This is a genomic window from Flavobacterium ajazii (assembly GCF_010614725.1).
Taxonomy (GTDB): Bacteria; Bacteroidota; Bacteroidia; order Flavobacteriales; family Flavobacteriaceae; genus Flavobacterium; species Flavobacterium ajazii.
In genome coordinates this window covers 230509-461194 of sequence record NZ_JAAEHL010000002.1, presented here as the reverse complement: position 1 = coordinate 461194, position 230686 = coordinate 230509, and the positions used below count along the sequence as shown (strand labels likewise).

Annotated in this window: 222 protein-coding genes, 4 tRNA genes and 2 pseudogenes (1 of these 228 cut by a window edge); 174 read left to right on the top strand and 54 right to left on the bottom strand. The window is 32.7% G+C overall.

The window, feature by feature from the left end:
• Positions 1–505 carry the 3' portion of a MotA/TolQ/ExbB proton channel family protein gene (locus GWR14_RS04810; protein ID WP_163407888.1) on the top strand. Its footprint begins 191 nt before the window's first position, so 505 of the gene's 696 nt are visible here — the last part of the coding sequence; the start codon falls outside the window, past its left edge; its stop codon occupies positions 503–505.
• A 3-nt stretch (positions 506–508) separates the two neighbouring features.
• Positions 509–904: an ExbD/TolR family protein gene (locus GWR14_RS04805; protein WP_163407887.1), complete on the top strand. Its 396-nt coding sequence runs from the start codon at positions 509–511 to the stop codon at positions 902–904.
• A gap of 313 nt (positions 905–1217) precedes the next feature.
• Here GWR14_RS04805 and GWR14_RS04800 read toward each other — a convergent pair whose 3' ends face one another.
• The 3 genes from GWR14_RS04800 to GWR14_RS04790 all read right to left on the bottom strand — a co-directional run bounded on the left by GWR14_RS04800 (position 1218) and on the right by GWR14_RS04790 (position 4294).
• Positions 1218–2120, bottom strand: coding sequence for an energy transducer TonB (locus GWR14_RS04800; protein WP_163407886.1), 903 nt, complete (start codon positions 2118–2120; stop codon positions 1218–1220).
• A 234-nt stretch (positions 2121–2354) separates the two neighbouring features.
• A complete protein-coding gene (locus GWR14_RS04795) occupies positions 2355–3581 on the bottom strand; it encodes a Glu/Leu/Phe/Val dehydrogenase dimerization domain-containing protein (protein WP_163407885.1) in 1227 nt (408 codons plus the stop codon).
• A 140-nt stretch (positions 3582–3721) separates the two neighbouring features.
• Positions 3722–4294, bottom strand: coding sequence for a chalcone isomerase family protein (locus GWR14_RS04790; protein ID WP_163407884.1), 573 nt, complete (start codon positions 4292–4294; stop codon positions 3722–3724).
• A 456-nt stretch (positions 4295–4750) separates the two neighbouring features.
• Here GWR14_RS04790 and GWR14_RS04785 point away from each other — a divergent pair, with 456 nt between their 5' ends.
• The 4 genes from GWR14_RS04785 to GWR14_RS04770 all read left to right on the top strand — a co-directional run bounded on the left by GWR14_RS04785 (position 4751) and on the right by GWR14_RS04770 (position 8388).
• The gene (locus GWR14_RS04785; RefSeq protein ID WP_163407883.1) at positions 4751–5893 is read left to right on the top strand and encodes an acyl-CoA dehydrogenase; all 1143 of its coding nucleotides are present in this window, start codon (positions 4751–4753) and stop codon (positions 5891–5893) included.
• Between the two features lie 125 nt (positions 5894–6018).
• Positions 6019–6996, top strand: coding sequence for a M20/M25/M40 family metallo-hydrolase (locus tag GWR14_RS04780; protein WP_163407882.1), 978 nt, complete (start codon positions 6019–6021; stop codon positions 6994–6996).
• Positions 6997–7031: 35 nt separating this feature from the next.
• The gene (locus GWR14_RS04775; RefSeq protein ID WP_163407881.1) at positions 7032–7709 is read left to right on the top strand and encodes an SDR family NAD(P)-dependent oxidoreductase; all 678 of its coding nucleotides are present in this window, start codon (positions 7032–7034) and stop codon (positions 7707–7709) included.
• Positions 7710–7776: 67 nt separating this feature from the next.
• Complete coding sequence (locus tag GWR14_RS04770) at positions 7777–8388, top strand: SprT-like domain-containing protein (RefSeq protein ID WP_163407880.1); 612 nt, start codon at positions 7777–7779, stop codon at positions 8386–8388.
• A 69-nt stretch (positions 8389–8457) separates the two neighbouring features.
• Here GWR14_RS04770 and GWR14_RS04765 read toward each other — a convergent pair whose 3' ends face one another.
• The 8 genes from GWR14_RS04765 to GWR14_RS04730 all read right to left on the bottom strand — a co-directional run bounded on the left by GWR14_RS04765 (position 8458) and on the right by GWR14_RS04730 (position 17706).
• A complete protein-coding gene (locus tag GWR14_RS04765) occupies positions 8458–9219 on the bottom strand; it encodes an ABC transporter ATP-binding protein (RefSeq protein ID WP_163407879.1) in 762 nt (253 codons plus the stop codon).
• Positions 9219–9965 (bottom strand): MlaE family ABC transporter permease, encoded by a 747-nt coding sequence (locus GWR14_RS04760; RefSeq protein ID WP_163407878.1) that lies wholly within the window; start codon positions 9963–9965, stop codon positions 9219–9221. The genes GWR14_RS04765 and GWR14_RS04760 overlap by 1 nt, the downstream gene beginning before the upstream one ends.
• 80 nt (positions 9966–10045) lie before the next feature.
• On the bottom strand, positions 10046–10894 hold the full coding sequence (locus GWR14_RS04755) for a glycosyltransferase (protein ID WP_163407877.1): 849 nt from the start codon (positions 10892–10894) through the stop codon (positions 10046–10048).
• Positions 10895–10985: 91 nt separating this feature from the next.
• On the bottom strand, positions 10986–11510 hold the full coding sequence (locus GWR14_RS04750) for a methyltransferase (RefSeq protein ID WP_163407876.1): 525 nt from the start codon (positions 11508–11510) through the stop codon (positions 10986–10988).
• Positions 11511–11743: 233 nt separating this feature from the next.
• Positions 11744–12802: a 3-oxoacyl-ACP synthase III family protein gene (locus GWR14_RS04745; protein WP_163407875.1), complete on the bottom strand. Its 1059-nt coding sequence runs from the start codon at positions 12800–12802 to the stop codon at positions 11744–11746.
• 227 nt (positions 12803–13029) lie between these two features.
• Positions 13030–14292, bottom strand: coding sequence for a cation:proton antiporter (locus GWR14_RS04740; protein WP_163407874.1), 1263 nt, complete (start codon positions 14290–14292; stop codon positions 13030–13032).
• Between the two features lie 191 nt (positions 14293–14483).
• Positions 14484–16040, bottom strand: a complete 1557-nt coding sequence (locus tag GWR14_RS04735; RefSeq protein WP_163407873.1) for a hypothetical protein — start codon at positions 16038–16040, stop codon at positions 14484–14486.
• Positions 16041–16146: 106 nt separating this feature from the next.
• Positions 16147–17706: a hypothetical protein gene (locus tag GWR14_RS04730; RefSeq protein WP_163407872.1), complete on the bottom strand. Its 1560-nt coding sequence runs from the start codon at positions 17704–17706 to the stop codon at positions 16147–16149.
• A 303-nt stretch (positions 17707–18009) separates the two neighbouring features.
• On the opposite strand from GWR14_RS04730, the gene GWR14_RS04725 reads away from it, so the two are divergent.
• The 7 genes from GWR14_RS04725 (at position 18010) to GWR14_RS04695 (ending at position 22108) form a co-directional block, all read left to right on the top strand.
• The gene (locus GWR14_RS04725) at positions 18010–18513 is read left to right on the top strand and encodes a GbsR/MarR family transcriptional regulator (RefSeq protein WP_163407871.1); all 504 of its coding nucleotides are present in this window, start codon (positions 18010–18012) and stop codon (positions 18511–18513) included.
• 55 nt (positions 18514–18568) lie between these two features.
• Complete coding sequence (locus GWR14_RS04720; RefSeq protein ID WP_163407870.1) at positions 18569–18916, top strand: hypothetical protein; 348 nt, start codon at positions 18569–18571, stop codon at positions 18914–18916.
• A complete protein-coding gene (locus GWR14_RS04715; RefSeq protein WP_031455638.1) occupies positions 18913–19260 on the top strand; it encodes a hypothetical protein in 348 nt (115 codons plus the stop codon). The genes GWR14_RS04720 and GWR14_RS04715 overlap by 4 nt, the downstream gene beginning before the upstream one ends.
• Before the next feature lie 18 nt (positions 19261–19278).
• Positions 19279–19665 carry a hypothetical protein gene (locus GWR14_RS04710; RefSeq protein WP_163407869.1) on the top strand — a complete coding sequence of 129 codons (387 nt, stop codon included), beginning with the start codon at positions 19279–19281 and terminating at the stop codon, positions 19663–19665.
• A gap of 121 nt (positions 19666–19786) precedes the next feature.
• On the top strand, positions 19787–20695 hold the full coding sequence (locus GWR14_RS04705) for a TIGR01777 family oxidoreductase (protein ID WP_163407868.1): 909 nt from the start codon (positions 19787–19789) through the stop codon (positions 20693–20695).
• A 10-nt stretch (positions 20696–20705) separates the two neighbouring features.
• Positions 20706–21659, top strand: a complete 954-nt coding sequence (locus GWR14_RS04700) for an APC family permease (RefSeq protein WP_163407867.1) — start codon at positions 20706–20708, stop codon at positions 21657–21659.
• The gene (locus GWR14_RS04695) at positions 21656–22108 is read left to right on the top strand and encodes an SRPBCC family protein (RefSeq protein ID WP_163407866.1); all 453 of its coding nucleotides are present in this window, start codon (positions 21656–21658) and stop codon (positions 22106–22108) included. The genes GWR14_RS04700 and GWR14_RS04695 overlap by 4 nt, the downstream gene beginning before the upstream one ends.
• Before the next feature lie 220 nt (positions 22109–22328).
• Here the strand turns inward: GWR14_RS04695 and GWR14_RS04690 are convergent, their stop codons facing one another.
• Entirely contained in the window at positions 22329–22742 is a 414-nt protein-coding gene (locus tag GWR14_RS04690; RefSeq protein WP_163407865.1) for a DUF1842 domain-containing protein, read from the bottom strand.
• A gap of 317 nt (positions 22743–23059) precedes the next feature.
• Complete coding sequence (locus GWR14_RS04685; protein WP_163407864.1) at positions 23060–23872, bottom strand: hypothetical protein; 813 nt, start codon at positions 23870–23872, stop codon at positions 23060–23062.
• Positions 23873–24090: 218 nt separating this feature from the next.
• Between GWR14_RS04685 and gcvP the strand changes: the two genes are divergently transcribed.
• Positions 24091–26940 carry an aminomethyl-transferring glycine dehydrogenase gene (gcvP, locus tag GWR14_RS04680; RefSeq protein ID WP_163407863.1) on the top strand — a complete coding sequence of 950 codons (2850 nt, stop codon included), beginning with the start codon at positions 24091–24093 and terminating at the stop codon, positions 26938–26940.
• A 40-nt stretch (positions 26941–26980) separates the two neighbouring features.
• Here the strand turns inward: gcvP and GWR14_RS04675 are convergent, their stop codons facing one another.
• The 7 genes from GWR14_RS04675 to GWR14_RS04645 all read right to left on the bottom strand — a co-directional run bounded on the left by GWR14_RS04675 (position 26981) and on the right by GWR14_RS04645 (position 32989).
• On the bottom strand, positions 26981–27640 hold the full coding sequence (locus GWR14_RS04675) for a SanA/YdcF family protein (protein WP_163407862.1): 660 nt from the start codon (positions 27638–27640) through the stop codon (positions 26981–26983).
• 144 nt (positions 27641–27784) lie between these two features.
• Positions 27785–29812, bottom strand: coding sequence for a M3 family metallopeptidase (locus GWR14_RS04670; RefSeq protein ID WP_163407861.1), 2028 nt, complete (start codon positions 29810–29812; stop codon positions 27785–27787).
• Positions 29813–29848: 36 nt separating this feature from the next.
• A complete protein-coding gene (locus GWR14_RS04665; RefSeq protein ID WP_163407860.1) occupies positions 29849–30136 on the bottom strand; it encodes a type II toxin-antitoxin system RelE/ParE family toxin in 288 nt (95 codons plus the stop codon).
• Positions 30136–30363 carry a hypothetical protein gene (locus GWR14_RS04660; RefSeq protein ID WP_163407859.1) on the bottom strand — a complete coding sequence of 76 codons (228 nt, stop codon included), beginning with the start codon at positions 30361–30363 and terminating at the stop codon, positions 30136–30138. Before GWR14_RS04660 ends, GWR14_RS04665 begins: the two co-directional genes overlap by 1 nt.
• A 178-nt stretch (positions 30364–30541) precedes the next feature.
• Positions 30542–31027, bottom strand: coding sequence for a 5-(carboxyamino)imidazole ribonucleotide mutase (gene purE, locus GWR14_RS04655; protein WP_163407858.1), 486 nt, complete (start codon positions 31025–31027; stop codon positions 30542–30544).
• 84 nt (positions 31028–31111) lie between these two features.
• On the bottom strand, positions 31112–32260 hold the full coding sequence (locus GWR14_RS04650; protein WP_163407857.1) for a 5-(carboxyamino)imidazole ribonucleotide synthase: 1149 nt from the start codon (positions 32258–32260) through the stop codon (positions 31112–31114).
• Positions 32261–32437: 177 nt separating this feature from the next.
• The gene (locus tag GWR14_RS04645; RefSeq protein WP_163407856.1) at positions 32438–32989 is read right to left on the bottom strand and encodes a hypothetical protein; all 552 of its coding nucleotides are present in this window, start codon (positions 32987–32989) and stop codon (positions 32438–32440) included.
• A gap of 97 nt (positions 32990–33086) precedes the next feature.
• Here GWR14_RS04645 and hpt point away from each other — a divergent pair, with 97 nt between their 5' ends.
• The 5 genes from hpt (at position 33087) to GWR14_RS04625 (ending at position 39150) form a co-directional block, all read left to right on the top strand.
• Entirely contained in the window at positions 33087–33617 is a 531-nt protein-coding gene (hpt, locus tag GWR14_RS23865) for a hypoxanthine phosphoribosyltransferase (protein ID WP_246236280.1), read from the top strand.
• Positions 33618–33689: 72 nt separating this feature from the next.
• Positions 33690–34262 carry an adenylate kinase gene (locus GWR14_RS23860; RefSeq protein WP_246236279.1) on the top strand — a complete coding sequence of 191 codons (573 nt, stop codon included), beginning with the start codon at positions 33690–33692 and terminating at the stop codon, positions 34260–34262.
• Positions 34263–34462: 200 nt separating this feature from the next.
• Positions 34463–35737 carry a hemolysin family protein gene (locus GWR14_RS04635; RefSeq protein WP_163407855.1) on the top strand — a complete coding sequence of 425 codons (1275 nt, stop codon included), beginning with the start codon at positions 34463–34465 and terminating at the stop codon, positions 35735–35737.
• Between the two features lie 87 nt (positions 35738–35824).
• Entirely contained in the window at positions 35825–36826 is a 1002-nt protein-coding gene (obgE, locus tag GWR14_RS04630; RefSeq protein ID WP_163407854.1) for a GTPase ObgE, read from the top strand.
• Positions 36827–37005: 179 nt separating this feature from the next.
• Entirely contained in the window at positions 37006–39150 is a 2145-nt protein-coding gene (locus GWR14_RS04625) for a S46 family peptidase (RefSeq protein ID WP_163407853.1), read from the top strand.
• 110 nt (positions 39151–39260) lie between these two features.
• Here the strand turns inward: GWR14_RS04625 and GWR14_RS04620 are convergent, their stop codons facing one another.
• Positions 39261–45659 (bottom strand): alpha-2-macroglobulin family protein, encoded by a 6399-nt coding sequence (locus GWR14_RS04620; protein WP_163407852.1) that lies wholly within the window; start codon positions 45657–45659, stop codon positions 39261–39263.
• 120 nt (positions 45660–45779) lie between these two features.
• Here GWR14_RS04620 and GWR14_RS04615 point away from each other — a divergent pair, with 120 nt between their 5' ends.
• Together GWR14_RS04615 and GWR14_RS04610 are read left to right on the top strand one after the other, a co-directional pair.
• Positions 45780–46472: a tetratricopeptide repeat protein gene (locus GWR14_RS04615; RefSeq protein ID WP_163407851.1), complete on the top strand. Its 693-nt coding sequence runs from the start codon at positions 45780–45782 to the stop codon at positions 46470–46472.
• Between the two features lie 64 nt (positions 46473–46536).
• On the top strand, positions 46537–47892 hold the full coding sequence (locus GWR14_RS04610; protein WP_163407850.1) for a UDP-N-acetylmuramate--L-alanine ligase: 1356 nt from the start codon (positions 46537–46539) through the stop codon (positions 47890–47892).
• An 84-nt stretch (positions 47893–47976) separates the two neighbouring features.
• Here GWR14_RS04610 and GWR14_RS04605 read toward each other — a convergent pair whose 3' ends face one another.
• On the bottom strand, positions 47977–48612 hold the full coding sequence (locus GWR14_RS04605; RefSeq protein WP_163407849.1) for a DUF1287 domain-containing protein: 636 nt from the start codon (positions 48610–48612) through the stop codon (positions 47977–47979).
• Between the two features lie 92 nt (positions 48613–48704).
• Between GWR14_RS04605 and GWR14_RS04600 the strand changes: the two genes are divergently transcribed.
• Genes GWR14_RS04600 through GWR14_RS04585 form a run of 4 tightly spaced genes read left to right on the top strand, consistent with a single transcriptional unit; the run spans position 48705 to position 51326 of the window.
• The gene (locus GWR14_RS04600; protein ID WP_163407848.1) at positions 48705–49169 is read left to right on the top strand and encodes a GNAT family N-acetyltransferase; all 465 of its coding nucleotides are present in this window, start codon (positions 48705–48707) and stop codon (positions 49167–49169) included.
• A gap of 4 nt (positions 49170–49173) precedes the next feature.
• Positions 49174–49863, top strand: a complete 690-nt coding sequence (gene radC, locus GWR14_RS04595) for a RadC family protein (RefSeq protein WP_163407847.1) — start codon at positions 49174–49176, stop codon at positions 49861–49863.
• Between the two features lie 3 nt (positions 49864–49866).
• The gene (locus GWR14_RS04590) at positions 49867–50553 is read left to right on the top strand and encodes a YjjG family noncanonical pyrimidine nucleotidase (RefSeq protein ID WP_163407846.1); all 687 of its coding nucleotides are present in this window, start codon (positions 49867–49869) and stop codon (positions 50551–50553) included.
• Between the two features lie 2 nt (positions 50554–50555).
• Positions 50556–51326 (top strand): hypothetical protein, encoded by a 771-nt coding sequence (locus tag GWR14_RS04585; RefSeq protein ID WP_163407845.1) that lies wholly within the window; start codon positions 50556–50558, stop codon positions 51324–51326.
• Between the two features lie 13 nt (positions 51327–51339).
• Here the strand turns inward: GWR14_RS04585 and GWR14_RS04580 are convergent, their stop codons facing one another.
• Positions 51340–52617: a replication-associated recombination protein A gene (locus GWR14_RS04580; protein ID WP_163407844.1), complete on the bottom strand. Its 1278-nt coding sequence runs from the start codon at positions 52615–52617 to the stop codon at positions 51340–51342.
• A 155-nt stretch (positions 52618–52772) separates the two neighbouring features.
• Between GWR14_RS04580 and GWR14_RS04575 the strand changes: the two genes are divergently transcribed.
• Both GWR14_RS04575 and GWR14_RS04570 read left to right on the top strand, forming a co-directional pair.
• Positions 52773–53531 (top strand): rhomboid family intramembrane serine protease, encoded by a 759-nt coding sequence (locus GWR14_RS04575; protein ID WP_163407843.1) that lies wholly within the window; start codon positions 52773–52775, stop codon positions 53529–53531.
• A gap of 71 nt (positions 53532–53602) precedes the next feature.
• The gene (locus GWR14_RS04570; protein ID WP_163407842.1) at positions 53603–54109 is read left to right on the top strand and encodes a hypothetical protein; all 507 of its coding nucleotides are present in this window, start codon (positions 53603–53605) and stop codon (positions 54107–54109) included.
• Positions 54110–54111: 2 nt separating this feature from the next.
• Here GWR14_RS04570 and GWR14_RS04565 read toward each other — a convergent pair whose 3' ends face one another.
• The 5 genes from GWR14_RS04565 to GWR14_RS04545 all read right to left on the bottom strand — a co-directional run bounded on the left by GWR14_RS04565 (position 54112) and on the right by GWR14_RS04545 (position 62065).
• Positions 54112–54846, bottom strand: coding sequence for a DUF2490 domain-containing protein (locus GWR14_RS04565; protein ID WP_246236277.1), 735 nt, complete (start codon positions 54844–54846; stop codon positions 54112–54114).
• A gap of 113 nt (positions 54847–54959) precedes the next feature.
• Positions 54960–55694, bottom strand: a complete 735-nt coding sequence (rlmB, locus tag GWR14_RS04560) for a 23S rRNA (guanosine(2251)-2'-O)-methyltransferase RlmB (protein ID WP_163407840.1) — start codon at positions 55692–55694, stop codon at positions 54960–54962.
• A gap of 88 nt (positions 55695–55782) precedes the next feature.
• A complete protein-coding gene (locus GWR14_RS04555; protein ID WP_163407839.1) occupies positions 55783–57201 on the bottom strand; it encodes a SusD/RagB family nutrient-binding outer membrane lipoprotein in 1419 nt (472 codons plus the stop codon).
• A 16-nt stretch (positions 57202–57217) separates the two neighbouring features.
• Complete coding sequence (locus GWR14_RS04550; RefSeq protein ID WP_163407838.1) at positions 57218–60277, bottom strand: SusC/RagA family TonB-linked outer membrane protein; 3060 nt, start codon at positions 60275–60277, stop codon at positions 57218–57220.
• Between the two features lie 84 nt (positions 60278–60361).
• Complete coding sequence (locus GWR14_RS04545) at positions 60362–62065, bottom strand: BamA/TamA family outer membrane protein (protein WP_317165156.1); 1704 nt, start codon at positions 62063–62065, stop codon at positions 60362–60364.
• 182 nt (positions 62066–62247) lie between these two features.
• On the opposite strand from GWR14_RS04545, the gene rpsL reads away from it, so the two are divergent.
• The 37 genes from rpsL to ctlX all read left to right on the top strand — a co-directional run bounded on the left by rpsL (position 62248) and on the right by ctlX (position 85838).
• Positions 62248–62631 carry a 30S ribosomal protein S12 gene (gene rpsL / locus GWR14_RS04540; protein ID WP_007136570.1) on the top strand — a complete coding sequence of 128 codons (384 nt, stop codon included), beginning with the start codon at positions 62248–62250 and terminating at the stop codon, positions 62629–62631.
• Between the two features lie 24 nt (positions 62632–62655).
• Positions 62656–63132: a 30S ribosomal protein S7 gene (gene rpsG, locus GWR14_RS04535; RefSeq protein ID WP_026727879.1), complete on the top strand. Its 477-nt coding sequence runs from the start codon at positions 62656–62658 to the stop codon at positions 63130–63132.
• Between the two features lie 11 nt (positions 63133–63143).
• On the top strand, positions 63144–65300 hold the full coding sequence (gene fusA / locus GWR14_RS04530; protein ID WP_163407836.1) for an elongation factor G: 2157 nt from the start codon (positions 63144–63146) through the stop codon (positions 65298–65300).
• A 10-nt stretch (positions 65301–65310) separates the two neighbouring features.
• A complete protein-coding gene (gene rpsJ / locus GWR14_RS04525) occupies positions 65311–65616 on the top strand; it encodes a 30S ribosomal protein S10 (protein ID WP_007803605.1) in 306 nt (101 codons plus the stop codon).
• A 394-nt stretch (positions 65617–66010) separates the two neighbouring features.
• Positions 66011–66628 (top strand): 50S ribosomal protein L3, encoded by a 618-nt coding sequence (gene rplC / locus GWR14_RS04520; RefSeq protein ID WP_144217592.1) that lies wholly within the window; start codon positions 66011–66013, stop codon positions 66626–66628.
• Positions 66628–67257, top strand: coding sequence for a 50S ribosomal protein L4 (gene rplD / locus GWR14_RS04515; RefSeq protein ID WP_163407835.1), 630 nt, complete (start codon positions 66628–66630; stop codon positions 67255–67257). Before rplC ends, rplD begins: the two co-directional genes overlap by 1 nt.
• Before the next feature lie 7 nt (positions 67258–67264).
• The gene (gene rplW / locus GWR14_RS04510; RefSeq protein WP_008464286.1) at positions 67265–67555 is read left to right on the top strand and encodes a 50S ribosomal protein L23; all 291 of its coding nucleotides are present in this window, start codon (positions 67265–67267) and stop codon (positions 67553–67555) included.
• A 9-nt stretch (positions 67556–67564) separates the two neighbouring features.
• On the top strand, positions 67565–68389 hold the full coding sequence (rplB, locus tag GWR14_RS04505) for a 50S ribosomal protein L2 (RefSeq protein ID WP_091496650.1): 825 nt from the start codon (positions 67565–67567) through the stop codon (positions 68387–68389).
• Positions 68390–68395: 6 nt separating this feature from the next.
• On the top strand, positions 68396–68674 hold the full coding sequence (gene rpsS / locus GWR14_RS04500; RefSeq protein ID WP_008464288.1) for a 30S ribosomal protein S19: 279 nt from the start codon (positions 68396–68398) through the stop codon (positions 68672–68674).
• Between the two features lie 8 nt (positions 68675–68682).
• Positions 68683–69096 carry a 50S ribosomal protein L22 gene (gene rplV, locus GWR14_RS04495; protein WP_007803631.1) on the top strand — a complete coding sequence of 138 codons (414 nt, stop codon included), beginning with the start codon at positions 68683–68685 and terminating at the stop codon, positions 69094–69096.
• Between the two features lie 5 nt (positions 69097–69101).
• Positions 69102–69860, top strand: a complete 759-nt coding sequence (gene rpsC, locus GWR14_RS04490) for a 30S ribosomal protein S3 (protein WP_008464292.1) — start codon at positions 69102–69104, stop codon at positions 69858–69860.
• A gap of 19 nt (positions 69861–69879) precedes the next feature.
• Positions 69880–70305 carry a 50S ribosomal protein L16 gene (gene rplP / locus GWR14_RS04485; RefSeq protein ID WP_008464295.1) on the top strand — a complete coding sequence of 142 codons (426 nt, stop codon included), beginning with the start codon at positions 69880–69882 and terminating at the stop codon, positions 70303–70305.
• Positions 70306–70317: 12 nt separating this feature from the next.
• A complete protein-coding gene (gene rpmC, locus GWR14_RS04480) occupies positions 70318–70509 on the top strand; it encodes a 50S ribosomal protein L29 (protein ID WP_008464297.1) in 192 nt (63 codons plus the stop codon).
• A gap of 17 nt (positions 70510–70526) precedes the next feature.
• The gene (gene rpsQ / locus GWR14_RS04475; RefSeq protein WP_008464298.1) at positions 70527–70787 is read left to right on the top strand and encodes a 30S ribosomal protein S17; all 261 of its coding nucleotides are present in this window, start codon (positions 70527–70529) and stop codon (positions 70785–70787) included.
• A 2-nt stretch (positions 70788–70789) separates the two neighbouring features.
• A complete protein-coding gene (gene rplN / locus GWR14_RS04470; protein ID WP_007803649.1) occupies positions 70790–71158 on the top strand; it encodes a 50S ribosomal protein L14 in 369 nt (122 codons plus the stop codon).
• Positions 71159–71169: 11 nt separating this feature from the next.
• Entirely contained in the window at positions 71170–71484 is a 315-nt protein-coding gene (rplX, locus tag GWR14_RS04465) for a 50S ribosomal protein L24 (protein ID WP_008464300.1), read from the top strand.
• Between the two features lie 2 nt (positions 71485–71486).
• Positions 71487–72038: a 50S ribosomal protein L5 gene (gene rplE, locus GWR14_RS04460; RefSeq protein ID WP_012022484.1), complete on the top strand. Its 552-nt coding sequence runs from the start codon at positions 71487–71489 to the stop codon at positions 72036–72038.
• Positions 72039–72041: 3 nt separating this feature from the next.
• Positions 72042–72311 (top strand): 30S ribosomal protein S14, encoded by a 270-nt coding sequence (gene rpsN, locus GWR14_RS04455; RefSeq protein WP_008464305.1) that lies wholly within the window; start codon positions 72042–72044, stop codon positions 72309–72311.
• 104 nt (positions 72312–72415) lie between these two features.
• On the top strand, positions 72416–72814 hold the full coding sequence (gene rpsH, locus GWR14_RS04450; RefSeq protein ID WP_008464306.1) for a 30S ribosomal protein S8: 399 nt from the start codon (positions 72416–72418) through the stop codon (positions 72812–72814).
• 18 nt (positions 72815–72832) lie between these two features.
• Positions 72833–73375 (top strand): 50S ribosomal protein L6, encoded by a 543-nt coding sequence (gene rplF / locus GWR14_RS04445; protein ID WP_091496648.1) that lies wholly within the window; start codon positions 72833–72835, stop codon positions 73373–73375.
• 11 nt (positions 73376–73386) lie between these two features.
• Positions 73387–73737 (top strand): 50S ribosomal protein L18, encoded by a 351-nt coding sequence (rplR, locus tag GWR14_RS04440; RefSeq protein ID WP_008464310.1) that lies wholly within the window; start codon positions 73387–73389, stop codon positions 73735–73737.
• Between the two features lie 3 nt (positions 73738–73740).
• Positions 73741–74265, top strand: a complete 525-nt coding sequence (rpsE, locus tag GWR14_RS04435) for a 30S ribosomal protein S5 (RefSeq protein ID WP_085949269.1) — start codon at positions 73741–73743, stop codon at positions 74263–74265.
• 12 nt (positions 74266–74277) lie between these two features.
• Positions 74278–74460: a 50S ribosomal protein L30 gene (gene rpmD / locus GWR14_RS04430; protein ID WP_012022481.1), complete on the top strand. Its 183-nt coding sequence runs from the start codon at positions 74278–74280 to the stop codon at positions 74458–74460.
• A gap of 11 nt (positions 74461–74471) precedes the next feature.
• Positions 74472–74924 carry a 50S ribosomal protein L15 gene (rplO, locus tag GWR14_RS04425; RefSeq protein ID WP_163407834.1) on the top strand — a complete coding sequence of 151 codons (453 nt, stop codon included), beginning with the start codon at positions 74472–74474 and terminating at the stop codon, positions 74922–74924.
• 12 nt (positions 74925–74936) lie between these two features.
• Positions 74937–76283, top strand: coding sequence for a preprotein translocase subunit SecY (gene secY / locus GWR14_RS04420; RefSeq protein WP_163407833.1), 1347 nt, complete (start codon positions 74937–74939; stop codon positions 76281–76283).
• A 7-nt stretch (positions 76284–76290) separates the two neighbouring features.
• Positions 76291–76506, top strand: coding sequence for a translation initiation factor IF-1 (gene infA / locus GWR14_RS04415; protein ID WP_007136545.1), 216 nt, complete (start codon positions 76291–76293; stop codon positions 76504–76506).
• Positions 76507–76518: 12 nt separating this feature from the next.
• Positions 76519–76635: a type B 50S ribosomal protein L36 gene (gene ykgO, locus GWR14_RS04410; RefSeq protein ID WP_002987490.1), complete on the top strand. Its 117-nt coding sequence runs from the start codon at positions 76519–76521 to the stop codon at positions 76633–76635.
• Positions 76636–76637: 2 nt separating this feature from the next.
• Complete coding sequence (gene rpsM, locus GWR14_RS04405) at positions 76638–77012, top strand: 30S ribosomal protein S13 (RefSeq protein ID WP_012022478.1); 375 nt, start codon at positions 76638–76640, stop codon at positions 77010–77012.
• Positions 77013–77020: 8 nt separating this feature from the next.
• Positions 77021–77404 carry a 30S ribosomal protein S11 gene (gene rpsK, locus GWR14_RS04400; protein WP_026727866.1) on the top strand — a complete coding sequence of 128 codons (384 nt, stop codon included), beginning with the start codon at positions 77021–77023 and terminating at the stop codon, positions 77402–77404.
• Between the two features lie 92 nt (positions 77405–77496).
• Positions 77497–78102: a 30S ribosomal protein S4 gene (rpsD, locus tag GWR14_RS04395; protein ID WP_163407832.1), complete on the top strand. Its 606-nt coding sequence runs from the start codon at positions 77497–77499 to the stop codon at positions 78100–78102.
• 21 nt (positions 78103–78123) lie between these two features.
• The gene (locus GWR14_RS04390; protein WP_008464329.1) at positions 78124–79116 is read left to right on the top strand and encodes a DNA-directed RNA polymerase subunit alpha; all 993 of its coding nucleotides are present in this window, start codon (positions 78124–78126) and stop codon (positions 79114–79116) included.
• A gap of 62 nt (positions 79117–79178) precedes the next feature.
• Complete coding sequence (gene rplQ / locus GWR14_RS04385; RefSeq protein WP_163407831.1) at positions 79179–79670, top strand: 50S ribosomal protein L17; 492 nt, start codon at positions 79179–79181, stop codon at positions 79668–79670.
• Between the two features lie 241 nt (positions 79671–79911).
• Positions 79912–81021: a glutamine-hydrolyzing carbamoyl-phosphate synthase small subunit gene (carA, locus tag GWR14_RS04380; protein ID WP_163407830.1), complete on the top strand. Its 1110-nt coding sequence runs from the start codon at positions 79912–79914 to the stop codon at positions 81019–81021.
• A gap of 112 nt (positions 81022–81133) precedes the next feature.
• Positions 81134–82426 (top strand): phosphopyruvate hydratase, encoded by a 1293-nt coding sequence (gene eno / locus GWR14_RS04375; RefSeq protein WP_163407829.1) that lies wholly within the window; start codon positions 81134–81136, stop codon positions 82424–82426.
• A 155-nt stretch (positions 82427–82581) separates the two neighbouring features.
• Positions 82582–83859 carry a citrate synthase gene (locus tag GWR14_RS04370; RefSeq protein ID WP_163407828.1) on the top strand — a complete coding sequence of 426 codons (1278 nt, stop codon included), beginning with the start codon at positions 82582–82584 and terminating at the stop codon, positions 83857–83859.
• Positions 83860–83923: 64 nt separating this feature from the next.
• Positions 83924–84838, top strand: coding sequence for a dimethylarginine dimethylaminohydrolase family protein (locus tag GWR14_RS04365; RefSeq protein ID WP_163407827.1), 915 nt, complete (start codon positions 83924–83926; stop codon positions 84836–84838).
• A gap of 64 nt (positions 84839–84902) precedes the next feature.
• Positions 84903–85838 (top strand): citrulline utilization hydrolase CtlX, encoded by a 936-nt coding sequence (gene ctlX / locus GWR14_RS04360; RefSeq protein WP_163407826.1) that lies wholly within the window; start codon positions 84903–84905, stop codon positions 85836–85838.
• Positions 85839–85926: 88 nt separating this feature from the next.
• On the opposite strand, the gene GWR14_RS04355 is transcribed toward ctlX, so the two are convergent.
• A complete protein-coding gene (locus tag GWR14_RS04355) occupies positions 85927–86556 on the bottom strand; it encodes a MarC family NAAT transporter (RefSeq protein WP_163407825.1) in 630 nt (209 codons plus the stop codon).
• Between the two features lie 157 nt (positions 86557–86713).
• On the opposite strand from GWR14_RS04355, the gene GWR14_RS04350 reads away from it, so the two are divergent.
• From GWR14_RS04350 to GWR14_RS04030, 65 genes and pseudogenes are all read left to right on the top strand, one after another.
• Positions 86714–87079 (top strand): CoA-binding protein, encoded by a 366-nt coding sequence (locus tag GWR14_RS04350; protein ID WP_163407824.1) that lies wholly within the window; start codon positions 86714–86716, stop codon positions 87077–87079.
• A gap of 174 nt (positions 87080–87253) precedes the next feature.
• A complete protein-coding gene (gene recR / locus GWR14_RS04345) occupies positions 87254–87874 on the top strand; it encodes a recombination mediator RecR (protein ID WP_163407823.1) in 621 nt (206 codons plus the stop codon).
• Positions 87875–87943: 69 nt separating this feature from the next.
• Positions 87944–88738 carry a polysaccharide biosynthesis/export family protein gene (locus GWR14_RS04340; protein ID WP_163407822.1) on the top strand — a complete coding sequence of 265 codons (795 nt, stop codon included), beginning with the start codon at positions 87944–87946 and terminating at the stop codon, positions 88736–88738.
• Between the two features lie 16 nt (positions 88739–88754).
• Positions 88755–91199: an exopolysaccharide transport family protein gene (locus tag GWR14_RS04335; RefSeq protein ID WP_163407821.1), complete on the top strand. Its 2445-nt coding sequence runs from the start codon at positions 88755–88757 to the stop codon at positions 91197–91199.
• Between the two features lie 13 nt (positions 91200–91212).
• Complete coding sequence (locus tag GWR14_RS04330; RefSeq protein ID WP_163407820.1) at positions 91213–92196, top strand: SDR family oxidoreductase; 984 nt, start codon at positions 91213–91215, stop codon at positions 92194–92196.
• Between the two features lie 22 nt (positions 92197–92218).
• Positions 92219–93610 carry a UDP-glucose 6-dehydrogenase gene (locus tag GWR14_RS04325; RefSeq protein WP_163407819.1) on the top strand — a complete coding sequence of 464 codons (1392 nt, stop codon included), beginning with the start codon at positions 92219–92221 and terminating at the stop codon, positions 93608–93610.
• Between the two features lie 10 nt (positions 93611–93620).
• Positions 93621–94097 carry a UpxY family transcription antiterminator gene (locus GWR14_RS04320; protein ID WP_163407818.1) on the top strand — a complete coding sequence of 159 codons (477 nt, stop codon included), beginning with the start codon at positions 93621–93623 and terminating at the stop codon, positions 94095–94097.
• Between the two features lie 290 nt (positions 94098–94387).
• Positions 94388–95671, top strand: coding sequence for a nucleotide sugar dehydrogenase (locus GWR14_RS04315; protein WP_163407817.1), 1284 nt, complete (start codon positions 94388–94390; stop codon positions 95669–95671).
• A 31-nt stretch (positions 95672–95702) separates the two neighbouring features.
• On the top strand, positions 95703–96710 hold the full coding sequence (locus tag GWR14_RS04310) for a mannose-1-phosphate guanylyltransferase (protein WP_163407816.1): 1008 nt from the start codon (positions 95703–95705) through the stop codon (positions 96708–96710).
• 4 nt (positions 96711–96714) lie between these two features.
• Complete coding sequence (gene rfbB, locus GWR14_RS04305; RefSeq protein ID WP_163407815.1) at positions 96715–97761, top strand: dTDP-glucose 4,6-dehydratase; 1047 nt, start codon at positions 96715–96717, stop codon at positions 97759–97761.
• Between the two features lie 52 nt (positions 97762–97813).
• Positions 97814–100228 (top strand): SLBB domain-containing protein, encoded by a 2415-nt coding sequence (locus GWR14_RS04300; protein WP_163407814.1) that lies wholly within the window; start codon positions 97814–97816, stop codon positions 100226–100228.
• Between the two features lie 106 nt (positions 100229–100334).
• Positions 100335–101393 carry a Wzz/FepE/Etk N-terminal domain-containing protein gene (locus GWR14_RS04295; RefSeq protein ID WP_163407813.1) on the top strand — a complete coding sequence of 353 codons (1059 nt, stop codon included), beginning with the start codon at positions 100335–100337 and terminating at the stop codon, positions 101391–101393.
• A 144-nt stretch (positions 101394–101537) separates the two neighbouring features.
• Positions 101538–102956, top strand: coding sequence for a lipopolysaccharide biosynthesis protein (locus tag GWR14_RS04290; protein WP_163407812.1), 1419 nt, complete (start codon positions 101538–101540; stop codon positions 102954–102956).
• A gap of 13 nt (positions 102957–102969) precedes the next feature.
• Positions 102970–104223 (top strand): protoporphyrinogen/coproporphyrinogen oxidase, encoded by a 1254-nt coding sequence (locus GWR14_RS04285; protein ID WP_223150959.1) that lies wholly within the window; start codon positions 102970–102972, stop codon positions 104221–104223.
• 4 nt (positions 104224–104227) lie between these two features.
• Positions 104228–105058, top strand: coding sequence for a glycosyltransferase family A protein (locus GWR14_RS04280; protein ID WP_163407811.1), 831 nt, complete (start codon positions 104228–104230; stop codon positions 105056–105058).
• 261 nt (positions 105059–105319) lie between these two features.
• Entirely contained in the window at positions 105320–106111 is a 792-nt protein-coding gene (locus tag GWR14_RS04275; RefSeq protein ID WP_163407810.1) for a class I SAM-dependent methyltransferase, read from the top strand.
• A gap of 260 nt (positions 106112–106371) precedes the next feature.
• Positions 106372–107376 carry a glycosyltransferase gene (locus tag GWR14_RS04270; RefSeq protein WP_163407809.1) on the top strand — a complete coding sequence of 335 codons (1005 nt, stop codon included), beginning with the start codon at positions 106372–106374 and terminating at the stop codon, positions 107374–107376.
• A 74-nt stretch (positions 107377–107450) separates the two neighbouring features.
• Positions 107451–108620, top strand: coding sequence for an EpsG family protein (locus GWR14_RS04265; RefSeq protein ID WP_163407808.1), 1170 nt, complete (start codon positions 107451–107453; stop codon positions 108618–108620).
• A 94-nt stretch (positions 108621–108714) separates the two neighbouring features.
• Entirely contained in the window at positions 108715–109473 is a 759-nt protein-coding gene (locus GWR14_RS04260; RefSeq protein ID WP_163407807.1) for a glycosyltransferase family 2 protein, read from the top strand.
• A 53-nt stretch (positions 109474–109526) separates the two neighbouring features.
• The gene (locus GWR14_RS04255) at positions 109527–110366 is read left to right on the top strand and encodes a glycosyltransferase family protein (protein WP_163407806.1); all 840 of its coding nucleotides are present in this window, start codon (positions 109527–109529) and stop codon (positions 110364–110366) included.
• 34 nt (positions 110367–110400) lie between these two features.
• Positions 110401–111459: a glycosyltransferase family 4 protein gene (locus GWR14_RS04250; RefSeq protein ID WP_163407805.1), complete on the top strand. Its 1059-nt coding sequence runs from the start codon at positions 110401–110403 to the stop codon at positions 111457–111459.
• A gap of 11 nt (positions 111460–111470) precedes the next feature.
• On the top strand, positions 111471–112442 hold the full coding sequence (locus GWR14_RS04245; RefSeq protein WP_163407804.1) for an SDR family NAD(P)-dependent oxidoreductase: 972 nt from the start codon (positions 111471–111473) through the stop codon (positions 112440–112442).
• A gap of 34 nt (positions 112443–112476) precedes the next feature.
• Positions 112477–114291: an HAD-IIIA family hydrolase gene (locus GWR14_RS04240; protein WP_163407803.1), complete on the top strand. Its 1815-nt coding sequence runs from the start codon at positions 112477–112479 to the stop codon at positions 114289–114291.
• A gap of 76 nt (positions 114292–114367) precedes the next feature.
• A complete protein-coding gene (locus GWR14_RS04235; RefSeq protein WP_163407802.1) occupies positions 114368–115354 on the top strand; it encodes a GHMP family kinase ATP-binding protein in 987 nt (328 codons plus the stop codon).
• A gap of 23 nt (positions 115355–115377) precedes the next feature.
• On the top strand, positions 115378–115956 hold the full coding sequence (locus GWR14_RS04230) for a D-sedoheptulose-7-phosphate isomerase (protein WP_163407801.1): 579 nt from the start codon (positions 115378–115380) through the stop codon (positions 115954–115956).
• A 12-nt stretch (positions 115957–115968) separates the two neighbouring features.
• Complete coding sequence (locus tag GWR14_RS04225) at positions 115969–116766, top strand: glycosyltransferase (RefSeq protein WP_163407800.1); 798 nt, start codon at positions 115969–115971, stop codon at positions 116764–116766.
• A 5-nt stretch (positions 116767–116771) separates the two neighbouring features.
• The gene (locus GWR14_RS04220; protein WP_163407799.1) at positions 116772–117668 is read left to right on the top strand and encodes an NAD-dependent epimerase/dehydratase family protein; all 897 of its coding nucleotides are present in this window, start codon (positions 116772–116774) and stop codon (positions 117666–117668) included.
• 215 nt (positions 117669–117883) lie between these two features.
• Complete coding sequence (locus tag GWR14_RS04215; protein WP_163407798.1) at positions 117884–118951, top strand: EpsG family protein; 1068 nt, start codon at positions 117884–117886, stop codon at positions 118949–118951.
• A 252-nt stretch (positions 118952–119203) separates the two neighbouring features.
• A complete protein-coding gene (locus GWR14_RS04210) occupies positions 119204–120169 on the top strand; it encodes an MraY family glycosyltransferase (RefSeq protein WP_163407797.1) in 966 nt (321 codons plus the stop codon).
• A complete protein-coding gene (locus tag GWR14_RS04205; RefSeq protein ID WP_163407796.1) occupies positions 120166–120591 on the top strand; it encodes a WxcM-like domain-containing protein in 426 nt (141 codons plus the stop codon). Before GWR14_RS04210 ends, GWR14_RS04205 begins: the two co-directional genes overlap by 4 nt.
• Entirely contained in the window at positions 120584–121729 is a 1146-nt protein-coding gene (locus tag GWR14_RS04200) for a DegT/DnrJ/EryC1/StrS family aminotransferase (RefSeq protein ID WP_163407795.1), read from the top strand. The genes GWR14_RS04205 and GWR14_RS04200 overlap by 8 nt, the downstream gene beginning before the upstream one ends.
• 1 nt (position 121730) lies before the next feature.
• A complete protein-coding gene (gene rfbC, locus GWR14_RS04195) occupies positions 121731–122279 on the top strand; it encodes a dTDP-4-dehydrorhamnose 3,5-epimerase (protein WP_163407794.1) in 549 nt (182 codons plus the stop codon).
• Entirely contained in the window at positions 122279–123124 is an 846-nt protein-coding gene (gene rfbD, locus GWR14_RS04190) for a dTDP-4-dehydrorhamnose reductase (RefSeq protein ID WP_187356523.1), read from the top strand. Before rfbC ends, rfbD begins: the two co-directional genes overlap by 1 nt.
• A gap of 62 nt (positions 123125–123186) precedes the next feature.
• Positions 123187–124071, top strand: coding sequence for a glucose-1-phosphate thymidylyltransferase RfbA (rfbA, locus tag GWR14_RS04185; RefSeq protein ID WP_163407792.1), 885 nt, complete (start codon positions 123187–123189; stop codon positions 124069–124071).
• A gap of 77 nt (positions 124072–124148) precedes the next feature.
• A complete protein-coding gene (locus tag GWR14_RS04180) occupies positions 124149–126116 on the top strand; it encodes a polysaccharide biosynthesis protein (RefSeq protein WP_163407791.1) in 1968 nt (655 codons plus the stop codon).
• 137 nt (positions 126117–126253) lie between these two features.
• Positions 126254–127120, top strand: coding sequence for an ABC transporter permease (locus GWR14_RS04175; RefSeq protein WP_163407790.1), 867 nt, complete (start codon positions 126254–126256; stop codon positions 127118–127120).
• A 70-nt stretch (positions 127121–127190) separates the two neighbouring features.
• Positions 127191–128459, top strand: coding sequence for an ABC transporter ATP-binding protein (locus tag GWR14_RS04170; protein WP_163407789.1), 1269 nt, complete (start codon positions 127191–127193; stop codon positions 128457–128459).
• A 458-nt stretch (positions 128460–128917) separates the two neighbouring features.
• Positions 128918–129134 (top strand): annotated as a pseudogene (locus tag GWR14_RS24100) (CatB-related O-acetyltransferase); the annotation flags it as partial.
• Positions 129135–129198: 64 nt separating this feature from the next.
• Positions 129199–130080 (top strand): alpha-1,2-fucosyltransferase, encoded by an 882-nt coding sequence (locus tag GWR14_RS04160; protein WP_163407787.1) that lies wholly within the window; start codon positions 129199–129201, stop codon positions 130078–130080.
• Positions 130065–131009, top strand: a complete 945-nt coding sequence (locus GWR14_RS04155; protein WP_163407786.1) for a glycosyltransferase family 2 protein — start codon at positions 130065–130067, stop codon at positions 131007–131009. Before GWR14_RS04160 ends, GWR14_RS04155 begins: the two co-directional genes overlap by 16 nt.
• A 52-nt stretch (positions 131010–131061) precedes the next feature.
• Positions 131062–131964 carry a glycosyltransferase family 2 protein gene (locus GWR14_RS04150; protein WP_163407785.1) on the top strand — a complete coding sequence of 301 codons (903 nt, stop codon included), beginning with the start codon at positions 131062–131064 and terminating at the stop codon, positions 131962–131964.
• 22 nt (positions 131965–131986) lie between these two features.
• Positions 131987–132772: a glycosyltransferase gene (locus GWR14_RS04145; RefSeq protein ID WP_163407784.1), complete on the top strand. Its 786-nt coding sequence runs from the start codon at positions 131987–131989 to the stop codon at positions 132770–132772.
• A 4-nt stretch (positions 132773–132776) separates the two neighbouring features.
• Positions 132777–133787 carry a glycosyltransferase family A protein gene (locus GWR14_RS04140; RefSeq protein WP_163407783.1) on the top strand — a complete coding sequence of 337 codons (1011 nt, stop codon included), beginning with the start codon at positions 132777–132779 and terminating at the stop codon, positions 133785–133787.
• Positions 133788–133793: 6 nt separating this feature from the next.
• The gene (locus GWR14_RS04135) at positions 133794–134708 is read left to right on the top strand and encodes a glycosyltransferase family 2 protein (RefSeq protein ID WP_163407782.1); all 915 of its coding nucleotides are present in this window, start codon (positions 133794–133796) and stop codon (positions 134706–134708) included.
• Between the two features lie 18 nt (positions 134709–134726).
• Positions 134727–135398: an acylneuraminate cytidylyltransferase family protein gene (locus tag GWR14_RS04130; RefSeq protein WP_163407781.1), complete on the top strand. Its 672-nt coding sequence runs from the start codon at positions 134727–134729 to the stop codon at positions 135396–135398.
• Positions 135399–135406: 8 nt separating this feature from the next.
• Positions 135407–136447, top strand: coding sequence for an N-acetylneuraminate synthase (gene neuB, locus GWR14_RS04125; RefSeq protein WP_163407780.1), 1041 nt, complete (start codon positions 135407–135409; stop codon positions 136445–136447).
• 3 nt (positions 136448–136450) lie between these two features.
• Positions 136451–137572, top strand: coding sequence for a UDP-N-acetylglucosamine 2-epimerase (gene neuC / locus GWR14_RS04120; protein ID WP_163407779.1), 1122 nt, complete (start codon positions 136451–136453; stop codon positions 137570–137572).
• 3 nt (positions 137573–137575) lie between these two features.
• On the top strand, positions 137576–138550 hold the full coding sequence (locus tag GWR14_RS04115; protein ID WP_163407778.1) for a glycosyltransferase family 10 domain-containing protein: 975 nt from the start codon (positions 137576–137578) through the stop codon (positions 138548–138550).
• Positions 138551–138552: 2 nt separating this feature from the next.
• Complete coding sequence (locus GWR14_RS04110; protein WP_163407777.1) at positions 138553–139671, top strand: acyltransferase family protein; 1119 nt, start codon at positions 138553–138555, stop codon at positions 139669–139671.
• Between the two features lie 29 nt (positions 139672–139700).
• On the top strand, positions 139701–141092 hold the full coding sequence (locus tag GWR14_RS04105; protein WP_163407776.1) for a glycosyltransferase family protein: 1392 nt from the start codon (positions 139701–139703) through the stop codon (positions 141090–141092).
• Positions 141085–142167, top strand: coding sequence for an acyltransferase family protein (locus tag GWR14_RS04100; RefSeq protein ID WP_163407775.1), 1083 nt, complete (start codon positions 141085–141087; stop codon positions 142165–142167). Before GWR14_RS04105 ends, GWR14_RS04100 begins: the two co-directional genes overlap by 8 nt.
• Positions 142160–143236, top strand: coding sequence for a glycosyltransferase family 4 protein (locus GWR14_RS04095; RefSeq protein WP_163407774.1), 1077 nt, complete (start codon positions 142160–142162; stop codon positions 143234–143236). Before GWR14_RS04100 ends, GWR14_RS04095 begins: the two co-directional genes overlap by 8 nt.
• A 31-nt stretch (positions 143237–143267) precedes the next feature.
• Positions 143268–144701 carry an MBOAT family O-acyltransferase gene (locus GWR14_RS04090; RefSeq protein WP_163407773.1) on the top strand — a complete coding sequence of 478 codons (1434 nt, stop codon included), beginning with the start codon at positions 143268–143270 and terminating at the stop codon, positions 144699–144701.
• The gene (locus tag GWR14_RS04085) at positions 144701–145582 is read left to right on the top strand and encodes a hypothetical protein (RefSeq protein WP_163407772.1); all 882 of its coding nucleotides are present in this window, start codon (positions 144701–144703) and stop codon (positions 145580–145582) included. The genes GWR14_RS04090 and GWR14_RS04085 overlap by 1 nt, the downstream gene beginning before the upstream one ends.
• Positions 145579–146451, top strand: coding sequence for a hypothetical protein (locus tag GWR14_RS04080; RefSeq protein ID WP_163407771.1), 873 nt, complete (start codon positions 145579–145581; stop codon positions 146449–146451). Before GWR14_RS04085 ends, GWR14_RS04080 begins: the two co-directional genes overlap by 4 nt.
• The gene (locus GWR14_RS04075) at positions 146451–147575 is read left to right on the top strand and encodes an acyltransferase family protein (protein ID WP_163407770.1); all 1125 of its coding nucleotides are present in this window, start codon (positions 146451–146453) and stop codon (positions 147573–147575) included. The genes GWR14_RS04080 and GWR14_RS04075 overlap by 1 nt, the downstream gene beginning before the upstream one ends.
• The gene (locus GWR14_RS04070; protein ID WP_163407769.1) at positions 147572–148717 is read left to right on the top strand and encodes a glycosyltransferase family 4 protein; all 1146 of its coding nucleotides are present in this window, start codon (positions 147572–147574) and stop codon (positions 148715–148717) included. The genes GWR14_RS04075 and GWR14_RS04070 overlap by 4 nt, the downstream gene beginning before the upstream one ends.
• A gap of 3 nt (positions 148718–148720) precedes the next feature.
• On the top strand, positions 148721–150268 hold the full coding sequence (locus GWR14_RS04065) for a glycosyltransferase family 2 protein (protein ID WP_163407768.1): 1548 nt from the start codon (positions 148721–148723) through the stop codon (positions 150266–150268).
• Positions 150258–151205: a hypothetical protein gene (locus GWR14_RS04060; protein WP_163407767.1), complete on the top strand. Its 948-nt coding sequence runs from the start codon at positions 150258–150260 to the stop codon at positions 151203–151205. The genes GWR14_RS04065 and GWR14_RS04060 overlap by 11 nt, the downstream gene beginning before the upstream one ends.
• Before the next feature lie 90 nt (positions 151206–151295).
• A complete protein-coding gene (locus GWR14_RS04055) occupies positions 151296–152258 on the top strand; it encodes an exostosin domain-containing protein (RefSeq protein ID WP_163407766.1) in 963 nt (320 codons plus the stop codon).
• Positions 152255–153253, top strand: coding sequence for a glycosyltransferase family 2 protein (locus GWR14_RS04050; protein WP_163407765.1), 999 nt, complete (start codon positions 152255–152257; stop codon positions 153251–153253). Before GWR14_RS04055 ends, GWR14_RS04050 begins: the two co-directional genes overlap by 4 nt.
• A 35-nt stretch (positions 153254–153288) precedes the next feature.
• A complete protein-coding gene (locus tag GWR14_RS04045) occupies positions 153289–154368 on the top strand; it encodes a glycosyltransferase (RefSeq protein ID WP_246236276.1) in 1080 nt (359 codons plus the stop codon).
• Between the two features lies 1 nt (position 154369).
• A complete protein-coding gene (locus GWR14_RS04040) occupies positions 154370–155458 on the top strand; it encodes a glycosyltransferase (protein ID WP_163407763.1) in 1089 nt (362 codons plus the stop codon).
• Positions 155451–156800: an O-antigen ligase family protein gene (locus tag GWR14_RS04035; protein WP_163407762.1), complete on the top strand. Its 1350-nt coding sequence runs from the start codon at positions 155451–155453 to the stop codon at positions 156798–156800. The genes GWR14_RS04040 and GWR14_RS04035 overlap by 8 nt, the downstream gene beginning before the upstream one ends.
• A 57-nt stretch (positions 156801–156857) precedes the next feature.
• Positions 156858–158252, top strand: a complete 1395-nt coding sequence (locus GWR14_RS04030) for an exopolysaccharide biosynthesis polyprenyl glycosylphosphotransferase (RefSeq protein ID WP_163407761.1) — start codon at positions 156858–156860, stop codon at positions 158250–158252.
• An 8-nt stretch (positions 158253–158260) separates the two neighbouring features.
• On the opposite strand, the gene GWR14_RS04025 is transcribed toward GWR14_RS04030, so the two are convergent.
• Together GWR14_RS04025 and GWR14_RS04020 are read right to left on the bottom strand one after the other, a co-directional pair.
• Positions 158261–159394, bottom strand: a complete 1134-nt coding sequence (locus GWR14_RS04025) for an Lnb N-terminal periplasmic domain-containing protein (RefSeq protein WP_163407760.1) — start codon at positions 159392–159394, stop codon at positions 158261–158263.
• A 24-nt stretch (positions 159395–159418) separates the two neighbouring features.
• A complete protein-coding gene (locus tag GWR14_RS04020) occupies positions 159419–160486 on the bottom strand; it encodes a putative type IX sorting system protein PorV2 (protein ID WP_449528528.1) in 1068 nt (355 codons plus the stop codon).
• Positions 160487–160674: 188 nt separating this feature from the next.
• Between GWR14_RS04020 and GWR14_RS04015 the strand changes: the two genes are divergently transcribed.
• Both GWR14_RS04015 and GWR14_RS04010 read left to right on the top strand, forming a co-directional pair.
• On the top strand, positions 160675–161391 hold the full coding sequence (locus GWR14_RS04015) for a CDP-alcohol phosphatidyltransferase family protein (RefSeq protein WP_163407759.1): 717 nt from the start codon (positions 160675–160677) through the stop codon (positions 161389–161391).
• 10 nt (positions 161392–161401) lie between these two features.
• Positions 161402–162247, top strand: a complete 846-nt coding sequence (locus GWR14_RS04010; protein WP_163407758.1) for a glycoside hydrolase family 25 protein — start codon at positions 161402–161404, stop codon at positions 162245–162247.
• 87 nt (positions 162248–162334) lie between these two features.
• Here the strand turns inward: GWR14_RS04010 and lptB are convergent, their stop codons facing one another.
• The 4 genes from lptB to GWR14_RS03990 all read right to left on the bottom strand — a co-directional run bounded on the left by lptB (position 162335) and on the right by GWR14_RS03990 (position 165416).
• Positions 162335–163075: an LPS export ABC transporter ATP-binding protein gene (gene lptB / locus GWR14_RS04005; protein WP_012022391.1), complete on the bottom strand. Its 741-nt coding sequence runs from the start codon at positions 163073–163075 to the stop codon at positions 162335–162337.
• Between the two features lie 216 nt (positions 163076–163291).
• Positions 163292–163642, bottom strand: a complete 351-nt coding sequence (locus tag GWR14_RS04000; RefSeq protein WP_163407757.1) for a carboxymuconolactone decarboxylase family protein — start codon at positions 163640–163642, stop codon at positions 163292–163294.
• Between the two features lie 2 nt (positions 163643–163644).
• Positions 163645–164451 (bottom strand): twin-arginine translocase subunit TatC, encoded by an 807-nt coding sequence (gene tatC / locus GWR14_RS03995; protein ID WP_163407756.1) that lies wholly within the window; start codon positions 164449–164451, stop codon positions 163645–163647.
• Positions 164451–165416 (bottom strand): KpsF/GutQ family sugar-phosphate isomerase, encoded by a 966-nt coding sequence (locus tag GWR14_RS03990; RefSeq protein WP_163407755.1) that lies wholly within the window; start codon positions 165414–165416, stop codon positions 164451–164453. Before GWR14_RS03990 ends, tatC begins: the two co-directional genes overlap by 1 nt.
• 87 nt (positions 165417–165503) lie before the next feature.
• Here GWR14_RS03990 and recQ point away from each other — a divergent pair, with 87 nt between their 5' ends.
• Positions 165504–167699, top strand: coding sequence for a DNA helicase RecQ (gene recQ / locus GWR14_RS03985; RefSeq protein ID WP_163407754.1), 2196 nt, complete (start codon positions 165504–165506; stop codon positions 167697–167699).
• A 63-nt stretch (positions 167700–167762) separates the two neighbouring features.
• Here the strand turns inward: recQ and GWR14_RS03980 are convergent, their stop codons facing one another.
• Positions 167763–168005: a hypothetical protein gene (locus GWR14_RS03980; RefSeq protein ID WP_163407753.1), complete on the bottom strand. Its 243-nt coding sequence runs from the start codon at positions 168003–168005 to the stop codon at positions 167763–167765.
• Positions 168006–168139: 134 nt separating this feature from the next.
• On the opposite strand from GWR14_RS03980, the gene GWR14_RS03975 reads away from it, so the two are divergent.
• Positions 168140–169699, top strand: coding sequence for an NAD(P)/FAD-dependent oxidoreductase (locus GWR14_RS03975; RefSeq protein WP_163407752.1), 1560 nt, complete (start codon positions 168140–168142; stop codon positions 169697–169699).
• 641 nt (positions 169700–170340) lie between these two features.
• On the top strand, positions 170341–171150 hold the full coding sequence (locus GWR14_RS03970) for a polysaccharide lyase family 7 protein (protein ID WP_163407751.1): 810 nt from the start codon (positions 170341–170343) through the stop codon (positions 171148–171150).
• Positions 171151–171230: 80 nt separating this feature from the next.
• Here GWR14_RS03970 and msrA read toward each other — a convergent pair whose 3' ends face one another.
• Together msrA and msrB are read right to left on the bottom strand one after the other, a co-directional pair.
• Entirely contained in the window at positions 171231–171839 is a 609-nt protein-coding gene (gene msrA / locus GWR14_RS03965) for a peptide-methionine (S)-S-oxide reductase MsrA (RefSeq protein ID WP_163407750.1), read from the bottom strand.
• Between the two features lie 2 nt (positions 171840–171841).
• Entirely contained in the window at positions 171842–172402 is a 561-nt protein-coding gene (msrB, locus tag GWR14_RS03960) for a peptide-methionine (R)-S-oxide reductase MsrB (RefSeq protein ID WP_163407749.1), read from the bottom strand.
• A gap of 293 nt (positions 172403–172695) precedes the next feature.
• Here msrB and idi point away from each other — a divergent pair, with 293 nt between their 5' ends.
• From idi to GWR14_RS03920, 8 genes are all read left to right on the top strand, one after another.
• Positions 172696–173223, top strand: coding sequence for an isopentenyl-diphosphate Delta-isomerase (idi, locus tag GWR14_RS03955; protein ID WP_163407748.1), 528 nt, complete (start codon positions 172696–172698; stop codon positions 173221–173223).
• A gap of 19 nt (positions 173224–173242) precedes the next feature.
• Positions 173243–173653: a 6-pyruvoyl trahydropterin synthase family protein gene (locus tag GWR14_RS03950; protein ID WP_163407747.1), complete on the top strand. Its 411-nt coding sequence runs from the start codon at positions 173243–173245 to the stop codon at positions 173651–173653.
• Between the two features lie 3 nt (positions 173654–173656).
• Complete coding sequence (locus GWR14_RS03945) at positions 173657–174115, top strand: peroxiredoxin (RefSeq protein ID WP_163407746.1); 459 nt, start codon at positions 173657–173659, stop codon at positions 174113–174115.
• Positions 174116–174175: 60 nt separating this feature from the next.
• On the top strand, positions 174176–175144 hold the full coding sequence (locus GWR14_RS03940; RefSeq protein WP_163407745.1) for a type I phosphomannose isomerase catalytic subunit: 969 nt from the start codon (positions 174176–174178) through the stop codon (positions 175142–175144).
• A 57-nt stretch (positions 175145–175201) separates the two neighbouring features.
• Positions 175202–175468: a hypothetical protein gene (locus GWR14_RS03935; RefSeq protein ID WP_163407744.1), complete on the top strand. Its 267-nt coding sequence runs from the start codon at positions 175202–175204 to the stop codon at positions 175466–175468.
• Between the two features lie 76 nt (positions 175469–175544).
• Positions 175545–175618 (top strand) — tRNA-Thr (locus tag GWR14_RS03930).
• 108 nt (positions 175619–175726) lie between these two features.
• Positions 175727–175800, top strand: a tRNA-Thr gene (locus GWR14_RS03925).
• 152 nt (positions 175801–175952) lie between these two features.
• Positions 175953–176411 (top strand): hypothetical protein, encoded by a 459-nt coding sequence (locus GWR14_RS03920; RefSeq protein WP_163407743.1) that lies wholly within the window; start codon positions 175953–175955, stop codon positions 176409–176411.
• A gap of 85 nt (positions 176412–176496) precedes the next feature.
• Here GWR14_RS03920 and polA read toward each other — a convergent pair whose 3' ends face one another.
• On the bottom strand, positions 176497–179334 hold the full coding sequence (gene polA / locus GWR14_RS03915) for a DNA polymerase I (RefSeq protein WP_163407742.1): 2838 nt from the start codon (positions 179332–179334) through the stop codon (positions 176497–176499).
• A gap of 189 nt (positions 179335–179523) precedes the next feature.
• Between polA and GWR14_RS03910 the strand changes: the two genes are divergently transcribed.
• The 6 genes from GWR14_RS03910 (at position 179524) to GWR14_RS03885 (ending at position 184020) form a co-directional block, all read left to right on the top strand.
• Entirely contained in the window at positions 179524–179730 is a 207-nt protein-coding gene (locus tag GWR14_RS03910) for a hypothetical protein (RefSeq protein ID WP_163407741.1), read from the top strand.
• A gap of 180 nt (positions 179731–179910) precedes the next feature.
• Positions 179911–180585 (top strand): response regulator transcription factor, encoded by a 675-nt coding sequence (locus tag GWR14_RS03905; protein WP_163407740.1) that lies wholly within the window; start codon positions 179911–179913, stop codon positions 180583–180585.
• A gap of 10 nt (positions 180586–180595) precedes the next feature.
• On the top strand, positions 180596–181915 hold the full coding sequence (locus GWR14_RS03900) for a sensor histidine kinase (RefSeq protein ID WP_246236275.1): 1320 nt from the start codon (positions 180596–180598) through the stop codon (positions 181913–181915).
• 123 nt (positions 181916–182038) lie between these two features.
• A complete protein-coding gene (locus tag GWR14_RS03895) occupies positions 182039–182233 on the top strand; it encodes a hypothetical protein (RefSeq protein WP_163407739.1) in 195 nt (64 codons plus the stop codon).
• Positions 182234–182408: 175 nt separating this feature from the next.
• The gene (locus tag GWR14_RS03890; protein WP_163407738.1) at positions 182409–183644 is read left to right on the top strand and encodes a metallophosphoesterase; all 1236 of its coding nucleotides are present in this window, start codon (positions 182409–182411) and stop codon (positions 183642–183644) included.
• Positions 183645–183717: 73 nt separating this feature from the next.
• Complete coding sequence (locus GWR14_RS03885; protein ID WP_163407737.1) at positions 183718–184020, top strand: thioredoxin family protein; 303 nt, start codon at positions 183718–183720, stop codon at positions 184018–184020.
• Between the two features lie 17 nt (positions 184021–184037).
• On the opposite strand, the gene GWR14_RS03880 is transcribed toward GWR14_RS03885, so the two are convergent.
• Both GWR14_RS03880 and GWR14_RS03875 read right to left on the bottom strand, forming a co-directional pair.
• Positions 184038–184676 (bottom strand): polysaccharide deacetylase family protein, encoded by a 639-nt coding sequence (locus tag GWR14_RS03880; RefSeq protein WP_163407736.1) that lies wholly within the window; start codon positions 184674–184676, stop codon positions 184038–184040.
• Positions 184677–184773: 97 nt separating this feature from the next.
• The gene (locus GWR14_RS03875; RefSeq protein ID WP_163407735.1) at positions 184774–188055 is read right to left on the bottom strand and encodes a glycosyltransferase family 117 protein; all 3282 of its coding nucleotides are present in this window, start codon (positions 188053–188055) and stop codon (positions 184774–184776) included.
• Positions 188056–188300: 245 nt separating this feature from the next.
• On the opposite strand from GWR14_RS03875, the gene GWR14_RS03870 reads away from it, so the two are divergent.
• A tRNA-Gln gene (locus GWR14_RS03870) sits at positions 188301–188371 on the top strand.
• Positions 188372–188481: 110 nt separating this feature from the next.
• Positions 188482–188552 (top strand) — tRNA-Gln (locus GWR14_RS03865).
• Between the two features lie 143 nt (positions 188553–188695).
• Here the strand turns inward: GWR14_RS03865 and GWR14_RS03860 are convergent.
• A complete protein-coding gene (locus GWR14_RS03860) occupies positions 188696–189415 on the bottom strand; it encodes a DUF4369 domain-containing protein (protein WP_163407734.1) in 720 nt (239 codons plus the stop codon).
• 180 nt (positions 189416–189595) lie between these two features.
• Here GWR14_RS03860 and GWR14_RS03855 point away from each other — a divergent pair, with 180 nt between their 5' ends.
• The 5 genes from GWR14_RS03855 to GWR14_RS03835 all read left to right on the top strand — a co-directional run bounded on the left by GWR14_RS03855 (position 189596) and on the right by GWR14_RS03835 (position 194215).
• On the top strand, positions 189596–190498 hold the full coding sequence (locus GWR14_RS03855; RefSeq protein ID WP_163407733.1) for an EamA family transporter: 903 nt from the start codon (positions 189596–189598) through the stop codon (positions 190496–190498).
• A 76-nt stretch (positions 190499–190574) separates the two neighbouring features.
• The gene (locus tag GWR14_RS03850) at positions 190575–190931 is read left to right on the top strand and encodes a DoxX family protein (RefSeq protein WP_163407732.1); all 357 of its coding nucleotides are present in this window, start codon (positions 190575–190577) and stop codon (positions 190929–190931) included.
• A gap of 30 nt (positions 190932–190961) precedes the next feature.
• Positions 190962–191669, top strand: a complete 708-nt coding sequence (gene aqpZ, locus GWR14_RS03845) for an aquaporin Z (protein WP_163407731.1) — start codon at positions 190962–190964, stop codon at positions 191667–191669.
• A gap of 312 nt (positions 191670–191981) precedes the next feature.
• Positions 191982–192260 carry a DUF2805 domain-containing protein gene (locus tag GWR14_RS03840; RefSeq protein WP_163407730.1) on the top strand — a complete coding sequence of 93 codons (279 nt, stop codon included), beginning with the start codon at positions 191982–191984 and terminating at the stop codon, positions 192258–192260.
• A gap of 101 nt (positions 192261–192361) precedes the next feature.
• Positions 192362–194215 carry a M61 family metallopeptidase gene (locus GWR14_RS03835; RefSeq protein WP_163407729.1) on the top strand — a complete coding sequence of 618 codons (1854 nt, stop codon included), beginning with the start codon at positions 192362–192364 and terminating at the stop codon, positions 194213–194215.
• Between the two features lie 72 nt (positions 194216–194287).
• Here GWR14_RS03835 and GWR14_RS03830 read toward each other — a convergent pair.
• A pseudogene (locus GWR14_RS03830) lies at positions 194288–196696 on the bottom strand (prolyl oligopeptidase family serine peptidase).
• 256 nt (positions 196697–196952) lie between these two features.
• Here GWR14_RS03830 and GWR14_RS03825 point away from each other — a divergent pair.
• The gene (locus GWR14_RS03825; RefSeq protein WP_163407728.1) at positions 196953–197960 is read left to right on the top strand and encodes a 3-oxoacyl-ACP synthase III family protein; all 1008 of its coding nucleotides are present in this window, start codon (positions 196953–196955) and stop codon (positions 197958–197960) included.
• Between the two features lie 104 nt (positions 197961–198064).
• Complete coding sequence (locus GWR14_RS03820; protein ID WP_163407727.1) at positions 198065–198751, top strand: copper homeostasis protein CutC; 687 nt, start codon at positions 198065–198067, stop codon at positions 198749–198751.
• A gap of 69 nt (positions 198752–198820) precedes the next feature.
• On the opposite strand, the gene GWR14_RS03815 is transcribed toward GWR14_RS03820, so the two are convergent.
• Positions 198821–201214, bottom strand: coding sequence for a TonB-dependent receptor domain-containing protein (locus GWR14_RS03815; RefSeq protein WP_163407726.1), 2394 nt, complete (start codon positions 201212–201214; stop codon positions 198821–198823).
• 286 nt (positions 201215–201500) lie between these two features.
• On the opposite strand from GWR14_RS03815, the gene argS reads away from it, so the two are divergent.
• Together argS and GWR14_RS03805 are read left to right on the top strand one after the other, a co-directional pair.
• Positions 201501–203279 carry an arginine--tRNA ligase gene (argS, locus tag GWR14_RS03810; protein WP_163407725.1) on the top strand — a complete coding sequence of 593 codons (1779 nt, stop codon included), beginning with the start codon at positions 201501–201503 and terminating at the stop codon, positions 203277–203279.
• Positions 203280–203568: 289 nt separating this feature from the next.
• The gene (locus tag GWR14_RS03805) at positions 203569–204285 is read left to right on the top strand and encodes a hypothetical protein (protein ID WP_163407724.1); all 717 of its coding nucleotides are present in this window, start codon (positions 203569–203571) and stop codon (positions 204283–204285) included.
• A gap of 60 nt (positions 204286–204345) precedes the next feature.
• On the opposite strand, the gene GWR14_RS03800 is transcribed toward GWR14_RS03805, so the two are convergent.
• Positions 204346–205248 (bottom strand): DUF6607 family protein, encoded by a 903-nt coding sequence (locus tag GWR14_RS03800; RefSeq protein WP_163407723.1) that lies wholly within the window; start codon positions 205246–205248, stop codon positions 204346–204348.
• Between the two features lie 107 nt (positions 205249–205355).
• Between GWR14_RS03800 and GWR14_RS03795 the strand changes: the two genes are divergently transcribed.
• The 3 genes from GWR14_RS03795 to GWR14_RS03785 all read left to right on the top strand — a co-directional run bounded on the left by GWR14_RS03795 (position 205356) and on the right by GWR14_RS03785 (position 209818).
• Positions 205356–207422 carry a TonB-dependent receptor plug domain-containing protein gene (locus GWR14_RS03795; RefSeq protein WP_163407722.1) on the top strand — a complete coding sequence of 689 codons (2067 nt, stop codon included), beginning with the start codon at positions 205356–205358 and terminating at the stop codon, positions 207420–207422.
• Between the two features lie 29 nt (positions 207423–207451).
• Positions 207452–208075, top strand: coding sequence for an HmuY family protein (locus tag GWR14_RS03790; protein WP_163407721.1), 624 nt, complete (start codon positions 207452–207454; stop codon positions 208073–208075).
• Positions 208076–208261: 186 nt separating this feature from the next.
• Positions 208262–209818: a T9SS type A sorting domain-containing protein gene (locus GWR14_RS03785; protein ID WP_163407720.1), complete on the top strand. Its 1557-nt coding sequence runs from the start codon at positions 208262–208264 to the stop codon at positions 209816–209818.
• 111 nt (positions 209819–209929) lie between these two features.
• Here the strand turns inward: GWR14_RS03785 and GWR14_RS03780 are convergent, their stop codons facing one another.
• The 9 genes from GWR14_RS03780 to GWR14_RS03740 all read right to left on the bottom strand — a co-directional run bounded on the left by GWR14_RS03780 (position 209930) and on the right by GWR14_RS03740 (position 217591).
• Entirely contained in the window at positions 209930–210709 is a 780-nt protein-coding gene (locus GWR14_RS03780) for a T9SS type A sorting domain-containing protein (RefSeq protein WP_163407719.1), read from the bottom strand.
• 7 nt (positions 210710–210716) lie between these two features.
• Positions 210717–211232, bottom strand: a complete 516-nt coding sequence (locus tag GWR14_RS03775) for an ankyrin repeat domain-containing protein (RefSeq protein WP_163407718.1) — start codon at positions 211230–211232, stop codon at positions 210717–210719.
• Positions 211233–211249: 17 nt separating this feature from the next.
• Positions 211250–211795: a YceI family protein gene (locus tag GWR14_RS03770; RefSeq protein WP_163407717.1), complete on the bottom strand. Its 546-nt coding sequence runs from the start codon at positions 211793–211795 to the stop codon at positions 211250–211252.
• An 11-nt stretch (positions 211796–211806) separates the two neighbouring features.
• Positions 211807–212157 carry a hypothetical protein gene (locus tag GWR14_RS03765; RefSeq protein WP_163407716.1) on the bottom strand — a complete coding sequence of 117 codons (351 nt, stop codon included), beginning with the start codon at positions 212155–212157 and terminating at the stop codon, positions 211807–211809.
• Between the two features lie 37 nt (positions 212158–212194).
• Complete coding sequence (locus GWR14_RS03760) at positions 212195–213058, bottom strand: DUF5777 family beta-barrel protein (protein ID WP_163407715.1); 864 nt, start codon at positions 213056–213058, stop codon at positions 212195–212197.
• A gap of 10 nt (positions 213059–213068) precedes the next feature.
• A complete protein-coding gene (locus tag GWR14_RS03755) occupies positions 213069–213458 on the bottom strand; it encodes an OB-fold protein (protein WP_163407714.1) in 390 nt (129 codons plus the stop codon).
• A 131-nt stretch (positions 213459–213589) separates the two neighbouring features.
• Entirely contained in the window at positions 213590–216124 is a 2535-nt protein-coding gene (locus GWR14_RS03750; protein WP_163407713.1) for a TonB-dependent receptor, read from the bottom strand.
• Complete coding sequence (locus tag GWR14_RS03745) at positions 216125–217024, bottom strand: FecR family protein (protein WP_163407712.1); 900 nt, start codon at positions 217022–217024, stop codon at positions 216125–216127. It lies immediately after the preceding gene.
• A gap of 51 nt (positions 217025–217075) precedes the next feature.
• Entirely contained in the window at positions 217076–217591 is a 516-nt protein-coding gene (locus tag GWR14_RS03740; protein WP_163407711.1) for an RNA polymerase sigma factor, read from the bottom strand.
• 203 nt (positions 217592–217794) lie between these two features.
• Here GWR14_RS03740 and GWR14_RS03735 point away from each other — a divergent pair, with 203 nt between their 5' ends.
• From GWR14_RS03735 to GWR14_RS03680, 12 genes are all read left to right on the top strand, one after another.
• Positions 217795–218820: a hypothetical protein gene (locus tag GWR14_RS03735; protein WP_163407710.1), complete on the top strand. Its 1026-nt coding sequence runs from the start codon at positions 217795–217797 to the stop codon at positions 218818–218820.
• Positions 218821–219031: 211 nt separating this feature from the next.
• The gene (locus tag GWR14_RS03730; protein ID WP_163407709.1) at positions 219032–220507 is read left to right on the top strand and encodes an SGNH/GDSL hydrolase family protein; all 1476 of its coding nucleotides are present in this window, start codon (positions 219032–219034) and stop codon (positions 220505–220507) included.
• An 82-nt stretch (positions 220508–220589) separates the two neighbouring features.
• Positions 220590–221921, top strand: a complete 1332-nt coding sequence (locus GWR14_RS03725; RefSeq protein ID WP_246236274.1) for a GDSL-type esterase/lipase family protein — start codon at positions 220590–220592, stop codon at positions 221919–221921.
• A gap of 1 nt (position 221922) precedes the next feature.
• Positions 221923–223605, top strand: coding sequence for an MBOAT family O-acyltransferase (locus GWR14_RS03720; RefSeq protein WP_163407707.1), 1683 nt, complete (start codon positions 221923–221925; stop codon positions 223603–223605).
• A 45-nt stretch (positions 223606–223650) separates the two neighbouring features.
• Positions 223651–224628, top strand: a complete 978-nt coding sequence (locus GWR14_RS03715; RefSeq protein ID WP_163407706.1) for a hypothetical protein — start codon at positions 223651–223653, stop codon at positions 224626–224628.
• A 12-nt stretch (positions 224629–224640) separates the two neighbouring features.
• The gene (locus GWR14_RS03710; protein WP_163407705.1) at positions 224641–225108 is read left to right on the top strand and encodes a hypothetical protein; all 468 of its coding nucleotides are present in this window, start codon (positions 224641–224643) and stop codon (positions 225106–225108) included.
• Between the two features lie 173 nt (positions 225109–225281).
• Positions 225282–226646, top strand: coding sequence for a signal recognition particle protein (ffh, locus tag GWR14_RS03705; RefSeq protein WP_111285640.1), 1365 nt, complete (start codon positions 225282–225284; stop codon positions 226644–226646).
• A gap of 128 nt (positions 226647–226774) precedes the next feature.
• Complete coding sequence (locus GWR14_RS03700; RefSeq protein WP_163407704.1) at positions 226775–227659, top strand: bifunctional 5,10-methylenetetrahydrofolate dehydrogenase/5,10-methenyltetrahydrofolate cyclohydrolase; 885 nt, start codon at positions 226775–226777, stop codon at positions 227657–227659.
• Positions 227660–227931: 272 nt separating this feature from the next.
• Complete coding sequence (locus GWR14_RS03695; protein ID WP_163407703.1) at positions 227932–228768, top strand: ABC transporter ATP-binding protein; 837 nt, start codon at positions 227932–227934, stop codon at positions 228766–228768.
• On the top strand, positions 228758–229588 hold the full coding sequence (locus tag GWR14_RS03690) for a hypothetical protein (RefSeq protein WP_163407702.1): 831 nt from the start codon (positions 228758–228760) through the stop codon (positions 229586–229588). The genes GWR14_RS03695 and GWR14_RS03690 overlap by 11 nt, the downstream gene beginning before the upstream one ends.
• Before the next feature lies 1 nt (position 229589).
• Positions 229590–229967: a GntR family transcriptional regulator gene (locus GWR14_RS03685; protein ID WP_163407701.1), complete on the top strand. Its 378-nt coding sequence runs from the start codon at positions 229590–229592 to the stop codon at positions 229965–229967.
• The gene (locus tag GWR14_RS03680) at positions 229954–230637 is read left to right on the top strand and encodes a hypothetical protein (protein WP_163407700.1); all 684 of its coding nucleotides are present in this window, start codon (positions 229954–229956) and stop codon (positions 230635–230637) included. The genes GWR14_RS03685 and GWR14_RS03680 overlap by 14 nt, the downstream gene beginning before the upstream one ends.
• Positions 230638–230686: the final 49 nt, after the last annotated feature.

Genomic DNA, 230686 nt, shown 5'->3' with positions numbered 1-230686 from the left:
CACAAGGGCATCTAAAATTGACAATCGTTTGATGCAAGATGTGGGAGATAAACTGCATTCCGGAAATATTGAACTGGCCAGATCTATTGTAGAAAGAAGCAATACGTCTGCCGGAAATGTTTTAAAAGAAGGCGTTTTGGTTATTGGGCGTCCAATTGCTGAAATCGAATCGAATATGGACCGTGCTGCCGATATTGAAATTGGCGAAATGGAAAGCCGCCTCGGACATCTTGGTCTTATTGCCGGTATTGCGCCAACCTTAGGGTTTGTTGGGACTATTTCGGGAGTAATCAAGATTTTCTACAGCATTTCTGTAACCGAGAATATTAGTATCGGAAACATTTCCGGAGGATTGTACGAAAAAATGATCAGTAGTGGTGCAGGACTTATTGTGGGTATTATTGCCTACAGTGCGTACCATATTCTGAATGGTAAAATTGACGATTTTGCCTTAAAAATTCAGAAACAGATATTAGAATTTGTCAATATAATTCAAAGAGCATAAGCTATGTCTATCAAGAGAAAAAGAAGATTTCATGCTGAGGTGGCGACATCGTCGTTAAGTGATATTATGTTTTTCCTGTTGTTGTTTTTCCTGATAATTTCAACGCTTGCAAATCCGAATGTGATCAAAATGACATTGCCGAAAGCAAAAGCAAACGAAAAAACCAATAAACAGCTCATTAGTTTATCGGTTACTGAGGATAAAAAATTCTATATTGACAAACAGCCGGTCGCTTTTGAAGAATTAGAAACCAGCCTGATGTCTAAAATTGGAGACGATAAGCAGCAAACCGTTGTAGTTCGTATCCCATTTAATTTACAGGTTCAGGATTTGGTAGATGTATTACAGATAGGGGTGAAGAACAATTTGAAATTTGTGATTGCTACGAGTCCAAAGTAAAAAAATCATTTGGGCGTGACCACAATAAAAAATGGGCGAATCAACTGTGTGCTGATTCGCCCATTTTTTTATTCCGGTCGGGCTTTCGCGCTACTTCGGTAGCCAGCTGCAAACGAAGTTCACTGAACTCAGATGAAAATAAAGATTAAGTGAAGTAATCCCTCACGCGAGAACGACGTTTAAAGAACAATGTTTATATTTTCACAAAGCACTGTCAAATGACAAAAAGTGTAATAAAAAAAGGCTTTCTGAAAACCTATCAGAAAGCCTTTTATGTTATTAATTATCCGTGTTAATCCTAGAAATTAGTGTTTTAATTCAAACTAAAATTATAAATAATTTTTCCAACTTGTTTTACCGGAGCATCATTGTCAGATTCCCATTTGGTGTTCATAGCAGCAATTCGTGCCTGATCTAATAGACACTTTGCAGTGTTTGTTGTTCCTTTAATTCCGGGAGTAGCGCTAATTGTTTTCCCGTTTTGATCTACCGAAACTTCAACAACAACTTTTCCTTCTTCATTACAGGTATATTTTGGTGCGGGTTTAGATAAGGCTTTTCTGTTTCCTAAAGAATATCCTGATCCACCGCCGGAACCACCTCCGCTCCCGGCTCCGTAACCGCTTCCGGTACCTATGCCGTTTCCTGTTCCATTACCGCCACCGGTTCCTCCACCTGACCCTCCGGTTCCGTAATATCCATTCGAACTCAGGCTTCCGTTGGCTTTTCCTTTGTTTCCAGCTACTTTATCATCTCCGTCTCCACCTTTGTTTGAACCTTTCATTATGCTGGCTAAAGCATCGTTTGTAGAGTTCGAAACTTTTGGTTTTTCAGGAACAGGTTTTGTTTCCGGTTTTACAACAGGAGTACTTTTTTTAGGTTTTTCTTTTGTCGGAATCACTACGTCTGTTTCATCAGTAGCTGAATTTTCCTGTGTAATAATTGACTCGTCAGGAGTTGCTTTTGCAGGAGCTGCTTTAGTATTGTTTTTTACATCCAGTACTTCACTTTTATAATTAGCTCCCGAACCCAAATCGCTATCCCCAAAATTTACAGTAACACCTCCGCCACCTCCGCCTTCAGCGAGTGCAACATTATTTTCAGGGTTATATGGAGGCCAGAAACGTATAAAAAAAAGTAACAGCAATAATACTGCGTATATAGCTGTAGAGATTAATAATGATTTCTTTTTATCTGAAGAATCGGTCAGGGTCATTTTGATTCTGAATTTGTAATTGTATTTAATAAAAACGCCTAAAAGTACTAAAAATTGTTTAGAACGAAGGTAGGATTAAGCTCAGAAATGAACTCTGAATTTTTTCTCTCGCAGATTTAGCAGATTCATTTTTGGAGCATTGAATAAAAATCTCCTTAATCTGCTAAATCTGCGAGAAATAAAAAAGAATCAAATTTTATTATTTGATTCTTTTAAAATAGGGTATGAAAATTTTTATACTAACTGTTTCAGCGCAATCTCAAAAGCAGTTGCACTGATATTTGTTTTTGAAGGATTTAAAGCATGAGCTTTTACAATCGCATTTTTTATAATTTCTGAAGTATCGTTAAAGATTGCCTCATCCGTCATCTGAACTTTTTTCTCCATGAAATATGCAAAAACCCTTGCCATTCCACAATTCGAAATAAAATCAGGAATCAGACTTACTTTTTGGTCTACTTCTTCCATGATTGATCCGAAGAAAATTTCCTTGTCAGCAAAAGGTACATTCGCTCCGCATGAAATAACCTCCAGGCCATTTGCGATTAAATTATCTATTTGTGCCTGAGTTACCAGTCTTGAAGCAGCACATGGTGTGAAGATTTCTGCTCCAATAGTCCATATTTTAGAGTTGATTTCCTCAAACGGAATCATATTGTCAGCGACTAATTTGTTTCCGTCCTTGTTTAAAAACAGAGTTCTGATCTCTTCAAAAGAAAAACCTTCTTCTTTGATTAGACCTCCGTCGCGATCAATAATACCAATCACTTTAGCTCCCATCTCGGCTAAATAAAAAGCAGCTGCCGAGCCCACGTTTCCAAAACCTTGTACGATTGCTTTTTTACCTTTGATATCTCCGCCGTAAGTTGTATAAAAATGACGAACAGCTTCAGCAACACCAAAACCGGTAATCATATCTGCTACAGTATATTTTCGGGTTACATCTGGTGAGAATTTAGGATTTTCAATCACTTTTATAACACCCTGACGTAATTGACCAATTCGGTTGATTTTATCAGCTTCAGTTGGTTTGAAATGCCCGTTAAAAACACCTTCCTGCGGATGCCATACCCCGCATTCCTCTGTCATCGGAATGACTTCATGAATTTCATCTACATTTAAATCACCGCCTGTTCCGTAATAACTTTTCAATAAAGGAGAAACAGCTTTATACCAGCGCTGTAAAACACCTTTTTTTCGGGGATCGTTAGGGTCAAAATTAATTCCGGATTTAGCGCCTCCAATTGCAGGACCTGAAACTGAGAATTTTACTTCCATCGTTTTTGCCAATGATAAAACCTCGTTCATATCGAGACCTTTTCTCATTCTGGTTCCTCCGCCGGCAGCTCCTCCTCGAAGCGAATTGATTACGGTCCATCCTTCGGCTTCTGTTTCAGAATCTTTCCAGTTAAAAACAATTTCAGGGTCTTTGTTTTCAAATTGTTGCAATAAATCTTTCATTTTGTTAAAGTATGTTTAGTTTTTGTAAATGTATGAAATAGAATAATGCGAATAATGTATTTCGTGTCAATTTTATTAATGAAAAAAATAAAGCCGAAAACAAAAAGTTTTCGGCTTTAAAATTTTTAAAAATCAGGCGATTATTGTCCTAATAAGTTTTTCTTTAAGGTTTCGTCTACCGGTTTGTCAGAAAGCCAGATTCCGAATAATGCTTTTTTGAAATCGAATCCCGGAATTTTTCCTTTCAGCGCTTCATTTTTGAAGATATTCATGGTTTGATCTAAAGGATTATAGGCTAATATAAACACGTCTTTTTCTGTAATTTTATCGCTCAAAAGTTTTTTTAACTCATCAATTCTTGGTCGTAATGCCTGAAGATTGTCTCCGGCTGATTTTTCAAAACCTGTATCCATGGCTTTACCCAATTTGTTGGCAGAAACCATGGCAGAAGTGATTTCAATTCGAATAGCCATTTCTGTATCACTTTCGATAATAAATTGTGCGTCCTGTGTTAATTGTGATAAATATAAAGCCTGAACATATACTTCCATCCACATTTTTGATCTTCCTCCGGCACCGTTAACTTGTAAAGTTTTATTGAAAACCTCAATTTTTCGGGGAACAGTAACACCATTTACGTCAAATTGTGATTGTGCAGATGCCGAGAATTGCAGGGTTAAAAGGAGTGTAAGCAACAGTAAAATCTTTTTCATAGTCTTTCTTGATAAATTGTTTTTTTTGTTTTTAGTGTTTTGTTTTTTTGCAAAAATACTGTTAATTTCTAAAATTCAGTCTTTTAAACGTCAAGTTTTTTGTGATATTGTCTTCGTTTTTTTAAATCTATTGAATTAAGAATCAAATTAGTAGGAGTAATTTTATTGTTGTTTTGTATTGGTTTCAGCTTTTGTTATATTTCTATTGCGAAATATCTGAATGAGCCCGTTTTAATTTTTTTAATCAACAATATTCCTCTTAAATTCTGAGTAATATATTGTGAAATTAAAGTTTTAATGATTTTTTTTTAATGTATCAACGAAAACGTTATCGTATTTTTTAATTAAAACCTAAAATACTATGCATGCATTGTTATTTGGTATTTAAAATTTATCTTTGAAAAGCTTTTTTTAAGAAAATACGGAAAGCATTTTAACAACTAAAGAACCACTATTATGGATTTTAATCTAACAGAAGAGCATTTGATGATTCAGCAGGCAGCCAGAGATTTTGCGCAAAACGAATTATTGCCGGGTGTAATTGAGAGGGATGAAAAACAAATTTTTCCAACCGAGCAGGTAAAAAAGATGGGAGAGTTAGGGTTTATGGGAATGATGGTTGATCCTAAATATGGCGGAAGCGGACTGGATACGGTTTCGTATGTAATTGCAATGGAGGAAATTTCTAAAGTTGATGCATCGGCTTCGGTTGTAATGTCTGTAAATAATTCTTTAGTTTGCTGGGGATTACAGGAATTTGGAACTGAAGAACAAAAACAAAAATATTTGCCGCGCCTGGCTTCGGGAGAAATTCACGGGGCATTTTGTTTAAGTGAGCCTGAAGCAGGAAGTGATGCCACGTCACAAAAAACTACTGCAATTGATATGGGAGACCATTATTTGGTTAATGGTACAAAAAACTGGATTACCAACGGAAATACGGCTTCTGTTTATTTAGTAATTGCTCAGACACACCCTGAATTAAAACATAAAGGAATAAATGTTTTGATCATGACCAAAGATATGCCGGGGTTTTCTGTTGGGCCAAAAGAACAAAAAATGGGAATCCGAGGATCTGATACACATTCATTAATGTTCAGTGATGTGAAGGTTCCTAAAGAAAACAGAATTGGGGAGGATGGTTTTGGTTTTAAATTCGCCATGAAAACACTTGCAGGTGGCCGTATCGGAATTGCTTCTCAGGCTCTGGGAATTGCTTCAGGGGCTTATGAATTGGCTTTGAAATATTCAAAAGAACGTAAAGCTTTTGGTACCGAAATCTGCAATCATCAGGCTATTGCTTTTAAATTGGCAGATATGGCGGTTAATATTGAAGCTGCGCGTCATTTGTGCATGAAAGCTGCCTGGGATAAAGACCAGCATAAAAATTATGATGTAAGCGGTGCAATGGCTAAATTATTTGCTTCTCAGACTGCAATGGATACTGCCGTAGAAGCGGTTCAGATTCACGGTGGAAATGGTTACGTAAAAGAGTACCATGTAGAGCGTATGATGCGTGATGCTAAAATCACCCAGATTTATGAAGGAACTTCAGAAATTCAGAAAATTGTGATTTCAAGGGCGGTTATTTCAGAATGATTTCCTCTTTATCTAAGATTCAAAACCCTTTCGGTCTTTTTAGCTTTGAAAGGGTTTTTTTACGATTATTTTTTTTACTTTTCAGAAATTTTCCTTTTTAAGCATTATTACTCAAAATCATTTTTATGAAAAAACTATACTTTCTTCTGCCATTTGTTTTATTAGGATGTAAATCCAAAGTTTCAACAATAAGTGAAAAAGCTTCACTTTCAGCATCTGAATCAGTTGAAATTACATATACAGTTGAACAAAATGAAGTTTCTGATTTTTTAAAATACCTTTCTTCAGATGAATTAGAAGGTAGAGAAACGGGTACGCGAGGTATTGAAAAAGCAGCAGTTTTTTTAGAGGATTTTTTTAAGAAGAATAATGTAAAACCCTATTTCAGTACGTATCGTGATACCCTTACGAATTTTAAAACACCAGCTTATAATATAGTTGGATACTTAGAAGGAAACGACCCGGAGCTCAAAAAAGAATTTGTGGTTTTGAGTGCGCATTACGATCATATCGGTCTGCTGAAAAATAAACAGGGTGATGTTATTAATAACGGAGCAAATGATGATGCTTCCGGAGTAACTGTTGTAGCAGAAATGGCTAAATATTTTGCGAAGACAAAATTGAATAAAAGGAGTATTCTTTTTGTGTTTTTTGCCGGAGAAGAAAAAGGATTGTTAGGATCGAAAAGTTTGGTGCAGAAACTTAAAAAGAAAGACTTTAATTTATACGCTCAGCTAAATATTGAAATGGTTGGCGTACCGATGAAACGTGATTATCTTGCCTATATCACAGGCTTCGATAAGTCAAATATGGCAGAGAGAATTAATCAGTACACCGGAAAGAATACGATTGGTTTCCTGCCAAAAGAGGCAGAATATGAGCTTTTTTATCGTTCTGATAATTATTCTTTTTATGATGTTTTCAAAAAGCCTTGCCAGTCCATAAGCACTTTTGATTTTGAAAACTTTGATTTCTATCATCATCCTTCAGATGAATTTCAGGTAATGAATATTCCGCATATAACTAAGTTTACACAGGAGTTTTTGCCGGCTGTTACCAAAATTGCCACATCACCGGTTCAGGAAATTACGATGACCAAATAAAGGTTCCTTTTATAAGATTTGATTATTTTTACGCCATGAAAAATATTATAATTACAGGAACTTCAAGAGGAATTGGTTATGAACTGGCATTACAGTTTGCAAATGCAGGACATCAGGTTTTAGCCATTTCAAGAAAAATTCCACAAGCACTTTTAGAACACCAAAATGTTACCTGTCTTTCAGTTGATCTGGCAGATGAATCCCAACTCGGTATTGTAAGTGATTTTCTTTCTTCAACCTGGAAAAAAGTAGATGCTGTGGTACATAATGCTGGTGCTTTGCTGCTGAAGCCTTTTGCAGAAACCACTCAGGCTGATTTTGAAAGCATTTATAAAGTGAATGTTTTTGCCGTAGCCAACCTTACCCGAATTTGTTTGCCGTATCTTGAAAGAGGAAGTCATGTCGTGACCATCAGCTCGATAGGTGGGGTGAGAGGCAGTCTTAAATTTGCAGGTCTTGCCGCTTATAGTTCAAGCAAAGGAGCTGTTGGTACCTTAACAGAATTATTGGCTGAAGAATACAAAGAAAAAGGGATTTCATTCAATGTCTTGGCATTAGGTTCTGTTCAGACTGAAATGCTGAATGAAGCTTTTCCCGGCTATCAGGCACCAATTTCTGCAGAAGGAATGGCGACTTATATTTATGATTTTACGCTTAACGGTAATAAATATTTTAACGGAAAAGTATTGGAGGTTTCTTCTACGAATCCGTAATTAAATTCCAGTAACTAAAATCCAAATTCCAAACTTCTGACATTTAACAGATAACATCTAACCAAAATTGAGCGAAACATTAGCCAAATATATTCCCGAACATGCCGTAAAGCCTGTTTTCGATTTGATAGTTACCAATCAGGTACATCTTAAAATCGTAAACGAACGCCAGACCCGTCACGGTGATTACAGAAGAGGGCCGAGTGGAAAACATGAAATTACGGTCAATGCGAGTTTAAATAAATATCGTTTTTTAATTACGCTGATCCATGAAATTTCTCATTTAGTAGCTTTTGAGAAGTTTGGACGAAATATAAAACCTCACGGGGATGAATGGAAATTTACCTTTCAGCGAATGATGGTTCCGTTTATCAGACCTGAGATTTTTCCTGGGCAATTATTGCCTTTGTTAGCTAGGCATTTTAAAAATCCGACCGCAAGCAGTGATACGGACACAACGCTTTCTTTGGCTCTTAAACAATATGACAAAGAAAATGATAAGAATTATGTTTTTGAAATTCCTTATGGCAGTGTTTTCAGAATCAAGAACGGTAAAATTTTCAAGAAGATCGCAGTCAGGACAAAACGTTTTGAATGTCTCGAAATTAGTTCAGGTAAATTGTATCTTTTTAATCCAAATGCTGAAGTTGAATTAATCACTTTGAAAAATTCCAATTAAAAAAAATCCCAAATTCCAATTTAGAAACAGTTTGGGATTTGGGATTTCAGATATTGGAATTTCAAAATTCTAGCCTTTCAAATAAGCTTCTCTTACCTTTTTAAATAAATTCGAAGAATAAACAAATTTAACGATAGCTTCATTATCGGTTCTAAAGATTTCCTCTTTAGTTCCCTGCCAGGCTTTTACTCCTTTTTTTAAGAATAAAATGTTCTCACCAATTTCCATTACCGAGTTCATGTCATGGGTATTGATTACGGTTGTAATATTGTATTCCTTAGTAATTTCCTGAATCAGATTATCAATCAGGATTGAGGTATTCGGGTCTAACCCCGAATTAGGTTCGTCACAAAATAAGTACTTCGGATTGTTTACAATTGCGCGGGCAATAGCCACACGTTTCTGCATTCCTCCTGAAATTTCTGAAGGTAATTTTTTGTGCGCTTCAACTAAGTTTACTCTTTCAAGAACAAAATCAACTCGTTCTTTAATTTTAGCCTTGTTATCACTTGTAAACATTTTTAGAGGGAATGCAACGTTTTCTTCAACCGTCATCGAGTCAAATAAGGCACTTCCCTGAAATACCATTCCGATTTCAGTTCTTAATTCTCTTTTTTCATCAGGATCAAGTTGTGAGTATACTCTTCCGTCAAACTCAATGGTCCCTGAATCAGGTGTGTGAATCCCAAGTAAACTTTTTAATAAAACTGTTTTTCCGGATCCACTTTGTCCAATAATCAGGTTGGTTTTCCCCGTTTCAAAAACGGTTGAAACTCCTTTTAAAACTTTACTGTCACCAAATGATTTCTCTATATTTTTTACTTCTATCATTATCCTAACAATAATTGAGTTAATATATAATTAAAAAGAATGATACAAACTGATGTCCATACAAACGATACCGTACTTGCTTTACCAACTTCTAATGCACCGCCTTTCATATAGTACCCGTGAAAAGATGGAATTGTTGCCAATAGCATTGCAAAAATTAAGGTTTTAATAAAAGCATAGGTAATATGAAACGGAATAAATTCCATCTGAGCTCCGGAAATAAAGTCCTCACTTGTAGAAAATCCACCGTAAGCACTTGCAAGCCATCCTCCAAAAATCCCTAAAAACATACTGATTCCAATTACAAAAGGATACATTAACAGGGCTATTATTTTTGGAAAAACAAGATAGTTTAATGAGTTTACTCCCATAACTTCCAACGCATCAATTTGCTCGGTAACACGCATGGTCCCGATACTTGAAGTGATGTAAGATCCCATTTTACCAGCCATAATTACCGAAATAAAAGTAGGAGCGAACTCTAAAATTACAGATTGACGTGTTGCAAAACCAATTAAATATTTTGGGATTAATGGATTAGTCAGGTTTAGCGCTGTCTGAATAGCTACAACCCCTCCAATAAAAAAGGAGATAAAGCAAACAATTCCAAGAGAGTCAATAATAAGGTCGTCGATTTCTTTTAGAATTAAATTTTTCATAACAGGCCATTTGGTCTGCTTGTTGAAAATTTCTTTCAGCATTAAAAAATATTTCCCAACCTGGGATAAATAACGAATTAACATCATAGTTTTACAAATATTGGCTAAGGTAAAAAGAAGTTACGAGTTTTGGGTTATGAGTTCCCTTTTTTCGGTTCTTTTGGCAATCAAATTAACTTTTGTTTCATTTTTTGAAAACGGTACTTCCTTATAAATTTAGCCTGTTCAGGGGTAACCAATAACGGAGTATTGGCGCTTTTTGCTTTCCAAAAACCTCTGATATAATCTAAGAAAAGAAATGGTTTTTTCTTCATCATTGCCAATTTTGCAGAAGCAATCGCTGTGATCCAAAAGCCATAACCTAAAGTATAAAATGCTTCCCCTTGTTTATAACGAGCTGTTTTGTTGTAATTGGCACCCGTTGGTTTTAAATGTTTTACATGTAAAGATTCGTCTGTGACAACTTTCCAGTCGTAATATTTACAAAGTAATTCATCTACCGTATCCCAACCCATTGCAGGACGTAAACCTCCAATTTGCTGAAATGTTTCTTTTCGATATGCTTTTAGTGCCCCGCGAATATGATCTTTGTCGGTAAGGTTTTCTAAAATCCATTCGCCATTTTTATCAATATAGCAGAATCCGCCAGCCATTCCAACTCTTGAATCTGATTCAAAATGTTTGATGATGGTTTCAAAATAGTTTGGTGGAAAAATCAAATCACCGTCTATTTTTACAATGATGTCATATTCTGAATCTAAAGTTTCAAAACCTTTCTGGAAAGCCTGAATTACTTTGCTTCCCGGCATATGAATTGCATCTGAAGTTTTGTTTACAACAGAAACAAAAGGATTTTCTTTTGCAAAACCCAATACAACTTCTTCTGTTTTGTCTGTTGAGTTATCATTAACAACAACAACTTTCGAAGGTAAAACAGTCTGTGTAACCAGAGACTGCAAAGTAAGACCAATAAGATCCTGTTCGTTGTGTGCGGGAATGACGATGTAATATTTCATAAATTTTTAATTTAAAATCCCATTTTTTTTAAATTCCAAATTCCAATTAAAGCTAGTCTAATTGGAATTTGGAATTTAAATATTGGAATTTTTATTTTATTCTTTCCGCTACCACGATATAATATCTCGGAGTGAAATATCTTAATAATGGTCTAAGTCCAAACTTTTTTACCGGATGTGTAAATTGCAAGCGATCGGTAATTTTCCATCCTGTTTTTTCAAGAAGCCAGTCCAGCTGCCAGTCTTCAAATTCGTGGTAATGTCTGTCCCACATATCTGTTTTAGAACGATATGCCGGTGAAAACCATAAACGTAATGGAATTGAAATTAACAATTTGTCACATTTTACGTTTTCTAAAATGGTGTACGGATTTAGTAAATGTTCGAAAATTTCAAATGCAGTAAAAACAGTATATTCTTCTTTTTGTAAAGCAGTATGATCGTTGTCTAAATCTTCTCCTTTTGTGTTTTTTACAGTGTAGCCGTTTTCTTCCATTATTTTAGAAAATGGATTTGATACACCAAAATCAAAAATGGTTTCAGATGTGCTAACGTGTTTTTTTAAAAATTCCAGGGTAAGTTTAAATCTTTTATTCGGAAACGTTTTTTCGTACATAGTCTTTGCGAACGAATCAATCTCTCGTTCTTGATTTTAATTAGGTCGCAAATATACAAAGATATCTTCTCTTTTTGGTGTTTTTTAGCCCGGATAGAAATGAAAAGCCCACGACTTAAAAAGTGTAGTTTTTGCAGATTTAAAGAAGCGACTGTAAGAAGCTTTTTTAAGGCAATAAAAACACATTTTTTAAGTGTGGACTTGTAATGGATAGCCGGAACAGCTACTAAAATTTAATATCGGTATACAAAAGCATTGATATTCATTCCTGCTCCAACTGAAGCAAAAATAACAACATCTCCTTTGTTGATTTCGTGATTTTCTAATTTACCCTGAATTAACAGGTCGTATAAGGTAGGTACGGTTGCAACGCTGCTGTTTCCTAAGTCATGAATACTCATTGGCATGATGTCTTTTGGCGGTGTTTGCCCGTATAATTTATAGAAACGTTCGATAATGGCTTCGTCCATTTTTTCGTTTGCCTGATGAATCAGGATTTTTTTGACTTCATCGATCGCAATTCCGCTTTTGTCTAAACATTCTTTCATGGCGCATGGAACATTGTTTAAAGCAAATTCGTAAATCTTACGGCCGTACATTTTAATGTATTTTACATCAGGGTCTAAATCAGGATTATATGATTTTCCGAAGAAAAGAAAGTTTGCTTCATCATTTGCGAAAGTGGCACTTTCGTAAGACAGTAAACCGGCATCGTCAGTAGAAGCTTCTAAAATTGAAGCTCCGGCTCCATCTGAATAAATCATCGAATCGCGGTCGTGATCGTCAACAACTCTCGAAAGGGTTTCTGCTCCAATTACCAAAACTCTCTTTGCCATTCCGGATTTGATGAAAGCATTAGCCTGCAATACGCCTTCGATCCAGCCCGGACAGCCAAAAAGAATGTCATAAGCGACACATTTTGGGTTTTTGATATCCAGTTTGTTTTTAACGCGGGTCGCCAGACTCGGAATCATATCTGACTGAATTGTTCCGGATTTTACATCTCCAAAGTTGTGAGCAAAGATGATGTAATCTAATGTTTCTTTATCAATATTAGCATTAGCAATTGCCTTTTCTGCAGCAAAAAAAGCTAAATCTGAAGTGATATGCTGGTCTTCGGCATAGCGACGGTTTTGTATTCCGGTAATGCCCTTGAATTTTTTTATTACTGTTTCGTTAGGATATCCAAAAGGAGTTCCGTCTTCATTTAAAAAAACATGTTTATCAAAATCGGTATTCTTAACTTCTTTTTGCGGAATATAACTTCCGATACCTATAATTTTTATTTTCATTGGATCCTTTTTCCTATAAATTCTGGGCTAATTTATAAATAAATATATTATTACAAGGATAAAAATTACTATGCATGCATATAATTATGGAATAACAATTTTTTAAGTGATAAACTGATTATTTTTTAATGATTTTTTAATTTTACAGAGATTTCAAACGATTGAAATGCTTCAGCAAATTGAAAATTTCTCAAAGACCATTAAGATATTTTTGTTGTTAAAAGATTTTATTCATTAGCTAAAACTTTTTTAGCTAATTTTCCAACTGTCAGTCCCTGAACTACAATTGAGAATAAAACCACAATATAAGTTACTTCCAAAAGAAGGTTTTTATATTCTCCTTCAGGCATAGAAAGTACCAATGCAATCGAAACACCGCCTCGGATTCCTCCCCAGACTAAAACCATTAAAGAGCCTTTGTTATAAGCCGATTTGATTCCGAAGAATTTGAAGATATCAAAGAATTTCCAAGGTAGAACTATAGAAGTCAGTCTTGAAAACAGGACAATAAAAATAGCTACTAAACCAGTCAGTAATTGTTTGTTTAAATCTGGCAGTAATAACAATTCAAAACCAATAAAAAGGAATAAAACGGCATTTAAGATTTCATCAATAAGTTCCCAAAACTTTCCCAGATAATCTTTAGTGACTTCGCTCATGGCTACTTTTTTACCATAATTACCTATAATTAATCCGGCAACAACCATTGCCAGTGGGCTAGAAACATGAAGGCTTTGAGCAACTAAAAATCCTCCGGTTACGATAGAAAGTGTTATTAAAACGGAAACTTTATAATCATCAACTTTTTTCATGACTTTTGAAGCTGTAAAACCAAAAAGAGCTCCTAATAAAAGTCCGCCTATTCCTTCTTTTATAAACAACCAGGTGATTGAGCCAAAAGTGGCATCAAAAGTGGCATCGGTTGCCATTTTAAGAACAACAGCAAACATCACTACTGCAACTCCGTCATTAAACAATGATTCACCAACGATTTTAGTTTCGATTCTTTTTGGAACTTTAGCTTCTTTTAAAACTCCCAAAACAACAATGGGATCTGTTGGGGAAATTAAAGTTCCGAAAACTAAACAAAATATATAAGGAATTTTTATTCCTAAAAGCGGCGCAATATAATAAAGCAGCATCGAAATAATTAAGGCTGACAAAACTACGCTTACCGTAGAATAAATCATGATGGGCACTTTTTGTTCTTTAAGATCAGCCATATTTACATGCAGAGCACCTGCGAACAAAAGAAAATTCAACATGGCTCCCATAAGGATTTCGTTGAAATCAAATTCTTTTATCAAATCAAAAAAATGTTTGGTTGTTGTTGGAAAATAAGAATCTCCCAAAAGGCGAATTCCCACAGAAACCAGCATTGCAATAATCATGATTCCGATAGTTCCCGGAAGTTTTAAAAATCTCAGGTTTAAATAGGCGAAGAAAGAAGCCAGTACAATAAGTACCGAAAAGGTGTAGTATAATTCCATAAAAAGTGATTTTTACAAAAATATCTTTCCCTTTCCTTAAATGAAAGTTCAAACCTCCAATTAACATAAATTTACAACTCTTAAAAAATAATTTTTAAATTATTCCTGAGATCTTTTGCACAGCAAAATTGATATTTAATAAAAGGTTTAATTTTTTTTTAAGATAAACGATAAAAACTCTTCAATAAAATTTAATCAGCGAATGGATAAACAACTTCAACTGCTATTAATTGACAGGAAGAATTTGTAATATCAGAATCAGGAGGTATGTATCCTGGTGGTGGTGGTTTAATCACTACAGATATAGTTGTATTTGTTTCATGCCCAACTTCACAGGTATAGGGCAATGTATCTGTTGGATTCCCAATTGGTTTTCCAAGAAAACTAAAATTTGATAATTTGTTTTGTTGGAAATATTTTTTCACTCTTTTTACATTGCAGTCTACAAATGTTATATATAATTCTAGAAATTGACTAAAGACAATGCCATTTATAAATCCAAAATCTCCACCTTCTTTAAAATTAAAATTTGGCTCGCTATTAAAAACGTAGCCTGTAATATCTGTTGGAGCTGGATATCCGTGCTGAATTGCTTCTTTTACTGGTTCAGGATTCATCCAGCCGGTATTTGACAGGATATCAAAAGGTACAGGATTCACTCCCATATTCGGATCGAAAACAGGGTTATTAACAATTGCTTTTACAACATAAGATGCCCCTGAGAATGTTTGTTTAAAAACACTGCTGATCTCTCCGTTTTCTAAAGTATTGGATAAAAATTTTAGTGGAGAAATAGGTATTTCTTCTGAGTCTGGCATGCTTACTTTTAAAAGATCCGAAGATAATTTAGTCACATTATTATTATTAGTGTATGATACTACTGGATAAGTTCGTAATTTATTGATAATATCATCAGGACTAAGTATTGAATCAAAAGTTAGGCCCGGAACTAAGCTGCTTATTCCTGTTAAAGGAATTGCTTTGTTTGCTTCGGTAGGTAATTTCAAATTATAAATTATCATTGCAATAGTATGAACTGCATTAGCAATTTTTGCTGTTACTCCTCCTGCCTTACCAGATAATGAATAAATCTCCATCATTAATTCTTTCATTTCTTTAGGAACGGTTTCTGGAATCTTAGCATAAATTTTCTCAAATTCATCGATATGTTCATAGGGATATGAGGGATCTTTTTTCAATACTAAAACATAATCAGGATTAATCCATACCGTATTTAATACGTCTGTGATTTGAATTAATGCTATATCAGTATTTGTTTCATTTAGTTTTAAAATACCTTTTGGTTCAAAGTCATTCACATACTTATTCCATAATGGAGTAATTTTTTTTACTGTAGCCGAAACATCATTATATATTTTTTGTTGAGCGGTTTTGTCTGCTTTAGATAATTGATAGCCTAATTTCAGATAAACACTAAGATAGCTGTTTATAAAAGAGTCTGATGTCAAACCAACTTGTCTTACTCCATATTGAGTTCCTTGCCCTGATATTCTTTGATTCAAAAAATTATTATATAAGCTAGCGTTAACAGGTCCATCAAAAAAACTTCTATAATAAAATGATGCCTGTCCACTTGATGTTCCTGTTAAAAATTGCAGTCTGCCTAATTTTGACAGTTGCAAAATGATATTAGACATATATTCAGCATAAATTGGATATTCTGGAGTATCATCTGGTACATATTTAGCGTATGCACTGTCATCAATGTCCTTTATAAAAGTTTCCATTATTAATTTCATTTAAATTATAAAATTGAAGAATAATAACAAGAGGGTTATCAATCATTGAGCATGATTAACAACCCTCTATTTAAGTTATTTCAAGAACTATAAATTAAGCAAAAGGATATTGTACGCCTACTGCAACTAATTGAGATAATGATTGATTGATACTGTCAGTTCCTGGAGAATATCCTGGAGCCAATGGTTTTACAGTAACTTTAATAGAAGTAGCTGTTTCTTCACTATAAGAATAGCTGTAGCTAGAAGATTGGCTTGCTCCACCTAAACGAATACCTAAGAAGTATACACCAGTATCTATATGCTCTTCAAAATATTTTCTAACTTGTTTGCTGTCACATTTTTCGAAACTAATGCTGATTTCTAGAAATTGACTAAATACTAATGAATTAACATATCCAAAATCTGCTCCTTCTTCAAAGTCAAAATTAGGATTGCTGTTAAATACATAACCAGTAATTCCTGTTGGCGCTGGATATCCATTTTTAATTGCATCTTTTACCGGAGAAGTTGACATCCATCCTTGTTTAGTTGAAATATTGTAAAGTAATGGACTGCTGCTCATAAGCGGACTCAATGTTGCATTATTAATTACGATCTCTACTTTAAAATCTGAACCAGAATAATCTCTTTCAAAAATACTTGTTTTTGCACCTCCGCTTACTCCAACAGAAAAGAATGACAAGAATGGAATTGAGATTTCTGCGCCTACAGAAGCCTGAACATTTAGTGTAGTTTCGCTGGATTTTGTAACTCTTCTTGAAAATCTGTATACAGAAGAAGGCGGAACAGTAGAAAGCTGGTTTACTAAAGCATTTGGTCTGGCTGGTTCAAATACCAATCCAGGAATTGGGTTGTCTGATCCAGTGATTGACATTCCCCCATTTCCATCACTACCTAATGTTGGGTTTTGGATATTATTGATAATACCTGCCAAAGTTTGAGTTGCATTTGCAATATCGGCTGTAATAGCTCCGGCTGCCCCAGACTTGTTAAATACTTCAATCATATAGTCTCTCATCTGTTTAGAAACTGACAATGGTGTTTTATTGTAGATTTTATTAAAATCATTCAAATGTACATAAGGATAAGAAGGGTCTTTTTCTAATTCTTTTTTGTAATCAGGATTAAGCCAAACTGTATTCAAAGTATTTGTCATTTGAATCAAAGCAATATCGCTGTTGGTCGCATTAAGTTTGTTTACGTCTTTTGGCTGAATTGCTTCCCACCAATTATTCCAAACTGGAATAAGTGCTCTTACAGTTGAAGCAACATCAGAATTAATCTTTTGCTGAGTTGCCTTATCATTTGGGGATAATTGATATCCTATTTTTGTATAAACACTAAGATAACTGTTAGTAAAGGCATCTTGTGTAAGACCAACCTGATCAACATCATTAAGTTTTCCTTCTCCTTTAATTCTTTGGTTCAATACATTATTGTATAAAGTCCCATTAACAGCACTTGTTACGTCATCTAAAAAGAAGAAAGATGCTTGTGCGCTTGAAGTATTAGTTAACAATTTCAATTTTCCTGGATTTGGAAGCTGCTTAATAATATTAGACATATATTCCGCATAAACATCATATTCTGCTGGTGTACCAATAGCATTTACCGTTACCTTCTCGTGTAAAATTTCTTGTAAAGTTTCCATAATATTAACTTGTTTGTTGGTTTGTCCTTACTCATGAGGCTTTTCAGGTTGCGCCTAGCATTATTTTCTGAATGCTAACAGTTCGTTTTTTTTAGTGGGTTCTGCTCCACTGCAATTGATTTTCTATTTGTAAAAATATATCTGATAAACAGACAATTAAACATATAATGTTGTAAAAAGAATATTCCTTGTCATAAAATACAAAAAACAAGTCATAAGATTATTCTCTAAAAAAAATCACTCTTCCAAAACAAACTTTCAATTATTTTTGAAAGTTTAAAAACTTTTACTTAAATTTGCTTCATGGAATTCAAAGAAGCAAAAAATAAATTCGTTCAGACATGGGGAGCATTAGGTTCTCAATGGGGTATTAATAAAACCATGGCACAGATCCATGCTTTATTAATGGTCTCTAACGAAGCTGTTTCTATGGAAGATATAATGGAGGAATTACAGATTTCCCGAGGAAACGCCAGCATGAACCTTCGTGCTTTAATGGATTGGGGAATTGTGTATAAAGAATACAAAGCCGGAGAAAGAAAAGAGTTTTTTACTGCCGAAAAAGATTTAGATGAATTGGCTGTAAAAATTTCGAGAGAAAGAAGCAAAAGAGAAATCAAACCGGCACTTAAAATCTTAAAGGAAGTTTCGACAATTGAAGCCAAAGATTCTGCTGAAGAACAACATTTTGTAGATCAGACTTCCAAATTGTATGATTTCGTTTTAAAAGCGGATAATATGTTAGACAAAATGACGGAATTTAATGATAACTGGCTGGGAAAACTGGTTATGAAAATTATGAAGTAAAAAAATTTAACCAAAACTTTCATTTTTTTCTGAAAGTTTAAAACGATCAATAACTATGAAAGTTCTAAATTGTATAAATATCTTTTTAATTGGAATTCCAATTATTCTTATTGCCTTAGGTTTTATAACACAACAAAGCAGTGGAAATTTAATCGGTTATGGTTTAATGTTTACGCCACTAATTGGTCTGTTTCAAGTTATTTCAGGCATATCACTTTTAATTTACGATCCAAAAGACAAAATGCTAAAATGGTATTTATCTGGCGTGTTGCTATTTTTCTTTTGCTGGATATGCAATTCAAATATCATCTATATGCCTATTTTGGAATATACTCAATTTACCCTTCCTCTAATATTGGCAATATATTTTTCTGTATTAATTTATAAAAAAGCTAGTATATGAACCTCAACATCATTGCCTATTTCATTTACCTCAGCATTACGATTTTTATTATTCTGAGAGTTGGAAAAATCTGCTACAAAAACGGAAACATTTATGTTGCAGAACTGATTCCGAATCATGCTGACATCTGTCAGAAAATCAATCAGGTTTTGCTTTTGGGTTATTACCTTTTGAATATTGGTTATTGTGCCATGACATTGATTTCCTGGCAAAAAATAATATCGCTCACACAATTGACTGAAATTATTTGCTTCAAAACCGCTGTTATTATTTTTATTATATCAGTATTGCATTATCTCAATATTATAATTATCACAAAGTACATTCACAAACTAATTAAATAACAACTAAAATCAAATATTATGGAAACTACAAAAATCTTAATCGGTTACAGTATTTATTTACCAATTGCATTATTCCTTACCTATTATGTTTCTAAAACGCTTTTCAAAAATGGTAAAATTTTTATGCTGGATATTTTTAAAGGCCGTGAAGATATAGCCGAAGCAACCAACAGACTTTTTGAAACCGGATTTTATCTTTTAAATATTGGTTTTGCTCTTATGATCCTTCAAATGAATATCAGCGAAAACAGCTATCAGGAACTGATTGAAAGATTAAGCTACAAAATTGGCGGGTTTTCTATTTATTTGGGGGTTATGTTATTCTTTAATTTATATTTCTTCTTTAGAGGAAAAAGAAAAGCAAAAGAAGCTCAGGAAGAAGAAAGACTGGTTTTTAAAGCTTAATAAAAAAAAACGCCACGACCCAAGCTATAGCGAACGGGCGAAGCAATTCACGAATTTTTCATATTCGCACTAAAATAATTTATTTATAATTCGTGAATTCGTGGCGAAAAAAATTACACAAATGAAAAAACTCATTATCGCAGCCGGAACCGGTTTTTTAGGGCAGGTTTTGGTAAATCATTTCAAAAATAAATTTGAAGAGATTGTAATTCTGACCAGAAGAAACTCAAAAACTGTCGATGGAATTAAATATGTAAACTGGAATGCCAGAACTTTTTCCGGCTGGGAAAAGGAGTTAGAAAACGCAACTGTTCTAATCAATCTTGCCGGAAAATCTGTAGATTGCCGATATACTCAAAAGAATAAAAAAGCCATTTTATTATCACGAATTGAAAGTACCAAAATCCTGAACAAAGCAGTTTTAAATTGTAAAAATCCGCCAAAACACTGGCTGAATTCATCAACAGCAACTATTTATCGTTTTTCATTAGACAAACAAATGGATGAAGCCGATGGCGAAATAGGAAATGATTTCTCTATAAATGTGGCACTTTCCTGGGAAAAAGCATTCTTTAAAACCGAAACTCCAAAAACTTTAAAAACAGCTTTACGAACTTCTATTGTTTTAGGGAAAAACGGCGGCGCTTTTATTCCGCTGAAGACTTTAGCAAAATTTGGCTTTGGAGGAAGGCAGGGAAAAGGAAATCAGTTTGTCAGCTGGATTCACGAAGAAGATTTTGCAAATGCAGTTGATTTTATAATTGAAAAAGAAATAACAGGAGTCGTAAATGTTGTTTCTCCAAAACCTATTCGAAATAATGATTTCATGGAAAAACTTCGAAAAGCAGTTGGTTTTTCCTTTGGAATTCCATTGAATAATTTTTTACTGGAAATTGGTTCTTTCTTTATTCGAACAGAAACCGAATTGGTTTTGAAAAGTAGAAATGTGATTCCAAAAAGACTATTGGAAAAAGGTTTTGAATTTAAGTTTGGAGAAATTGAAGGTACATTTAAAAATTTAATTAAATAAAACTAAACCAATGAAATATTTAAAAATAATTATAATCCCGATTTTATTTGCCTTATTACTCAGAATTATATTTGGTGCTTCAATTTTTGATGATTTTTTATCGGTAATGACCTGGACATTTTTTATACTGGTTCCAGTTGCAATCGGAGCGCTTACAGTTTATTACTCAAGCATGGAAAAAGTAAAATCTGTAAACTATAGATTTTTCGCACCTTGGTTACCAATTATACTGGTCATTTTCTTGACCATATTAATTGGTTTGGAAGGTTGGGCATGCTGGGTAATGATTTCATCTTTATTCCTGATTTTCAGTTCTATTGGAGGATTAATTGCAGGGCATTTTAAAGTAAAGAAGTCTAAAAAGCAGGAAAATTTAAATCTATCAATTCTTGTTTTACTTCCTTTTATAATTGGACCAATTGAAAACAGTATTCCAACAAACCCTGAAGTTTTTAAAACTTATACTTCAATTATAATTAATAGTGATGACACTAAAATATGGCAAAACGTAACTTCTGTGAAAGAAATAAAAGCAACAGAAGATTCCTCTGCATTAACAAAGTGGCTGGGTTTCCCTAAGCCAATTAAAGCAGAACTAGACAAACAAGAAATTGGTGGCTACAGAAAGGCAATTTTCGAAAAAGGTCTTATTTTCCATGAGACCGTAACTGAATACAAAGACTTAAAATTAATGCGATTTAAAATAAGAGCAAATACTTATGAGATCCCATCAACCACTTTGGACGAACACATTTTGATTGGCGGAGAATATTTTGATATGCTCGATGGTACATACGAATTAGAAAAAATATCCAAAAATCAATACAAATTAATTTTGTATAGTAACTTTTCAATGAAAACCACATTCAATTCATATGCCGGAATTTGGGGAACATGGATTATGAAAGATATCCAAAATAATATTTTAAAAGTAATTAAAGAAAGAAGTGAAAATCAAAAATGACAACTATTAATCTAACCACAAAAATAAATGCTTCATTAAAAACTGTTTTTGATGTATCAAGAAATATAGATATTCATCAGCAATCTGCAGCTCCTTCAAAAGAAAAAGCAATTGCAGGTATCACTTCAGGCTTAATCAATTTAAACGAAACAGTAACCTGGCGCGGCAAACATTTCGGATTTTACCTGACTCATAAAAGCCGAATTACAGCGATGACTTTTTGTGATTATTTTGTGGATGAAATGGAAGAAGGAAAATTCAAATCTTTTAGACATGAACATTTTTTTGAAGAAATAAACGGAGTTACAATAATGACAGATCAACTGCAATATGAAACTCCGTTTGGCATTATCGGAAAATTATTCGATACTATGTTTTTAACAAATCATCTAATTTATTTTCTATTGGAAAGAAATAAAACCCTCAAAAAAATAGCTGAAAACAAATAGAGTTATCTGAAAAAACAACAACTTTAATTCCCACAAAACGGATTAACTTTCCCCCAAAAAAGCATAACCTGTTAGTGATTATTATTGGTTGGTTCGAACAAACTCTTTAATAAAATTTAAATAAAAAGATCGCCATAAGCAGACGATCTTTAAAGTAAAATAATTGGTCATCATTTTTTTCTTCCTACCCTTAAATAAAATATCATTCAGGAATGTAAATTTATGCCAATTGTTCTTTTAGGTTTTTTGCCGCTGTAACCGGTACATTTTCGATTTGATGTTGGTAGTAAGAGAATCCTCCTTTTCCGTTCCACGCATTATCGATAGCCAAATGCGCATTAAAATCTGCTAAGAAAGAACCAATTGCCGGAGGAGGGAAAGACTGTACATATTGTCCTTGTAAACTCACTACCTGAGTATAGTTACCAAGTCCTGTAGAATAAATTCTTCCTTTTACCTGAACAACGATATGGCTATCAGGACCGTTTACCGCCTGAGTAATTACCACTGTTCCTGTTACAGAATGTTGTGATGGTACCACTACTAAACTAAATGTTGCAACTGGAGCACCTGGTGTTCCTACATTTCCGATTGTGCCTTTTGCTAAATAAGCACCTGCTAATAAATCTGCCATAACTTTTCAATTAATATTTTCTCTTACTCATAAGGCTTTTCAGAACCGCCTCGTTTTTTTTAGTGGGATCTGCTCCACTTTTATTTCTATTTCTAAGATCTTCAAAGAAGTATTCTTTAATTTTCTATATCAAAACTATATCAGATTTGTAGGACTTAGAAAAGAAATGTCACGAGAAGGAAATTGTTAGTTATGAAAGAGATGAAAATTGACATAGAGCATGTAAGAAATAAATTATCAGGGTTTGGAAAAAACATATCCTGTCCCGGCATAAGGAAGAGAGTCATGAAAATTATTAAAAAATGATTATTTTAATTTTAGAGAAATAAAATCATTAGCCACCAAAGAACTGGCACGCTTTCGACCCAGAAAGAAGTATAATATTTGGATCGTTTTGATTTTGCAAACAAGATAAAAAGCATCAACATTCCAACCATCAGAAAATTGATATAGAGGTCGCGATAATTAAATGTTGAAATACAAAACTCTAAAAACCAAAACGGAATCAATAATAAGAGTCCCAAAAGTTTAGTTTTCTTTACGCCGATTGTCTGAGGAACTGTTTGAAGATGTGGATCATCATTAGCCAAATCAATGATTTCGAAAACTAAAATCAAGACAAAAACCAATACAAATCGCTGAATGCATTTAATAAAAAAATCTGTAGTAAAAGGAATTTCCGCATTTATTAAAGGCAAAACCAGTGTTGCTCCAACCCAGCAAAGTGCTACAATATAGATTTTTACACCGGCCCAATTTCTGGCATTCTTTCGATTCGGAAAAAAGGGAAGCGTATAAAGTGCCGTAATAGCAAATATGCCTATCGAAACAATTTGCGTTATTCTTTTCAAATGGAAGAAATAATAACCAACTAAAATAACAGAAATAAAACTGAAAACAGCAATAATTTTCAGCTGAGTTCCGATTGGATTTCTCTTAACCCGAACCAGCGCATCATATTTTACGAAATTATATCCTACAATTGTTCCAAAAAAAACAAACAAAGCCATGGGCTCATCGTACTGTATATGAAACACGTGAAACGTAATCCGTACCAGAGCATAACAGGACAAAGCCACATGAATGCTGCTGTTTAAATAAAAATCGAATATCTGTTTCAGTAGTTTCATAGCTCAAATCTAATCAATTGTTAACAAACCAACCCATTGGTTGTAAATTTCATAAAAATTGAAGTTAAAAATACCCATTAAATTATTAATAATACTTAATTTTGCGCCACAAAAAAACAACACATTTACTATAAAATGTAATAAACCTGTATAAAACACGATTAAATCTGAAATATACCTGCAATTACATTCTCTTTAAAAAAATTAGATCGTTACAAATGAAAACAGATGCTTTTGCTTTAAGACACATTGGTCCAAGAGAAACAGATCTTCAGCATATGCTGAAAACCATTGGAGTTGACTCAATCGAGCAACTTGTTTACGAAACCCTTCCGGACGATATTCGTTTAAAAGCGCCTTTGAATTTAGATCCTGCTATGACAGAATTCGAATTTGCAAATCATATTCGCGAATTAGGAAAGAAAAACAAAACATTTAAATCGTACATTGGTTTGGGTTACCACCCAACTATCGTTCCGGCTCCAATTCAAAGAAATATCTTCGAAAACCCGGGATGGTACACAGCTTATACTCCTTATCAGGCAGAAATTGCTCAAGGTCGTCTTGAAGCTATTTTGAATTTCCAGACTACTGTTATCGAATTAACAGGAATGGAAATTGCCAATGCCTCTTTACTTGATGAAGGTACTGCTGCTGCAGAAGCTATGGCTTTATTATTTGACGTTCGTACGAGAGATCAAAAGAAAAATAACACACACAAATTCTTCGTTTCTGAAGAAATTCTACCTCAGACTTTATCAGTTTTACAAACGCGTTCAACTCCAATTGGAATTGAATTAGTTGTTGGAAATCATGAAACATTTGATTTTTCAAATGAATTCTTCGGAGCGATTTTACAATACCCAGGAAAATACGGTCAAGTAAATGATTACAGTGCTTTTGTTGCTAAAGCAAAAGAAAACGAAATCAAAGTTGCCTTTGCCGCTGATATTTTATCACTTGCAACTTTAACTCCTCCGGGAGAAATGGGCGCTGCAGTAGTTGTTGGAACTACACAACGTTTTGGTGTACCAATGGGTTACGGCGGACCTCACGCTGCTTACTTTGCAACTAAAGATGAGTACAAACGTTCTATGCCAGGTCGTATCATTGGAGTTTCTGTTGATACAAATGGAAACCGTGCTTTACGTATGGCTTTAGGAACTCGCGAGCAGCACATTAAACGTGAAAAAGCAACTTCAAACATTTGTACTGCTCAGGTTTTATTAGCAGTTATGGCTGGAATGTACGCTGTTTACCACGGACCAGAAGGATTAAAATACATTGCAAATAAAGTTCACGCATCTGCAGTTACTACTGCTGAAGCTTTAAATAAATTAGGAGTTTACCAAACCAACACGGCTTACTTTGATACTATTTTAGTAAAAGCTGATGCTCAAAAAGTAAAAGCAGTTGCTGAGAAAAACAAAGTAAACTTCTTCTATCCTGATGCTGAATCTGTTTCGATTTCGTTAAACGAAACAACTTCTGTTGCAGACATCAACCAAATCGCTGCGATTTTTGCTGAAGCTTTAGGAAAAGAAACTGTTACGGTTTCTGAATTGACTGAAACTAGTCAATTGCCTGCTTCGTTAGAAAGAACTTCTGCTTTCTTGACTCATGATGTTTTCAACAATCATCATTCAGAAAGTCAGTTGATGCGTTACATCAAAAAATTAGAGCGTAAAGATTTATCATTGAATCACTCGATGATTTCATTAGGTTCTTGTACAATGAAATTAAACGCAGCTTCTGAAATGTTGCCTCTTTCTATGCCAAACTGGAACAGCATTCACCCGTTTGCACCCGTTGACCAAGTAGAAGGTTACCTTACAATGCTTAAAAAATTAGAGCAACAATTAAATGTAATTACTGGATTTGCTGGAACAACTTTACAGCCAAACTCAGGTGCTCAAGGAGAATATGCTGGATTAATGGCAATTCGTGCTTACCACATGTCAAGAAACGAAGGTCACCGTAATGTATGTTTGATTCCTTCATCGGCTCATGGAACAAACCCTGCTTCTGCAGCGATGGCCGGAATGAAAATCATTGTTACGAAAACGACTCCAGAAGGAAACATTGACGTAGAAGATTTAAGAGAAAAAGCAATTGAACACAAAGATGATTTATCTTGTTTAATGGTAACGTATCCTTCTACTCACGGAGTTTTCGAATCTTCAATTATCGAAATCACAAAATTAATCCACGATAACGGCGGATTAGTATATATGGACGGTGCAAATATGAACGCGCAGGTTGGATTAACAAATCCGGCTACAATTGGAGCTGACGTTTGTCACTTAAACTTACACAAAACATTCGCTATTCCTCACGGTGGTGGTGGACCTGGAGTTGGACCAATTTGTGTGAACGAAAAATTAGTTCCATTCTTGCCAACAAACCCAATCTTAAATGTTGGCGGCGAGCAAGCAATTACGGCTATTTCATCTGCACCTTACGGATCTGCTTTGGTTTGTTTGATTTCTTATGGCTACATCACTATGATGGGTGCTGAAGGATTAAAAAGCGCTACAGAGCATGCGATCTTGAACGCGAACTACATGAAAGCACGTTTCGAAGGACACTACCCAATTCTTTATACAGGAGAATGCGGAAGAGCAGCTCACGAAATGATCTTAGATTGCCGTGCATTTAAAGAAAACGGAATCGAAGTTGGTGATATTGCAAAACGTTTGATGGATTACGGTTTCCACGCTCCAACGGTTTCTTTCCCAGTTGCTGGAACTTTAATGATCGAGCCAACAGAATCTGAAGATTTAGCGGAGTTAGACCGTTTCTGTGACGCTTTAATTTCAATCAGAAAAGAAATCGAAGCTGTAACTGCTGACGATAAAAACAACGTATTGAAAAATGCACCGCACACATTAGCAATGTTAACTTCTGATTCTTGGGATTTCCCTTATTCTAGAGAAACTGCAGCTTACCCATTAGATTACATCGCTGACAATAAATTCTGGCCATCAGTTCGTCGTGTAGATGACGCTTATGGTGACAGAAACTTAGTTTGCAGCTGTGCTCCAATTGAAGCTTATATGGAAAATTAAAATTATTTTCACAAAAAAGCCTGCAATTTGCAGGCTTTTTTTATCTTTTATCTTCCTTAGAATAATTTGACACACCATTTATATCAATGGAATTTCCTAAAAAATGAGGCTCACGATTTCTCAAAACATCAAAAAACGATTTGAAAATGGAACCGTATTCTCTAAAACAAACATAATTGTATCCAAGATATTCTCCATTGTTGGCAGAAAAACCAATTGATTTTACACCAAGTTTGTTTCCAATATAAATAGCTCGGTTTAAATGATATTTCTGAGATATTAAAGTAGCTCTTTTAATCTTAAAAATATGTTTCGCGCGATACATAGTCGAGTAGGTGTCGAAGCCAGCATAATCAATAAAAATTTTTGAGGTATCAACACCATGATTATAACAGTAGTTTTTCATGACCGTTAATTCATCATATTCATCACGGCCATTATCCCCCGAAAGTAGAATTTTATTGATTCGCTTCATTTTGTATAGCAGAATTCCGGCATCAAGTCGATCTTTTAAATATTTACTTGGCTGATTATTTCTGATTCCAGCTCCAAAAATAATTCCCACATCATTCTTAGGGAACTTTTTTACTGAATAATAAATCTTAGTTTTAGTCGAAGATTTTACATAATAATTTACTGCAACAATCAAAATCAGTCCGATGATTGCTAGATAAAGAGCTATTTTGAAATATTTTTTCACGGCTTGTATTTGTAAGATTAAGATTCAAAAACACGAAGATAACTAAATTTATTTCTAAGTAAAATCAAATAAAAAAACCGAAGCGGAAAATGCTTCGGTTTCAAAATATCTAATAGTCTAAGAAGTCTAAAAATCTAAGAATGTCTAAACCAAGCCTGCTCTTTTCAATAAAGCTTCAGGTTTTGGTTCCTGACCTCTGAAACGCTTGTATAAAGTCATCGGATGTTCTGTTCCTCCTTTTGAAAGTACATTGTCTTTGAATTTCTTCGCAACTTCTTCGTTGAAAATGCCTTTTTCTTGGAAATATTCAAAAGCATCTGCATCTAGAACTTCTGCCCATTTGTAGCTGTAATATCCAGAAGAATATCCACCTTGGAAAATATGAGAAAATGCTGTACTCATTGCATTTTCTTTTACATCTGGATACAATTGAGTGCTTGCAAATTGCTCAGTTTCGAAAGTTTTCAAATCTGTAATAGCAGTTGGATCTTGTCCATGCCAAGCCATGTCTAATAATCCAAAACTTAATTGGCGTAAAGTCGCCAAACCTTCCTGAAAACTTGCACTTTCTTTAATTTTCTGAACATACTCAATCGGAATGATTTCTCCCGTTTCATAATGATTCGCAAACAAAGCCAAAGCTTTTGGCTCGTAGCACCAGTTTTCCATAATCTGACTTGGCAATTCTACGAAATCCCAGTAAACAGAAGTTCCCGATAAACTTGGGTAAACTGTGTCAGCTAGCATTCCGTGTAAACCGTGACCGAATTCGTGGAATAAAGTCGTTACTTCATTAAAAGTCAATAACGATGGTTTTGTTTCCGTTGGTTTTGTAAAATTACAAACGTTCGAAATGTGCGGTCTTTCGTTTACGCCGTTTTTTACATATTGCGATTTGAATGAAGTCATCCAGGCACCATTTCTTTTTCCTTTTCTTGGGAAGAAATCAGCGTAGAAAATCGAAACTAAATTGCCGTTAGCATCTGTTACTTCGTAAGTCGTAACTTCTTCATGATATTTATCGATATCAAAAACTTCTGTAAAAGTTAATCCGTATAATTTTTTGGCAACCGTAAAAGCGCCATCTAAAACTTTTTCTAATTGGAAATACGGTTTCAGTTTTTCATCATCTAAATTAAAAAGCTGTTGTTTTAATTTTTCAGAATAATAAGCGCCGTCCCATTTTTCTAATTGTTCGATTCCGTCTAAATCTTTCGCGAAAGCAGTTAATTCAGCGAATTCTTTTTGCGCCGCTGGTTTAGCTTTTGCCAATAAATCATTTAAAAAAGAGAAAACTTTTTCTGGACTTTCGGCCATTCTTTCTTCCAAAACAAAATGAGCATGCGTTTTATAACCTAATAAATTGGCTCTTTCGTGACAAAGTTTGGCGATTTTCAGAACGTTTTCTTCATTGTTGAATTCATTCTTTTGGAAACCTTTTGCACCAAATGCAATTGCCATTTTTTTGCGCAGTTCGCGATTGTCAGCGTAAGTCAAAAACGGAACATAACTTGGATAATCTAAAGTGAAAATCCAGCCTTCTTTTTCCTGATTTTTGGCTAATAATCTTGCCGCTTCGATTGTGCCTTCCGGTAAACCTGATAAATCTTTTTCATCAGTTAAATGCAGTTCGAAATTGTTGGTTTCTGCCAAAACATTTTCGCCAAACTGCAAACTCAATTTCGATAATTCTTTGTCGATTTCTCTTAATTGGTTTTTCTTTTCTTCTGGAAGGTTGGCTCCGTTTCTTGAAAAACTTTTGTATTTTTTATCTAATAAAGTAGTTTGTTCCGAGTTGAGGTTCAAACTTTCTTTTTGATCGTAAACTGCTTTTACTTTCGCAAACAAATCCGCATTCAAACGAATGTCATTTCCGAATTCAGAAAGCCAAGGAGAAACTTCCTGAGCAATTTTCTGCATTTCGTCATTCGTTTCAGCCGAATTCAAATTGAAGAAAACACTCGAAAGACGATCTAAAATATCGCCAGAATAATCCATTGCAACAATGGTGTTTTCAAAAGTTGGTGCTTCAGGATTATTTACAATCGCATCAATTTCGGCTTTCGCTAAAGCAATTCCTTCCTGAAAAGCCGGAACGTAATCTTCGATTTTTATTTGCGAAAAAGGCGCAGTATTATGTTTGGTGTTGAAATATTGGGTTAATACGCTCATATTATTTATGCTGTTTAAAAATATAAAATTAGAAAATCATAATTTAAATTTCTTCGTATTCTGAAAAGTATTCCAAAAACGAAGTAATTCTAAATTAGTGTTCTCGATACGGTAATAAAGTGAAATGTGTTTGGTAATGACAATTTTGTAAACATTTTTATAATTTGTTTTAAGAAATAAAACATTGTCATTTTTTAAAAGTGCAATTGTGGTATTTACTTTTTCAATGAAATTTTGAGCAGCTTTCTCAGACCATTCAGCTTCCAAATAATCGATATTGTTCCAAAAGTCTTGTTTAGCTTGTGGAGCCCAAATTACATTCATTATTTAAAGTATTTTGAATAACGATTTTTGGTTTCTTCCATAACAAGATCATGTGAAATTCCTTCATTATTATCTAAAGAATAAATAGCCTCATTTATTTTGCTTTTTTGTTCTTCTGAAAGACTTTCTTTGGATTGAATGAACTCGACAATTTCCTGAATTAAATCGGGATTTTCAATGTCTAAAACTATTTTAGCGAGCTCTATTTTAGAAGTTTGAATGTTCATTTTGCTTTTTTCTCAAAGTTAAGTTTTTCTTTTAGAAATTTTTATAAGGATTAGTTAATTCTTGGAATTGGATATTTCGCAAAGTTTCGCCAAGAAAAAACACACAGAGCTTCGCAAAGTTTTTTTAATTATTCTTTGCGAAGCTTTGTGCTTGTCTTTGTGTATCTCTGTGGAATAATTATTTTTTCAACCCTTCAGCGGCTTTATTAACCGCCGCTTTCAATTCTTCTTTATAAGAAATAATAGTATCTAAAACTTTTTTGTCGTGGCTTCCGATGATCTGCGCCGCTAAGATTCCGGCATTTTTTGCTCCGTTTAAAGCTACTGTTGCAACTGGAACGCCGCCCGGCATTTGCAAAATCGATAGTACAGAATCCCAGCCATCGATAGAATTGCTTGATTTTACAGGAACTCCAATTACTGGAAGCGGAGACATTGAAGCGACCATTCCTGGTAAATGCGCCGCACCGCCCGCTCCGGCAATAATTACCGAAATGCCACGGTTGTGTGCATTTTTGCTGAAGTCGAATAATTTCTCCGGCGTTCTGTGTGCCGAAACGATATCCACTTCAACTTCTACACTGAATTGTTTTAATATGTCGATTGCATCCTGCATAACTGGCATGTCTGAGATGCTTCCCATTATAATAGCTACTTTGCTCATGTTTTTTATTTAAAGATTAAATGATTGAAAGATTTAAAAATTATCAGAGTAATCTTTAAATTTTTCAATCTTTAAATTTTTTAATTATTCCGAAATCACTCTAATAGTATTCTTCACTTCCTGTGCAATTCTTCTTGCTTCGGCCATATCTTCATTTACGATTGTCACGTGGCCCATTTTTCTGAAAGGACGCGTTTGTTTTTTACCGTAAATATGTGGCGTAACACCATTCCATCCTAAAATAGTTTCGATGTTTTCATACACTACATTCCCAGAATGACCTTCGGCTCCAACTAAGTTTACCATAATTCCGGCCACTTTGCTGTCTGTATTTCCTAACGGAAGATCTAAAATAGCGCGTAAATGATTTTCGAATTGTGAAGTATAACTGGCTTCAATAGAATAATGTCCAGAATTGTGCGGACGTGGAGCAACTTCGTTTACCAAAATCTCATCGTCATTGGTTTGGAACATTTCAACTGCTAAAAGACCAACATGATTGAAGTTCTCCGAAACATTCAAAGCGATTGCTCTGGCTTTTTCAGCTACCTTTTCATCGATTCTTGCAGGGCAGATTACGTATTCAACCTGATTGGCTTCTGGGTGAAATTCCATTTCAACAACCGGATATGTTTTCATTTCTCCTGACGGATTTCTAACTACAATTACCGCCAATTCGTTTTTGAACGGAACCATAGTTTCTGCAATACATTCTACATTTGGCAACGTGTCTAAATCTGATGCTTGACGAACTATTTTTACACCGTTTCCGTCATAACCAAATTCGGTGCATTTCCACACAAATGGTAATTTTAAATCGCTGATTTTAGATTTTAGTTGATCTAAATTTTCGAATCTTTCGAATGGTGCGGTTGGGATATTATTTTTAGCGTAAAATTCTTTTTGAACGCCTTTATTCTGAATTCCTTTTAAGGTTTTTGGAGAAGGATATATTTTTAAACCTTCGTTTTCCAATTGCGTTAAAGCTTCAAGGTTTACCAATTCGATTTCGAAAGTCAAAACATTGACTTGTTTTCCGAAATTGTAAACAGTTTCATAATCCATTAAATCGCCTTGAAAAAACTTGTTGCAGGCAATTTTACTTGGCGCTTCGTCGCTTGGATCCAGTACGTAAGTTTGTATATCAAATTTTCGGGTGTCAAACAAAAGCATTTTACCTAATTGTCCGCCACCTAATATTCCTAATTTAAAATCAGAAGAAAAATAATTCATTTTGTGTTGTGTTTTTGCAAAGATACTTTTTAATCTTTTTTTAGCCAAAATTTCGTTGTATACAAGTTTTTTTCGCTACGACCCGAGCGATAGCGAATAGTCGAAGCAATTCACGAATTTTTTTTTTCTTGAATTATATGTAAAAAAATAATTCGTGAATTCGTGGCTATCAAAAACTTATTTTATTTTCTTCAAAACTTCTTTGGCGACGGCTTTATAGGCGGGGGAGTGGTCTCCGAAATCTTTATCAATTATGACTTTGAGTTCAGGATGAATCCAGTCGTAATAATTTCCTAGTATATATAAGGTTCTGATTGAATAGGCTTTTGTGGCGACTTTGGTATCGTTGATCAGCCAGTCGAAAGAGGCTTCGATACAGTTTTGTAGATTTTCTTCAGAAAGCTGAATCCCGTTTTCGCTTTTCTTGTAATGTGATTTTACTAAAAGCTGAACCACTTTTGCAATAGGACGCATGGAACTTTCGTCTTTTAAAACTTTCAGATTCGAACAGAAAAAATCAAGATGCGGCTGAATCCAATGCAATTCTTCGTACGAAACAAATTCTAAAATCCAGCAGGCTTTATGATTGTTTTTATCTTCGGGCGAAAAGCAAATCGAAACCAATTCGTCAAATAAATGTGGGTTTTCAAGAACATCTTGTGCGCATTTCAAGCGGTTTTCTCTATGAGCACTAACGTAATTCAGTTTTTCTTGTAGTTCAGAAAGCATTTTTTTTGAATTTGATTTTAAAATACAAATTTAGACTCAATTTTCGGTTCTCAAATTCGAATTCAGTATCTTTGTCCATTATTTTAAAATAGAAATAATGATACAACTTCACGATAAACAATTCGTTCCATTTATTTCGGCTAAAGAAATTGATTTTGCTTTATCCAAAATAGTGGCGCAGGTAGAAGATGATTTTGGGGATGATACACCAATTTTTATCGGAGTTTTGAATGGCGCTTTTATGGTTGTAGCTGATTTTCTGAAAAAATATAAAAAACCATGCGAAGTTTCATTTATCAAAATGGCATCGTATGAAGGAACTGAAAGTACAAATTCGGTTAAAGAATTAATCGGAATTAATCAGGACCTTTCAGGAAGAACTGTTGTCATAATCGAAGATATTATTGACACAGGAAATACAATCGAAGAATTAAAACATAAGTTTAAAGAACAAAATGTAAAACATTTTAAAATTGCAACTTTGTTCTTTAAACCCGATGCTTATAAAAAAGATATCAAAATAGATTACATCGGAATCAGGATTCCAAACAAATTCATTGTAGGCTACGGCCTGGACTACGATGGTTTAGGGAGAAATTTACCCGAAATCTATAAGTTAGCAGAATAATTTTAAACAAAGACAACTATATATTCATTTTAAACTTCTTAAAAAACAAGAAGCACAACAATTACTTTCATTATGATTAACATCGTTTTATTTGGAAAGCCTGGAGCAGGAAAAGGAACTCAGGCAGAATTTTTAAAAGAAAAATACAATTTAACACACCTTTCAACAGGAGATATTTTTCGTTTCAATTTAAAAAATGATACTGAACTTGGAAAAAAAGCAAGAGTTTTTATGGACAATGGAGAATTGGTTCCTTGTGAAGTAACAACTGCAATGTTAATTGATGAGGTAAAAAAGCATCCGGATACAGCAGGATTTTTGTTCGACGGTTATCCAAGAACAATTAATCAGGCAGAGGCTTTAGATAAATTTTTGCCAACAATCGGATCAAGCGTAACAGCAACAATCGCTTTAGAAGCTGATGACGAAATTTTGGTAGCACGTTTATTAGAAAGAGGAAAAACAAGTGGAAGAGCAGATGATCAGGACGAAGAAAAAATTCGTATGAGGTATCAGGAATACAACGAAAAAACAGCTCCGTTAATTGGGTATTATAAAGAGCAAAATAAATTTCATGCCGTAAACGGTATCGGAACTATCGAGCAGATTACAGAGCGATTAACGTCAGTTATAGATAATTTGTAGAAGCTTTTCCAGCTGTACGTTACAAGTCCTCGCTAAAAAAACTATTTTTCCAAACCATAAAACGAGCTTCCGCTGGTCGCTGTTTTCTGGTAGGAAAAATTAGTTTTTTTAGCTCCGGGCTTTTCTCTTCCATCTGGGCTAAAAATCAAGATTGCGAATTATTTTTAACGAAAACATTTTTATAACGAACCTACACTCAATTGGAAATACTAATTATATTTTTTCTGATTTTATTAAACGGAGTTTTCTCCATGTCTGAAATCGCTTTGATTTCGGCCCGTAAAAACAGGCTTGAAACAGCAGCAAAAAAAGGCAACAAAAGCGCTAAAACGGCACTCGATTTAGCCAATTCCCCAAACAAATTTTTATCAACAGTACAAATCGGAATTACCTTAATCGGAATTTTGACGGGTATTTATTCCGGAGATAAAATCACAATGGATGTCGAAACTTTTGTTGGCGGCATTGCAGTTTTAAAACCTTATGCACATTCAGTTGCAGTTGGAATTGTGGTAGTTGTATTGACTTTTTTCTCATTGGTTTTGGGAGAATTACTGCCAAAACGAATTGGATTAAATTATCCAGAATCAATTGCCAAAATGGTAGCCATGCCGATGAAAGTAATTTCGATCATTACGGCACCATTTATTTGGTTATTAACTTCTTCAACAGATTTCTTGTTGAATATTTTGCAAATCAAACCAACCGCTGACGGAAAAGTTACGGAAGAAGAAATCAAGGCCATCATTAAAGAGGGTACCGAAGTGGGGGAAGTTCAGGAAATTGAGCAGGATATTGTGGAGAGAGTTTTTCATATTGGAGACCGCAAAGTAAGCTCGTTGATGACACATCGTAAATCGGTAGATATGCTTCCTTTAAAAGAAGATAAAGCTAAAATTAAAGAGCTGGTGGTTCAGGATTTACATGCAGTTTATCCGGTTTACAATGATAATTATGATGATATTGTTGGAGTTGTGACCTTAAAAAATATTTTTGCCAATATCGAAAAAGATAATTTTGATTTGGCTTCAATAATGACGGAAGCTCCTTATTTAATGGAACAAACCACTGCTTACAAAGCTTTGGAAAATTTTAAAAAAACAGGTATTCATTATGCGTTGGTTTCAGACGAATATGGCGTTTTTCAGGGACTGATTACCCTGAACGATATCCTTGAAGCTTTGGTTGGTGACGCATCTGAATTTTACAAAGATGAATTCCAGCTTATAGAAAGAGAAGACGGTTCATGGCTGGTTGACGGGCATTATTCGTTGCACGATTTCTTAACCTATTTTGAATTAGACGAATTAACAAACGATTACGAAGTAAACACCGTAAGTGGAATGATTATGACTGAACTTTCTCATATCCCAAAAGAAGGTGAGAAGTTAGTTTGGCAGAAATTTGTCTTAGAAGTTGTCGATATGGACGGCGTTAAGATTGATAAAGTGTTAGTAAAAGCTTTAAAAGAGTAGAGGAAAATTTGTTTCATGTTTAAAGTTTCAAGTTGCGTAATGCATAACCTGAAACCTGAAACCTGAAACTATACATAAACAAAGAAAATGACAGAAGGAAATTTTGTAGATTACGTTAAGATATATGTTTCTTCCGGAAAAGGAGGGAAAGGATCTACGCATTTACATAGAGAGAAATTTATTGAAAAAGGAGGTCCGGACGGAGGAGACGGTGGACGTGGAGGACATGTATATTTAGTTGGGAATAAAGGACTCTGGACATTATTTCATTTAAAGTTTGCACGTCATATTAAAGCGGGTCATGGTGGAGACGGAGGTTCTGACAGAAGTACAGGTGCAGACGGAGAAGATAAAATCATTGAAGTGCCTCTTGGAACTGTTGTAAAAGACAAAGAAACCGGGGAAACGCTTTTTGAAGTTACAGAACACGGTGAAAAAAAGATTCTGGCAAAAGGAGGAAAAGGAGGTTTAGGAAACTGGCATTTTAGAAGTTCGACAAATCAAACGCCTCGTTACGCACAGCCTGGTTTACCGGGTTTAGAAATGGATGTGATTTTGGAACTTAAAGTTCTGGCAGATGTTGGTTTGGTTGGTTTCCCAAATGCAGGGAAATCTACATTATTGTCTGTATTGACTTCAGCAAAACCAAAAATTGCCGATTATCCTTTTACTACTTTAAAGCCTAATTTAGGAATCGTGGCTTACAGAGATTTTCAGTCTTTTGTAATTGCAGACATTCCAGGAATTATTGAAGGTGCTGCAGAAGGAAAAGGTTTAGGGCATTATTTCCTTCGACATATTGAACGTAACTCAACTTTATTGTTTTTGATTCCTGTTGACACGGCAGATATTAAAGGTGAATATGATATTTTGGTTAATGAGTTGACGAAATATAATCCTGAAATGTTAGACAAAGAACGTCTTGTCGTTATTTCAAAATGCGATATGCTGGATGATGAATTGAAAGCCGAACTGAAAGCCGAGTTAGATATTTCTTTCAAAGGAGTTCCTTATATGTTTATTTCATCTGTTGCTCAGCAAGGTTTGACTGATTTGAAAGATAAGCTTTGGAAAATGCTTAATGAGTAAAAAAAATATTGAATTTTATATGAGGGTGTTCTGTACTGCAGGACACCTTTTTTGTTTTTAATAAAATGTTAAATTCGCAAAAAAGCAATAAAAAGAGACTTCTAAATTTGATTTTCAATGTGAATTAAGTGTTATGATTGTGAAAATGAATTATCTTCGCAAGACTTAAACAAAATAACATGAAAAAAATAATTTTATTCTTGACCATGTGCCTTATGGCATTCCCTGTAAGAGCCGATGAAGGAATGTGGTTCTTAATGTTCATCGAAAGACTGAATCATAGAGATATGCAGAAAATGGGTCTGCAATTGACAGCCGAAGAAATTTACAGCATTAACCACCATAGTTTAAAAGATGCGATTGTGCAGTTTAACGGAGGCTGTACTGCTGAGATTGTTTCTAAAAATGGTTTGGTTTTAACCAACCACCACTGCGGTTACGATGCAATTGCTGAACTTTCAACTGCTGAGCAAAACTATTTAAAAGATGGTTTCTGGGCGAAAGACCGTAGTCAGGAAATGAAGCCAAAATCTTTGTATGTTCGTTTCTTCGTGCGTATGGATGATGTCTCAAAAAGAATTTTGTCAAAAGTAAATCCTACTATGACAGAAACGGAAAGAAACAAAATCATTCAGCAGGAAATTGCTTTAATCGAAAAGGAAAATAACGAAGGCGGAAAATATACCGTTTCTGTTCGTCCTTTTTTTCAGGGAAATGAATATTATTATTTCGTTTATCAGGATTATACAGACGTACGTTTAGTTGGAACGCCTCCTGAAAGTGTTGGTAAATTTGGTGGAGACACTGACAACTGGGAGTGGCCTCGTCAAACAGGAGATTTCTCAATGTTCAGAGTATATGCTGACAAAGACGGCAATCCTGCAGAATATTCTAAAGACAATGTGCCATTGCAGCCAAAACATTATCTTCCGGTAAGTATCAAAGGAGTAAAAGAAAATGATTTTGCAATGATTTTAGGTTACCCAGGAAGAACAAACCGTTGGATGCCGGCCGGAGGAATCGAACAAAACATAAAATATGCTTATCCTGCATGGGTTGAAGGTGCTAAAACCGGAATGGACCAAATGAAAAAGTATATGGATAAGGATGCTACTGTTCGTTTGCAATATGCTTCAAAATATGCTTCGACTGCCAATTACTGGAAAAACCGTCAGGGTATGATTGATGCGTTGACAAAAGCTGGAACAGTAGATATAAAAGCAGCTCAGGAAGATAAATTTTACGAATGGGCGAGTAAACCTGCTAATAAAGAAAAATACGAAAATGTTATTCCAACAATCAATGATTATTACAGAGAAACGAATTTAAAAGCGACTCATGATAATTATTTAATACAGCTTTTACGTACTTCAGCTCTTGCAACAGGACCTGCAACTTTAGGAAATGCATTAATTGCATACTCTAAGGAAAATGATGCTAAAAAAGCAGAAATGCTTCCTAAAATCAATGCAATGGTGGAGAGTATTTATGGTGAATTTTATCCTCCATTAGAAAAAGATGTATTGACAGCGCAGTTAAATTTATATGCTGCAAAAGCGGCTGAATATGGTTTAGCGCCACAAATCGCTAAAATGAAAGCAGCTAATAATGGTGATTTTACTGCGGATATTGCAAAAGCAACTGAAACAAGTTTCTTTACATCTAAAGAAAAGGTTTTAGAATACTTAGCAAGTCCAAAACCGGCGGCACTTCCACTTGATCCTTTGTATATTATCTCTACTGATTTGTTGACAAAGTACCGAGCTAAATCAGATGATCAGGCAAAAGCGGATGATGGTTTTGCAACCGCTTACCGTTTATTGGTAGAAGGTTTAAGAGAATCAAAATTGAATGCGGTTAAATATCCGGATGCAAACTCTACTTTGAGATTAACTTACGGAAAAGTTCGTGCTTTACCAGCTGATCCTCGCAACGATGCAAAAATCAACAATTATACAGATATGGCTAGTATGGTAAAAAAATACAAAGCCGGAGATGCTGAATTTGATTTGCCAAAACGTTTGTTAGAATTAAACAATGCAAAAGATTTTGGACAATATGCTGATAAAGCGGGTTATATGCCAGTGAATTTCTTGACTGATAACGATATTACAGGAGGAAACTCTGGTTCACCGGTTCTTAACGGAAAAGGAGAATTAATCGGAATCGCTTTTGACGGGAACATCGAAGCAATGGCAGGAGACGTAATTTTCGACTCTAAATTACAAAGAACTATCAACGTTGATATTCGTTACGTACTTTGGATTATCGACAAATACGCAGGAGCAAAAAATATTATTGACGAATTGACGATTGCAAAATAATCTCAATTTTGTATAAAAATTAAACCCGACAGAATTCAAATCTGTCGGGTTTTTGTTACCTTGATTTTAGCTATGTCAGGCTGAGCGGAGTCGAAGCCCTTATCAACAGGTTAATTTACTTTCACCCTAATACCCTTTGTATGGCTCGCAAATTCCGGAGCATACATACTTTGAATAGTAGTAATTCCATTAGAGAATTCACCGCTGTTATTGACTCTTATATCATATTCTAACACATAAGTTCCTTTGTTAATCCTGCTAAAGAAGAAATGAGTTGCGGCATCTTTTGTACTCATATAATAACCCAATTGATCTTTATATTGATATTCAGAAAGTACATTTACTGGCTCAAAACAGGAAGCACGCATATCTTTCAAATGAATGTATTCTGTATCTTCTTTCGCAGAAATAATTAATCTCACGGTAATTAAATCACCAATTTTTAAAGGATTTTTACTTGTGATTTTTACTAATTCATCACCTTTCAAAGTGCTTTTCTTTAGATATAATTCTTTTGCAACTGATAAAACCGCTCCGGAGTTATTTTTGATTTTGTCCAAATCTTCAAAATACTGCCAGTAAACACCACCAAAACCGGGAACTTTAGATTTGTTTTCAATTTTTATTGAAGCCATTTCTTTTTTCACTTCTTCTGCTCTCCAGTTCATTTTGATATAACCGGTTGCAGCTTCTTTTTCGTTTTCTGCTAATTTTTTAGTTACGATTTTTTCATCTCCCAATTTTATCACGGTATTATCTTTTACAGAAAGCCAGTCTGTTCCCTGCATTAGTAGAGCATAAATCGCTTCGGTCGTTGATTTTGTCGTTGGCCAGTTTTTGGTTTGTTTGTTTTTTAATAACCAGACTTTCATAGCATCAATAGATTTTGTGTCCTGATTTACTTCGGCGAAAGCCTCAATTAGCAATGCCTGAGTTTCAATTGGAGCCTGATACCAGTACCAGCCTGCTTTGTTGGCAATCCAGTACATGCCCCAGTCTTCATTGTTGGATGCAGTTTCTTTTAAGCTTTCAATAATTGTTTTAGCACTTTCTTTTTCTTCAAAACGATTCAAAATTAAAGAGGCTAACCCTTTTTCGTAAATAGAATAATTTAGCCACTCTTTTTTAGCAGTTTCCAGATATAACTTCGTTGCTTTTTTCAAAGTATCAGAAAGAGGGTATTTCTCTAAATAAAAACTTCTGGTATAGAGATAATGCAAGTCAGAATACGGATTAAACCATAAAAATTTATCTCCTTTTTTAAGATTACGAGTTCTCGTTTTATGATGTTCTAAAAACTTTTGATCTAAATACGGAATTCCGGTTTTTGCAATTTCATTTATTTTTAAAGCATTCTTTTCGTCTTTGCTCAGTTTTGATAAATGTCCTAAGCCTGCCAGAATATGTCTGGTAATATATTCGCTTTCATCACCGCCTTCAAACCACGGAAAACCTCCGGAGCTGTTTTGCTTCTTTTTTAGTTTTTCGAAAGTAGCTTCGTGAGATGTTTTCATTTTCTCCAAATCAAACAAAAGCGCCAGGTTCTTTTTCTTTTCCTCTTCGCTTTGTGAAGCGTCATTCAGCCAGGGAGTTTCAGCCAGAATTATCGATTTTAATTCTTCGTTTTCTTCTAATTTAGAATTCAGTTTCCCGTTTTTTCTCCAGTCTTCAAAAACAGTTGCAATTTTAGGATTGCTGGAAATAATCTCAGAAGCCAGTGCATTTGCATAAAAGCGGGCAAAAGTCTGTTCGGCACATTCATGCTCGTATTCCATCAGATAAGGAAGTGACTGAATCGCAAGCCAGGTTGGATTTGAGGTGTATTCCAACGTAAACTGATGGTTTCTTAAGGTTGTTGAATTATTATTCTTTAAATTCTCAAACGTATATTCTTTTGTAGAATTCTCACGAACCCAAACGGGAATACTTTCTGTAACCAGCATATTGTTGGTCAGAACGGGTAAGATATTTTCTTCTCCATCTGAAAAATTACCTGCTTTTGCCAAAATTTTATACTGAACCCCCTGCAGGCCTTCCGGAATTGAAATTGTCCAGTTGACAGTTGTATTTCCATAAGGTGGAATGGTGAAATTTTTAATATTATCGGTATTCAGCATTTTAGCATCTATTGGCTGCATGGTTACAGCGTCAAAGAATTGTAAACTGGCAATTCCGGTTTTGGCTTCGGCAGTAACATTCGAAATTTTTGCGCTGATAACAATTGTATCTTTTTCTCTGAAGAAGCGCGGAAAATTTGGTAAAACCATTAGTTCTTTTTGAGTCACAACACTTTTCTCTAAATAACCTGAAGCGGCTTCTTTGTTATGTGCAAGCAGACGAAGTTTCCATGAGGTTAAAGCTTCCGGGGATGTAAAATTAAAACTCACTTTTCCTTTAGAATCTGTTTTTAAATTTGGGAAAAAGAAAGCGGTTTCAGAAAGGTTTTTTCTGGCTTTTACTTGGGTTAAGTCTTGTAACGCTGTTTTGGTTGAAATTATAATTGCTCCTGCGGATGCTTTGTTTCCGTAAATCGCCGTGGCTTTATCTGGTGTTAAAAAATCTATATCAAGAAGATTCTCAGGATCTATTTTTTTGAAATTATCTTCAGATGAAATTTCGCCGTCAATAATATATAATGTTGTAGCCTTAATAACCATCGAGGTTAAACCACTTGTAATTTTTTGACCCGGAACAAATTTTACTTTATTAGTTTGAAAATAGTATTCAGGACTTGACGATGCGGCTAATAAAGCAGGTTTTACAAATCGAACCATATCTACTTTTGCTGCTGCAGAATCTACAACAACATTACTTACCGCTCCGACTCCAACAGGCTCATCAACAGTTAGTACTGCATCTGGGTCTCCTTTGATCGTTTCGCTGCCTACTTTTTTATCTTTAATATCAGCAATTGTAATGCCCAACGAATCGCCATATCTACTGTTGTGAAAATTAAAACCAAACCATTTTAGTTTAATTTCTTCATCTTTTAAATCGAACGGAAGATGTATATCGTTTAAATAATTAACATTAGAATAGATTTGTTCAAAACCTATTGAAGTTTTAAAATTAGCACGATTATAATTGTAATTATTAAAATTTAATAACTCCCATTCTGTTACGGTAAACTGATCTAAAGAGCTGTCGTACATCGAAGCCAAAACTTCTGCTTCCGTTTTGGTATGAAGACCATTTAATTTGAATGACCAGTTTTCAGGACTTCCGGGTTGTATTTTAGTTCTAAAACTTTCTACAGTCCATTCTAGTTTTGGTTCTTGCATTTTTAAAGAAACTGCAATTTCATCTGTAAAATTTTCATTTTCAAAAACACAATCAAATCCTATTTTTATTTGTTTTTCAAATTCATTTTTTAAAGGAATTTTGATGGTTGTTTCGTGATTTTTCAAATGAACAACGTTTTCAAAATATATCTTATTTTCATAGTTTGCATTGGTTATCAGATAAAGCTCTTGAATAACGGATGCTACTTTTATTAAAGTATAACCATCTTTTTTAGGATCAGTGTTAACTTGCTCTACGGTAAATAATTTACTTGGATCGTATTTGTCTTTGCTTTGTTTAATGCTAAAGTTTGAAGTCGCTTCGACAGGATTATTAAAAGTATCTTTTGCAGAAAATACTATTTTGTAATTCCCAGATTTATAATTCGAAATAAAGTCTAAAACTATTTTTTTATCTTTTTCAGTATCAATCTTTTTTGAGAATAATAAGGTTTCTGAATGTTCCTTGTTAATTGAGTTTTCAGACATTTCATAAGGAAATAATTTTTCAAAATCTTCTTTAGAAATCATTTCCAGTTCAGCTTTATTAAAAATTGCAGGTTTGAATTTATTAGAAAAAGGACTTACAAAGTATAATTTTACTTCACCTTTAGCAGCCAAAAATTCACCATTTAGATTGGTGCTGCTTAATTTAATTTCATTTTTGTCTTTGGTATCAATGCGATTCGGAATTTGCACATTTAACATTAAATCATGATACCCAATTTTTACGGATGTTTGTGCTGTATGCGTTTCTCCGTTTATATCAGTAACAGAAGCTTCGATATCATAATTAAAAACTGGTAAATTTTCTTTTAAACTGTTTTCTGAAGGTAATGCCGTAAAATCAATAGTAAATTTCCCTGAAGCATCTGTTTTAGTTTCTCCAACAACCAAAGTTTCATTTTCTTCACGACCGTAATAATTTCTAAAATAAGTAGTATATCTTGATACAGTATATTTTACTACAGCATCTGAAATAGAACTTCCTGCAAAAGCTTTTGCATTTCCTTTTATTTTGACTGGCGCATTAAGTTGGAAACTTTCTTTTTTAGTATCAAAAGTCACTTCAAATTTTGGACGTTTGTATTCTTCAACGTCAAAATATTTTGTAGAATTTTCCAGATTTGTATTGTTCCAAAATGTTTCGTCGGTTTTTTCAATATCATCAGGGCGAGAAACTCCAATGTGATAACTGCCTGTCATACCGTTTTTAGGAATTATGAATTCTCCAAAAAAGGATCCATATTCATTTGTCTTCACGTCAAATTCTTTTATCTTTTGATAATTTCCATTCGTAACGAAAACTTTATAGTTTATATTGGCTACAACACTTGTTTTAGTCTTGTTCTTTTGAATGACAATTCCTTTAAAATAAACATTTTGACCAGGTCTGTATATGGCGCGGTCCAGATAGAATTCGACCTTTGCATCTGTTCTTTTATTTTCAGATGTTTTATATTCTTCAGCATATTGAATATAATTTTTTGGAATTACAATACTATCATTTTCAAGAATAAATTTTATTCTTCTGGGATCATATGCATATTGATTGGTGCTAACTTTAAATGATGTTATTCCATCAATATTTGTCTTTTTTACTTCATCTTTAAGTTGGATAGAGACATTTTCAAGAGGCTTTCCAGTTTTTCGATCTAAAACCTGATAGGTTTCGGTTTGATCTTTTCTGGAAACAAGTGCTGAAATATTTGAAACAGTAATAGTTTCATAACCAAATGCCTTTTTGTCTTTTGAATCTGAGTCACTTTCAAAATAAACCAAATAATTTCCTTTTGGTAATTTTGTTAATAATACTTCCGTTGAGTAAGGAAAATAATTTTTTTTATCAATTAAGTTATAAGTTTCAGAACTAATTTTCTTTTGTTTCTGAAGAATCAATTTTACCAAACTGTCTTTTCTAATTTCAGATACTTCTTCAAATTTAAAAGCTTGAGATAGATCAATTTTATAAAAAGAAATACTTAGTTTGTTTACATTGGTATATTGAATGTGAGCTCTTGTATTTTCATTTTCATAACTGTTTTTTATAAGCTCAACAGAGAGAAATTTTGATAGTATATTTTGTTTTTGAACAGAAGCAAGTTTTGAAGTATTTGATTTGTCATCTTTTTTTATAATTTCATCAAGCAATGCTAAGGCTTCAACTTTATTATTAGGATAGGTTTCCTTTGAAGCCAATTGCAGTAAAACTTTAGCTTTTTCTAATTTTATCTTCTGAGTAAGGTCATTTTTAGTCGCTTTTTTTGCAAGTTGATCTAAATAAGAACTAAAACTCTCGGCCGAATCAAGTAAAATTTGAGAGCAAAATTGTGCACGGTCAAATTGATTTTCTAATGACGGATTATCTGCTTCTAGTTTTTGATATAAAGACACAACTTTCCTGGTATTCTCATCTTTTGCAAAATCAAGATTGAATTTTAAAAATGTATCAGAATCCCCTAAAAGTTCCTCTTTATGATTGTTTAAAGCTGTATGATCAATTTTCCAGGTTTCTATTTTCTCTTTATAAAAATCAATATTTTCTTTTACTAAATAAGTATATACATTTTCTTCTTTAAATTTTTCGAGCAAAGGAAAATCAAAAATATCTTTGTAAGATGTTAATGGCGTTTTCTTTAAAATTTCTTCATTTTCCAATGTTTTTTCGAATGCAAGAACTACATCATTTTCAGAAATAAGTTCCGCAGTAACATAATCTGATTCCGGAACCGCTACTGAATCAATTTCTTCAATTTTAATACCTGTAACAGAAGCAGTATCAATCGTTGCAGCCGCTGCATCGATGAGTGCAGCCGCGCTATCAACAACTGCTGCAGCACTGTCTACATATGCCACTGCACTATCAACAATAGCGTATACGTCATCATAATTATATTTGTCTTTTAAATGTTTGGCATATATGAGATTCAAAATTGCTTTTGAAGGTATTGAAACTCTATTGATGTCTTTTTTTAGGTTTTCTACGATTTTGGTTTTTGCATTTTCATCAAGAACCTGAAGATATTTGGAATGATAAAAAAAACATTTTATCATTTGTGGTTCATCTTTTTTAGCAACGGCTTTTTTATAAATTTTAGCGACTACTTCATTAGCCGATTTAATTTTGCCTTCATTTTCGTAGTTAATGGCTTTAGTCCATTTTTTATCGTTTTGTTGTGCAAATAGAGAAATAGAGAAGAGTAAAAAAACAAAAAGTATATTTTTCATAAGGTAGTTTTTGCTATTTATGTTTTTTAGAGTTTGTAAGTCATTAAAAAATTTTCGTACAAATTACTAATTTATCACCAAAAGCAAAATATGCATTTTATAATTCCTTATTTTTGAGTTATGAAAAAACTTCTGCAGCTTCTTTTTTTGCTTGCGCCAATTTTGATTTGGTCACAATCGAATTTTGAAAAAGCCGAAAAATTATTTCATGCTAAAAAATACGATGAAGCCCAGACTATTTTTGAAGGAATTTTGAAAACCAGACCTTCAGATATAAAAACTCTTGAATATTTGGGTGAGATTGCTGCTTATCAGAAATCATGGATGGAAGGGGCAGAATATTTCAGGAAACTGAAAGAATTAAAACCTGCTGAGGCTGATTATTTTTATAAATTTGGTGGCTGCTTGGCGATGAGAGCCAACGAAGTTAATAAAATAAAGGCTTTTGGAATGGTAGACGATATGAGAGAAGCTTTTGAAAAAGCGATTAGTCTCAATCAAAAGCACATTCCTGCCCGATGGGCTCTGATTGAAATTTATCTGCAGCTGCCCGGAATTTTAGGCGGGAGCGAATCAAAAGCAATATCCTATTCAAACGAACTGGCGAAAATTTCACCTGTTGACGGTTATTTATCTAAGGGAAGAATCGAGGAGTATTTTAAAAGATACGATTCGGCCGAAAAAAATTATAAAAAAGCACACGAAATTGGCAATTCAAAAGTTACATTTCAAAAATTATATAATTTATATTTGAACAAATTAAAAGAGCCCAAAAAAGCTCAGGAATTAAAACGAAAATTTGACTCAAAATAATCAAATCTCAAATACTGAATTCTGAAATCAATTAGAATTTGGAACTTAAAAATTGAAATTTTAAATGAAAACACATTTCATCGCCATAGGCGGAAGTGCGATGCACAATTTAGCATTAGCATTACATAATAAAGGATATCATGTTACAGGAAGTGACGATGCTATTTTTGAACCTTCAAAATCAAGATTAGAGAAAAAAGGAATTCTTCCTGCAGAAATGGGATGGTTTCCTGAAAAAATTACTGCAGATATTGAAGCTGTAATTTTAGGAATGCATGCCAAAGCAGATAATCCTGAATTGCTAAAAGCACAGGAACTAGGGCTTAAAATATATTCTTATCCGGAGTTTTTATACGAACAATCAAAAAATAAAACCCGTGTTGTAATTGGTGGTTCTCACGGAAAAACGACAATTACTTCGATGATTTTGCATGTGATGCATTACCATAATATCGCAGTAGATTATATGGTTGGAGCACAATTGGAAGGTTTTGATACCATGGTGCATCTTACAGAAGAAAATGATTTTATGGTACTGGAAGGTGATGAGTACTTATCTTCTCCAATTGACCGTCGTCCGAAGTTTCATTTGTATCAGCCAAATATTGCTTTAATTTCAGGAATTGCTTGGGATCATATCAATGTGTTTCCAACTTATGAAAATTATGTAGAGCAGTTTGAAATTTTCATTTCGAAAATTACTAATGGCGGAATTTTGGTTTACAATGAAAATGATCCTGAAGTAAAACGTGTATCTGAGGCTGCAACAAATCCAATTCGTAAATTACCTTATCATACACCGGAATATTCAGTAAGTGATGGCGTAACGTTATTGAAAACTCCTGAAGGAGATATGCCAATTGAGGTTTTTGGAGCTCATAACTTAAATAATCTTGCCGGTGCAAAATGGATCTGCCAGAATATGGGTGTTGACGAAGCTGATTTCTACGAAGCAATTGCAAGTTTTAAAGGAGCATCAAAACGTTTAGAAAAAATCGCGGAAGGTAAAGGTAAAGTAGCTTATAAAGATTTTGCACATTCCCCAAGTAAAGTAGCTGCAACTACAAAAGCAGTAAAAGAGCAATATCCGGACAGAACTTTGGTAGCTTGTTTGGAATTGCATACCTATAGCAGTTTAAACGCTGAATTTTTAAAAGAATACGAGGGCGCATTAGAATATGCTGATATAGCCGTTGTGTTCTATTCACCGGATGCGGTAAAAATTAAACAACTGGAAGAAGTAACTTACGAACAAATTGCCAATTCTTTTAATAGAGAAGATTTGATTATTTACACCAATCCAGCTGAATTCAAAGAATATTTATTCAATTTAAATCTGGACAATTCAGCCTTGCTTTTGATGAGCTCAGGAAATTATGGAGGTTTAAATTTTGATGACGTTAAGGAGTTGATTAATTAGTAAATGAGATAATTAGATAATGTGCCAATTGTTTTCAGTTGGCACTTTTTTTTAAATTATCTAATTGGCACATTATCTTATTATCTAATTTAAATTTGTGTAGATATAATGTCCGACAATCTTATACTCAAACAAACAATCTTCCAAAACCTGTCCGCTGCCAATATTATGAACAATTAGATTTCGTTTACCATCATCTGATTTTTTGTTTGTGACGATTCCAATGTGAGGTAGTTTGTCTTTTATCATCCAGGTAACGATTTCTCCTGTTTTATAATCTTTTGCATTTTCAGAAACAGCTAATTTTGTTCCTTTTCTTTCAAAGAAAACTTCTAGATTAGGAACTCTTCGGTGGTCGATATTTGTATCTGTTTTTGTCATTCCCCATTTTTTTAAATTGGGATAAAGAGCAAAATTAGCATTCATATCTTCGTGAACTTCTTTTTGCAAATCGATTCCCAATTTTCTGTACGCCCTGATTATTACATCGGTGCAGACACCTTTTCCTTCCGGTATGTCACCATTGGGATATTTTATGGCAAAATAGGCAGGATCATATTGTATCGATGGATCAATTATGGAAACAGCTGCTTCGGATAATTTTTCTTCAAAAGTTTTTGCAACAGTTTTAGTAGGGGTACTAAAAGCTAATTTGTTGTTTTCTTTTTGATTACAAGAAAAGAAGAAGAGCGCAATAAAAATAAGACAGATAGTTTTCATTCTTTTTTATTTTAAAATTAATGATTATCGAAATAACAAATGAGTTTTTATTGAATGATTTTTCTTATTTTTGAAAATATTGATAAAACTATATGCCTGAAAAAATTAGAGTTGTCTATACAACAAGCGAAAATCCTGATTTCATATTTTTATACAACACTTTTGATACTTTTTTGTGGGAACGTTACCCGGAATTAAAAACGGATTATTGGCAAAATAATTTGATAGAATTCAACCCCAATGTGGTTATGTTGTATCTAGACAGCGAACCAGTGGGCTGCGGTTGTTTTAAAAAATATAATAATACTACGGCTGAACTGAAAAGAATGTTTGTTTTACCTGCAGCAAGAGGACTTGGATTGGCACAGCTAATTATTAAGGAAGTTGAAAATAAGGCAATCGAACAAGGTTTCGAAGTTTTGATTTTAGAAACACTGTATAAACAAGTTGAAGCAATTACTTTATATCAAAAAGTTGGATTTAAAATAACTGATAACTACGAACCTTATGTGGGGCAAAAAAATAGTGTTTGTATGAGCAAAAACATTAATATTTAACCAAATGCAAGCAACACATTTTCCAATTACAAATTGGTCTGAAGACGACCGTCCGCGCGAAAAATTAATGATTAAAGGCAAAAACGCTTTGAGCGATGCCGAACTGATTGCAATTTTGATTGGTTCGGGAAGTCGTAACGAATCAGCTGTTGATTTGAGTAAACGAATCTTATCGAGTGTAGATACCTTAAATTCTTTGGGAAAAATGTCTCTCAGCCAGTTAACTAATTTTAAAGGAATAGGGGAAGCAAAAGCCATTGCAATTATTGCAGCACTTGAATTAGGTAGACGTAGAAGGGCAGAGGATACGGTCGAATTAACAAAAATAACATCCAGTAAAATTGTTTTCGAAATCATGCAGCCTATTATTGGGGAACTTCCGCATGAAGAATTTTGGGTGCTTTTTCTGAATAATTCCAATAAGGTAATTTTAAAATCTCAATTAAGTAAAGGAGGTATCTCAGGAACTATTGTTGATGTGCGTATTGTTTTTAAACTTGCTTTAGAAAATGGGGCGACTGGCCTGATATTATGTCATAATCATCCTTCAGGCGGATTGATTCCGAGTGAAGCCGATAGACATATTACAAAGAAAATAAAACTGGCCGGTGATCAATTAGATGTTAAAGTTTTAGATCATTTGATTATTACTGAAACAAAATATTATAGTTTTGCGGATGAAGGAATTTTATAAGTTATGAATACAAATATTACGGACGTTTTTTTTGATTTGGATCACACGCTTTGGGATTTTGACAGAAACTCAGAAATGGCCTTTGAACGGATTTTTAAAAGCAAATTTCCGGAAATCAGATGTCAGGATTTTATAGAAAAATATATTCCTGTAAATCAGGCCTGCTGGAAATTATATCAAAATGATAAAATTACACATCAGGAATTACGTTATAACCGATTGAAATTCTCTTTTGATGCTTTGGGAATGATTGTTTCTGATGAAGATATAAATGTAATAGCAAATGATTATATTGAATTTTTAACAGATAATAATCATCTTTTTGAAGGAGCTATTGAAGTTTTGGATTATTTAAAACCGAAATATAACTTGCATATCATTACCAATGGTTTTGCAAGTGTTCAGGATAAAAAAATAAACAATGCGGCCTTGTCGGGTTATTTTAGTACGATTACAAATTCTGAATTGGCAGGTGTAAAAAAACCAAATAGTATTATCTTTGATTATGCTGTGAATTTGGCACAGGCTTCAAAAGAAAATTGTATTATGATTGGTGATTGTCTGGATGCGGATGTAAATGGTGCGTTGAATGCTGGTCTTGATGCTATTTTTTTTAACGATAAGAAGGTAGAAGTACCTATGAATATTAAACAAATAAACAATCTTTTAGAACTTAAAAAATATTTATAATTATGAGAATTAAATTTTTATTGCTTTTTCTTTTTACTTCCTTTTTAGGTTTTTCGCAATCTGTAAACGACTTTAAAGCAGTTATTGTACCTATAAAATTTGATTTTGCAAAAGGGGTAAATCCATACAGGCTTTCAACCCAGACAAAAGCAAATCTAATTAAGGCAGGATTTGAAGCTTATTATGAAAATGATCAGCTTCCGGCAGAATTAATTAACCGTTGTGATTTATTATATGCAGATGTAAAAAGGGATAATGCTTTTTTGGTTACAAAACTTTTTATAGAATTTAAAGATTGTTACGGTAAAGTAATGTATACTTCGGAAATAGGGAGAAGTAAAGAAAAAGATTTTGAAACTGCATACCGCGAATGTCTCGATTTGGCTTTCGTTTCAGTAAATAATCTGCATTATAAATATAATGGAAAAACCGGTGTAGTATCTTCTGCAATAACACCAGCGGTTACTGTTGCGGCCGTTTCATCAGTTCCGGCTACTACTTCTGTAGCTTCTACAACTTCTGCTGTTTCAACAACTGCAGTAAATCTTTCTGATCCTAATCTATTGTATGCTCAGCCAACAGAAACAGGTTATCAGTTAATTGACAAAACACCAAAAGTGGTTATGAAATTGATGAAAACTTCTCGTCCTGATTCTTTCATTGCTATAAAAGACGGGGTTCAGGGAACTTTGAATGCAAAAGATAATCAATGGTTTTTTGAATATTATAAAGATGACAAATTAGTTTCTGAAAAAGTTTCAGTTAAATTCTAAACTATAAATTTGGTTAATAGCCATATTTATCTTTCCAACGGTTCTTTAAAAATTCACGGTTGCTATTCTCTCTCGAATTGTTTCCAGGATTATAAAGAACTGTTTCTTTTATAGCATCTGGTAAAAATTCCTGTTCGGCAAAATTATTGGCATAATCGTGAGAATATTTATAGTCTTCGCCATATCCTAATTCTTTCATTAGTTTTGTTGGTGCATTACGTAAATGAATTGGAACTGGTAAATCCCCCGTTTGCTTTACCAATTGCTGTGCATTGCCTATAGCCATGTATGATGCATTGCTTTTAGGTGAGGTGGCCAGATAAATGGCACACTGGCTTAAAATAATCCGGCTTTCAGGATAACCAATTGTAGAAACAGCCTGAAAAGTGTTGTTTGCCATAATGAAAGCCGTAGGATTTGCATTTCCGATGTCTTCGCTGGATAAAATTAACATTCTTCGGGCGATAAATTTTACATCTTCACCGCCTTCTATCATTCTGGCTAGCCAATATACAGCCCCGTTAGGATCACTACCTCTTATTGATTTTATAAAAGCAGAAACAATGTCATAATGCTGTTCTCCGGTTTTGTCATATAAAACGGTATTTTGTTGGACGAGTTCAAGAACCCTGTCGTTTGTAATAATAATTTCGTCACTAGCAGAAGCATTTATAACCAATTCAAAAATATTGAGCAGTTTTCGGCCATCGCCGCCGGAGAGGCGTAACAATGCTTCGGTTTCTTTCAGAACGATTTTTTTAGAAGCTAAAAAGGTATCTGATTTCATTGCTCTGTGTAATAAAGCTTCTAAATCGTCTTTCGTAAAAGCGTTTAAGATATAAACCTGACAACGGGATAATAGTGCGGGTATAACCTCAAAACTTGGGTTTTCGGTTGTTGCTCCAATAAGAGTAATCCAGCCTTTTTCAACTGCTGCTAAAAGTGAATCCTGCTGTGATTTACTGAATCTGTGAATCTCATCGATAAACAAAATTGGGTTCTTAGCTGTAAAAAGGCCTCCGCTTTGTTTTGCTTTTTCAATTACATCGCGTATGTCTTTTACCCCAGAATTTATTGCGCTTAGTACATAAAAAGGTCTTTTGGATTCCTGTGCTATAATTTGTGCCAAAGTCGTTTTTCCGGTTCCGGGTGGTCCCCAGAAAATCAATGACGGAATAATTCCTTTCGAAATTTGCTGCGTTAATGATCCGTTTGGTCCAACCAAATGGCTTTGACTAATGTAGTCTTCTAATTTCTGTGGGCGAATGCGTTCGGCTAAAGGTGCTTCCATTTTGTAAAATTACTATTTTCAATTTCTAATTTAAATTTTTTCAGGAGCTATTTATTTTGTCATTAAGCTATTTCCCGTATTTTGCTGACAAATTATCAGAAAATTTATTTTGGAAGGTTTTTTGATATTTTCTGTTCAATAAATTCTTTTAGAATATGAATGATAATCACTTCAAGTTTTCAAACACTGTAGTTGGACTTCCTCTTTTGTTTGTCCTTTTTTTGTGGATTATCTATTGGATCCAGATTCGGTTTGATTTCGATTTCTATCAAAACGGGATTTATCCTCGTGATTTCTCAGGTCTAAAGGGGGTTTTGTTTAGTCCTTTCATTCATGAGAATTTAAATCATCTTTATAATAACTCAATTCCACTTATTGTACTATTGCCGGCATTGCAGTTTTTTTATCCAAAACAATCTTTAGGAGTTATTTGCTATGGAATTTTATTTTCGGGTTTAATTACATGGTTAATTGGCAGGGAGAATTATCATATTGGGGCTAGTGGTTTAATTTATGTTTTGGTAAGTTTTATATTTTTTAAAGGAATTCAGACCCGATATTATCGTTTAGTGGCATTGTCTTTTGCTGTAATTTTATTGTACGGTGGAATGATCTGGTATGTTTTTCCGGATGTAGATCAAAATATCTCCTGGGAAGGGCATTTAGGAGGTTTTATAACCGGGTTTGGGATGTCTTTGTTTTATAAATCTCCAGAGTATGCAAAGCCAATTGTTTATGACTGGCAAAGTCCAGATTTTGATCCTGCTCAGGATCCTTTTATGAAACATTTTGATGAAAATGGTAATTTTGTTAATACCGAAATTCGGGACGTAGAGCCAGAAGAAATTTCTACTTATTTCAATTCTAATGTTTCGGTAAATTATATCATAACGAAATCAGAATCAGAAGATTAAATGATTTGGAAAATGTTAGTTTGATTGAAATTGGTTATTTTTGTTTGTGGGGATAATTTTATATGTTTCGTATGAAAAAGATATACTTAATAACCGTTTTTCTATCTGTGATAATCAGTTCAAAAAATTTTGCTCAGTGTGATATAAAAAACAGAGTATTAGCTGATGGTACTATGGAGTTTTATTTTGAACCGGCTGTTTTTTATACGACAAAATCAAAATCATTGAAAATAAATATAGTAACAGACAAAGAAAATTATTTTATTGCTTTGCAGCCTACGCCATTTCCTTCTAAAAAAGAAGGCAAAAAAATTAAAGATGATTTGATAATTGAACTCGCTGATACAAAGAAATATAAATTGACTCATTACGACACTCAATATAAAAATAATGATTCGATAATGCAGGTTTTGTATTTAATCGATAGTAATGATATTAAGGCTTTTTTGAATTTTGAAGCTATAACGGCAGAAATTAACATGCAGGGAACTGAGTTTGTTCGAAGTTATAACTTTAAGTTGCATAAACAGGCTATAATGAGACAATTGGCTTGTGTTTTTAAAGAAGAAGATAAATAGAATCACTCGTCATGGGTTATGATCTCATTTTTGTGATGCAGTTTTTTATTAATATTTTTTAAAAGATTATTGAAAATTAGTGTTAAGGATGCAGCATTTATAATTTGGTTTCTGTTATCACGAGGAAGATATTCGTTTGCATAGGTTAACTCTAATTGTATGTCGTTTTTAAATAAATATCCTCCGCCCAAATTTAGCCTGTTCCGGTCAAAAAAGCTTACTCCTGTTACTTTTGTATCGGATTTAAAAAACAATTCATCAGATGCAACAGCATAAACAACACCCTCTCTGAGAACTTTACTGTTGATAGGTTTAATATACTTAATTTGCTGTCGATAGCGTAACACATTTTCATAGTCATAATCTTCGTTTCTCATGTGTCTGAGTTCGATTCTCATTCTGGTGCTAAGAGTATATCCGGTTTTATGAAAATAATATATTCCCTGCAGGGCAAACCTCCATTCAGGAGATTTGTATTGTCCAATTTCAGGAACATCCTTATTGTTATAATACGCCACAAATGAAGAAAGTTTCCAGCGCGGTGTTAAATAATAATGTCCCCACCCTCTGAATGATCTTTGAATGTTATTCTGAAAAATGTTTGAAGATGATTCTGTGCTACTATAGCTGCTGCTGATGTTTAATTCAGTAGACCATTTATGATTTAGAGTTCTGTTAAATTGTAATTCGTTCCAAAATTGTCCATAAGTTTCGGTTTGCGCGAAACTAAAATTCATAATAAATAATGCAGTAAGTAAACTGAGTTTTTTTATTAATCTAAATGGAGCAGTTTGAAAATGCATCAGAATAGTTTAAATTTTATTTTGGCATCTTAACTCTATAATCGTATTTAACTTCTTTGACGGACTGTTTCATATAAGAATGCGCCACAGGCTACAGAAACATTTAAAGATCCAATAGAACCAAACATAGGTAATTTTGCTTTTTCATCAACAATTTTAAGAACAGAAGGGTTAATTCCCCTATCTTCAGATCCCATAATAATTGCAACAGGTTCGTTTAGTGTAATATCATAAATGTTTTGATCTGTTTTTTCAGTTGCAGCAACAGTTTTAATTCCGGAACCCTGCAGATAAAATATAGCGTCTTTGATATGTTCTACTTTGCAAATAGGGATATTAAAAACTGCTCCGGCTGAAGTTTTTACGGTATCACCATTTACAGGTGCAGAACCTGCTTTCTGAATGATAATTCCGTTTACTCCGGTACATTCGGCTGTTCTGATGATAGCACCAAAATTTCGTGCATCAGAAATCTGGTCTAAGATTAAAAATAAAGGCTTTGAACCAGATTCAATAGTAGATTCAACAAGATGTTCCAATTCAATAAATCCAATAGGGGATATGGTCGCAACAGCTCCCTGATGATTATTTGATGTCAGACGGTTAAGCTTTTCAATAGGAACGTAGGAGAAATTCACATTCGCACGTTTCATCACCTTCATTAAATCCTTCATTAATTCACCCGAAACTTCTTTTTGGATGAATACTTTGTCTACTTCTTTTCCTGCCTGAATTGCTTCTATTATGGCTCTGATTCCAAATATTTGATGTTCTTTTTCCATAAGACAAATGTAGGTATAATGTTTTATATAAAAAAAACCACTCTGAATGAACAGAGTGGTTTTGTATTGTTTTGTTTTTTAGCTAATATTAGTTAGCGTCCCACCAAACTTTAGTTGTTACATTACTAACTACAGTTGCATTAGGGTTGTATTGTCTCTCATCAGATGGAGTAGGCAGTCTTACAGGAATAACTTTAGTATCTGAATTTTGGTTTGGTATCAAAGCAGGAAAACCTGTTCTTCTGTAATCATTATATGGCTCCATTGTTAAGAATAAAGCAAGATATTTTTGCTGTATAATATTAGCAATGTCAAATGTAGCAGTTGCGTTTGCTAAGAAAGTAGCTGATGGAGCTGCACCTGTAATTTTTGTTACAGAAGCGGTAACAGCTTCTTCTAATGCAGTTTGAACTCCAGATTGGCCTAACCTTGCTTTTGCTTCAGCTTCGATGAACTTAGCTTCAGCATAAGTTACGATACCAATTTGCCAATCTTTACTGGCAAACCCTCTTTGTCCATCTGTATCATCAAGAGAACTACTTAGGTAGCCTCCTATGTTAGATGTGTGAACGGAATCATCGTCTTCTGGTGCATTTCCAGAGTATCCACCGTCATCATCTATATCAACCATGAATGGTAATCTAGGATCATCATTAGTAACTAAATAATCAACAAAATACTTACCCATTTTTAAGTAATTTGTACGATTGTCGTTAAATGCATACCATTGATTCCATGAGTTTGGCTTGTCAATGAAGTAAGTATTTGCGTCATCAGCATTAGAAGTCATTCCAGCAGCGGTTATGTAATTAAGGGCTTTTTGAGCAGCATTTGCATCCACAGCAGTTAGTCTTAATGCATATCTGGCTTTTAATACATTAGCAACTTTGATCCATTTTGAAATATTTCCTTTGAAAATATAATCATCATCTCCTGGTACTTCTTCGTTGCTAGCTTTAGGTTTTGATAAGTTTACAATAGCCTGATCAAGTATGGTTTGTAATCGAGTATAAATTTCCTGTTGTGTATTGTATTTTGGAGTTTTATTTCCTTCAGCAGCAAGAAATGCTTCGTCATAAGGAACATCTCCCCACATATCTGTTGCGTATCCTAAATTTAATGCGGTTAAAACTTGTCCAATTCCATTGTAATATGGGTAATTCACAGCAAAATCTCTATTTAAGATATGCCCATTCATCAAAGTAACCTGATAAAGTGTATTCCATTCATTATTTACATCTCCTTCGTTAACAATATAAAGACCTATTGCACCTAATTGTCCAATGTTTGTTCCTTGTAAATGTTGGGTGAAGATTCCAGAATTTCTCATTAATCCACTTGAATGGTTTTGGAAAGTTGAAACTTCCATTGCAGCTATCAATAATGATGGATTAGTAGTAGCTGGGTCGTTTGGATTATTATTAAAGTCATCTAATTCTGCTTGACAGCTAACTAATAAACTAGCACTAAACGCTCCTAGAATTATGTTTTTTATATATTTTTTCATCTTTTTTTAATTTAAATTAAAAGCTTACACGTAGCCCCATTATAAATGATTTACTACCTGGATTATTAAAATAATCTAAGCCGTTAATACGCGAACCTGCACCTGTCAAACTAGTTTCAGGATCTACTCCTTTATAGTTTGTGTCAAGCCATAAGTTTCTTCCAGTTAATGATAATTGTGCAGCACTTAGGAAAGGAAATTGTTTTACATTGAAATCATAAGTAAGACTTACGTCACGTAATCTTATCCAGTTAACATCAGTTGTTGCTTCTTCAGCGGCAGCTAAACTACTATCTCCTTTGAAATTTTGCCAGTAACTTTTAGCTGATATTTCAATGTCATTTGGAGTACCGTCTTCTTTAACACCAGGAATTATATATGTGTGTTCTCTGTCTGCAGAAGCAGCGGAAATTCCTATAGTATTTAATCTTGCACCCGTTCCGTTGTAAACTACACCTCCGTGTCTAATGTCTAATAATGCTGATAAAGTAACTCTTTTGAAAGTGAATGTGTTTCTGATGCCTCCGGTCCATTTTGGAGCGGAGTTTCCTAGATTTCCAGTTTCTGGATCTAATTTAGCCAGACCATTTGATCCAACAATAATTTGACCATTTGCATCACGCAACCATTTTGTTCCGTAAAAGCTTCCTAGAGGCTGTCCTACTACAGCATAATATCCAATTGATGAGAAAGCAGATTCTATAGAAATTTCGCTTAAACCTCCAGATATGTCAGTAACTTCATTTTCGTTTTTAGCCCAATTTAAGTTGATATTCCACTGAAATGGGTTGCTTTTTTGGAAAATATCGTAACCAATTTCAAGTTCGATACCTTTATTAGTCAATTCTGCTGCATTTTTGTACTGTGAAGAATATCCAGAAGATTGTGCTAATGGAACATCAATTAATAAGTCTTTAGATGTTTTATAGTAAAGATTTAAATCTACAGCTAAACGATTGTCTAATAATTTAGCACTAAGTCCTAAATCGTGACCTAATACTCTTTCTGGTTTTAAATCTGGGTTTCCTAAACGACCAGCTAATGCCATACCATTTATGCCATCATAAGGGAAGCTTAAACCATCTGTAAATCCATCAGTAATACTTGGTTGCGCAAATACACTTACAGTGCGATAAGGTGCTGGTGCAATACCGACTTCTCCGTACCCATAGCTTACTTTTACGTAGTTAGCCCAGTCAAAAGTGTTTGAAAGAATCCATGATGCTGTTCCTGAAGGGAATATTGCACTTTTTACATTACTTCCATAGGTAGAAGACCATTCTTTTCTTACTGTACCAGATACAAAGACTTGATCTTTAATGTCAAAATCTACTTGTGCAAATAAAGCTCTTGATATAGAGTTCTCTTCATAATTTGAAGCGTATAATTCAGTTGCGTTCGCTAAATTGTATACATATCTTACGGATAATCCTTTACCTCTTGAAAAAATATCCAGATATTGAGTAGAACGTAAGTTAAGACCAGCTGTATAGTTGATTTTTAACCAGTCTGATTTTAACGGTAACAAACCAGTTGCAATTAAATCTCCATAGTAGTCTTTATTAGTTATGCTATTGTAAGCAACTTCACCAATTCCTCCTAAACTATCACCATTTGATGATATTGCAAAAATTTGTTTACGAGCATCTGAATAGGTATCTATACCGGCTTTCGCAGTTAAAGATAGCCAATCAGCATGGTTATAAGTTAAGAAAATATTTCCTAAAACACGATTAACATCGCTAGTAGCAGGGTTTTCGTTTACTGTGAAATAAGGATTGTCATATGGGGCATAATAATTTGTGTTATTGCCAAATTCGTCTTTGTAATTTCTTAAATCATAGTTATTTACAGAACGCATTAAACTTAACATTACTCCAGAAGTGTTACTTCCATTTTGTGCTAATGTGTTAGTAGTATGCGTATATTGCATACTTCCTCCAGTTTTCCATTTCTCACTTAATTTTAAATCTCCTGCAAATCTTATTGTGTTTCTTTTTAGCTCTGTTTCAGGAATCATACCTGTTTGAGTTACATTACCATAAGAAGCTCTGAAAGATGCTTTTTGATCTCCTCCTGTAAAGGATATATTGTTAGTATATGTAATACCGTCTTGAAAGAAATTGCCAACATTATCATAAGTTGGTACTCCTAAAGATTCAGCACTAGGTCCCCAGCTTTGTGGTGTATTATTAGGTATTGTAGTTGCAGTTGCAGTTGTACCTTGGACATATTTGTTCTGTCTCGCAGGTAATTGACTTACTTTGTCAATTGCCAATGAACTAGAAAAATCAATGCCTAAGCCTTTTCCGTTTTTCCCTTTTTTAGTTGTGTAGATTATTACCCCATTACCAGCTCTGGCACCATATAAAGCTGCTGCTGCAGGTCCTTTAAGTATAGAAACGCTTTCAATGTCGTTAGGATTGATGTCTAATGCTCTATTCGAGTTGTTGATACCTGATAAATTAGCATTAAAAGGATTGTCTCCAGCTGTTGTTTGAGTTGTGCTATTGTCTATAGGGACACCATCTACAACAATTAAAGGATCTGTGGTTCCTGTAATGGTATTTGCTCCTCTAATAATGATTTTACTGGAAGCTCCTGGGGTACCTCCTGAACCAATAATTTGAACACCTGCGGCTTTTCCTGCTAATGCCTGAAGTACGTTTTGTTCTCCAGATTTAACAATTTCGTCTGAAGTTACTTTAGATACGGCATATCCAAGTTTTTTTTCATCCTTTTTAATACCTAATGCTGTAACTACAACGCCTTCAAGTTCTACTGAATCGTCTTTTAGACTTACATTGATATTTGTAGAACTTGCAGCTACTTCCTGAGTTTTCATCCCAATGTAGCTAAATACCAATATCTGGCTTGGTGATGCTTTAATAGAGAATTTTCCATCAAAGTCAGTTTGTGTTCCTGCTTTAGTTCCTTTAACTAATACACTAACGCCCGGTAAAGGCATTCCTGCATTGTCAGAAACTGTTCCAGAAACAGCTCTTTCTTGTGCAAATGTGATTTGCGCAACTAGTGCCAATAAAAGCACTAAAAATCCATTGAACTTTAGTTTCATTTTTAAATATTTTGAATTAGTATCGCAAAACTCTTAATAATTTGTTAACTATCCTAATAAATAAAAATGTTTTTTCGGTAAACATCAAAATTTAACATTATAACATATGTTTATGATAGTGTTATATAATTTTAAATTTTGGTCATTACTAATGCTGTTTGTAAGGTTAATCTTTAATAATCCGTTTACTGTTTGTATTGTTGTACCAGCTCCAATTCCTGTTAATTTGTTGATTTTGGTTTTGTTTTCAGTTCTTGTTAAGTCTTGGTAAATTCCATAATCAAGAATTGAATTTATATATAGATTTTTTGAAACCACATATCGGTATTCTGTAAGAATTGATGAAAATAGATTTGCCTGGAGGCTATTTTCCAGAAAACCTCGAATTGAATTTATTCCTCCAAAACGGAACAATTCGTTTACAAGATAGGTTTTGCTTGAAAGATAAAAATTCTGTGAATTTATGTTAATGAAATTCTTTTGATTGAGTTCGAAGTTGTACGAAAAGTTTAGGTTGGTATAAAATTGTCTGCTGGAGGCAGCTGTTTCGGATTGGTTATTGGTATTTCTTTTTCCAAAAGCAAATAATAAGTTAATATTTGCCTTTTTTGATAACAAATTATTAAGAGGGTCGGTTTTTGTGTAATCAAATGTAGAAGTAGTGAAAGAGTTTTTGAAGTCGCTTATGCTTGTGTTGTTTGCGTTTTGTATATCACTGGATTCGGTTGATTGGTATCCTATGTATAATTTAGTGTTGTAGTTTAGATAATATCCTAAATCGATTGCTGTTTTTGTGTTTTGGAATGTGCTGTCTTGCTTGAAAATATTCAGTTGAGCTTTGATTCCTAAGGGGGATTTGAAGATATAAGGGATTTCTAGTTTTGTATTGAATGTTTTTTGTTGGTTTCCATCGCTTTTCCAGTACAATGAAAATTGTTCGCCGGCCAGAAGAATGTTCTGTAACGTTATGTCCAGATATCCGTTTAGGTTAATTTTTTTGTCTTCATCATTTGAAAAACCAATGTAACCATCGAAGTTGTTTGCTTTTCTTTTTTCAAGATAAACATAAACTTTTGTGGAGTCATTTGTGAATAATATTTCCGGATATTTTGACTGATTTACAAATCCGAAATTATTGATGTCGTCATAAAGTTCTTTTATTATTTTTTGATTAAATGTTTTGTTGACGTATTTTTTGTTTAGTTGTTTTAGGTGTCCTTTAGGAAAATAATCTTTGCGATTGTTGTTTGTGTAATTTATTATAATGGAATTTAGGTTGCGTTTTTTTTCAGAATCTAAAAATAAATTAGCATAAATTATTAAATTCTTTCTTCGGATATTTTCTAGTTTTATTTTACTTAATGGGAAGCCTTGTTTTTCTGCGTCAATAATTTTTTGGTTTAGGTAATTTTCGGTCTCTTCATATGGTATAATTACAGTGTCTTTTTGTGTTTCTGAATTTTTTAAAAAAGAATGATTTCTACCTATATATATATAGGTGTATTTTATTTTGTTTTCAAGGGATAGTTTGTAGTAGTAAGTAGAGTCGTTTGTTTTGTTGTTTTCGAGTGTTTTAATGTCTAAATATCCTTTCTTGTTAAGTTTTTCTATGGTGTTGGTTGCTTCCGTTGTTAGAGATTTAATGTTTGAGTGTTTTTGGATATAATTTAAAGAGTCTATAATCGCATTTTCGGTTTTATTTGTGCCTTGTATTTTTAAATTAAAAAATTGGGCATAAGTAGAATAGCTTATGGAGTAAAAAAGAAATATTGTAAACAGTTGTTTCAAAAGTAATTGTTTCGTTTGTTTAAAGTGCTGCAAATATCTGTAGATTGTTTTGAAAATCATAAGGATAAATAATGTTGTTGAAAATTAATGATTTAACGTTTGTATACTGGAATTTATTTTATACATTTGCAACCCCGTAAAAAGCGGGAATTTAATAAACATAATAATTTTTAGTATTAATTATGCCAACAATTCAACAATTAGTAAGAACAGGAAGAACTCAGATCACTAAGAAGAGTAAATCGGTTGCTTTAGATTCTTGTCCTCAAAGAAGAGGGGTTTGTACGCGTGTTTACACTACTACACCAAAAAAACCAAACTCTGCAATGCGTAAAGTTGCGCGTGTACGTTTGACAAATGGTAATGAGGTGAATGCTTACATCCCAGGAGAAGGACACAATCTACAAGAGCACTCGATAGTATTAGTGCGAGGTGGAAGGGTAAAAGATTTACCAGGTGTTAGATATCACATCGTTCGTGGAGCGCTTGATACGTCAGGTGTTGCAGGAAGAACGCAAAGAAGATCTAAGTACGGTGCTAAACGCCCAAAAGAAGCAAAAAAGTAATTTAAAAACTTTTAAGAAAAAGACATGAGAAAAAGAGCGGCAAAGAAAAGACCACTTTTACCGGATCCAAGGTTTAATGACCAATTAGTAACACGTTTTGTGAACAACTTAATGTGGGATGGTAAGAAATCTACAGCTTTTAAAGTATTTTATGATGCTATTGATATCATCGAAACTAAAAAGCAAAATGATGAGAAAACTTCATTAGAGATCTGGAAAGATGCTTTAACAAACGTTATGCCTCACGTAGAAGTACGTAGTCGTAGAGTTGGTGGAGCTACATTTCAAATCCCAATGCAAATTCGTCCAGACAGAAAAATTTCTATGGCAATGAAGTGGTTAATACTTTATTCAAGAAGAAGAAATGAAAAATCTATGGCACAGCGTTTAGCTTCTGAGTGTTTAGCTGCGGCTAAAGAAGAAGGTGCTGCAGTTAAGAAAAGAATGGATACTCACAAAATGGCAGAAGCTAATAAAGCATTCTCTCACTTTAGATTTTAATTCGTAAAGAAATGGCTAGAGATTTAAAATATACAAGAAATATCGGGATCGCTGCTCACATTGATGCTGGTAAAACAACAACAACTGAGCGTATTCTTTTTTACACTGGAAAATCACACAAAATTGGTGAGGTACACGATGGTGCTGCAACAATGGACTGGATGGCGCAAGAGCAAGAAAGAGGTATTACAATTACTTCTGCGGCTACGACTTGTACTTGGAATTTTCCAACAGAGCAAGGTAAAGTTCTTCCAGAATCATTGCCTTACCACTTTAATATTATTGATACTCCTGGACACGTTGACTTTACTGTAGAGGTAAACCGTTCTTTACGTGTACTTGATGGTTTGGTTTTCTTGTTTAGTGCTGTTGATGGTGTTGAGCCTCAATCAGAAACTAACTGGAGACTTGCTGATCAATATAGAGTTCCTCGTATGGGATTCGTAAACAAAATGGATCGTCAAGGTGCTAACTTTTTAGCTGTATGCGGACAGGTTAAAGATATGTTGAAATCGAATGCGGTTGCAATTACTTTGCCTATTGGTGATGAAGCAGATTTTAAAGGTATTGTTGACTTAGTGAAAAATCAAGCTATTGTATGGCATGATGAAACTCAAGGAGCTACTTTTGATATTGTTGATATCCCAGCTGATATGGTTGATGATGTAAAACACTACCGTTCTATCCTTATCGAAGAGATTGCAACTTATGATGAAAATCTTTTAGATAAATACATGGAAGATGAAAACTCTATTACAGAGGAAGAAATCAACAATGCATTAAGAGCGGCTACTATTGATATGGCAATCATTCCTATGCTTGCTGGTTCTTCTTTCAAAAACAAAGGAGTTCAATTCATGTTAGATGCTGTTTGTAAGTATTTGCCATCTCCATTAGATAAAGAAGGTATCGAAGGAATTCATCCTGATGATGCTGAATTGTTAGAAGAAGATCAAACTAAAATCTTACGTCGCCCAGATGTAAAAGAGCCATTTGCTGCTTTAGCATTTAAAATTGCTACTGACCCATTCGTAGGTCGTTTAGCTTTCTTCCGTGCTTACTCTGGACGTTTGGATGCTGGTTCTTATGTTTTAAATACTCGTTCTGGTAACAAAGAGAGAATTTCTCGTATTTACCAAATGCACGCTAACAAACAAAATCCAATCGAATATATTGAGGCTGGAGATATTGGAGCTGCTGTAGGATTTAAAGATATCAAAACTGGAGATACACTTTGTGATGAAAAGAATCCAATTATTTTGGAGTCTATGAAATTCCCAGAGCCGGTAATTGGTATTGCTATCGAGCCTAAAACTAAAGCTGACGTTGATAAAATGGGTATGGCTTTAGCTAAATTAGCTGAAGAAGATCCAACGTTTACTGTAAGAACTGATGAGGCTTCAGGTCAAACTATTATTTCTGGTATGGGTGAGCTTCACTTGGATATCTTAGTTGATCGTATGAAACGTGAGTTTAAAGTAGAGGTTAATCAAGGTGAGCCACAAGTAGAGTATAAAGAGGCGTTTACTAAATCTGCTCAACATAGAGAAACTTACAAAAAACAATCTGGAGGTCGTGGTAAATTCGGTGATATCGTATTTAGAATCGAGCCTGCTGATGAAGTTGATGGTAAAGTTCCTGTAGGATTACAGTTTGTTAATGAGGTAAAAGGTGGTAACGTTCCTAAAGAATATATCCCTGCTGTTGAAAAAGGTTTCCGTGAGGCTATGAAAACAGGTCCATTGGCTGGATATGCTGTTGATAGTTTGAAAGTAACTTTATTAGACGGATCTTTCCATCCTGTGGATTCTGATGCACTTTCTTTTGAATTAGCTGCAAGAATGGGGTATAAAGAATCAGGACGTGCTGCTGGAGCTGTTATTCTTGAGCCAATCATGAAAATCGAAGTTATTACTCCAGAAGAAAATATGGGTGATATCGTAGGTGACTTGAACCGTCGTAGAGGTCAGGTTAATGACATGGGTGATAGAAATGGTGCTAAAACTATTAAAGCTGATGTGCCTTTATCAGAAATGTTTGGTTATGTAACTACATTAAGAACATTATCTTCTGGTAGAGCGACTTCAACAATGGAGTTTTCTCACTATGCAGAAACACCTTCTAATATTTCAGAAGAGGTAATCAAAAAAGCAAAAGGTAACGCTTAATTTTAAGAAAATGAGTCAAAAAATCAGAATAAAACTAAAATCTTACGATCATATGTTAGTAGATAAATCTGCTGAAAAGATCGTGAAAACAGTAAAAACTACTGGAGCAGTTGTGACAGGTCCAATTCCGTTGCCAACTCACAAAAAACTTTTCACTGTATTGCGTTCTCCGCACGTTAATAAAAAAGCGAGAGAGCAATTTGAAGTAATGTCATACAAGAGATTGATTGATATTTATTCATCTTCGTCTAAAACAATTGATGCTTTAATGAAACTTGAACTGCCAAGTGGTGTTGAAGTAGAGATAAAAGTATAATTTTTTATATTTTTTTATATAAAAAGCGAGACAGGAGTGTCTCGCTTTTGTTGTTGTTAAATAGTTGTTTTTTGATATAATATTTTTGCAGTTGTAAAATTTGGTAAAAGACGTAAATGTCTTTGTTTTAAGGATGTGCGACGGTTTTATGTTGTGAATTTTTTAAATAATTGTTAAGTGTGATATTGGTTTTGGTGGAAAAGTTTGATTTGTGTTTTTGAGTAAAAGAAACCTGTTTTGGTGTTGTTTTGATGCTTGGATTTTGATAATGAGCGATTTAATTTTTGTAACCGTTTGGTTTATTCAATTTTAATGTCTACTTTTGCACTCCCTGTTTGGAAATTTCTGTTATTTTCAAATTGAAGGGAATTTTAGTAATTAATAATTAATATTTATGTCTGGGTTAATTGGTAAGAAAATTGGCATGACTAGTATTTTCGACGAAAACGGGAAAAACATTCCTTGTACAGTAATCGAAGCTGGGCCATGCGTTGTTACCCAAGTCAGAACCAACGAGGTTGACGGGTATGAAGCGTTGCAACTTGGTTTCGATGACAAAAACGAGAAACATTCTACTAAAGCGGCTTTAGGTCACTTTAAAAAAGCTGGAACTGTTGCTAAGAAAAAAGTCGTTGAATTCCAAGATTTTGCAACTGAACAAAAATTAGGAGATCTTATTGATGTTACTATTTTTGAAGAAGGAGAATTTGTAGATGTACAAGGTGTGTCTAAAGGTAAAGGTTTCCAAGGTGTTGTTAAGCGTCACGGTTTTGGTGGGGTTGGACAAGCTACTCATGGTCAGCACAACCGTTTAAGAGCGCCAGGTTCTGTAGGAGCTTCTTCTTATCCATCTAGAGTATTCAAAGGAATGCGTATGGCTGGAAGAATGGGAGGAGAAAATGTAAAAGTTCAAAACCTTAGAGTTTTAAAAGTAGTTGCTGAAAAGAATCTACTTGTTGTTAAAGGGTGTATTCCTGGTCACAAAAACTCTTATGTAATCATTCAGAAGTAATGGAAGTAAAAGTATTAGATTTCAACGGAAAAGATACTGGAAGAAAAGTTCAACTTTCTGATTCAGTATTCGCAATTGAGCCAAACAATCACGCTGTATATCTTGATGTTAAGCAATATCTTGCTAATCAAAGACAAGGTACTCACAAAGCTAAAGAAAGAGCTGAAGTAACTGGAAGTACGCGTAAGATTAAAAAGCAAAAAGGAACTGGTACTGCTCGTGCAGGAAGTGTTAAGAATCCTTTGTTTAAAGGTGGTGGAACAGTTTTCGGACCAAGACCTAGAAGTTATTCATTCAAATTGAATAAAGGTTTAAAGAGATTAGCTAGAAAATCGGCTTTCTCTATTAAAGCAAAAGAATCAAATATTGTAGTTCTTGAAGACTTTAATTTTGAAGTACCAAACACTAAAAATTTTATTAACGTTTTGAAAGCTTTAGGGTTAGAGAATAAAAAATCTTTATTTGTATTGGGCGAGTCAAATAAAAATGTATATTTGTCGTCACGTAATTTAAAGGCTTCAAACGTCGTAACTAGCTCAGAATTAAGCACTTACGCAATATTAAACGCTAATAATTTAGTGCTTTTGGAAGGTTCTTTAGAGTTAATTGAAGAAAATTTAAGTAAATAATAGGAATATGAGCATCATTATCAGACCTATAGTAACGGAAAAAGTAACCAAAGAAAGTGAAGTTCTAAACCGCTTCGGATTCGTTGTTAACAAAAAAGCAAACAAAGTTGAAATTAAGAAAGCTGTTGAAGCTGCTTATGGAGTAACTATCGTTTCTGTTAATACAATGAATGTGAGACCAGATAGATCTACTAAATACACTAAAAGTGGTTTAATCAGTGGAAAGACAAATGCATACAAAAAAGCAATTGTTCAAGTACAAGAAGGAGAAACAATTGATTTTTACAACAATATCTAAGATAGAAAAATGTCAGTAAGAAAATTAAAACCTATTACCCCGGGTCAGCGATTTAGAGTTGTGAATGGTTATGACGCTATTACAACTGATAAGCCGGAACGCTCTTTGATAGCGCCGATAAAAAACTCAGGAGGTAGAAATAGTCAAGGAAAGATGACCATGCGTTATACGGGTGGTGGTCACAAGCAGAGATATCGTATCATCGATTTCAAAAGAACTAAAGATGGAATTCCAGCTACAGTGAAATCAATCGAATACGATCCAAATCGTACTGCATTTATCGCTTTATTAGCTTATGCTGATGGAGAGAAAACTTATATTATCGCACAAAACGGATTGAAAGTTGGTCAGAAATTAGTTTCTGGGCCAGAGTCTCAACCTGAAATCGGTAATACTTTGCCTTTAAGTAGAATTCCTCTTGGAACTGTTATATCTTGTATTGAGTTACGTCCAGGACAAGGAGCTGTTATTGCTCGTTCAGCTGGAACTTTTGCTCAGTTAATGGCAAGAGACGGGAAATATGCGACAATTAAAATGCCATCAGGTGAGACAAGATTAATCTTGTTAACATGTTCGGCTACAATTGGAGCTGTTTCTAACTCTGACCACCAATTAGTTGTATCTGGTAAAGCAGGTAGAACAAGATGGTTAGGAAGAAGACCTAGAACTAGACCAGTAGCGATGAACCCTGTTGATCACCCTATGGGAGGTGGTGAAGGACGTTCTTCTGGAGGGCATCCACGTTCAAGAAAAGGATTGCCAGCTAAAGGTTACAGAACTCGTTCTAAGAAAAACCCGAGTAACAAGTATATCGTAGAACGTAGAAAGAAATAATAAGATATGGCACGTTCATTAAAAAAAGGACCTTTCGTTCATTATAAATTAGACAAGAAAGTTCAAGAAAACGTAGAAAGTGGTAAAAATGCAGTTGTTAAGACTTGGTCTAGAGCTTCTATGATTACACCAGATTTCGTTGGACAAACTATCGCAGTTCATAACGGTCGTCAATTTGTACCAGTTTACGTAACAGAAAACATGGTAGGTCACAAATTAGGAGAATTTTCGCCAACTAGATCTTTTAGAGGTCATGCTGGAGCAAAAAATAAAGGTAAAAAATAAAAGAAGCAATGGGAGTTCGTAAAAGAGAAACAGCAGATGCGAGAAAAGAGGCTAATAAGTCTATCGCTTTCGCAAAATTGAATAACTGCCCTACTTCACCTAGAAAAATGCGCTTAGTAGCGGACTTGGTAAGAGGTCAGAAGGTAGAAAGAGCACTTAACATTTTAAGATTCAGTTCTAAAGAAGCTTCAAGAAAATTAGAAAAACTATTATTATCTGCAATCAACAACTGGGAGCAAAAAAATAGTGAAGGTAATTTAGAAGAAGCTGGATTATTTGTTAAAGAGATCAGAGTAGATGGTGGAATGATGTTAAAAAGACTTCGTCCAGCTCCACAAGGTCGTGCACACAGAATAAGAAAACGTTCTAACCACGTTACAATCGTGCTTGGAGCTATCAATAACACACAAAGCAATTCTTAAGCAGCATGGGACAAAAGACAAATCCAATTGGAAATAGACTTGGTATCATCAGAGGATGGGACTCAAACTGGTATGGTGGAAATGATTACGGCGATAAATTAGCTGAAGATCACAAAATCAGAAAGTATATCCACGCTCGTTTATCAAAAGCTAGTGTATCAAAAGTAATCATCGAGAGAACTTTGAAACTTGTAACCGTTACTATCACTACTGCTAGACCTGGTATCATTATCGGAAAAGGTGGACAAGAGGTAGACAAGTTGAAAGAAGAACTTAAGAAAGTTACTGACAAAGAGGTTCAAATCAACATCTTTGAAATTAAAAGACCTGAGTTAGATGCTTATCTTGTGGCTACAAGCATCGCTCGTCAAATCGAAAGCCGTATTTCTTACAGACGTGCAATCAAAATGGCTATTGCTGCTTCTATGCGTATGAACGCTGAAGGTATCAAAGTTTTGATTTCTGGTCGTTTGAATGGTGCAGAGATGGCGCGTTCAGAAGGTTTCAAAGAAGGTAGAATTCCTCTATCAACTTTCAGAGCTGACATTGATTATGCTCTTGCTGAAGCTCACACTACTTATGGTAGAATGGGTATTAAAGTATGGATCATGAAAGGTGAAGTTTACGGTAAGAGAGAACTTTCTCCACTTGCTGGAATGGACAAAAAACAATCTGGTACAGGTGGTGGAAAAGGTGGAGATGCTCCTAGAGGCAAATCTAACTTTAACAAGGGTGGAAAACCAGACGCTCGTAAAAGAAAGTAAATTTTTAAACTAAAGAAAAATGTTACAGCCTAAAAGAACAAAATACCGTAAGGTACAAAAAGGTAGAATGAAGGGTAACTCTCAAAGAGGGCATGAACTTTCAAATGGAATGTTTGGTATTAAATCTGTACATGAAGATGGAATGTTCTTGACATCTCGTCAAATCGAAGCTGCACGTATTGCTGCAACTCGTTACATGAAGAGAGAAGGACAATTATGGATTAAAATTTTCCCAGACAAACCTATTACTAAGAAACCTCTTGAAGTACGTATGGGTAAAGGTAAAGGAGCAGTTGAGTATTGGGCTGCTGTTGTTAAACCAGGAAGAATTATGTTTGAAGTTGGAGGGGTTCCATTGTCAGTTGCAAAAGAGGCTTTGCGTCTTGCAGCTCAAAAACTTCCAGTAAAAACTAAGTTCGTCGTTGCTAGAGATTTCGAAGCATAATTTATATTTATTATGAAACAATCAGAAATAAAAGATCTTTCTGCAGCGGAGTTGCAAGAAAAGCTTAGTCAAACTAAGAAAGTATATGCTGACCTAAAAATGGCTCATGCTATCTCTCCAATTGCTAACCCACTTCAAATTAGAAGCGTTAGAAGAACAGTTGCAAGATTAGCTACAGAGTTAACTAAAAGAGAGTTACAATAATTGTATTCTGCTGAAAGATGGAAGAAAAAAGAAATTTAAGAAAAGAAAGAATAGGTGTTGTTACTTCAAATAAGATGGATAAATCTATCGTTATTTCAGAAGTAAGAAAAGTAAAACACCCATTATACGGTAAGTTCGTGTTGAAAACTAAGAAATATGTTGCACACGACGAAAAAAACGACTGTAACATTGGAGATACTGTAAGAATTAGCGAAACGCGTCCTTTAAGTAAAACAAAATGTTGGAGATTAGTTGAAATCTTAGAAAGAGCTAAATAATTATGGTACAACAAGAATCAAGACTAAAAGTAGCAGATAACACGGGAGCTAAAGAAGTTTTAACTATTCGTGTTTTAGGAGGTACTAAAAGAAGATATGCCTCTGTTGGTGACAAAATTGTAGTTTCTATCAAAGATGCAACTCCAAACGGAAACGTAAAAAAAGGAGCTGTTTCAACTGCAGTTGTTGTGCGTACTAAAAAAGAAGTGAGAAGAGCTGATGGTTCTTATATCCGTTTCGATGACAATGCATGTGTTCTTTTGAACGCTGCAGGGGAAATGAGAGGAACTCGTGTTTTTGGTCCGGTAGCAAGAGAACTTCGTGAAAAACAATTCATGAAAATTGTATCATTAGCACCAGAAGTGCTTTAATTCGTTTTAAGATGATAAAGCTAAAAATAAAATCAGGAGATATCGTAAGAGTTATTGCTGGAGACCATAAAGGTGCTGAAGGTAAAGTTTTACGTGTTTACCGTGAAAAAAACAAAGCGATAGTTGAAGGTGTGAACTTGGTTTCAAAACACACTAAACCAAGTGCTAAAAACCCTCAAGGTGGTATCGTTAAGAAAGAGGCTTCTATTCAAATTTCTAACATTGCTTTAATTGATCCTAAAACTAAGGAAACAACTAGAGTAGGTATTAGAGTAGAAGGAGATAAGAAAGTAAGATTTTCAAAAAAATCTAATCAAGTACTATAGTAATGGCATATACACCTAGACTAAAAGAAGAATATAAGAGTAGAGTAATCTCTGCTCTTAAAGAAGAGTTCGGATATACAAACGTAATGCAAGTTCCTAAACTTGAAAAAATCGTTTTGAGCCGTGGAGTTGGTGCAGCTGTATCTGATAAAAAACTTATTGACTATGCTGTTGATGAGTTAACAAAGATCACTGGACAAAAAGCAGTTTCTACAATCTCTAAGAAAGACGTTGCGTCTTTCAAATTGAGAAAAGGAATGCCTATTGGAGCAAAAGTTACTTTACGTGGAGAAAGAATGTATGAGTTTTTAGATAGACTTATTACTTCAGCTTTGCCACGTGTTAGAGATTTCGGTGGTATTAAAGCTACTGGTTTCGATGGAAGAGGTAACTACAATCTTGGAGTTTTAGAGCAAATCATTTTCCCGGAAATTGATATTGACAAAGTAAACAAAATTTCAGGAATGGATATTACTTTTGTTACTACTGCAAAAACAGACAAGGAAGCAAAGTCATTATTGGCTGAATTAGGATTACCTTTTAAAAAGAATTAAGACATGGCTAAAGAATCAATGAAAGCCCGTGAGGTTAAAAGAGAGAAAACGGTAGCTAAGTACGCTGAAAAAAGAAAAGCTTTATTAGAAGCTGGAGACTACGAAGGCTTACAAAGATTACCAAAAAATGCTTCACCAGTTCGTTTGCACAATCGTTGTAAGTTAACGGGTAGACCAAGAGGTTATATCCGTCAGTTTGGTATTTCACGTGTAACTTTCCGTGAGATGGCTAATAATGGGTTAATTCCAGGTGTGAAAAAAGCGTCTTGGTAATCTCGTAATAAGTTATTACTTTTGCAAACCAAAAAATAATTTTAATTGATTAAAGGTTCGGGAGACGAGTGTCTCCCGAAAACCATAATCGCAATCAAATACATATGTATACAGATCCTATTGCAGATTATTTGACTAGAGTTCGTAACGCTGTGGCTGCAAACCACAAAGTTGTTGAAATTCCAGCATCTAATCTAAAAAAAGAAATAACTAAGATCTTATTTGATCAAGGTTATATCTTAAGTTACAAATTTGAGCAGAATACTGTACAAGGTTCTATCAAAATTGCTTTGAAGTATGATAAAGATACTAAAGAGCCTGTGATTAAAGATATCCAAAGAATTAGTAAACCTGGTTTACGTAAGTATGCAGGTGCTGCCAAATTACCTAGAATCCTTAACGGATTAGGAATTGCTATTGTTTCTACATCAAAAGGTTTGATGACTGGAAAACAAGCTAAGCAATTAAATGTAGGTGGTGAAGTAATTTGTTACGTATACTAATTTTAAACACTAGATAAGATGTCAAGAATAGGTAAAAGCCCAATTGTAATCCCTGCTGGTGTAACTGTAGAAGTTAAAGACGGTATCATTACAGTAAAAGGAAAAAGAGGTCAACTAGTACAAGAGTTTTCGGACGTAAATGTTACAGTTGAAGGTGATCAAGTTTTAGTTGAAAGATCATCTGATCATAAAGACCATAGAGCAAAACACGGATTATTTAGATCTTTGATCAGTAATATGGTTGTTGGTGTTTCTGAAGGTTTCACAAAAGAACTAGAATTAGTTGGAGTTGGTTATAGAGCTTCAAACCAAGGTCAAAAGTTAGATTTAGCTCTTGGATATTCTCACAATATTGTTTTAGAGATTGCTCCAGAAGTATCTTTAGAAACAGTATCTGAAAAAGGTAAGAACCCAATCGTAAAATTAACATCATTTGATAAACAACTTTTAGGACAAGTTGCTGCGAAAATCAGAAGTTTCCGTAAGCCAGAGCCATACAAAGGTAAAGGTGTTAAATTTGTGGGTGAAGTATTAAGAAGAAAAGCAGGTAAATCAGCTTAAAATATAAGATTATGTCATTAACAAAATCTGAAAGAAGACAGAGAATTAAATTCAGAATTAGAAAATCGGTTAGTGGTACTGCTGCAAGACCTAGACTTTCTGTTTTTAGAAGTAATAAAGAAATTTACGCTCAAATCATTGATGATGTAAATGGAGTTACTATATTAGCTGCATCTTCAAGAGAAAAAGAAATAGGAAAAGGTACTAACGTTGAAGTAGCTGCTGCTGTTGGAAAACTAGTTGCAGAGAAAGCGTTAAAAGCTGGGATTGATACTATCACTTTTGATAGAGGTGGGTATTTGTATCACGGTCGTATTAAATCATTAGCAGAAGGCGCAAGAGCCGCTGGACTTAAATTCTAATATATTATGTCTAAATACAAAAATGTAGAATTGGTAAAACCTAGTGGTCTTGAATTAAAAGATCGTCTAGTTAGTGTTAATCGTGTTACTAAAGTTACAAAAGGAGGTAGAGCTTTCGGTTTTTCTGCTATTGTAGTTGTAGGTGATGAAAATGGAGTAGTTGGTCACGGATTAGGAAAATCTAAAGACGTTTCTGAAGCAATTGCGAAAGCAGTAGAAGATGCTAAGAAAAACTTGGTTAGAATTCCTTTGAATGGACAATCTGTTCCTCACGAACAAAAAGGTAAATTTGGTGGTGCACGCGTATTCTTAATTCCAGCATCTCATGGTACTGGAGTTATTGCTGGTGGAGCTGTTCGTTCAGTTCTTGAGTCAGTAGGTATTCACGATGTATTATCTAAATCTCAAGGATCATCAAATCCACATAACGTAGTAAAAGCAACTTTTGATGCTTTATTGCAAATGAGAAGCGCTCATACAGTTGCAAAACAAAGAGGTGTTTCTTTAGAAAAAGTTTTTAAAGGTTAATTCAAGGAAATTATGGCTAAATTATTAGTAAAACAAGTAAGAAGCAAAATCAATTGCCCTCTTTCTCAAAAGAGAGGATTGGAAGCTTTAGGTCTACGTAAATTGGGACAAGTTGTGGAGCATGAGTCAAATCCTGCTATCCTTGGGATGATAAACAAAGTTAAACACTTAGTTTCTGTTGAAGAAGCTAAATAACAAATACTGTTATGAATTTAAGTAACTTACAGCCTGCTGAAGGATCAACACACAATCAAAATAAAAGAGTAGGTAGAGGAGAAGGTTCTGGTAAAGGTGGTACTGCTGCAAGAGGTCACAAAGGAGCAAAATCTCGTTCTGGATATTCTAAAAAGATTGGTTTTGAGGGTGGACAAATGCCACTTCAAAGACGTGTGCCTAAGTTTGGTTTCAAAAACATCAATCGTAAAGAATACGAAGGTGTTAATTTAGATACGCTTCAATTATTAGTAGACAATGGAGTAATTACTGATTCTGTTACTATGGCAGATTTCGTAGCGAACCGTTTGGCTTCTAAAAATGAAATCGTTAAGATTTTAGGTAGAGGTGAATTGAAAGCAAAATTAAAAGTAACTGCTCACAAATTTACTGCTACTGCAAAAGCTGCTATCGAAGCTGCTGGTGGTGAAGCAGTAACAATATAATTTTTCTATTGTATGAAGAAATTTATTGAATCAATAAGCAATGTTTGGAAAATCGAAGAACTGAAAAACAGAATCCTGATTACATTGGGTTTACTTTTAGTATATCGTTTTGGAGCACACGTAACGCTTCCTGGAATTGATGCAACTCAATTGATGGGGTTAGCGGGACAAACTAAAAATGGTTTGGGATCTATCCTGGACATGTTCACAGGTGGTGCTTTCTCTAAAGCTTCAGTTTTTGCTTTAGGGATTATGCCTTATATTTCTGCATCTATTGTTGTTCAGTTAATGGGGATTGCTATTCCTTATTTACAAAAACTTCAAAATGATGGGGAAAGTGGTAGAAAAAAGATTAATCAAATCACACGTTGGTTAACTATTGCTATTACATTGGTTCAAGGTCCAACTTATATCTATAATTTATACAGAACACTGCCTAGCAATGCATTTTTGTTAGGGTTTGACTCGCCTGAGTTTTTGTTTTCTTCTGTAATTATCTTAGTTACCGGTACTATTTTTGCTATGTGGCTAGGAGAAAAAATTACTGATAAAGGTATTGGAAACGGAATTTCATTATTAATTATGGTTGGTATTTTAGCTCGTTTACCGCAAGCTTTTATGCAAGAATTTAAATCTGTAGTTACTAATAATACAGGAGGTTTAATGTTAATGGCTATTGAAATTATCGTATGGCTTTTAGTAATTATCTCTTGTGTATTACTTACTATGGCTGTTCGCAGAATTCCGGTTCAGTATGCACGTCGTACAACAACTGGAGATTATGAGCAGGATTTAGCAGGTGGTAACAGACAATGGATTCCTCTTAAGCTTAATGCTTCTGGAGTTATGCCAATCATTTTTGCACAGGCAATTATGTTTATACCAGCGGCTGTAGCTGGATTGTCTAAATCAGATGCATCACAATCTATTGTTGGGACATTTAGTGATATGTTCGGTTTTTGGTATAATTTTGTATTTGCAACTTTAATTATTGTATTTACATTTTTCTACACAGCAATTACTGTTCCTACTAACAAAATGGCTGATGATTTAAAGAGAAGTGGTGGTTTTATCCCAGGGGTTCGTCCTGGTGCTGAAACGTCTGACTTCTTAGATAAAGTGATGTCTTTAATAACTTTCCCAGGATCTTTATTCCTTGCTTTGATTGCTGTGTTCCCAGCTATTGTTGTAAGTATTATGGATGTACAACAGTCTTGGGCAATGTTTTTTGGAGGTACCTCATTAATAATTATGGTGGGAGTTGCAATAGATACTATTCAACAAATCAATTCATACTTGTTAAACAAACATTATGATGGTTTAATGAAGACTGGTAAAAATAGAAAAGCAGTAGCTTAATATATTTATGGCAAAACAATCAGCAATAGAACAAGACGGATCAATTATTGAAGCATTATCTAATGCGATGTTCCGTGTAGAGTTAGAAAATGGACACATTGTAATTGCTCATATTTCTGGTAAAATGCGAATGCATTATATCAAATTATTACCTGGTGATAAGGTGAAACTGGAAATGAGTCCTTACGATTTGTCAAAAGCAAGAATTACTTATCGATATTAAAGGATAATTACTATGAAAGTTAGAGCATCAGTAAAAAAGAGAAGTGCCGAGTGCATTATCGTGCGTAGAAAAGGGAGACTGTACGTAATAAACAAAAAGAATCCTAGATTTAAACAAAGACAAGGATAATTATGGCAAGAATAGCAGGGGTAGATATCCCAAAAAACAAAAGAGGTGTTATTGCACTTACCTACATCTTCGGATTAGGAAAAAGTAGAGCTATTGAGATTTTAGAAAAAGCTCAGGTTAGCCAGGATAAAAAAGTTCAAGATTGGAATGATGACGAGATCGGAGCAATTCGTGATGCAGTTTCATTTTACAAAATTGAAGGAGAATTGCGTTCTGAAGTTTCTTTGAACATTAAACGTTTGATGGATATTGGTTGTTACAGAGGTATTCGTCATAGATCTGGTCTTCCATTAAGAGGGCAAAGAACTAAAAACAACTCAAGAACAAGAAAAGGTAAAAGAAAAACTGTTGCTAACAAGAAAAAAGCAACTAAATAATAAGTAATATGGCTAAAGCAACTGCAAAAAAACGTAAAGTTATCGTTGAATCAACGGGTGAGGCTCATATTTCTGCCACTTTTAATAACATTATTATTTCTTTGACTAATAAGAAAGGTGAAGTTATCTCTTGGTCTTCAGCTGGTAAAATGGGTTTCAGAGGTTCTAAAAAGAACACTCCTTATGCAGCTCAAATGGCAGCAGAAGATTGCGCTAAAGTAGCACTTGAGGCAGGACTTAAAAAAGTGAAAGTTTATGTAAAAGGACCAGGTAACGGACGTGAGTCTGCTATCCGTTCTATTCATAACGGTGGAATTGAAGTTACAGAAATTATTGATGTTACTCCAATGCCTCACAATGGTTGTCGTCCTCCGAAAAGACGTAGAGTTTAATAATATATTTTAAGTATAACAAGGTAGAATAAACGATTATCGAAGGATATGACCTGAATTCATAATCTCTACCTTAAATTTAATTTTTAGAAATGGCAAGATATACTGGTCCTAAAACTAGAATTGCTCGTAAATTTGGCGAAGCAATCTTCGGAGACGATAGAGCTTTCGAAAAAAGAAATTATCCTCCTGGACAACACGGGATGGCTAAAAAAAGAGGAAAAAAATCTGAATATGCTGTTCAGTTAATGGAAAAGCAAAAAGCTAAATATTCTTATGGAATTTTAGAGAAACAATTCAGAGGTTTATTTAAAAAAGCATCAGCTACTAAAGGTGTTACTGGTGAGGTTCTTTTACAATTATGTGAAGCAAGATTAGATAATGTTGTTTTTAGAATGGGAATTGCTCCATCTCGTAGAGGTGCAAGACAATTAGTTTCTCACAGACACATTACTGTAAACGGTGAAGTTGTAAATATTCCTTCTTACCACCTTAAGCCTGGTGATAAAGTTGCTGTTCGTGAAAAATCTAAATCTTTAGAAGCTATCGAACGTTCTTTATCAAATTCAAGTCATGTTTATGAATGGATTACTTGGAATAACGATCTTAAAGAAGGAACTTTCGTTTCTGTACCTGCGAGACTTCAAATTCCAGAAAACATTAAAGAACAATTAATCGTAGAGTTGTACAACAAATAATAATTGACTTAGTCGAAATTTATGGCAATATTTAATTTTCAAAAGCCCGATAAAGTTATCATGATCGATTCAACCGATTTTGAAGGTAAATTTGAATTTAGACCTTTGGAACCTGGTTATGGATTGACAGTTGGTAATGCACTTAGAAGAGTTTTGCTTTCAGCGTTAGAAGGTTATGCAATTACATCTGTTCGTATCGAAGGTGTAGATCATGAGTTTTCTACTATTTCAGGTGTTGTTGAAGATGTTACCGAAATTATCCTTAATCTAAAACAAGTACGTTTCAAACGTCAAATTGAAGATATCGATAATGAATCAGTTACTATTTCTGTTTCTGGTAAAGATCAATTAACAGCAGGTGATTTTCAAAAATTTATTTCAGGTTTCCAAGTTCTAAATCCAGACCTTGTTATCTGTAACTTAGATTCTAAAATCAAATTGAATTTCGATTTAACAATCGAAAAAGGTAGGGGATACGTGCCTGCTGAAGAGAACAAAAAACAGAATGCTGCAATTGGAACGATTTTTACAGATTCTATTTTTACTCCGGTAAAAAATGTAAAATATGCAATCGAAAATTTCCGTGTTGAGCAAAAAACGGATTACGAAAAATTAGTTTTTGAAATCAAAACTGATGGATCTATTAATCCAAAAGATGCTCTTACTGAAGCTGCTAAAGTTTTAATTCACCATTTCATGTTATTCTCTGATGAAAGAATTACACTTGAGGCTGACGAAATTGCACAAACAGAATCGTATGATGAAGAGTCATTGCATATGAGACAATTGCTTAAAACTAAGCTTGTTGATATGGATTTATCTGTGAGAGCATTAAATTGCTTGAAAGCGGCTGAAGTTGATACACTTGGTGATTTAGTATCGTTCAATAAAAATGACCTAATGAAATTCCGTAATTTTGGTAAAAAATCTTTAACTGAACTTGATGAACTTGTTGCAGTTAAGAATTTAACTTTCGGAATGGATTTAGCTAAATACAAATTAGATAAAGAATAATTTACTTCATATTTTGCTCTCCATGGTGGATTGTAGCAAGATGAAGATAAAAAAAACACGTCATGAGACACGGAAAAAAAAATAACCACTTAAGCAGACAGACTGGACATAGAAAAGCTATGTTGGCTAATATGGCTTGTTCTCTTATCGAGCACAAGCGTATTAACACTACTGTTGCTAAAGCTAAAGCGCTTAAACAATTTGTTGAGCCTTTAATTACAAAATCAAAAGAGGATACAACTCACAATCGTCGTATTGTTTTTGCTTACTTACGTAACAAATACGCTGTAACTGATTTGTTCAGAGATGTAGCTGCTAAAGTAGGTGACCGTCCAGGTGGATACACTCGTATCATTAAAGTTGGAAATCGTTTGGGAGATAACGCTGATATGGCGATGATCGAACTTGTTGACTTCAATGAACTTTACAACGGAGGTAAAAAAGAAGTTAAAAAAGCGAAAAGCCGTCGTGGTGGTAAAGCTAAAAAAGCTGAAGCTGCTGCTCCAGAAGCTCCTGCTGCTGAAACAGAAACGACTACTGAAGCTTCTGAATAATTATGAGAGTAATCATTCTATAATATTAAAGGATAAACTAATTTTTAGTTTATCCTTTTTTTTTGAATTTTTTGAAGGTTGGAGAAATCTAACTTATTTGAATTGAGTGGTTTTATTTTTATGAATGAAAGTTTTAAAAAATCTTGGACACACTCTTTTAAAGAATTAAATTTGCAAAATATCTAATTATACTTAATGTCCTTTTGGATTTAAGACGATAAAAAACAATACAAATTAAATAATGAAATATACAACACGACAGAGCGCCATTTTATTACTTAGTGATGGAACAATCTTTCACGGAAAATCTATTGGTATCAGCGGTAAAACTTTTGGTGAAGTTTGTTTTAATACTGGAATGACTGGTTATCAAGAAATCTTTACTGATCCTTCTTATTTTGGTCAAATCATGGTTACCACAAATCCACATATTGGGAATTATGGTATAAATGATTTAGAAGTTGAATCTGAAAGCGTGAAAATTGCAGGTTTAGTTTGTAAAAATTTTAGCTTTAATTATTCACGTGAAGGAGCATCAGGAAGTTTGGAAGATTATTTTGCTAAACAAAATCTAATCTGTATCTCTGATGTTGATACGAGGGCTCTAGTAAGTTATATTCGTGATAATGGTGCGATGAATGCTGTGATCTGTACAGATGGTACTTCAATTGAAGACCTAAAAAAAGAGTTGGCAAATGTGCCAAATATGGAAGGTCTTGAGTTAGCGTCAAAAGTATCTACAAAAGAACCTTATTTTGTTGGAGACGAAAATGCAACATACAAAATTTCGGCACTTGATCTTGGAATTAAAAAGAACATTTTAAGAAACTTTGCAAAAAGAAATTGTTACATTAAAGTTTTTCCATACGATACAAGTTACGAGGAATTATCAGCATTTAATCCGGATGGGTATTTCTTGTCAAATGGCCCTGGTGATCCAGATCCATTGCACGGAGTTATTGATGTTGCAAAAAAGATTATAGCAGACGATAAACCCATATTTGGAATTTGTTTAGGGCATCAGATTATTGCTTTGGCAAATGGAGTTCAGACTTATAAAATGTTTGGAGGTCACAGAGGAATTAATCACCCAGTAAAAAATCTTTTAACTGGTAAAGGAGAAATTACTTCTCAAAATCACGGATTTGCTGTAAAGAAAAATGCTTTGGAAGGTCATCCTGAATTAGAGCTAACCCACATACATTTAAATGACGATACTGTTGCTGGAATGCGTATGAAGAATAAAAATTGTTTCTCAGTACAATATCACCCTGAAGCTAGTCCAGGACCACATGATTCATCTTATTTGTTTGATCAGTTTGTGGAGAATATTAAAAGTAGTAAGGTCTAAAACGATGTAGTTAATAAATAAAGGTGTTTAATGACTAAAATGCGTTTATAGTATTAAATATTTTTATAATTTCGAAAAAAAATATATAATTTATTAATAAAAAACAAAAATAATGAGTATTATAATTAAAGTTCACGCAAGACAAATTCTTGATTCTAGAGGTAATCCTACTATTGAAGTTGACGTAGTAACTGAAAATGGAGTTTTAGGTAGAGCTGCTGTTCCATCTGGAGCATCAACTGGAGAGCACGAAGCTGTTGAATTACGTGATGGAGGTAAAGCTTACCTGGGTAAAGGTGTTTTGAATGCAGTGAATAATGTAAATACTGTTATTGCTGAAGAATTAGTTGGAACTTCTGTTTTCGAACAAAACACAATTGACCAATTAATGATTGATTTAGATGGAACTCCAAACAAATCTAAATTAGGAGCTAATGCTATTTTAGGAGTTTCTTTAGCTGCTGCAAAAGCTGCTGCAAATGAACTTGGATTGCCATTATACAGATATGTAGGTGGTGTTTCTGCAAATACATTACCAGTTCCGATGATGAACATTATTAATGGTGGATCACACTCTGATGCGCCTATCGCATTCCAAGAGTTTATGATTTTCCCAGTAAAAGCTACTTCTTTTACACACGCGATGCAAATGGGAACTGAGATTTTTCACAGTTTGAAAAAAGTATTACACGATAGAGGTTTGAGTACAGCTGTTGGTGATGAAGGAGGTTTTGCTCCAAACTTGGCTGGAGGTACTGAAGATGCTTTAGATACCATCAAATTGGCAGTTGAAAAAGCTGGATATACTTTCGGTGACGAAATTATGATTGCTCTTGACTGTGCTGCTTCTGAGTTTTATGTAAACGGTAAATATGATTATACTAAATTTGAAGGAGAAACTGGAAAGATCAGAACTTCAGAAGAACAAGCTCAATATTTAGCGGAATTGGCTGCTAAATATCCAATTATCTCTATCGAAGACGGTATGTACGAAGATGACTGGGATGGATGGAAAGCTTTAACTGAAAAAATCGGTGATAAAGTACAATTAGTAGGTGATGATTTATTTGTTACTAACGTTGCTCGTTTATCAACTGGTATTGAAAAAGGAATTGCTAACTCAATTTTAGTAAAAGTAAACCAAATCGGTACTTTAACTGAAACTATTGCAGCAGTAAACATGGCTAAAAACGCTGGTTATACTTCTGTAATGTCTCATCGTTCTGGAGAAACAGAAGATAATACTATTGCTGATTTAGCAGTAGCTTTAAACTGTGGACAGATTAAAACCGGTTCTGCTTCTCGTTCAGATCGTATGGCAAAATACAATCAATTATTAAGAATTGAAGAAGAATTAGGAAATACCGCTTATTTTCCTGGGTTAAACGCTTTTAAGATTAAATAATTGTAAGGATTATATTGTAGAATCAAACCATCCGTGAAAACGGGTGGTTTTTTTTTGGGGTTTTAACAAATTCATAGCATTATTCCTTTTTTAATTAGTCTTAAATTCCTTAGATTTGATAAATTATTATTTTAAAGAATTATTTCCGATATATTATGTCAAAAATAGCTACATTAGAAGTAGATGGTAAGAAAATTGAACTTCCAGTAATCACAGGAAGTGAAAATGAATCAGCTATCGATATTAACAAATTACGTGATTTAACTGGTATTATTACTATTGATCCGGGTTATAAAAACTCAGGTTCTTGCAAAAGTGAAATAACTTTTCTGGATGGAGAATTAGGTATTTTACGTTACAGAGGATATTCAATCGAAGATTTAGCTGAAAAAGCTAGTTTCTTAGAGGTGTCATATCTTTTGATTTTTGGAGAATTACCTACAGCTGCACAATTAGAAGACTTTGAAAATGGTATTAAAAAGCATTCTTTGGTAAACGAAGAGATGAAAAATATCATTGATGGTTTCCCAAAAACAGCTCACCCAATGGGAGTTTTGTCTGCGTTAACTAGTGCATTAACAGCATTTAATCCCAAAGCAGTAAATGTTGATAACGAAAAAGAAATGTATGAAGCTATTTGTAAAACAATGGCTAAATTTCTTGTAATTGCTACATGGACTTATAGAAAGTCAATGGGGTATCCTTTGAATTATTATGATAATACGAAAGGATATGTTGAGAGTTTTATGCAGTTAATGTTTAAATTACCTACAGGCCCTTATTCAGCAAATCCAGTAATTGTTAATGCTTTAGATAAATTGTTTATTCTTCATGCTGATCACGAGCAAAACTGTTCTACTTCCACAGTTAGAATGGTAGGCTCTTCGCATGCTGGTTTGTTTGCTTCTGTTTCTGCCGGAGTTTCTGCCCTTTGGGGGCCTCTTCATGGTGGCGCAAATCAGGCTGTGCTTGAAATGTTGGAAGAAATCAACAAGGATGGCGGAGATACTGATAAATTCTTGGCAAAAGCAAAAGATAAAAACGATCCATTCCGTTTAATGGGATTCGGACATAGAGTTTATAAAAACTTTGATCCACGAGCAAAAATCATTAAAAAAGCGGCTAAAGAAGTTCTGGAAACCTTAGGAGTTGAAGATCCGATTTTAGATATTGCAAGAAAATTAGAAACTGCGGCTCTTGAAGACGATTACTTCAAATCAAGAAATTTATATCCAAACGTTGATTTCTACTCTGGAATTATTTACAGAGCATTAGGGATTCCAACTGACATGTTTACTGTTATGTTTGCCATTGGAAGATTACCTGGCTGGATTGCGCAATGGAAAGAAATGCGTGAGAACAAAGAGCCAATTGGTAGACCAAGACAAATTTATACAGGTCATCCGTTGAGAGAATTTAAATCTAATAAATAATCATACTGAAAGCTTCACTTAACTGTGAAGCTTTTTTTTATATTTGCAACAAAATCTAACATTTATGTTGCAATTAAATATTAAGAACGAAACGTCAAGATTACGGGCTGTAGTTTTGGGGTCTGCTGTTCATAATGGGCCAACTCCATCAATTCAGGAAGCCTATGATCCTAAGTCGTTGGAACATATAAAAGCAGGGACATATCCTCTTGAAAAAGATATGATTGTCGAAATGGATGCTTTTAATGCTGTTTTTCAAAAGTATGATGTAAAAGTTTATCGTCCGGAAATGATTGAAAATTACAATCAGATTTTTGCCAGAGATATAGGTTTTGTAATCGACGACATTTTCATAAAATCAAATATTCTGCCAGATAGGGAACGAGAACTTGATGCAATTCAGTATGTAATTGATGAGATTGATCCGTTAAAAGTGGTGCGACCGCCAGAAGATGTTCATATAGAAGGAGGTGATGTTATGCTTTGGAATGATCATATCTTCATAGGAACTTACAAAGGAAGTGATTATAAAGATTATATCACCGCCAGAACCAATATACAAGGAGTTGATTTTATTAAAGAATTATTTCCAAATAAAATAGTCAAAGAATTTGATTTGGTTAAGTCTAAAATAGAAGCGAGGGATAATGCACTACATTTAGATTGTTGTTTTCAGCCTGTGGGAAAAAACAAAGGGATTATTTATAAAAGAGGTTTCCGTGAAGAAGCTGACTATATGTATTTAGTGAAACTTTTTGGAAAAGAAAATTTGTTCCATATTGAAAGAAACGAAATGTATAATATGTTTTCTAATGTGTTTTCTATTAATGAAAATGTTGTGGTTTCAGAAAAGAATTTTACAAGATTGAACAATTGGCTACGGGCTAATGGTTTTATAGTCGAAGAAATTCCTTATGCTGAAATTGCTAAACAGGAGGGTTTATTAAGATGTTCAACTTTACCGTTAATTAGAAATTAAAAGGCGTTTCATGTTACAGGTTTTCTGTTGTGAACTTGAAACTTAAAATAAAAAATATAAAATCATGAAACAAACAACTAATGCAATAGTAATGATTCGTCCAGTTGCATTCAGGATGAATGAACAAACAGTTGTAAATAATTATTATCAAAAAGTTTTAGACGGACTTTTACCTAGTACTGTAAATGCTAAAGCACAACAAGAATTTGATGTTTTTGTTGAAAAATTGAGAGGGGTGGGCGTTGATGTAATTGTTGTAGAAGATTCACTCGAAACAGATACCCCAGATAGTATTTTTCCAAACAACTGGGTTTCTTTTCATGAAAATGGCGATGTAGCCTTGTATCCTATGTTTGCTGAAAACCGTCGTCAGGAACGTCGTGAAGATATCTTAGATGTTTTGGAAGAAAAAGGCTTTGAAATTAACGATATTATGGATTATACTTCTGCAGAAGAAGACGGTATTTTTCTTGAAGGGACAGGAAGTTTGATTTTGGATAGAGCTAATGAAAAAGCATATTGTGCTTTATCTCCTCGTGCAGATGAAGAATTGTTTATTGAATTCTGTGAGGATTTTGATTATGCTCCGGTAATTTTTGAGGCTTTCCAAACTGTTGAAGGTGAACGTAAATTGATTTATCATACCAATGTAATGATGTGTATTGGTGAAACATTTGCGGTTATTTGTGCAGATAGCATTGATGATAAAAAAGAACGAAAAATGGTTTTGGAAAGCCTGAAAGCTGATAAAAAGGAAATCATTTTAATTACAGAAGAACAAGTGAATAATTTTGCGGGAAATATGCTGGAAGTTAGAGGGGCAAATGATAAAAAATATATTATTATGAGTGCTTCAGCACACCAGAGTCTAACCGAAAAGCAAATTAAACAATTGGAAAATCATGCTGAAATTTTAAGTTCAAGCTTAGATACTATTGAAGCCTGTGGTGGCGGAAGTGCAAGATGTATGATGGCCGAAGTTTTCTTGCCTAGAAACTAAAGTTAAAATTTTCAATAAAAAATTCCAAATTCCATTCTGTAATACTCAGCTTGGAGTTTGGAATTTTGTTTTTAAATATTCTAAAGATTTACATCAAATTTCCTTTTACGATATTAATTATAGAACTGACGATATATTGGATTCCTATTGCAATTACAATAAAACCAATTATTCTGGAAATAGCAACGATGCCTGAGGCTCCTAAAATACGAGCTAAGTAATGTGCGCTTTTTAAAATGATAAAAATGGTAACAGCTATAGCTAAAATGGCTAAACTTGAAATTATTATTTCGGTCATTTCGTGATGCTCCTGATAAAAAGCAATTAATAAAGAAATAGATCCCGGCCCAGCCAACATCGGAATTGCTAATGGTGTTAATGCAATGTCGTTTCTCTTTTGTGCATCATTTTCAATCTTTTTGTTAATCCCTCTTTTCTTGCTTATTTTTCCAGACAACAATGAAAAACCGGAATTCAAAATTACCAGACCACCTGCAATACGAAGTGCATCAATACTGATTCCGAAAAAAGTTAATACATACTGCCCGATAAAAAAAGAAACCATCAAAATAATAAAAACATTAATGGCTGTCCATAATGAAATTCGGGAGCGTTCCGCGGCTGAGTCATCGTGGGTAAGTCCAACAAAAATAGGAACAGTACCAATTGGATTTAAAACAGAAAAAAGAGCAGCAAATAAATAAATGAATAAATCCATAGTATGTTTGGGTTGATGAAGTAAAAGTAATTAAATTTTAAGTTTTTACTCTAAAATGATACTAGCATATTGTTTTTTCTCTTTGTATACCTCTAAATCAATAACGAGCAGGAAATTCAGCCTTTTTTGATTACTTTTGTTGCCATATTCATAAATAATGAAAAATAAAAAAACTTTGCTTCTTGGTGCGACAACCAAACCGGAACGTTATGCTTTTAGGGCTATAAATATGTTGACTCAAAAAGGATATACTGTATTAGCAATTGGTCAGAACAAAGGAGAAGTTGCAGGTGTGAAAATTCATACCAAGGCTATTCCTGTTAAAAATATAGATACTGTAACTCTGTATTTAAATCCGGTTCGCCAGCGTGATTACTATAATTATATTATCGAAGCACAACCTAAAAGGGTAATTTTTAATCCGGGTACAGAGAACCCTGAGCTGTACCAATTATTAGAACTTAATAATATCCAAGTAGAAGTGGCCTGCACATTAGTTTTATTAGCGACAAATCAGTACTGATTTTTAGAAGCTGTTCCTGCTGTATACTATATCTTTTATACCAAACCCTAGTGCAAAAGGATGTCGTTTCCATCAAGGCTAGAAATATCATTAATGAGAACTTTAGTGTTTTTTAATAACATTCAGGTTCTTTTTAAAACCGACTAAATCATTTAAAACATTACTTTTGCTTTCATGGAATTTTCATCAAAGTTAATAGAAAAAGCGGTCAGTGAAATGTCACAATTGCCAGGGATAGGCAAGCGTACAGCATTACGTTTGGTACTTCATTTGCTAAAACAGCCTAAAGAACAGACTGTTTTTTTGTCCCAGGCGTTACTCAACATGCGTGAGGATATTAAATTTTGTGAAAACTGTCATAATATTTCAGATACAAAAGTTTGTGAAATATGTGCTAATTTATCAAGAAATTATAAGACGATATGTGTTGTTGAAGATATTAGGGATGTTATGGCTATAGAAAATACAGGGCAATATAAAGGGATTTATCATGTTTTAGGAGGTAAGATTTCTCCAATTGAAGGAATAGGACCAGGGCAGTTGAATATAACAACTTTGATTGAGAAAGTAAAGCTAGATAAGGTTGACGAAATTATTTTTGCTTTAAGTTCTACTATGGAAGGGGATACGACAAATTTTTATATTTACAAACAAATTTCGGATTCTAAAATTATAATTTCTACAATTGCACGTGGAATTTCTGTAGGTGACGAATTAGAATACGCTGATGAAGTTACGCTGGGGCGAAGCATTTTGCATCGTGTACCTTTCGAAAAAACATTCAAAAACAATTAAAGAAATACAATCAGATTAGATTTCCTGAAGACTAAATGAATAGCTATATTTGCGTATAAAATTTTAAAAATGACGAAAAACTGTTTTTATTTATTATTATTAATCAGTACACTTTTTACATCATGTATCCCTGTAAAAGATTTGGTGTATTTGCAGGACAAAGGAACAGTCGGAAATGAAACTACTATTTCTGCAGTTGGATCGAAGCCTTACAGATTACAGGTAAACGATATTTTGAGTGTGGAAATCAAAGCAATAGATCCTAAGTTAACGGCTATTTTTAAGCCTTCAGAAGAGTCTGATGGTAATAGTAATAGGTCTGAAACAGGATTGTATTTTAATGGATTTACTGTGGATGACCATGGTAATATAAGGATGCCGATTTTAGGAGAAATGAATGTAATTGGCTATACACTTGAAGAAGTACGTCTTAAAATTGAAAAGAAACTGCTGGAAGAATATTTTAAAACAGAAGCAAATATCTTTGTTACTGTAAAATTAGCAGGTTTTCGATATACAATAAATGGAGAAGTAGGGAATACAGGCACTAAAACATTGTTTCAGGAACATGTAAATATTATGGAAGCCATTGCTAATGCCGGAGATATTACTACTGTAGGTAATCGTAAAGCAGTAACTATAATACGTCAGACACCTACAGGAGTACAGATGAACGATGTCGATCTTACTGATGTAAACGTGATGAAATCACCTTATTACTATCTACAGCCGAATGATTACATATATGTAAAACCGCTAAAGCAAAAAACATGGGGAACCGGCCAGACGGGTCTTCAGTCTTTAGGGACAATTATAACGTTATTATCTCTGGGGACGACACTTTTTGTGTTGTTGAAAAATTAAAAACTAAATACAAGAAATGTTAGATATAAAAGATTTTTCAATTTTTGAAAATCATCCGGGCTTTGATTTTAAAGGTTTTTTGCTGAAAATAGCCGGATATTGGAAGCTGTTTCTGGTGAGTTTAATAATTTCATTTGCGATAGCCTATCAGGTTAATATTCGTAAAGAAAAGATTTATGCAATGAAAACTTTGATTTCTATTAAAGAAGAAAGCAATCCTTTTTTTACATCCAATACAAGCTTGGTTTTTAATTGGGGAGGGATTTCGGATCAGGTAAGTGGTATTTCAACTATTTTGCAGTCAAGATCGCATAATGAATTGGTAGTAGATAAATTACAATTTTATGTAGATTATCTTGAAAAAGGTCAATACAATATGCTCGATGTGTATGGAGCGGTTCCTTTTTATGTTAATATTGACAAAACTAAACCTCAGTTAATAGGGACGTTAATAAGTGTTAAGTTTTTAAGTCCAAACGAATATGAAATAAGGATACCTTTTCAGAGTAGTTCTGTTTCATTGTTTACCTATTCTAATAATTCTTATAGCAACACATTTGTTCAGCCTGTCGAATTTGTTAAAAGATATAAAGTTGGAGAAAATGTTGTCTTGCCATTCTTAAATTGGAAGCTTGAAATTACAGATAGTCCAGGCATTTATAAAGGAAAAGAATATTTTGTAAAATTTAATGATTTTGATGCTACTGTAGCTCGTTATAGGGGGATTGGAGTTGAAGCCGATGAAAAAGCTGGGTCAATCCTAGCGCTTTCACTTCAGGGTACAAACAAAGCCAGGATGGTCGAATATCTGAATTCTACAGTTAAAATGTTGATTAAAATTCAGTTAGATGGTAAAAACCAATTTGCGACTAATACGATAAATTTTATTGACAGTACACTTGTAGCAATGGAATCACAGTTGAGAGAAACTGGTAATGAACTTAAATCTTTCAGAAAAGATAAAAACATCTATGCTATCGAACAAGGTGGCGAGAAATTTTCAGATAAAATTTTAGATTTTGACGTTGAAAAAGATGTAATAACGCGTAAAATTGCTTACTATAATTCTTTGAAGGCTTATCTTAACAATAGTGTGGACTATTCTAAGTTGCCGGCGCCTTCTGTTGCCGGAATTGAAGACCCTAATATTGTCACGAATATTTCAAAGCTTATTAGTTTGTCAACCCAAAGATCCGAAATGGCTTATGCGGTAAAAAGTGATAAAATCTTTAAGGATTTTGATAACCAGATGGTTGCTTTGAAAAATGTACTGTTAGAAAACATTGCTACATCAAAGTCATCTTTACAATATGATTTGGCTTTAGTCAATAACAAAATAGGTGAAGCAGAGAGTACTATTAAAAGACTTCCCGAAGAACAGCAAGAATTGTTGAAAATCAAAAGAAAATATGATTTAAGTGATAATATATACAGTACGTTTCTTCAAAAAAGAAATGAAGCTGATATTGTAAAAGCATCCAATTTATCGGATATTCATTTTATAGATACAGCAAAAGACATAGGTGGGGGGCTAATTGGTCCAAAAACTTCTGTGAATTATGTTTTGGCCTTGTTTTTAGGGGTTTTAATTCCTCTTATTATTGTTTTTATAATTTTCTTTATTAATAATACAATTCAAAATGCAGAGGATATTAGTAATCAGTCACAAATTCCTTTAATTGGTGTTGTAGGGATAAATAAGCAAGATACAAGTTTAGCAGTTTTTCAAAAGCCAAAATCAGCATTGTCTGAAGCTTTTAGAGGTATTCGTTCTTCATTGCAGTTTTTATATAAAAAAAAACAGCTTGATGGAGCAAAAACATTAATGATTACTTCGTCAATCAGTGGTGAAGGTAAAACATTCTGTTCGATAAATATTGCCACTGTTTTTGCTTTAAGTGAAAAAAAGACGGTTATAATTGGAATGGATTTAAGAAAACCAAGGCTGGCAGATGAATTTAACCTGACAAATCAATACGGAGTTGTTAATTATTTGATACGACAAAAAACATTGTCAGAAATAGTCAATAAAACCCAGATTCCTTATCTTGATGTTATTCTTTCAGGGCCTATTCCGCCTAATCCTTCAGAGTTAATTATTAGTGAAGTAATGGGAGAATTTATAGATGAGCTTAAGAAAACTTACGACTATATCATACTTGATACACCTCCAGTAGGACTTGTTGCAGATGCGTTAGAAATGGTTCAGTTTAGTGATGTTACACTATATATCGTAAGACAAAATTATTCAAAAAAGGAAATGATTACTATGCTAAATAATCGTGTAAAAAGAGGAGAGCTGAATAATGTGAGTATTGTTTTGAATGGCTTTGAAAATAAAGCAAAATACGGATCGGCATATGGTTACGGCTATGGTTATGGAGCATATGCAAACGGATATCATGAAGAAGATGATCAGCTGGGTTTTGTGAAAAAAGTTTTTAAGAAATTTAAAAAATAATAATTTAAAATAGATGAAGACATCCATTCAAAATACTATTTTAATTACAGGAGGAGCCGGTTTTATAGGTTCTAATTTATGTGAATATTTTTTAAATTCAGGGCAAAAAGTAGTTTGTCTGGATAATTTTTCGACAGGACATCATCATAATCTGAAAGATTTTTTAATCAATCCTGATTTTAAATTAATTGAAGGAGATATTCGGAATATAAATGATTGTGTGTTGGCTGTTCAAGACGTAAATTATGTGCTGCATCAGGCTGCATTAGGTTCTGTGCCAAGATCAATTAATGATCCGATTACCACAAATGATGTAAATGTTTCGGGTTTTTTGAATATGTTGGTTTCAGCACGTGATGCTAAAGTAAAAAGATTCATTTATGCAGCGAGCTCGTCTACTTATGGTGATTCAGAAGGGCTGCCAAAAGTTGAAGACATAATAGGAAAGCCATTATCGCCTTATGCAATTACAAAATATGTGAATGAATTATATGCAGAGATTTTTAGTAAATCGTACGGTTTGGAAACCATAGGTTTGCGTTATTTTAATGTATTTGGAAGAAAACAGGATCCACAAGGCGCTTATGCAGCTGTTATTCCTAAATTTGTAATGCAGTTAATGAATTATGAGAGTCCTGTTATAAATGGTGATGGAAATTATTCAAGGGATTTTACTTATATTGATAATGTAATTCAGATGAATGCTTTGGCAATTTCAGCCAAAAAACCTGAGGCAGTTAATACCGTTTATAATACCGCTTTTGGAGATAGAAACACGTTAAATGATTTGGTCGGCTATTTAAAAAAATATTTAAGTGAATATGATTCGAAAATAGCGGATGTGCCTGTTATTTATGGAGAAGAAAGAGTAGGGGATATTCCACATTCATTAGCTAGTATACACAAAGCCGAAAAGATGTTAGGTTATAATCCGGAATATTCGCTGGAAGCAGGGCTGAAAGAAGCAGTAAAATGGTATTGGAATAATTTAAAATAATGAAAGTAGTAATATAGAAAATATGAAAATCACAAAAATTTGCTGCATTGGTGCAGGTTATGTAGGAGGCCCTACTATGGCGGTAATTGCGCAGAAATGCCCGGATATCCAGGTAACTGTTGTCGATTTGAATGAACAGAGAATTAAAGATTGGAACGATCCAAATACGGATAATATTCCAATTTATGAGCCTGGTCTTTCAGAAATTGTAGCTCAAGCAAGAGGCAGAAATCTTTTCTTTTCGACTGATGTAGAAAAAGCTATTGATGAAGCAGAGGTTGTTTTTATTTCTGTAAACACACCAACAAAGACTTATGGTAAGGGTAAAGGAATGGCAGCTGATTTAAAGTACATAGAGTTGTGTGCCAGACAAATAGCTAAAGTTTCTAAAAGTAATAAGATAGTTGTTGAGAAATCGACTTTGCCTGTTCGGACTGCTGAAGCCATAAAAAGTATTTTGGATAATACAGGAAATGGAGTTCAGTTTCAGATTCTTTCAAATCCAGAATTCCTGGCGGAAGGTACTGCTATAGATGATTTACTAAACCCAGACCGAATTTTAATTGGAGGAGATTCAACACCGGAAGGAGAAGTGGCAATTAACGCTTTAGTTGATGTTTATGCCAATTGGGTTAGTAAAGATAAGATCTTAACAACAAATGTTTGGTCTTCTGAATTGTCTAAGCTTACAGCAAATGCTTTTTTAGCACAGCGTATCTCATCGATTAACGCTATGTCTGAATTGTGCGAAAAAACGGGTGCAGATGTAAATGAAGTTGCACGTGCTATTGGGATGGATAGCCGTATCGGATCTAAATTCTTAAAAGCTTCCGTTGGATTCGGTGGGTCTTGTTTTCAAAAAGACATTCTGAATTTAGTTTATATAGCAAAATCATATGGTTTAAATGAAGTTGCTGATTACTGGGAGCAGGTTATTATTATGAATGATTATCAAAAAAGAAGATTCTCAAACAAAATTGTTCAGACCCTTTACAATACAGTTGCTGATAAAAAAATAGCTTTTTTAGGTTGGGCATTTAAAAAAGATACAAATGATACGCGTGAATCTGCAGCTATATATGTTGCGGATGATTTAATTAATGAATTGGCAAAAATTTCTGTTTACGATCCAAAAGTATCACGCAATAAAATTTTGAGTGATTTGGATTATTTAGAGACAAGAAGTTCTTTAGAAAATATTAATGCAGTTTCTACATTTGAAAATCCTTATGAGGCATGTAAAAATGCTCATGCGATTGCTGTGCTTACAGAATGGGACGAGTTTGTAAAATATGACTGGCAAAAAATATACGATGCTATGCAAAAGCCGGCTTTTGTTTTTGACGGAAGAAATATTTTAAATGCAAAAGAATTAAAATCAATTGGTTTTGTTTATAACGGAATAGGGGCTTAAAATAAATTGCATGAATTGGTATGTTGTTTATACAAAGCCTAAGTGGGAGAAAAAGGTAGCAGAAAAATTAAATGAGATAGGGATAGAATCCTACTGCCCTGTAATCACTCAGATTAAACAATGGTCTGACAGAAAGAAAAAAATAGAAGTGCCACTTTTTAATTCTTATCTTTTTGTCAGGTTGTCTGATTTAGAAAGGAATTCAGTTTTTCAGATTGCGGGTGTTGTCAGGTATCTATTTTGGTTAGGTAAACCCGCTATAGTTCGTGATGAGGAAATTTCTGAAATAAAAAAAAGCCTTTCTGATACAAATATCTCAGATGTTTTGGTAATGCCTTATAAAAAGGGCGATAAGATAAAATTGGATGCCGGGGCTTTTAATAATCATCAGGCAGTTGTTAAAGAAGTAACAAATACACATTATATACTGGTTTTGGAAACCTTGGGGTGTATTTTAAAAATAAGATACAAAAAAGAATCCTTGTAGTATTTTTTGGAATACAATTAATTGTCTTTAAGGGATTAATAAAAGAAAAGAATGAAGTATCACTAAATTTAGTGATTTTTTGTTCTTTTTTTTTGATATTTATTTTTTGTTTACTGACTTATAGCTTTTTAATTTATATTTTTTTTTAGGAGAATTATAAGATGTTTTGAAAGTTGATAAAATTGACTTATTGTGCTATATTTGCCGAAATTCAATTTTTCTATTCAAGTCAAATCTGTGACTTTGGATAGCGAAGCTGTGTATATAATAAACGAAAAATAATCAAGGATATGAATAATGATATAAAGGTAGCCGTTATCGGATTAGGTTATGTAGGTTTGCCTTTGGCTCGTTTATTTGCTACAAAATACCCTGTTATAGGTTTTGATATTAACGAATCAAGAATAACAAGTTTAAAACAAGGTACTGATACAACATTAGAAGTTGAGGATGTTATTTTACAAAGTGTATTAGTTGATACATTGAATGAAGAAAAAGGTCTTTATTGTACTTCAGATATAAAATATATTACTGGTTGTAATTATTTTATTATAACTGTTCCGACTCCGGTAGATAAAAATAATCGTCCGGATTTAACTCCTTTGTATAAAGCTAGTGAAACAGTAGGTAAGATGCTGAAACAAGGCGATATTGTAATTTATGAATCTACAGTTTACCCTGGTGTGACAGAAGAACAGTGTGTTCCGGTTTTAGAAAAGATATCAGGATTAAAATTCAATGTAGATTTTTTTGCGGGATATTCACCTGAAAGAATTAATCCTGGAGATAAAGAACATACTGTAGAAAAAATTCTAAAAATTACTTCAGGATCTACTTCAGAGATCGGATTAAAAGTAGATACGCTTTATAAGTCAGTTATTACAGCTGGAACATATTTGGCGCCTACAATAAAAGTTGCCGAGGCTGCCAAAGTAATCGAAAACTCGCAAAGAGATATTAATATTGCTTTTGTAAATGAACTTGCCAAAATATTCAATTTAATGAATATTGATACTCAGGAAGTATTAGCTGCGGCTGCCACAAAATGGAATTTTCTTCCTTTTAAACCAGGTTTGGTAGGAGGTCATTGTATAGGTGTAGATCCATATTATTTAGCACAAAGAGCACAAGAATTTGGTTATCATCCTGAAATAATTTTGGCGGGACGCCGTTTGAATGACAGTATGGGCGAATATATCGCATCTCAGGTGGTGAAATTAATGATTAAAAAAGGTATTTCAGTAAACCATGCAGAGCTTTTAATGTTGGGGATTACCTTCAAAGAGAACTGTCCGGATGTTCGCAATACTAAAATTGTAGATGTCATAAGGGCATTAAAAGAATATGGGATTTCCGTTACAATATATGATCCGTTGGCAAATACAGAAGAGGTTAAAAAAGAATACGGACTTATGACAACAAACATTCTTCCGGAAGAAAAATTTGATGCTATAGTTTTAGGAGTTGCACATTCAGAATTTTTAAAGTTAGATTTTTTGGAAATTCAAAAAAGCAATAGTTTAATATATGATGTAAAAGGAGTTTTAGGAACTATATCAGATAATAGATTATAGATTTTTAATCTTCTTTTTTATTTAGAAAAAAATGAATACAAATAATTTAGTTACACATGTTATTTTAACCGGAGGAGTTGGTAGCAGATTATGGCCTCTTTCCCGTAAAAGCCAGCCTAAACAATATTTGGAAATATTTGAAGGAAAATCTTTGTTTGAAATGACTGTAGATCGCAACAGTCATTTAGCAGATAAAGTAATGGTAGTAGGAAATGCTGATAACCATCATTTAAGCGGGAATGTTATGGGTAAATCCCAAACAGAATATATAAATATTGTAGAAGCAACTCCAAGAAATACAGCAGCAGCTATTGCCTTTGCTGCATTTGCATCAAACCCTGATGATATATTGATAATTACGCCATCAGATCATATTATTGATAAAATAGAAGATTATAATGATGCTATTAATCAGGCAATTGAGAAGGCTAAGGACGGTTTTATTGTAACTTTTGGAATTATTCCAACTAAACCTGAAACAGGTTATGGTTATATAGAATCAAAAGGAGATAAAGTGTTGTCATTTAGGGAAAAACCAAATGAAACGACAGCTAAAGAGTTTATAGCAAAAGGAAATTTTCTGTGGAATAGCGGAATGTTTTGTTTTAAGGCCAGCGTCCTTTTGGAAGAATTGAAACAATTTCAGCCTGAGGTTTATGAAAAGTCCAAAATTGTTTGGGAGTCAAGTAAAGAAGGGTTTTTAGATTTAGAAACTTCTTTAGAAATTCCATCAATTAGTATAGATTATGCTGTAATGGAACGTAGCAAAAAAATAAAAGTAGTTCCGGCATCATTTGCCTGGTCTGATTTAGGTTCGTTTGAATCTGTTTACGATTATTTGGTTTCTAAAGGGCATTCAGTAGATAAAAATGGTAATATGGTTATAGGCTGTGATAAGTATACCACTTTCTTGGGATTAAAAAATACTATTTTTGTTTATACACCTACAGCTAATCTAATTTTACAAAAAGAAAATTCTCAGGATGTAAAAGATATATACAGTGAGTTGGAAAGTCAAAATTCAGAATTGTTAAATTAATAAAATGAAAAAAATTCTTATAACTGGTGGTGCAGGATTTATTGGTTCACATGTGGTGAGACGCTTTGTGAATAAATATACTGAATATCAAATATACAATCTGGATGCCTTGACTTATGCAGGAAATCTGGAGAATATTAAAGATATAGAAAATCAACCCAATTATAATTTTTTAAAAGGAGATATTGTTGATGAAGCATTTATTAATGAACTTTTTTCAATTCATAATTTTGACGGAATTTTGCATTTAGCGGCGGAGTCTCACGTAGACAGATCAATTGAAGATCCATTAGCATTTGTGAAAACAAATGTTATAGGTACCATGAATTTGCTTAATGCTGCAAAAAAACAATGGAAAGACAACTTTGAAGGAAAGAGATTTTATCATATTAGTACAGACGAGGTTTATGGTTCTTTGGGAACTGAAGGGCTTTTTACAGAAACTACTCCGTATGATCCAAACTCTCCTTATTCTGCCTCAAAAGCAAGTTCAGATCATTTCGTAAGAGCTTATGGCGAAACCTACGGTCTTCCATATGTTTTAACAAATTGCTCTAATAACTATGGATCATATCATTTTCCTGAAAAATTAATACCACTTTTTATCAATAATATTATCAATAATAAACCATTACCTGTTTATGGAGATGGTAATTATACCCGTGATTGGCTTTTTGTTGAAGATCATGCTATTGCAATTGATTTGGTGTTTCATCAAGGTAAAAACCATGAAACATATAATATTGGTGGTTTTAATGAATGGAAAAATATCGATTTAGTTAAATTATTATGCCAGATTATGGATCAGAAGTTAGGAAGGGATTCTGGGACTTGTGAAAAGTTAATCACTTATGTAAAAGACAGACCAGGTCATGATTTGCGTTATGCAATTGATGCATCTAAAATTAATAAAGAATTGGGATGGAAACCATCTGTAACATTTGAAGAAGGTTTAGAAAAAACAATCAATTGGTATTTAACCAATGAAGAATGGTTGAAGAATGTAACTTCAGGTTCTTATAAAGACTATTACAAAAAACAATACTCTTGAAATAATTTTATTCTGATTTGAATTTTTTCAAAAAATCAAAACATCATTAAATATGAAATATGTAACTGTTGTTCTTTTATTTTTTACTTTTTTATTTTCCTTTCAGGTTAATGCTCAGGATTTAATAAAATCCAGTGATTTAAGTACTTTAAAAGTGGATTATTTATCTGATGCAGATATTGCTAAAATACGTACACAACTGCAAAATAACAACATGACAATTGAAGAAGCTGAACCTATGGCTATTTCAAAAGGAATGAGCGCAGTAGAGTTTTCTAAGCTAAAAGTAAGAGTGAATGAAAAAACAGTAGTGAGTAATAAAAAAAACATTGAAACTGCTGGAAATAAAAACGATTTGGGACGTCCTCATGACAAAATTGTAAATAATAAAGTAAAAGATTCTGCCAATGCCTTAATATTTGGTTCTGAATTGTTTGATAATCCCACATTAAATTTTGAACCAGATTCCAACCTTGCCACTCCAGTGAATTATATTTTAGGTCCGGGTGATGAGCTTCAGGTAAGTGTTTACGGAGTACAGGAATATAATGCAAGTGCACCGGTAAGTGTTGAGGGTAAAATATCCATCCAGTATGTAGGACAAATTTCAGTAGCAGGGATATCAATTGAAGCTGCAACGCAAAAAATTAAATCTGCAATTGCGAAAGTTTATAGTACGGTAAGGTCCGGGCAATCTCAGGTGAGTGTTAGTTTAAGCAGAATCAGAACTATTAAAATTACTATTGTAGGAGGTAAACAACCGGGAAATTATTCTATCTCATCTCTGGCAACTGTTTACAATGCTTTACATTTAGCAGGAGGACCAGGGAAAAATGGTAGTTACAGAAATATAGAATTAATTAGAAATAACAAAGTTTATAAAAACATAGATATTTATCGTTTTTTAGTTAAAGGTGATCAGTCAGACAATGTAAGTTTAAAAGAAAACGATGTGATTAGGATTCCAGTTTACACACAAAGAGTGACTGTTGAGGGAGAAGTAAAGAGACCGGGAATTTTTGAGATGAAAAAAGGTGAAAAATTTTCAGATTTATTAAATTTTGCTTCCGGTTTTAATGAATTTGCTTATACAGCATCAGTAAATGTTTTGCAAAAGACAGGTAAGGAGTTTAAAGTTCTTGATGTTAATGAAAATGAATTTTCTTCATATGTGCCAAAATCCGGAGATGTTTTTAGAGTTACTAAAATTTTAAACCGATTTGAAAATAGAATTAAAATAGAAGGAGCTGTATTCAGACCAGATTATTATTCTTACAATGAAGGGATGAGAATTTCAGATCTTATTACCAGAGCAGAAGGACTTAAAGAAGATGCCTATACTAAAAGAGCCCGAATTATTCGTTTAAAATCTGATTTGACAACTGAAATTGTAAATGTTGATTTAGTAAATGCTTTGTCTGGAGATTTGAATGCTGACATTGAACTAAAAAGAGAAGACGAAGTAACAGTATATTCAATTTTAGATTTTAGAGAAGAATATAAAGTTACTATTGACGGTGAAGTAAAAAATCCGGGGGTGTATGATTATTATGAAAATCTGACATTGAATGATTTAGTAGTGCAGGTTGGAGGTTTAACAGGTTCGGCATCTAAAAGAGTGGAAATTGCCCGTATGATAAAATCAGATGAGATTGACGATACTAATCCTAAACGTATTGAATTAGTAGAATTAGAAATTACGGCGGATAACAATGAGCAGGTGAAAAATTTTGTTTTGAAGCCGTTTGATGTTATTAATATTAGAAGAATGGCTGTTTACGAAAAACCACAAATGGTTACAATTAGTGGGGCTGTAGCTTATCCGGGTAAATATGTTTTGGCAAATAAAAAAGAATCTGTTTATAATGTAGTGATGCGGGCTGGAGGCTTAACCTCAGTTGCTAATTTGGAGGGAATGAAAATTAAAAGACCAATAAAACAAGAACAAATTGATGAGATAAAGAGAGTTGATTTAAATCTGTCTAAAAATGATACTCTAAAACAAGATCTTGCAAAAAAGTTAAAAGATGAATTAAAATATGTTACAATTCCTGTAGATTGGAAAAAAATTGTGAAAGACAAACAACACTATTCAAATGTTACTTTGTTTCCTGATGATGAAATTGAAATTACAATATTAAATGAAGGAGTTAAAGTTACAGGAAATGTGTTACTTAATTCTGAAATTCCATATAGAAGTGGAAAAGGTTTTAAATATTATATAAATGCAGTTGGTGGTGTTGATAGTAAAGGCTGGAAGAAAAAAGCGTATATTATTTATCCAAACGGAAAAGCAGCTGTAACAGGTTCTTTTTTATTCTTCAGATCTTATCCTAAGGTTACACCAGACTCTCAAATTGTAGTTCCTGAAAAGCCGGAAACTAAAAAATTGTCTACAGGAGAATGGGTAAGCATAGGAAGTGTAATCACCAGTCTGGCATTGCTTATAGTTACTGCATTTAAGTAACGTTAGTTTAAAATTATCTGTTACGAAAGACGTTTAAGAATTATTTTGGTAAGGAATCTAATGTAAAAAACTGTAATAATGATTCAGAAATAAAACTTATATAAGAATGAGCGAAAAAAATCTTAACAACGAAATATCTTTAAAAGAATTATTAGAAAAAGGAAAGGAATGGTATTTCTATTTGGTATTGAAATGGAAAGTAATCCTTTTAGCAGGAATTTTAGGGGGAATTTTAGGATTGGGCTACTCTTTTACAAAAAAACCAGTTTATACAGCAACTTTAACATTTGCGGTGGAAGATGAGAAAGGTGGCGGAGGAGGAGGCCTCGGTTCATTGGCCAGTTCTTTTGGTTTTGATTTAGGCGGCGGCGGCGGTAGTATATTCACTGGCTCTAATTTGACCGAGTTGTTTAAATCCCGTACGATGGTAGAAAAGACATTGTTATCTCCTGTGAACATAAATGGAAAAGAGATTTCCTTAGCAGAAATGTATATTCAAAATAATAAGTGGAGAGATAGCTGGAATAAGAACCCTAAGTTCAAGAATATCCAATTCTTACCTAATTACAGACGTGATTATTTTACCCGTATTCATGATAGCATATTAGGGGTAATTTATAAAAATTTATCAAAATCTTCGTTATCCGTTGCCCAAAGAGATAAAAAAATAGCCATTACATCGATAGATGTAACTACAGGAAATGAATTATTTTCGCTCTATTTCTGTGAAGCGCTTGCAAAGCAGGTTGGGAAATTTTATGTAGATACCAAAAGCAAAAAAGCGCGTACGAACATGAAAATTTTAGAGCATCAGGTAGATTCTGTTCGTGTTGAATTAAATAATGCCATAACTGGGGTTGCAGTGGCTAATGACAACACTTTTAATTTGAATCCAGCTCTTAATGTTCGTAGGACTCCTTCCGCAAGAAGACAAGTCGATGTTCAGGCTAATACCACAATCCTTACAGAGTTGGTAAAGCAATCAGAATTGGCTAAAGTAACGCTACGTAAAGAAACTCCTTTAATTCAAGTTATTGACAGGCCAATTTTACCTTTACCGAAAGAGCGTTTTGGAAAAGCAAAAGGATTGATTATGGGAGGGTTTTTAGCTGGGTTTTTAGTCATTTTAATATTGATTGTGAAAAGGTTTTTAAAAATATTGTAGGTTTAGCTTTAAGATTGTTTAAATGTTTTGATTTTGTATTAAATAAATTAAGAATAAGGAATAATCTAAATATTTACATACTACATTTTATTAATCAAATACATTATATTCGTTAAAATCATAAACTTTTAAATTTATTTAATAGTGCAAAAAGTTTTTGTATTCTTTATTGGGAACTGGATCAAAATTAAAAATATTTTTCAGTTTACATCGCATGATATTAGTACAGTTGAGGGCAAATCAAAAGAAAGATATCGACGTATTTTATTAACTGGAGGAAGTACTGTAATTGTAAAGATTTTTTCGGCTTCCATTAATTTAATTACAGTGCCATTGACTCTTAGTTATTTAGGAGCAGAAAGGTATGGTTTATGGATGGCTATATCTTCAATATTGGCTCTAATGGGGTTTGCTGATTTGGGTCTAGGGAATGGATTGTTAAATGCGGTGTCAAAAGCAAATGGAAAAGAGAGTGAAAGTGATGCCCAAATTGCGGTGTCGAGCACTTTTTTTATTTTAACAGGTATAGCTTGCTTACTGTTTCTAGTTTTTATTTTTATTTATCCATTTATTTCTTGGGAAAGTGTTTTTAATGTCAAATCTAAAATTGCAACGGAGGAATCTGGACCAACAATGTTTGTGCTTGTAGTTATGCTTTTAATCAATATGCCTTTAGGTGTTATTCAAAGAATTCAAGACGGTTATCAAGAAGGTTACAGATTTCAGCTTTGGTTAATAGTTGGTTCTTTATTGAGTTTATTTGGGCTTTTACTATGCATTTATTTTAAAAGTGGTCTTGTTTGGTTGGTCATTACCTTTTCAGGTGGACAGCTAATAGCAACGCTTTTAAATGGAATGATGTTATTTACAAAAAAAAGATCCAATCTAATACCAAAATTAAAGTATTTTGATGTAATTATTGGAAAACAACTAATGAATGCGGGATTTGTTTTTTTTTTATTGGGACTTTTTACATTACTTGGTAATACTTCAGATAATCTAATTTTAGCACAGATTCTCGGAGCTAAATCAGTTGCGGGCTATGAAATTGTTAAAAAGGTTTTTTTATTTTCAATGTTCACTCAGTTTATTATCCAACCCTTATGGCCTGCTTTTGCCGAAGCAATGGTTAGTGGTGATATTGAATGGGCAAAAAAGACTTTAAAAAAAGGATTATTATTAAGTATAAGTGGAGCTGCCGTTATATCATTACCATTATTAATTTTTGGTAGGCAGATTATATCGTTTTGGGTTGGAAAAGAATTTATGCCATCTTGGTCTTTGCTGTTAGGTTTTTATATGTATGTACTTATAGCAAATTATGGAGGGGTTATGTCTACTTTTTTGAATAGTGGTGAATTGTTACACAAACAAATTTTGATAGTAGCTTTAGCTTCTATATGTTCACTATTTTTAAAAATATATTTGTCTTTGAATTTTGGTGTCAGCGGAATAATTTGGGCTACAGTTATTGGATATGGTTTGTTTTATATTATACCTAGTTATAGATTAGCTTTTCGCTATTTGAAAAATATTGGCTATTCATCAAAAAAACATATATAAATCTAAGTACAAAATGAAAAAGAAAATTAAAATTGGAATATTAGGAGCAGGAATTTCAGGTTTAAGTATTGGTAAGCTTTTGACAGAAGATTTTGAAGTTGAATTACTAGATAAATCTCCAGTATTTGGAGGTATCGCCAAAACAAAATCTATAGAGGGCATCAGTTATCATAAAACTGGAGGACATTGCTTTAATTCAAAATATCCTGATGTTCTTGACTTTGTTTTTCAACATATAATGCCTTCTTCTGAATGGCATAAGGTAACAAGAGATGCTGCAATAAGGTTTAAAGATAATGAAATAAGTTACCCAATTGAATTTGCAGTTAAGCAGATTTCTTCTTTTGATAATGAGTTAGCTATTAATATTGTGAAGGATTTCTTAAATGCAAAAGATGATGGAACTTACGAAAATTTGGAAGATTGGTTTCGTAAAAAATTTGGAAATACTTTAACAGAAGAGTATTTTTTGCCATACAATAGAAAAATATGGAATAGAGACCCTAAGGAAATGGATCCAAGTTGGGTTAAAGATAAGCTGCCTATACCTGATGTGAAATCATTTTTTCAGTCTTTGATAGGAGTTTCTGAAGATAAGATGCCTCATTCTGAATTTTATTATCCCAACTCTAATAATCAAAATACTTTTATTGATAATTTAGCTTCTGGTCTTAATATTAAACAAAATGTTGATGTTAAGTCTATTTATTTTAATAAAGATGACAATAAATGGATTGTTAATGGAATCTATTCATATGATAAACTAATTAGCACTTTACCTCTAAATGAATTACCAACATTTATTTCAAATTGTCCAAAGGATGTTATTCATGCTGCGAAAAAACTGAAATATAATAAAGTGAGTACAATGCTGTGGGAAACAAAACCTACTAAAAAAACATGGACTTATTTACCTGATTCTAATACTATTTTCCATCGTTATATACACATTGGTAATTTTTTTGCTCCGAAAATGAATTATACAATTACTGAAACGATTGGAGAAAGAAGTTATGAAGAAATGGAAACATACGGAAAAAAAGATCCCTTTTTAATTAGACCATTGGATTATCATGTTTCTAATCATGCTTATGTAGTATTTGATGATAATTATAAAGTAAACAAAGAAATAATTTTTGATTATCTAAATTCAATTGGGATTTATTCAATTGGGAGATTTGGAGAATGGGAATATTACAATATGGATGTTTGCATAAAAAGAGCAATTGATCTTAAAGAAGAAATTTTTAATAATATAAATATTTAAAATGATGAATAAGAATTTTAATTATATAGTCCCGATTTTTAATAAGGAAGATATTTTGCCACAAACATTAGAAGGAATTGAAAAATGTGCTTCTTCAGAAAGTAAAATTGTTTTAATTGTTGATGGTTGTACAGATCGATCCGAATCGATTGTTGATGAATTTATAAAAAATTCATCGCATAAGGCAGAAAAAATATTAATGCCAAATGTACACATGCTTTTATCTGTAAATGCGGGGCTAAAAACTGTAAAAAATGGATTTTCTATAATAATGCAGGATGATATTATTTTACAGGATTATGATTCAGAAAAAAAGATTGTTGAATTATATGAAAGAATTAATAATTTGGGAGCTGTATCACTAAGATATGGGGCAAATATTAAGCCAAGTTCGATAAAAAACATGATTAGGAATGATTTTAAAAGAATGATTGTAAATGTTGACTTAATTCAGAGTCCTGATGATCATGCAGATTATCAGAAAGGAGAATATGAAAAATTCTATCCAAGAATGTGTGCCATTAACGGACCAAATATAATACCTTGGAATATGCTGTCGAAATTGGGACGTTTTGATGAAAATATTGCTCCCTATGGATATGATGATCCTGAGTATTGTTTGAGGGGACTAAAAGAAGGTTTTATAAATGGATTATTTCCTCTGAAGTATCAGTCAGATTTTGAATGGGGTGGTTCTAGAAGATCTAAAGAATTTCAAAAAAATGCTACTAGGATTATAAATAGAAGCCGACACTACGTTTGGAATAAACATAAAGATTATTTAAAGCACTATTTAAAAAATAATGATATTAATAGAAAACTTGAAACCCTTTAAATAACTTCGAAAGTTGATTTTGATATTAATTCTTAAAAATGTCAAAGTCCTATATCGAATGAAGGTTGTGAAGTTTTAAATTTATAAATTATTTGTTTTTAATATTTAGCGATGTGCTAATTTTTATAACATTTATGCCTTGTTTACCTATAATTTTATAATGTAAATTATTTTAAAATTTTGTGATAAATTAGTGTTTTTAAAAGCGTTGAATTGAATACGATTTATGTAAGTTTTTGTTGATTTTAAAAAATAAAATACATGATTAAACAAATTTTATTTACTAGAATATACAAAATTAAATTAGCTTTCACAAGAAGGAAAATCAATAAATATGATAAAATATATTCGTTATCTCAAATAAGCCATTATTTAAAAAGCAGAAATGAAAAATACAATTATTTTTATCATTTTTTTTGGAATCTTTCTCCAAAATGGCTAAAGGAGCATCGTGCTTATTTTTCTCAAAATTTTAGGGGTTTTGGGGAAGATGCATTTCATGCTATGTGGTTTTTTGTTTTTAAGAAATTTAAACCTAAATATATTTTGGAAATTGGTATTTATAGAGGTCAAACACTTTCTTTATTTTCATTATTAGGAAAAAAATTTGAGTTTGAAGTAGATATTCATGGAATTAGTCCTTTTACGTCTGCTGGGGATAAAGTATCTCAATATTTAGGGAATCTAGATTACTATAAAGATGTTATGATTAATTTTGATTTTTTTAAGCTACCTCTCCCAGTACTACATAAGGGGTTTTCTACAGATGAAGATATGATAAAAGTTATTAAATCTAAAGTATGGGATCTCATTTATATTGATGGCAATCATGATTATGAAATTGTTAAACAAGACTTTAATATTTGTGCAGACAGTATAAAGAAAGGTGGTTTGCTTGTTTTAGATGATGCTTCATTAAATACAGATTATACCCCATCTTTTTATTCAACAGCAGGACATCCTGGTCCTTCTTTTGTTGCTTCGGAAATTAATTTAGATTTATTCGAAGAAATTCTGTCCGTTGGACACAACCGGGTTTTTATGAAATTATAAAATTGACCAACCATTTGAATATTTTTTTTAAATGCATCTTAATGATTTTTTAAATGTGATAAATATGTTTTTTGAAAAGTGTTGTTTTTGTAATTAAACAATGGTATGACCATTAAAGTTATAGCTCTTAAAACTTGAAGTACATTGTTTAATACTTTTTAAGTTTTCAATAGCATTCATCATCTATGAATATTTGAAAAAACGTTTTTCTAATTTATAGTGATAATAATTTCAATATAAACATGACATTTAATTTATTTATGAAAGTAAAATATTATCCCTGTCAACCCCATTGTTTTGCATTCGGAGGTTTCGATATGCAAATGTTAAATACAATGGATTCTGTTATAAAATGTGGAATATTGGCAAGCAAGTTAGATGTTTGGAGTAGAGATTCAGACTTTGATATTATTCATTTATGGGGTATTGGGACATATAATTATCAGGTTATTGATTGGTCTAAGAAAGCAGAAAAGTTTATTGTAGCAACAGTTTTACTACCATATTTTGGAACAATCAGATCAAAAATAGGGCATTTTTATCGAGTAATTTTTTCGAAGTCTTTCAAACAACAGATTCGATATTATGAAATTATAGATAGAATCATAGTGGTAAATGATTTACAAGGCTTAATGTTAAATAAATATTATAAAGTTCCTTTCTCTAAAATTGATATCATTCCTAATATTGTTGAGAATCAATATTTTGAAAAACAAGAATTGGATTTTGGTATTAAATATGGTATTCGTGATTACGTTTTGTGTACGGGTAATATATCAGCGCGTAAAAATCAATATAATCTGGCACTTGCCTGTATTAATTTAAAGCAAAATTTAGTTTTAATTGGAAATATACTTGATGGAGAATTATCATATGGTAAAAAACTAGAGGAACTGGTTGAATCAAATCATAATGTATTATGGATAAAAGAGTTACCGAAGGGATCAGAAGATTTAGTTGCAGCCTATCAGAACTGTTCTTTATTTGCTTTGCCAAGTTTTGATGAGACGCAGCCAATCAGTGCCTTAGAGGCAACTGCCATGAATAAACCAGTAGTTTTAATGGATAAGAGTTATGCACATCAAAGTTACTATAAAGATGCTATTTTGTGTAAATCACATTTAGTTAAGGATATCGAGATTGCAATTAATAACAGTTTAGAATCAAATAATAAATTGATTGAAAATTTAGAAATATTAAAGTGTAAGGAAGAAAATGTTGGAAAAATGTATAGAGAGTGTTATTTTAAATTATTTACCAAATAATGGTGTAAAGAATCATAAAAGTAAGTTCTTCGATTCACATTAAGAACACTTTGCACTAATTCTTATGAAAATTTATGAGTTCTCAATTATATTTTCTCAATTCAGTTCCATATCTATTTTTTTTGTTTGTTTTGATATTTTTATTTTTTAAAGAAGGAGGTAATATCAACGAAAAAAAAACAAATTTTAATATTCGTTTTTTTACGATTGTATTGTTTTTATTTTTTATTGGATTAAGAGGCCATATTTATAGCGACTGGTATAGCTATTATCCAAAATTTGAAAACTTACCAACTTTATGGAATGGGAATATTATTAAAGAACTTAGTACAGGCGAAATGGAGCCTGGTTTTATTTTTTATAGTATTTTAATAAAATCTTTTTTTCCTAATTATTTTGTTTGGGTTTTTATTAATACAGGGATTGACTTATGGGTTTTAGATAAGGTATTTAAAACGCAGGCAAAATATTATGTACTTGCTTTCATCGTTTTTTTTGTGATGAACGGTTTGTTCATAGAATTTAACCTGTATAGAAATTCAAAATCAATTATTCTTTTTTTACTGTCTTTACAATATCTTAAAAATAGAAAGTTCATACCTTATTTCTTTATTAACTTATTAGGCATAACTTTTCATTTCTCAGCAATATTATTTATTCCATTGTATTTTATTCTTAACAAAGATATTCCTAGATTTATTGTGTGGTCAATATTTATTATTTCTAATATTGTATTTATATTTCACGTAAAGTGGATTAATTTTATTTTAGGGGATTTACTTACACTCATAAATATAAGTATGATTTCCGATAAAATGGCTCTTCATTCAGATTTTTCTACAGAAGTTGTTTTTTCAATTGGATATTTAGAAAGAATTTTTTCATTTGTTTTTTTTACAATATATTATCATAGATTAGTTGAAAAAAATTCGATGAATAGGATTTTTTATAATGTATATTTGATATATTTTATATTTATATTAAATTTCTCAGAAATCAGTGTCTTTTCAGAAAGGTTTTCAGTTTTATTTGTTTTTTCATATTGGATTCTTTATCCTAATATTTACTCGCTTATAAAATCTAAACAGAATAAATATATTTTTTTAATTCTTTTTTTTACTTTCGGATTTCTTCGTACTTATCAGGGGAATGCTAATTCACTTGCTAAATATGATAACCTTTTGTGGGGAATTGATAGCTACGATGTTAGAAAAACTGAATTTGAACAATTTTCAGCAGATTAAATTACATTTTAATCTTTCTATAATATTGAAAAGCTAATTTTAGAATTAACTGCGAAAATGTATTTTATGTTAACGGCTATCTATATCATATTTTATGACAGATCAGAATTTTCCTTTGTTGAGTATTATAACTGTTGTTTATAATGCTGAATATTTACTAAAAGAGACAATTGAAAGTGTTAGAATTCAAAAAAAAGATTGGATTGAGTATATTGTGATTGATGGGAATTCAAAAGATAATACATGTAAAATTGCGAAGGAATATGAAAGATTTATAGATGTATTTATTTCAGAAAATGATTCCGGCATTTATGACGCTATGAATAAAGGAGTTTTAGTTTCAAAAGGTAGTTATATTTCTTTTTTAAATGCTGGTGATCTACTGGTCGCTAATTTTTCAGATTTGGTGAAAAATGAATTAGATCTGAAAAGGGACGTAATTTCTTTTGGAATTAACCTGAAATTGTTAAATGGAAAATTAATTCCGATTATGCCTGAGAAATTTGAAAAATCAAATTTTAATCCGCAACATATGTATCTGCCCCACCCAGGATTATTAGTTAAGAAAACTCTTTTTGACGAAATTGGCCTTTTTAATATTAATTACAAATCTTCGGGAGATTTAGAATGGATAAATCGTATGCTGACGAGTTTAAATTTGACGATAGCGTACGTTAAAAAACCGCTCGTCATTTTTTTAGAGGGAGGCGTAAGTCAAAGTATTAAAGCATATTCTGAATCTAAAAATGTTGCCGTAATATATGGTAAGTCTAAAGTAGTTTCGAACTGGATTTTTATTAAACAAATATTGAAATTTTGGTTAGATCATTTTTTTAAATCAAAAAAATCTTGATTTTTTTAAATGGGATAATTTGCTTTGTTTATTTTTTAGTTTAAAATAGTGTTATGAATCAAAAAAATATTTGTTCTATAATTTGTTGTTATTATCCTGATGATAAAATAATCAAGAATCAATTAGAGATATTGACCAGAATTAGCGATGTTTTCATATTTGACAATTCTAGTTCTTTAATTCTAGAAGATTTTATTAATTATGACTCTGTAGTTATAAAAAAATCGATCTCTAATTTGGGTACACTTAAAGCATATAATGAAATAATTTCTGCAAATTCTAATTATGAATATTATTGGCTTTGGGACCAAGATACAGTTATTACATATGAAATTGCAAAAGAATTCATTGAAGCTTCATTTAAATGTTTTAAAGAAAGCAACAATATCGTCGCTACAACATTTTTGGATAAAAAAAATAAAATTAATCCCTTAAATAAAGATAAAATATTAATTAAAGCATCTACTACATTCTTAATGAAATCAAAGGTAGAGAGTTATGTTCCACTGGTTTTTGATGAAAATTTATTTATGGATTATGGAGATTGGGATTTTGCTTATCGTTTGACTGCTATAGGCGGGTATATACAACAAATTGAGACTCCAAAATATAATCATAGTTTTGGGGATACGAATTTGACTTGGCTCGGAAAATTCAATATTTCTTCACAGATTAGAATATATATGCAAGGCTTAAATACTATATATTTAATTAGAAAAAACGGATTATTCAATTTTCTATCAATTATTTTAATAATGCGGTTTTTTTATTTTCCTGTTAAATGCATTTTTTTAGGGATTGCCAGAGTAAATGTATACAAATTTTTTTTAGGAATTTTTGATGGCCTTAGAGGGGTTGAATCCTTTATGTTTATGACAAATAAAATGAAGTAAATATCTTAATAGATTGAGAAAGAAATGTACTATTGTGATAGAAGAATTTAATGCCTCTGGAGGATTAAAGATTCTAACTGCTATTGTTAATTTATTGGCTGAGAATAATATTGAGGTGCTAATTTTAGTTCAAAAAACAGATGTAAAAGCTTTTTATAATTTAAGTGATAAGATTACAATTGAATATATTGGATCTACAAAAGATAGTTCAAAAGTTTTATTTTTTTTTAAACTGTTTTTCAAGCTTATTTGTGTTAACGATGTTATAATAACGAGTAATTTTAGACTTAGTGTATTAAGTTTTATAACAAGGTTAATAAGATTTGATTTCAAAAAAATAATTTTTTTAATTCAGGGACTGGATAGTATTTCAATTATTTCAAACGGTAACCTGTTTTTAAGAAATATTAATCAATTTTTGTATTTTGTTTCTAAAAACATTTCAGCTAATCGGGTTTTTGTTTCGAATCATGTATTTACTAATTATAATAAGAAAGGTTTAGTAATACCTAACTACGTCGGAGATGTATTTTTTGATGACAATAGATTGTTTTTTAAAGAAAATATTATAAGTATTGGAATTGTTTCGACTAGTTCACCTAATAAAGGTTTTGATTTTTTCTTAGAAAGCAGTTATATAATTAGAAAAGATTTTGCAAGTGAGGGTTTAGAGGTTCAATTTATTTGTGCTACACCCGATAAAAAGTTATTAGAATCAAATATTTCTGAGGATATTAAATTTGTTTTTCCTAAAAATGAAATCGAAATGAGTTATTTTTATTCCAGTTGTGATATTCTTTTGTCCTGTTCAGTGTCAGAGGGTTTTAATCTGCCCGTATTAGAAGCTATGGCTTCAGGATGTATTGTGGTTGCAACGGATGATGGTGCAGTAAATGATTTAATAACAAATGAATTAAATGGTTATATACTTGCTAAAAGAGACGTGAATTTTCTGTCATCTAAGTTGTTAGAATTGGTAGAGAATAAGAATAAATTAAATAAAGTATCTAGAGAGGCTAGACTAAGAGCTGAAAATTTTTTAAAAGTTTTTTTTGATGAAGCTTATTTAAAGTATTTTAAAAACATTTTGTAAGAAAAATAAATATGAATAGACACGCATTATTAATAGGAGGAGCAGGCTTTATTGGAAGTCAATTAGCAAAAATATTACTTAGTTTAGGTTATAAGGTAACAATAGTTGATAATTTTTCAAGAGGCAAGCTAGAGTATTTAGAAGAATATAAAAGTAGTACAGAACTTAAAGTTTTAAATTTTGATATTGCTGAAAATTCCGAATGTGAAAAGGCTTTTATAGAAGCGAAAGAAAACGCAGATATTACAGAAGTTTGGCATATGGCAGCTAATTCAGATATTCCTGCAGGAGTATTAAATCCTGCGATTGATTTGAAAGACACATTTCTGACAACTTTCGAAGTTTTAAAAGTAATGAAGAAGTTTAATGTTAAAGTAATTAATTTTGCATCAAGTTCTGCAATATATGGGGATTTTGGAGATACAATGATACATGAGTCTATCGGGCCACTTTTACCTATATCTAATTATGGTGCAATGAAACTTGCATCTGAAGCCCAAATTTCGGCTGCAGCAGAAGATTTTTTGGATAGAGCAAATATATTTCGTTTTCCTAATGTTGTTGGAGTACCAGCTACACACGGTGTTATTTTAGACTTTATAAATAAATTGCTTTTCAATAAAAACGAATTACAAGTTCTCGGTGACGGAACACAGCAGAAAGCTTATCTACACGTATCAGATTTAATTAATGCAATGCTTTTAATTTCAAACCGACAAATAAGCGATAAAGTGGAGATTGTAAATATTGGCCCGTATGATAAAGGGGTTACAGTTAAATGGATTGCTGAGCAAGTTATTTTAAGAGTTAATCCGTCAGCAAAAATTGTTTTTGGAGATGGTAATAAAGGTTGGGTAGGAGATGTTCCCAAATTTAACTATTCTACTGAAAAACTTAGGTCATTCGGGTGGTCTCCCAATTTAGGATCTGAAGATGCCGTTAAAAAGGCAATAGATCAAATTGCCTTACAATTGGGAGTATAATAGTTTATTTGTATTATTTTAAGAATCATATCAATTGAAACAACAAAAAGACAATATTGATGTAGCAATTTTAGCTGGAGGAATGGGTTCAAGGTTGAAATCAAGAACCGGAAACTTACCTAAACCTATGGCTTTATTACTTGGAAAGCCTGTTTTAGAACACCAAATTGAATTGTGTAAAAAGTTTGGACTATTTAATATAACACTTTTGGTTCATTACGAACATGAGGTAATAAGCGATTATTTTAAAGATGGGAGCGATTGGGGTGTTACAATTTCGTATATTATCGAAAGGGAGCCTAGAGGTACTGCAGGAGCACTATTTGACGCTTTCGATTTTTTAAGTGATAGGATTTTGGTAATGTATGGTGATACTTATTTGGATGTTAATTTGGAAGGGATACTTGGTTTTCATGTTAATAATCAGGCAGATGTGACTTTAATGGTTCATCCAAATGACCATCCGAATGACTCAGATTTAGTAGAAATTGATAATAATTGCAAAATTCTTGCGATTCATCCTTATCCCCACCCTGAAAATATTTACTTACCCAATTTAGTTAATGCTGCTCTTTATGTAGTTGAAAAGGAAATATTGACGGGAGTTATTCCAAAAACAGGGAAGTATGATCTTGCAAAGGATACTTTTCCTACTATAATTAATATAGATGGAAATATTTTTGGCTATGTTTCACAAGAGTATATAAAGGATATGGGTACTCCCGAAAGATTAGATAAAGTTGAAAGGGATATTGTTTTGGGATTGCCCGAAAAATTGTCAACACGGGATTTAAGAACTGCAATATTTTTAGATAGAGACGGAACAATAAATGAAGAAGTTAACCATCTTTCACAGCCTGAACAGTTGGTACTCATTAATGGAGCTGCTGAAGGTATCCGTAAAATTAATCGTTCAGGAATGCTGGCAGTTGGAATTACCAATCAGCCTGTCATTGCAAGAGGTGATGTTACATGGGGTGGTCTAAAAAAAATCCATAATAAATTAGACTATGATTTAGGTCTCAAAAATGCGTATTTGGATAAGATTTATGTATGTCCACACCATCCTCACAAAGGTTTTTCAGGAGAAATTGCAGATTTAAAGATAGAATGTAATTGTCGCAAGCCCAAAACAGGACTCATTGATTTAGCAATTCAGGAATTAGAAATAAATAGAAGAAAGTCTTGGTTTATAGGAGATACTACTTCAGATATAAAGGCAGGAAAAAATTCAGGCCTGCATACGGTGTTAGTAAGAACTGGTCATGCAGGGACTGATGCTAAATATTCGATAAAACCAGATTTTATCTTTTCAGATTTAGAAGAAGCTATTGATTGGGTAATTGAGGGTTATGCATTGTTGACGAAAAGGATTATGCCTATAATTCCTTTAGCAAGTGAAGCCCGAATGATTTTAATAGGAGGACCTGCCCGAGCAGGAAAAAGTTCTACGGCCAAGGTTGTAGAAGAATTACTTTTGCATATTGGAAAAACAGTTCATATAGTTTGTGCAGATGGTTGGATTTTTCCCGTTGAGAAAAGAAATGAAGGTACTGGAGTATTGAATAGATACAACATGTCCGGTATTAGAGAATTTGCAGAACAATTTTTGAATAGTCAAACAAGACTGGATATTAAAGTGCCAATTTATGATAGATTAAAACGGAATTCCAATAATCATGAAGTTATTTCAATTGGACCTGAAGATATTGTAATCTTAGAAGGAGTCCCGGTATTATTGGATGAATTTCTTTGTACAAATTCTAATGTCCGAATATTTGTTGATGTTGAAGATTTAAAGATTATATCTGGCGTAAAGAAGACAGTAATACTATTGAAGAAAAATTAAAAGCTCGAATGGTAGATGAAGTTCAAGCTGTAAGAGAAAGTGCGATAAATTCTACTCATAAAATAAAAAATAAAAAATGATAATAAGTAAAACCCCTTTGCGCATGAGTTGGGTAGGCGGAGGCAGTGACCTGCCTGCTTTTTATAAGGAAGAAGTAGGTGCAGTATTGTCAACAAGTATCAATAGGTACGTTTATGTAGCAGTAAATCCAAAATTTGATGGCAAAATACGCCTCAATTACAGTAAAACAGAAGAGGTTGATTTTGTCAGTCAAATCGAGCATCCTATTTTTAGAGAAGCATTATTACATATGAGTATAAACGGGGGGATTGAAATTGCCTCAATGGCAGATATTCCTTCAAAAGGTTCCGGTTTAGGATCTTCGAGTTCGTTCACAGTTGGATTATTAAATGCTCTAAATGCATATAAAAATCAATTTAGTTCTAAGGAAATGTTAGCCAGTGAAGCCTGCAATATTGAAATTTTAAAATGTGGAGAACCAATCGGAAAACAAGACCAATATGCTGCATCTTATGGCGGAATGAATCTAATTAAATTTCATCCAAATGATTCCGTAACAGTTGATCCAATTATTTGCAGTCCTAAGACAATCCAAATGATCGAGGACTACACCTTGGTTTTTTTTACTGGCAGAACAAGGAGCGCTTCAGAACTTTTGGCACAGCAGTCTAAAGATTTGATTTCCATAGACAGAAAACTTTTAATGCGTCGAATGGTTGAATTAACTTTTGATTTGAAACACGAACTGGAAAGTAATTCGATCACTAATTTTGGTGAAATACTTCATGAGAATTGGATTTTAAAATCTCAATTGACGAAAGGAATAACGAATTCTGAAATTGATTTCTGGTATAATCAAGGAATGAAGAACGGTGCGTTAGGCGGAAAATTATTAGGTGCCGGTAATGGAGGTTTTATTATGTTTTTTGCACCTCCGGATAAACATGATTCAATTGCAAAATCCTTAGTTAATCTACAACGTGTGAAGTTTAAATTCGATATGGCCGGGTCTCAAATAGTTCATTACCAGCCAACCAATTAATTTTAATCAATAAAAAAAATTATATGTCAACTAACATTAAATTTACAATAAAAAATTATTTTGATTCCCACGTTTCATTGTTTGAAAAAATGGATATTTCAGAAATTAATGAAGCTATCGAATTGTTAAAGTCCAAGTACATCACTGGTAATAAGATAATAACATGTGGAAATGGAGGAAGTGCATATACTGCTTCACATTATATTACAGATTGGAATAAGATGGTAAATATTGCAACAGGTAATAAATTTAATGGAGTTTCATTATGCGACAATATAGGTCTCATAACTGCATTTGGTAATGATATGAATTACGATGAAATATTTTCTGGGCAATTAAAGTCAATAATGCAATCTGATGATTTGTTGATTGTTGTTAGTGGTAGTGGTAATTCTCCTAATGTAATTAAAGCGTTAGAATATGCAAACTCTATTGGAGCTGAAACTTTGGCAATTGTCGGATACGATGGTGGCAAAGCAAAAGAAATTGCTAAAAAATGTATTTGGATACCATCATATGATATGCAGCTTTGTGAGGATATTCATTTGATGTTCGGTCATATGGTTATGAAAGAACTATGTGGAGCAGATATTAAATCTTGAAATCTGTATTAAATGGATTATCAATATATTTCAATAGTTATACCGGTCTTTAATGTTGAACCAGAAATTCTAAAAAAGAGTTTAGAAAGTATTTCTAATCAGACATATGAATTTTTTGAAGTAATACTTGTTGATGATAGTACCGATATAAAATGTTCTAATTTTTGTGTAGATTACTGTGTTATAGATCAAAGGTTTAGATATTTTAAAACTGAAGATAGACTGGGCTTGCCAAAATCTTTGAATTTCGGGATATCCATTGCTAAATATGATATAATTGCGCGTTTTGACTCTGATGATATTTGTTTTTTGAATAGGTTTGAGCTACAAATAAATTATATGAAATGTAATAGTAATATAGATGTATTGGGTGGTGCAATACAAATTATTAATAATACAGAAGAAGTTAAGGCAATTCGTTTATATCCCGTCGGAACTAATAAAGTTCGATGGAAAATGCAAATTGATTGTCCAATTGCACACCCAACAGTAATGTTTAAGAAACATTTGGTTAGTAATTATGGGGGGTATGATGAAAGTTTTAAATATGCGGAAGATATTGAATTATGGTTAAGATGGTTAAATAATGGTGTGAGATTTTCAAATTTAGCGGTGCCATTAATAAAATACAGACAAAACGATTTTATTAGAAATACCAAACATTACAGGTATTTTTTAAACGCTCGATTTAGAAATTTTAATTTTAAATTTATACCTATTAACTTTATAGGTATTTTTATTCTTCTTTTAACACAGATTCTGCCTGATAATGTAATGGCATTATATTATAGCTATAAATATAGGAATTAATTAAAATGCAAGTACATATTACAGGTTCTACAGGATTCTTAGGCAAAAATCTTCAAGGATATTTAAAGACTTCACATGATGTGCACCCGATGTATGTGCGATACATGCCTAATCAGAAATTTGAAATTGTAGCGGATGCTTTGATCCATCTTGCCGGAAAAGCACATGATTTAAAAAAGGTATCTGCTCCCCAAGATTATTACGAGGCAAATTTTGAATTAACAAAACAATTATTTGATGCTTTTTTAATTTCAAAAGCCTCTGTTTTTATTTTTATGAGTACTGTAAAAGCTGTTGCAGATGAAGTAAAAGAAGTTTTAACAGAAGAAGCAGATCCTAATCCGAAAACTCATTACGGTATTTCCAAATATCAGGCAGAGGAATATATTCTGAATAAAAAATTGCCTGTAGGGAAGAGAATCTATATCCTAAGGCCTTGTATGATACACGGTCCGGGAAACAAAGGAAATCTTAATTTGTTATACCAACTGGTAGCAAAAGGAGTTCCTTGGCCATTGGGTGCCTTTGAGAACAACCGTTCTTTTTTGAGTGTTGAAAATCTTTGTTTTATTATAAAAGAGTTGTTAGATAATGAAAATATTTTATCAGGGGTTTATAATCTTGCGGACGATAAATCGTTATCTACAAATGAATTAATTAATTTGTTAAGCAATACTTTAAAAAGAAAATGTAAAATTTGGTCAGTTCCTGTCTCTTTTATTCATGGGTTGGCAAAAGCAGGGGATTTTTTGCATTTACCTTTGAATTCAGAGCGTTTGCAAAAATTAACTGAAAACTATGTGGTTAGTAATCAAAAGATTATTAATGCTATTGGGAAAAGTTTGCCAGTATCTGTAGAGGAAGGATTGATAAAGACTTATGAATCGTTTAGGATAAAGTAAAACTTAGTTAATGAATATGAAAAATAGAGAATTACAAAAAAACACACATTTAGACTTTTGGGAATTTAGTATTAAAAAAAGATATTTAGAACAAAAGTTAAGATGTAAATAAAAAGAGTAATCGGGAAGCTGAAATATAGTTATTAGCGATGTTACAATCAGAAATTAAAGAAGTAAAGCTTTTAGATGCAAAATATAAAACATTAAATTAAGATATGTTTTTTTATATTTTATTGATTCTTCTTATACTAGCTTTATTTTTTGTTAGTTATTTTAAGCCAGATGTAGAAAAAAAGATTAGCATCATTCTATTGCTCATCATGATTTTAATTGGTGGTTTTAGAGATAGAATTGGTCCGGATTATCAAAGTTATGTTAATTGGTATCTATATAAAACTAGGGATGATGGTTTAGAATTTGGTTTTGTAGCAATCATGAACTTGTTTCGCTGGATTAATTTGAGTCCTGCTTTTCTTTTTTTCTTTTTTTCTTTTTTGACTTATTGTTTTCTTTTTTTAGGTGTAAGAAAATATACTGGAAATTCTGCTATTGCTATTTTATTTTATATGCTGATTCCAAGTTTGTATTTATCATCTTTTTCAATGATTAGGCAGTCTTTTTCAGTAGCTATCAGTTTTTATGCTTTTTATTATTTGATTAATAAAAAGTATTTAATTTATTTATTATTGATGTTCATAGGTATATCTATTCATAACAGCTGTTTGATTGCTTTTTTTGTGTTCTTTTTTGTTTTTAAATATGGGTATAAAGTAAGAGTAAATCATCTATACGGTTTATTAATTATTTCATTCCTTTTATCAAGATTAGATTTTTTCCAAATTTTTAGAGCATTATTTGAAAAAACCCGGTATATACATTATTTTTCGAATGAAGCTATACCAACTGATTTTCTAAAAATAATTATCATGAATCTGCAAGGAATTTTAATTTTATTTTATTTTCAACAACTTAAAAATAAATATTCCTATCAGCAATACTTAATAGTTTTATATTGTTTTTCAATTGTTTTTGTTAATTTTTTTTCGAAGAGTAATGATTTGATTCGATTTTCCAATTATTTTAGGATTTTTGAAATTATAATAATAGGCGATTTAATTTTTTTAGAGAAAAACCGTAAAAGATTACTTTTTTTTGTCTGTTTTTACGGGCTTTATTTAGGCGCATTTTTTAATGCATTAAAGAAAGATTTCGACCTTCCTAGTAGTAATACGCCCAAGTTTGTACCTTATAAAAGTATTTTGTGGCCGTCAGAAAAGTATTAGAATAAATAGCGAATTAATAAATTCATTTTAGTAAATTATTTTTATACATTAAAAAAGCTAGACTTTTTACAGAAGTATTCGAGTTATCAAATTAAAAAATTAGTTTTAAAATCACATAAAAATAACGATATAATAACAACCATAGATCAGATTATTATTAACCTAAACTTTTCGAAGATTCACTTCAGTTTTTTTAAGGTTATATTTCAAAGAACAGCAAATAAAAAACAACATAAAAAATGCCTTTTACTTATGGCCAATATAGTATTACTATTTTTATTCATCGCTATTGAATTGATTTATTTTAAGATAGCTGACCATTACAATATTATTGATAGACCCAACGACAGAAGTTCTCATGCAAATATCACATTACGTGGCGGCGGAGTAATTTTTTGGTTTTCTGCATTAATTTATTTTATTCAGCATATACAAAGCAATTATTTTTTCTTCACCGGAATTACATTGGTAAGTTTAGTAAGTTTTTGGGATGATATTCAGAGTTTATCAAATAAAATAAGGATTTCAATTCATTTTTTTGCTATTACTTTGGTACTTTATGATTTAGGCGTCTTTCATGAAATTTCTATTCTTATAATTATTGTAATTTATATTGCTGCTATTGGTTTTTTAAATATTTATAACTTTATGGACGGAATTAATGGTATTACTGGGGTATATACTTTGGTAATCATGGGGTCATTGTTATATGTAAATAAAAATATCCAGTTATTTACAGATAGCAGTTTTATAAAATATGCTATGATTGCCAGTTTGGTTTTTCTATTCTTTAATTATCGAAAAAAAGCCAAGTGTTTTGCTGGTGATGTTGGTAGTATAGCAATAGCATTTTGGGTTATTTATTTTATTTTAAAACTTATTTTGACAACAAATTCAGTACTGTGGATTTTGCTTTTTGCAGTTTATGGAACAGATGGTGTTTGTACAATTTTACATCGTTTATACCTGAGACAAAATATTTTTGAAGCTCATCGTCTACACTTATATCAGATTTTAAGCAATGAATATAAAATTCAACATAGATTAGTAGCATTATATTATGCTTTGGCACAAATAATAGTATCAGGTGTAGTGATATTTTTATATCAAAAAATTCAGGAGGGATTAATATTTACAATAGTCATAATCCCCTTATTTTTTATTTATATGTCGAAATTTTATTTGTTGAAAAAAAGGGCTTTAAAGTTGAATTCATGAATCCTAAAATAATTGAGGGAGGTAATTTTTCCGATTATCGCGGCACGATTTCTTACGTAAACGATTTTAGTTTTAAGGATATCGAAAGATTTTATATTATCAGTAATTCTGATGAAAATCCAATTCGGGCATGGCAGGGACATAAATTGGATGCTAAGAATTTCTATTGCATAAGTGGATCTTTTAAAATTCATTTTATAAAAATTGATAACTGGGATAATCCTTCAAAAGATTTGCTTATCGAAACTATAATAGTGACTGCTACAGAAAGTAAAATCGTGCATATTCCTAAAGGTTATGCAAATGCAATTGAATCTTTAGAAACAGGTTCAAAATTAATATCGTTTTCTACCTTACCATTGACAGCTGTTAGTGATGACGATGTTCGTTATGCTCCAGATTATTGGAAAATTAATGAATAACAGAAGAATTTTTTTATCACTCTCCAAACAAAGTGGTTTTGAACAGAAGTATATTCAGAAAGCACTTGATGACAACTGGATTACTTCAGGTGGTCCTAATGTAAATGATTTTGAAGAAGTTTTAGAAAATTATCTTGATGCTGAGTCATATGTAACAGCTCTGAATTCAGGAACATCAGCAATTCATTTAGCGTTAGTTTTATTAGGAGTTAAAACGGGAGATGAGGTTATTTGCCAAAGTTTGACGTTTTCTGCATCGGCTAATCCAATTTTATATCAGGGGGCAATTCCGGTATTTGTAGACAGTGAGTTGGAAACCTGGAATATATGTCCTGAACAGCTCGAAATTGCAATTTGTGACAGGATTAAAAAAGGAAAAAAACCAAAAGCAATTATAGCTGTTCACTTGTACGGTAGTCCATATAAAGCAGATGAAATTCATGCGATTGCAGAACGGTATGAAATTCCGGTTATTGAGGATAGTGCGGAGGCATTAGGAAGTTCATACAAAGGAAAAAAATGCGGGACGTTTGGGGCTTTTGGAATTCTGTCTTTTAATGGTAATAAGATTATTACCACTTCCGGTGGAGGAGGATTGGTTTCAAAATCAACACAATTAAAAGAAAAATCAATTTTTTACGCAACCCAATCCAAAGATAAAGCGGTTCATTATCAACATAGTGAAATAGGATATAATTATAGAATGAGTAATATTTGTGCCGGAGTAGGACTTGGGCAGATGAAAGTTTTGGATAAAAACATTGACTATAGAAGAGAGATAAATCATTTTTATAAGGAGATTTTTAAGGATATTAAAGAAATAAAATTGTTTCAGACTGCCAACAAAGATTTTTTTTCAAATTATTGGTTAAGTACAATTTTAGTTAAAGAGTATGAAAATATAAACAGGGAAAGTTTAAGACTTGCATTAGAAAACGCCAATATTGAATGCCGCCCTATTTGGAAGCCAATGCATTTACAGCCAGTTTTTTCTGGTTATCCATATTATGGTGGAAATGTAGCTGAAGAGTTATTCAAAAAAGGATTGTGTTTGCCTTCAGGATCTAGTCTGACAAAAGAAGAAAAAGAGAGGATAAAAGAAGTAATCCATATCTTCTTTAATAATTATAATAGTTAATATGAAAATTGAAGAAACATTTATTAAAGATTTACTAATAGTTGAGCCAATAGTTTTTGGCGATGAGAGAGGATATTTTTTTGAATCGTATAGCAAGACAAAATTTGAAAGTTTAGGAATACATATTGAATTTGTTCAGGATAATCAGTCTTTTTCTAAAAAAGGTACTCTGAGAGGTTTACATTATCAAAACCCTCCTTTTGCACAAACTAAACTGGTTAGAGTTTTGAAAGGCGAAATTATAGATGTAGCGGTAGATTTAAGAAAAGATTCTCCTACTTACGGAAAGGCATTTAGTATTTTGCTTTCAGCAGAGAACAAAAAGCAATTGTTGGTACCTCAGGGATTTGCACATGGTTTTTCTGTAATTAGTGAGACAGCTTCTGTAATGTATAAATGCGATCAGTTTTACAACAAGGCTTCAGAAGGCGGAATTAAATTTGATGATCCGTCTTTAAATATTGATTGGGGAATGGATTTGAATGATGCAATTGTGTCTGAAAAAGATCAGATTTTACCCTTTGTTGAAAATTGTAATAGCTTGTTTTAATGATGAAAATTTTAGTAACAGGTGCCAGTGGACAATTAGGGGCTGAACTTTCTGGGCTTTCTTCAGATTATTCTCAGTACGAATGGGTCTTTGCAGACAGAACTCAGATTACATTAAACGATTTAGATTTACTAAATACTCAATTAAATAAAATAAATCCTGATATTATCCTTAATTGTGGAGCTTATACAGCAGTTGATAAGGCAGAATCAGAAAAAGATTTGGCTTTTACTGTAAACCATTTGGCGGTAGAATTGATAGCGAAATATGCAAAAGATAATAATGTGAAATTAATTCATATTTCTACTGATTATGTTTTTGATGGAACTTCTTCGATAGCTTTAAGTGAGGAAGCAGAAACTAATCCGATAAATGCTTATGGTGCAAGTAAATTAGCAGGCGAAATAGCTTGTTTAAAAGAAAATCCAAACTCTATAATTATCAGAACTTCTTGGGTTTATAGTAAATTTGGAAATAATTTTGTTAAAACAATGAAGCGTCTCATGAATGAAAGAGAATCTATTAATGTGGTAAATGATCAGGTTGGTTCTCCCACTTATGCTGCTGATCTGGCAAAGGCTATGATAGTTATTCTGGAATCTGAGAAATGGATACCAGGAATCTATAATTATTCGAATGAAGGTGAAATAAGCTGGTATGAATTTGCGTTGAGCATCAAAGAATTTGGAAATTATAATTGCAATGTGGAAGGAATTCCATCAGTATCCTACCCAACTCCTGCCAAACGTCCAGAGTTTTCATTATTGGATAAGAAAAAAATAAAAAGAATTTATAATTTAGATGTTCCTAATTATAAAGAGAGTTTAAAAAGAATGTTTATCTAAAAAAATGGATTTTGAATTAAAATTTCTATTTAGAAATTTAAGACTAAATCATATATCGTAATATGAAAGGAATTATATTAGCTGGTGGTTCAGGAACACGATTGCACCCTTTAACCCTTGCAATGAGCAAGCAAATGATGCCGGTGTATGATAAACCAATGATTTATTATCCCCTATCAACATTAATGATGTCGGGAATAAACGAGATATTAATTATTTCTACTCCTCATGATTTGCCTAATTTTAAAAAATTATTAGGTGACGGCTCAGGTTTAGGATGCAAATTCAGCTATGCTGAACAGGCAGTTCCAAATGGTTTGGCACAGGCTTTTGTAATCGGTGAGGAATTTATAGGAACTGATGATGTTGCTTTAATATTGGGAGATAACATATTTTTTGGTTCCAATATGCAGGAACTTTTGAAATCAAATACAAAGCCAAACGGAGGTGTTGTTTTTGCATATCATGTTTCGGATCCGGAAAGATATGGGGTAGTAGAATTTGATGAGAACCTTAAAGCAGTTTCTATTGAAGAAAAGCCGGAAAATCCAAAATCAAGTTATGCGGTTCCGGGATTATATTTTTATGATAATTCAGTTGTCGAAGTTGCTAAAAGTATTCAGCCAAGTGCAAGAGGCGAGTATGAAATTACAGATGTTAATAAGGTATATTTAGAAAGAGGATTGTTAAAAGTTGGTATTTTGAGCAGAGGTACCGCCTGGTTGGATACAGGAACTTTTAACAGTTTAATGCAGGCTGGACAATTTGTTCAGGTCTTAGAAGAAAGACAGGGATTAAAAGTAGGGTGTATTGAAGAAATTGCATGGCGCCAAGGTTTTATTTCAGATAAAGAATTAGAAAAGTTGGCTTTACCATTGGTTAAATCAGGATACGGGTCTTATCTAATGGAATTTTTAAGACAAAAGAGAAAAAGTAACCTATTTTAATTTTAAAAGAAATATTTTTTAAAATCTTTAATTAGTATTTTTGTAAGTGTAATTTTTCAATATTAAAGAGAACTAACTTGGATACGAACCCACTAACCAAAATAGCAGCGTTGTTGCATAATAAATTCTCGCCAAGAAACATTAAAGCAAATATTAATAATCTTAGTTATTTGCCCAGATGGATTATTGTAGCTATAGATGTAATGGTTTTGGTTTTTTCGTTTACTTTTACCTATATGTTGTTTGAAGGAACAGCATTAGGTTATGTCATAACGAGATATCATTTTTATTTTGTATCGAGTCTTTTAACCATTAATTTGTTTTTCTTCTGGCTGTTTAGGACATATTCCGGGATTATAAGGCATTCTTCCTATATTGATGCAATAAAACTGTTGTTTTCTCAAATGTCGGTTTTGATTTTCTTTTTGATTTTTAATTTGTTTTTTGAGCTTTATACAGGACATAAGGCATTTTTAAACACAGCACTTTTTATAAACTTAGTACTTTCTTTTTGTGGTTTATTTTTATACCGTGTGATTGTAAAACAGACTTTTGAAATTTATTTCTCGGAAAAAATAGATTCGAAGTTAATACGGACAGTAATTTATGGTACCGACGCCAATGCAATTTCAGTTGCCAACGCATTAAAGTTTGAAACACCTTCAAGATTTAAGATTGTTGGTTTTGTTGATAAAAACAGTCAAAATGCTTCAAAACGAATGTTGGATTTACCAATATTGATTCAAAAGAAAAGATTGCCGGCTTTAATGAGATCAGTAGCTGCAGAAGGGATTATCATTGCAGATAAAAGTTTGTCCAAAGATGAGCAGCTGATAATTGTTGATCAGTGTTTGGAATTCAACTACAGAGTATATACGGTTCCATTAATTTCAGATTGGGAGAACCAGAAAGAAATTTCCCAGAAAGTAAAGAATATTCAGATTGAGGATTTACTTGAAAGAAAACCGATTGTATTAGACAGCAAATCGATTTCTAAGCAATTAAAGGATAAAGTCATACTAATTACTGGAGCAGCAGGATCTATAGGGAGCGAAATTGTAAGGCAGGTTTTAGGTTTTAACCCAAAAACGATAGTAATTCTGGACCAGGCAGAAACGCCTTTACATAATTTATGTTTAGAGACAGTGGCATTGGACTCACAAACAAAAATAAAAGCTGTCATTGCAGATGTCAAAAGTAAAAAAGCTTTAGAAAAAGTGTTTGCGGATTTTAAACCACAGGTAGTTTTTCATGCAGCAGCCTATAAACATGTTCCCTTAATGGAAGAAAATCCTTCTCAGGCGATTCTTACGAATGTAAAAGGGACAAAAAATTTGGCAGATCTTTCCTGTAAGTATAATGTGAAGAAATTTGTAATGGTTTCTACTGATAAAGCTGTGAATCCAAGCAATGTTATGGGAGCGAGTAAAAGAATTGCTGAAAAATATGTTCAGTCTTTGTTTTTAAAAAATCAAGAGGAACAATCAGGTTGCAGAACCAAATTTATTACGACTCGTTTTGGAAACGTTTTAGGATCTAATGGCTCTGTAGTTCCCTTGTTTACAAAACAAATTGCCGAAGGAGGCCCCGTAACGATTACTCATCAGGATATTATTCGTTACTTTATGACAATTCCAGAAGCCTGCCAACTGGTTTTAGAAGCTGGCGCGATGGGAAATGGAGGCGAAATTTATATCTTTGACATGGGAAAACCTGTTAAGATAATTGATTTGGCTAAAAAAATGATTAAGTTAGCTGGTTTCATACCTGATAAAGAAATAAAAATAAAAATTGTAGGACTCAGACCAGGTGAAAAGCTCTATGAAGAGTTATTAAACGATACTTCGAAAACACTTCCCACTTATCATAACAAAATTATGATTGCGCAGGAAATTCAGGACGAATATCAAAACCTGCACATTGAAATTGAGGAGCTTATAGGAATTTCCAATTTTTATAGTAATGATGACATAGTAAGTAAAATGAAAAAAATTGTTCCTGAATTTAAAAGTATGAATTCTACTTTTGAAGTTTTGGATAAATAAAATAAAGATAAAATTAAAAATAAAAGGTGTTTTGTAAAAAACGCCTTTTTGCTTTTTCAATCTTTTTCTGCACAGGTAAAATCCTGTTAATTGTAGAGGTTAAGGTGAAAAAAGCATTACAGGAAAATAGTTTTAAAATGAACAATGTTAATGACAATAAGGACTGGTTGTTTGAAATAACGCCAAAAAATAAATTTTTCTCATTAAATTTTAAAGAAATCTGGCAATACAGGGATTTATTGTTTCTATTTGTTAAGCGGGATGTAATTACGGTTTATAAGCAGACAGTTTTAGGGCCGTTGTGGTATTTAATACAGCCTTTATTTACCTCGGTGACGTTTACCATCATTTTTAATAACGTTGCCGGAATTAATACAGGTACTGTACCTCCTTTTTTATTTAATTTAGCAGGGATTACGGTTTGGAATTATTTTACGGCTTGTCTTACAGGGACTTCAGATACTTTTAAAGCAAACGCTAGTATTTTTGGAAAAGTATATTTTCCTCGAATTATAACACCACTATCAGTTGTTATTTCAAACTTGTTGAAGTTCGGAATTCAATTTATAATTTTTATTACATTTTATATTCTATATTGTTTCAAAGGAGCTAGTTTAGCACTGAGTCCGTTAGTATTGTTTTTTCCTGTTTTAATTGCTGTCATGGGTGTTTTAGGATTGGGATTAGGAATGTTAATTTCATCAATGGTTACTAAATACCGGGATTTTAGTTATTTGGTAACTTTTGGAATACAACTATTAATGTATTTATCGGCTGTGATGTATCCAATGGAACTGATTAAGAATAAAATTCCCGCATTTGGCTGGTTAGTAGAATATAATCCTCTGGCCTACATTATTGAAACTTCCCGTTATATGCTTTTAAATGTTGGGGAAATTTCAATTTTAGGGCTTAGTTATACATTAATAGTGACCATAGCTATATTTTTTATAGGGCTTTTGATTTTTAATAGAACCGAAAAAAGCTTTATTGATACAGTATAATATCAATTGCAATTTTAAATATCAATTTCAATATATTCAAATATTATTTTATTTCTAATCGAACTCTAAATTGAAAGACATTATATTAAAAGCCGAAAATATTTCTAAACAATATCGCTTAGGACAAGTAGGAACAGGAACTTTGAGCCATGATCTAAATCGTTGGTGGCATCAAATTAGAGGAAAAGAAGATCCTTATCTAAAAGTTGGAGAAGTTAACGACCGCTCTACAAAAGGAACTTCAGATTACGTCTGGGCATTACAGAATATTAATTTTGAAGTAGAGCGTGGCGAAGTTTTAGGTATTATTGGTAAAAACGGAGCAGGGAAATCAACTTTGTTAAAAATACTTTCTAAAGTTACAGCTCCTACTACAGGAAGCATTAAATCACGTGGGCGTATTGCTTCGCTTTTAGAAGTAGGAACTGGATTTAACGGAGAGATGACAGGAAGGGAAAATATTTACTTAAACGGAGCTATTCTGGGGATGACCAAAAAAGAGATTACCTCCAAACTTGATGAAATTATTGAATTCTCAGGATGTGAACGTTATATTGATACTCCCGTAAAACGCTATAGTAGCGGAATGACCGTTCGATTAGCATTTGCAGTTGCCGCTTTTCTGGAACCTGAAATTTTGGTAGTTGATGAGGTTTTGGCAGTAGGAGATGCAGAGTTCCAGAAAAAAGCCATTGGTAAAATGCAGGATATTTCTAAGGGTGAAGGAAGAACCGTGTTGTTTGTGAGTCATAATATGGCGGCTGTGAAGAGTTTGTGTACTAAAACAATTATGATGGAGAATGGAAGGATCGTTTTTGAAGGTAATACAAATGAAGGAATTGACTATTATCTAAAATCGAATGAGTATGAAGGATATAGAGGAAGATATGTTTCAGAGCCTACACATAAAAAATCAGCATTTATTAGTCTTTCGTTAGTAGATAAGGAAAATGAGGTTAGAACTGAATTTGGTTTTGAAGAAGAAATAGCAATCATTATTAAAATTAAGATTGGAGAGGAAGCATTGAGAGGTAATGTTGGATTTAGAGTTGTTGATATCAAAGAAAGAGTTATTTTTTCATCAGATGTGAAAATTTCAAATTTTGTAGACAAAGAGGGGGAGTGCGAATTTAAAGTTTTGATTCCTCAAAAGATTTTAGCTCCTAATTCACTCAAGATTACGTTTATTTATCATATTCCGAACATAGCTTTTATTGATTATTTGGCAGATTGTTTATCTTTTGAGATTATTGAAACAGGTTCAGATTTTGCTCAGTATCCTGGTTTAGATTTTGGATGTGTTTTGTTAGATTGTGAATGGAAGAATTTGAGTAATTAAATCTTTAAGTTAGTAAAGATTTTTTCAAAGATAGAGTAGTTTTTTTCCAGATATTTTTGAGTAATATGACTATAAAGGCTTCGATGAAGAAAATTTTAAAAAAAATTAAAAAGAGATTATTTCCTACTACAAGTAATGTGCATAAAAATATTAGCTTGGATGTATCAATAGGAAAAAATTGCCAAATTGTTAAAACCAAATTTGGAAGGTTTAATAAGATAAATGATGATAGTTATTTATATAATGTAACATACGGCGATTACACCTATAGTGCTTTTAGAGTAACGTTACAAAATTGCAATATTGGTAAGTTTTGCTCTATTGCTCAGGGAGTTGGAGTCGGTTTAGGAAAACATCCCGTTAATAATTTTGTTTCAACTCATCCTGTTTTTTATTCTATACATAAGCAATGTGGATTTAGTTTTACAGATGTTCAATTTTATGATGAAATGGGAACCGTTAATATTGGTAATGATGTATGGATTGGAGTTAATTCAATTATTTTAGACGATGTCAATATAGGAAATGGAGCAATTATCGCAGCAAATTCAGTTGTAACAAAAGATGTTCCTCCTTATGCAGTTGTGGGAGGTACACCTGCAAAAATAATTAAATATCGTTTTTCTGATGAAGATATAGCATTTTTAGAAGAATTTAAATGGTGGGATAAAGATTCTGAATGGTTGCAACAAAACTATAAGTTAATGCATGACATAGATGCTTTAAAAGATAAATTTAAATGATACTTATTAAAATACAAGGGGGGTTAGGAAACCAGATGTTTCAATATGCATTTGCAAATATTCTAGCAAAAAAGAATAAAAATCAGATTGTTATTGAAGACAGTATTTATAAATTAACTGATAAAAGAGAAGGCTATACCCCAAGAAATTTTGAACTTTCAATTTTTGATAATGAATATGTTTTTGCAAAAAAGTCTGATGTTTTATTGTTTGATAATCTGTCTTTTATAAATAAAGTAAAAAGAAAATTAAAATTAAATTACCCGAAGAAATTTAATGAGCCTACATTTGAATTTTCTGTAAAAGCAAATTCATTAAAATCACCGGTTTTTGCAATCGGCTATTTTCAAAGTTTTAAGTATTTCAAAGGTTTTGAAAATGATATAAAGGATTTGTTTATTTTTCCAATAAATAAGCTTTCACCTAAAAATATAGATTTAGTTCCTTTATTAAAGAATCAAAACACAGTTGCAGTTCATATTCGAAGAGGTGATTATATTACAGATGCAATTACAAATCAATTTCATGGCTCTTGTAGTTTTGAGTATTATACAGAGGCAATTTCTCTTATTACTTCCCAATTAGAAAATCCAACTTTTGTTTTTTTTTCAGATGATTCTGAATGGGTAAAAGAGAATTTTGAAGATTTTGAGTTTAATAAAATTTTTGTTGATCATAATAAAGGATCAGATAGTTGGATGGACATGTTTTTGATGAGTATTTGCAGTCATAACATAATTGCCAACAGTTCCTTTAGTTGGTGGTCTGCATGGTTAAATAACAATCCGAAAAAAAAAGTTGTGGCTCCTAAGAATTGGTTTCAGATAAAAGAGATTGATATAAATTCTATAATACCAGAAGAGTGGATAACTTTATAAAATCACCAATGGTTTCTGTTATAATGCCAGCATATAATGCCGAAAATTATATCAATGATTCAATTAATTCAGTCTTTAGCCAAACTTATACAGATTGGGAATTAATCATCGTTGATGATGGTTCAACTGATGCTACCGCACTAAAAGTTAAATCATGGATTGAAAAAGATAATCGCATACAATACTATTATCAGGAAAATGGTAAACAAGGGAAAGCCAGGAATTTAGGTATTTCAAAATCAAAAGGTGAATATTTAGCCTTTCTTGATGCAGATGATTTATGGTTACCTGATAAATTAAATATTCAAATAATTGAGATTCAAAAAAAGAATGTGGATTTGGTTTTTTCCAACGCTTATATTTTTAATAATGATGAAATATTTGATGTTTCAAAAAAAATGAATATTCAGGCTGACATTTTTTATGATAACAATTGGGTTAAATTTTTTCTGGAAATGAATAGAATTCCCATATTAACCGTTTTAGTAAAAAAAGAGAAAGTAATAAAGGTTGGTTGTTTTTCAGAAGAATTAGAAATACAAAATGTAGAAGACTATCATCTTTGGTTGAAATTGCTTATGTCTAACTGTACTTTTTGTTCTTTGAATTATATTTTAGCAAAATACAGAATCCATAATAATTCCGCTACTTCTGCAGACAAAATGGCATTAAATAAAATTCCAAATGCTTTTTATGATTTATTGCAATTTTTCCCAGATTATAAAAAACTTATTAAGGATGGATTAAAATTACAATTTAAACTTATATATAAAAAAAATCTATTTACGAAGAAAGAATTGTCTATTTTAATTAAAAAGAATACTAAGTATATATCAAAATCTTACATAACCTATTTTTATTTAGGTTTAAATTTTTTCTTGCCTACAAAAATTACTAAACGATTTCTAATATATTTACTAAATTACTAACTTCTGACTATTATAAATATCAATTAGAAGCAGAACAATATGTTTTTACAAAATGGACAAATCCCAGCTAAAAGTTTCAATAATAGTACCCTGTTACAATCAAGCTCAATATTTAGATGAATGTCTCCAGTCTATATTAGAACAAACTTATATTAATTGGGAATGTATTATTGTAAATGATGGCTCTTCAGACAATACCGAAATAGTAGCTCAAGAATGGATAAATAAAGATGCACGATTTAAATATATTAATAAAGATAATGGTGGATTAAGCAGTGCAAGAAATACAGGTTTAGAAAATGTTAACGGAGATTATATTCAGTTTTTAGATTCAGATGATTTTATTCATAAAGAAAAATTTGAGAGTGCTTTTTCAATTATTCAAAAAGATACAGAATGCATTGTAATCTCTAATTTTACAAAATTTCAAGGTTCTATAGATAAAACAATTCCAACATTTTGGGAGCTAAAGTTAGAATCTATAAGTTATCATAATATATTATTTAATTGGGATAATAGTTTTGCAATTCCAATTCATTGCGGTCTTTTTCCGGCTTTATGTTTTGAGAATTTTCGTTTTCCAACAGTTTTAAATGCTAAAGAAGATTGGATTATGTGGATTTCAATTTTTAAAAACAATCCAAAATGTTATTTTATTAATGAAAAACTAGCTTTTTACAGAGTTCAGCCTGTAAGTATGACAAGTGATGCAAGTTTCTTAAACACGAATTATATCAAAGCTTTAAAATATATCAAAGCTTTAGTGACTTCTGATGAATATGAAAAATTATTATTGTTAAACATTGAAAGAAAAAGCATGCTATTTATTGAATGGCAAAACAAATTCAGACAAATTAAAGATTCGAATAGTTATAAAGTTGGGTTTAAAATAAAAGGAATACTTAAAAAAGTAAGTTTGTTAGACGTTTTAAAAAAAATGTTTAAGTTAAATTAATTGTAATAATTCACATTAGGGCATGACAATATCAGTAGTTATAAGAAATAAAAATCAGGATAAATCTTTAGAATTTTTACTTAATAACTTAAGTGAACGATATCATGATGATATTGATGAAATTATTGTTTTAGATAATTTGTCAACAGATAATAGTAAACTTATTACCGAAAAATATAAAGCAAAATTTATTACTATTGAAAAATTCAGCTATGGAGGAAGTGCTAATTTAGCGGCAGAAAGTGCTAAAAATGATATTGTTGTGATATTTAGCGCACATTCATTTCCGGTGAGTCATGACTTTTTTAAACTGATTAAAGAAAAGTTTAAAGGGAGAGAAGAAGAATTGGCTGGACTGAGATGTTTGCATAATATTAATGACTATTCGGGCTACATTAATAATCTTTCAAGTGTACAAGATTATAATAGGGCTGGTCTTATTTTTGCAGGATCAGTATTTAATAAAAGAGTTTGGCAAAAGCATCCTTTTAAAAGCGATATCACTACTTTTGAAGATAAAGAATGGAGTAAAAGAGTTATCAAAAATGGGTATTTAATTGAGTTTGTACCCGCTATTTTTTGTTATCATATTCAGCGTAATAAGGCTCAAAATTTTTTCAGATTCAAAAATGAAACAATTGGAAGTTATCAATTGCATAACACTCAATTTACGCTTGTTAAATCGATTAAAGGATTTCTACATTCCATCTTTAAAATTCATGTAAATTATATTACAGATATTTTTTATGCTTTCAAGCGTTTGATTTTTATGGTTAAATTTTTACTGAATAAGCCAAAACAGTTTTAATTACATGAGAGTAGGCTTCAACCCCAATAAAGACCAAAAGAATGAAGACTCACAATATGTGCATCAAATCATTATTCCGGTATATATTCCCAGTCAGGAGGGCTATTTTAAGGATAGTTTAGCGATTTTCAAATTATGTTTGGAGTCTTTATTTGCTTCGGTACATCATCAAACTTTTATTACAGTGGTCAATAATGGGAGTGATAAAATAGTTGAAGATTACTTGGATGTTCTTTTAAAAGAGAAGAAAATACAAGAGCTCATTCATACCCAAAATATCGGAAAACTGAATGCTATTTTGAAAGGTCTGGCTGGTAATAAAATTGAACTGGTGACTATTTCTGATTCTGATGTGCTTTTTTTGAAGGACTGGCAAAACGAAACCCTAAAAGTTTTTAAAAACATTCCAAAAGCTGGCGTGGTGGGTATTGTACCACAATTTGGAATGTACAAGTCAAATTGCAGTAACTTGATTTGGGATAATTTTTTTAATTCAAATTTTAAATTTTTACCGGTTAAAAACAAAGAAGCATTAATTCAATTTTATGATAGCATTGGCTGGGATAGGGATTATAACCCTGATTATTTAGAATATGCGTTAGGGATTGAAACCTCGAATGGGTTAAAAGTTTTGGCGGGTTCCGGACATTTTGTGGCTACGTATAAAAAAGATGTTTTTGAAAATTTAGTTTCGTATATAGGCCATAAAATGGGTGCCGGAAGCGAAAGTTATTTGGATGAAGAATCACTAAAAAAAGATTACTGGCGTCTTACGACGCATGATAATTATGCCTATCATATGGGTAATGTGTTAGAAGATTGGATGCAAGTTCAGCAAACCAATACAAAACAATTTATACAGCCCGATTTTGGTTTTGAGAAAAAGAAAGTTATTAATTCATTTGGTTATTTCTTTAAAAACCGGCTTTTTACAAAATTACTGTCTGAAAAATGGTTCATGAGATGGTTTTTGAACTACAAAAAACTGCCAAAATCTATGATTGAAAAGTATTAATTCTTTATGTCGAAAAAGTTTTCCATTCTTATTACAACCAAAAACCGGATTCAGGATTTGAGGTTTACATTGCATAAAATTAAGGATTTAATCAAAAAAGGAGCTGTAGAATGCATCATCTGTGACGATGGTTCTACAGACGGGACTTCAAATTTTATTAGAGAAAATTATTCTCAAATTCATTTAATCCGAAATGAAAAAAGCAAAGGATTAATTTACAGCCGCAACCGACTTTTGGATTTGGTAAGCACAGAATTTGCGATAACCATTGATGACGATTTACATTTTATTACGCAAAATCCGTTGGAGAGTATAGAACAGGCTTTTCGACGAAACCCTAAAATTGGGTTACTTGGGTTTCGGATTTATTGGAACACAAATGAACCTGAAAAAACTAAGACTTTTGAAGTTTCTCATCGAATGAAGAGTTTTGTCGGATGCGGACATGTGTGGCGTATGCAAGCATGGCGGGATATTCCAGATTATCCGGCTTGGTTTATTTTTTACGGTGAAGAAGATTTTGCATCTTTTCAATTATTTAAAAAAGAATGGGAAATTCATTATTTACCGGAAGTTTTAGTCAATCATAGGGTCGATATAAAATCACGTACAAAAAATAAAGATTATGGTATTCGGTTACGAAGATCTTTGCGTTCGGGTTGGTATTTGTATTTTTTGTTTTATCCTTTAAAAGATATTCCGAGAAGGTTTACTTATTCTGTTTGGATGCAGTTTAAGCTGAAAGTTTTCAGAGGTGATTTAAAAGCATTAAAAGCAATTTTATTAGCGATGTTGGATGTTGTATTTTCAATTCCGAAAATTATCCAAAATACAAATAGATTATCAATAAAGGAATACAATGTATATCAAAAATTAGAGGGCACAAAAATCTATTGGCAACCTGAAGATGAATTACAATAAAGAAAAAAATAATTGTAGATGAAAACCATTGCCATTATTCCTGCTCGTGGAGGTTCTAAAAGATTGCCTCAAAAAAATATAAAATCATTAGGAGAAATTCCGTTGATTGTGCATAGTATTTTGTACGCACAGGCAAATAAAGATATCATTGACGAAATTTATGTTTCGACCGATGATTTCCAAATTAAGGAAGTCGCTCTGCAATATGGTGTTAAAGTGATTGACAGACCAGTTACATTGTCGGGTGATTTAGAACCAACGGTTTCGGCATTAAGGCACGTTTTAGAAAATATAGAGGAAGTTGAAAATGTAATTTTGTTACAACCGACCAATCCATTGCGTCCTGGAAATTTACTAAAAGAAGCTTTTCAAAAATTCACAAAAAACAATTGCGACAGTTTGTTTACTGTAAGTCGAAATCATCAGAAATTCGGAAAAATAGCAGATAATAAATTTATTCCTTTTAATTACGAAATTGGTCAAAGAAGTCAGGATTTAGAGCCTTTATATTTTGAAAATGGATTACTTTATATAACCAAAGCTAAATTAATTTTAGAAGACATTATTATTACAGAAAATGCTTTTCCATTCAAAGTAAATCATATTTTTGCCAATGTCGATATTGATACTCAGGATGATTTTGAGTATGCCGAATATCTTTACAAAAAACTCATAACTCATAACTCATAACTCATTGTATGAATCCATATATAGAAATTTCAGGAAGAAAAATAGGGCAGGATTATCCGCCTCTGGTTATTGCCGAAATAGGAATTAATCACGAAGGTTCTTTGCAGGTAGCCAAAGAGATGGTAGATGCTGCTCATAGGGCAGGTGTTGAAGTCGTTAAGCATCAGACTCATATTGTCGAGGACGAAATGAGTGGAGCAGCAAAAAAAGTAATTCCGGGTAATGCTGATGTTTCTATTTATGAAATCATGGAACGCTGCTCCCTGAATGAGGCTGATGAATTAGAACTTAAAAATTATGTGGAAAGCAAAGGAATGATCTTTATTTCGACACCGTTTTCCAGAGCTGCAGCTGAACGATTAAAAAAGTTTGATATTCCGGCTTATAAAATTGGTTCAGGAGAATGCAATAATTATCCTTTATTAGAACATATTGCTTCTTTTGGAAAACCAGTTATTCTAAGTACTGGGATGAATACCATTGAAAGTATCGAAAAGGCAGTTGCTGTTTTTGATAAACACAATATTCCGGTAGCAATTTTACACACAACCAATTTATATCCAACGCCAATACATTTGGTACGGTTTGGTGCGATGATGGAGATGCATGCTGCTTTTCCGAATAAGGTTTTTGGACTGAGTGACCATACCTTGAACAATAATGCCTGTTTGGGAGCGGTAGCTTTAGGAGCAAGCATTTTAGAAAGGCATTTTACAGATTACATGCAACGTACCGGTCCTGATATTGTTTGCAGCATGGATGAAAAGGCGTGTCAGGAATTAATTATTGCCAGTTCGGAAATAGCTCAAATGCGTGGAGGAACAAAAAAACCAGCAGATGAAGAACAGGTTACTATAGATTTTGCTTTTGCAACAGTTTGCACGATTGCTTCAATTAAAAAAGGAGAGGTTTTAACCAAAGAAAATATTTGGGTAAAACGTCCAGGGACAGGTAAAATTTTGGCTGAACATTTTAATGATTTACTTGGAAAAAAAGCTGTCAGGGATATTGAAAATGATGCGCAATTAGATTTTTCAGACTTTGATTAATAAATGAAGAAGATTCTTTTCTTGACGGGAACCCGTGCCGATTTCGGTAAAATAAAATCCTTAATTCAAGTTCTTGATGATCGTCAGGATTTTGAAGTTTTTGTGTTTGTAACCGGGATGCATTTACAGGAAAAATATGGATATACTTTAATCGAAATTGAGCGTTGTAACTTTAAGAATGTCTTTACTTTCGAAAATCATACTCACGAAACCACAATGGATTTGACTTTAGCAAAAACCATTGAAGGGCTTTCAAATTATTGTAAAGAGGTTAATCCTGATATGATTGTCGTACACGGCGATCGGGTAGAAACTTTGGCGGGAGCTATCGTAGGGTCTTTAAATAATATTTTAGTAGCGCACATAGAAGGAGGAGAAATCTCGGGAACGGTAGATGAATTGATTCGCCATAGTGTTAGTAAATTAAGTCATATTCATTTTGTTTCTAATAAACAAGCTGCGAAGAGATTACAGCAAATGGGCGAAATTAAAGAATCTATTTTTACTATAGGTTCACCAGATATCGATATTATGTTTTCTGATCAATTGCCGGATTTAGAAATTGTAAAACAATATTATGAAATCGATTTTGAAAAGTATGCCATAGTAATGTTTCATCCGGTCACAACCGAATATGAATTAATGAAAGACTATGCTGCTACTTTTGTAGACTGCTTGCTAAAAGACAATCATAATTATGTGGTGATTTTTCCAAACAATGATTTAGGGAGTCAGTATATTATTGAGGCCTACCAAAAGCTGAAAGAGAGTTCCAGATTTAGAATTTTTCCTTCACTTCGTTTCGAGTATTTTTTGACTTTGTTAAAAAACTGTCAGTTTATCATTGGCAATAGTAGCGCAGGTATTAGAGAAGCTCCTTATTATGGTATTCCGATTATTAATATAGGAACCCGTCAGCAAAACAGGGCTGTTCATGCCGATATTATTAATATAGATTATTCTAAAGAAAAGATTACCGAAGCACTTTCAATTATTGATTTTCACAAAGTTCAGGTTTCAGATAATGATTTTGGAAAAGGAAACAGTGCAGAATTATTTTTGAAAAGTCTTCAGAAAACAGATATTTGGGAGTTAAATCATCAAAAACAGTTTAGAGATTTTTAAAAAATGATAATAAAAATTGAACGTTACTTCAATTATCCTGATTTAAAAAGACAGACCCCTGATAATTCTATGAAATGGGGCGATTTACTTTTTACAGAAGATGCTATTGATGAATGTGATTATTTAGTTGTTTTAGATTATCCAAAGAAAGATTTTTCTATTAAAGTCAACAGAGAAAACATTATAAATCTTTGTTTAGAACCACCGAATGAGGTTTCTAAATACAGACAATATGCAAATAAAAATGTAAAACTAATAATTAATCAGTTAGATATTAAGAAAAATAACATCTTATCTCATGGAGCATTACCCTGGCATGTTAATAAAAGTTTTGATTTTTTAAAGGAGTTAAAAGCAGAAAATTTAGCAAAAGAGAACAATATAGTCTGGATTACAAGTAATCAAAGATCTTCGAAAGGGCATACGAAAAGAATGGACTTTTTGGATAACATTAAAAATCTTTCTTTTGTGAACCTTTATGGCAGAGGAATAAATCCAATAGATGATAAATGGGACGTTTTGAGCAAGGCTAAATATGCAATTGCTTACGAAAACTTTCAGAGTGATTATTATTGGACAGAAAAAATAGCAGACTGCTTTTTAAGTTATACAATGCCTTTGTATTTTGGGTGTAATAAAATAGATGAATTTTTTCCAAAAGAATCTTTCATCCAGATTGATCCTAATGATAAACATATTGGTTTGTTTTTAAAAGAAATAGTAAATTCTAAGAAGTGGGAAGAAAATTTGGATGCTATTGTAAAAGCAAGGGAATTAATACTGAATGAATATCAGTTATTTCCATTTTTATCAAATAAAATTATAGCATTAGAAGCACAAAAAAAGAATAATTTAATAACAGAAAAAGAGATAATTCATTTTAAAGGAGGAGATGATTATTTTGATAATTTTCCATTAAGGGTTAAAATCGAGAAAGAAGCTTTTAAAATAATAAAGCGAATAGGGAAGATTTTCTAAAGATGATAGTTGCTGATAAATACAATTGGGTAAATGCCCTTAGAGGTTATGCCATATTATTGGTTATTCTCATTCATAGCTCACAATCATTCAAGATATCCGATTTGGGTAGTAAATTTTACGGTAATGGAGATTTAGGAGTTCAGCTTTTTTTTATTTTAAGCAGTTTTACGTTGTATAATTCTTATTCTAAAAGGAGATTGGAAGAAGGAGAACTTACAAATCGTAATTTCTTTATTCGTAGATTTTTTAGAATTGCACCGTATTATTATATAGCTGGGTTAATTTATATTTTTTATAAAATTGTAATTAAGCACAATACAATTAATTTTAAAAATTTAATCGCTAATTATACTTTTACAAATGGAATTTATCTGCCGGGAATTAATGACATTCCACCGGGTGGCTGGTCAATAGGAATAGAAATGCTTTTTTATTTATTGATTCCAACACTCTTTAAATACATAAATTCTTTAGGAAAAGCAATTGGGCTGTTTTTAATTACTGCATTGTTTTCAATTGCGATAAATCATTATTTTTTAGATTTTACTATGTTTTTATTGAATTCGGTTTTTGAAAGTATCAATAAATGGTCTTTGTATTTTTGGCTCCCAAATCAATTACCAATCTTCATTTTAGGAATAATTTTGTACTACATTAATAAAAGTATTATTTTATCGTTTAGCGCGGGCCGAATAATATTGATAGTTTCAATTTTCCTGTATTTTGGCTGTTCTTTTTTTGATTTTAGTCTGAAATACCCATTTTATTTTATGAAAAAGGAATATATATACGGAATTATATTTGTATTATTTGCAATAGGAACTTATACGATTAATAATAAATTTATCATTAATGATTTTGTACAGAAAATTGGAGTGGTGAGTTTCAGTATGTATTTAAATCATTTTTTAATAATCTCTGTTTTAAGTTATGTTTTAAAAGGATTATATAAAAAGTATTTAGATTTTTATTTTCCTTTAGACAACATTTTGCAAAGTAATATAGTTTTTGGATGTTTTTATTTTTTAATAATTATAATAACTTATTGGATTTCAAAAGTGACATACAGATTTATAGAAATTAAAGGAATTGCCTTAGGAGAAAAAATAACAAAATAATAAATCGGAAATATTTGTCAAATAAAATAATGAAAAAACTAGGAGTCGTAATTACTGATGGTGTAGGGTTTCGAAATTTTGTCTTAAGTGATTTCTTGTCAGAAGCGGAAAAACAATTCGATGAGGTGGTAATCCTGTCTTGTTTGCCAGCATCTGTTTATGAAGGGTTTTTGCAAAAAACAAGAGTGATTGAACTATCCATTTTTGAAGAAAAATTTCAAACATGGTTTTTTAGAAAGACCAAAGAAGTGGCTCATTTACAATTGCACAAAAAAAATAATTTTGGGATTACAGATAATTTAAATACAAATAAATCAAAGACCAAAACACCAAGAGGTTATGCAACCCGATTGATTTTTAAATGGACTTCTCTATTTCATAATGAAAGTTTTATTCAGTTTTATAATGCATTACAACAACTGTCTTTTAAAAACAATCCTAATGTAAAAGGATATAAAACCCTTTTTGAAAAAGAAAATTTCGATGTACTGTTTTTCACGCATCAAAGACCACCTTTTATTGCTCCGTTAGTTTATCAGGCGGAGCAATTTAAAGTTAAAACAGCTTCATTCATTTTTAGTTGGGATAATCTGGCTTCAAAAGGAAGAATGGCTGCAAACTTTAATTATTATTTGGTTTGGAGTGATTTAATGAAAAAAGAATTATTGCATTTCTATAAAAAAGTAAAACCCGAAAATGTTGCCGTTGTAGGAACACCTCAATTTGAACCTTATGTTTTAGATCGGTATAAAATTACGAAAAGCGAGTTTATCAGCCGATTTAATTTAGATCCAACCAAAAAAACAATTTGTTTTAGTTGTGGAGATATTTCGACCAGTAAAAACGATGAATTATATATTACTACGATTGCACAAGCCATTCAGGAAAATAGAATTCCAGCAGTCAACTTTTTAGTAAGAACTTCCCCAGCTGAAGATCCTATTCGATTTGAAAGTTTTGTTGAAAAGTTTCCTTTTATAAAATGGAATTATCCCAAATGGAATTTGGCTAGAAATGGACATCAGGAAGAATGGTCGCAAAGAATTCCATCAAAAGAAGATGTCGTTGATTTGAGAAGTATATTAGAATTCTCGGATCAGAATATTAACATGCTTTCTACGATGAGTTTAGATTTTATGCAATTTGAAAAACCGGTTGTTAATCCAGTATTTGGTAATTCAGATAATGGATTGTATGATGATCAACGTTTTTTAGAATATCCGCATATTAAAAACGTAGTAGCGTCACATGCAACCCGAATTGTGAAGAATTCAGAGGAATTAATTAGTTCAATAAATTTATATCTCGAATCTCCTGAAGTTGATGCAGAAAACAGAAACCAACTGATTCAAATGCAAATAGGAGGTGAACTAAAAGGGACAAGCAAAAGAATAGCGCAAACATTATATCATTTTGGATAATAATTTTATAACATCTGCCCATATCAATGGAAGAATAAAAATCCTGGACGGATTTAGAGCAATTGCTATTATAGCGGTTGTATTTTATCATTATTTTTATCGTTGGAATGATGCTGAAAAACCGTATTATGGAGCTGATTTTTTCCACTATGGTTTTAGAGGGGTTCCTTTTTTCTTTATGATTAGCGGATTTGTTATTTGTTATACATTAGAAGGAACAAACGATAGAATTGCTTTTTGGAAAAAAAGATTCATCAGATTGTTCCCTTCTATGTTGATAGCCTCTGTCATTACTTTTGTCTTTTTAAAATTGTTTGATTCGACAAATACTTTTGACGGAAGCAATCATTTTAGAAATTTAGTTACCAGTATAACTTTTTTGCCTCCAAATGTCTTCGATTTAATTTTTGGAACCAAAAACCATTTCAGTTATATCAATTATTCTTATTGGAGTTTATGGCCGGAAATTCAGTTTTATTTTTTAGCAAGCACGATTTATTTTGCTGATAAATACCGTTTTGAGCGAAACTTTATTGTAACCTGTTTTATTTTGTTGTTGTTGTTTTATGGTTTGCTTTTTTTAGGGCTGAACCACATTAAATTGATAGAGAAACTTATTAATTTATTCAATCTTATACAGTATCTGTCTTTTTTTCTATCCGGAGCATTGTTTTTTATGTTATACAAAAACAAATCAAATTTCTGGTATCTGCTATTTTTAGCGGGGACTTTTATTTTAGTAAATCTATATTTTGTTACGAATGAATTGGTTTCATTTTCAGTAATGTTTGGACTTTTTTTCTTATTTGTTTATTATCCTGAAACGTTATCTTTTTTTGAAAATAGAATAGTAGTCAAAATTGGTTTTTGTTCCTATTTTTTATATCTAATTCACGAAAATATAGGTGTGGCATGGATAAGGAGAATAGTGCATTATTTTTATCCTTATAGTTTTATTGCTCCGCTGTTAATTATAGTTTTTATGATTGGTTTCAGTATTCTTTATACTCAAAAGGTAGAATCAAAAATCATTAAGTTCCTTAATAAAATACTGTTTAAGAAAAAGTATGAGTAGAATCGCAGTACTTTGCAATTACCAATTATTACCTGAACGAGTAGGTGGAATGGATTATTTTTTCTGGGATTTTGACAAAAAATGCAAAGAAAATAATATCGCTGTAGATTGGTTTTTTCCTAATGAATCAAAGCAAGGAGGTTATGCCGATTTGACTATATATTCTGAAGAAAATATTTCGGTTGAGAATTATTTTCTTCATTTTATAAAAAATAACAATTCAGATTACACCCATATTATAACCCATTTTGTAGAGTTATGCACACCTTTTTTTGCTGAAACAAAAAAAAGAGTTACTGCTAAAATAATTGTAATCGACCATAATCCGAGACCTTTAAATGGTTATCCTTTCAAAAAGAAAATACAAAAAAAACTGAAAGGACTTCTGTTCTCAAAATATATCGATGTTTTTGTAGGGGTTTCCAATTATACTGTAAAAGAGATTTTAAAAGATTTCGGCTCACATTTAAAACCGAAAGTACAAACGATTTATAACGGTGTTATCATTGATACAATTTTGGTTCGACAAAAAAGAAATATTGCAAAACCAACTTTTCTGGTAGCATCACATCTTAGAGAGTCCAAAGGAATTCAGGATTTGATTACGGCTGTTAATTTGCTTGATTCAGAAATAAAAAACGAAATAAAAATTGATATTTATGGAGAGGGACCTTATAAAAAGGAGCTTCTGGAAATGATTCAGTGTTTTAAACTGGAAAGTTGTTTTGCTTTTATGGGAAGTAAACCAAACCTTAATGAAATCTTCTGTCAATACGATTATTTATTACAGCCAACGCACATGGAATGTTTCAGTCTTTCGATTTTAGAGAGTTTGGCGGCCAATGTTCCGGTAATTACAACAAATGTTGGAGGAAACGAAGAAGTTGTCAGTGATGGTCAAAACGGATACATTTTTAAAGCCAAAAATATCACCAATTTGGCTAAAATTCTCGAAGATATTCATCTCGGACATAAAAAGATATCAATCAATACGAGAGAATTAATTGCCAATTCCTTTTCTTTGCAAAAAATGGTAAAAAATCATTTTAAACTGCTTACAAAGCATTGATTATTAAAGTTAAAATTTCAAAAAAGGATACATGTTTTTCAATTCCTGGGCGTTTGCTCTTTTTTTACCCATTGTTTTTATATTGTATTGGTTTGTATTTAACAAAACCAAAACGGCTCAAAACGCTTTGCTCATTGTAGCAAGTTATTACTTTTACTCTTGTTGGGATTGGCGTTTTTTGTTTCTGCTCGTTTTTTCAACCTTTTTAGATTATTATACCGGAATTCAAATCGAAAAATCCGAATCTAATAAATCCAGAAAATTTTGGTTTTGGCTAAGTGTTTCGGTCAATTTAGGCTTTTTAGGAGTTTTTAAATATTACAATTTCTTTGCTTCATCTTTTGCTGAATTGCTTACAGGATTTGGTTTTAAAGTCAGTCCGTTTTTGTTAGACATAGTGTTGCCTGTCGGAATTTCGTTTTATACTTTTCATGGTTTATCATACGTAATTGATATTTATTACAAACGAATTAAAGCAGAATACAATTTTGTAGATTATTCACTCTTTGTGAGTTATTTTCCGCTTTTGGTAGCCGGACCAATTGAAAGGGCAACTCACTTATTGCCAGAATTAAAAGAAAAACGAAGTTTTGATTACCAACAGGCAAAAGCCGGAATTTACCAATTTATTTGGGGTTTGGTAAAAAAAGTGGTTATTGCCGATGGTTGTGCGACTTATGCCAATGCTATTTTTGATCATTATCAAGGCATGAACTCGTTATCACTGGTTTTGGGAGCCGTTTACTTTGCTTTTCAGATTTACGGTGATTTTTCGGGTTACTCGGATATGGCATTGGGAATGTCAAAACTATTCGGATTAGAATTGTTACGTAATTTCAATTATCCATATTTCTCCAGAGACATAGCCGAATTTTGGCGTCGTTGGCATATTTCACTGTCGTCCTGGTTTCGTGATTATTTATATATTCCTCTTGGGGGAAGCAAAGGCGGGCTTTGGATGAAAATTAGAAATACCTTCATCATTTTCTTAGTGAGTGGTTTTTGGCATGGCTCCAATTGGACATATGTTTTTTGGGGATTCCTTAATGCAGTTTATTTTTTACCATTATTATTATCCAACAGTAACCGAAATAATATGGACTTCATTGTTTTAAAATGGAACTTCGATTCGGTAAAAGTACTTTTAAGCATTCTTTATACTTTTTTATTGACCTGCGTTGCCTGGGTATTTTTTAGAGCAAGAACTATTACCGATGCTTTTTCGTATTTAAAACGTATCATTACCAATAAAGATTTCAGCTTTCAGTTTTTAGATAACGAACGCTACAGTTATGAATTAGTTTTACTGATTGGAATATTTGTTTTGGTTGAATGGTTTAACCGAACCAAGACAGAACCATTGTCAGGAAAAAGAAGCATGCTAAAACTGGCTTTGGCAATTGCTGCCATTATGGCTTTTGGAACTTTTTCGGATTATAAAGAATTTATTTATTTTCAGTTTTAATGAAACGTTTTTTAATTTATATAACCCAAATTTTCTTCGTTACAGTCTTGCTGGCAATTGCTTTAGACGGACTTTATACTTCTGTTTTTCGACAATCTAAAAACAGAGGAAAAATAGAAACTGTTTTTAATTCAGATGCTCAAAAATACGATGTTGTTATTCTGGGATCTTCAAGAGCTAATAATCATTTTGTGGCATCAATGTTTGAGGAGAAAGGTCTAAAGACTTTTAATTACGGTATGAGCGGAGGCCATTTATTTGAAGCTGATTTATTATTGAAATTAATGATCGAAAGGAAATATGCAATCAAAAATATAATTCTGGAAGCCGATTTGAATTTATCGAACGACCATCAGGCAGAAGGAATTTCAGCAAAATTTCTGCCTTACATACATAATTCAGAAGTTATTAAAAATCATTTTTCTAAAGAGTCTGATTTTAATGAGTTGTATTATATTCCGTTTTACAGATTTATTAAATACGATAGTAAAATTGGTTTTAGAGAAGTTTATAAAACGGTAAAAGGAGAAAAAACAAATTTATTAGATAATCAGGGATATTATCCATTGTTGAAACATAAAAAGGGTAATATGAAAAACAATATTGTCAATCTTAATCCTTTACCCCACAACAAATATTATGAAGAGATTAAAAATATCTGTAAAGCCAATCAAATCAATTTTATAGCCGTCATGACACCTATGTGTGAAAGCGTTGTTGGAATGAATTATTTTGATAAGGTTAAGAAAGTTTATCCGGAAATTCACAATTATGAAAATGTTGTTCTTGAAAATAAATATTTTTCGTCTTGTGGGCACATGAATGATGAGGGAGCGCGAATTTTTACAGCAAGAATATTAAAAGACTTCTTTAATAAATGAAGAACTTCATAAAATATCTTCTGTCACTAATGTTTCTTATAGTGATGTTAGCTTATGGTTTAGATTATATTTATACAGTATCTTTTAAAGAATCAAATTATAGAAGTAAAGTCGGCTATGCCTATAATGAGAAACCAAAAGCATACGATGTTGTAATTTTAGGTTCTTCACGTGCAGATAATCATCTTGTTACTAAAATGTTTACAGATAAAAAAATGGTTGCTTTTAATTTTGGTATGCAAGGAGCAAAACTATTTGAATCAGATTTAGTTTTAAAACTATTGCTTGAGAAAAAAAATACAATTAAAAATGTAATCATAGATGTAGATGTAACATTAAGGACAGACAAAAAATCAGAGGCGATCTACTTGAAATTTTTACCATACTTGCATAGATCAGATTCTGTAAAAAGGCATTTAGAGTGTTTGTCAGATTTTAATCTTTTATATAATGTGCCTTTTTATAAATATATGAAATATGATACTAAAATTGGTTTTCGAGAAGTTGTTATGAATTTTTTGAATAAAAGAGGTAATGAATTAGATAACGGGGGATATCATGGATTACCTAATAATTCTGAGATTAGTGGTGAAAATCTAAAAACCGAACCAATTAGGAATAAATATTATGAAGAAATAAAAGAAATTTGTAAAAAAAGAAATATCAATTTAATTGCAGTGATGACTCCAATGTGCGAAAATGTAAAGGGCATGGATTATTTTGATAAAGTAAAAAAAATCTATCCGGAAATTTACAATTATGAAAATGTGGTTGTAGAAGATAAGTATTTTTCTTCTTGTGGACACATGAACGATGAGGGGGCGAGAATTTTTACGCAACGAATTATTACTGATTTTTTCTCTAAATAATGAATGTAGTCAAATTACAAAAACTGCACTATATTGATACAATTAGAGGTATAGCAATTTTAATGGTAATATCTTGCCATTCAGCTCAATTGGGAGCTGTAAAAGGCTCTTATTTGTTTTCTGCCTTCTTTAGCTTAGGAGCAAGAGGGGTACAGCTTTTTTTCATAGCAAGTGCTTTTACATTATTTAGATCTTATAAAGGAAGAGAAAATTTAGAAAAGAGACCAGTACAGAATTTTTTTATTAGAAGGTTTTTTAGGATTGCACCTATTTATTATTTAGGAATTATATATTATTTTTTTAGAATAACTTATGATCTCCCCTATTGGTTTGGTAGTCAGTTGTACATTTCAAAGAGTAATTTATTATCAAATGTCTTTTTTCTACATGGGATTAGTCCTTATTGGATAAATAGTTTTATACCAGGTGGGTGGTCTATATCTGTTGAGATGTTTTTTTATGTCACATCTCCTTTTTTGTTTAGAAAAATAAGAAATATAAATGAGGCTTTTATTTTTTTGAATTTCACGTTATTAATTAAATTAATATTGCAGGTGTTTTTTCATAGTTTTGAAGTTATTCCGGAGACCTATTTGTGGAGAGAATTTCTTTTTTATTATTTCCCTTGCCAATTGCCAATTTTTGCATTGGGTATTATGATGTATTTTTTTATTGAAGATAAGACTAGTTTAAAACAAATAAATACTAAAGTTTTGATTCTGTTTTTTATTTTACTATTCATTCAGGTAGGAATAAAAATAGATTTCTTATATCTAAATCATATTCTTTTTGGAATTCTGTTTTTAATTTTTGGGGTTCTATTAAGTAAAGAAAAATTAAAATTTCTTTCTAATGCTGTTATTCAATATGTTGGAAGAATTAGTTTTAGTATGTATATCATTCATTTTATTGTTATTTCTTGGTTAGCAAAGTTTGATTTAATTGATTTTAGTAATTTATATTTAATTAATTTTTTATTTCGATTATTACTGACATTAATTGTTTCAAGTATAATATCAACAATAACATATTATACAATAGAGATTCCTTTTCAGAACTTAGGAAAAAAAATAATTAGAAAAAGAGAATTTAAGTTCAATCAGAAAGGAAATAATTTAATATGAAAATAGCATTTCTAACTCCTGAGTACCCACATACAAGAACAGGTAATTCAGGTGGAATTGGTACCAGCATAAAAAATTTGGCTAAAGGGCTTTTACAGGAAGACTGTCAGGTTCGTGTGTTGGTTTATGGTCAAAAAGAGGATGCTATTTTTAATGATGACGGAATTTGTATTCAACAAATTCAGAACGTGAAAGTAAAAGGGCTGTCTTGGTATTTGACCTGTAAAAAGATTGAAAAAATAATAAACAATTTATATCAGAATAAAGAAATTGATCTCGTTGAGGCACCCGATTGGACAGGAATTACGTCATTTATTCAACCGAAAAAATGTCCGGTTGTGATAAAACTACACGGATCGGATGCCTATTTTTGTCATTTGGATAATCGTCCTGTGAAGTGGATCAATAAATTTTATGAAAAAAGAGCGTTGCAAAATGCTGATGGTTTATTGTCTGTTAGCCAATTTACAGCTGATAAAACCAATGAAGTTTTTGGTTTAAAAAAGCAATTTATAGTTATTCCTAATTCGATTGATATAAATTCTTTTAAACTAGATCATGAAATACAAAGTGTGCCGAATACAGTTTTGTATTTTGGCAGTTTAATTCGGAAAAAAGGTTTGTTAGAATTGCCGCTGATTTTTAATGAACTGATAAAACTCAATTCAAACGTAAAATTAATTTTAGTAGGCAAAGATGTTCAGGATATTATTTCGGGGTCAGCTTCTACGTGGGAAATAATGCAATTGTTGTTTTCTGAAGAAGCTTTACCTAATGTGAGTTATTTAGGAATTGTGTCGTATAATGAAATTCAAAAATATATTGCAGAGTCAGCAGTTTGTATTTTTCCTTCTTTTGCAGAGGCTTTACCTGTTTCCTGGATAGAAGCGATGGCGATGCAAAAACCAGTTGTGGCTTCAAATATTGGTTGGGCAACAGCTGTGATTGATAACAGTGTCAATGGTTTTTTGGTAAATCCTAAGAATCATTTGAAATACGCTTCTAAAATTAATGCATTACTTTCTGATATTGAATTGCGTAATCAATTTGGAATTTCTGCCAGAGAAAAAGTAATTCAAAAATTCAGTCTTTCAGTAGTCGTACAACAAAGTCTGGCTTTTTATAAATCAATAAAAAAATAAAATTTGATTTTTGTTTATCATAATAGTAGTAAGGTTTTAAAAGTTGAAACGGAAGCAGGAGAATTACTTGCTTTTGAAACGAAACTTACTATTGCAGAAGTTTTGTCAATTCTGGCTCATGAATTTAAAAGTGAAAAACTGGTTTGGTGTCATAGTGCCTGCAAAGATGCTCTGAATTTAGACGAATTAAATGCACTTTTTCATCATGATCGATTAATGTTATCCTATACCGTTTGTGATTCAGATTATTTTGGAGATGTGCTTGGTTATGTCGATGAGTCTGTATTTTTAAATGTAAATAAAAAAGTATGTTATCCAACTTGGAAAATGAGCAGTGTTGGAGGAATGATTCATGCTTCTGTTTTAATTCACATCAAAAATTCTGTTCCATTTGATAAGGATTTTGATTATTATTTAAATTCTTTGGCTAAAACATTTATGCTTTCAGGACTCTTATGTTATTCTGAACCTAAATTGTTTAAAGCTAGTGGCCTTTTTGAACCCAAAAGTGCCACGGTAGTTGATGTTTTTAAGTTTGTAAAGCAACATTATAAAACGCAGTGGGTATTTCTATTGTTGTTTAATTTGATGGTTTATGAACGTAGGTTTCCTGTTTTAGCTATGCTTTTTTCTCTTTTCTGTAAAAAAAGAAAAAATTTGAAAATCGATTTAGAGAAGATTGAAGTAAAATCGTCAATGACGGTGGTTGATAAAGGAACAATTGATGTTATTATTCCGACAATTGGAAGAAAAAGCTATTTGTATGATGTTTTAAAAGACTTAGCTCAACAAACCCATTTGCCTAAAAAAGTAATTATTGTAGAACAAAACCCTCAAAAAGGAAGTGAAAGTGAGTTGGATTATTTGACTACAGAATCATGGCCTTTTGCAATCAAGCATATTTTTACGCATCAATCAGGTGCTTGTAATGCCAGAAACTTAGCCTTAGCAGAAATAAGTAGTGAGTGGGTATTTTTAAATGATGATGATAATCGATTTGATGAAAATTTAATTGAAAATGTGTTCAAGAAAGCTATTAAATATGGTTCAAAAGCACTTACAACGGTATATTTAAAACCTGATGAAATACAGCATTTTACTAAAATACATCAATCAGGTATTTTTGGTTCCGGGAATAGTTTTGTTAAATCAAGTGTTTTAGCCCAGATTCGTTTTGACATGGCACTTGAATTTGGATATGGTGAGGACACTGACTTTGGTTGTCAATTAAGAAATAATGGTAACGATATTCTTTTTTTTCCAGATTTAAAAATTATTCATTTGAAAGCTCCAATGGGAGGCTTTAGAATTCCTATAAAAAAACAATGGGAAGATGATCTTATTCAGCCTAAACCCTCGCCAACTATTATGTATTTAAAAAGAAAACATTTTCTTTCTAGTCAAATACGGAGATACAAAATGATTTATTTTATAAAATCTGTCAAAAATAAGCCATTTGTAAAATGGTATTCTTTCTATAAAATGTTCCAAAAAAAATGGAATTGTAGTGTAGAATGGAGTAATAAAATAAGCTTTAGAAATGTTAGTTAAAAAAATCAAGAGTATCCTATCTCGAAAATCAAAGCATTTAATTTTATTTGGTTATTATATGAGGAGAATTTCATTTTTTTCCAAATATAAAAAAAGACAAATTATAGTCTGTTTTGATGGTAATGTCCCACATGGGGGTCTGGTTGATAGGTTAAAAGGAATAATCTCTTTTTATGAAGCTTCTAAACTAATTGATTCTGATTTTAAGATTTTGTTTAATCATCCGTTTGAGTTAGAATCATTTTTAGTTCCTAATCAAATAGACTGGAGGATAAAAAAAAGTGAAATTAAATATACTCCTTTTTCTACTAAAATATTTTATTTAATAAATGATTTTAATTCTGATCCTTTAGAATTGATAAAAAAAACTAAAGCAAAAAAAATATTAATTTATTCGAATGTTGATTACCTCTCGAAGTTATGCAAAGGCAAAAATGAGGAAGAGTTAAATTCTATTTGGAAAAATAGTTATCTGGAACTTTTCAAACCATCAAGCTATTTATTAAAAAAGATAGATGAGCTTCCTAAAATAGAGAGACTTGTTTTTCATACCAGATTCACTTCATTAATGGGAGATTTTAAAGATACAACCAAAATAAAGTTAGATGAATCAAGAAAAAATAATTTGATCCAAAAAGTATTAGGTCAAATTAAAGAAATAAGTAATAAATACCCAGGACTAATAAAATATGTTTTATCTGATAGTAAAACTTTTTTAAATTATATAAAAGAAAACACTGAGTACATAACTCTTGATGGAGTACCACATCATTTGGAAAATAATAACAATAATAAAGAATATCATTTAAAAACATTTTTGGATTTTTATTTTATAGTTAAAAGTGATATTGTTTGTTTTGTCAGAATTGATGAAATGTACAGCAGCAGTTTCTCTAAGTACGCTTCAATCATCGGAAATAGTAAATTCATTTCATAAATAAACTTGTTAATCTGAACTTACATGTTAAAACTTTATACAGATGCTTATTACCTAACTCCAGAAAACAGGAAGTTTATTTTTCCATTATTGTTAGATTTATGGTATGTGCCTAATGCTAATTTGTTAGCCAAATACCAGATCGTTTTTGATATTGAGGAATGCGATATAGCGGTCATACCTATTGATATTGCAAAGTATGATAATTCTGGGAATCAAAAGAAGTTGTTCTCTTTTATTAGTGAAGCAAATAAATTTGGCAAAAAGATATGGATATATAGTGCGGGAGATTTTGGTAGAACCATTAAAAATACTACAAATGTATATACTTTTCGCCTCGGAGGATTTGATTCGAAATTAGAAATGAAAACATTTATTTTTCCTTCTTTTATTTCCGATCCGTTACAATATCTTAATACTGAATTTAGCCCGCTTGAGAAAAAAGAGATGCCGCAAATTGGGTTTGTTGGGCACGCTAATAATTCAACAGAAAAACGAATAAAAGAAGTTTTAAATTATTTTAAATACAATACAAAGAGGTTTTTAGCTAAAGTAAGGACAGATTATCAACCATTTTTTCCGTCAAGTCTTAAACGGTTTCAATTATTAAAAAAACTAGAAAAAAGTAATTTGATAAAAACGGATTTTATATATAGAACTAGTTATAGGGCGGGAGTGCAAAATGACGATGATTTACGAAAAACAACAACTGAATTTTTCGAAAATATCGCACATAATCCTTATACGTTTTGTATGCGAGGAGCCGGAAATTTTTCGGTACGTTTTTATGAAACCTTGGCTTTGGGGAGAATTCCAATAGTTGTAGATACTGATTTTAGGCTGCCGTTTGCTGATCACATCGACTGGAAAAAACATTGTTTAATTTGTAAAGAAGAGAATATCGTTGAAGCATTTATAAATTTTCATCAAAAAATAAGTTCAAATAATTTTGAAGAGATGCAAAAAAACAATCGAAAATTATGGGAAACCCATTTGGAAAGAGAAGCTTACTTTTTACAGATTTATTCAATTTTTTTAGAAAATAAAAAATGAAATTTTCGTTAATCATTTGCACTTACATGCGCCCTCAACCCTTGCTGAAATTATTGCAATCGGTTCAAGGACAAATTTTATATCCTGATGAGATTATGATTGTTGACGGTTCCACGAATCAGGAGACAGAACAGATTTTAAGAGAAAATCAATTTCAGAATTTGGATTATTTTTTGGTTTCCGATGAAAATCGAGGGTTGACTAAACAACGTAATTTTGGAATTGGCAAAGTTGCAGCATCTACTGAAATCATTTGCTTTTTGGATGATGATACGGTTTTAGAGCCGGATTATTTTATTAATTTAATAAGAACATATCAATTATATCCGGATGCTTTGGGAGTAGGAGGTTATATTTCGAATGAAGTCAAATGGAAAAAAGCAGGCGAAAATTATGAACCGAAGATAAATGAGTTTTATTTTGACGGATGGAAACGAAAAGATGGTTCTCGTTTTATTCTTAGAAAAAAAATGAGATTAGATAGTGATTGTCCTCCAGGATACCCATCTTTATATTCGCACGGTAGAAGTGTCGGATTTTTACCTCCAAGTGGTAAAGTTTATGATGTAGAGATGTTTATGGGAGGTGTTTCTTCTTTCAAAAAAACAGTATTCGAAATGTTACAATTTTCTACTTATTTTGAAGGTTACGGATTATATGAAGATGCAGATTTTACACTAAGAGTTTCTAAAATTGGAAAACTCTATCTAAATACTTCGGCAAAATTAGGACATTTCCATGCTGCAACTGGAAGGCCTAATCAATATAAATATGGAAAAATGGTGGTTAGAAACGGTTGGTATGTGTGGAGGGTAAAAAATTCAAAACCAAAATTCAAAGACCGCTTCAAGTGGCATGCTATTACTATTTTACTAACTTTGATTAGATTTACGAACTGCTTAAGCGGTTCTCAAAAAAAAGAAGCTTTTACCGAAACGATTGGTCGAATAATAGGGTGGTGGAGTTTGATTTTTAATAAACCCAAGTTGTTATAATGAAATTCCTTATTATTTCCCATGTCGAACATAAAATGATAGCGAATCAGTATTTTGGTTATGCTCCTTATGTTCGTGAGATGAATATTTGGTTAAAACATATTGATGAGGTAATCATTGTAGCTCCATTGTCAAGTAACGACATTACCTCCATTGATTTGGATTATCTACACCCTAAAATTGATTTTCGAAAAGTACCAAACTTTAATTTTACAAGTATAAAAAATGGTTTAATTTCAGTTCTCAAACTGCCAATTATCTTTTGGAAGATATTTTGGGCGATGAATAATGCAGATCACATTCATTTGCGTTGTCCCGGAAATGTTGGTTTGATTGGCTGTTTGGTTCAGATTTTTTTTCCACATAAAAAGAAAACCGCCAAATATGCCGGAAATTGGGATCCAAAAAGCGCACAACCGTGGACATATCGTTTACAAAAATGGCTGTTGTCTAATACTTTTTTGACTAAGAATATACAAGTGTTAGTGTATGGGGAATGGTCTAATCAGACAAAAAATATTTTACCTTTTTTTACAGCTTCATATTCAGAAACAGAGAAAAAAACTTTACAGAATTTGAAAGTTACAGATACTAATATCCGAATGGTCTTTGCAGGAACATTAGTCGAAGGTAAAAATCCGTTATATGCTATTGAGGTGGTAAAGCAGCTTTGTATTTTGGGCTATTCTGTTGTTTTAGATTTATATGGTGAAGGAAAATTACGTGCCAAATTAGAAAATTTTATTAAACAAAATAATTTGCAGGAAGTTGTTTTTTTACATGGAAATCAATCGGCAGTAACCGTAAAAAAAGCCTATCAAAATAGTCATTTTGTTATTTTGGCTTCAAAAAGCGAAGGCTGGCCAAAAGTAATTGCCGAAGGGATGTTTTGGGGCTGTGTACCTTTAGCAACTCCAGTATCTTGTGTTTCGTATATGTTAGGAAAAGGAGAAAGAGGGGTGTTGTTAGAACAGAATTTAATTGCAGATGTAAAAACAATTCAAAATATTTTTGAAAACCCGAAGTATTTTGAGCGATTACGATATGCTGCTGTAAATTGGTCGCAAACTTATACATTAGAGAAGTTTAATTCGGCTATTCAAAAACTAATTTAAAATGCGAATAGTACAATTAATAGATTCTCTGGAAGCTGGTGGTGCTGAGCGAATGGCGTTAAATTATGCCATTGTTTTAGCAAATACTATTGATTTTTCTGGTTTAGTAGCTACCCGAAAAGAAGGAAGTCTGAAAAATGAGATTCCAGAAAAGGTAAGTTATCTTTTCCTAAAGAAGAAAAATAGGATTGACTGCAAAGCGATATTTAAATTACGAAAGTATTTGGTTGAAAACAAAATCGATTATTTACAGGCACACAGTTCTTCTTTTTTTTTGGCAGTTTTACTGAAATTTACTTTGCCCAAAATAAAGATTGTTTGGCATGATCATTATGGTAAAAGTGAATTTTTGATAGATCGTCCTCATAAAATACTAAGGTATAGTTCGCTTTTTTTTGAGGGAATAATTTCTGTAAATCAAAATTTAAAAGATTGGTCAGAAAAGTTTCTTTTGACAAAAAAAGTTATTTATTCGCCAAATTTTCCGTTAAAACAATCTGGCAATAAAAGTTCTAAAACGATTCTTTATGGAGAAAAGGGAAAGCGTATTGTTTGTCTGGCAAATTTGAGACCTCAGAAAAATCATGAACTACTTTTGTTAATTGCCGAAAAAATAAAAGAAAAAGGGATTGATTGGACTTTTCATTTGGTAGGGAAAGATTTCGAAGATGATTATGCACAAAAAATTAAAACTCAAATAGTAGAAAAACAATTGCAGGAACAAGTCTTTTTGTATGGTTCCTGTTCTGATGTGAATGAAATTTTGAATCAATGCCAAATTGGGATTTTGACATCAGTTTCTGAAGGTTTGCCAGTTGCTTTGTTAGAATATGGCAGAGAAGGTTTGGCAGTGGTATCTACAGATGTTGGTCAGATAGGCTCTGTTGTTGTTTCGGGAGAAAATGGTTTTTTAGTTTCTTCAAATGACCCTTCTTCATTTGCGATTAATTTAGAAAGATTGATTAAAGAAACTAGCTTGCGTAATGAATTTTCATCAAATTTAAAGCAAACTATTGATGAGGAATTTTCAGGAAATGCTATTATAATGAATTATTTGAGTTGGATAAAAAAAGGTATTGAAAATGAATAATACTGAAAAAAAATATATACAATTACTATTGCTTCATGTAGGTATTGCTGCTGTAATTTTTGTAATGCCTTTTATTTCAAAACTATATACATTAGCAATATTTGTTTTTGGAGTCTATTATATTGTTAAAACCAAGAATAAGAATAACGAAGTCCTTATTATGTCTGCTTATGTTGTAGGTGCTGAGGTTCTTTTAAGAATGACTGATGGAATGCTTTTGAATGAGTTTGGTAAATATTCGGTCATGATTTTTATGTTCCTTGGGATGGTTTATTCTGGATTTTCAAATAGGGCTTTTTTGTATTGGTTTTTTCTGTTGTTATTACTTCCAGGTATTATTTTAGCAACACAAACTTTAGATTTTGGAACAGACGTCAGAAAAGCGATTGCTTTCAATATTTCTGGGCCTGTATGTTTAGGAATTAGCTCTATTTATTGTTTTCAAAGAAAAATTACATTTGAACGTGTTTTGAGTGTAATGACTGCTTTTGCTTTGTCATTAGTTTCTGTAGTTACTTATCTGTTTATCTATACTCCTAGTGTTAAGGATGTTGTTACAGGAACGCAATCTAATTTTGAAACATCTGGAGGTTTTGGCCCTAATCAGGTATCCACATTATTAGGATTAGGTATTTTTGTGTTTTTCGTATTATTAATTTTTAATTCTAAGAGTAGAATAATTCAATTAGTGAATGCGGGATTTGTTATGGTTTTCGCATTTCGAGGAATTGTTACCTTTTCAAGAGGAGGAGTAATTACTGCCATAGTGATGATTTTTATTCTCTTGATAATAATGTTTTTTCAAGCTAATTTTAAAACTAAACCCAAAATAGGAATTATTATCATTTTATCCTTTATGGCAGGATTGGGAGTATGGGGCTATAGTTCCCTGCAAACAAGAGGTTTGATTAATAAAAGATATGCTAATCAGGATGCTTTAGGAAGAGAAAAGAAAAGTAAGTTAACAGGGAGAGAAACTTTAATTACCTCAGAACTAGAAATGTTTTGGGAAAATCCTGTTTTTGGTGTTGGTGTTGGAAAAAATAAGGAAATAAGACGAAAAAAAACAGGTATTCTTGCCGCATCTCATAACGAAATTACAAGAATGTTGGCCGAGCACGGTTCTTTTGGTTTGTTAGCCCTTTTTGTTTTGTTTTTCACCCCTTTGTTTTTGTTTATTAATAATCGTCAAAATATTTTGGCTATTTCTTTTTTACTTTTTTGGCTGTTAACTATTAATCACGCTGCTATGCGAACAGCTGCTCCAGCTTTTGTATATGCATTATCGCTTCTTTTAGTACAGATTAAAATTCCTGAAAAAGCAGAAATTTCAGGCGATTAATTTCTGTTTTTTATAATACATTTGCTTCAGATTAAAGCCCTTAAAAAATAGAAATATATGCAAACAAAAAAAAGAATGCATTTTGAAATATCAGAAAGAAAATTACTTCTCAGACTTTTTGATATTGGATTTATTTTATTGGCTCTATATTTAATGGATAAGTTTTTTTATTATCCATACTTTAATTTGAATAATGAAAATTATTTCAGGCCACTTTTATTCATTGTCTATCTGAGTGGTTTTGGTGCTATTTTTGAGATGTATAATCTTCAGGTTGCCAGTAATCAGTTTCAGATTCTTCAGAGTGTTGTTTTAACTGTAACAACAACCGCTTTAGTGTATTTGTTTACACCCGTTTTGTCTCCCGAACTTCCAAAACAGAGGTTAGTAATCCTCATTTTTTATTTTACAATTCTTGGATCATTATTGATTTGGAGGTTTTTTTATGTTTTCTTTTTGGCTACACACCGATTTTCACAAAACGTAATTTTAATTTGCAACAAAGATCAGGTCAAGGAACTGGTTGTAGGTTTGGAGAATGTCGATCCTCATTATAAAATTATAGGCTTTGTAAGCTCAGATTTTTTAGATAAAAAAGAACCAGTTTTGAATTATATAAAAGAAATTGAGAAAAAAGATTTGGTTGCTTTTGTGAGCAAAAATAATGTATCGGAAATTGTTATTGCTTCTCAAAAAACAAAAGGAATTACAGCAGATCTATATCAGCAGTTATTACACTTGCTTGAATCAGGGAATATCATTAGGGAGTATACCCAGGTATATGAAAACAAAACGCAGCGTATTCCGGTTCAGTATATTTCAAGGGATTTTTATCGTTTTTTCCCTTTTAGCCGAAGTAATAATAATAAATTGTATTTGTTGGTAGTAACCGTATTGGAACTTGTTTTTTCGTTTGTTGGTTTGTGTGCTTGTGCTGTTTTTATTCCCTTGATTTTCATAGCGAATATTTTTTGGAATAAAGGCTCTTTGTTTTATACACAGGAACGAGTTGGCAAATATGGCAAAGTGTTCGAGATTTACAAGTTCAGAACAATGACTGAGAATTCTGAAAGTAACGGAGCGGTTTTTGCAACATCAAATGATAAAAGAATTACTCCATTTGGGAAGTTAATGCGAAAAACAAGAATTGATGAGCTGCCGCAGTTTATCAATGTTTTGAAAGGTGATATGGCAGTTATTGGTCCAAGACCTGAGAGGCCGTTTTTTGTAAAAGAAATTGCTGATATAATGCCGTTCTATGAAACACGACACGTTATAAAACCAGGTCTTACGGGCTGGGCTCAGGTTAACTATTCATATGGTGAATCTATAGAAGAAAGTCTTATAAAACTTCAATACGATTTATACTATATCAAACATCGAAGTGTTTTTCTCGATTTGAGCATAACTTTCAGAACCATCACAACTGTTTTGTTCTACAGAGGACAGTAATGTAATCTTTAGATAATTATCGGAATTCTTTTTTTGTTTCTGATTGCAGCTCTAACCAAAACAACCCCACTTGTAATTATCATTGGCAGAACAATGAAAAAGTGTGCTTTGTTGATTATAAAAAGAGTATAAATAAGCAATAAAATTAGATGTAAAACTGCAAATCTGTAAGACCATCTTTTGTTGTTCATTGCTGAAAAAACAATCAAAAACAGTAAAAGAGGGCTAAATAACAATACATTATAATTCATTGCCAATTCCAGATGGAAAGAATAAAATCCCATCGATACAAAAAAGATCCCAATTAAGGATAAAATGAATGAATAGATTTTATCAATAATTTTTTTGTTTATCAAAACAATAAAACCAAGAAGAATAATGTAACTGTAAACATTATTCCACCATGAAGTTGGTGTTTCTTTTTCAAAACTTAATAAGGTTTTGCTTTGACTCACAAAAGCATGATTTTGAAAAGTCGTTTTTTCTAAACTGTTTTTTAGTTCAAACGGCAAGAATATTTTGGTTCCTAATTGGTCTACTTTAGTCCCAAAAATAATACTTGTTCCCAGTTTTTCATAAAAATGCCCGTCAAAGTAAGGGAACAAAATGCTCCTATACGTTTTATCTGTGTCTCCCTTTTTGGTAATTACTTTTTCATTTAATGTTTTATTAATGATATCCACTACCATAGACGTGCAGTTTTTATCAATAAATTTATAAGTATAATAACGTTCTTCTGATAATAGGGTAGTGTTCAGATTATTAAAAATTTTTTGTTTCGCTTCTTGTGGAATTAGCAAGTCCTGTTCATAAACACTTCTTTTTTCGTAGTTGTATTCATTTATAAAATCAGCGTAAGAATGTGCAATAACAAAATATTGTAAATCACCTTTTGCAAATTTGGCGATAAAATTGGGAGTCCTAAAATCAAAAGCACCATAATTATATACAACATCAATGTTGTTTGCAGGGTCTGCAACACGAATGGCGGTGTGGCCAAAGAAAGAATAGGATTCATTACCAAGTCCACATGTTAAAACACTTATATGTGCTTCTTTTGATAATGGTAGATTTTGTCCAAAACTAAAATTGATTAAGAATAGTAATAACAATGTCGTTTTTCGAAAGATAGAATTTTTCATGTCTTAGTTTTTTTAAATAAATCCTTATCTAAAGATGCCTAAATCTACTTTAAGCGAAAAAATGTTGGAATAAATGGCAGTACTTTGATTTCCAAGGTCTGTCAGGGCATAATCTACCTGAACTCCTTTGTATTTAAATCCTAGTCCGATATTAGGCTGAAAATTTAACTTTTCTGAATTATCTAATTGCGTTACATTTTGAAAATTACCTGCACCGGCTCTTAAAAAGACTAAATCAGTATATCCAAATTCCAGTCCGAGAGCAGGATCTATACTGATCATTTTTGATGAAATAATGTCGTTAGTCTGTTCAAAACGCATATTTAAATTTGTAGCAACCAAAAGGCTGGTGTCATTATGAAATTCAAACTTTTTTGAAACACCCAATTGGGCTTTAGGAAGTGTAATCTCAGTGCTTTCAGGTAATTCATTGTTTTCTCCCGGAATAGCGTCTGCGATTTTTTGATACTCGTCTTCGTCAATATTCCAGATGTTGTATGTTGTGGTAATGTCCCTTAACATCAATCCGAATTTCCAGTCGTTTTTCTCAAACTGAAGCCCAAAATCAAAACCAAAACCCCAGGAATTAGCAAATTTTCCAATAATGCGTCGAATTACTTTGGCATTTATGCCATATTGAAATCCTTCAAGAGGCAATCTTCTGGCATAGGAAAAAGTAAAACCATAATCTGCGGTAGAAAAAAGACTGATACGGTTGTAATCAATATTTCCCTGGTTGTCGATTAATTGGGTAGTGTCCATGATGTCATCAACCCCAAAACGAATCATTGAAATTCCCCAGGCACTTCTTTCATCAATTGGGCTTGCATAGCCGATATAATCATATTGTGCAATGTTTGCAAAGTAATTGGCATGCATTAACGAAATTTGATGGTCCTCGAGATTTGTCAGTCCAGCTGGATTCCAGTAAACCGAATTGACATCATCGGTTGAAGCGACTACAGCACTTGACATCGCCAAAGCTGCAGCATCTACACCAATATTCATAAACTCATTCGAATATTTGCGAACGGTTTGCGCATAATTTGAAATGCAATTCCAAAATAATAAAAATGCCAGGATTTTTTTCAATGTATTTATTTTTTCAAACCTAAGCTTGTTTAAATTTTTACCAAAAATATAATTTTTTACTGAGCTTATTTCTTCCTTTTCATAAATAATGTAAAAGTTTGCTAAAGGATAAAAAACTCTATTAAAAACGCATATAAGATGGACTTATTATGCTAAATTTGCTCTTTCTATCTGCAAAATTATAAAAGATGAACATTAAAAAACATATTCCTAATCTAATTACATTAATCAATCTTTTCTGTGGCTGTATTGCTGTTGTTTTTGTTTCTGAACAAGACTATGAAGTGGCTTTTTACATGGTTTGTTTAGGGATATTTTTTGATTTTTTTGATGGTTTTTTTGCAAGATTGTTTAAAGTTTCCAGTCCATTGGGATTACAATTGGATTCTTTGGCAGATATGGTAACCAGTGGAGTTGTACCGGGTTATGTTATGTACAGTTTGTTTGTGAAAAGTGCAAATCCGCATGAAGTAATCGGATCTGCTTTTATTCCGTTTTTAGGATTTATTGTTACTTTGGGCTCTTGTTACCGATTGGCTAATTTTAATATTGATACGCGTCAGACAGATTCTTTTATCGGTTTACCAACGCCTGCTAATGCACTTTTTATTTTAAGTCTACCTTTAGTAATTGAGTACTCAGATTCATTCATGCTATTCGAAATTTTGACGAATCATTGGGTTCTTTTTGCAATTGTTTTGTGCAGTGCCTATATTTTGAATGCAGAAATTCCGTTGTTTGCTTTAAAAATTAAGAAGTTTACTTTTAAAGATAATGTGCTGCAAATTGTATTTTTAACAATCTCTCTTGTTTTACTTTTTCTGCTTCAATTTTGTGCACTTCCTGTAATCATCATTTTTTATGTATTGTTATCAGTCATAAATAATAAGTTTCTGAAAAAGTAGTTTTATTCGAATGGCAAGAAGAACTTCCTATTCCCGAAAGGCAAAACCTAAAAGATCAATTTTTAGCAGAGCTTTGCGGTTTATCATTTTTTGTTTTTTTGTAATGCTTTTTGTAAGTGTAGTTTATCATTATCGCGATGGATTATCGTATTATCTCGGTTTTAAATCGGATAAATCTTTAGGAGAAGATGAAGTAGATAAACATCTTTCGGATGTTCGGAATATTCAGGTTTTAGAAAAACATAAAGGGAAAGTAATCGGAATTGATGTTTCTGAATTTCAGGGAAAAATAGACTGGGACGAAATAGAACTTTTAGAAGAAAAATATCCTGTGCAGTTTGTTTTTATTCGTGCGACTGCCGGAAATAACTGGGTAGATAGTAAATTTAAAAAAAACTGGTCAGGTGCCAAAGAGCATAAAATTATGCGAGGTGCTTATCATTATTACCGTCCTAACGAAAATTCAATAGAACAGGCTAACCTTTTTATTAAAACGGTGAAACTGCAAAAAGGTGATTTGCCTCCTGTTTTGGATATTGAAAAACTACCTAAAAACCAGCCTTTGGATAGTTTGAAAAAAGGATTGAAAAGATGGCTGAACAAGGTTGAAAAGCATTATGGAGTTCGCCCAATTATTTATACTGGAGAGCGCTATTATGACGATTTTCTTGAAGAAGAATTCAGTGATTACTTGTTTTGGATAGCCAACTATAATTTTTACAGAGAAAAAATTGATGAGGACTGGCTATTTTGGCAGTTTACAGAAAAAGCTACTCTGCCAGGAATCAAACATCGTGTTGATGTGAATATTTACAATGGTGATTTTGAACAGTTGCAGTTTATTACAGTGGAGTAAAATGTGAAAAAGTAAAATGTGAGATGTGAGAAAAAAAATGGTAAAAAGTAATTTATATTTCACTTTTTACCATTCACAGATAATTTATTAAAATTCAAGTTTCTTTTTACGAAGCTCGAAATTTTGCCCAAGATAAACTCGTCGAACCATTTCATCTTCGACCAATTCTTCTGGTACTCCTGCTTTCAGAATTCCTCCTTCGAACATCAGATATGTTTTATCAGTAATCGCTAAAGTCTCCTGAACGTTGTGATCAGTAATTAAGATACCGATATTTTTATTTTTTAACTGTGCTACAATTCGCTGAATATCTTCAACGGCAACCGGGTCGACTCCTGCAAAAGGCTCATCCAATAAAATAAACTTTGGATCGGTTGCTAAAGCACGTGCAATTTCGGTACGACGGCGTTCTCCTCCGGAAAGTAAATCGCCTCGGTTAGTACGAATATGTTCTAAGCTGAATTCTTCAATTAAACTTTCCATTTTGGCAATTTGAGCTTCTTTTGAAAGTTTGGTCAATTGTAAAACACTTAAAATATTGTCTTCAATGCTTAATTTTCTAAAAACAGATGCTTCCTGCGCCAAATAACCAATTCCTTGCTGAGCGCGTTTGTACATTGGATAATCAGTGATATTTAAATCATCAAGATAAATATTTCCCTGATTTGGTTTTACCAATCCTACAATCATGTAAAAAGAAGTTGTTTTTCCGGCACCATTTGGACCCAAAAGTCCAACGATTTCTCCCTGATTAACTTCAACAGAAATTCCTTTTACAACACTGCGTCCTTTATATGTTTTTATTAAATTATCGGCTCTTAGCTTCATTTCTTAATTAGATATTTTGAAAATGAGATAATTGTAAGCTAACTCAAAATCAATTTTATAATTTGTTTAAAAGGCAAAATAAATGTAAAATAATCAATCCGATGAATCAATTAACAAATTATTGCGTTTTCAAAAATTAGAATTTGCGTTTTTATAATTAAATAATTTAGAGCATCTCAAAAAATTATATAATTGTCAAATTGACACATTTTCTAATTATTTCCCAGTTTCTTCAAGAGCTTCCCAAAATTCGTAAGCTCTTCTTAAATGAGGGATAACAATCGTTCCTCCAACCAGAGTTGCGATTCCCATTGCTTCCATCATTTCTTCTTTAGTTACTCCTTCTTTATAGCTGGTTTCTAAGTGATACTTTACGCAATCATCACATCTTAAAACAGTTGATGCGACCAAACCTAGAAGTTCTTTTGTTTTTACATCAAGAGCGCCTTCTGCATAAGCATTGGTGTCAAGATTGAAAATTCGCTTTACAATCTTGTTGTTGTCAGCGAGTAATTTTTCGTTCATTTTAGAACGATATTCGTTGAATTCCTGAACAATATCTGACATTTTTATGTTGTTTTGTTTTTATAAACTATTTTCGAAATTAGGATGCTTACTTCATATATAATCAGCATTGGTATTGCTACAATAGTCTGACTCACAACATCCGGGGGCGTTACGATTGCAGCAACAATTAAAATAATTATAACGGCGTACTTCCAATATTTTCTTAAAAAAACCGGGGTTACTAATCCTAATTTAGTTAAAAAATAAATGATAATAGGCAGTTCAAAGAATAAGCCGCTTGCGAGAACACTGGTTTTTACCATTCCCATATAAGAGTCAAGTGTAAATTGGTTTTTTACAACATCACTTACAGAGAAAGTGGCAACGAAATTCACAGACATTGGAATAACTACATAATATCCAAATATAACTCCTAAAAAGAAAAGTAGAGAAGAAGTGAAAATAAAGATTTTAGCATTTTTTCTTTCTTTCTCATATAAAGCCGGACTTATAAATTTCCAAAGTTCCCATAAGATATAAGGAAAACCTAAAATGAAACCTACCAAAATACACATCCATACAAAAATATTTACCTGCCCTTCCATTTCAGTATTTTGAATAATGAAATTCAGTTCAGTAATACATATGCTGTCTGCAAACCCTAATTGGTGAGATAAATCGCAAAACCATACATAAGTAAAAAAGCTAGGTCTTGTTGGTCCTAAAATTATTTCATCAAATAAATAATCACTAAAAAAATAAGTGATAAAAGCCATTACAAGAATAGCAATTGTACTTCTTACTAAAAGCCATCTTAATTCTTCAAGATGGTCTAAAAATGACATCTCGCCAAGGTTTTTCTTTGCCATTATACTATTCCTTCTTTTAAAATGTCATGTAAATGTAAAACTCCTTTGTATTCTCCATTGTCAGCAACAATTAGCTGAGTTATAGAGAAGTCTTCTAAGATATTTAATGCATCAACCGCCATCGTTTCAGGTGAAACCAGTTTCGGATTTTTGCTCATAATATCTTTTGCAGTTAAATCGGCAATAGTATCACGGTCGTTGAGCATTCTTCGTATATCTCCGTCGGTAATGATTCCCACAATTTTGTCGTTTTCAACTACTGCTGTAACTCCCAGTCTTTTTTCGGAAATTTCGAAAATTACTTTTTTAACAGAGGTGTCCGGGCTTACTGTAGGTTTTAATGAATGTTCGATCATGTCTTTTACACGAAGTAATAATTTTTTTCCTAAAGCACCGCCTGGATGATAAACCGCAAAATCTTCAGGTTTAAAGTCACGCATTTCCATTAAACAAACAGCCAGGGCATCTCCCATAACTAATTGTGCTGTAGTACTGTTGGTTGGGGCAAGGTTTATCGGACACGCTTCGATTTCAACCGTTGTATTCAGGACATAGTCTGAACCTTTGGCTAAAAACGAAGTAATATTTCCTGTCATTCCGATTAAAGTATTTCCAAAACGTTTTAATAAAGGAACTAAAGCTTTGATTTCAGGACTGTTGCCGCTTTTTGAAATGCAAATGATAATGTCCTCGTTTTGAATCATTCCTAAATCACCGTGAATTGCTTCAGAAGCATGAAGAAACATTGAAGGTGTTCCTGTGGAATTGAACGTGGCAACCATTTTTTGCGCAATGATGGCACTTTTTCCAATTCCCGTAACAATTAATCTGCCTTTTGTTTCGTAAATGCGTTGTACAGCTTCGTAAAAATTTTCGTCAAGGAAATCAATGAGCTTTGTAATTGCTTCACTTTCAGATAATATTGTTTTTTTTGCGATAGCTAAAATATTTTCTTTTGTAATCAAAACAGGAAAGTTAAAATTTGTGAGTGTGAAAGAAATTTGTATCTTTATGTGTTGCAAATTTATACAAAATATCCATTAATATAAAGAATGAGTTCAAACGAAATTGAAATACATAAAGAATTAAAGAAGTATTTCGGCTTTAGCCAATTTAAAGGCTTGCAGGAGCAAGTCATTACGAGTATTTTAGATGAGAAGAATACTTTCGTAATTATGCCTACGGGCGGTGGAAAGTCTCTTTGTTATCAATTGCCCGCTTTAATTAAGGACGGAACTGCTATTGTTGTTTCTCCTTTGATTGCTTTGATGAAGAATCAGGTTGATGCGATTCGAAGTCTCTCTTCAGAAAACGGAATTGCACATGTACTCAATTCTTCCCTCACCAAAACTGAAATTGCTCAGGTCAAAAAGGATATTACCTCTGGTTTAACAAAACTTTTGTATGTTGCTCCCGAATCTTTAACAAAAGAAGAATATGTTGCTTTTTTGCAAAGCGTGCCAATTTCTTTTGTGGCTATTGATGAAGCGCACTGTATTTCTGAATGGGGACATGATTTTAGGCCGGAGTACAGAAATCTTAGGAGTATTATTAAGCAATTAGGTAAAGTGCCTATTATAGGGCTTACTGCAACTGCAACACCTAAAGTTCAGGAAGATATTTTGAAGAATCTGGATATGTCTGATGCTAATACTTTTAAGGCATCTTTCAATAGACCAAATCTTTACTATGAAGTTCGTACAAAAACAAAAAATGTTGAGTCGGACATTATTCGATTTATCAAACAGCATAAAGGCAAGTCAGGAATTATTTACTGTCTGAGCCGCAAAAAAGTAGAGTCGATTACAGAAGTATTACAGGTTAACGGAATCAGTGCTGTTCCTTACCACGCAGGTTTAGATGCGAAAACCCGTGCGAAACATCAGGATATGTTTTTGATGGAAGATGTAGATGTTGTAGTTGCTACAATCGCTTTCGGGATGGGAATTGATAAGCCAGACGTTCGTTTTGTAATTCATCATGATATTCCAAAATCGCTGGAAAGTTATTATCAGGAAACCGGTCGCGCAGGACGTGATGGTGGTGAAGGACATTGTTTAGCATATTACTCTTATAAAGATGTAGAAAAGCTGGAGAAATTTATGTCAGGGAAACCTGTTGCTGAACAGGAAATTGGTTTTGCACTTTTACAGGAAGTTGTGGCTTATGCTGAAACCTCAATGTCGCGCAGAAAATTCCTTCTTCATTATTTCGGAGAAGAATTTGACGGTGAAAATGGCGAAGGCGCAGATATGGATGATAATGTACGTAATCCTAAAAATAAAATCGAAGCTCAGGATCAGGTCGTTAAATTGCTCGAAATTGTTCGCGACACAAAACATATTTATAAGTCAAAGGAAATTGTGTTTACCTTAATTGGGCGTATTAATGCAGTTATTAAAGCACATAAAACAGATACACAGTCTTATTTTGGTTCAGGTTCAGATCATGATGAAAAATATTGGATGGCTTTATTAAGACAGGTTTTGGTGTCAGGCTATTTGTCAAAAGACATCGAAACATACGGTGTGATAAAAATTACAAAAGCAGGTTTGGACTTTATTAAAAAACCAGTTTCGTTTCTGATGTCTGAAGATCATGAATATAGTGAATCTGATGATGAAACAGTAGTAACAGGTTCAAAATCATCAGGAACTGCAGACGAAGTTTTAATGGGAATGCTGCGTGAACTTCGTAAAAAAGTGGCTAAAAAGCTTGGGGTTCCTCCATTTGTAGTTTTTCAGGATCCATCTCTTGAAGATATGGCTTTGAAGTATCCGATTTCGTTAACGGAATTGTATAATATTCACGGTGTTGGAGAAGGAAAAGCAAAGAAATATGGAGGGGATTTTGTAACATTAATTAGTCGTTATGTTGAGGACAATGATATCATTCGCCCGGACGATTTAGTTGTAAAATCTACCGGTGTAAATTCTGCCAATAAATTGTACATCATTCAGAATATTGATAGAAAATTGTCATTAAAAGATATTGCTTCTGCAAAAGGTTTAACAATGGATGCCTTAATTAAGGAGATGGAACAAATCGTATATTCCGGAACGAAATTAAATATCAAGTATTGGATAGATGATATGCTTGATGATGATCAGCAGGAAGAAATCCACGATTATTTCATGGAATCAGAATCCGATAAAATCGAAGATGCACTTAAAGAATTCGATGGAGATTATGATATAGATGAATTACGTTTAATGCGTATCAAATTTATTAGTGAAGTAGCTAATTAGTCTTAAAGTTATAAAGTCGAAAGTCTTAAAGTCAGATATATAAAACTTTCGACTTTAGGACTTTTAACTTTCGATATAAACTTCCCCGCGATGCGGTTTCAAAGCATCTCTTACCTGAATCATATTTTTATCTGTAACCACCATAAAAGCTGTGGCATGCATATCGTTTATGATTTTAAATCCGGTAATATTTAAAGGTAATTTTTCGATTGCTATATATTCTTTCAGGTGTATTTCATGATGTTCGGCTGTTTTTGCAGAAGCCGGACCACGGAAATCCCAAATCAGTTTTATTTTTCTGGACATTATTTATAAATACAAAGGTTAAGTAACAAAGGTTAAGTAACAAAGGTACAAAGTCTCTTTTAATTTCGTTTCAAAACACTACTTTTGCATGTTCTTTTCATAGAAAGAAAAGCTAATAGAATAAATACGATATAATGCCAAGAGAACTTTTACTTCAGGTAACACCGGAAATTGCTGCAAACGAATCATTGCTAAAAGACTATTTGTCTAAGCAAATCAAAGTTTCTGCTCAGGAAATTCAGCATGTTTCGATTTTAAAACGCTCTATTGATGCACGTCAGAAAGCGATTAAAATCAATTTAAAAGTTTTTATTTATTTGAAAGGTGAGTCTTTTCAGGAAACAAAACTTGAGCTTCCTATATATAAAGATGTTTCCAGTGCCCAGGAAGTTATTGTGGTTGGTGCAGGTCCGGCTGGACTTTTTGCGGCATTGCAATTAATTGAGTTAGGTTTGAAGCCTATTGTACTGGAACGTGGAAAAGACGTTAGAGGACGTCGTCGGGACTTAAAAGCTATCAATCGTGAACACATCGTAAACGAAGATTCAAATTATTGTTTTGGAGAAGGGGGAGCCGGGACGTATTCAGATGGAAAGTTATACACACGTTCTAAAAAACGAGGTGATGTAACACGAATTTTAGAACTTTTGGTAGCTTTTGGAGCTTCATCAGCTATTTTGGTTGAAGCGCATCCTCATATAGGAACTAATAAATTGCCAAAAATTATTGAAGATATTCGTGAAAAAATAATTGAATTTGGCGGTCGGGTTTTGTTTGAAACCCGTGTAACTGATATTTTGATAAAGAATAATGAAGTTGAAGGAATCGTGACACAGAATGGAGATAAAATTCATGCTAATAAACTGATTCTGGCAACAGGACATTCAGCTCGTGATATTTTCGAATTATTAGATAAAAAGGAGATTTTTATAGAAGCAAAACCTTTTGCTTTGGGAGTTCGTGCAGAACATTCACAGGAATTAATTGACAGTATTCAATACAGCTGTGATTTCCGTGGAGAACATTTGCCACCAGCGCCATATTCAATTGTAAAACAAATTAACGGCCGCGGGATGTATTCGTTTTGTATGTGCCCGGGAGGTGTTATTGCACCATGTGCGACAAGTCCGGGAGAAGTGGTTACAAATGGCTGGTCACCTTCAAAAAGGGATCAGTCAACAGCAAATTCCGGAATTGTTGTCGAATTAAAATTAGAGGATTTTAAACCTTTTGCAAAATTTGGGGCTTTGGCTGGAATGGAATTTCAGAAAAGTATCGAACAAAAAGCATGGCATTTGGCAGGAAAAACCCAAAAAGTTCCGGCCCAGCGAATGATTGATTTTACTAAAAGCAAAGTTTCAGCAGATATTCCGAAAACTTCGTATGTACCCGGAACCACTTCGGTTGAATTAGGGCAGGTTTTTCCTGGGTTTTTAACTCAGATTATGCGTCAGGGTTTTCAGGAGTTCGGAAAATCAATGCGTGGTTATTTGACTAACGAGGCGATTTTGCATGCGCCTGAAAGCCGTACTTCATCACCTGTCAGGATTCCGAGAGATCCTTTGACTTTGGAGCATTTACAAATAAAAGGACTGTATCCTTGCGGTGAAGGTGCGGGTTATGCAGGTGGAATTATTTCTGCTGCAATTGATGGTGAAAAATGTGCTTTAATGATTGCGGAATCTTTGAAGTAATTTTTGGAATAAACTTTTTTGCTCCAATATATTCAGGCAGTATTAGAAAAAGAATTTTGTACTCATAAGTCATATGTTAATTTAGGAGTAGTTATCTGTTTTTTTGATAAATTGTTTTTAGATTATAACTTCAGTTCAATGTAATTAATGTCAATTTTTTATGTGCTTAAGGAAGTTAAAATTTACATTTGTTACATTTTTGTTTTTATCAGTTTTCTTCTTTATGGTTAGAGATATTTTGGCTTCAAAATATTTTTGTGTGTAATTACTTGGTAATTATTTGTTTCTGAGAAAAATAACAATGTTAATTTTTGGAAATTATGATTCTCTATTTTATATAATCTTCAAAGATTTGCTATTTCTGCTTTTTTTTTCTTAACGAAGGCTATTTAATTTTAATTCATAATCATAAAAGTGGATTTTTTTGTATGTTTTTTTGAGAAATAAAAAAAAATAATAAAAAAAATATAAGGAAATTAAAAAAAAAATCTACTTTTATGCAATCGATTACAAAGTTATTCCTGCAATTTAAAATTTGCCTAAAAAAAACTTCTGAAGTTATTTTTTGGAATATTTTTTGCTTGCAAGTTTTCTTAAAAATTGACTTTTACAAAATTATTTAATCCAAAAACAGCAAAAAAATGAAAAAAATTAGAACTTATCTTTTATTATTATTCGCAAGTACTACTTTTATAATTCATGCTCAAAAAGCACCAAAAATAGATTTGACTTTATGGAAATTAACAATTCCTGAAGGTTCAGTAACAACATATAAAGCACCAAAGCTTTTGGATTATTCTGAGAATGTAGAAATCACTAAATTTATGTTTAATGATTTAACAGATAGGTCATTAGTTTTTTATGTTTACCCGTCTATTAAATCTAAAAGATCTTTTAATAAAACAGATTTAAAAGAGCAAAACTCATTTGGAGGTGATGCAAGCTGGTCTTTTAAGCAAGGAGCTAAACTTAAGGCTTCTATTAAAATGGGAGATATTTCTAAAAAGAACGATCAATATCCACGTGTTATATTTGCTCAGATTGGAGGAAGGTTAAAAGAAGATCAGGTTAACCAGATAGGTGCAAAAGATAAATCTGCTCCGTCAATCCTTAAAGTTTTTTGGGATAATGGATATGTGAAATTGAGATCAAAAAGATTGGCTGACCCATCTATCACCGGAATAGATGTGTTAAAAGAAGACTCTTGGATTGATGATGATGGTTATACATTTAAAAACAAAGTAGATTTTGATAAATTTACTTTCCAGGTTGAAATTTCTGATGGAAAAATGGAGGTTAGTGTAAACGGTGAGAAAAAAGTATACTCTGGCGGCGATTATAAATTATGGAATTCATTTGATAATTATTTTACTGTGGGATGTAATCTTCAGGGAGATGAAACTGGAGCATTTGCTAATGTTAAATTTTACTCTCTGGACGTAACTCACTAAGAAGAACTGTCTTATAAAATAGAAAAGCCTGTGTCATAATTGATGCAGGCTTTTTGATTTGGAATAAGAGATAGTTTTTTTTAAGATTTCTTTTTTAATTTGTCTTTAAAAACTTTTTCAAACTTTTCGATTTTAGGCTGAATTACCATTTTGCAATAGGGCTGGTTTTTGTTGTTTGCATAATAATTCTGGTGGTAATTTTCGGCCTTATAAAATTTTGTAAAAGGTTCTACTTTGGTTACGATTGGGTTATTGTAGACCTTTGCCTTGTTTAGATCGGCAATGATACTTTGGGCTGCTTTTTTTTGTTCTTCATTTTTATAGAAAATTACAGACCTGTATTGAGTCCCAACATCAGCGCCCTGACGGTTTAGGGTAGTAGGATCGTGAACCGTAAAGAAAACTTTGAAAATTTCGTTGATATTGGTGATGCTTTTATCGTATGTTATCTGTACTACTTCTGCGTGACCAGTAGTTCCTGTATAGACTTCTTCATAAGTAGGATCTGCTACCGTTCCCCCAGAGAATCCTGAAACTACAGATTTTACTCCTTCTAAGTTTTCGTAAACAGCTTCGACACACCAATAGCATCCTCCGCCAAGCGTGATAGTTTCGAAATTAGATTCTTTTTTTTGAGAAAATCCGCTTAGAAATAAGGAGAAAAAACAGATTAAAAATATATTTTTCATAGTCATTTTTGTTTGTTTTCAGGGATAAAATCAAGAGCGATTGAATTCATGCAGTAACGCTTTCCGGTAGGTTCCGGACCATCGTCAAATATATGGCCTAAATGACCACCGCAGCGTCCGCATAATGTTTCGATTCGCTCCATTCCAATTGAATTATCTTCCTTAAATATGATGCTTTTTTTGTTCTCCTGTTCAAAGAAACTTGGCCACCCGCAGCTACTGGAGAATTTAGCAGTAGATTTGAAAAGTTTATTTCCGCACGAAGCGCAATAATAAGTTCCCTTTTCATCAGTATTCCAGTATTTTCCGGTAAAGGGTCTTTCGGTGTCAGCTTCACGCATTACTGCATATACATCTTCAGGTAAAACTTTTTTCCATTCGGCATCACTCACTTTAAGTTTTGTAGTGTCTGTGTTTGAATAATAAGGGTTTCCGGGTTTGTTTATCGTGTTCTCTCGAGTGGTATTACTTGCGGGTTGTTTTTTTGTGTTTTGTCCACATGCCTGCAAAATAAAAAGAGGTAAAATAAAGCAGAAGTTAAGAATTATGTTTTTTATTTTCATATTTTGATGTATTAGTCTGTGTTCCAAAGTTACAATGAGATTTTGTGTAAAAATACCTTTAAATGGTAATTCAGATATGTTTAAGTATGTTTTAACTTTTTGTTTATTTACGAAAAACAAGATGATGCAGTTTTTATGTCTTTATTTTAAAGGAATTTTGAGTATTTAGTAAATTCAGTATGTTGTATTTCAGTAAAATAAGGCGATTCGGAGCTTAGTTAAACTTTTCATAATCTTTTCTGAGATTTTCAAGCCATTTCTTTTTTCGTATTTTTGTTACATCAACACGCCTTATGACAGAAGAAAACGTAATACTAGTTAATCAAAATGACGAGCAAATTGGTTTAATGCCAAAATTAGAAGCACACGAAAAAGCAGTTTTACATCGCGCTTTTTCGGTTTTTATTTTAAATAATAAAAATGAAATAATGCTGCAGCAGCGTGCTCACCAAAAATATCATTCGCCTTTACTCTGGACCAATACCTGTTGCAGTCATCAGCGTGAAGGGGAGTCCAATACAGAAGCAGGAAGCAGACGATTGTTTGAAGAAATGGGTTTTAGGACAGAATTGAAGGAATTGTTTCATTTTATATACAAAGCGCCTTTTGATAATGGTTTAACAGAGCATGAACTCGATCATGTGATGATAGGGTATTATAATGATAAACCGGCTATTAATTTAGATGAGGTAGAGGATTGGAAATGGATGAAAATTGAAGATATAAGAGAAGATATTGAAAAACAGCCCGAAATTTATACCGTTTGGTTTAAAATAATTTTTGATGAATTTTATCATTATTTAGAAGACCATAAAATTTAACGATACCAACCACAACCTGATGAAAGTAACCATATCAAGAAAAGCGCATTTTAATGCTGCACATCGATTGTACAGGAAAGACTGGACATTTGAAAAAAACGATGCTGTTTTTGGAAAATGCAATAATCCTAATTTTCACGGTCATAATTATGGTTTAACAGTAAGTGTTACAGGAAAAATTGACCCGGAAACCGGTTTTGTTTTAGATGTGAAAGTATTGGCGGATATTATACGTGAAGAAGTAGAACTTCCGTTTGATCACAAAAACCTGAATCTGGATGTACCGGAATTTCAGGATTTGAATCCAACTGCAGAAAATATTGCTGTTGTGATATGGAATAAAATTAGAAAAAGAATTCAGACCGATTTTGATTTAGAAGTTGTTTTGAATGAAACGGATCGCAATTTTGTAACTTATAAAGGAGAATAAAGAATGTCACTAAAAATAGGAGATATAGTTCCGAATTTTACTGCCAAAGATAGTCACGGAGAAGTTTTCGAAAGCAAGAATGTTTTAGGTCGAAAGCCACTCGTGATTTATTTTTACCCAAAAGATAATACGCCTGGATGTACTACTGAAGCCTGTAGTTTTAGGGATCAATATGAAGATTTTAAAGATTTAGGAGCTGAAGTAATTGGAATCAGCAGTGATAGTGTAAAATCACATCATAAGTTTGCCAAAAAACATGAACTGCCTTTTATCTTATTGTCAGATCAGGATAAGAGGCTTAGACATCTTTTTGGAGTCCGAAATAATTTGTTTGGACTTTTGCCTGGAAGAGTAACTTATGTTATCGACAGAAACGGTGTTGTAATTCTGATTTTTGACAGTATGAATGCTGCTAGTCATATTCCGAAAGCATTGGAAACAATTAAGGAATTAGTATTATAAAATTTAAAAATAGTATTAGATATATATTGAATTAATAAAGATATTAGCCTCAAAAAAAACATGAAATCAAAATTATACCCTTTGCAATTTGAACCGATTTTAAAAGAAAGAATCTGGGGAGGAGAAAAACTAAAAACAATTCTAAATAAACCAATTGTTTCAAAAATTACCGGTGAGAGTTGGGAACTGTCTACTGTAGAAGGCGATGTGAGTATTGTAGCGAATGGTGATTTGAAAGGGAAAACATTAATGGAACTTATTGATGAAATTCCGAATGAAATTCTTGGGACTAGAGTTTACGAACGTTTTGGGAAACAATTTCCTTTACTTTTTAAATATTTAGATGCTCGTGAAGATCTTTCGATTCAGGTGCATCCAAATGATAAACTGGCCAAAGAAAGACATAATTCATTTGGTAAAACTGAAATGTGGTACATCATGCAGGCAGATGCTGATGCAAGGATTATTGTTGGTTTTAAAGAAAATTCAAGTAAAGAAGAATATTTGAAACATTTAAATGATAAGACTTTAGTTTCTATCTTGGATGATGTTAAAGCAAAATCAGGAGATGTTTTCTTTTTAGAAACCGGAACAGTTCATGCAATAGGCGCGGGATTGGTTGTAGCTGAGATTCAGCAGACATCAGATATAACGTATCGTTTATATGATTTTGACCGTAAAGATGCTGAGGGAAATACAAGAGAACTGCATGTAGATTTGGCATTAGATGCTATAAATTATAATAAAGTAGATACGCAGAAAAAATACGAGACAAAAACTAATACATCAAATGTTGTTGTAGACTGTCCTTATTTTACGACCAATTTTATTCCATTAGAAAATAAAGTTGAAGTTTCAAAATCAGGCGAGACGTTTACGGTTTATATGTGTATTGAAGGAAGTTTTGAAATTGAATACGATGGATTTAAGCAATCGTATAAAAAAGGGGATACTGTTTTAGTTCCTGCGGAGATGAAAGCATTTGTTTTGAATGGAAATGCTTCAATTTTAGAAATTTACATTTCTTAACATATATTCTAAAGATTATGCGTATTTTTGCAAACGCAAATTAAAATTATAATAAAAATGGCAAACGTTAAAAATTTAAAGAAAGACATCAATTTTGTATTAGGAGATATTATTGAGGCAGTTTATTTGTTTGAGATGTCTACAACAGGAAATCCTACTCCGGAAACGAATGCTTTAGTTGATGAAGCTATCAATGCTTTTGATACTTTGATTACAAAAGTGAACGCTAAAAACGTTGAAAATAAAAAAGCACACTTCAAACAAATCAACATTGAATTAGAACAAGCTGCTAATCAATTGATTGAAAAAATCAACGCATTATAAGCAAAAAAAAGTATAAAAAAGTGCAGATTTATTTTGGCAAAACCAAAAACCGCTTTATATTTGCACCCGTAATGAGGCCGATGTAGCTCAGCTGGCTAGAGCAGCTGATTTGTAATCAGCAGGTCGTGGGTTCGAGTCCCTCTATCGGCTCAACGGAAACCATCACAGAAATGTGGTGGTTTTTTAAATTATAGAGAGAGGTGTCAAATTTATTTTGGAAATATAAAAAACAATTTTATCTTTGCACCCGTAAAATAGGCCGATGTAGCTCAGCTGGCTAGAGCAGCTGATTTGTAATCAGCAGGTCGTGGGTTCGAGTCCCTCTATCGGCTCAAAAACCATCACAGAAATGTGGTGGTTTTTTTTTTGCTCAAAATTCGGATCTTAAATTGGAATTTGAATTGATTTTTTGAAATTTCAGACACAGTTTTTTAAACAATATTTTTCTTATGTTTGTTGCTCACCTAACTAAAAAATATTTAAAATGGAAGAAACTTCAGTATTTGAAAAATTTGAGCTGCATCTCGATGAATCTGCAAAAGACTTTTTAAAAGAAACGGCTAAATGGGCATACTTTTTATCAATTCTTGGTTATATTGGAATTGGTCTTATAGTTTTAATTGCTCTTTTTGCAGGGGCGATTTTTTCTACACTCGGAAGTTCTGTTCCGGGAATGGGAGTAATGGGAGGTTCTTTTGGAGTAATGATGGGAGTTTTTTATTTTGTTATAGCTGCTATTTATTTTTTTCCGGTTTATTATTTAAATAAGTTTGCGGTAAATGCAAAAAGAGCTTTTAGAGAAAATGATTCAGAGGCGTTAACTAATTCTTTTGAATACCTAAAATCACACTATAAATTTATTGGAATCTTTACTTTGTCAATTATGATATTGTATGGATTAATATTAGTTTTTGCGGTATTAGGAGCTCTATTTGCAAGATAAAATATGAAAAAAAATCCATTCGATTCGAATGGATTTTTTTATAAAAGAGTGTTTTCTTTATTAAGGAAATAAGAGTGTTTTGTGATTAATGTGCTTCCAGCCAGTTTTTGCCTAAACCTAATTCAACTTCTAGCGGAACAGTCATTTTAAAAGCATTTTCCATTTCGTGTTTGATCATAGGTTGAATCTTTTCTAATTCGTCGTTATGCACGTCAAATACAAGCTCATCATGTACCTGAAGCAGCATTTTAGATTTCCAGTTTTCGTCACGAAGTTTTTTATGGATATTGATCATTGCAATTTTAATAACATCGGCTGCACTTCCCTGAATTGGAGCATTTACAGCATTTCGTTCAGCGGCACTTCTTACGACTGCATTTGCAGAGTTAATGTCTTTTAAATAACGGCGACGGCCTAAGATTGTTTGAACATAGCCATTTTCGCGGGCAAATTCTACTTGTTCCTGAATGTATGATTTTAATCGGGGATAGGTTTTGTAATAGGCTTCAATTAAAGCAGCACTTTCGCTTCTTGATAACGAAGTCTGATTACTTAATCCAAAAGCAGAAACACCGTAGATAATTCCGAAGTTTACAGTTTTAGCGTTGCTTCTTTGCTCGCGGGAGACTTCATCTAATGCTACATCAAATACTTTTGCAGCGGTAGCTCTGTGGATATCTTCTCCGTTTTGGAAAGCTTTAATCATATTTTCTTCACCGCTTAAAGCTGCAATAATTCGCAACTCAATTTGAGAGTAATCGGCAGAGATTAAGGTGTAATTTTCATCGCGTGCAACGAAAGCTTTACGAATCTGACGGCCTCTTTCGGTACGAATTGGAATATTCTGTAAGTTTGGGTTATTAGAACTCAAACGCCCTGTTGCGGCAACAGTCTGCATATAGTCGGTGTGAACACGCTGTGTTTTTTTGTCAACCTGTTCAGGTAAAGCCAAAATATAAGTACTTTGTAATTTTACCATTTGACGCCAGTCTAAGATGTCTTTTACAATGGGGTTGTCGTTTGCTAAATACGTCAAAACTTCTTCTCCGGTCGCATATTGACCTGTCTTGGTTTTCTTTTGTTTAGCTCCGCCAATTTTAAGTTTATCGAATAAAATATCTCCTAACTGTTTTGGAGAAGCAAGATTAAATTTCTCTCCTGCAGTTTCGTAAATTTTTTGTTCTAAAGATTTGATTTCAACATCTATTTCTTTAGACATTTCTTTTAAGAAATCAACGTCCAGACGAATTCCTTCTGTTTCCATGTCAGCCAAAACGCTTACTAACGGAATCTCTATCTCGTCAAACAATTTTTTAGTTTCAGTTTTATCTAATTCGGTTGTAAAGATTTCTTTTAATTGAAGTGTAATATCAGCATCTTCGGCTGCATATTCTTTGATGTCTTCTAAAGGAACATCTCGCATAGAAAGCTGATTTTTTCCTTTTTTTCCAATTAAAGTTTCAATTGATTTTGGAGAATATTTTAAATACGTTTCAGCCAAAATATCCATATTATGGCGCATATCCGGATTGATCAGATAATGCGCAATCATCGTATCAAAAAGTTTTCCTTTTACCGTAACGCCATAATTAGAAAGGATTTTTAAATCGTATTTTAAATTCTGTCCTATTTTTTCAATGTTTTCATTTTCGAAAAACGGAACAAATTTCTCAATCAAAGTTTTTGCTTCTTCCTGATTTTCCGGAAACGGAATATAAAAAGCTTTTCCTTTTTCGTAAGAAAACGACATTCCAACCAATTCAGCATGTAAAGCATCAATTCCAGTTGTTTCAGTATCAAAACAAACAGAAGTCTGTTTTTGCAGATTCTGTAAAAGCAATTTAATTCCTAAATCACCCTGTATGGTTTGATACGAATGTTCAGTATTTTCTAAAGTATTGTAGAATGAAGTTCTTGCAGTATCTAAATCATCTTCTGCAGAAGTACTTCCAAAAAGATCAAACTGGTCTTCATTTTTAGGCTGTGATTTTTTATATAATTTAGCGTCGGATGGAGCAGGAGCGGTTTGAGTTCCGTCTGTTTTAAACAAATTATCAAACTGTTCTGCCATTCTTCTAAATTCTAATTCCTGAAAAATAGCATCGGTTTTTTCAATATCCGGACGAGAAAGTTCGTAGTCATCTTCATTAAAGGTAACGTCACAATCTGTAATAATTGCAGCCAGTTTTTTAGATAAAATACCTTTTTCTTTATTAGCTTCGATATTTTCTTTCATTTTTCCTTTTAGCAAATGTGTATTTTCTAAAAGGTTTTCCATAGTGCCAAATTCTTTAAGGAATTTTTTAGCTGTTACTTCGCCCACACCAGGCAGTCCGGGGATATTATCGACAGCATCACCCATCATTCCAAGAAAATCAATTACCTGTTCCGGTCTTTCAATTTCAAATTTTGCTAAAACTTCTGGAATTCCCCAAATTTCGATTCCGTTACCCATACGGGCAGGCTTATACATAAAAATATTTTCAGAAACCAATTGAGCAAAATCCTTATCAGGAGTTACCATATAAACTTTATAATTCTGTTTTTCGGCTTGTTTTGCAATAGTTCCAATTAAGTCATCGGCTTCACATCCTTCGACTTCAATAATTGGAATATGCATTGCGCGTAATAACTCCTGAATATAAGGAACTGCAATTTTAATAGCCTCAGGTGTTGCATCACGATTGGCTTTATATTCAACAAACATTTCTGTTCTTACATGACTTCCGCCTTTATCAAAAGCAACAGCCAAATGATCTGGTTTTTCTCTTTTAATAACATCTAAAAGTGAGTTCATAAAACCCATAATTGCAGATGTATCCATTCCTTTTGAGTTGATTCTCGGGTTTTTAATGAAGGCATAATAACCACGAAAAATTAATGCATAAGCATCTAGAAGAAAAAGGCGTTTTTGAGTAGACATATAAAAAATATTAGTCTGTAAAAATAAACAATTGGGTTTTAAAAAACGATTTGCTTTTTGAAAATTATCCTAATAGTTAATGTCTAGTTAAATTATTCATTATGTAGAACTTCTTCATTTTTTCTTCATTTTGTCAATATAATTTTGAGGTATAATATAAAAGGTTATTAATTTAAAAACTTAGAAATCATGAGAAATTTATTAATGTTATTAGTAGCAGTTTTAGGAACAAGTGCAATGGTTCAGGCATTTCCGGCGAAAACAGGAAAAGAAACTCCAACGAAAGAAGTAAAAGCAACAAAACATCCTAAAAAACATAAAGCTGATAAAAAAACAAAATCAGTAAAAAATGAAGTTTCAAAAACAGAAACTCCAAAAGCTGAAATGAAAAAATAATATTGTTTTTGTTTTGTTTTTAAATGATTGAGAGGAAACAAAACAGGGAGAGTAATTATAAAAATGCAGGTGATAAAAGCTGATAAAGAAATTTGTCAGCTTTTTGCGTTAATGTTTTAATAATGTATTATTTGGGTTTTTGTAAATGATTAATTTTAATAGAATTTAAACACATTGTAGATGAATGTTTTGATTGTAGAAGATAATCGGGAACTTGCCGTAGAAGTTTATGAATTTTTGTGTAATGTGGGGTACATCTGTAAGATTGCGCATACTTGCAGCGATGCTTTGGAAGAATTCAATAGTAATGATTATGATGCTATGCTGCTTGATTTAGGGCTTCCGGATGGTGATGGTTTTGAAGTGCTGCAGACCATTAGAAAAACAAAATCAAAAATGGCAGTTATTGTTTTAACAGCAAGAGGAGAACTGGACGACAGAATTAATGGTTTGCATTTAGGTGCTGATGATTATTTGACAAAACCTTTTGCGTTGACAGAACTTAGTGCAAGATTGTTTGCTGTAATTAGAAGAATCCACGGATTTACTTTGAATAATCTTACTATTAATGGTTTTGTTTTACAGCTTCAGGATTATAAAGTGAGTTTTAATGATAATCCGATTAACTTGACGAAAAAAGAGTTTGATATTTTTCAATATTTAGTTCTAAATAAAAATCGGGTCATTACACGTCTTCAATTGACTGAGCATATTTGGGGAGATATTTTGGAAGTAAATTCAGATTCTAATTTTATTGATGTCCATGTCCGAAATCTCAGAAAGAAATTAGATAAACATGCAGCGATAGATTGGTTTGAAACTGTTCGGAATGTTGGTTATCGTATAAACGAATAAATTGATTTTTATGAAAATAAAACATCAATTAGCCATTTTTAATGCACTGACAAGATTGCTGGTCATTTTGATTTTATGGCTGATGCTGCCTATTTTGGTAGAAAATGTTGTATATCGGCATATTAATAATGGACTTGTAGAAAAAAAGAAAAAATTCATTGAACATTTAAATCAGCAGGAAATAAATGATTTTATTGAAGATGAAGGAGATTCAACAGAAACGTATTCGCAATTTTCAACACTACACAGTGAGTTTTTAGTTCTTTCCCGTGTTTCTGTAAAACCCCGTCAGAAAAAAACAACTTTCAGTAATGAGTATCGGAAAGTTGAAGGAGAAGTAAATGAATACAGAATTCTTCAGCATCATTTTACCTATGAAGGCGAAGGTTATCAGCTTGAAATTGGTAGCAGTTTGAGTGAGGTTAACGATTTAACTTTTGTAATTAAACTTTTCATCATAATAGTTTTTGTGGTGATTCTCTTTATTACTTTTTTGGCTGATACTTTTTATATAGAATATCTTTTAAAACCATTTTATAAAATTATCGATACGAAAATCAGGCGGGTAAACGAACCAGAAACATTTGATCATACTCCGATCAAAGCAGCTTCGAGAGATTTTAGGGAACTGGATTTTGTTCTGAATCAAATGATGGACCGAATTGCTGAAGTTTTTAAAAAGGAAAAACAGTTTATTTCGAATGTTTCACACGAACTTCTTACCCCAATCGCATTGCTCAAAAATAAACTTGAAAATTTATTGCAGAATGAATCTTTAGATGATAATGCAATTGATAAAATTGCAGGCTCTTTGAAAACCTTGGATATGCTGAAGAAAATCATAAATAATTTATTGTTGATTTCAAGAATTGAAAATAATCAATACGAGTCAAATGAAAGGATTAATTTTCAGGAAATGATAAGTGAACTGCAGGAAGATCTTCAGGACCGTATTGATGATAAGGGAATTCATTTTTTTAATAAATTAAATCATGATTTTGTCTTTACAGGAAATAAAACATTAATTCATATCCTGATTTATAACCTGATTACAAATGCTGTAAAATATAACAAGTCTGATGGTAAAATTATAGTTTCAGATGGTTTTTTACAGAATCAATATTTTATTTCAATTGCAGATTCCGGTATTGGATTAAGCGAATCTCAGACCGAACAAATCTTTAATCGTTTTGCAAGAGTGAGTTCTGATCAGGAAGGGCAGGGTTTAGGATTGGCTATAGCCAAAAGTATAGCGGTCTTTCATCACATCGAAATTAAAGTTTCTTCTGTTGTAAATGAAGGGACAAAGTTTACTTTGCTGTTTTTGTAAAAAATGAAAATATAACTAAAAGTTAATTTTTTCAGAGAAGGTTAATCTTCATTTTGTCTTCATTTAGTGATTCTATCTTTGAATCAAATAAATGAAGTAATACAAATAAAAAAAACTACAATTATGAAAAAGTTAGTAATGTTAACGGTATTTCTTTTAGGAACAACTGTAATGGTAAATGCTCAGACAACTCCTGTTCAGGCAACAACTTCAAAAGAAGTTAAAACGGTCAAACACGACAAAAAAAGGCATAAAAAAGCAAAAACAAAAGCAGAAACAGATGTGGCTAAGCCTGAAGCTGCAAAAGTTCAAAAATAAACTTCAAAGGTTTGTTCAACAAACTTTGCTGTGGATTATAAAAAGGTTTTAAAAAATTTGTAGCGAAAGCTGATGGAGTAATTCATCAGCTTTTTGTGGTTTGTTGAGTTAAATTTTTGATAATAGAAAGTGATAAAATTTTCATTCTTTGTTACTTTGTTTAAAACTGTAAATAATGATTCTTCGTTTTGTAATTCTCTGTGCTCTTTTTTTATTTATTGAGTTCTATTCTTACCAGGCCTTCCGTACTTTGATTAAATTAAGATGGGCTTTAATTGCTTATCAGGTTATAAGTGTACTGCTTTTGGCTTTTATTATATATTCTTTTACACAATTCGACCGTTCAGTTGGACAAACCAAATATACCATGTTTACAATGGGTTTGATGTTGATGGTTTATGTGCCAAAAATTGTGCTTACTTTGGTAATGTTTGGTGAAGATATTTTTAGAATTGGAGTCAGCATTTTAAATTATTGTATGTACAATGCTCCAAGGAAGGAAATGATGCCTGACAGAAGGAAGTTTATCAGTCAACTGGCTTTAGGATTGGCTGCCGTTCCTTTTTTATCCCTGATTTACGGAATTTTCGAAGGAAAGTATAATTTTAAAGTGATAAAACAAACCATCTTTTTTCCTGATTTGCCGGATGCTTTTGACGGGTTTAAAATAACTCAGATTTCTGATGTACACAGTGGGAGTTTTGATAACCCTGAAAAAATAAATTACGCTATAGATTTGATAAATGATCAGGAGTCGGATATGATTTTGTTTACCGGAGATATTGTCAATACACATGCAAAAGAAATGCATCCGTGGCTGGATACCTTCAACAGGATAAAAGAATATAAATACGGTAAATTTTCGGTCTTGGGAAATCATGATTATGGTGAATATGTGAGCTGGCCATCTGAGAAAGAAAAAGACGAAAACTTTCAGGGAATTAAAAACCTGTATCATCAAATTGGGTTTAAGTTGTTGCTCAACGAGCATATTTATATTCAAAAAGGGAATGATAAAATTGCTTTAATCGGAGTAGAAAACTGGGGGAAAAACTTCAAGAAAGCAGGAGATTTAAATAAAGCTTCGCAAAATGTAGCTGAGGAGGATTTTAAGATTTTGATGAGCCATGATCCAAGTCATTGGGAATATGAGATTAAAGAACATCCTAAAAATTTTCACTTAACATTGTCCGGACATACACACGGAATGCAGTTTGGTATAGAAATTCCAGGGTATTTTAAATGGAGTCTTGCACAATATATTTATAAGCAGTGGGCTGGGTTGTATGAAAATGTGGGCAGGTATGTTTATGTGAACAGAGGATTTGGTTTTCATGCCTATCCTGGACGGGTTGGAATTATGCCTGAAATCACAGTTATCGAACTAAAAAAAGGTAACAGTGTGGCTTAATTCGGTAAAAATGCTACATTTGTATAATAGAATCTCTTTTTTAGCAGATTTAAAAATTTAAATTTTTGGTTTTATGTCAAAATTTGGAGAACTTATAAACGCTCAGGTACCTGTGTTGATAGACTTTTACACAGACTGGAACGAATCATCCGTTTTAATGCACCCTGTTATTAAGGATGTTGCAGCAGCGCTTGGTGATAAAGCCAAGGTGATTAAAATTGATGTAGATAAAAATCAGGAATTAGCAGAAGCTTTAAGAATTAAAGGGCTTCCAACGCTGATGATTTATAAAGAAGGACAAATGATCTGGAGACAGTCCGGTGAGCTGGATGCCAACACAATTATTGGAATTGTTCAGGAACAGTTCGGCTCATAACTTTGCCAAGGATGTTTTTAGTGGACTACATCAAATACAAAACCATTTTCCTTTAGAAAACTTAATGTTTTAGGTAGTGCAAATTTTAAATTTTGCGATGCTTTTATGCTGTCATGAAAAACAATCACACTTCCTGATTTTACATTTTTTGTTACGTTTTCGAGACATTTTTGAGGAGAGATGCTCTGATCAAAATCTGCACTCAAAACATCCCACATCACTATTTTATAACCTAAACTTCGTAAGATTTTAGATTGTGCTTTTTTGATTTTTCCGTAAGGAGGACGAAATAATAATCCTTTTAATCTTTTCTCGTTTGCCAAAATGGCTGCGCAGTTTTTTACATTCTCGATATAATCATTTGTCTGGCTTTTCCATCCGTTTAAATGATTCATAGTGTGATTGCCTATAGAATGCCCTTCAGTGATTAATTTTTCAAATAAAGATGTATTGGCATTGATGTTTTTTCCAATGCAGAAAAAAGTAGCTTTTGCATCGAATTTCTTCAATTCAGATAAAACCCAGTCAGTAACCTCAGGAGTTGGCCCATCATCAAAGGTTAGGTATATTTTCTTTTCCTTGTTTGGAATATCCCAACAATATTTAGAAAATACCCTTTTTATGAATGAATTTGTTTTGACCCAATAAAAGCTCATTTTGAAACAATTTAGAGATATGTAAAATTAAAAAATGCAGTGCTATTTAGCTAACAGCACCGCATTTTTTTAATTAGTATATTTTTTGTATATTATACTATTCTTTTTCTCTTCCAAAACGTTCGAAAACATTTACATAGGTGTTGAAAGTCTTTTTATGATTGTTGTAAAAAGCCATGTCTTTGTTTGTTTTCATAACCTGAAGCAGGCTTCTGTAGCGTTCAATATCTGTTATAATATCAATAGCTAAATCAGATTGGTCTGATGGACTTAGGGTAGCGTAATAATTTAGGTTCTCTTTGTATTTCTGAACCAGTTTATTAAGTAAGTCATGTGCTTTTTCTTTTTCGCCAACTTTGTAATAGCCGTCTGTAAAAGGCTCTACTAATGAATAATATCCAAATTTGTCCAATGGCATTTTTGTCATGGCCAGACTGATTATGTTTTTTGCTTTCTCTATTTTGCCTTCAGCGATAAGCTGATTCATTAAACGGGAAAGGTTTGTACGATAAGTGATACTGTTTCTTCTAGTTTCAGGATCGTGATAGATTTTATCGCTTTCACTATTCCCCCAATCCCATTTGGTTACGATATTGTACATTTTATCTGCATCAATTTGTCCCATGTCCATTGGTCCTCCATCTTTTGAAGGAACGTTTTTAATTGGAACTAATTTATATACCATTCCGTCAAGCTGTAAATAGTCTTTAAGCCATAAATAATCTTCATCATCAAAAGCACCTCCGCTGAAATAGATTGGTCTTTTCCAATTGTTATTTGCTAAAATATCCAGCATCATTAAGCGATTTTTGTAAATAGCACTTCCTTTGATGTCTATATCCATGTAAGGAACAATAGAATCGTTGTATTTTGGGTTAACTACTTTGTTTTTGATAATTACATTTTTATTAATCGGAATTCTGATTTTATTAGTTGGGAAAAAATGGATTATTTGCCCGTTTTGCAAAGGAACAGTTGATTTTGGGTTTTTGATAAAACTGATGAAATCATTAATATTCCAGCGTGTTTCAACTTTTGGGATATGAGCTACATAGTCTAATTTATCTCCAACAAATTCATCATGTGTAAATGATATTGGGAGCGGATCTGATTCATAAGCTTTGGCTTTCATCTGATCAATATACCAATCGGTCATGAAAAGACTTGTGTTGACAATTTTTACGTCTGTACGGATACCTTCGATTTCTTGTGCATACCATAACGGGAACGTATCATTGTCTCCAATGGTAAACAAAATAGCATTTTTGTCGCAAGAACTGAGGTAAGCTTTTGCCATTGCAACAGCAGTGTATCTGTTTGATCTGTCATGGTCATCCCAGTTTTGAGAAGCCATTAAAACAGGAGCAGCCAATAAGCTTGCAGCAATAATAACCGGTCCTGCAATTTTTGGAGCAAGATAATTCTGAATCGTTTCATATAACGAATAAACTCCAAATCCTATCCAGATGGCAAAAACGTAAAACGAACCTACTAAGGCATAATCTCGTTCACGGGGTTCGAAAGGTCTTTCGTTTAGATAAATTTTAAGCGCAATTCCGGTAAATAAAAACAGTGTTAAAAGCACATAAAAACTTTTAAGGTCTTTACTTGCATGATACATTAATCCGATTAAGCCTAAAATAAAAGGAAGGAAATAATAAACATTTCGACCTTTATTGTTTAGGACATCTGCGGGTAAATTATCTTGAGAACCTAAATGTAGCGAATCAGCAGCTTTGATTCCGCTTATCCAGTTACCGTCTAAGTTGTCGTATTTTCCCTGAACATCGCTTTGTCTTCCAACAAAGTTCCACATCAGATATCTCCAGTACATGTATCCAAATTGGTATTCAAACATAAAACTGAAATTGTCAACAGTCGATGGTTTTTCGATAATTAAATAATCTCCATAACTTCTCAGGAATTTCACATATCCTTCGTTATCGATTTGTTTTTGAGCATAAGCCTGTCTGAATTCGTGAACAGTTTTTTCAACTTCATTGCGTAATTGAGCAATAGCTTTGTTGTACTCTTCTTCGTTTAACTGTTCTGCATCAATTCCGTATTTTGCCAAATCTTCTTCATAAGGATAATTTGGGTTTATTTTGAATTGAGGAGGATTTGTGAAGTTGATATAATTCTGTATATGTCCATTTTCAGTACTCCACATTCTAGGTAGAATCGTTTTCTGATTATCATCAGAATTTTGATCTGCGTTTTTATAATTATTGGTAATGATATATTTACCTGTTTTGTAATCTCTCTCGTAGTTTGGTTTTTTGTCCAGGTAAGGGGTTTTTGCGTCTAATCCTGCGAAAACTTCTGTGTATTGAGGACCATAAAACAATGGATTTACTCCATATTGTTCACGATTGTAATAAGCTAAAACCTCTGTAGCGTCTGATGGTTTATTTTCGTTAATAACTGTATTAGCGTTTGCACGTACAGGTAACATCATCCATGTAGAAAAACCAATCAATATGAATAAAATACAAAGAATAATGGTGTTGTAGAAAATCAGTCCTTTTTGCTTAGTGAATTTTAATCCAAAATAAAAGAAGGCAACAAAAAGCAAAGCGACGAAAATGGTTCCTGAATTAAAAGGCAGTCCCATGCTGTTAACCATGAAAATTTCTGTTTTTCCAAAGAAAGCCATTGTTAACGGAAGAAGTAATTTGAAAATGAATAACAAAATTCCAATAACAACGATATTGGCTATAATAAAGTTTTTAATGGTGACTTTTTCGTAATGCTTAAAGTAGTATAAAAAACCTATTGAAGGAATAGTTAACAGGGCCATAAAGTGAACTCCGAATGAAAGACCAACAACAAGAGAAATAATCAATAACCATTTGTTTCCTTTTGGTTTGTCCATATCTTGTTCCCAGCGTAAACCAAGCCAGAAAAGCAATGCGATTAATAAAGAAGCCATAGCATAAACCTCAGCTTCGACAGCGTTAAACCAAAAACTGTCTGAAAAAGTATAGGCTAAAGCACCAACGAAAGAACTTCCTAAAATTACAATTGAATTATTCTGATTGATTTCGGTAAAACGACCTATAATTTTTTTCAAAATCATAGATGAAGACCAAAACATGAATAAAATTGTAAAAGCACTAGAAAAAACAGACATCATATTTACCATTAATGCCACATGTTGGTTGTCGATTGCAAACATGGCAAAGAATGCTCCCATCATTTGGAATAAAGGTGCTCCGGGTGGATGGCCAACTTCAAGTTTGGCTGCGGTAGCAATATATTCACCGCAATCCCAGAAACTCATGGTGGGTTCAACAGTTAGTGTGTAAGTAATTAAAGCGATTGCAAATGCAAACCAACCAATAATTGTATTCCATTTATTGAAATTGAATTGTGCCATATTTTGGTGTTAAAATTTTGAATGTTTTCTATCTTACAAAGAAAATGTTTTTTTGTGTAAAGAAACGAGCATTAACAAAAAATTCTGCAAAAGTATTTGATGGAATTAATATGCTGTTTTTGAGATGGTTTTGATATTTTGGTAGGGTTTTATGTTTTAAAAAAATAAAAGAATGATTTTTTTTGACTAAAAAATTTGTATAAACTAAATAAAGGCTTAAATTTGCACTCGCTTAACAGCACTGCTGGTCTATGGTGTAATGGTAACACTACGGTTTTTGGTGCCGTCTTTCTAGGTTCGAGTCCTAGTAGACCAACAGAAAAGCCTCTCAGAAATGAGAGGCTTTTTTATTGCAAAAAAAAGTTTCTTTAAAAATTTGTATAAATTAAATAAAGTTTTAATTTTGCACCCGCTTAACAGCATTGCTGGTCTATGGTGTAATGGTAACACTACGGTTTTTGGTGCCGTCTTTCTAGGTTCGAGTCCTAGTAGACCAACAAGTAAATAAGGAATCCTGTAAGTTTTATACTTGCAGGATTTTTTTATATAACAATTAAAGGGAAGTTTATCTTTCTGAAATTCTCTGAAATAACAAAGGCCTGAATTGTTTCAGGCCTTTAGTTTGATTTAAAATATCGAATTATTTCTTTTCTTCTTTTTTGATGTCGTTTACATACTTGGTAAGTTTTTTACCATAGAACGATTTTGCTACTTTAGGCGTCATAGATTTTTGGATAGTATCCAAAAATTTGATATTGATATCATATATTTCTGCCAAGGCGATATATGGAGCAATTTCATGATCTTTATTGTTGATAGCAAAATTCGTGGCAAATAAATATTTTCTCTTTGTATTTGATTCGCCCTTTGCAGTAATGCTGTCAATTGCTTTTTGATCCTGTCTTTTTAAAGCTTTGAATTTTGCTTCGATCAAATTAAGGCTTTCATCTTTAAAACGAGAGTTTACTTTTTGGTATTCTTCATAAAGTTCCTGATTTTTTGAACCCGAAATTTTGGCTCCATTTATAAAATTATCAAGGTTTGCTTCTATATTTATATTTCCTGGCTCAGCAAAAAACATAATATTATTATCTAATGAGTTGGTTACGCCACGATCCAGAAATAAATAAAGCATTTCCGGGGATTCAAGTTTTATATTGGTGTCAAAAGCTGAGTTACCGTTTATTTTAATGCTGTCTATAGCTACCAAAGAAGTGTCTGCAAATCTCTGGATGTATAATGTTCCTTCTTTTAACCCTTTTACATTTCCTGTAAGGTGTAAACCGTCTGTGGTTTCTTTTTTATCACATGAAACAGTTACTAAGGCAATTGCAATAAATGCAATAATTAATTTTTTCATTGTTTTTAGATTTTGGTGCAAAATAAAGAAATTTTTTAAATGGAGAGGATTGGAGGTTTAATTTTTCAGAAATTAATATTAAAGCATTCTGAAGTTAAAGTTTTGCTATTTCTGTTTTTAAAATAATCAGCAAAAAACTAAGTGTTATCTTTGCAGGCTTAAATTTTTAAAATAAAATTAATGTCTCAAAAAAATGTATTGAAAGGGGTTTTTCTGGTTGCTTTGGGCGCTACTAGTTATGGTATGCTGGCTACTTTTGTAAAAATCGCTTATGATCAGGGTTTTACCACTGCCGAAGTTACTACCTCTCAATTTATATTGGGTATTTTGGGGTTGTTATTGATTAATGCTTTTCAAAAAGTAAAACATAAAGATAATGTGGTGAAAGCTACAACTAAAAACATTTTTAATTTAATGTTTGCAGGAACTTCTATGGGTATGACCAGTTTGTTTTATTATTTGGCTGTAAAATATATCCCGGTTTCTATTGGTATCGTTTTGTTGATGCAGACTGTCTGGATGGGAGTTTTACTTGAAATGATTTTAGAAAAAAAAATACCATCACTACAAAAAATAATTGCGGTTTTTATTGTTCTTGGCGGAACGGTACTGGCGACTAATATTATAAATAATGATATCGAATTAGACTGGAGAGGAATTTGTTGGGGAATTCTGGCCGCAGCATCATTTACTACAACTATGTTTACGGCAAATCGTGTTGCTGTAGGCATTTCTTCGGCACAACGTAGTTTGTATATGCTTTTGGGCGGTGCTGTTATTGTTTTTTCTTTTGCTTTGGCAACACAAAATGCGCCTTTTAATTTTTCAATTTTCCTGAAATGGGGAATTGTTCTCTCTCTTTTTGGAACGATTATCCCGCCAATCCTTATGAATGCTGGTTTTCCGTTAACCGGAATTGGTTTAGGAAGTATTGTCTCTGCACTTGAACTTCCGGTTTCAGTAACCATGGCTTTTGTTTTATTAAACGAAAAAGTGATTTTATTGCAATGGGTTGGTATTGTACTTATTATTTTGGCAATTATTATAATGAATATTAGTTTCAGGAAAGATAATCATTTGTAAATGTTTGTAAAAAAAATCATACTTTCAGACAGTGGTTTTTAAAAAATCCTTAAATTCGTGTTAAACTCTGATTATCATGAATTTACCCTGGCATTTGTATTTAATGGCTTTTCTTTATATCGTTGCCGGAATTAATCATTTCAGAGTGCCGGAAGTGTATTTTAAAATCATTCCACCTTATTTTCCGAATCCCAAATTATTAAATATTTTAAGTGGAGCTGCCGAAGTAATTTTAGGCTTCCTCCTGACTTTTCCGTTTTCGAAACATTTTGCTGCATGGGGAATCATAGCTGTTCTGATTGTCGTGTTCCCTGCAAATATTTACATGTATCAAAATAGAAAAGCAAGTTTTGGTTTGCCAAAATGGATTTTATTGTTACGTATGCCATTACAGCTTTTGTTGATTTTATGGGCATACCAATATACCCTTTAACTATTAACCATTTAATTAAAATTATTTATTATGAAAAAATTATTTGCAGAGTTTTTCGGAACTTATTGGCTTGTTTTTGGAGGATGCGGAAGTGCTCTTTTTGCAGCCGGAATTCCTGAATTGGGAATTGGATTTGCAGGTGTTTCATTAGCATTTGGTTTGACGGTATTAACGATGGCATATGCTGTAGGGCATATTTCAGGAGGACATTTTAACCCGGCTGTATCTTTTGGTTTATGGGCCGGAGGAAGATTTTCGATAAAAGATTTGATTCCGTATATCATTGCACAATGTATAGGGGCTCTGGCTGCGGCAGGAACGTTATTTATTATCTGGTCGGGAAAAGCCGGAAATGTTATAGATAATACTAGAGCAGGTGCTTTTGCTTCGAATGGATTTGGAGCATTTTCACCGGATGGTTATTCTGTTCAGTCTGCGTTTATCGCTGAGTTTGTACTGACACTGTTCTTTTTGTTGGTGATATTAGGTGCGACAGATAAATTTGCTAACGGAAAATTTGCAGGAATTGCAATCGGATTAGCATTAACCTTAATCCATTTGATAAGTATTCCGATTACAAATACTTCTGTAAATCCTGCAAGATCTTTATCGCAGGCTGTTTTTACAGGTGGAGAACCATTGTCTCAGGTTTGGCTGTTTTGGGTAGCACCGATTTTAGGAGCCATTGTTGCCGGGTTTATTTACAAGACAGTATTACAAAATCATGAAACAGAATAACATTTTTATTTTTTAAGATTAGAAAGAGAAAATCAAAAGATACTGGTTTTCTCTTTTTTTTGAAGTTTATAAAAATCTAAATTCTGTATAGAGCTAAAAAAAAATGCATATGTAGTTTAAGAATAAATGATAAAATGAAAAAAATATAACTTAGATATATTAAAATTCATATACTGTAAAAAAACACTGAAATCAGTAAAAAAATCACACTCAATCTGATCAACTAATTATTTTTTTTATTAATATTGATACTGAAATTGAAAATCAATCTATTAATCATTAACCCTCTATTTTTGAATTAATTTTCACGAGATGAAAAAGAGTAACCGCAAAGAGTTGAATTGGGAGCAAACTGAAAAGCTAGTTTCCCTGGCATTAGAAGAAAAAAATCCATTTGAGATTATAAAAAAAGAATTTGGATTGTCAGAAAAAGAAGTTCTGGAAATAATGAAAAGTAAAATGCCTCTTGAAAAATTTGAGATGTGGAAAAAGAAGGCAATTGCAAATAAGCCCAAACCCAAACCGATAAAAATAGACGATTTTGATGAAGATTTGGATGGAAAATATTATATAAAAAATAAATTTGACTAATGAAAAACTCCTGCAATTCAGGAGTTTTTTTATTTCTATTTTTAACTGTAACAGTTTTGCATTTTTCAAGACTTATACAAAAAAATTAAACGCTGAAATAAATGAGAAAAATAATTTACACGTTAGCCCTGGCTGTTACACTCTGGAGCTGTAAAACGGGAACAACTGGCGCTGCAAAAAATAATGTTGCTGTTAACATTAATCTTGTAGACGTAAAAGATGATAAAGTTTTGGTAACGGTTACGGCACCAGAGATTAAAACGGATGAGATAATTTACAGTATTCCTAAAACTGTTCCGGGAACTTATTCTACAGATAATTACGGAAAATATTCAGATGATTTTAAAGCTTTTGATGCAAAAGGAAATGCATTAACAGTTAAAAGACTTGATGATAATTCCTGGTCTATTTCTGATGCTAAAAAATTAAAAACGGTAACTTATTTAGTAGGTGATACTTTTGATACAGAAAAAGGAACCGGCTTTGGTAATGATGATGTGTTTTCGCCAGCCGGAACTAATATCAATGCAGGTATAAATTTCTTAGTTAATACCCATGGTTTTGTTGGATATTTTCAGGATAAATTAGATATTCCGTATAAAGTTACAATTACGCATCCAGAAACTCTTTGGGGAGCTACCTCAATGACAGATGAAGATGCAAGTAATACAACAGATGTTTTTACAACACCTCGTTATGCTGTTTTGGTTGAAAATCCAATAATGTATTCTAAACCTGATTATACAACATTCAATGTTAACGGAATGGATATTCTGATTGCAGTTTATTCTCCGACAGGTAAATTTACTGCAGAAAGCATCTCGCCTGAGATGAAAACGATGATGACGGCTCAAAAAAACTTTTTGGGAAAAGTAAATGCAACCAAAAAATATACTGTTTTAGTGTATTTATCAAGTCTGGCCAAAGATGATGCTCATGGCTTTGGAGCATTAGAACACCCGACAGTTACGACAGTAGTTTTGCCGGAATCTATGCCAAAAGAGAAACTGGTGGAAACTATGAAAGATGTGGTTTCTCACGAGTTTTTCCATATTGTGACTCCATTGACAATTCACTCAAAAGAAATTCAGTTTTTTGATTATAATGCGCCAAAAATGTCTGAGCATTTATGGATGTATGAAGGTGTAACCGAATATTTTGCCAACCTTTTCCAGATCAATCAGGGGCTAATCGATGAAGCGGAATTTTACACTCGTATTGCCGATAAAATTGAACATGCAAAAGGTTTAGATGATACGATGTCTTTTACTGTGATGAGTAAAAATGTTTTAGAGCAGCCGTATAAAGACCAATACTTAAATGTATATGAAAAAGGAGCTTTGATCGGGATGTGCGTCGATATTATCATCAGGGAAAAGAGTAACGGAGAGAGGGGAATTCTTGATTTAATGCAGAAATTATCTAGCGAATATGGTGTTGAAAAACCATTTAATGACGAAGAACTTTTTGATAAAATCACAAAATTAACCTATCCAGAAGTGGGTGAATTCCTGAAAAAATATGTTGCCGGAACAACTCCGATTCCTTATGATGAGTATTTAGCAAAAGTAGGTGTTTCAAAAGCATCTGAGAAAAAAGCGGGTTCTATTTTTATAAAAGGTCAGGTTCCTTATATAGGAGTTGACCCGAAAACAAAAGAAATAAGCGTTCGTCCGGATGTAGAGTTGAATCCTTTTTTTACTAATTTGAATCTAAAACCTGGAGATGTTATTTTGGCTATCAACAATAAAGCATATTCATTAGATAATATTTATGAACTGATAGGTGAAAGCGAAAACTGGAAAGAAAACGATCCAATAACAGTTAAGATAAGAAGAACAGGTGCTGAACAAACAATTAAAGGAACAGTGAAATTCCCTTATGAAGAAGCAGAAACTTTTAAAGCAACTGATCCTTCAAAAGAAAAACTTAAAAATGCCTGGTTAAAAGGTTAATCAAAGTAAAAGTTAAAAGCCCCTGAAAATGTTTTCAGGGGCTTTTTGATGTATAAACTAAATGGATTTTAATTAGTTTTTTAAATGTTTTTCTAAGAACTGATCCTGTTCCCAAAGCAAGTGCAGGATGTTTTCTTTAGCAACATAGCCGTGGGATTCTTTAGGCAAGATCACCATTCTTGCCGGAGCGCCTAATCCTTTTAATGCCTGGAAATAACGTTCTGTTTGTAAAGTGAAAGTTCCCGGATTGTTATCGGCTTCTCCGTGAACTAATAAAATTGGGGTTTTCATTTTGTCAGCATTCATAAAAGGAGACATAGTGTTGTACACAGAAGGAACTTCCCAATAATTACGCTGCTCAGACTGAAAACCAAAAGGTGTCAAAGTTCTGTTGTAAGCACCGCTTCGCGCAATTCCACAGGCAAAAAGATTGGAATGAGTCAATAGATTAGCTGTCATAAAAGCACCATAAGAATGTCCGCCTACTGCAACTTTTTTGCGGTCAATATATCCCAAAGCATCAACCGCATTTATTGCGGCCTCAGCATTATCAACCAATTGTGTGATAAAATTATCGTTTGGTTCTGTTGTGCCTTCTCCAATTATAGGAAAAGCAGCATCATCCAGAATAACATATCCTTTTGTTACCCAATATACAAACGAACCATAATATGGAAAAGTAAATTCATTTGGGTTCTGGCTTGTTTGTCCCGCACTATTTTTGTCTTTGTATTCTGCCGGATAAGCCCAGATTAATAATGGCAGTTTTTCCTTTTTTACTTTGTCATATCCAGCTGGAAGATACAAAGTTCCGGATAATTCAACTCCGTCTTTTCGTTTGTATTTAATTACTTCTTTACTGACATTTTTAATACTTTCAAACGGATTTTTAAAAGCGGTAATCGGATTCAGGCCGTTTTGTTTTTTTATATTTCTGAAATAATAATTCGGGTAATCATTTTTTGACTGAATCTGCACCAAAATTTTCCCGGTTTTAAAATCCTCAATTTCTAATATATCTTCTTTTTTATCTTTATAAGAAGAAGTATAAAGACGATTAGTTTTTAATGTTTTTAGATTAAAAGCATCAATAAAAGGAAATTGTCCTTCTTTAGTAAAACCTTCGCCAATTCTATATGCATTATCGTTTTCAATTGCCAGCACATATTTATTGTATTGGTTTTTTCTGGTTTCAAAAGTTCCTGGATCAGAATAGATGTCCTGAGAATTTCTATCTGAAATTACTTTGGGCTCCTGAGCCGGATTAGAAGGGTTTATCAGATACGTTTTGGTATTTCTTGTATCGTACCACTCATCAGTAACAATTGCTATATTGTCATTTCCCCAGGTAATGCTACTGAATCTTTGAGGCGTTTTTGTTAATGCAACAGTGTTGTTTGTAAATGGTGCATCCCAAAGAAAAATTTCATCTCTAAAAGCGACTTTGTTTGCAGGATCTCCTTCGTCTAAAGCAACTACATAGGATAAAGTTGCGGGTTTATCGTTTCGCCATGCCATTTCTCTTTTTCCTTTTCTGACAGCCATAAAGCCTTTTGGCATTATTTCATTTAAGGGAACTTCGTTTACTATTTTTATTTCTTTACCATCTTTATCATAAACTATTGTTTTAGACGGAAATCTGTTTAACGGGACAACATAAGAAAAAGGTTTTTCAATAGTAGTTACCATAATATAATTTCCATCAGGAGAAATTCGTTCTCCGGCATACATGGCTGCTTTTTTGAACAAAGTAGCAGTTCCGTTAAGGCTTACTTTATACAATTCAGAGGTAATAATGTTTTCAAAATTAGCCTCATCATTTTTGTTCTTCAGCATATCCGGATACGTTCTGTTCTGTGATTTTTCTCCTGAAGTATTTGAAATAATCGGACCTGTCGGAAGATCTTTTTTAGAATCAAGCAGAGGCTGTCTGTTTTTAGGAAGCATTTTTACCAAAATAGTTTCGTTGTCTAAAAACCAGCTAAACGGATTTCCAAGATTAGCATTTACAGTTGCATCGGTAAGCTTAGTTGCTTTGGCGCTTGCTACATCTAATACCCAAAGTTCGACACCGGAGTTTGTGGTGTGCGAAAACAAAATTTTCTTATCATCGGGAGACCAAAGCGCATTACTTATTTTAGGATTCTCAGGTAAACCGGAAACCTGTATTTCTTCTTTCTCACTTATTTTTCGTATTTTGAAATTATTGACATACGTTACCGTACTCGAAATATTTGTTACAGGATTAATTCTTAAACCTCACAAACGAAGTTCTTCCTGATTTAGATCGTCTAAGGTTTTATATGTGCTTCTGTAGGATAAAAGCATGTACTCTTTTTTTGTATCCATTGATACTGTAGGAGCTCTTTCATAATCAGCTAAATCCAAAATTGATTTTGATGGTTTCTGATACGTGAGGTTTTCTTGTGCAAAAGCAAACCCCAAGCTTAAAAATAAAAGCAGTGTAACTTTTAATTTCATAATTTAAATTTTTATGTTAAAAATTGCAGATGTATTTAGTTAGACTAAAGTATTGTAATTATGTTACATTTTTATTGTTTTCGTTGTGTTTTTTAGATTTATTAAACAAAAGCATTTTTTTTAAACAATCAAAGAAGCTGTGATAATTTTAAAAACAAAATAGAATTGTTAATTACGAAAAAAGTAGTAATTTGTACATTAATGTTTTAAAGTATACTTAAATTTGCAGTCCAAATTTTTAACAAATAATAAAAGTATGTATCATTCAAGAATAGCGGGATTAGGATTTTACGTTCCTTCAAATGTGGTGACAAATGATGATTTGTCTAAGATTATGGATACCAATGATGAGTGGATTCAGGAGCGAACAGGGATTCAGGAGCGCAGACATATCATTCGTGGAGAGGATACCACAACTTCAATGGGGGTAAAAGCAGCTAAAATTGCAATAGAACGTTCTGGTATTGCCAAAGAAGATATTGATTTTGTAGTTTTTGCTACACTGAGCCCTGATTATTATTTTCCAGGACCTGGAGTTTTAGTTCAGCGTGATTTAGGATTAAGAACTGTTGGAGCTTTGGATGTCAGAAATCAATGTTCCGGTTTTGTGTACGCATTATCTGTTGCGGATCAATATATTAAAACCGGAATGTATAAAAATATTTTGGTTATTGGTTCAGAAGTACATTCAACAGGATTAGATATGACCACACGTGGACGCGGAGTTTCTGTAATTTTTGGAGATGGGGCAGGAGCGGCAGTTTTAAGCCGTGAAGAAGATTTGACCAAAGGAATTTTATCAACTCATTTGCATTCAGAAGGCCAGCATGCCGAAGAACTGGCTTTGCAGGCACCGGGGATGGGAGCGCGTTGGGTAACCGATATTATTGCTGATAATGATCCTAATGACGAAAGTTACTACCCATATATGAATGGACAATTTGTATTTAAAAATGCAGTTGTTCGTTTTGCAGAAGTTATCAATGAAGGTTTAGAAGCAAATGGCTTACAGGTTTCGGATATTGATATGCTGATTCCGCATCAGGCAAATTTGAGAATCTCCCAATTCATTCAGAATAAATTCAAATTGACAGATGATCAGGTGCATAACAATGTTCAGAAGTACGGAAATACAACTGCAGCATCAATTCCAATCGCATTGACAGAAGCCTGGGAACAAGGAAAAATTAAGTCCGGTGATACAGTTGTTTTAGCTGCTTTCGGAAGTGGATTTACCTGGGCAAGTGCTATTATAAAATGGTAATTAATAACCAATCTAATAAATTTAAACCTGCTCGTTTTTAGAGTAGGTTTTTTTATACCCAATATCAAACCGACTGCTGTCAAAATCTTTTTTAGTACTTAATCATGAAGAAAAATCAATTAGAAATAGCCTGTTTTAATTATGAATCTGCTGTCATTGCTGAAGAAAATGGGGCTGACCGCATAGAATTATGCGAAAACATGGAGCTTGGAGGAACGACACCAAACTATATTCTGGCAGAAAAAGTCAAGGAGAAGTTAACCATTAAGATGCACGTAATTATTAGACCCAGAGGTGGAGATTTTGTCTATTCAAATGAAGATTTTGTTCAAATGAAAGAAGATATTCAAAAATTTACCAAATTAGGAATTGATGGGTTTGTTTTTGGGATTTTAAATTCTGATGGCAGTGTAGATAAAATTCGAAATAAGGAGCTGGTCAATTTAGCAGGTTCATGCCCTTGTACTTTTCATCGTGCTTTTGATGTTGTTAAAAATGTCCAGGAATCTCTTGAAGATGTAATTGATTGTGGTTTCAAAACAATTTTGACATCCGGACAGGAAAAAAATGTTGTAGAAGGAATTTTGGTAATAGAAAAAATTCAGGAACAGGCAAAAGGCAGAATTGTAATCATGCCAGGAGGCGGTTTGAGATCCTCAAATATTCATTTATTAAAACAAAAATTAGAGCCTTCATTTTATCATTCTTCTGCTATTACAGATGATTCTATAATAGCCAGTCCAGATGAAATAAAGTCATTATTGATTCATTTACAAAATAAAAAGTCCTGAAGCTGGCAAACTTCAGGACTTTTCTCTACAAGTGTTTATTAAAATTAAACTGATTTAAGTAAGAAAGGATTAAAACATTCCGCCGCCACCTTTATTGGTGTTGTCTTCTCTTTGTTTACGCTGTAAATTTTTGATTTTACCTCCACCAAAATTATAGGTTAAACCTAAATAAACGGTTTGGCTTTCCCATGTAAATTGTCCTGATTGTGGGTAAGGATAATCGGTATCAAACGCATATTTCATGGTATTGAAAACGTCATTAAAACGTAAACTTATATTCATTTTGCTGTCTAACAAAGTATAGCGTGAACCAATGTCCATTTTGTACATTTGTTTTCTTTCCTGCTGTACATCTTCAACTGGCCCTCTGTAAAAACCAAATAATAAAAAGCTTAAGCGTTTTGAGGTTTTAAAGTTAGAATTCATTCGGGCGTTAAATGCAGAAGTTGTTACGTTACGCTCCTCTGGTGAATTAGCATCTTTAAACACAACTCCTTGTTGTTTAATGCTTGAAAAATCAATAGAAGGCTGAATATCCCACCATTTAGTTAATTTATAGTTTAATGAAACTTCAAACCCATAAGCAGTATTATGATCGTAATTTGTGAAGCTTAAAATTTGTTTGTAACCCGGATTACTCGGATCAGGACTTAAAGTTCTGCTTATTTGGTCATTGATACTTCTGAAAAACACACCAGTTGTAAAGCTTCCTTTCTCCATTGTCTTTGTATAATTTGCTTCAATAGAATTAGTAAACTGAGGTCTCAGATCAGAATTTCCTACTGAAGTGACTAACGGTGTTGAAAACTCACGGAAAGGTTTTGTCTGTTCTAAACTTGGGCGGTCTACACGACGGCTGTAACTTAGCTGCAAAATGTTTTTCTCATTTAAATTATACGTTAAATAAGCAGATGGATATAAGGTAATATAATCATCGTCAAATTTATCCTGACCTGAATTTAGGTTAGCGACAACTTTATAGCTTTCAAAGCGTACTCCTAACTGATAATTGAATTTAGTGAATTTTTGACCAAAAGTTATATAAGCAGAATAGATATCAGTATCATAAGTATAATAAGAAACTTTATCAGTAACCAAAGAATTATCTGTTGTATAGTTATTATCGGTTCTGGTTATTCTGGCTTCTGCACCTGCTTCAAAAGTGGTTTTTTCGTTTAACGGATTTACATAGTCAACATTCAAAGTGGTCAGCTTTCTTTCGTCATTTATAAAATCATTGTACACAACACTGCTGGATGTGTTATCAGTTTTTGTAGTTTCTGTGTCAAAAGTCGCATTCTGAGTTTCTTCAGTGTCGCTATAGTTTCCTTCAAAATCTAAAGTGTGTCCTTCTTTTTTGAAGATATGTTTGTAAGCAAAATTATAAGTTCCGGTTTTGTTTGGTCCCTGATATTTTGATTTTTGGTACATATTTACAATGTTATCAGGTGAATTAATGTAGTCAATATCAGTGTTCACATAACCAAGGCCTGTAGCTTTGTTTTGAGTGGTATAAAAAGACAAAGTGTTGTGGTCATTGATTAGATAATCCATTCCGACTTTGTATAAATAGGAATCGTCTTCATTGGTAATGTCTAAATTCTGAATAATGGTTTTGTCAGTTTTTGTGATAAACCCGTCGTTAAAATGAGTTCCAAAATTATTACCTGCATTTCCAAAGAAATTTACTTTTCCGGTTTTGTAATTTAGGTCTAAAGACTGATTGTATTTTGCAGTTTGTCCAAAGGTAATTCCACCGCTGTAAGTTCCGTTAAAACCTGTATTAGCATTTTTGTGCAATACAATATTGATGATTCCCGACATTCCTTCCGGATTGTATTTTGCACTTGGATTTGTAATCAGTTCAATTTTTTTGATAGACGTAGACGGAATTTGTTTTAGCAATTGTGCCGGATCAAGATTTGTTGGTCTTCCGTCAATTAATACACGTACATTATCGTTTCCGCGCAGCGAAAGTTTTCCGTCCTGATCTACATTTACGGATGGAATGTTATTCATGATATCAGATGCTGAAGCACCCGCAGTAGTTAAGTCTTTACCAACATTAATTACTTTGCGGTCGGTTTTTTGTTCAATAGTAGAACGTTCCGCTACAACATTCACGCCTTTCAGTTGTGTTGCTTCTTCTTCAAGGGAAACATTTACTGTAGCCGATTTTTTGTTTTCGCTTAAAATTACAGACCCAATATATTTTCTGAAACCAATATATTGAATCTCGATTGTGTAACTTTTTAAAGCCAGGTTTTTAATTGTAAAATCCCCGTTGTCGTCTGTGTTTACACCTGAAATTACTTTTCCGTTTTCTTTAATTGAAACTGTAGCATAAGAAATGGGTGAGTTATTCGATTTTTCAATAATTTTTCCCGAAACCGTTCCCGAATTTTGGGCATTCGCTGTTGCAATTACCCCCAGTAATGCGAACAGAAAGAATTTTAATTTCATAATTTGATAATTGATTATTTTGATTTGATTGATGATGATTGTGTTTCAATTTTTTTAATAAGACCTTTTTGCCTGCGATTTGTTACAAAAAATTAACAGTAAAAAAATATTTTTTTTCAGATGTGTTGTTTCGTAGGAGATTAACGTTTTGGTTTTTTGATAATTTTAACAATTAAAGCAGGTGTGATTTTGAGAATTTCGAATTGTCAGTCATTATTTAATATGTTTTTCGTTTTCTCTAATTGATGAATAAGCAGTATATTTGCTCACTTTAAAATAAGTTTACATGTCATTATCACAAATTCTTACACCTTCTATACAAAGCGCCATTCAGGCATTATTTGATGTTACTGTGGATAAAATCGAATTTCAGGCTACCCGAAAAGAGTTTGAAGGAGATATAACAATGGTAATTTTTCCTTTATTGAAAGTGATTAAAAGCAATCCTGCCGAATTAGGAAATAAAATAGGAACCTATCTGGTTGAAAATGTTACAGAAGTAGCCCGCTTTAATGTTGTTTCGGGTTTCCTGAATATTGTGATTTCTGATCGTTATTATCTGAATTTCTTTAATGGGATAAAAGACAGTGACAAGTTTGGTTATGTAACTCCAAATCCGGAAGATAAAGCTGTAATGGTAGAATATTCTTCTCCTAATACTAATAAACCTTTACACTTAGGTCACGTTCGTAATAATTTATTGGGTTATTCTGTAGCTGAAATTTTGAAGGCTTCCGGTAAAAAAGTATATAAAACACAAATTATCAACGACCGTGGAATCCATATCTGTAAATCGATGCTGGCCTGGGAGAAATTCGGGAACGGTGAAACTCCTCAGACTTCCGGTTTAAAAGGCGATAAATTAGTTGGTAAATATTATGTAGAGTTTGATAAAGCTTATAAAACAGAAATTAACCTATTAATAGAAACCGGCAAAACTGAAGAAGAAGCCAAAAAACAAGCGCCAATCATTATTGAAGCGCAGGAAATGCTGAAAAAATGGGAAGCAGGAGATGAAAAAGTAATTACACTTTGGAAAATGATGAACCAATGGGTGTATGACGGTTTTGCGACAACTTACACGAACCTTGGAGTTGATTTTGATAAATATTATTATGAAAGCAATACCTATTTATTAGGAAAAGATGTTGTGCAGGTTGGACTTGACAGAGGGGTTTTTGAAAAAGATCCTGATGGTTCAGTCTGGATTGATCTGACTGATGAAGGACTTGATCGTAAAATTGTTCTGCGTTCTGACGGGACTGCAGTTTATATGACTCAGGATATCGGAACTGCGATTCAGCGTGTAAAAGATATGCCTGACGTTGGCGGAATGGTTTACACTGTAGGTAACGAGCAGGATTATCATTTCAAAGTATTATTTCTAATTCTTAAAAAGTTAGGCTTTGATTGGGCTTCAAGCTTATATCATTTATCATACGGAATGGTTGATTTGCCATCCGGAAAAATGAAAAGCCGTGAAGGAACAGTTGTAGATGCTGATGATTTGATGAATGATATGACGGCTACAGCTAAACAAATTGCTGAAGACTTGGGGAAATTAGACAGTTATTCTGCTGAAGAAAAAGCCAAATTATATCAGACAATCGGTCTTGGTGCTTTAAAATATTACATCTTAAAAGTAGATCCTAAAAAACGTATTTTGTTTAATCCTGAAGAATCGGTTGATTTTGCAGGAAATACAGGTCCGTTTATTCAGTATACGTATGCGAGAATCCAGTCGATTATCCGTAAAGCAGATTTTGATTTCTCTGTGAAAACAGCCATTGAAGAATTGCATGAAAAAGAAAAAGAACTGGTAAAACAAATTGAACTTTTCCCTGAGGTAATTCAGAACGCAGCTCAAAATCATAGTCCTGCTTTAATTGCAAATTACACCTATGATCTGGTAAAAGAATACAACTCATTCTACCAATCGGTTCACATTTTGGGTGAAGCAGATTTGACTAAAAAAATCTTCAGGGTACAGCTTTCACAAAAAGTTGCTGAGGTTATCAAATCAGCATTTTCATTATTAGGAATTGAGGTTCCGGAGAGAATGTAAAACTTTATAAAAATTAAATTTAAAAGAGCCAAATAACTGTAAAAAGCTATTTGGCTCTTTTTTTTATCTGTTAAAAAAGAAGTTTTTTTGTGTTTGGGAGGTTTGTATTTTAGGATTAATTTTCTGCTAAAAAAATATTTTTTGATTTGTAAATATGCTTTTTATCCCTATGTTTACAATAAGAAAATTTGGTTTAAATTTCCTTGTTAATATTCAATTTCAAGTAAATAATTGACAATATCGAGTAAGCTGAAAATCGTAAGAGTAAGCGTAATTTAAATTAATATCAATGATTAAAAAACAAACTTTTAAATTTCTAACGCTTTTATTTGCGTTTGGTACAATTTCAGTTAGTGCACAGGAATTAGTTGCACCTTCTTATGGTTTTTCGCACAATAAGACAGCTTATATAACTTTGGCAGACGGTACTGAAATAAACGGGACAATCAAAGATATTGACAGAGATGAGGGTTTAATCGAATTTATAAAACTGCAAGACGGATCAGGAAAAAAGCATAAACTGAAACCGGAAGATATAAAATTCATGTATTTACCGCCAAGTGGACTTGATAATCTAGGAAAAAAAATAAATTTTGCATCAGATTTTAAAAAGTGGAATGATGATAAGCTAAATGAGACTCATTTAAATGATGGTTATGCTTATTTTGAAACTACAGATGTTAAGATTAAAAAGAAAAATACAAAATTATTAATGCAGCTTCTGAATCCTTCTTTTAGTAAAGAATTTAGAATTTATTGTGATCCTTATGCAAAAAAAACAGCTTCATTAGGAGTAGGAGGAGTAAAATTTGTTGGGGGAGATATTAAATCTTTCTATGTGGCAAAAAAGAATGAGCCTGCATTTTTGCTTAAGAAAAAAGACTATAAAAAGGAGTTTTTGCCTTTGTGGAAAAGCTGTGAGAAATTAATTGCAGAATCTTCTGCAGATCCAAAATGGACAGATTTAACAAAGCATGTGATCACTTATTCTGAATGTGCACAATAAATAAAAAAAGCCGGTAAACTCTAAGTTTACCGGCTTTTTAAACAACTAACACAAAACAATTTATTTTACAAACTTGTCGATAATTACATCAGTTTCTGCTTTTGTTGCGTTTGGTTTCAAATCAAACAAAAGAGAATAAAGTGATTTTTTGTCTACTTTAGCTTCTAAGTTTAAGTCTTTATGTCTTTCAAAAAGTGTCTGCCATTTGTCACGCACATTTTTCCAAAGCGCATTATTTTCCTTCCACCATTTTTGACCTGCAAGACATTTACTGTCTGCAACTTTAGTGTAAACGTCCATACCTTTTTCTTCAGCTAACAGGACATCTTTTCCGCTGTCATCTCTCACAAGCTTTTGATTGTCTTGCTCATGATTCCAGCCTGTTGAAGTGATTTCGTGAATGTTTCTTCTTTTTAAAACATTATAATCGTTACGTTTTGTATGCTCTCTTCTTGGCAGCGGGGCATCAGTTACATTTGCCCAGTAATCCTGACCGTCTACATGAACCCAGGTTGCAGTTCCCTCGTATCTAGGACTGTCGTCTACCTGATATACTTTTTGAGTCCATTGTCCTTTTACTGCTTTTTTATCCAGTTTTTTATATTTCCATGAAGTGTTTTTGTCAAATAAATATAAATCTGTGTTTTCGTATAACCAGTCCTGTCTCCAGTGTTTAATAATCATATCATCGCTTACAATCAATAAATGCTGCATTGAGATTTTATTTGGAGTATCTTCTACCAATTCTACCCATTCCAAAGCCGACTCATGTTTGGTTTCAGATGGTTTGTAGCTAAGAGAATCTTTTGGGTAAGAAAATGTTTCTGTGAAGTTAAATTTTACTTCATAACAGCCACACATGGATTTGATGGATTTTATGTCCTGTTGTTTTTTGTCCTGGCTGAAACCTGAACCAAAAGTTAAAGCCATGATGGCTGAAAAATAAAGGCTTTTTGTAATCATAACTATATTATTATAGGTTTTAATTTTTTTTGCAAATATAGAAACTTTATTTAGAATAAATAAAAATAATTATATATTTGCAGAGTTATTAAGACTGAATAAAAATAATGAAAATTAAAATTACCCTTTTTGCTCTGTTTGTTTTTTGTCAAATTTCTGTTGCTCAGGAAAAGCCAAAGGATAGTACAGCTGCAAATCAATTGCCGGAAGTAATGGTTACTACGGCGACAAGAACCGAAAGAGTACTTTCATCATTACCACTGCCCATGACAATTATTACATCTGAGGCAATTATAAAAACAGGTGTTACGAGATTAAACGAAATCCTAAATGAACAAACGGGAATTATTCTGGTTCCCGATGAAAGTGGTTTTGAGGGGATTCAGATGCAGGGTCTGGATGCAGCCTATACTATGATTTTGATTGATGGTTTGCCACTTGTAGGAAGAAGTTCAGGAGTTTTGGATTTGTCCAGGATTTCTGTTGGAAATATTGAGAGAATTGAAATTGTAAAAGGTGCATCATCAGCTTTATATGGTTCTGAAGCAATGGGTGGAGTTATTAATGTAATTACAAAAAGACCTACGAAAGATATGTTGGCAGGTGGTCTTTCTTATAGATATGCAACATTTAATACCAGTGATGCCAATGCTAATTTGCTTTGGAAGAAGAAAAAATTTGCAGCTAATTTGTTTGCTAACTATTATTCAACAGATGGATTTGATTTGAACGAAAGTTCAGTGCTGAAAAATGTAGAAGGATACTATAATACTACAATTCAGCCAAAATTATATTATGATTTTTCTGAAAATCTGAAACTAATCGTAAGTAATCGTTTTTTTAATCAAAAAGCAGATAATGCAGCTGTGATTGGATCTGAAACATATAGTGGCGAAGCAAAGGAAAACGAATGGAATTCGCAAATCAAATTAGAACACAAATGGACTCCTAAAGTATATTCTGAATATGAATTTTATGCGACCAATTATAAAAATGATTCGTTTTTAAATGACCAGAACGATGTTCGTTATGAAGATACATATTACGACCAATGGCTTTTCAGACCCGAGGTCAGAACTACTGTTTCAATAAATAAGGACAAGTTAACAGCCGGAGTAGGGTTAAATTATGAAAGTCTGGACAGGACCTATTTTAAAGATAATGTGAAATTTAATTCGCAGTATGTTTTTGTACAATATGATTACAATCCTACTGAAAAGTGGAATATTCTGGCCGGATTCAGGTATGATAATCATAGTGTTTATGCATCGCAGTTAAGTCCTAAGCTAGCTGTAAATTATAAAATTAATAATAATTTATCTTTAAAATCTTCGGTTGGGTATGGCTATAAAGCACCGGATTTCCGTCAGTTGTATTTCGATTTTACTAATCCTTCTGTTGGTTACACCGTTTTAGGGTATAATGTTGCCGAAGCCCGTCTGGATCAGTTTGAAGAGCAGGGACAGCTTTTATCCAGAGTAGCAGGAATTAGTTTTGACAAACCATTAGAGGCAGAAAGTTCTGTTAATTTCAATTTTGGAACTTATTATAAAAGAAATAAGCTAAGAATGGATATCAATGCTTTTTATAATTCAATTAGCAATTTGATTGATACTCAGGTTGTGGCTCAAAAAACAAACGGTCAGAATATTTTTAGTTATTCTAATTTCGATAAAATTTTCACCTACGGTATTGAGTATAATTCAACGTATAGTTTTACCAAAGAGTTCTCTTTATCGTTAGGATACCAATATTTAATTGCTAAAAATAAAGATGTTGTTGACAATTTTGAAGATTACCAATATGTCCGTAATTCAGAACTACAAACTTTTAAAATTAATAAATCAGATTATTTTGGAATTTATAACAGATCAAAACATACAGCTAATATTAAAGTTTTGTACTCGATTCCGAATATAAAAACCGATATCAACTTACGTGTTTTTTATAAAAGTAAGTACGGAATGTTTGATACCAATGGAAACAGCATTCTGGATAAATACGACAAATTTGTAAATGACTACTTTTTAACCAATTTATCAATTTCAAAAACTGTAGCTGATAAATTAATGCTTCAGGCTGGGGCTAATAATTTATTTGATTATACAGATCCGGGACAGATTCCGAGCCTTGCCGGAAGACAATTTTTTGCACGAATTCAATATAACTTTTAATTAATATTTATTTAAACACTTTTTACACAATGAAAACAAAATTCTTAAAACTTTCGCTTTTAGCATTATTTATTTTTACAGCATCATGCAGCAGTGATGATAAGGATAATACGATTCCGGAAGTAGTAACAACAAAAGTTTCAGATCTTTATGCCCCACAAACAGGAGGTGATCGAGGGACAGCAGCAAGTGGAGAATTTACAAAATTCAGTTTTGCTGAAAATAAAATTGTTACTACAGATAAATGGGATATCGCTTTTCGTGGTACTGCTATTATTGTTAACGGGGGAGCTAAAATTGGAATCACTGACGAGCCAGAAAGAACAGGAACAGGAGCTGTAAGTATCGTGTCAGGAACATTTGCAGGGGTTACTACATTTCCGGCTGTAGCTACATTTGCTCAGGATGGAGCTTCGACCTATGCGTTTCCTACATCAGGAGATAATACATGGTATGATTATAATTCTATTACACATATTATTTCTGCAAAAGCTGGAAAAGTATTTGTTATAAAAACCCATGATGGTAAATATGCAAAAGTAGAATTTTTAAGCTACTACCAAGGTGCACCAGCTACACCTGCAGCTACAGATGCAGCAAGATACTATACTTTCAATTTCGCATACCAGGCAAATAGTACTACAACATTCTAAGAATATAAATAACCACGAATTATAAAAAATTCGTGGTTATTTTTTAATCTTCAATTCATTTTAATACAAATAAATTTATTTTATTATAAGTTTTGTTTTAAGTTTTAGTTTGATAAACAGAAATCTAAAATAAAATTTTGAACCAGATGAAAATATATTTTTCATGTTAAATAATCAATCATAATTATGAAAATAAAATTACTAATATTATTTTTTGTAGGACTGTTTGCGATTTCTGGCTATTCTCAAACCGAAATGATTTCAATATCCAATTTGAAATACACAAATGGCAGCGCAATTGCAAGTGGTTCACCAATTCAAATCGCTGAGGGTGGAACTGTTTCTGTAACTTTTGATTTAAGGATCAATAATCCCGGCTTTGCACTAATAAAAGGCGGAACGTTATCTGTTTATAGCAAATTAAATAGTAGTACAAATATACAACATGTGTCTATTTTATTTGGTCAAAATGCTATATCAGCATCTGTGAGTAGACAATGTACGATTGAACTAAAATCCAGTCATTTTCCTTCAGGTACTGGTTCTATATATGCACAATTTTCTCCAATAGATAATAGTCCTATTTTAGGAACAACTGTAATCGTAAAAATAGTTCCGTTAATAACAAGTAACTATATTATAGGAAATCAGACAGTTTACGAAGGGGATTCTGTAGGTTCGATAAACGGACCAACTCCAAACGGTGGAAATGGATTATATACGTATGCATGGCAGCAAAAGATTGGAAGTGGGGGGGCATGGACTAATATACCAGGAGCAACAGGTGTCACTTTTCAACCTACAAATCTTTCAGTTTCGACAATATCATATAGAAGAATTGTTACATCGTTATTTGGTACACTTACTGATACAAGTAATGAAGTGACAGTTACGATATTGCCTAATACACCAATAGAGAATAATACAATTACTTTGTCAGGCTCAGAAATACAAGGAAGTACTCCTACGGGCGGAATAGGTTCATTTACTTATAGCTGGTATGCTTATATTTTAGAGGGAGAAGGCTGGCAATGGATGGGGTATACTACTAAAGATTGGAGTATACCAGATGGTGTTTACCAATTTATGGAAAATTTAGGAAATTCTGAAGGATTTATTTATAGAGAAGTTAGATCGGGGAATCAAATTTCGCGTAGTAACATTGTGACAATTTATCCTGCTCAGCCTATTCAAAATAATACAATTACTTTGTCGGGGAATGACATTATTGGAAGTTTGCCAACAGGAGGTACAGGGACTTTTAGATATGAATATTATTCCTATCTTGAACTTCCCGATGGTGAAATCGAAGGACCAAGTATGATGCCAGGGAGTGAGCAAAATTATAGAGGACCAATTCAGAGTTATTTAACTATTAAATATTACAGAAGAGTTATTTCAGGAAATAAGTCTTCTTACAGTAATATAATTACAGCTCCAATAATTCAAAGCTCTGCAAATAAAACATCTTTTACGGAAAATATTGATTCAGACCTGACAGTATACCCAAACCCAACATCAGAATCAATAAACTTCTCAACTACTTTTTCTACAGAGAAAGATATAGAAATTATTGTTTATTCCGAAAGCTTACCAGATACAAAATCTGTTTTTAAAGGGCGTGTTACTCCAAATCAGGTTGTAAATTGGAATATCCCTTCAAATTATTCAAAAGGGGTTTATTTTTATAAAATTATATCAGACAATGCAGAGGTTAAAACCGGAAAGTTCATTTTCAGATAGACAGTATTTAACTTTTTAATTAGTTAATAACTTGGTTTTTTTATTTTTTTTTGGAGAGGTTAGAATTTTTTTCTAACCTCTTTTTTATTAAAACTACTAAGAAGAGAATAATTAATTAAGAACTATTTTTTTCCAGGTTTTTTCCTGATCGTTTTGTAATTCTATTAGGTAAACTCCTGATTGCAAATTTTTCAGGGATACTTCAACAGTGTTAGATTTATCTTTTACTTCAATAGTTTCAATCAATGTTCCAATCAAAGAGTATACATTTATTTGATCTAAACCTGTTTTGGTTTCAATAGTAAAATTTCCGTTTGATGGATTCGGATAAATAGCAGAAGCTTTCAGACCAAAATCATCTACTCCTAATGAAGCAGATAGAGGTACACTAACATTATATCCGCGATTTGCACCTCCGTGGTTGTTCATTGCATAACCTGCATTACTTCTTCTGGCCCAGGCAAAATCAATAGTAGTGTTAGCATAATTAAAGGTATAATCGTTGGCATCTCCAGTTGATAGATTTCGTTCTGCTATTATAGTCCTGATTCCCGAAGTTACCGTATTTGAGGTTACTGTCCAGCTTTGTGAGGCATCTGTACCTGGTGCAGAACCGACTCCGTTTTGACTTGCATCAATTAATGTTGTAGCATTGGTATATACTAAATCTTCTCCGGATTCCATTCCGCCACCCGATCCAAAAGCACCGAACTGTAATGCAAACCATCTGTCTGAAGGCCCGGTAAGTTTGAGAGTAGCTTTCGATGTAGTGTTGTTTAAGGTTAAATTGGCAGTCATATTGGTTGACAAAGTAACATCTCCGGTAGTTTTTTGCTGAGCGAAACCGCTTAAGCTAATTGCTAAAATTCCTAAAAGAGTAATTTTTTTCATAATGGACTTATTTTAAAAGGTTGATTATTTCTTCATTTTGAGAAAAAACAGCATATTCAAATGCTGTTTTTCCTTTGTTATCTTTAATGGTTTTATCTGCTTTATAGTCTAAAAGCAATTTGACTAACTGATCATTTTTGAATTGTACTGCAAGTGACAATGCTGTGGTTCCGTTGACATCAGTTGCATTTGGATTGGCTTTTTTTTCGAGTAATAATTTTACTAATTGTGGGTGATTTTTATAAGTTGCAGCCATCAGCGCTGTTCCCATATCAGAGTTGTAGTTAATGTCTTTTACATTTTCTATCAGGAATTTGGCGACTTCAGTATTTCCTCTGTAACAGGCCAGAATTAAAGGGCTTGTTTTGCTTTCGTTAAGGGAATTGATTAAATCCGGATTTGATTTGTTCAGGGTCTGGATCTCTGCTAAAGTTCCGGTTCGGGCAATATCAAAAACCGTTTTGTTTTGTGCTTCAGCAATAGAAAGACATAACAACATTATAAGCAATACTAATTTTTTCATGATAAAATAGTTTTTGATTAATTAGCTTCAAGAACAAAATTCATAGCGACTTTTACATTTTCTGCAATTTTTCCTTTTACTAAACCTGGTATTTCAATTTTGTAATCCTGAGGTTTTATTGAAATTGCACTTGATGCCAAAATTTTTGCTCCGCTTAAGGCAAGATTAACCTTAGTTTTTATCTTTTTGGTAACACCGTGTATGGTTAAATCGCCTTCCAGATCATAAGCTGTTTTTGAAGCTGATAATTTTTTGTCATCAAAATTTAAAATCTTCCCTTTAAAAGTGGCTTTTGGAAATTGAGAAGATTCCATATAATTTTCATTAAAATGTTCTTCCATCAGAGGAGCTTTAAATTTGAATGATTTTATTAGCGTCAAAGCCACAAAGTCACCTGTGCTTTTTTCAAGAATACACGAAGTTGTTTTGTTTGTTGCTGCTACTTCTTCAAAAGCCGGCATTGAAGCCTCAAATTTTACTTCCCCGGTTCGGGTAATCATCTTTTGCGAAAAAACTGCGTTTCCCGCCAATAAAAACAATGTTGATATTAGTATTTCTTTCATGTTATATAGTTTTAATTTTTATATCCTTCTTTTTGCCAAAGTATAATCATGTCAATAGTTGCTCTTGGCATAGGTCCCGATCTGGGCATTACGCTCCCGCAAGACTGGGTCTGATCAATTCTGCAGATTAAATCGCCATTTTGAGTAGCATCTTTTACCTGATCGTAGGTTTCTAAAGTTGGAAATTGTCCGCCATCAGAATGACAGCCTACACAATTTGCTTGTATTACAGCTTCAATATTCGCCGTATAAGTTGGCGAAGTACTTATCTCTGTTTCTGAAATATCTTCGTAAGTTCGGGGCGTGCAGGAAACTAAAAATGCTGCAGAGGTAAATAGTATGATTAGGATACTCTTTTTCATATGGAAATAATATTTTTAACTTAAATAGTTGTTACTTTTAAAAGGATCTGTACATGTTAAAACCAAAATAAATTTTCCCTTTCGTCCAGTCCCCTGAAGCGGTCGAAAATACTGCGACATCATTCATAGGCTGGCTGTTGGAGAATACAAGCTGAAAAACATGTCCGCCGGTTTCAATATCCAAACCAACCGTAAGCGGATTATGATACGGGTCTATATCCTTTTCTTCTGTAATCACGCGGGCAGCATATTCAAGGTTAACACTCATTCTTTTGGCAATCTTGTAGCGTAATCCTCCTGCTGCCGAAAATACGTTTTGCTGTTCAAGCGCATCGTCATATAAGTTTTTATAGACATTAATAAGACCTAATTCGACAGAAAATTTTTCGCTGACTTTTCTGGAAACTAATAATTGAGTTGTAAAAGCTAAACGATCCGAAAATCTTATATTAGGATACAGCTCTTTTTCCAGTGCACTGTTGATATCCATCGTATTGTATCCTACAATAGTCACAGGAAATCCGTTTACTTCCTGATTGGCCATTTTATATTTGGCTGTTATTTCGTAAATTTTATTGTATGTATGTCTCGTAGCTCCAAAGCTCAGCCAGTTTGTTACACCATAGATTCCACCAAACTTTGTCAGGGCATTATCTAAACCAAAGAAATTATTAAATCCTTCGGACAAGTCGCCAAAACGATGTGAAACAAGCATGTACCATTCTCCCTTCGCAGGCAATTTTGTAGACTGCATATTGGCAATCTGCAATCCTTTGAAAGCCGCTATTTCAATTTGTTTTTCGTTAGATGTTACACTATCCAGCTGATTCAGTAAATCATCCTGGGCAAATAGATTTGTTGTTAAAAAAAACAGAAGCAAAAAGCCTGAAAAATTCCTCATTTTAATTTTATTAATTATTATTTACTACCGAACACTGGTCCAGTTTTAATTCTCCCATTAAGTCATCATATCCAACAACTCTTCCTTTGAGGGTTAAAAGCTGCCCTTTTTTGATTGAAGGATCTGATTCTTTCAAATCACAAACAATGGTGTTGTCTATAATAATTTGCTTTGGATTTATTTGACTGACAGTTCCTTTGATAGCTATGGCTTTTTCCAGGTATTTTGTATTTGATTTGTCAATATTAGAATCAAATTCATCAATAATACTTTTTGAGGAAACGGTAAAAACGGCATCTTCGGCTGCTACATTTCTGGCGCCCCCATACCAGATGTAGCAATAACCGAAAATTCCAAAAGCAGTTATTACCATAGCTGTTCCAATTATTTTTTTCTTCATTTTCTATTTTTTTTAAATGGATTCAATGATAAAACAGCCTTGATAAAGTTTACCCTACCAAAGAATTATTGTTTTTGTAAAAAAAAGATGAAAAAACAGAGGTGTTTTTTATAACGTTCTGATAGTTAGAGTTAGAAAGAAACCCTGAAACTCACATTTGGAGTTCTTTGCAGCGAGAAAGTGTCCACTTCTTCTATAGAATTAGAAAGGGAGCTTATTCTGTAATATTCGCTTATTTCATTTTTCCTGTTCAGGATGTTGAGGATCGATACTCCTAATTTATATTGAATGCCGTTTGCCGTTTCCCATTTGTAAGTAGAGGAAAGATTAACCTGCGAAAAGACATTCAAATTAGTACTGTTGGGTTTTTTGTAAACCAGAATTGGATCTGAAAGATCGATTTGAGAAATGTCCGGTGCAGTTGTTGGCCTGCCGGAAGACCATTTGGTTCCTAAAGCGATTTTGAAATTGTTTTTTTCATAAATCGCAGCCCACGAAATAGTATGAGTTAGCTCAAAGTTGTTCGGGAAACTAGGGTATTCATAATTTGAAAAATGGTAGTTATTGTTGTTGTAGGTATAGCTAAGCCAGGTAAGAAAGTGGTTCATCTTTTTTTGAATCAGAATTTCTGTCCCTACGATTTCATAATCACCGGTTGTGCGTACAAATTCCAGCTGGTTCTGAAACCCCTGGCTTGCAGTCGTAATTCCTTTTACTTTTTTATAAAAATTTTCGATATCCAGCAGCCAGTCATTTTTTTTATAAAATAAGTTTAAAGAGATCTGTCTGCTTCTCTGAATCGGAATTGACTCATTATTCGAAATAATCCAGCGTCTTTTTTCGATACCGAAATAATCTTTTTGTAAATCAATAATCTGCTGACAGTTTTGACTTTTTAGTTCTCCCAACAACTCTAGATTTAGATTTTTGCTAAAGCCATAGTTAATCTGAACGCGGGGTTCGGGAATGAATTTTTTGAATTTTTCAATATAATTTAATCGTATTCCGGTATTCACTATTATTCTGGAAAGCGTATCATTATATTTTCCTTCCAAAATTAAAGAGTGCGTTTTTAAAACATCTTTAATTTTACTGTAGAAATTAGGATTATCAACCCGTTCCAGATTGGTAATACCAACTTCATTAAACTGATATCCGTTGTTAAAAATAATTTTTGAGTTAATCGTATGGTTGTTTTCCAGATTAATTCCGTTGTTCTCAATCGTGTTTTCCTGCGTGACTATTTGATTTTCATTTGTAGTTCTCTGGTTAGCCAAAAGTTCATACGACGAGTTGTAAACATTAATTTTAGTTGTGTTAAAATTATTCCAGTTTCTCTTCCAGGATAGGTTTCCACCATAGTTCTGCTGGCGTAAAATATTGTTTTCTGATTTAATTATGTTGTAAGAAGTAGCACTCTGAAAGACTTTTAAATCGTCTTTTATAGTTATCAAATCTACTATCAGCTGATCTTTGAGTCCTATTTTTTGGACGTATTTAAAAGTAGCATCATAGAAATCAAATTTCCTGTCACTTTTATAATTGATATTTTGGTTCTGAGAAAAATCGGTAATTGTAGTATTTTGAAATACCTTATTGAAATACTCTTTATAAGTAGGCGTTTCTACATAATCTGTAATCGATTTTCGTCCTGAAATTTCGATATAGCTCTTTTTAGAAAGATTGTATTTGGCATAAATATCAGCATTGATCATATTTATTCCTGCACTGAAGCTATTTTTTTCTGTTTTTTCAGGTGTGGAAGAAATAGCTACAACACTTGAAACACTTTCGCCATAAAAAGCAGAACTCCCGCTTTTGTAGATAGAAATAGTATGTGCCAGATTGGGATTAAAAACGGATATTAAACCAAAAAAATGTCCCGTCTGGTACATTCGTATTCCGTTCCATAAAAATAAATTCTGATCGTGTGTACCGCCACGTACGTTGATGCTCGATACACTTTCGTCAAGACTGTTCACACCCGGAATTTGCTGCATGGTCTGCAAAGCATCAGGCTCAATAAGTCCGGGCAGTATACCAAATTTTTTAGGTTTAATTTCAAAAGAACCATCACTGTTTTTAGAAATTCCTGAAGCCAGAATAGGATTGGTTTTGATTTCTTCAAGTTCTGTAACTTCAGATTCTAATATAATATTGAGGCAGTTTTTAGAATCTGCATGAACTGCTGAAACCTTTTGGGTTATAAATCCGACATGGCTTATTGAAAAGACATTTTTTGAATCTTTCTCAAATTCAAAATATCCGTTTGAGTCTGTTATGGTCTCTGTGTCATTGTTTAAATGAATGTTTGCGTTTTCAATGGGTTTTTTGTCGGTGTCAGAAAAAACATATCCGCAAATTATTTCAGATTTATGTAGGTTTTTATAAACGTTGATGTATTTATTTCCTAAAATTTCAAAAGATAATCTGGTTTTTTGTGTGAGATATTGCAGTTTTTGTTCTAAAGAAAATGATTTTTTGGGAGGTATTAATTGCAAGCCTGAAACATTATCTTCGGTGTAATTAAAATTTACCTGATGCTCCTGTTCAATATCAATTATAATGTTTTTTAAAGATGTAGTTTTTCCTTTGCCCTGAGCAAAAATGTTCAGGACAAGGAAAAACAAAAAAAACGAAAAATGAAATTGTTTGGGGCCCAACATCTATTTTTCGTCAAAAATTATTTTATTTTCCGATACTTTTTTCGCTTCCAAATGGTAGGTTGTACTTATGATTTGTAAAGCAGTATCAAGATCATCAGCCGGTAATTTTCCGGTAAATAGCGAAGTTGTATCTTTAGCATTTAATACGATTGTGATATTATACTGCCTTTGGACTTCGTCCAGTAAATTTTTGATGTTTTCTTTGTTAAACAATATTTGATTATCCATCCATTCCGGTTTAGAGGAATTTATAGAAGTACTGAACTGCTTTCCGTTTTGAAAAGTAACGCTTTGTCCGTGAGTTAAAATGATTTGTGTACTTCCGTAATTTACCTTTACACGGCCTTCGTAGCACATTACATCAAATCTGTTTTTTCGGGCTCTGACATTAAATTGAGTTCCTAAAACCGATACTTTTCCAAGATCGGTCTGAACTTCAAATCTTCTGCCTTTGGAGACCCTGAAATAAGCTTCTCCTTCAAGTTTAAGCCGTCTTTTGTTGTTCCAGTTCCATTTTTTATAATTTATTTCAGAACCTGAATTCAGTACGACTTCAGAATTATCAGGCAACAAAAAAGTATTTCTCTCCCCAAAACTGGCAGTTTCAGTTTCCGGGACAAAACTCTTTACCGCAAAAGTAACTGTGAGAGCTAAAACAAAAATAGCCGCTGCGCGAAACATCCATTTTTTATATAACGGAACTACTTTTGGAGCTGCTTTTTTCTGTTGAAGAATATTTGACAGCATAGCATCTTCATCCAAATCATCGACTTGCAGATGCTGGGTATAGTTTTTAATCTTTTGGTATTTTTCGTAATCCGGACTCGCTTTAAATTCAGCTAATTCATCCTCCGTTAAATCATCGTTGAGCCATTTGGCCAATAAGCGATTTTTTTTCATTGTATTGGTACTTGTATCATTAAACAACTAGAACTGGATTTACCCTACTTTTTATATATCAATTTCTTTACGCAAGTTTAACAAAGCCAGATGAATGCGTTTTTCAACAGCTTTTACGCTTATATCCAGAGCCACCGCAATTTCACTATACTTTTTTTTGTCGATTCGATGCATCAAAAAAGCTACACGTTGTTTTTCGTTTAAGTTTTCAATGGCTTTTAAAAGTTTGGACTGAAATTGTTTTTCCTCCAGAAGATATTCGGGGCTTTCGTTGGTTCTGTCTGAACCGATGAAGTTTTTTTCATACTTCAAAACTACTTTTTGATGCGCAATTTCATTTAGCGTGCTGTTATTTGCAATAGTATAAATGTATGATTTTGCTTTTTCGATTGGTACCGAAGCACAATTTTGCCAAAGTTTGATAAATGCTTCCTGAGCGAGGTCTTCTGCCTGGTTTTTATTGCCAAATTTGTAGTATAGAAAATTCCGAAGCTCTTTAATATGACTTTTGAAAAAAGACGAAAAAATTATTTCATCGCAGGTATTTGGTTGGTTTGTGGCTGACATTAGCAGTAATATCTTTCAATTTGGGATTTGCAAAAGTATTTCTTTTTAACTTAAGTAGGGTAAAAGTGAAGTAAATTGTTTTTATTCAGGTATAACCGAAAAGGATTATTAGTAAAAAAGTAATCTCAATTATTTGATAATCCATCTTAAAATTCGCTGAAACCTGTATTCTTAAATTTGATTACCTTTGTAAAAATATCACTATGTTTCGTTTCAAAAAATATTTACCTATTATAGGTTTCCTGCTGTTATTCTCTTGTCAAAGCGAAATAAATGAACAGAGTTACAATCCGCAGGAAACGGTTACAAGTTATTCTCCGCTTACATCCTATTTTCAAAGGATTGCTATGGTAAAAACAGTAGGAGATAATGTGGTCGATCAGTCGAGTTATTGTACCATAAAACTACCTTATACTGTTACTGTAAATAATGAAAATATTGCCGTGAATACTACGGCAGATTATCAAAAGATATTCGATAACATTAATGCAAGCTATACAGATGATGATGTTGTAAAAATAGATTTTCCGGTAACAATGATTTATTATAACTATATCGAAAAAGATATTCCAAATGAAGCAGATTTTAATGCATTAATAGATTATTGGAATCTTTATCCGGATCTTTTATCCAAAATAAACGGACTAAACATTAATTACCCTATAACAGTCAATATTTATAACAGTGCCAGTCAAATAGGAAGTTCGGTGTCAATAACAGGCGATCAGGCGTTTTTTAATTTTATAAAAAATCTGACTGACAGTCAGTATATTGCTCTGAAATATCCTGTTTCGATTACAGATTATAATAATCAGACAAAAACAATTTCGAATAATGCTCAATTCGAGGATGCTATAAAGGATGCAATTGATAATTGTCCGGATAACAATACGACTGTTTTGGATTTTACAGAAGTTATAACAAATGGATCATGGAATATATCCTGTTTTTATGATAAAACAGAAAAAGCATCCATATATAGTGGATATAGTTTTGTTTTTAAAAATGATAAATCTGTAGTTGCGACAAAAGAAGGTGTTTCGGAAACCGGACAGTGGGAAACTAAAGTTGTAAACGGTGTGAGGGATTTTAAAATAAGCTTTAGTTCAGATTTGCTTCATAAACTGGACTGTACGTGGAAATTGTTTGAGTTTAATAATTCTAAAATACATTTTCGGGACTTAAGTGACAGTAAAAATACTCGATATCTGTATTTTGAAAAGAATTAATTGTGAAAAACGGTTGTTTTTGAACGTTGAAAAAGAAGAAATCATCTCAATACTGAGGCGGTTTCTTTTTAGTTTATACATTATTGTTTAAAAACAATTTTTAATTAATGTTTAATTCTATCTTTGCACAGCAATTTTTAAAAATACAATTAACAGGATTTTTTTTCAGATTATTTCTGTTAATTTCAACCTTCAAGTTTATAATAAATAAGTGAATACAAAACCATATTTTTTTCAGTCTTTTGCCATTGTTGCTATTGCTGTTGTTGCTTTCGTTGGATTTAAACAAGTTTTACCGGACAAAATTTTTTCTGAAAGTAAAATGAACTCTAAAAACGTTCTTATAGATAGTTTGCTTTTAGAAGCCGTAGCTAAAGATTCTTTAAGTGTAAACGATAGTATCAATGGAACTGATGCTGAAGGAGCAGAAGAAATCGTTTATGAAAATATTGAAGGAATCGAATTTCCATCTGAAACTTTTGATGAATACAAAGGGTATCAATATCTGATTTCGTTTTACGAAAAATTATATCAGTTAGAGAAAAATCCGGGGCAAAATGTAAGGATTGCTTATTATGGCGATTCAATGACAGATGGCGATTTGATCGTGCAGGACGTTCGTACCAATTATCAGGAGCGTTTTGGAGGACATGGAGTTGGTTTTGTTTCGATATCTTCGGAGTCGGCTGCATCTCGTGGTTCTGTAAAATCTACTTATTCTAAAAACTGGAAAACACAATCTTACCTGAATGTAAAAAGACCAGCCAGTCCATTTGGTGTAAACGGTCATGTGTTTTTTGCAAATGATAAAAACAATGTGACCTGGGTACAATATGAGGCCGGAACCAATAAATATTCGACAACTTTAGACAATCCAACTTTATTTTACGGAAGATCGTCTAAAAAAGGAAATGTGAATTTTATTATTGGAAAAGACACGCTTCGAAAAAACCTGAATCCGTCTAATTTGGTAAACAGTCTAAAAGTTACTTCAGGAAGCATAAAATCTTTTAAAGCAAATTTTGTTCATGCAGATTCAATTCCGATTTTCGGATTTAATTTTGATAACGGAAGCGGTGTTCACGTAGATAATTTTTCGCAAAGAGGAAATTCAGGATTGCCACTTTCAATATTTAATGCGAATGTGATGCAGGCTTTTAATAATAATCTGAAATACGATTTGATTATTTTGCATTACGGAACCAATGTACTGAATTACGGAACCAAAAATTACTCATGGTACGAAAGAGGAATGACAAAGGCAGTAAATAAAATAAAGGAGTCTTTCCCGGGAGTTTCTATTTTGATTGTTTCGACAGCGGATAAGTCAACGAAGTACGATTTGGAAATGAAAACCGATTCTGCGGTTGTTCCTTTGATGAAATCACAAAAGAAATATGCTCTTGAAACCGAATCAGGTTTTGTAAATTTATATATGTTGATGGGCGGTGACGGATCAATGGTAAAATGGGTTGATGAATCTCCGGCCAGAGCCAATAAAGATTATACGCATTTTAATCAGCGTGGAGCAAAAGCAATTGGTAATTTGCTGTATAATCAGTTAAATAAAGGATACGAACAATATAAAGCTTTACGTGAAAAGCGTGATTTAAGTGTAAAGCCAAAAGTGATTAGAAACCCCAAAGCAGATTCCGTATCTGTGAAAAATGACAGCGTAAATGAATAAACTTATTATTTTCTTTTGTTGTCTTTTTTTCTCGACAAATGATAATCAGCACAAATCAGACTCACTTTCAATAACTAAAAATATGACTAGCAAAAAAGATACGCTAAGTGGTGAAATTTATGAAGGGAACCATATTTATAATGCAAGGGTATTAGAAAATGTTTTTAAGAAACTGAGTGAGAATGAAAGCGAAAAGAATCAAAAAATAAATATTGTACATATTGGTGATTCGCATATTCAGGGCGATTTGATGACCAACAAAATCAGAAAGATTCTGCAGCAGAAATTTGGCAATGCTGGTCGTGGATTTGTTTTTCCATATCAATTGGCCAAAACAAATGGATCTTATAATGAGCGTTTTCGCTGTAACAGGGTTTGGAGCAGTTATCGAAATATTTATCCGGCCAAAGGTTATCCGGTTGGTTTAAGCGGAATTGGGCTTTGGAGAGACACCGGAGGATTTGTTATCGAAATGAGTGTGAAAGATCCTTCGTACAAGTTCAATACCATTCAGATTATAACGCCAAAGAACCAAAATATGTTTGATTTGGCTTCTTCTTCTCAAACCAAATTTATTGAGACTACAGAGCGAAGAGTGATTACTCATAAAATCAAAAAAGGAGAAGCAATATCTATCATTGCAAATAAATACAACGTTTCTGTAGCCGAAATTAAAAAAGCCAATCAGCTGAAATCAAATAATATTCGTGCAGGCAGAGTATTGAAAATTCCAACAAATCAGACACGTCCAAAAAATATAAAAACATCAGAATTTGTTCCTTTAAATCTTGAATCAGATGCTTTTTGTCATTATTATAAATCAGAAAAAGCCTTAGATAAAATTTATTTAATTCCGGGGAAAGAAGCAAAAGATTATGAATTAAGCGGATTGGTTTTAGAGAAAAATGCTTCTGGGCTAACTTATAGCGGAATCGGAGTAAACGGTGCCAAATTTTCAGATTACAATAAATACCCGTTATTCTTTGAACAGCTAAATGCATTGCATCCCGATCTTTTAATTTTCTCATTAGGAACAAATGAAAGTTTCGATAAACTGGAGGCTTCAGATTATATTCAAAGATTGCGTCAGTTTATTAAAAACCTGAAAAGTCAGAATATAAATGTTCCGATAATCGTTATGACACCGCCGCCTTCTTTATTCAGAGGAGGAAAACCGAATAATTATGTGGGCGAATATGCACAGCGTATAAATGATATTGCAGAGAAAGATGGTTTTGCCGTTTGGGATTTATACGATGAATTTGGCGGTTTAAAAGGAATAAGACAATTAAAAACGCAGGGATTAATTGGCAGAGACTGGGTTCATTATTCTAAAAAAGGATATGAAAAACAAGGAAGCTTGTTTACTGAGGCGTTTTTAAAAGCATACGATAATTTTAATTTAAAGAAGTAAATTGACAACAATAGATAGCATTAATAATTGGTTCATTCAAAATTTTGGTGCAATTACAACAGAACAGGTAAAAGGATGGTTTGTTTACGATCCTGATGAAAAATTATTATTTAACACCGGTTTATTCTTAGGATTATTTCTGGTTTTTTATTTTGTGTATGCTTTTTTACGCAAAACATTTTATTTGAGATTAACCTACGTTATTCTTTTTTCACTTTTCTTTTACTACAAGTCAAGTGGTATTTACTTTTTGCTTTTGCTGCTTTCATCAGTTGTGGATTATGGATTGAGTCAGATTATTTTTAAAGCCACAAAAGACAGTACCAAGAAAATATATCTTGTAATAAGTGTGATTCTGAATTTAGGATTATTAGGTTATTTCAAGTACATGAATTTCATGATTGTAACTTTCAATGATATGTTTCATGGTAATTACAAGCTTCATGATATTTTCCTTCCTGTTGGAATTTCGTTCTATACATTTCAGTCAATGAGTTATATTATTGAGATTTATAGAGAAGAAATTAAACCTACTAAAAACTACATCGAATATTTATTTTTCGTTTCGTTTTTTCCGCAGTTAGTTGCCGGGCCAATTGTGCGTGCAAAAGATTTCCTGCCACAGATTTATGAAAAACTGAATCTGACAAAACAAGATGTAAACAATGCTTTGTTTTTGATTATTGGCGGATTGATTAAGAAAACGGTTATCTCAAATTACATATCGGTAAACTTCGTCGATCGTGTTTTTGATACGCCTCTGAGTTATACTTCTTTTGAGAATTTAATGGCTTCTTACGGATATGCCATTCAGATTTATTGCGATTTCTCAGGATATTCAGATATGGCAATTGGTATTGCATTATTGCTTGGGTTTAAATTACCAGCCAACTTTAGAACGCCTTACAAGTCTGTATCTATTACCGATTTCTGGAGAAGATGGCATATTTCGCTTTCAACCTGGTTAAAAGACTTTTTGTATATTTCAATGGGAGGAAACCGCGAAGGTTCTTTTGCTGGATATTTATTTCCAAGTATATTTTTCTTCGGGCTATTGCTTTGGGGAATTACAAGTTACAATACCAGTATAATTCCGCTGATTGTTGCTACGGTCTCCATATTGCTTTTTTGTTTGTCATTTTTGCTTTCAAGTAAAAAGAAACAAACTTTAGTAACCAATTTGAACTTGTTTACTACAATGCTTTTAGGCGGATTATGGCATGGAGCAGGAGCTCAGTTCATTGTTTGGGGAGCTTTGCACGGTTTAGCATTAGCAGTTCATAAAATCTTCATGGAATTATTTCCATCCAAAAAAGATAAAAGTCCTAATTTCTTTTGGAGATTCTTTTCAATAGTAATCACATTCCATTTCGTAGTTTTCTGTTGGATTTTCTTCCGCGCAAGGGATTTCGAAACAGCATTGCAGGTAATTAACAATATCGGTCAATTAACCTTTGAACCTGAACTTTGGCAGACAATCATACTAGGTTATAAAAATGTGTTTGGATTAATGTTATTCGGTTATGTTTGGCATTTTTTACCCGAAACATTCACCAACGGAATGAAATCTGTCTTCGACAAAACACCATTATTAATAAAAGCAATAATTTTGGGATTTGTCTACTGGATTGTTTATGCAACAGCGGTAGCGGGATCACAGCCGTTTATTTATTTTCAATTTTAAAATATTTCCAACGATTGTAAATAAGTAATAAATATTGTTTTTTTTATGGCACGCTTGGGACGAATTATAATTTTGGGTTTATTCTTCTTTGTGATACAAGTAAGATCACAAGCATTAAGACAACTACTAATAAACAGTGATGCAATTTGTATAGTAAAACGTGATTCCAGCATTACTACTAATGAACTTTTAAGCGATGCATTCGAGAGAATTCAGACGACTTCTCATGTTATTGTTGCTGAATGGCTAAAACCTCCGAAGGGCAAGAAAATACCACAGGAAATTATCTGTAAAAATGTTTCAGAGCCAGCATATACTTTACAATCTAATGGATATGGAATAGGAGAAGCTTTTAATAATCAGGAGATTCGTTATGACTTTCTTTTTTTGAAAAAAGAGAAAAAAAACTATCGCTTGATTCTGTCGTATTCCTGTGTAGGTTCAAAAGCTTATGCCATACAAGAGGCAATAAAAAAAGCTATTGAGATTTCAAATTTAAAGGAGGATAAACAGCGATATGCAGCATCTGTCGATTTCATTCTTAGTGAATATATTCTTAATGATCTGGCAAATTTTTTAGCAGATGGCTCTTATACCGAGCTTATGCCAGAAAGTACATTTGTACGCTATTACAAACAAAAGGGAATTATTACAGATTCTGCTATTTTAAACGCAGCTAATCAGCAACGATTAAAGAAATTTATTATTTCAAGGTTTAAAAAAGGTGAAAGTTCTTATGAGTATGAAAAACTTGTTCCTTTATTTTATGACCGTTTTAAAAATGAAACAGATTTGGCAATAGCGAATTGTTTAGAAGTACTACTAAAAAGAAAGGAAAAAGAATCCGAATCTGAATCCGAATTTGGTGATAACCAATATGAAATAAAAAAGGTTTTAAGCATTTTGTACGCCTGTAATAAATCGTACAATTTAAAAGAATATTATTATTCCGATGATGATAATGTTTTTTTAGTGGCGAAAAATCTAATTGATGAAATTAGAAAACGTTATTTGCAAGAATAAGTAGACTTAAATATGAAAATAATATTTCTTTTAGCTGTAGGAATGTTTTGTAGTGGTGTATCTGGTCAAAATATTACAGGTTCAGGCAAAGTAAAGAACAAAACGGAAAAAATAGATTTGTTAATTTCGAAAAAGTGGGTTTCAAAAAAACAAGTAGGTATAAATCGGAATATAGATGCATATGAGTTAAGACCTTATGATGAGAAAGATAGCTTTGGTAATGCATTGGTTTTTGAGGATAGTATTCATTTTAGAAGTTATTATTTTGCTTTTTGTGGACTAGATTGTTTTACAACCGTAAATGGACGTTATAAAAGAATTAACAATACTACTATTGAATTATTCATAGATAATATTGAACAGAGAGGGACCTGTGCAGCACCTACGATGTATATGTATGATAAGAAATATAAAAATCTGGGCAAGTTTAGAATTTCAGATACCAAAGAAGGGGGTGTTTTATTGACCAGAAAAAGATAAAATATAGCAATTAGACTTGTAGTTTTCTTATGTCTATAAAGCTGAAAAACATACTGTATTTTGCTTAAATCTTTGCTTCTTTTGCGATAAAATTCAAACGTAATTGCACTTAAATAAAAATTGCCTGAAATATCTAATTAGATTATCTTTGCACTTCAAATAAAGAAAATGATATGTTTGATAATTTAAGTGATAAGTTAGATAAAGCGTTCCATATATTAAAAGGACACGGTAAAATTACAGAAGTAAACGTTGCCGATACCTTAAAAGAAGTTCGTCGTGCTTTACTTGATGCCGATGTTAACTTTAAAATTGCTAAAGATTTTACTGCCAGAGTAAAAGACAAAGCAATTGGTCAGGATGTATTAACAACATTACAGCCGGGGCAATTATTGGTTAAGTTAGTAAAAGACGAACTTACCGAATTAATGGGCGGAGATGTTGCCGGGGTTAACTTATCAGGAAATCCAACTGTTATTTTGATGTCAGGACTTCAGGGTTCTGGTAAAACTACTTTCTCAGGAAAATTAGCAAACTTCTTAAAAACAAAGAAAAACAAGAAACCACTTCTTGTAGCGTGTGATATCTACCGTCCTGCGGCGATCAATCAGTTACATGTTGTGGGAGATCAAATAGGTGTTGAGGTTTACTCAGAACCGGAAAATAAAAATCCTGTTGAAATTGCTCAAAACGCAATTAAACACGCCAAAGCAAACGGATTCAATGTTGTGATCGTCGATACAGCAGGTCGTTTGGCAGTAGATCAGGAAATGATGGACGAAATTGCACGTGTACACAAAGCAATTCAGCCACAAGAAACATTGTTCGTTGTAGACTCTATGACAGGACAAGATGCTGTGAATACAGCAAAAGCTTTCAACGATATCTTAAACTTTGATGGAGTTATCTTAACGAAATTAGACGGTGATACTCGTGGTGGAGCTGCGCTTTCAATCAAATCGATTGTAAACAAGCCAATCAAATTTGTGGGTACTGGAGAGAAGATGGAAGCAATTGATGTTTTCTACCCGGAACGTATGGCTGAGCGTATCTTAGGAATGGGAGACGTTGTGTCTCTTGTTGAAAGAGCTCAGGAACAATTTGACGAAGAAGAAGCAAGAAAACTTCAAAAGAAAATCGCTAAAAACGAATTCGGTTTTGATGACTTCTTAACGCAGATTCAGCAAGTAAAGAAAATGGGTAATATGAAAGACTTGGTTGGAATGATACCAGGTGCTTCAAAAGCCATGAAAGATGTAGAAATCGAAGACGACGCATTCAAACATATCGAAGCGATCATTTATTCGATGACGCCGGGAGAAAGAAGCAAACCAGCCATTATAGACGTAAAAAGAAAAGCCAGAATCGCTAAAGGTTCGGGAACAAAAGTCGAGCAGGTAAATCAGTTGATGAAGCAGTTTGACCAGATGAGCAAAATGATGAAGATGATGCAAGGTCCAGGCGGAAAAAATCTGATGAAAATGATGGGAGGTATGAAAGGTATGCCGGGTGGTATGCCAGGAGGAATGCCGAGATAAAAAAATAAAAGTTTCAAGTTTAAGGTTTCAGGTTATGAGACTAAAATTTGAAACTTTTTTACTTACATAAAAATTTAAGTTCGGTAAATAACTTGAAACTTTAAACCTGAAACAAAAACAACAAAAAAATGCAGCTACTAGACGGTAAAAAAACATCTAACGACATTAAAAACGAAATTGCAGCCGAAGTTCAATCTATAAAAGCAGCCGGAGGAAAAGTGCCTCATTTAGCGGCGGTTTTAGTTGGGAACAATGGAGCAAGTTTAACTTACGTAGGAAGTAAAGTAAAATCATGTCAGGAAATCGGTTTCGATTCGACTTTAGTTTCGTTACCTGAAACCATTACCGAAGACGAACTGCTTGCAAAAATTAAAGAGTTAAATGAAGATGATAATCTGGATGGATACATCGTTCAGTTACCTTTGCCAAAACATATCGACGAGCAGAAAATCTTATTAGCAATTGATCCTGATAAAGATGTTGACGGTTTTCACCCAACTAACTTTGGAAGAATGGCGCTTGAAATGGAAAGTTTTATTCCGGCAACACCATTTGGAATTATGGAATTGTTAGAGCGTTATAAAGTTGAAACTTCAGGAAAACATACCGTTGTAATTGGAAGAAGCCATATCGTAGGACGCCCAATGAGTATTTTAATGAGCCGTAAAGGAAATCCGGGAGATTCTACAGTTACATTAACACACAGTCGTACTAAAGACTTAGCAGAATTCACTAAAAATGCAGACATTATCATCACAGCTTTAGGAGTTCCGGAATTTTTAAAGGCTGATATGGTAAAAGAAGGTGTGACGGTTATCGACGTTGGAATTACGCGTGTAGAAGATGCATCAAATGCAAAGGGATACGTTATCAAGGGTGACGTTGATTTTGACGGAGTAAGCAAAAAAGCATCATTTATTACACCGGTTCCGGGTGGAGTTGGACCAATGACTATTGCTATGCTGCTTAAGAATACACTTTTAGCACGAAAAATGAGAAGTGCAAGAAATTAAATTAGATTTTATATTTTTTATAGAAGCCTTAAACGAAAGTTTAGGGCTTTTTTTGTACTGAAAAAGGAATGAAGTTGTCTTAATATTTTATTTTTTCTTTCTGAATATATTACTTGTGAAGCCTTGATTTTATTGGTTTTTTTATTTTAAGTAGTTGATCTGTTTAGAGTTGAGTGTTTTTATTTTAGCTTTTTTTTCTAAAATGAATTGTTTTTTCCAAAAAATATCTTTTCTTTGTGTACTACAAAACTAGTACACTAATAAAATATGATATGATAGATATTCAGCATTTAACATTTCAGTATAAAAAGCAGGAAGCTTTGTTTACTGATTTATCTTTTCAGCAACAGAAGGGAAGTATTGTCGGTTTGTTAGGTAAAAATGGAGCGGGTAAATCTACGTTACTCAAATTGATTTCAGGTCTGCTGAAACCACAGGTTGGAGAGTTAAAAATTAATGGTTTCAAACCTTTTGATAGGTTGCCAAATTTTTTAGAAGACACCTATATGGTTTCTGAAGAGTTTTCGTTTCCGTCTACAACCATTTCACTTTATTTGAAAGCAACGGCTCCTTTATATCCAAAATTTGATTATCAAAAAATGGATAAAATATTGAAGGAATTTGAATTAGATCCTAAAAAAAATCTGAACGGACTTTCTCACGGACAGCGCAAAAAATTCCTCATTGCTTTTGCCTTATCTACTAATTGCGGTCTGTTGATTTTGGACGAACCAACCAATGGTTTAGATATTCCGTCCAAAAGTTTATTTCGAAAAATATTGGTAAGCTCAGTTTCCGAAGAACAATTGGTTTTAATTTCAACCCATCAGGTAAAAGATATTGAAACCATAATTGATACTATTGTTGTACTTGATGAAGGGAGGATAGTATACAATGAATCGGTTTTTAATATCAGTCAAGAGCTTCAATTTAAAACCGTTGCAGTTTTATCAGATCTCGAAAAACCAATTTATCAGGAGAAATGTCTGGGAGGATACCACATCATCACAGAGGCAGATCAAACAGATGAAACCGAAATAGATATCGAACTGCTTTTTAATGCCATAATGAATAAAGTAACCTTAAAATCCAAAAGTCATGTCATTTAATAATCATTTTAATTTAAGGAGGTTTAGTAATTTATTGAAACAGGATTTGTTAATTAATAAAACAAAATACCTGCTTACTATTTTAGGTTTGGGATTTGTAGCTTATGTGTTGATTTATTGGTTTTTAAATTCAAATAAAGCTACTCTGATTAGGTTTCAGGAACAGATTAATGTTTATTATTTGACTTGTTTTACATTTTATATGATGGGAGCAGGTGTTTTTATCGGAACTGCATTTCCTGATTTGGCAGATAAAATTAAAACGGGTAATTATTTGCTTACTCCGGGATCAGTTTTTGAGAAGTTTTTAGTTCAGTTTTTGGTTAGAATAGGGGTTTTTATCCCTACAGCGTTAGGTCTGTTCTGGATCGTAATTCGTTTGGCTAAAGCTTCTTTAAAACCTGAAATTCTTTTTAGAAATGAATTTTTTGATCCTTCAAAAGTTCCTTATTTTGAGTTTAGTCTGTTAGTAAGCAGAGGAACTAAATTATGGGATACCTGGCAGATAATTTTTACGGTTTTTGCTTTTTTCTCTTATGGAGTCTATCTTTTTGCGGGTACAACTTTTTTTAAACGTTATGCTTTAATTAAAACAGTTGTGATTTCGGGAATTCTTTTTTTTAGCTGTATTTTGTTTTCAGTGATACTTTCTCATATTTTTTATCCTCAGGAAACACGAGGTTTTGATCTTCAATTGCAGACATTTAATGTTACAGAAAATTTAGATAGTACTAAATTTTCCCTTTTAGCTTTATCATTGTTGTCGTGGATATTCTTTTTACCATTAGCTTATTTTAAATTAAAGGAAAAGGAGGTTTAATATGGATTTTAAATCAACCAAAGGGATTTATCTGCAGATAGTAGATAATCTCTGCCAGCAAATTTTAGAAGGGCAATTGCAGTCGGGTGACCGGGTGATTTCAGTACGGGATTTGGCTGCTGAATTTGAAGTGAATCACAACACAGTAATGCGCGCCTATGCTAACTTGCAGGAATCCGGAATATTTGACAACAAACGCGGGATTGGTTTTTTTGTTTCAGAAAAAGCTTTAGACTTAATTAAAGCCAATGAAAAATCTAATTTTTTCAGTCAGGAATTGCCAGATTTTATTCTTAAAGTAAAACTGCTGAAACTTACCACTACCGATTTAGAAGAACTATTAACGGCTATTAAAAACAACGACTATGAAGACAAGTAACATCATAATTTCATCTTTTTTAATTTTCCTTTTTGGGGGAATCCTCTTATTGTATATTGGTTCAAAATATTATAAAAGCTATGATGATCCAGCTTATTTTTTGGGAGAGGAAAAACCTTTATATCCTTTTTCGGTAGTAGTAGCAGAACCTGGTGCTGTTTTTCATTTAGTAAACGGAAAAGAAAACAAAATACATCAGCTTTATTTGCCCGGAACAGTTCCTAACATTAAATCTTTTAAAGTTCGAAATGATACTCTTTTTGTTGTTTCAGAGGAACCCAAAAAGGGCAGGTTAAAGCATACTAGAAATGTAACAGAAATTGTTTGTACTCATATAAAAAGTGTAGTGGCTAAGGAAAATTCAGATATTCGGATAATGAAATTTCGTACAGATACTTTGAATATTATTACAGATAAATCTAAGCTCGACTGGAGATTTGATAAAGCGATGTATGCTTTAATACAATCAAAAGAGTCAAGTATTCATTTGGATGGTGATTTAGAATCTGCTAATCTTAAACTGGATAAAACAGCACTTTATGTAAATTCAAAACAAGCAATAAAAGATGTGTCAGGATTCCTGATTAATGATTCTTTTTTTGATGTAGCTATAAACGGTAAAATAAGACTTGATGTAGATAAAACAAGCAGTATGTATTTTAGAGATTAGATAATTATAGAATTGTTTTATTTTGAAAAAATTAACATATGTATTGGTT

Bases quoted from the DNA above. Each gene is read 5' to 3' on its own strand.
- GWR14_RS04805 (WP_163407887.1), top strand. From the start codon at position 509: ATGTCTATCAAGAGAAAAAGAAGATTTCATGCTGAGGTGGCGACATCG.
- GWR14_RS04800 (WP_163407886.1), bottom strand. From the start codon at position 2,120: ATGACCCTGACCGATTCTTCAGATAAAAAGAAATCATTATTAATCTCT.
- GWR14_RS04795 (WP_163407885.1), bottom strand. From the start codon at position 3,581: ATGAAAGATTTATTGCAACAATTTGAAAACAAAGACCCTGAAATTGTT.
- GWR14_RS04790 (WP_163407884.1), bottom strand. From the start codon at position 4,294: ATGAAAAAGATTTTACTGTTGCTTACACTCCTTTTAACCCTGCAATTC.
- GWR14_RS04785 (WP_163407883.1), top strand. From the start codon at position 4,751: ATGGATTTTAATCTAACAGAAGAGCATTTGATGATTCAGCAGGCAGCC.
- GWR14_RS04780 (WP_163407882.1), top strand. From the start codon at position 6,019: ATGAAAAAACTATACTTTCTTCTGCCATTTGTTTTATTAGGATGTAAA.
- GWR14_RS04775 (WP_163407881.1), top strand. From the start codon at position 7,032: ATGAAAAATATTATAATTACAGGAACTTCAAGAGGAATTGGTTATGAA.
- GWR14_RS04765 (WP_163407879.1), bottom strand. From the start codon at position 9,219: ATGATAGAAGTAAAAAATATAGAGAAATCATTTGGTGACAGTAAAGTT.
- GWR14_RS04760 (WP_163407878.1), bottom strand. From the start codon at position 9,965: ATGATGTTAATTCGTTATTTATCCCAGGTTGGGAAATATTTTTTAATG.
- GWR14_RS04755 (WP_163407877.1), bottom strand. From the start codon at position 10,894: ATGAAATATTACATCGTCATTCCCGCACACAACGAACAGGATCTTATT.
- GWR14_RS04750 (WP_163407876.1), bottom strand. From the start codon at position 11,510: ATGTACGAAAAAACGTTTCCGAATAAAAGATTTAAACTTACCCTGGAA.
- GWR14_RS04745 (WP_163407875.1), bottom strand. From the start codon at position 12,802: ATGAAAATAAAAATTATAGGTATCGGAAGTTATATTCCGCAAAAAGAA.
- GWR14_RS04740 (WP_163407874.1), bottom strand. From the start codon at position 14,292: ATGGAATTATACTACACCTTTTCGGTACTTATTGTACTGGCTTCTTTC.
- GWR14_RS04735 (WP_163407873.1), bottom strand. From the start codon at position 16,040: ATGGAAACTTTTATAAAGGACATTGATGACAGTGCATACGCTAAATAT.
- GWR14_RS04730 (WP_163407872.1), bottom strand. From the start codon at position 17,706: ATGGAAACTTTACAAGAAATTTTACACGAGAAGGTAACGGTAAATGCT.
- GWR14_RS04725 (WP_163407871.1), top strand. From the start codon at position 18,010: ATGGAATTCAAAGAAGCAAAAAATAAATTCGTTCAGACATGGGGAGCA.
- GWR14_RS04720 (WP_163407870.1), top strand. From the start codon at position 18,569: ATGAAAGTTCTAAATTGTATAAATATCTTTTTAATTGGAATTCCAATT.
- GWR14_RS04715 (WP_031455638.1), top strand. From the start codon at position 18,913: ATGAACCTCAACATCATTGCCTATTTCATTTACCTCAGCATTACGATT.
- GWR14_RS04710 (WP_163407869.1), top strand. From the start codon at position 19,279: ATGGAAACTACAAAAATCTTAATCGGTTACAGTATTTATTTACCAATT.
- GWR14_RS04705 (WP_163407868.1), top strand. From the start codon at position 19,787: ATGAAAAAACTCATTATCGCAGCCGGAACCGGTTTTTTAGGGCAGGTT.
- GWR14_RS04700 (WP_163407867.1), top strand. From the start codon at position 20,706: ATGAAATATTTAAAAATAATTATAATCCCGATTTTATTTGCCTTATTA.
- GWR14_RS04695 (WP_163407866.1), top strand. From the start codon at position 21,656: ATGACAACTATTAATCTAACCACAAAAATAAATGCTTCATTAAAAACT.
- GWR14_RS04690 (WP_163407865.1), bottom strand. From the start codon at position 22,742: ATGGCAGATTTATTAGCAGGTGCTTATTTAGCAAAAGGCACAATCGGA.
- GWR14_RS04685 (WP_163407864.1), bottom strand. From the start codon at position 23,872: ATGAAACTACTGAAACAGATATTCGATTTTTATTTAAACAGCAGCATT.
- gcvP (WP_163407863.1), top strand. From the start codon at position 24,091: ATGAAAACAGATGCTTTTGCTTTAAGACACATTGGTCCAAGAGAAACA.
- GWR14_RS04670 (WP_163407861.1), bottom strand. From the start codon at position 29,812: ATGAGCGTATTAACCCAATATTTCAACACCAAACATAATACTGCGCCT.
- GWR14_RS04665 (WP_163407860.1), bottom strand. From the start codon at position 30,136: ATGAATGTAATTTGGGCTCCACAAGCTAAACAAGACTTTTGGAACAAT.
- GWR14_RS04660 (WP_163407859.1), bottom strand. From the start codon at position 30,363: ATGAACATTCAAACTTCTAAAATAGAGCTCGCTAAAATAGTTTTAGAC.
- purE (WP_163407858.1), bottom strand. From the start codon at position 31,027: ATGAGCAAAGTAGCTATTATAATGGGAAGCATCTCAGACATGCCAGTT.
- GWR14_RS04650 (WP_163407857.1), bottom strand. From the start codon at position 32,260: ATGAATTATTTTTCTTCTGATTTTAAATTAGGAATATTAGGTGGCGGA.
- GWR14_RS04645 (WP_163407856.1), bottom strand. From the start codon at position 32,989: ATGCTTTCTGAACTACAAGAAAAACTGAATTACGTTAGTGCTCATAGA.
- hpt (WP_246236280.1), top strand. From the start codon at position 33,087: ATGATACAACTTCACGATAAACAATTCGTTCCATTTATTTCGGCTAAA.
- GWR14_RS23860 (WP_246236279.1), top strand. From the start codon at position 33,690: ATGATTAACATCGTTTTATTTGGAAAGCCTGGAGCAGGAAAAGGAACT.
- obgE (WP_163407854.1), top strand. From the start codon at position 35,825: ATGACAGAAGGAAATTTTGTAGATTACGTTAAGATATATGTTTCTTCC.
- GWR14_RS04625 (WP_163407853.1), top strand. From the start codon at position 37,006: ATGAAAAAAATAATTTTATTCTTGACCATGTGCCTTATGGCATTCCCT.
- GWR14_RS04620 (WP_163407852.1), bottom strand. From the start codon at position 45,659: ATGAAAAATATACTTTTTGTTTTTTTACTCTTCTCTATTTCTCTATTT.
- GWR14_RS04615 (WP_163407851.1), top strand. From the start codon at position 45,780: ATGAAAAAACTTCTGCAGCTTCTTTTTTTGCTTGCGCCAATTTTGATT.
- GWR14_RS04610 (WP_163407850.1), top strand. From the start codon at position 46,537: ATGAAAACACATTTCATCGCCATAGGCGGAAGTGCGATGCACAATTTA.
- GWR14_RS04605 (WP_163407849.1), bottom strand. From the start codon at position 48,612: ATGAAAACTATCTGTCTTATTTTTATTGCGCTCTTCTTCTTTTCTTGT.
- GWR14_RS04600 (WP_163407848.1), top strand. From the start codon at position 48,705: ATGCCTGAAAAAATTAGAGTTGTCTATACAACAAGCGAAAATCCTGAT.
- radC (WP_163407847.1), top strand. From the start codon at position 49,174: ATGCAAGCAACACATTTTCCAATTACAAATTGGTCTGAAGACGACCGT.
- GWR14_RS04590 (WP_163407846.1), top strand. From the start codon at position 49,867: ATGAATACAAATATTACGGACGTTTTTTTTGATTTGGATCACACGCTT.
- GWR14_RS04585 (WP_163407845.1), top strand. From the start codon at position 50,556: ATGAGAATTAAATTTTTATTGCTTTTTCTTTTTACTTCCTTTTTAGGT.
- GWR14_RS04580 (WP_163407844.1), bottom strand. From the start codon at position 52,617: ATGGAAGCACCTTTAGCCGAACGCATTCGCCCACAGAAATTAGAAGAC.
- GWR14_RS04575 (WP_163407843.1), top strand. From the start codon at position 52,773: ATGAATGATAATCACTTCAAGTTTTCAAACACTGTAGTTGGACTTCCT.
- GWR14_RS04570 (WP_163407842.1), top strand. From the start codon at position 53,603: ATGAAAAAGATATACTTAATAACCGTTTTTCTATCTGTGATAATCAGT.
- GWR14_RS04565 (WP_246236277.1), bottom strand. From the start codon at position 54,846: ATGAATTTTAGTTTCGCGCAAACCGAAACTTATGGACAATTTTGGAAC.
- rlmB (WP_163407840.1), bottom strand. From the start codon at position 55,694: ATGGAAAAAGAACATCAAATATTTGGAATCAGAGCCATAATAGAAGCA.
- GWR14_RS04555 (WP_163407839.1), bottom strand. From the start codon at position 57,201: ATGAAAAAATATATAAAAAACATAATTCTAGGAGCGTTTAGTGCTAGT.
- GWR14_RS04550 (WP_163407838.1), bottom strand. From the start codon at position 60,277: ATGAAACTAAAGTTCAATGGATTTTTAGTGCTTTTATTGGCACTAGTT.
- rpsL (WP_007136570.1), top strand. From the start codon at position 62,248: ATGCCAACAATTCAACAATTAGTAAGAACAGGAAGAACTCAGATCACT.
- rpsG (WP_026727879.1), top strand. From the start codon at position 62,656: ATGAGAAAAAGAGCGGCAAAGAAAAGACCACTTTTACCGGATCCAAGG.
- fusA (WP_163407836.1), top strand. From the start codon at position 63,144: ATGGCTAGAGATTTAAAATATACAAGAAATATCGGGATCGCTGCTCAC.
- rpsJ (WP_007803605.1), top strand. From the start codon at position 65,311: ATGAGTCAAAAAATCAGAATAAAACTAAAATCTTACGATCATATGTTA.
- rplC (WP_144217592.1), top strand. From the start codon at position 66,011: ATGTCTGGGTTAATTGGTAAGAAAATTGGCATGACTAGTATTTTCGAC.
- rplD (WP_163407835.1), top strand. From the start codon at position 66,628: ATGGAAGTAAAAGTATTAGATTTCAACGGAAAAGATACTGGAAGAAAA.
- rplW (WP_008464286.1), top strand. From the start codon at position 67,265: ATGAGCATCATTATCAGACCTATAGTAACGGAAAAAGTAACCAAAGAA.
- rplB (WP_091496650.1), top strand. From the start codon at position 67,565: ATGTCAGTAAGAAAATTAAAACCTATTACCCCGGGTCAGCGATTTAGA.
- rpsS (WP_008464288.1), top strand. From the start codon at position 68,396: ATGGCACGTTCATTAAAAAAAGGACCTTTCGTTCATTATAAATTAGAC.
- rplV (WP_007803631.1), top strand. From the start codon at position 68,683: ATGGGAGTTCGTAAAAGAGAAACAGCAGATGCGAGAAAAGAGGCTAAT.
- rpsC (WP_008464292.1), top strand. From the start codon at position 69,102: ATGGGACAAAAGACAAATCCAATTGGAAATAGACTTGGTATCATCAGA.
- rplP (WP_008464295.1), top strand. From the start codon at position 69,880: ATGTTACAGCCTAAAAGAACAAAATACCGTAAGGTACAAAAAGGTAGA.
- rpmC (WP_008464297.1), top strand. From the start codon at position 70,318: ATGAAACAATCAGAAATAAAAGATCTTTCTGCAGCGGAGTTGCAAGAA.
- rpsQ (WP_008464298.1), top strand. From the start codon at position 70,527: ATGGAAGAAAAAAGAAATTTAAGAAAAGAAAGAATAGGTGTTGTTACT.
- rplN (WP_007803649.1), top strand. From the start codon at position 70,790: ATGGTACAACAAGAATCAAGACTAAAAGTAGCAGATAACACGGGAGCT.
- rplX (WP_008464300.1), top strand. From the start codon at position 71,170: ATGATAAAGCTAAAAATAAAATCAGGAGATATCGTAAGAGTTATTGCT.
- rplE (WP_012022484.1), top strand. From the start codon at position 71,487: ATGGCATATACACCTAGACTAAAAGAAGAATATAAGAGTAGAGTAATC.
- rpsN (WP_008464305.1), top strand. From the start codon at position 72,042: ATGGCTAAAGAATCAATGAAAGCCCGTGAGGTTAAAAGAGAGAAAACG.
- rpsH (WP_008464306.1), top strand. From the start codon at position 72,416: ATGTATACAGATCCTATTGCAGATTATTTGACTAGAGTTCGTAACGCT.
- rplF (WP_091496648.1), top strand. From the start codon at position 72,833: ATGTCAAGAATAGGTAAAAGCCCAATTGTAATCCCTGCTGGTGTAACT.
- rplR (WP_008464310.1), top strand. From the start codon at position 73,387: ATGTCATTAACAAAATCTGAAAGAAGACAGAGAATTAAATTCAGAATT.
- rpmD (WP_012022481.1), top strand. From the start codon at position 74,278: ATGGCTAAATTATTAGTAAAACAAGTAAGAAGCAAAATCAATTGCCCT.
- rplO (WP_163407834.1), top strand. From the start codon at position 74,472: ATGAATTTAAGTAACTTACAGCCTGCTGAAGGATCAACACACAATCAA.
- secY (WP_163407833.1), top strand. From the start codon at position 74,937: ATGAAGAAATTTATTGAATCAATAAGCAATGTTTGGAAAATCGAAGAA.
- infA (WP_007136545.1), top strand. From the start codon at position 76,291: ATGGCAAAACAATCAGCAATAGAACAAGACGGATCAATTATTGAAGCA.
- ykgO (WP_002987490.1), top strand. From the start codon at position 76,519: ATGAAAGTTAGAGCATCAGTAAAAAAGAGAAGTGCCGAGTGCATTATC.
- rpsM (WP_012022478.1), top strand. From the start codon at position 76,638: ATGGCAAGAATAGCAGGGGTAGATATCCCAAAAAACAAAAGAGGTGTT.
- rpsK (WP_026727866.1), top strand. From the start codon at position 77,021: ATGGCTAAAGCAACTGCAAAAAAACGTAAAGTTATCGTTGAATCAACG.
- rpsD (WP_163407832.1), top strand. From the start codon at position 77,497: ATGGCAAGATATACTGGTCCTAAAACTAGAATTGCTCGTAAATTTGGC.
- GWR14_RS04390 (WP_008464329.1), top strand. From the start codon at position 78,124: ATGGCAATATTTAATTTTCAAAAGCCCGATAAAGTTATCATGATCGAT.
- rplQ (WP_163407831.1), top strand. From the start codon at position 79,179: ATGAGACACGGAAAAAAAAATAACCACTTAAGCAGACAGACTGGACAT.
- carA (WP_163407830.1), top strand. From the start codon at position 79,912: ATGAAATATACAACACGACAGAGCGCCATTTTATTACTTAGTGATGGA.
- eno (WP_163407829.1), top strand. From the start codon at position 81,134: ATGAGTATTATAATTAAAGTTCACGCAAGACAAATTCTTGATTCTAGA.
- GWR14_RS04370 (WP_163407828.1), top strand. From the start codon at position 82,582: ATGTCAAAAATAGCTACATTAGAAGTAGATGGTAAGAAAATTGAACTT.
- GWR14_RS04365 (WP_163407827.1), top strand. From the start codon at position 83,924: ATGTTGCAATTAAATATTAAGAACGAAACGTCAAGATTACGGGCTGTA.
- ctlX (WP_163407826.1), top strand. From the start codon at position 84,903: ATGAAACAAACAACTAATGCAATAGTAATGATTCGTCCAGTTGCATTC.
- GWR14_RS04355 (WP_163407825.1), bottom strand. From the start codon at position 86,556: ATGGATTTATTCATTTATTTATTTGCTGCTCTTTTTTCTGTTTTAAAT.
- GWR14_RS04350 (WP_163407824.1), top strand. From the start codon at position 86,714: ATGAAAAATAAAAAAACTTTGCTTCTTGGTGCGACAACCAAACCGGAA.
- recR (WP_163407823.1), top strand. From the start codon at position 87,254: ATGGAATTTTCATCAAAGTTAATAGAAAAAGCGGTCAGTGAAATGTCA.
- GWR14_RS04340 (WP_163407822.1), top strand. From the start codon at position 87,944: ATGACGAAAAACTGTTTTTATTTATTATTATTAATCAGTACACTTTTT.
- GWR14_RS04335 (WP_163407821.1), top strand. From the start codon at position 88,755: ATGTTAGATATAAAAGATTTTTCAATTTTTGAAAATCATCCGGGCTTT.
- GWR14_RS04330 (WP_163407820.1), top strand. From the start codon at position 91,213: ATGAAGACATCCATTCAAAATACTATTTTAATTACAGGAGGAGCCGGT.
- GWR14_RS04325 (WP_163407819.1), top strand. From the start codon at position 92,219: ATGAAAATCACAAAAATTTGCTGCATTGGTGCAGGTTATGTAGGAGGC.
- GWR14_RS04320 (WP_163407818.1), top strand. From the start codon at position 93,621: ATGAATTGGTATGTTGTTTATACAAAGCCTAAGTGGGAGAAAAAGGTA.
- GWR14_RS04315 (WP_163407817.1), top strand. From the start codon at position 94,388: ATGAATAATGATATAAAGGTAGCCGTTATCGGATTAGGTTATGTAGGT.
- GWR14_RS04310 (WP_163407816.1), top strand. From the start codon at position 95,703: ATGAATACAAATAATTTAGTTACACATGTTATTTTAACCGGAGGAGTT.
- rfbB (WP_163407815.1), top strand. From the start codon at position 96,715: ATGAAAAAAATTCTTATAACTGGTGGTGCAGGATTTATTGGTTCACAT.
- GWR14_RS04300 (WP_163407814.1), top strand. From the start codon at position 97,814: ATGAAATATGTAACTGTTGTTCTTTTATTTTTTACTTTTTTATTTTCC.
- GWR14_RS04295 (WP_163407813.1), top strand. From the start codon at position 100,335: ATGAGCGAAAAAAATCTTAACAACGAAATATCTTTAAAAGAATTATTA.
- GWR14_RS04285 (WP_223150959.1), top strand. From the start codon at position 102,970: ATGAAAAAGAAAATTAAAATTGGAATATTAGGAGCAGGAATTTCAGGT.
- GWR14_RS04280 (WP_163407811.1), top strand. From the start codon at position 104,228: ATGAATAAGAATTTTAATTATATAGTCCCGATTTTTAATAAGGAAGAT.
- GWR14_RS04275 (WP_163407810.1), top strand. From the start codon at position 105,320: ATGATTAAACAAATTTTATTTACTAGAATATACAAAATTAAATTAGCT.
- GWR14_RS04270 (WP_163407809.1), top strand. From the start codon at position 106,372: ATGAAAGTAAAATATTATCCCTGTCAACCCCATTGTTTTGCATTCGGA.
- GWR14_RS04265 (WP_163407808.1), top strand. From the start codon at position 107,451: ATGAGTTCTCAATTATATTTTCTCAATTCAGTTCCATATCTATTTTTT.
- GWR14_RS04260 (WP_163407807.1), top strand. From the start codon at position 108,715: ATGACAGATCAGAATTTTCCTTTGTTGAGTATTATAACTGTTGTTTAT.
- GWR14_RS04255 (WP_163407806.1), top strand. From the start codon at position 109,527: ATGAATCAAAAAAATATTTGTTCTATAATTTGTTGTTATTATCCTGAT.
- GWR14_RS04245 (WP_163407804.1), top strand. From the start codon at position 111,471: ATGAATAGACACGCATTATTAATAGGAGGAGCAGGCTTTATTGGAAGT.
- GWR14_RS04235 (WP_163407802.1), top strand. From the start codon at position 114,368: ATGATAATAAGTAAAACCCCTTTGCGCATGAGTTGGGTAGGCGGAGGC.
- GWR14_RS04230 (WP_163407801.1), top strand. From the start codon at position 115,378: ATGTCAACTAACATTAAATTTACAATAAAAAATTATTTTGATTCCCAC.
- GWR14_RS04225 (WP_163407800.1), top strand. From the start codon at position 115,969: ATGGATTATCAATATATTTCAATAGTTATACCGGTCTTTAATGTTGAA.
- GWR14_RS04220 (WP_163407799.1), top strand. From the start codon at position 116,772: ATGCAAGTACATATTACAGGTTCTACAGGATTCTTAGGCAAAAATCTT.
- GWR14_RS04215 (WP_163407798.1), top strand. From the start codon at position 117,884: ATGTTTTTTTATATTTTATTGATTCTTCTTATACTAGCTTTATTTTTT.
- GWR14_RS04210 (WP_163407797.1), top strand. From the start codon at position 119,204: ATGGCCAATATAGTATTACTATTTTTATTCATCGCTATTGAATTGATT.
- GWR14_RS04205 (WP_163407796.1), top strand. From the start codon at position 120,166: ATGAATCCTAAAATAATTGAGGGAGGTAATTTTTCCGATTATCGCGGC.
- GWR14_RS04200 (WP_163407795.1), top strand. From the start codon at position 120,584: ATGAATAACAGAAGAATTTTTTTATCACTCTCCAAACAAAGTGGTTTT.
- rfbC (WP_163407794.1), top strand. From the start codon at position 121,731: ATGAAAATTGAAGAAACATTTATTAAAGATTTACTAATAGTTGAGCCA.
- rfbD (WP_187356523.1), top strand. From the start codon at position 122,279: ATGATGAAAATTTTAGTAACAGGTGCCAGTGGACAATTAGGGGCTGAA.
- rfbA (WP_163407792.1), top strand. From the start codon at position 123,187: ATGAAAGGAATTATATTAGCTGGTGGTTCAGGAACACGATTGCACCCT.
- GWR14_RS04175 (WP_163407790.1), top strand. From the start codon at position 126,254: ATGAACAATGTTAATGACAATAAGGACTGGTTGTTTGAAATAACGCCA.
- GWR14_RS04160 (WP_163407787.1), top strand. From the start codon at position 129,199: ATGATACTTATTAAAATACAAGGGGGGTTAGGAAACCAGATGTTTCAA.
- GWR14_RS04150 (WP_163407785.1), top strand. From the start codon at position 131,062: ATGGACAAATCCCAGCTAAAAGTTTCAATAATAGTACCCTGTTACAAT.
- GWR14_RS04145 (WP_163407784.1), top strand. From the start codon at position 131,987: ATGACAATATCAGTAGTTATAAGAAATAAAAATCAGGATAAATCTTTA.
- GWR14_RS04140 (WP_163407783.1), top strand. From the start codon at position 132,777: ATGAGAGTAGGCTTCAACCCCAATAAAGACCAAAAGAATGAAGACTCA.
- GWR14_RS04135 (WP_163407782.1), top strand. From the start codon at position 133,794: ATGTCGAAAAAGTTTTCCATTCTTATTACAACCAAAAACCGGATTCAG.
- GWR14_RS04130 (WP_163407781.1), top strand. From the start codon at position 134,727: ATGAAAACCATTGCCATTATTCCTGCTCGTGGAGGTTCTAAAAGATTG.
- neuB (WP_163407780.1), top strand. From the start codon at position 135,407: ATGAATCCATATATAGAAATTTCAGGAAGAAAAATAGGGCAGGATTAT.
- neuC (WP_163407779.1), top strand. From the start codon at position 136,451: ATGAAGAAGATTCTTTTCTTGACGGGAACCCGTGCCGATTTCGGTAAA.
- GWR14_RS04115 (WP_163407778.1), top strand. From the start codon at position 137,576: ATGATAATAAAAATTGAACGTTACTTCAATTATCCTGATTTAAAAAGA.
- GWR14_RS04110 (WP_163407777.1), top strand. From the start codon at position 138,553: ATGATAGTTGCTGATAAATACAATTGGGTAAATGCCCTTAGAGGTTAT.
- GWR14_RS04105 (WP_163407776.1), top strand. From the start codon at position 139,701: ATGAAAAAACTAGGAGTCGTAATTACTGATGGTGTAGGGTTTCGAAAT.
- GWR14_RS04095 (WP_163407774.1), top strand. From the start codon at position 142,160: ATGAGTAGAATCGCAGTACTTTGCAATTACCAATTATTACCTGAACGA.
- GWR14_RS04090 (WP_163407773.1), top strand. From the start codon at position 143,268: ATGTTTTTCAATTCCTGGGCGTTTGCTCTTTTTTTACCCATTGTTTTT.
- GWR14_RS04085 (WP_163407772.1), top strand. From the start codon at position 144,701: ATGAAACGTTTTTTAATTTATATAACCCAAATTTTCTTCGTTACAGTC.
- GWR14_RS04080 (WP_163407771.1), top strand. From the start codon at position 145,579: ATGAAGAACTTCATAAAATATCTTCTGTCACTAATGTTTCTTATAGTG.
- GWR14_RS04075 (WP_163407770.1), top strand. From the start codon at position 146,451: ATGAATGTAGTCAAATTACAAAAACTGCACTATATTGATACAATTAGA.
- GWR14_RS04070 (WP_163407769.1), top strand. From the start codon at position 147,572: ATGAAAATAGCATTTCTAACTCCTGAGTACCCACATACAAGAACAGGT.
- GWR14_RS04060 (WP_163407767.1), top strand. From the start codon at position 150,258: ATGTTAGTTAAAAAAATCAAGAGTATCCTATCTCGAAAATCAAAGCAT.
- GWR14_RS04050 (WP_163407765.1), top strand. From the start codon at position 152,255: ATGAAATTTTCGTTAATCATTTGCACTTACATGCGCCCTCAACCCTTG.
- GWR14_RS04045 (WP_246236276.1), top strand. From the start codon at position 153,289: ATGATAGCGAATCAGTATTTTGGTTATGCTCCTTATGTTCGTGAGATG.
- GWR14_RS04040 (WP_163407763.1), top strand. From the start codon at position 154,370: ATGCGAATAGTACAATTAATAGATTCTCTGGAAGCTGGTGGTGCTGAG.
- GWR14_RS04035 (WP_163407762.1), top strand. From the start codon at position 155,451: ATGAATAATACTGAAAAAAAATATATACAATTACTATTGCTTCATGTA.
- GWR14_RS04030 (WP_163407761.1), top strand. From the start codon at position 156,858: ATGCAAACAAAAAAAAGAATGCATTTTGAAATATCAGAAAGAAAATTA.
- GWR14_RS04025 (WP_163407760.1), bottom strand. From the start codon at position 159,394: ATGAAAAATTCTATCTTTCGAAAAACGACATTGTTATTACTATTCTTA.
- GWR14_RS04015 (WP_163407759.1), top strand. From the start codon at position 160,675: ATGAACATTAAAAAACATATTCCTAATCTAATTACATTAATCAATCTT.
- GWR14_RS04010 (WP_163407758.1), top strand. From the start codon at position 161,402: ATGGCAAGAAGAACTTCCTATTCCCGAAAGGCAAAACCTAAAAGATCA.
- lptB (WP_012022391.1), bottom strand. From the start codon at position 163,075: ATGAAGCTAAGAGCCGATAATTTAATAAAAACATATAAAGGACGCAGT.
- GWR14_RS04000 (WP_163407757.1), bottom strand. From the start codon at position 163,642: ATGTCAGATATTGTTCAGGAATTCAACGAATATCGTTCTAAAATGAAC.
- tatC (WP_163407756.1), bottom strand. From the start codon at position 164,451: ATGGCAAAGAAAAACCTTGGCGAGATGTCATTTTTAGACCATCTTGAA.
- recQ (WP_163407754.1), top strand. From the start codon at position 165,504: ATGAGTTCAAACGAAATTGAAATACATAAAGAATTAAAGAAGTATTTC.
- GWR14_RS03980 (WP_163407753.1), bottom strand. From the start codon at position 168,005: ATGTCCAGAAAAATAAAACTGATTTGGGATTTCCGTGGTCCGGCTTCT.
- GWR14_RS03975 (WP_163407752.1), top strand. From the start codon at position 168,140: ATGCCAAGAGAACTTTTACTTCAGGTAACACCGGAAATTGCTGCAAAC.
- GWR14_RS03970 (WP_163407751.1), top strand. From the start codon at position 170,341: ATGAAAAAAATTAGAACTTATCTTTTATTATTATTCGCAAGTACTACT.
- msrA (WP_163407750.1), bottom strand. From the start codon at position 171,839: ATGAAAAATATATTTTTAATCTGTTTTTTCTCCTTATTTCTAAGCGGA.
- msrB (WP_163407749.1), bottom strand. From the start codon at position 172,402: ATGAAAATAAAAAACATAATTCTTAACTTCTGCTTTATTTTACCTCTT.
- idi (WP_163407748.1), top strand. From the start codon at position 172,696: ATGACAGAAGAAAACGTAATACTAGTTAATCAAAATGACGAGCAAATT.
- GWR14_RS03950 (WP_163407747.1), top strand. From the start codon at position 173,243: ATGAAAGTAACCATATCAAGAAAAGCGCATTTTAATGCTGCACATCGA.
- GWR14_RS03945 (WP_163407746.1), top strand. From the start codon at position 173,657: ATGTCACTAAAAATAGGAGATATAGTTCCGAATTTTACTGCCAAAGAT.
- GWR14_RS03940 (WP_163407745.1), top strand. From the start codon at position 174,176: ATGAAATCAAAATTATACCCTTTGCAATTTGAACCGATTTTAAAAGAA.
- GWR14_RS03935 (WP_163407744.1), top strand. From the start codon at position 175,202: ATGGCAAACGTTAAAAATTTAAAGAAAGACATCAATTTTGTATTAGGA.
- GWR14_RS03920 (WP_163407743.1), top strand. From the start codon at position 175,953: ATGGAAGAAACTTCAGTATTTGAAAAATTTGAGCTGCATCTCGATGAA.
- polA (WP_163407742.1), bottom strand. From the start codon at position 179,334: ATGTCTACTCAAAAACGCCTTTTTCTTCTAGATGCTTATGCATTAATT.
- GWR14_RS03910 (WP_163407741.1), top strand. From the start codon at position 179,524: ATGAGAAATTTATTAATGTTATTAGTAGCAGTTTTAGGAACAAGTGCA.
- GWR14_RS03905 (WP_163407740.1), top strand. From the start codon at position 179,911: ATGAATGTTTTGATTGTAGAAGATAATCGGGAACTTGCCGTAGAAGTT.
- GWR14_RS03900 (WP_246236275.1), top strand. From the start codon at position 180,596: ATGAAAATAAAACATCAATTAGCCATTTTTAATGCACTGACAAGATTG.
- GWR14_RS03895 (WP_163407739.1), top strand. From the start codon at position 182,039: ATGAAAAAGTTAGTAATGTTAACGGTATTTCTTTTAGGAACAACTGTA.
- GWR14_RS03890 (WP_163407738.1), top strand. From the start codon at position 182,409: ATGATTCTTCGTTTTGTAATTCTCTGTGCTCTTTTTTTATTTATTGAG.
- GWR14_RS03885 (WP_163407737.1), top strand. From the start codon at position 183,718: ATGTCAAAATTTGGAGAACTTATAAACGCTCAGGTACCTGTGTTGATA.
- GWR14_RS03880 (WP_163407736.1), bottom strand. From the start codon at position 184,676: ATGAGCTTTTATTGGGTCAAAACAAATTCATTCATAAAAAGGGTATTT.
- GWR14_RS03875 (WP_163407735.1), bottom strand. From the start codon at position 188,055: ATGGCACAATTCAATTTCAATAAATGGAATACAATTATTGGTTGGTTT.
- GWR14_RS03860 (WP_163407734.1), bottom strand. From the start codon at position 189,415: ATGAAAAAATTAATTATTGCATTTATTGCAATTGCCTTAGTAACTGTT.
- GWR14_RS03855 (WP_163407733.1), top strand. From the start codon at position 189,596: ATGTCTCAAAAAAATGTATTGAAAGGGGTTTTTCTGGTTGCTTTGGGC.
- GWR14_RS03850 (WP_163407732.1), top strand. From the start codon at position 190,575: ATGAATTTACCCTGGCATTTGTATTTAATGGCTTTTCTTTATATCGTT.
- aqpZ (WP_163407731.1), top strand. From the start codon at position 190,962: ATGAAAAAATTATTTGCAGAGTTTTTCGGAACTTATTGGCTTGTTTTT.
- GWR14_RS03840 (WP_163407730.1), top strand. From the start codon at position 191,982: ATGAAAAAGAGTAACCGCAAAGAGTTGAATTGGGAGCAAACTGAAAAG.
- GWR14_RS03835 (WP_163407729.1), top strand. From the start codon at position 192,362: ATGAGAAAAATAATTTACACGTTAGCCCTGGCTGTTACACTCTGGAGC.
- GWR14_RS03825 (WP_163407728.1), top strand. From the start codon at position 196,953: ATGTATCATTCAAGAATAGCGGGATTAGGATTTTACGTTCCTTCAAAT.
- GWR14_RS03820 (WP_163407727.1), top strand. From the start codon at position 198,065: ATGAAGAAAAATCAATTAGAAATAGCCTGTTTTAATTATGAATCTGCT.
- GWR14_RS03815 (WP_163407726.1), bottom strand. From the start codon at position 201,214: ATGAAATTAAAATTCTTTCTGTTCGCATTACTGGGGGTAATTGCAACA.
- argS (WP_163407725.1), top strand. From the start codon at position 201,501: ATGTCATTATCACAAATTCTTACACCTTCTATACAAAGCGCCATTCAG.
- GWR14_RS03805 (WP_163407724.1), top strand. From the start codon at position 203,569: ATGATTAAAAAACAAACTTTTAAATTTCTAACGCTTTTATTTGCGTTT.
- GWR14_RS03800 (WP_163407723.1), bottom strand. From the start codon at position 205,248: ATGATTACAAAAAGCCTTTATTTTTCAGCCATCATGGCTTTAACTTTT.
- GWR14_RS03795 (WP_163407722.1), top strand. From the start codon at position 205,356: ATGAAAATTAAAATTACCCTTTTTGCTCTGTTTGTTTTTTGTCAAATT.
- GWR14_RS03790 (WP_163407721.1), top strand. From the start codon at position 207,452: ATGAAAACAAAATTCTTAAAACTTTCGCTTTTAGCATTATTTATTTTT.
- GWR14_RS03785 (WP_163407720.1), top strand. From the start codon at position 208,262: ATGAAAATAAAATTACTAATATTATTTTTTGTAGGACTGTTTGCGATT.
- GWR14_RS03780 (WP_163407719.1), bottom strand. From the start codon at position 210,709: ATGAAAAAAATTACTCTTTTAGGAATTTTAGCAATTAGCTTAAGCGGT.
- GWR14_RS03775 (WP_163407718.1), bottom strand. From the start codon at position 211,232: ATGAAAAAATTAGTATTGCTTATAATGTTGTTATGTCTTTCTATTGCT.
- GWR14_RS03770 (WP_163407717.1), bottom strand. From the start codon at position 211,795: ATGAAAGAAATACTAATATCAACATTGTTTTTATTGGCGGGAAACGCA.
- GWR14_RS03765 (WP_163407716.1), bottom strand. From the start codon at position 212,157: ATGAAAAAGAGTATCCTAATCATACTATTTACCTCTGCAGCATTTTTA.
- GWR14_RS03760 (WP_163407715.1), bottom strand. From the start codon at position 213,058: ATGAGGAATTTTTCAGGCTTTTTGCTTCTGTTTTTTTTAACAACAAAT.
- GWR14_RS03755 (WP_163407714.1), bottom strand. From the start codon at position 213,458: ATGAAGAAAAAAATAATTGGAACAGCTATGGTAATAACTGCTTTTGGA.
- GWR14_RS03750 (WP_163407713.1), bottom strand. From the start codon at position 216,124: ATGTTGGGCCCCAAACAATTTCATTTTTCGTTTTTTTTGTTTTTCCTT.
- GWR14_RS03745 (WP_163407712.1), bottom strand. From the start codon at position 217,024: ATGAAAAAAAATCGCTTATTGGCCAAATGGCTCAACGATGATTTAACG.
- GWR14_RS03740 (WP_163407711.1), bottom strand. From the start codon at position 217,591: ATGTCAGCCACAAACCAACCAAATACCTGCGATGAAATAATTTTTTCG.
- GWR14_RS03735 (WP_163407710.1), top strand. From the start codon at position 217,795: ATGTTTCGTTTCAAAAAATATTTACCTATTATAGGTTTCCTGCTGTTA.
- GWR14_RS03725 (WP_246236274.1), top strand. From the start codon at position 220,590: ATGACTAGCAAAAAAGATACGCTAAGTGGTGAAATTTATGAAGGGAAC.
- GWR14_RS03715 (WP_163407706.1), top strand. From the start codon at position 223,651: ATGGCACGCTTGGGACGAATTATAATTTTGGGTTTATTCTTCTTTGTG.
- GWR14_RS03710 (WP_163407705.1), top strand. From the start codon at position 224,641: ATGAAAATAATATTTCTTTTAGCTGTAGGAATGTTTTGTAGTGGTGTA.
- ffh (WP_111285640.1), top strand. From the start codon at position 225,282: ATGTTTGATAATTTAAGTGATAAGTTAGATAAAGCGTTCCATATATTA.
- GWR14_RS03700 (WP_163407704.1), top strand. From the start codon at position 226,775: ATGCAGCTACTAGACGGTAAAAAAACATCTAACGACATTAAAAACGAA.
- GWR14_RS03695 (WP_163407703.1), top strand. From the start codon at position 227,932: ATGATAGATATTCAGCATTTAACATTTCAGTATAAAAAGCAGGAAGCT.
- GWR14_RS03690 (WP_163407702.1), top strand. From the start codon at position 228,758: ATGTCATTTAATAATCATTTTAATTTAAGGAGGTTTAGTAATTTATTG.
- GWR14_RS03685 (WP_163407701.1), top strand. From the start codon at position 229,590: ATGGATTTTAAATCAACCAAAGGGATTTATCTGCAGATAGTAGATAAT.
- GWR14_RS03680 (WP_163407700.1), top strand. From the start codon at position 229,954: ATGAAGACAAGTAACATCATAATTTCATCTTTTTTAATTTTCCTTTTT.